We start from the raw sequence: 167,947 nt of genomic DNA, 5'->3' as shown, positions 1-167,947 counted from the left end.
AGTTCCACTGCACCGACTGCGGCCACCGCGCGCACGCCGACGTCGTGGGGGCTTCCAACGTTCTGCGGGCCGGGCTGGCCCGTCGCCAAGCTCAACCAGCTTGACGAGAAGCCCCCTCGTTCACGAGGGGGAGTAGTCACGGTCCATCACGGACGGATCGGCCGGATCACGCCCGACGGCGACCACATCTCCTACCAGCTCGAACCGGCTTCCGGCGGGCCGTCGATCATCACAGCGGGGCCCGATGACGCACTGTGGTTCACCGAGTTCCGCAGCCACCGCATCGGCCGCATCACCACGGCCGGGGACATCACCTCGTTCCCGCTGCCGACGCCGGACGCGGGGCCGTTTGGGATCGCGGTGGGTCCCGACGACGCACTCTGGTTCACCGAGACCAGTGCCGACCGCATCGGCCGAATCACGACCGACGGTCACGTCACCGAGTTCCCCCTTCCCATGACGGGAGCCTTCCCGTCAGCCATCGTCGCCGGCCCGGACGACCGGCTGTGGTTCACGATGAACCAGGCGAACGCGATCGGCGCTGTCGCACGCGACGGCGCCGTCACCGTCCACGCGCTGCCGACACCTGCCAGCGCCCCCGTCGGCATCACAGCCGGCGTCGACGGCGCCCTGTGGTTCGTCGAGATCGGAACCGGCCGGATCGGACGCATCACCCCGGACGGGAAGATCACGGAATTCGCCCTGCCCGACCCCACGTCACGTCCGCACGCCATCGCCGCCGGCGCTGACGGGAATTGCTGGTTTACCGAGTGGGGAGCCAACCGCGTCGGCCGGATCACTCCCGACGGCCGTATCGACGAACACGATCTCCCCAGCCCGTCCTCCGAGCCCCACGGCATCACCCAGGGACCGGACGGCGCGATGTAGACCGCTCTGGAGATCGGGACGATCGCACGCCTCGCCTGACGCGCTGGGCCCCCTTGTCGGGGATGGGGGACGGGGGATGGGGGATGGGGAATCCAGTCCTCGTGGACCACGCCGCGAGCGGGACGGTTGTGCCGAGCGGGACGGTCTCGTCGAGCGGGAGGCAGGTGGTGGAGGAGTCCTTGTGCCGTTCGTCGAGGCCCAGGGCCTCGATGACGGGGTGGTGGATGCAGGCGCGTGTCCAGCGGGTGTGCTCTCCCGTCGGGCGGCACCCCACGGCCAGGTCATCTGCCGGCTTGGCTTGTTTCCCTCTTCCAGGGAGGCAGCACGATCGGGGCCGGCTAGCGCAGCGTGTCGGCGTAGTAGCCGCGGCGTTGCGCGAGGAGCGTGGAGACGTCGTCGTCGGTCGCCTCGGCGAGTTTTCGAAGGTGCCCCAGTAGGTTGTCCTGTTGTTCGTGGCCGGAGCCGGCGACGTAGGCGATCGTGCGGGTCGTTCCTCCCCCGGTGAACAGGAGGCGGTGGGGCAGGCCGTACCAGGTGTCGAAGCTGGCGGTGACCGCCTGCCACAGGCACCAGACGTCATCGGGCCGGCGGTGCTCGGCGAGCAGGAGCGCTGCGGCCTCGATGGTGTGGCTGAAGCCCCAACTGTGGCGGTGGAACCGCACCTCCTGCTCAAGCAGGAAGCGGGCGAAGTCGTGGTCGACCGGCCCCGGGCAGAGGATGAGTGCGTACAGGACGTCCCTGCGGTCCTTCCACCACCGGTCCAGGGGCAGGCCGGTCTCGTCGTAGGCCGCTTCGAACCGCAGGAGGTCCCAGCGCGCGGGGTCCTCTGTCCACCAGGCGAGTCCGAAGGTGTCTTCCCCGGGCGTGTGGGCAGCCGTATCGTCAGGAATGGCGATCTCCCTGATGGCGGGATGTGCGGGCCCGCGTCTGAGACAGAACGGTGCGACGCGGGGCGAGATCGACCTTGATGATCTTCACCGTGAGTGCGTCACCGACCTCGACGACGCCTCCGGTCGATCCATCCGACTCACCGCTGTGCACGAGTCCGTCGCCGGCGCCCTCATCCGCGGCAACACCGGCCGCCGTGGCAGCGCCGACGAGCAAGCGGACGCCATCGTCTGCCTCGCCTCCGACCCTGTCTCCTTCATCAACGGCGCGGTGGTCCCGGTCGATGACGGCTGGGCCGCCGTCTGACGGGTCCGGCGCCGGCCCGGTCCGGCTTGACCAGGCCCGGCCCGGTCACCGCTCCGGTCACGCATGGTCCGCGGGGCCCTCGACGGCCGCTCGCGCAGGACTTCCCCCACACGGGCATGACAGGGTACGTACTGCTTCTCCAGCAGGGTAGTGGCCCTGTCCCGGGAGCGGACGGCGTCGATGACACGGGCGCCACGCTCCGGGAGCCGGGCCGCCAGGGCATGGCCGAAGCCGCTGCTGACGCCGGTGACGAGACGGGTGCGCTCCAGCATCTCCGCAGTGTGCCGCAGGACCTCGTCGAACGCGAAGTCGCCGAGGTACTCGATGAGAGGAGCTTCGGGTCGGTGACGGCGAAAGTGGAGATGTGACGACCGGGGAACAGCCGCTCGTGCGTGGTCACAGCGGCCGGGTCCGGCTTGCGGGCGGTCACGGGCGTACCAGCGTCTTCAGTGCCTCACGGTCGTTCATGGCGCGGTAGCCGTCGGCGATGTCCTCCAGGGAGACCGTTAGGTCGAAGACGCGGCCGGGACGGATCGAGCCGTCGAGGATGTGCGACATCAGTTCCTCGATGTAGGCGCGGGCGGGGGCGACGCCGCGGTGAGGGTGATGTTGCGCATGAAGTCGGCGAAGCCGAACGGCACGTCGGTGAACTGGGGTGCGCCGACACGGCTGACGGTGCCGCCGTCGCGACCCGGGCGACGCCCTCGTCCCCGCGCCGGGTGACGACATCGGTGGCGCCGAAGTCGATGCCGAGGTCGGTGCGGGGCTGATGGCGGCCCATGAGGATGATCTGCTCGGCGCCGAGCAGCTTGGCGGAGATCACGGCGGACAGACCGACGGCGCCGTCCCCGATGACGGTGACGCTGTCGCCGGGGCGGACGCCCGCGGTGCGGGCCGCGTGGTAGCCGGTGCACAGCACGTCGGAGAGGGTGGGGAGGGTCCGGAAGGAGGCCGGAGTCCTCGGCGACGGGCAGCTTGACAAGGGTGCCGTCGGCCAGGGGCACGCGGGCGGCTTGGCCCTGGCCGCCGTCGACGCCGTTCACTAGCCACTGGCCGCCGTGCGGGCAGGAGGTCTGCAGGCCCTCACGGCAGTAGGCGCAGGTGTTGTCGGCCCAGACGAACGGGGCGACGACCACGTCTCCCCGCTTGGGACCGTGCACCTCGGATGAGCTTCGGTGGCGGGGTTGGAGGCCCAGCGTGGAGGCACGGGCACGGTCAGTCAGGACGTGTTCGACGATGCCGGTGTACCGGCCGTACGGCTGCGGGTGCCCCGGTACCAAGCACCGTCGACGCCCTTGACCGAGCGGACGTAGAGCCGGTTGTCGATCCGTACCACCCACATGGTCACCGGGGCGCGCAGAGTACCGTCGGCGCGTCCGGTCTCCAGGTGCAGTTCCTCGGCCGCGCCGATGCCGCTCAGGTCGGATTCGTTCCAGTCGGTCATGGTTCTCACGTTTCGGGTACGGGCGGGACACGGCATCCGCTGGGGCGCCCGGTGGATGAGTTCCGGACACCCAAGAGGTCCGGCGCCGGGTGTGGGGGAGGGGCGTCACGCCCTCAGGCGGGCGAAGGGCGCGTCGTCCACCACGAAGCGGTGGCGGACGCCGGAGGCGTGGACCCGCTTGTGCCGCTCGTAAGAAGTCGGATGCGGCCGCGTCGTGTGTCTGCGAGCATGCGTGGCTGTGGAGATCAACAACGCTGTCATCCGACGTGCGGTCGCCTCCGACGCCGCCGCGGTGGCCGATGTGTGGCTGCGTGCCTTCGCGGCGGCGCTTCCGGGCGTGCGCCGGGCGCATACGGATGACCAGGTCCGCTCCTGGTTCCGTGAGGTGGTCGTGCCGGGCCAGGAGACGTGGGTGGCGACAATCGATGGCTCGGTGGCCGGGATGATGGTGCTGGACGGCGAGGATCTGGAACAGCTCTACCTCGATCCGGACCGGCAGGGCCGGGGCATCGGCGGTCGCCTCCTGCACCTGGCGAAGCAGCGTCGCCCGGCCGGGTTGGCACTGTGGACCTTCCAGATCAACGAGTCGGCCCGTCGCTTCTACGAGCGGCACGGCTTCATCGCCGCCGAGTTCACCGACGGGCACCGCAACGAGGAACGTGAGCCGGATGTCCGGTACGTATGGCGCCCCGGGGAGCAAGAACTTTGAGGACGCTCCCGCCGTCTCGCCGTCACCTCGATCGCGAAGCCTTCGGCGGACACACCTGCGCGCCTGACCCCGTATCCCGCGCTGGCCGGCTGACCCGCGGACACCGGTGGGCGTGGCGCCGTCCTCGTCAATACCGCTGACCGAATGTCAGGGCGATGCGGGAACGTACGTACGGCATACAAGGCGTTCCTGTCCCTGTCGGACCGCTCGCATGGGTGACTCCGGAAGACTTTGAGCGTGTTCATGCGGAAACGGAGAACACGGTGAGTCGGCAGGTCGCGCATCGGACCACGGTGCGCCCGGACCAGTGGAGACGCACATGAACAGCCTCGTCGAACCTCCTCTCGGCCGGCTCCTCGGCGGCATACTCGGCGGCCCGGCCGGCAACGGCGGGCCCCTCGGCACCCTCGTCTGCGCCTAGACGGCCGAGAACGCCGGAGACCTGTACCTCCTGACGCGGCGACTGCGGCACCCGGCTGAGATGCCCGGCAGCTGACATACCGCCCGCTGACCGCCCATCGCCGACCGCCGCTCGCCAGTACCGACTGCCCCGACACCGCTCCCTCCCCCTTCCCTTCCCCTCCCGCAGAGGCCCCGGAGACGGCTCACCCCCCACAAATCGACAAGGAGACTTCCTATGCTGCACGGCATCGACGTCAGCGGCTTCCAGTCCGCGTCCTACGACACCCGCGGCCTCTCCTTCGCCTTCATCAAGGCGACCGAGGGCCGCACCTACACCAACCCGCACCTGGAGGCGCAGGCGCGTACCGCGCGCCGGGCCGGACTGGTCGTCGGCTACTACCACTTCCTGTGGCCCGACCGAATCCGCGCTCAGGCACGGCACTTCCTCGCGAAGGTGCCCGACCGCAGCGGGGACGTGCTGGCCGTGGACTGGGAGACGACCGCCAACGGCAGTCATGCCAGCGACAAGGACAAGGACCGCTTCATCCGCCGGGTGAGGCGACACCGCCCGAACAGCAGGGTGATCCTCTACACCAACCGGGATTTCTGGCTGAACACCGACACCACCTCCTACGTCGGCGACGGCCTGTGGATCGCGGACTACGTCACCGCCGGTAAACCCCGCATCACAAGTGACTGGCTCTTCCACCAGCACACCTCGCACCCCCTCGACAAGAACGTCACCCGCTTCGCCGACAAGGACGCTCTGCGCGACTGGGCAGCCGGAGCCTGACACACCCCGGCACCTCCATCCCGGGCCACCCTCCTTCCCGAGCAGCCCTCGCCGGAAAGGGCAGCCGCCCGGAGAAGACGGACCGGACCCTAGACGGCAGCCCCGGCTTCGAGGTCGAAAGGGACACCTGTGAGCTGTTCGCTCGCCGCCCACAGCCGGCTGCCCTGCGCGGGGTCGTCGGCGCCGGTGGGGAGCTTGGCGGGCTCGGGGGTGCCGGAGGTCTGGTCGCGTCCGGCGGGGCCGATGAACTGGCCCGTCCGGACGTGCGGGCTGGTCGCCGCGTACAGGGAGGGCCAGGCGCCACCCTCGGCCGAGCCCATGAGCAGGCGTGCGGCGATCGGGGTGACCACGCGGCTCAGGGGTCCGGTGCCGTGCTGCTGCAAGCCGGTCATCGCCGACCCCGGGTGGACGACGAGCGCCTCGACGGGGCTGCCCGCGGTGCGGCGCGCGAGTTCGAGGGTGTAGACGATGTTGGCGCGCTTGGACTTGGCGTAAGCGCCCATGGGGCGGTAGCTCTTCTCGCTCATCAGGTCGTCCAGCCTGCCCGCCGGCCAGCGCGCCGCGATGGCGCTGACGGTGACCACGCGCGGTGCGGGCGAGCGGCGCACGGCGGGCCAGACCTGGGCGTCGAAGGCGAAGTGGCCGAGGTGATTGGTGCCGACCGTCATTTCGAGGCCGTCGTGGGTGGTTCGCCGCTCGGGCAGGTTCATCACGCCGGCGTTGTTGATGAGCAGGTCGACCGTCTCGGTCTCGGCGATGCGGGTGGCCGCGTCGCGGACGGAGGAGAGGTCGGAGAGGTCGAGCACGAGGGTGTCCGTCCGGGCCTCGGGGGCCGCGGCGCGCACGGCCTCCGCGGCCTGGTCCAGCTTGGGCCGGCTGCGGCCGGCCAGGATGACGCGGGCCCCGTGCCGGGCGAGCGCGCGGGCGGTCTCGAGTCCGATCCCGCTGTTCCCGCCGGTGATCAGCGCGGTGCGGCCGGTCTGGTCGGGGATGTCGTCGGGTGTCCAGTGGTTCACCGTTGTCACGCTCCTCGGGTTCGTTTGCCGACTTCGTCGATGAAGGGCGTCGGTCCTGGTACGCGGGCCAGGCCGACGCCCCATTTCAGACCGGCGGTCTTTTGGGGTGGTCCCAACGTAGGAGACCGCCGGTCTGATGTCAAAAGACCGGCTGTCTGTAATCTGGGGGCATGACGAACTTCCAGCGCGCGCGGAGTGAGGAGCAGCGTGAGGTGCGGCGCCAGGCCATCCTGGACACCGCCGCCGCCATGCTCGACGAGATGCCCATCGGCGAGATCAGCCTCAACGAGCTGAGCCGCCGTGTCGGGCTGGCGAAGTCCAACGTGCTGCGCTACTTCGAATCGCGTGAGGCGATCCTGCTGGAGTTGCTCGACCGCGCCTGGCGGCAGTGGGTGGCCGACCTGCCTGCCCTCGCGCACGCCGGCATCGACCGTGAGGCTCCGGTGAGTCGGCGTGCGGAGCAGTTCGCCGCCGTCGTCGCGGGCTCCCTCGCCCCACGCCGGGTCCTGTGCGACCTGCTGAGCGCGCAGGCGGGGGTACTGGAACACAACGTCTCCCCGCTGGTGGCCGCCGGCTACAAGCGCGCGGCCGTGGCCAACGTCGCAGACATCGCGGCGTTGGCCCACCAGTACCTTCCTGAACTGGGTGACGCCGCACCGCAGTTGACCGCAGCCATGATCATGGCCATCGGTGCCGTGTGGACCCACGCACGGCCCTCTGCGGCGATGCTCGCCGCCTACGAAGCCGACCCCTCACTCACCGCGTTCAAGCTGGACTTCGTGACCGCCCTGCGGGAGATGCTGGCCACGCTCACCGCGGGCATCATCGCCCGCGCATCCGCCTGAACCCGGTTCTGCCCCCGCGGGAGACCGTGCCGGAGCCGCCGCGTCCGGGGAGTCAGCCGTCCGGGCGCAGTGACCGGCGTGCGACGAGGGCCGCGCCCAGGTGCTGGAGATCCAGGGGGCGGGTCGGCGACAGGCCGGTGAGGGTGGTGATGCGGCGCAGTCGGTAGTCGACCGTGTTGGGGTGGATGTGGAGCGACGCGGCGGTGGCGCGGCGGTCCAGTTCGCGCGCGAGACGGGTCTCCAGGGTCCGCAGGAGGCCCGGTCTGCCCTCCAGGGGCCGCAGCAGGGAGGCCAGGCCGTGCAGGGCTCGCCGGGGCGGCTCAGCTGGTAGTCGAGGAGGACGTCGGCCAGCCGGTAGAGGCCGGCTGACCGGCCGGAGCGGCGTACGAGGGCGACGACCTCGGCGGTACGGGCGACGGCCGCCGGTATCCCGGGCGGTTCGGCCGTCTCGGCCGAGGCGGTCACCGGCACGTCGGCGAAGTCTGCGTTACCGCCCAGTTAGGCAGGGCCCCGGAGGACTGCAAGATGACCAGCGGCACCTTCCGCTCCAGCTCCGACGCCGGCGCGGATCCGCATCCACCGCCGCGGAAGCGTATCCGCACCGTTTCTCCCGTACCGCGCCTCGCACAGCTTGCCGCCATACCGTCCTCGGACTTCGGGAGCCGCAGTGAACAGGTCGTACCGCAAAGGAATCACCCGCATGGTCAAACGCGCGCTCGGCGCGGGTCTGGTGGCCGGGCTGCTGACGGGAGCGCCCGCCGCTACCGCCGCCACCGCCGCCACCGCCGTCGCCGTCGCCGTCGCCGAGTCCGCGGCGGGGGAGGTGTACGTGGCCCTCGGCGACTCGGTGGCCTCGGGTCCGCTGATTCCCTGGCCCACGGGGCCGCTGGCCTGCGGCCGCTCCACGCAGAACTACCCGCACCCGCACGAGCTGGCGGAGCGGCTGGACGTCGCCACGTTCCGCGATGTGACGTGCGGTGGCGCGAAGACGGACCACAAGACGCAGCCGCAGGGACTGTCCCTGTTGCTCCGACCGCCCTGAGAAGGTGGAACTCCACTCCGGCCGCGACTACTACGAACGCGCCCTGGCCGTGGTGGACGCCCTGGGCCCGGAGACGTTCCACGTGGAGGGCGGCGACCGCGGCAGCCTCCCGGCGTGGATGCTCGCGGCCCTCAACCCCGAGCGGTCCTCGGTCCCATCTCGGAGAATGTCAGCCACCTCAACGGCTTCTTCATCGATCCCGTCCTCGACCGGCGCAAGCGATCGTGGTACCTGTCGTACTTCCAGTTCGAGGCGGCCGAAGAGGCGCTGAGTGCGGACGACCGGGCCTGGCCCGGAAGTTCTTCGACCGGCACCCCGACACCGTCCCCGCGGCCGAGTCCCCGCCCGAGGTGACGGCACCGGTGCCGCGCGCAGCACGTTCACACCCCGACGACCTGGACGTCGAGCATGTCCCGCACGGCCTCGGCACCGGTCTCCTCGACGGCCGCGAGTAGCCGTAGCCCGCGTTGTCGACGACGACGTCCAGACGGCCGAAGCGCTCCGTCGCCCGCTCCACGCACCCTTGACCTGAGCCTCGTCCGTCAGGTCCACGGTCAGCGCGAGGAGCCGGCCGGTGTCGGCTGTGCTGCCCGGCGCGGTCGTCAGGCGCTCGACGGAGCGGGGCGCGGCGGCCACGTTGCTGCCCTGGGGAGCTCGCGGACTTCCTCAAGCGCTCCCGCGCCCACTGCGATCCCGAGCGGGCAGGACAGCCGCGTCCGGCGCCTGCCCGGCCTTCGGCGGGAGGAGGTCGCCCGCCTGGCGGGCGTGTCGGTTCCGGCACCCCTTGGTCGGCGGACTCACCGTGAGGTACGAGACGCTCGTACCTCACGGCGACGGCCGAACCACCCTGTTCCTCTGCACCGCTCAGCCCCGGTCGGCTTCCGCCCAGGCGCTGAGCCTGCCGGCTTCGTGGACACTGGCGGGACCATCGGCAGCCGGGCCCTACGGCGAGGCCCGCCCGCGTCGACGGCCGGTCAGTTGGAGAAGTAGAAGTACTTCCAGGCGCCGTGCGTGGTGGAGTTCACCGAATCGGAAGCGCGTGGCGCGCGTGCGGGGCACTGCCCGTGGAGCCGGCCCCAGTGGGACACCGGCGACCCGTCAGGACGGCACGGCAGTCGCTGTGGAGGCGCGACGGTGCCGCGGGATGTCCTCAGACGGTGGGTCGCCCGGTCATGCGAGTGTCCGACGAGCGAGGGACGTCACCGTGTCCACTGATTCCACGAGGGCATCCACCTTCCTCGTCCATGACGTGGGTGCATGCACCACTTCTGGTCGCCCACGTGTTCCGCGATGTCGATCACGCCGTCCAGAACCCGGTCGAGGGCATCGACTACCTCGTACGTGGCCCGGATGACGCCGTGTGGGCCTTCGAGCCCGATGTGGTGAACGCGTGCCAGCAGGTTCAGGGAGAGCGACCGCAGAAGTTGGTGCTTCTCCGACATCTCGAACCCCCACACTTCACCTCGTTCGCACTCTCCCTCGAAACTCCAGAGCTCGTGGATGAGGGCGGTAGCGGCTGCGATGAATGTGGCGTACTCGTCACGCTGTCCCTGTCGGCGCCATTGCCGATGCAGAGCTTGTGTCTGCAACCGGCTGGCCAGGATCGCGCAACCGCCACCTACCGCGGCACCCGTGATCCCGGCGGCCGCAGCCACAACGCTGGTCCAAGCAGCGGTGTCCACCGGGCCAGCATGTACGGGAAGCGGTCCCTCCGTCCATCCGCCGTACTGCCGAATCAACGGTCCGAGTCCCACGGTCACGTGTGCTGCGCCGATGACTTCCATGCTCACTCCCATGCTGTCTGTAGGAGATTCGCGATCGGGTGGGCTGTCATCCGCACGGGATGGCCGGGGATGGCCGGGGACGGCCGGGGACGGCCGGGTGAGGGTTGACGCGGGCTCTCGCCGGGAGGTCTGCGGCGGGCAGTCAGTTCCCGGTGAGGCGGGCCGTCAAGCGGGACAGCAGGGCGACGGACTCGCTGAGTCGCCGTATCTCGTCGGGCGTGAAGGTCTCCTGGATGGCGGCGCCGAGGGCGTCTGTGCGCAGAGCGCGTTCCCGCTGGAGGCGGGAGCGGCCGGCGTCGGTGAGGTGCAGCAGCAGCTTGCGGCCGTCGTCGGGATGGCGCTCGCCACGGACCAGGCCGTCGGTGGAGAGCTCCTTCACCGATTTGGCGGCCGACTGGTGTGTGACGCCGCGCAGACGGGCGAGGTCGGCTGTGGTCAAGGGGCCGTCACGGTCGAGGTATCCGAGGACGGCGGCCTCGCCGGGCGGCATGGTGTCCACGGTACGCACAGCCCGGACCAGTTCGCCGAGTGACCGCCGCAGCTCTTCGGCCAGTGCGTCTTCGTTCATGGGGCCATCCTAGCGCTCCTCTTGCACTTAGTTGTACAGTTTAGTTGTACAACTGAGTTGTTTGGTTATCGGAGACAGAAGGGCGTGCTGGTCATGGAGCTCACCAAGTTCGGTCATGCGTGTGTGCGGTTGGAGAAGGAGGGGCGCCGTCTGGTCATCGACCCGGGCGGCCTGACCGACCCGAGGGTGCTGGAAGGCGCCGACGCGGTGCTCGTGACGCACGAGCACTTCGACCACTTCTCGGAGGAGGCGCTGCGCCGGGCTGCCGCGGCGCGTCCGGGACTGCGTATCTGGACCAACTCGTCCGTCGCGAAGCGACTGGACGGCCTCGGCGCGCAGGTTGTTGTCACCGGGGAGGGGGACGCCTTCGGCGCCGCAGGCTTCGGCATCACGGTTCACGGAGCCTGGCACGCGGTCATCCACCCGGATGTCCCGCGCATCCCCAACGTGGGCTTCCTGGTGGACGGAACCGTTTTCCATCCCGGTGACGCCCTGACCGTCCCCGGCACCCCGGTCGGCACGCTGCTGCTGCCGGTGCACGCTCCCTGGTCCACCGTCGGTGATCTGATCGACTATCTGCGCGAGGTCGCGCCCCGCGACGCCTACGCCGTGCATGACGGTGCCCTCAACGACATCGGTACCGCCATGGTCGAGGGCTTCCTCGGCGAGCGTGGTCCCGGAGTCCCCGCCCGCTATCGCTGCTTGGCCGCGGGCATGAGTGTCCGGATCGACTGAGATCCGGTGGCGGCGCCTTCCTCGCCGGATCGCCCCCGTCACCTCCCGCCGGCTCACGCGCTCAGCTCTGAGGCTCAGGGGCGGCGGGGGCGGCGGGGGCGGCGGGCGCCTGTCTCATCTATGGTCCTCACCCGTCGGCGGATCAGCGGCATGAGTCGTCTCGTGGTAGTGGGGGTGGAAGACCCCGACTGCTGTGCGGTCAGGTGGTAGAAGCCTTGCCGGCTCAGTTCCAGGTCTGGCCGGCCGGTTCCTTGATGGTGCGGTTGATCCGGTTGAAGAAATTGGTCAGTGCGATCTCCAGGTTGACGGCGCCGATCTGTTCCTCGGTGAAATGGGCGTTGGCCTCGTCCCAGACCGCGTCGGTGACGCCTTCCGCACCGTCCTGAAGCCGGGTGGCGGCCTCGGCCAGTGCCAGTGCGGCGCGCTCCGCGTCGGTGTAGAAGGGTGCCTCGCGCCATGCCGCCACGTTGTGCAGCCGCTCGTCGGTGTCACCGGCCTTCTTCCCTCCGGCGACACCGGCGTGGACGCACGCCGAACAGCCGTTGATCTGGCTGACGCGCAGGTGGACCAGTGCGAGCAGCTTCGGGTCGACGCCGCCGGCGGCGATCGCCTTCTGCAGGTGCCCGATCGCGGTCCACACATCGGAGCTGTCGGTGTTCTTGTTCTTGAGCCGGTTCTCCATGGGAGGGTGCTCTCCTTCATCAGGGGGGTTACGTTTCCGGGCCGGTGCCCGTCACCCCTATGACGGAGCCGCTTCCAAGGAGGTAACACCATGTCCGGCGCTCATCCCACGGATCCGCTCGCCGAGGCCTTCGAGGCCCACCGCGACCGGCTCCGAGCTGTCGCGCACCGCGTGCTCGGCTCGTACGCCGACGCGGAGGACGTGGTCCAGGAGGCGTGGCTGCGTCTCTCCCGGCAGGACGCCGACGCCATCGACAACCTCGGTGGCTGGCTGACCACCGTGGTCGGCCGCATCAGCCTCGATGTCCTACGCTCGGGCCGCACTCGCCCGGAAGTCGCCCTCGACGACCGGCTGCCCGAATACACCGTGACGCTCGACGACGCCCCCGCCCCGGAAGATCTCGTGGCACTCGGGGACTCCGTCGGTCTCGCACTCCTGACCGTCCTGGACTCGCTGCGCCCGGACGAGCGGCTGGCGTTCGTGCTGCACGATGTGTTCGCCGTGTCCCACGCGGAGGTCGGCACCATCCTCGGCAGAACCGCCGACGCGACCAAGATGCTCACCAGCCGCGCCCGTAGGAAAGTACGGACCGCCCGGCAGTCGGCCGGTGGCGTGCGACAGCAACGCGAGGTGGTGCGGGCATTCCTGGCCGCGGCCCGCGACGGCCGGTTCGAGCAGCTACTGCACGTTCTCCACCCCGAGGTGAAGTTCACCGTCCACACCCCGAACGGCCGGTTCGTCACGATCGGGGCCACCGAGGTCGCCACCCGCGCGCGCGTCGCCGGCAGCGCGGCACGAGGACACACGGCGACCGTCAACGGCCGCCCCGGCGTCCTCTCCTGGAACGAGGACGGCACCCCGCGCTCCCTCCTTGCCTTCACCGTCACCGACGGCCGCATCACCGAGATCACCGCCGTGGTCGACCCGGCCGAACTCGCGCTCATGGATCTGCCCGAGCCGGCGTGACCCTCCCGTCGGCCGGGGGAAACCTTCGACATGTCTCATGAGACATGTGACCGGTCGAATGCGGGGGAGTGGTAGCCGCCCTCACTCGGACTCTGTGTCCGGGGCGCGCCGAGGCGGCGTCGGGCGGTCAGCAGGTCCGGTGGGGAGGTCAGGTGCCGGGGTGGCCGGCCGCCTTGGCGATGACGTCGGCGCTTTCCCGGAATTCGGCGCGAGACCGCGGGGGTCAGTGGGGCGAGGAGCCGGTCGAGCTCTTCGACCACGTTCTGGTGGAAGGCGAGGGCCGAGCGGCGTCCGTCTTCGGTGAGGACCACCTGGACGGCGCGGCGGTCGCCGGGGACGAGTGAGCGTTCGACGAGGTGGCGCTGGGCGGCCCGGTCGACGAGTCCGGTCAGGTTGGCCTTGCCCACGCCGAAGAGGCGGGCGAGTTCGGCCATGCCGCGCGGCTTCTCCGCCAGGACGCAGAGCATGCGAGCCTGCGCGGGAGTCAGGTCGTGACGCTCGGCGACGCGCTGGAAGGTGTCCCGGACCAGCCCGGAGAGCTGGATCAGGGCCGTGGCGTCGGCCTCCGGCGCGGCCTGTGCGCCGAGGGGCGCCCCGTCGGCCGGGGCGAGGTCGCCGAGGGCTGCGCTGGTTCCTGCGGGACTTCCCGCTGCCCCACCTCGACGAGGTGATGCCGCCCTCGTTCGGCCAGTACCAGAACGAACACACCCGGCGCTGGGCCGAGAAGATCGCGTCGTTCGACGGGTTCATCGTCATAACGCCGGAGTACAACCACAGCACCAGCGGTGTGCTGAAGAACGCGATCGACTACCTGTTCGCCGAGTGGAACAACAAGGCCATCGGCTTCATCTCCTACGGCGCCCACGGCGGCGTCCGTGCCGTGGAGCACCTGCGGGTGATGGCCGGGGAGCTGATGATGGCCGACGTACGCGCCCAGGTCGTCCTGCCCTTCGCCACCGAGTTCGAGAACCACTCGACGTTCACGCCGGGCGACTACAACCTGCCGGTGCTCGACACCATGCTCGACCAGGTCGTCGCATGGAGCCAGGCACTCGCGCCGCTGCGCGCCCCGCAGGCCAATGAGCCGGCTGCTCCGGCCGGCGTACTCGCTTCCGATGTGATCGTTCACGGGCCCCTGGGGCGGATCGACGGCGCCGAGCAGTACCAGGCGTCCCTGAGCCGGATCTTCGCTCTCACCGGCACCCTCGAATTCCGCAAGCGGTGGGTCGACGGCGGCGACGTCATGACCTGGTTCGACCTGCACCCCCGTGGTGGTTCGGCCCCCTTCTCCGTGGCCGGTTGGCTGCACGTCGAAGACGGCCGCATCAGCGGCGTCCGCGTCACCTTCGACCTCGGCAGGCTTCTGCGGGCCGGTGACCCCGGGAGCAGCGGATCCTGAAGCTCACCCCGGTCACCTCCTGGAGCATGAACCTGTCCGGGACCTGGTCGGCCGGGGGCCGGCACGGCGTGGGGCATGGAGCGGTGCGGGGAGTGCGAGCAGGTTCACCGGGACGAGCGGGCCCCTTTCACGCCGTTTCCTCACGGCACACCTCGGGGCCCCCGTCACGTGGCGGCTCACGTGCACGTCGAGTACGCGCGGGGTACCGGTACGGTGCGTTCCGGTGTCGTCGCCCCACCGCCCTTCGACGCTCCGTCCGCTGTTCGGCACCGCGTGCCTGTCCTGCTCATCCCGTCCGGTCGCCTCGGCCCCTCGCTCCTGACGGCAGGTGACTCCCCGGGCGTCCAAATTGGCGAGTACATGACTAAAAGGGCCGACTCCTCGTTGGTTAACGTCTTCCGCGCCGGATGTCCCGGCAGACCACACCACACAGGGGGACCAACCACCATGCGCATGCGAACCAAGGCACTGACGACCATCGCGGCCGGCATGCTCGCCACCGCGGCCATGGCCGCGCCCGCCGTCGCGGCCTCCGACCCCGGTCGGACGGACACCCGGAGAACGCTGTCCGAGTCGACCATCCAGGCTACCGTCACCACCTGGACCGGAGCGAACGTCCGCAGCTGCGCGTCCACGAACTGCGGCGTCGTCTACTCCGTCGGCGCCAACACCACCCTCAACGCCGTGTGCTGGGACTACGGCCAGTACGTCAACCAGAACGGCATCGCCCACGACAAGTGGGTCCAGCTCCTCTCCGGCAACTGGATCTGGGGCGGCCTGCTGAAGGGCAACGAGACGGGCAACATCTCCGTCAAGTGTTCCTGAACGACCTGATCACGCACCAGGGCCGCAGGGGCACGGAAGGAACGTGCCCCTGCGGGTCGCGTACCCCACGGAGCCGAGGCCCCTCCCTCCCACCTCGCGGGTATCGGTCCGGAGCAGACCGGCCAGTGACTCGGAGACCGGTGAGCCGACGCGTGACGCGGCAGATCGCAGCGGTACCCACCGGCCTCGAACGCGATGCGGCGCCGGACGTGCTCGACCTCCGACGGAGGCTCACGGCATGATGTGCGTGATCAAGTGTCGCGGGAGGGGTACCTGTTGTCGCGTCAGCTCATCGTGGTGGATCCGGCCGGCGGCTCCCCCTACCGCACCCTCACGGCGGCGCTGGCCGAGGCGCGGACCGGAGCCCTGATCCGGGTGCGGCCGGGGCGTTACCCCGAGAACCTCGTCCTGTCCCGGCCGGTCACCCTGGCCGCGGACGAACCCGACGGGACGGTGGAGATCGCACCCCGCGCGGGCAGCGTCGTCCAGGTGCGGGCGGAGGCGGTGAAACTCTCCGGCCTGCTGCTCACCGGCACCGACGAGGACGCGCCCGCGGTCGACGTGGACCGGGGCCAGGCCGAACTGGAGCGGTGCGAGGTGCGGGGCGCCGCGTGGACGGCCGTCCTGGTCCGCGACACGGGCTCGGTCGCGGTCCGGGAGTGCCGGGTGTCCAACCCCGAGGGCGCGGGCATCGTGGACCTCTCACCCCGCCCCAGCACCGTCGCCGACTGCGCGCTGTCCGACTTCGGCAGTTCGGGTGTGGTGCTCGGCGAGGACGCGGTCACCACCGTCCGCGGCTGCCGAGTGGACGACGCCCGGGGAAACGGCATCCTCGCCAACGGCCGCGCCGGCGGCACCGTGGAGGACTGCGTGGTCTCCCGTACGGTGAAACCCGGGATCGCCGTGGAGGGTGACGCCACCACCGGCGTCCGGCGCACCGCCGCCGAGGAGTGCGTCATCGGCTTCTACGTGGCCTCCTCAGGCGCCCCGCGCCTCACCGACTGCACGGCGGACCGCTCCACCACCCAGGGCCTGCTCACCGGGGGCGCGGGCGCCCCCGAACTGGACGGTCTGCGGGTGCGCGACTCCGGCGGACAGGGCATCGTGCTGCTGGACCGCTCCCGCGCGGTGCTCACGGACTGCCTGGTCGAGGGGTCCGGCGCGGCCGGGCTGCACGCCGGCGACCGCGCCGCGCCCAAGGTGCGCAGGACGCGGATACGCGGCGGCAGCGCCGAAGGCGTCCTCCTGGACGGCTCCAGCACCGCCCGTCTGGAACGGCTTGAGGTCGAACAGCCCGCCGGACACGGCATCGTGGTCGCCGGGGACGCCGACCCGGTGCTGCGCCGGGCGGAGGTCACCGGCAGCGGCGGCAACGGCGTGGACGTCCGCGACGACGCCCGGGGCCGCTGGGAGGAAGTACGGGTCGAAGGCGCCGCCGGCCACGGGATACGGGTCGCGGGCAAGGGCCGTACGGCGTTCCGCGCGGCGACCGTGCGGACCGGCGCCGGCGCCGGGTTCGCCGTCGAGAACCACGGCACCGCCGAGCTGATCGACTGCGCCGTGGAGGACGCGGGAGGCGACGGCGTCCTGCTGGGCGAGGAGGCCACGCTGACGGCGGTCCGGGTACGGCTGCTGCGCAGCTCCGGCCACGGTGTCCTGATCGCCCGGAACGCGACGGCGACGCTCACCGAATGCGTGCTGTCGGACGGCGCCCGCGACGGTCTGCGGGTCACCGGACGCGGCCCGGTGCGGGCGGTCGGCTGCACGGTCACCGGCAACCGGGGCGCGGGACTGCGGGCGACCGACCCGGACGGCAGCCTCGCCGCCGACCGCCTCACCGCCCACGGCAACGGCGAGCCCGACACACTGGGCGGTGACCGCGGTGATGGCGCGCGCCCGGGAGCGCTGGCAGCCGGTCGCGAGGACGGCGAACCCTCCCGCGACCCGCTGGCCCGGCTCGACGCCCTGGTCGGTCTCCAGGCCGTCAAGGACCAGGTGGCCACCCTGGTCAACGTCAACCGGCTGGCCCGCAGGCGACGCGAGATGGGCCTGCCCGTCCCGGCCACCGTCCGCCACCTGGTCTTCGCCGGGCCGCCCGGCACCGGCAAGACCACCGTGGCCCGGCTCTACGGCTCCGTCCTCGCCTCGCTCGGCGTGCTGCGCTCCGGGCACCTGGTGGAGGTGGCCCGCGCCGACCTGGTGGCCCGGGTGGTGGGCGGCACCGCGCTGAAGACCACCGAGGTCTTCCAACGTGCCCTGGGCGGCGTGCTGTTCGTCGACGAGGCGTACACCCTGACCAGCGGCGGTCGCGACGGAGGTGGTCCCGACTTCGGCCGGGAGGCGGTGGACACCCTGGTGAAGCTGTTGGAGGACCACCGCGACGACGTGGTGGTGATCGCCGCCGGGTACTCCGCGCCGATGGAGGACTTCCTCGCCTCCAACCCCGGGCTGGCCTCCCGGTTCAGCCGCACCGTGGAGTTCGAGGACTACAGCGACGACGAACTGGTCACCATCGTGCGCCGGCTGTGCGAGAGCAACCGCTTCCGGCTGCGCGAGGACACCGAGCGGGCGCTCGCGGTGCACTTCGCCCGGCTGCCACGCGACGAGACCTTCGGCAACGCGCGAGCGGCCCGCAAGGTGTTCGAGGAGATGATCGACCGGCAGGCGTTCCGGCTGGCCGGCACGCCCGAGGCCACCGAGGACGAGCTGACCCTGCTGGTGCCGACCGACGTCGGGGAGCACGCGGCGGCCGCCGTCGGCGCGGGTCCCGGCGACTCCACCGGCGCGGGCGGCGCCGCCCGTCCGGTGGCGGGCCTGCTCGACGAACTGGCCGGCCTGATCGGGCTCGCGGAGGCGAAGGCTCAGGTGCGGGACGTGGTGAACCTGCTGTCGGCGGCCGAGCGGCGGCGGGCCGCCGGACTCCCGGTCACCTCCGTCGGCCACCACCTGGTCTTCGCCGGACCGCCCGGCACCGGCAAGACGACCGTGGCCCGGCTCTACGGTCAGTTGCTGGGCACCCTCGGGGTGCTGCCCCGGGGACAGCTCGTCGAGGTGTCCCGCGCCGACCTCGTGGGCCGCTACGTCGGCCACACCGCGCAGTTGACCCGTGAAGCGTTCCAACGGGCCCGCGGCGGCGTGCTCTTCGTGGACGAGGCGTACGCGCTGACCCCGGCGGGCGGCTCGGCCGCCGACTTCGGCCGGGAGGCGGTGGACACCCTGCTGAAGCTGATGGAGGACCACCGCGACGACACCGCCGTGGTCGTGGCCGGCTACGAGACGGAGATGGGGCGCTTCCTCGCCTCCAACCCCGGCCTCGCCTCCCGCTTCCCGCGCACCGTGCGGTTCGCCGGGTACGACGCCGCCCAGTTGGTGGAGATCGTGCTGCGGGCCTGCGCCCGGGACGGCTACGTCTGTCCGCCGCCGACGGTGGACGCGCTGCTGCACCATTTCGAGGGCGTCGAACGCGGCCCGGCCTTCGGCAACGCCCGTTACGCCAGGACCGTACTGGAGACGATGGTGACCCGGCAGGCCGGACGGCTCAGCGAGATGCCGGAGGCCGGGCCCGACGAACTGCGGAGCCTGCTGGCGGCGGACGTACCGAGCGCCGCCCCGGCGGGCTCGGGCGGTTGAGGGGGCGGCCGGGGCGGGACCCGGTGGACACGGCACCAGGTGGACCCGGGTCCCGGGTCACGGGTCCCGGGTCACGGGTCACGGGACGCGGGACGCGGGACGTGAGCGGAGGGTGCCTCGTACCCCAGTACGATCTCCTGTCATGGCGTCGACCAGGCAGGTGGCACGGGGTGGGACGAGTACGTCGGCGGGGCTCGCCCTGCTGCTGATCGGTGTCGTGGGGGCCGCGGCCGCCACGGCCGCCACGGCCGCCGCACCCGCCTCCGCCGCCGACGGCGACACGCTTCCGCGGGTGGCCGTCGCGCCTCCGGACGACGGGGGCTGTGTCGCCCGCTCCGCCCGGTCCGCCCGTACCGCCGCGCGGACGCCATGGGCACAGCAGTACCTCGCCCCGTCCCGGGCCTGGGAACTGAGCCGGGGCGCCGGGGTGACCGTGGCCGTCCTGGACACCGGGGTGGCCGCCGAGGGGACCGCCCCGCTGGCCGGACGGGTCACCGCGGGCCCCGACGTGGTCGGCGGCGGCACGGCCGGCACCGACTGCGTCGGACACGGCACATTCGTCGCCGGGCTGATCGCGGGCGCCGCGGCGGACGGCGGCACCGGGTTCGCCGGGGTGGCACCGGACGCCCGGATCCTGTCCGTCCGGGTCACCGCGGCCGACGGCACCACCACCGCCGACCGGATCGCCGAGGGCATCGACGCGGCCGTGGCGGGTGACGCCCGGATCGTGGACGTCCCCTTCGCGTTGGCCTCGTCGAGTGCCGCCCTCACCCGGGCCGTCGCCTCGGCGGAGCGCCACGGGGTCGTGGTCGTCGCCCCCGCGTACGCCTCCGCGCGGGACGACGGTGACGCGGCCGACGCCTCCGCGCCCGCGGCGTACCCCGCGGCCCTGCCGACCGTGCTGGCCGTGGCCGGCCTCACCCCCGAGGGGAACCCGGAGGAGACCGCCGCCCCCGCCACCGCCCCGGACCTCTCCGCCCCCGGTACCGGCCTCACCGGCATCGGTCCCGGCGGTGGCGGCCTCACCGGCGGCGGCGCCGAACTGGCCACGGCCTTCGTGGCCGGTACGGCCGCGCTGGTCGACGCCTACCGCCCCGGTCTGTCGGCGGCGGAGCTGCGGGGTCGGCTGACCGCCACCGCCTATCCGTCCGCCGCGGACAGGGCCCTGACGGGGGCGGGCACGGTGGACCCCGCGGAGGCGGTGTCGGCACCGGGCACCGGAGCGGGCACCGCTGCCGACGCGGATGCCGCCGGGGGCGCCGGGAGTGGCGCCGGGAGTGGCGGCCGACCCGGTGCGGAAGGGGCGGCAGGGGCGGCAGGTGTGTCCGGTGCGGCGGATGCGGCAGGTGTGGCGGGTGCGGCGGAGGCCCGGGGCCCGCGTACCGCCGACCGGCCCGGCGGCCCGGACGGGGCCGGCGGCACCGACGTACGGCAAGGTCTGGCGTTGCCCGGCCCGCCGGGGCACCGGGGCCGCCTGGCCGCGCTGTGGATCGCCGGCATCGCGGCCGGGGTCGTCGCCCTGACCGCCGCGATCGCCTTCGCCGTCCCGCGGGGCCGTCGCCGCCGCTGGTCGGCGGGTGCCTGACCTGTACGGGGCGGCCCGCCGCTGGTCGGTGGGTGCTTGACCTGTACGGATCGGCTCGCCGCTGGTCGGCGGTTGCTTGACCTGTACGGGGCGGCCCGCCGGTCCGTCGGCATCACCGTTGCGCGGGCCGTGCGGGAAGCCGTGGCCCGAGGGCCAGAAGCCCACCCCGACCGCACGGGGCCGAGACGGAGCCGCCCGAATCACGGACCACCGCCCACCCTGGCTTACGGGGCAGCGCAAGCCGGGCCCCGGGACAAGCCCGGCCGAGTTCCGGGACGCCCCCCCGGCCGAGTTCCGAAGCGAACCCGGCCGGGGCCCGGCGCGTTCCCTGCCGTGTTCCGGGGTCATTCCGCCTCCGGTCTCCGGCTGGACTTCGGCCGGATTCCGGGGCGTTCCCGTCGTCCGTATCCCGGAGCGCTCCCGGCCGGCTTGTGGGCCGTTCCGGCTCCGGGCCGTCGGATCGGCCGCCTGAACCCCGGAGCGATCCCCGGTCGGGCCCGGGTCCGACCGGACCGGGTCGGGCATGGGTCCGGCCCGGTCCGGCATGGGTCCGGACCGGGCCCATGCGCGCGGTCCTACCGCTCCCCGCCCTCGTTCTCCGACCGCAGCGCCACCTGTGTCTCGGCCGCCGTGCGGCGGGTGACGTACTCGCCTCGGCCCGGACGTTGGACCCGGGGCTTGCGGCCCTGTACGACCTGGCCCTCGGACGGGGGGCAGGAGAGCAGCAGGACCGGCGAGTTGGCCTCCACCAGGCGGCGCAGCAGCGGGTCGCCCAGCATGGCGCGGCCCGCCCCGTTGGCGCCCCGGGCGACGATCACGTGCAGGCCGATCTCGGCGCCCCGGGCCAGTACCTCGTGGAGCGGGCCGAACAGGTCGCCACCGCCCGCGACCAGCTCGTGGTCGTCGATGACGAGGAACAGCCGCGGTCCGGTCCACCAGTCGCGCCGCCGCAGCCGCTCGGGGGTGATGTCGGGACCGGGCACACGTTCCTTCATCGCGCGGGCGGAGCCGTCGACCATGCGGTGGACCAGGTCGGGACCGACCGCGTAGCCGAGGCGGTACTCCTCGGGGACGGTCTCGGCGAGACCCCGCCGGTAGTCCACGGTCATGATCTTGGCCTCGGTGGGCGCGAACCGTCGGGTCACCGCATCGACGACGAGGGCGAGCACGTTCGTCTTGCCGCTCTCCACGTCGCCGACGACGATCAGGTGCGGATGCTCCGCGAAGTCGTGCCGGAGCGTGCCGAGCCGGTCGCCCTCAAGGCCCAGCGGTACCCGCAGTTCCCCGTCCGGCGCCGGGAGTTCGGCGGCCGGTAGGAGCGCGGGCAGGACCCGGACCGGGGGAGCGGGCGGTCCGTCCCAGCCGGCCGCGACCTCGCTGACCAGGGCGGCCAGACCCGCCGCGGCGGTGGCCGGGTCGGATTCGCCGTCCAGCCGGGGCAGGGCGGTCAGGAAGTGCAGCCGCTCGTCGGTGAGTCCCCGGCCGGGCAGCTTGGGCACGGTGCCGGCCGCCCGCATGTTGACCACCGAGTCGACGGGATCGCCGAGCCGCAGTTCGAAGCGGGTGCCCAGCAGGTCGCGCAGACCGCCGGTGATCTCCCCCCACCGGCCGGCCGACACGACCAGGTGGACGCCGAAGTTGAGGCCGCGGGAGGCGATCTGGGTGAACACCGGCATCAGGTCGAGGAAGTCCTGGCGGACCGTGGACCAGCCGTCCACCACCAGGAAGACGTCACCGTGGCGCTCGTCGGCGAACTCGCCGGCCGCGCGCCGCCGCCGGTAGTCGGCCATCGACTCCACGCCGTGCTCGGTGAACAGCCGCTCCCGGTGGGCGACGATCCCGGTGATCTCGCAGACCGTCCGCCCGACCCGCTCACGGTCGAGACGGCCGGTGACGGACCCGACGTGCGGCAGCCCGGACAGCGCCCCGAGCAGACCGCCGCCGAAGTCGAGACAGTAGAACTGCACGTCGCGCGGGGTGTGGGTGAGGGCGAGGGCACAGATCAGGGTGCGCAGCAGGGTGCTCTTGCCGCTCTGCGGTCCGCCGGCCACGGCGACATGACCGCCGGAGCCGGCGAGGGAGCCGACGAGTTCGTCCCGGCGCTGGTCGAAGGGCCGGTCGACCACGCCCAACGGCACGGTCAGCGGCGGCCGCGGCTCGCCGGGCGGCAGCAGCAGATCGAGGGTGGGCGACTCGGCCAGCGGCGGCAGCCACACCTGGTGGGCCGCCGGACCCGAGTACCGCAGCCGGTCCACGGCGACGTCCAGCACGCTGGGCGCGTCGGCGGACTCCGGCCGCGGCGCCGGGTCGGGTTCGACGGGGTGCGGAACGTGCCCCGGCGGCACATATTCTGCCCGGAAGGGCACGACCTGCCCGGCGATCACGGCGCGCGGTGCGGCGGGGCGGGCCTGCCGGTAGGGGCCGGAGACGTAGGCGGCCTTGAACCGGGTGAGCGCGCCGACGTCGTTCTTCAGCAGGCCGCTGCCGGGCTGCGGGGGCAGTTCGTAGGCGTCGGAGACCCCGAGCACGCCCCGGCTCTCCATCGCGGAGAAGGTGCGCAGGCCGATGCGGTAGGAGAGGTGGGACTCCAGCTGGTGGACGCGGGCCTCGTCCAGCCGCTGCGAGGCGAGCAGCAGGTGGACGCCGAGGGACCGGCCGAGGCGGCCGATCATCACGAACAGGTCGAGGAAGTCGCGGTGGGTGGCGAGGAGTTCGCTGAACTCGTCGACCACGACGAAGAGCGTGGGCAGCGGGTCGAGGTCGGCACCCGACTGCCGGGCCTGCTCGTAGTCGCGGACGGAGGCGTGGTTGCCGGCCTTGCGCAGAAGTTCCTGGCGGCGGACGAGTTCGCCGTGCAAGGCGTCCTTCATCCGGTCGACCAGGGCGGTCTCGTCGGCGAGGTTGGTGATGACGGCGGAGGTGTGCGGGAGCCGGTCGAGGCCGAGGAAGGTGGCGCCGCCCTTGAAGTCGACCAGGACCAGGTTGAGGGTCTCGGAGGAGTGGGTGAGCGCCAGCGAGAGCACCAGGGTGCGCAGCAGTTCGGACTTGCCGGAGCCGGTGGCGCCGATCAGCATGCCGTGCGGGCCCATGCCGCCCTGCGCCGACTCCTTGAGGTCCAGCAGTACCTGGGTGCCGTCGGCGGCCATGCCGATCGGGACGCGCAGCCGGTCGCCCGCCGCCCGGGGGGCGTGCAGCACCGCGGTGTCGGCGCCGGCGAGGTCGCGGATGCCGAGGAGTTCGGTCAGCTCCCGGTCTTCCTGGAGCGGCTGCCCGGAGCGGACGGCGGCGCCGAGCCGGTAGGGGGCGAGCGAGAGGGCGAGGGACCGGGCGGCGGGGGCGCCGAGGACGTCGGGCCGGCCGAGCGGGGTGCGCACGGCCCGTCCGTCGGGGCCGTCGGCGACCATGGTCAGGGTGTCGGGTGCGGCGTGCAGCCGCAGTGTCCCGAGCTCCGGGGTGTCGTCCAGGGCGGCGCGGACGTCGAGGACGACGGCGTTGCGGTAGCCGGCGCCCGCGATCCGGGCGGAGCCCGGCACGACCCGGGTGTCCAGCACGACCACCGTGTACGGCTCGGTGCGGGAGGGCTCGGCGCCGGGTTCGAAGGGAGGCCGCCCGGTGAACTCCTCACCCAGCAGCGGCTCCAGCCCGGAGACGCTCTCGACGACCAGCCGGGCGGCTCCGGCGCCGTCGGTGTCGGTGGGGTGCCGGGTGTGCGGAAGCCACTTCAGCCACTGCCAGTGGGGCATGGCGTCGGCGTCGGCGACCACCGCGATCACCAGGTCCCGCGGTGCGTGCAGGACGGCGAGCTGGGCCAGCACGCCGCGGACGACGGCGCGCGCGGTGTCCTCGTCGCCGGGCAGCAGCACCCGCGCGAAGGAGCGCAGCCGGACCGCGATCGGCTGGCCGGGGACGACCGAGTACGTGTGGATGAACCGCCGCAGAGCGTGGGCGCAGAGCGGTTCGAGGTCCTCCACCGGCCGGGTGGACAAGGGGGTGAGAGTGAGGGCGAGATCCTGTTCGCCGGTGGCCACGCGCACCTCGGCGAAGTCGCCGTGGGCCGGCCGCCGCTCCCACATGCGGGCGGTGCCGACCAGCGACCACAGGGTGTCGGGCGCGGGTCGCTGCCACTCCTGGGCCCGGTGCTGCTGGTCGACGACGCGGCGTACCCGGCGCCGGCTGGTGGCGAGATAGCGCAGGTAGTCGCGGCGTTCGCCGCGCAGTTGGCGCTTGCGGTCGCCGGACGCCTTGAGGAACTGGCTGACCAGCATCGCGACGGCGGAGACCGCCATCAGGCCGACGGCCACCCACATCAGGACGCCGTTGCCCTCGCCGGGCCGGATGAACACCAGCACCATGCCGAGTGAACTCAGCGCCATCGGGAAGTACGTGACGACTCCGCCCATGGCGCCCTGCGGTTCGGGCAGCGCGGGCGGTTCCTGAAGGGCGAGTTCACCCTCGGGCAGCTGCGGGCCGGCGCGGCGCGGGCCCCTGCGGAACGTGACGGTGCTCAACTCCGCGCCCTCCTGGGGCAGACCGTGGTGTGGGGTCCGCACCCTGCTGGGGCGGACCGTGGTGTCAGGTCCGTGCCCTTGCGGGGGGTGGACCGTGGTGCGGGGTCCGCGCCCTGCTGGGACGGACCGTGGTGTCGGGGTTCGCGCCCTTGCGGGGGGCGGACCGTGGTGTCGGGGTCCGTGCCCTTGCGGGGGGCGGACCGTGGTGTCGGGTTCGAGCCCTTGCGGGGGGCGGACCGTGGTGTCGGGGCGGCGTGCGGGGCCGGCCCGCGTCCCGTCCCGCGAGGCGGGAGGCGACACCGCCGACCGGGTGCGGGCACGCCCGAGGGCCGCCGAGGCCCTGGTCGGGGCCGACTGCGGATCACGATAATGTGCAGCCGATCTTCAGTCGAACGACAGTCCAGCCGACGGGGAACGGCCGGCCCGCCGTTCCCGGACGGGTACACCGAACCGAGGCATCGTGAGCGATCAGACCGCCGGATTGTGCCGCATAGCCGTCAGAGCACCGGGAAGCGTCGTCGAACTGGGCGTTCCCGTCGACGTCCCGTTGACCGAACTCCTCCCCGTGCTCGTGGACCACGCGGGAGGGACCCTGCTGGAGGACGGCCTGGAGCACGGCGGCTGGACCCTGCAACGGCTCGGCGGGGCACCGCTGGACGAGAACGGCACGGCCGAGAGCCTGGAGCTGGCCGACGGCACCACCCTGTACCTGCGCGCCCGCCACGAGACGCTGCCCGAGGCGGACTTCGACGACCTGGTCGACGGGATGGCGCAGACGCTGGCCGGCCGCGAGGACGGCTGGCGGCCGGAGCTGAGCCGCCGGCTGCTGCTCGGCCTCACCCTGACCGCCCTCGCCGCCGGGCTGTTCGCGCTCGTGCTGCCAGGCGCGGCGGGCTGGCGGGCGGCCACCGCGGGGCTGGTGGCGGTCCTGCTGCTCGTCGGCGCGGCCACGGCCTCCCGGGCGGTCGGCGACGCGGCCGCCGGGGCGGTCCTGGGCGCCGCCGCCGTACCGTACCTGGCACTGGCCGGAGCGCTGGTGCCGGCCGGGTCGGTGGGGGAGCCGCTGCTCGGCCCCCGGCTGCTGGCGGCGGGCGCGGCGGCTGCCGGGGCGGCGGTCCTCGCCCTCGGCGCGGTCGGCACCCACACCCCGCTGTTCCTCGCCGGCGGCACGGTCGCCGTCTTCGCGGCCGTCTCCGGGGCCCTGGTCACCGCCGGTGTCGATCCCGTGCCCACGGCGGGCTGGACGGCCGTGGCGACGGTGCTCGCCGGGGGTCTCGTCCCCGGGGCGGCGTTCCGGCTCGCCGGACTGCGGCTGCCGCCGCTGCCGTCCAACGCGGCCGAACTGCAGGAAGGCATCGAACCCCACCCGGCGGCCCGGGTCAGGGTCCGCGCCGAGCACGCCGACAGCTACCTCAACGCCCTGCACGGCGCCCTCGGCCTGGTCGCGGCGGCCTGCGCCACCGTCCTGCTGACCGCTCCCGGCCACCACGGCCCGACCGCCCCCGCCCTCGGCTGCGTGCTCAGCGTTCTGCTCCTGCTGCACGTGCGCACCCTGGGCAGTCTGCGGGGCCGGCTCACCATGGCGCTGCCCGGCGCGTACGGGCTCGCCCTCGCCGCGTGTGTCACGGCGGCCCGGGGCGACCTGCCGGTGCGGCTCCTTACCGTGCTGGGCGTGGTGGTGCTGGCCGCCGCCGCGGTGATCGCGTCCTGGACGGTCCCCGGCCGCAGGCTGGTGCCGTACTGGGGCCGGGCCGCCGACCTGCTGCACACCTTCGCCGCCCTGTCCCTGCTGCCGCTCGCGGCGCTGCTCGCCGGTGTCTTCGGCCAGCTCCGCGCGATCCGGGGGTGAGCCGTGCAGTCACGCAAGGACCAGGTGCAGGCGCACCTGTTCGTCATGGGGCGGGTCGCCGCCGGTCTGCACCGCGCCGATCCCGACTCGCCCGACTCGCCGCCCACCGCCCGGACCCGGCGGGGGGTGATGTGGGGGCTGCTGGTCACCGCCCTGGCGGGCGCGGTCTGTCTGATCTGGGGGCTGATCTCCCCCGGGGGCGCCACCGGTTGGGCGGCGGAGGGCACCCTGGTGGTGGTCCGCGACAGCGGCGCCCGCTACCTGTATCTGAACGGCGCCCTGCACCCGGTGCTCAACGAGACCTCCGCGCGGCTGCTCGCCGGTGACCGACTGGTCGTCAGGCAGGTCGCCGCGGCCTCCCTGGCCGGCGCGCCCCGGGGGGCCACCCTCGGAATCGCCGGAGCCCCCGACGGCCTGCCCTCCGAGGACCTCTCCGACGCCGCCTGGCAGGTGTGCGCCGCCCCCGACACTGCCTCCGGCGATACCGCCTCCGGCGACACTGCCTCCGGCGACACCGCGTCCGCTGCCACGCTCACCTCGGTCGTCGTCGACACCGACGGGCCGGGACCCGGACTGGACTCCGCCCGGGGCGTCCTGGTGACCACCGGCTCCGACGGGGACGGCGTACAACTGCTGTGGCGAGGGCGGCGGTACGCCGTGGACACCGCGCACGGTGCCGATTCCGCCCTCGGCTGGGCCGGGGTACGGCCGGTCCGGGTCGGCGCGGCCTTCCTCACCGCGTTCGGCGCCGGCCCGGACATCGCTCCGCCCGACCTCGCCGGCCGCGGCACGGCCGGACCCGCGCTGGCCGGTACCGCCAGCCGGGTCGGCCAGCTGTTCACCGCCGCCGGCCGCCACTACGTCCTCACCCGGGACGGCCTGGCGCCCCTCACCGACCTGGAGTTCCGCCTGCTCAAGGGCGACCCGCGCACCCAACGGTCGGCCTACGGCGGCGGCCGGGTGACCGTGCGGGACGTGGGCGGCGCCGACCTGGACGCCCACCCCGCCCGCGACGCCACCACCCTGCTGTCGGCCGCGCTCCCGGCGACCGCGCCGCGGGCGGTGCCGGTGAACCCCGGTACCCAGCGGGTCTGCGCCCGGATCGTGCCCGGTCACGGTGACCGGCAGGTCACCACCACCGTGGTGGTGGCGGGCTCCGCCGGGCCCGTGGGGTCCGTGCCGGACACCCAGCCCGGTGTGACGGCGGCCTGTGTACCCGCGGACCGGATCTCGGTGCGGGCCGGCGGCGGGGTCCTGGTGCGGGCGCTCTCGTCGGCCGGCACCGGCGCCTCGTACGTCCTGGTCACGGATACGGGGGTGGCCTATCCGGTGCCCTCCGCCACCGCCGTGGAACGGCTCGGCCACGACAGCTCGGACGCGGTCCGCCTGCCCGCCCGGCTGCTCTCCCTCCTGCCCACCGGCCCCTCCCTGGACCCCGCCGCCCTCTCGGCCCGCGGCCTCGTACCAGCCGACGCCGGGACCGACGCCGGGACCGACGCCGGAACCGGCGGCGGTCCCGGGGCCGATGCCGGTGACGCCGACCGGGGCGCTCCGGTGAACCCCGCACCACGATCCGGTGTCGGATGCGCGTCATGAATCGGCCAAACCACAGGCGGCGCAGGATCGTTCTTGCACCTCAGCGGTTGCATAGGGCACTCTCTTGGCCTGAGATCTTGCCAACACCCCCGCTGGGAACGGCCGGAGGGACCCGCGAGGGGCCCCCGGGACGGTGCCACCGTCCCGGCAGCGACCGGCCGCGGCACCCGGGGGCTCGCTCCACCCCTCCGGCACCGCGCCACTTCGACGTCGTCCGCTCCGCACCCCGGAGCCGGCAGAAGAGGAACACCATGACCACTCCCACCGGTTCCGTGTACAACCGCGCGCAACAGGACATCGACACCGCGCGCGCCGCCCTGGAGGCCCAGATCACCGAGATGGTGAAGGCCGGCAACACCGTCCAGCAGATCCACGACGACGTCCGCCTGTCCTACGTCGCCACCTCGTCCTCGATCTTCAGTGCGAAGCTCCAGGAGTGGCAGCAGGCCTACACGAACATCAAGCAGTCCGTGGACCACCTGCACCAGGCCCTGACCGACGCCGACCAGATCCAGAGCGCGGGCGAGATGACCGCGGCCGACTACGCCGGAGCCTGGTCCAACACCGCCGACAGCTACTACGACGCCCTGTCCTAGAAGACCTCAGCAAAGCTCAGCAGAACTGAGCGGAGCTGAGCGAACCGCAGCAGATCTCAACAGACCTCAGCAGACCTTCAGCAGCCAAGGAGCAGCAGATGCCGGACGTCACGCTCGTCATCAACCAGGCCCACGGGGCCATCGAGGACATGGTCCAGGCCAACACCGCCATGGTGACCGCGCTGGAGAACATGCTGAACGGCATCGCCCCCGCGGCCGCCTCCTTCGAAGGTGCCACCGCCGAGGCGTGGAAGGACTTCCAGAACCGCGCCCAGACCGCCATCCAGCAGATGAACGCCGCCTTCGGACAGGGCGCCGCCAGCCTGGAGCAGATGGTCGACCAGCAGATCCGCGCCGACCAAAGCGGCGCCAACGCCTTCTGAGGACGACTGTCATGGCCACCGACGACACCCACACCGGCACCATCAAGGTCACCGAGGGCTGGCTGAGCGGCATCGCGCACACCACCGTCACCGACATCTCCCGGACACTGCGCAGCGGCGACCCGCAGACCACGCTGTCCGTCATGTCGAACGACGCGGGTACCTACCCGGGCCTCTGCGCGGCCAGCGACAAGGGCCGCATCGACAACGCCAACGAACTGCACGCCCACTTCAAGTCCTTCGCCACCTCGCTGATCGGCCAGCTCAACAGCCTGAGCACCGGTCTCGACACCCTCGCCGTCTCCCTGCTGGAGGTCGACCAGATCCTCCGCAAGGGCGAGGAGGACGCGGAACTGACGGCGGGCGAGATGGCCGCGGTGCTCGCCGACGGACTCGGTGGACTCGGCTACAAGACCACGACGACCACGGCCTGAGCCGAGAGAGGGCGACGAACGCTATGGGTGCCAGCACGTGGGACGAGGCCCTGGAGGGCTTCACGACCGAGAAGGTCGTCACCCGCGCGGACGTCACCGGCATGACCTGGCTCGGGTCACCGCACGTCGACCTCTCCCGGAGCAGCCCGCTCGTCGCGGGCCAGGACTACGACCTGGTCTGGAACGGCCAGATGACGGACGGCCGCTGGATCAGCGCGGGCATCAACCTGGCCAACATCATGTGGCAGGACGACTCCGAACTGGGCAAGTACTGGCGGCAGACCTGGAACATCCTGGGCCCCGTGGCGTCCACGCCGACCGGCAACACCGTGGTGAAGTACGGCAGCTTCAGCACCGCCGCCGACTCCGTGCAGCAGGTGCTCGACATGCTCGCCGCACAGCACGACCGCCTCATCACCTGGGGACAGGAGATCGACGAGGACGACTCGCCCGCCCAGGGCAGCGCCGCCGCCGCCTTCAAGGCCGCCCTCACCTCCCTCGCCGGCCAGTTGGAGAACCTGCGCCACCAGGTACTCGCCCAGGGCGACCCGGTGGGCATGATCCGCGAGGCCGGCACCGCCCTCCAGGTGAACTCCCGCAACCTCGGCAACGCCTACGACGCGTGGCGCAACACACCGGGGGCCGTGCCGTACCAGGTGCTCGCCGAGGTATGGCTGGAGATCTGCGCACAGCCCGTGACGCTCAGCCGGGGCGCGCACAACGTCGTCACCGGCGTCGTCCTGGCGGGCCTCGGCTCGCTGAGCGACGCGGCGACCTGGAAAGCGCTGGAGGCCAAGGCGAAGGAGCGCTGGCTCCAGAACCTCACCGCGCTCGACACCGCGGCGGTCACCTGCACCCAGAACCTCGCCACCGCCTACCAGGGCGCCGTGCAGGCCATCCCCGCGTCCCTGACCGCGCCGAAGTACCGGACGCCCTACCAGGAGCCCGCCTCCGACGACCCCGCCTCCGACGACCCGTCGGCCGACGACCCGACGGCCGACGGTCCCACCTCCGACGACACCACCGTCGAGGACCCGTCGTCGACCGCTCCGGAGCTGGAGACCGGCACCGGCGGCGCCGACACCGGCGAACTGGACAGCGGCGCCTCCGGCTACACCCTCGCCGGCAGCGGCACCGGAAGCGTCGGCTCCGACCTGCTGGGCAGCGGCGGCGGCACCGGCTCCGAGCTCCTCGGCGGGGGCACCGGATCGAGTGGTCAGCAGCTCCTGGACGCGAACGGCGACGTCGTCACCGACACCGAGGGCAACCCGGTCACCGCCCCGGCCGGCTCGGTCCTCAACCCCAACGGCACCGTCACCAAGCCCGACGGCACCCTGCTCACCGACAGCAAGGGCAACGTCGTACGGGTGCCGTCCGGCGGCAGCCTCGGCTCCGGCCTCACCTCCGGCATCAAGCGGACCACCGCCGTGACCGCGCTCGCCGCCCAGGAGGCCGCCCAGGAGGCGGCGTACCAGCGGGCCCTGAAGAACGCCCGTGCCTCGTCCGGCGTCCTCGGCGAGTCGTTGGGCACGGCCGCCCTGAAGAGCACCGGCACCGAGACCGCCCGCCTCGGCGGGGTCGGCACCGGCAGCGTGGCCCCGTACCTCGGCGGCGGCAGCTCGGCCGCCAAGCTGCGGACGGCCACCACCTCCACCGAGGGCGTCCGCGCGGTGGCCGGGGAGGTCCCCCGGGAGACGACCGCGGGCAGCCGCACCACCAGTACGAACGGCAGCCCGTCCGCCATGCCGCCCGGCAGCGGCATGGGCGCGGGCGGCGGCACCGGCGGCCGGGACCGCGACCGCCGCACCTGGCTGGACGAGGACGAGGAGACCTGGGGCACCACCCAGAGCCGCGGAGCGGGAGTGATCGGCTGATGGAACAGACCCCCGACCACTCGCTCCAGCAGCAGCTGGAGGCCGCCATGGGCAGGCTCGCCGGCTACCGCGAACAACTCGTCGCCGCCCAGCGCGAGGCCGCGGCCACCACCGTCTCCGTACGGTCGAAGGACCGGATGCTCACGGTGGTCGTGGGCGCGGGCGGTGTCGTCAAGGACATCCGCTTCCACACCGAGGCGTACCGCGAGATGGCCCCCGCCGAACTGGGCCGCGCCCTGGTCGAGACCCTCACCAAGGCACTGGAGGAGTCCGGGGAGAAGACCCGCGCCGTCTTCGCGCCCCTGCGGGACACCGGCAGCGGTCTGCGCCGCTCCATGACCGGCGGCTCCGACGTCGAGGAGATGCTCCGCCCGCTGCGGGACCTGTGGCCCCCGGCCGGCTCCGACGACACCCCCGCCACCGGCAAGAACACCGGCAAGAGCACCGGCAAGAACTCCGGCAGGGACAGAGAGCGTGAGCGCCGTGGCTGACGAACTCATCACCACCGACCGGCTCCGCACGCTCTTCCAGAAGTACGGGCTGAACAGCGATCTCATCGACCGTGCCAACGACCTCGTAACGAAGATCAACAAGGTCAACGCGGACGCTGGCGGACGCGGCAAGGACGAGGTCGGCAAGCAGTACTTCGCCGTCGTCGACCCCGGCATGAAGGAACTCACCCAGCTCCTCACCCTCCTCTCCGACCTCGTCGAGCGCACCGGTACCTCCGGCACGGAGGTCACCGCGCTGCTCACCCGCGCCGAGGAGGACGCGATCGAGCTGGCCGACTCCTGGAAGAGCAGCGGCGAGCAGGCATGACCACGCCCCGGACCGAGCGGGACGACCCGTGCTGACTCCCTCCCCCGCGGCCCGGGGGCTGATGGAGGCCCTCAGCGGCATGAAGTGGCCCTCCATCGACGAGGACAGACTCCGTACGGTCGCCGACGACTACGACGGTCTCGCCGCCGTCTTCGACCAGATCGACAAGGCCCTGGTCGACATCGGCCAGGCGGTGGCCGGCTCGTTCGCCGGGGAGTCCGCCGAGGCGTTCGTCGCTCTGGCCGACGTACTGGCGGGCGGGGACGACTCCTTCCTCGGAGCCGCCGCCAAACAGGCGCAGAACATGGCGGACGTCGCTCGCAGCTCCGCCAACCAGGCCGAGTACTACAAGTGGATGATCCTGGCCCAGGTCATCGAACTCCTCGCGGAGATGCTGTTCGAGGCGGCGGTCTGGTGGGTGCCGGGGCTGGGGCAGGCCGTCGCCGCCGAGGTCGCCTTCCGCACCGCGACCCTGCGGGTGCTGCTGCCGTTGCTGATGAAGCGGCTGCTCATCGCCATCGCCACGCACGTGGCCATCTCCACCGGCATGGCCTTCGCGATGGACCGGATCATCCAGCTCGTCCAGATCAAGCAGAACCACCGCGAGAAGTTCGACGACAAACTCCTCCTCGACTCACTGAAGTTCGCCGCGATCCAGGGCCTGATCACCGGGCCGGTGAGCCTGCTCGGCGCGGGCCTCGGCAAGTACCTCGGCAACCGGTTCGGCACCGGGTTCGACCGGATGCTCCGGGACGACCTGGGCAAAGTGTTCGAGAAGGGCGCCCGCGCGGGTGACGGACCCGGCGCCCGCAGCCTCGGCCGCTCCTACGCCGACCTGCTCTCCTCCGCCGACAACCAGTTGCAGAAGGGGTTCGGTAAGGAGTTCAAGAACTTCGAGAAGAACTTCATCGCCAAGGGCGGCGAGCTGTTCGAGCGGCACGGGTTCGCCGGTCTGAAGGGCCCGGCCGCCCGCGAGGTGGGCGAGGATCTCACCCGGACCGTGGTCCGCCACTGGGGCGGGGCCGCCGGGACCGGCTCGGTCCGCGGGCTCGCCGAACGGCTGGAGACCGTACTGAAGAACACGGTCTCCGACGACGTGGCCAGAACCCTGGCGCGCGACATGTCCGCCGCACTGGGGAAGGCCGGTCACACCGGTAACCTCCGCTTCAAACTGACCATGTACGGCACGGACATGGTGATGCAGGGCGTCGGCCAGAACCTGGCCGAGGGCGTCTACAACCAGATGCACGGCTACGGCTTCTCCACCTCCTGGGAGACGTTCCTCTCCGGCTTCCTCACCACGGGCATCAGTCACCTGGGACGCGAGATGGTCGTGCACCCGCTGGCCGCCGCCGTCGGGCCGCACATCAACATCGAGCCGCTGAAGGCGTTGGTGGGGAAGTTGAACCCCGGCGGCTGGTCGTCGGCCGCCGGCCCGTCGGCCCTCAACGTCGGCGACGCCGGCCTCCTGGGCGGGCCCGCGGGCGACCGGGCGGCCACCACGCCGACCGGTACGTCGACCGGCACATCGGCCGGTGACGGGACGTCGACCGGTGACGGGACGCCGGTACCGACCCGCTCCACGGACGACCGGACCCTGGACGACCGGACGTTGGACGACCGGTCGAGCGAGGGCGACGGCGACGACACCGACTCCGTGCCGGACAATTCCGTACCGGACAATTCCGTACCGAACCAATCCGTACTGGACCAGCTCGACGTCGGAGAGATCGACGGCAGCGACTTCGACGTCTACTGGGCCGGCGCGGACGGGGGCGACGACGGACCTGTCCTCGCCCCGCCGCCGGTCGTCACCGCACCGCCGCCCTCCTCCTACCACTCCTACCGGCCGAACGCCTCCACTCCCGCCGCCCCCGCCCCGGGCGTCTACTCGGCCAACACGACAGGCCAGACCGGGCAGACCGGGCAGACCCCGCTGCGCCCGCGCGCCCAGACCGACCCGGGGGGCGTGGGGAACGCGGGGGGTGACACCCCGCATTACGCCAACCCGGCCCCGTACGCGACTACGTCGGCGAACCCGTTCATCACCGCGCCGACCTCCGACGGCACCCCCGGCACCCTCGATGCTGGCGAACCCGCGTACACGGAGAGCCACGAACTCACACACCAGGGCACCACCACCGTCGCCGCCGTCACCACCGGTGACCATCCCGCCGATGCGGTCCCCCCGCCCGCCCAACCCCTCGCCACCGAAACCTCGTTCGTCCTCGACGAGAGTGACGGCGAACTCCTCGCGACGCTGTTCGGACCCGCCGAGATGCGGCTGGCTCCCGGGGATGCCGACCGGATCACCACCGGCCTCCTCGACCGGCAGAACGCCCTCTACCGGACCCCGGACCCGGCCGGCGCCCACACCCCGAAGGGCCTCCTCGGCAAGCTGCTCGGCCCGCTGGCCACCACCCCGCGGATCGTGGACGTCCCGGAGCTGCGGCGGGTGCTGTCCACCAACCCGGGGACCCTGCTGGGCGAGGGACGGACCTTCGAGGCTCGGCTGCGGACCGCGAACCCGCTGCTGCGGCTGGTCCGGCGGACCGAGTCCCGCCCCGTCGTCGTCAAGGCCGAACTGCTCGGCGCGGCAGATGGTCAGGCCGGTGACGCGGCCCTGTACAAGACGCAGGTCAACCACCGTTCCGCCCAGCACTTCGGGCAGGGGCAGACCTCGGCCGCCGCCAAGGCCCTGGCGGTCAGCGGCATCGCCGCCGTGCCGCCGGCGCTCGTCACGGCCACGGTCTCCGGGCAGCAGAGCGAGACCCACGCGGTCGACCTGCGCAACACCTACACCCCGAGCAGCGAGTCGCGTGCGGTCGGCGGCACCGACCACCACGTGCGCAGCATCCGGTTCGAGATCTCCGACCACGCACCGGGCTGGAAGGACTCCGCCTGGGACAGGATCCGGGGGAGGGACCCCGTCCGGGCCGTCACCCCGAACGACGGTCACCGGGCCGACATCAGGCTGCCGAAGGGACTGACGGCACCCCGTCCGGGCGACCGGGTACCGACCCTGGAGCGCGGCCAGGTCGTCGGACCGGTGGGCCGGCCGGCCGTCCTCGGCTTCGGCCCCACCGAGAAGATGCGCAGCTGGGCCGTGAAACAGCTGCTCGGCGACTCGCCCGACCCCGGGCAGGCGCGCACGATCAATCAACTCCTCTCCCGCGAGCGCCTGGCCGCGCACGGCCCCGACCTGCTCGCGGGCCGGGTCGGAGAGGACTCCGCCCTCGCGCACACGTCCGCGACCGGCATCAGCCTCGGTCCGGCCGTGCCGGTCGGGCTGCGGGTCAAAGCGCTCTGGTCGGAGACCGAGATCCGGACGGCCGACCAGTACACCTCGCGTGACGAGACGGTCAGCGGGGCCGGTGCCTCCGGCAGCGGCGGCGTACAGGCCGGTTTCCGCGGCCCTCTCGGCGACGCCACCGTCACGGCGGGCGGTGTCCTCACCGTCAGCGGATCACACACCCACCAGGTGCTCGGCGGCGGCTCCGGCCAGCAGACGTCGGGCATCCGGTACCGGGACGTGCCCACCGCGCTGGCCGTGCTCGACGTCGACCTCCCGGTCCGGCTCGCGAGCGGTGACACACAGGTCTTCACCACCTCCATGGTCATCCAGAGCCCGCTGCACGAACTGTGGGCGATGGCGGGCTGGGACGACCGCCAGGGGCTCCGGCGGGGCGACGCGGAGCCGCCCGTCCCGCCCTTCCTCCAGGGGCCGGGCGAACAGAAGCGGCTCTATCTGACCACCGTCCGCTCGATGCGGGTGGATCCCGTGGACCCCACCGCCGCCGCCGCGAATCACCCGGAGTCCACGGACACCCGGGCCCCCGCCGCCACCGACCCCCTCGTGGACCGCACCCTGGCGTGGATCGCCGAGGAGCACACGTCGCTGGTGGTGAGCCGGGAGGACGCGCACCGCTGGAAGGGCGGCATCTGGCGGTCCCTGCTCCGTCCCGCGTACGCGCGCGCCGTCCACAACACGCTCCAGGTGGTCGCCGCGTTCAGCGGCGACCGGACCCGCGCGGCGCTGCACCAGTTCCAGCCGGAGGGCGTGCCGATCCTGCTGCTGGGCACCGGCGCCTGGAGCCGGGACTCGGTCATGGTGACCGTCCGGCCGGAGTTCGACGAGCACGTCTCCTACGTCGGCACCGACCACGGCCTGACCCAGCGGTTCACCCTCGGCGGCGCCGCGCGCGGCGGCTCCGCGCAGACCACCGGCTTCCGGGCCGCGCTGGGTGTCACCGCGCGCGGCGCCGGTGCCCTCGGGAGCCAGACCCTCAGCGCCGACCTGGGGATCACCGGTTCCTACGACACCGCGCGGCGGGACCAGGCGCTCTACACCGCCAACAGCGACACGCTGACGCAGCTGAAGCCGACCGGCTCCCATCTGTACCGGATGACCGGCGAGTTCGTGGTGTCGATGGAACGCAGCCGGCACCCGGGCTTCCTGGTGGAGTGGATACCCGGTCCGGGCGACCGGCACCGCCTCCGGGCCACGACGGGCGAGGACGGCACCCGGCGCATCCCCTTCGACATCGACGTGGCGGTACCCGACCGGGACTTCACCCGGCCCGGCGCCTTCCCGCCGCCCGGCCCCGCGGCCGACCCGGTGGTCCGCGACCTCACCGACGGAGCCGCCGGAACGGACGAAGCCGACGGAACGAATGGAGCCGCCGGAACGGACGGAGCAGCCGGAACGGACGGAGCCGCCGGTCCGCCGCGCGACCAGTTGGCGGGGCTCAGATCGGTACCCCTCCAGGTCTCCACCCACCGCGAACTCATCCGGACCGCCCTGAACCTGGCCGCCGGGCACGCGCACCAGGACTGGCGCTTCACCCTGCCCGCGACCCCGCACTCCTTCCGTATCGAGAAGGCGCTGCGCTCACCGTCCCTGACCGGCCGCCACGCGGACCTCTTCGGCGCGTCGGGCCTGTCCCTGCCCGCCTTCCACGCACCCGGCACGTTCCGCGGCTGGCTGGGCGGGCTCCAGGTGAAGGGCGTCCGGCACAACCTCCGCGCCCTGTCCGGACCCATGGCCGTCGAACCCGAGGTCACGGTCGGCCTCGGGGTCGCGCTGGAGACCACGACCACCTCCTCCTACGGCGTCACCGCCGGCCTCTCCCTCCTCCACCAGGGCACGCGGGACACCTTCACCTCGCTGCTGACGGCCGGCCCGTGGTCGCTCGGATACGGCGGCGGACCCGCCGAGGCCGCCGCCCTCTCCACCGTCCGGGACGTCAACAACGTCTACGACTCGGAACAGTGGGTGCTGGTCGTCGGGGACGTCGACTTCCGCGTCGAGGCGTCCGGCACCGACCGGGGACTCGGCTCGCTCCTCGGCCGCTCCCCCGGCCCGGCGGGCAAGGTGCTCACCGTGCGGGACGGCTACGTCGGCCTCGTACCGGAGCAGGTCGCCCGGGAACTGGGCCTGCTGGGCACGGACGCCCCGGCCCGCCCTGAGGTACCGGCGTCCGTGCTGGCCGCCCTCACCCTGCCGCGCTCCTACCTCGGCGACCCGATCGGGCTGCTGCCCGAGGAGGGGGTCAGGCCCCGGCAGACCGACCTCGACGAACTGGGCGGCCAGCTCGCCCGGCTGTCGGCGCCGGAGTCGCTGAAGGAGACCGTGCTGCGCGCGCTCTCCGAGTCGGTGGGCAAGGCGCACATGCAGGCGGGCGTCCCGGTCGTCACCCAGGGCCGGCGCCCCGCCGTGTCGCTCACCCGCCGCCTCGCCTTCTGGAACACGTACGCGGAGCTGCGCGTCGACTACGTGCCGAGGGACCCGAAGGTGCTGGGCATCGACGCGTTCGGCGAGAGCCGGGTCGGCCACCTGGTGACGTCCGCCCGGACCGCGACGTCCGCACGCGGCGCGGAGCAGCGACTGGCCGCGACCGCGAACGAACGCGGCGGCACCCCCAGCGGCGCGAGCGAGACCGTCAACGACACCCACGGCCGGACGACGGCCACCGGCGTCGCGGCGGGTTCGGTCGTCTCCCACGTCACCGCGCAGGCCACGCCCTTCGCCGGGGTGGAGGCCGGCTGGGACGTCGTGGTCAGCCTCCGGGACAGCACCGGCGGGCACCTGCTCACCGACGGGGACGGCAATCCCGGCCCCGTCGTCCTGGACGGCGGGACCCACCCCGCGCAGGTCCCGCTCGGCTTCCTCGACGCCGTCCCGCGGGGCCCGGAGCTGCCCACCGTCGACACCCGCGTCAAGGAGCACACCCGGCACCCCGGCGGTGCGTCGCCGTTGGACACACTCCGCCGGACCGACTTCCCCCTGGCGGACGCGGTGCGCGACCGGTTCCGGGCCGGCAACGAACTGCACATCGAGCGGATCCACGGCGCGGAGAAGGTGCAGGACCTGCTGCGGACGCTGCTGGACCGGGCGGCGCGCGGGAAGGCCGGCGGCAGCGACCGTACCGACATGGCCGGCGGCAGCGACCGTACCGATGTGGCCGGCGGCACCGGCCGTACTGACGTGGCCGGCGGCACCGGCCGTACCGACGTGGCCGGCGGCAGCGTGCTGACCCGGCCCGGCCGCCAGGCCAACCTGATGATCCGCAACGGGGCCAACGCCGTGGCCCTGGAGGGCGCCCTGGCCGACGGCGCCCTGCTGAGCGACGCGGGCCACCGCATCATCGGTGTCCGGGAGAACGCCGCCTTCGCGCCGCTGGCCGGCGACGTCGTGCTGCACGCCGTGCCCCGGATCGGCGACGCGAAGGTTCTCAGGGTCTCCGGCGGAGTCACCCTGGAGAACGTCACGGGTTCCGGCACGACGGCCTCCGAGTCCTCCGGCACCTCCGTCGGCGTCGGCGGAGCGGTGCAGGCCGCGGGCGGTGTCCCGGAAGGTTTCGCGGCGCTCCAGGCGGCCCGGTCGAACGCCACGGGCACCACCACGGTCACCGCGGAGGCGAACGAGACCCGCACCAACCGCATCCTCGAAGCGGGCCGCACCTACCTGGTGGCCGTACCCACCACGTTCCTCGCCACCGTCCGGGCCGCCCGCCCGCTGACCGAGCGGTTCCTCGGCCCGTCCCGGCAGCATGTCGCCTCCACCGAGGCGGTGGTGCAGATGTGGATACGGGAGGACCTGGCGCGGGAGCTGGGGCTGCTCGACGAGGCACGGCTGCCGGCCGAGACGGTCACCCGGTGGGGCGAGGTCGACGAGGGCCTCAAGGCCCTGAAGGACAACCACCTCGCCTGGCAGAAGGCCCGCCGACGCCTGGACACGGACTCCGCCACGGTCGACGGGCGGCTCGACGAGACCAGGGCGGCGCTTGAGCAGCAGCTGAACGAGACGTCGAACGAGACGTCGAACGGGACGGCGAACGGGACGGCGAACGAGACGTCGAACGAGACGGCGGTGGCGGCTCGCGAGGCCACGGCCGCCCTCGACCGCGACCGGACCGACCTCGACGCCGCCTGGTCCGCCCTGGACCGCCAGAACGCGGATCGGGAGCTGTTCCTGCGCCTGAACGCCTGGGCGGACACGCAGTACGAGCTGATCGACCGGCGGCTGGCGGAACTGGGCGACGACGACACCGCCGCATCCCGGCGGGAGCAGACCCACTGGAGGACCGGCCGCGCCACCATCGAACAGCAGGTGGCCGCCTTGCGGGAGGGAGCCCGGCTCCATGAGGCGGACGCGGCGGCGAACCGGTACACCGCCGCGCGGAACCGTTATGAGACGGCCCGTACGCGGTGGCGGGAGCGGTGGCGGGAGTGGCTGGAGGCCCGGCCGGACGACGATCCGGCGCGGACGGCGGTGAGCGATCACGAGCGGGCCCTGGACGCCTGGCACGACCGACGGACGGACCAGTCCGAACTCACGCGGCTCGGCGGCAAGTTCGGCGAGGCCGCCGTCGAGTACACCCGACTCGTCCAACTGGCCCAGACCGACCCCGGAACCGAAACGGCCCCGGTCCCCACGGGCCACCAGGACCCCGCCCCCGCCCCCGTCGTCGCCCGGTTCGACCCGGCCGTCCGGCACGACCACCCGAGCGGCTCCGACGCCACCCCCGGCTCCGACCCCGGCCCCGCGAACGGCCTCGCGGACGGCTCCGCGGACGGCCCCGGCGCGACACCGGACACCGGCCCCGCATACGAGGTGATCGCCGGCCGGGACGGCGCGGCGGACACCGTCCGCCTGAGCGGCGGCAGCGACCCGCTGCCGCTCACCCCGCCCCGTACCGACCTGGACGGCTTCCTGCACGCGGTCGCCGCCGCCCTGCCGCCCGGCACCCCGCACACCGCGGACACGCTGCACCGGCTGCTCGCCGACGTATACGGCGACGCGGACGTCCTCGGTCTGGTGGAGCAGTACGGACCGGAAGCCGCGGCCGAACTGGCGCGTCTGCTCGCGCGGGGCGACGCGGCGTTCGAGGCGCGGGCCGTCGCCCTCGCGCACGACGCGGACTCCGCGCCGGTCGACGAGCTGACGCGGATCTGGCGGCACGGCACCGACCAGGACCGTACGGACCTGCTCGCCCGGCTCCGCCAAGCGCGCCTCGTCTCCCTGGCCCACCCGGACGACGGGGGAGACTTCACCGACTTCTTCACCCAGGACGAGGCGGCCGGCGCCGGACTGCTCCCGCTGCTGCGGGAGTTCCCGCAGGCGTGGCGGGAATGGGAGGCGCGCGGGGCCGTCCCACCGTCGGCGGGTGCCCGCCCCGGGGAGCGCCGGGCCGCTCTGCCGGCCGTGGTGCGCGCCCGGCTCGCCGCCGCCGAACTCGCCCGTCGCGGCACCACGGGGTCCGCTCCGCAGCCCTCCGGTGTCATGGACACCCACCCCGCGCTGCTCGCCGTGGTCCTCGACCGTCCGGTGACCGTCCTCGCCCACGGCCGCGTGCACACCTTCCGGCCCGACGGCTCGACGGGCGAGTACCTGGCGGGCGACGGCGGACCGCGGCTGCTGCTCGACGCCGACCGTAAGTACCGTGCCGTCCTCGATCCGCCGGCCGCCTTCACCGAGGGACCCGTACAGCCCGCGCCGCCGCCCCTCACCAGCGTCCCGGCGCCCCCGCCCGCCGCCGGCGGTCCGCACGTGAATTCCGTCGCCGATCCGGCCCAGGCGAATCCGGCGGACCAGGAGCCCGGGTCCGGCCCGCCCGTCATAGAGCTGAGCCCGGCCGACCTCGAACAGGTGGCCCAGCACCTCGGCCTCTCCCCCACGGAAGACGGCGAACCGGCCGACCAGCTGGCGCCGTACCGCCACTACCTGAACTCCGTTCTCGGGGACGCCTCCGCCGTCCCGTTCACGCTGCACGTCGAGGGGCCGGCCGACGGTGCCCAGGGCGTTTCCGAGGGCTCCGCGCCACCGCGTGTCGTCCCGCGCCCCCGGACACACGCGGAACTGCTGAACGAGGTCGCCGACCGGGTCCGCCTCGACCTGGCGGGCGAGGGACTGCGCGCCGCCGACCTCGCCCTGGCCCGGTTCGACCTGGTGGACGACGCCGAGGAACTGGGCGTGTGGGAGCTGGGACGCTTCGCCGCGTACCTCAGGAGCCTCCCGGGCGGCATCACCGGCTGGCGGGAGAGCGCGGCGGACGCCCCGGCCCAGGCGCGGCTCTGGTGGGAGAACGCACCCGTCCCGGGCCCCGCGGAGCAGTACCGCGTCGCCGCCCCCTCCCGGACCACGCAGCGCCTGGCCGGCTACGCGGGCCCGATCGGGCAGCGGCGCTACGACGTCGACCGCCGCACCCACCTGGACGGTTCCACCACCACGGAGCTGACGGTCAGGATCTTCCTCATCCCCGAGGCGGGCTCGGAGCACATGGTCGACATGGCGAAGACCCTGGCCGCCGAAGGCGTCGCGCGCTATCTCGGCGACGCGGGACACCGCCTGCCCGACGGCGACCGGCTCTCGGTGCGGGTGGAGTTCACCACGACGGCGGCCGAGGCCCACCACACGATCTGGCTCGCCGAGAGCGAGCGGGCCCACTCCAGTCGCTGGTCCCTGAGCGGCGACTCGTTGGCGGACGCGCAGACGCTGGCCCATGAGATCGGGCATCTCCTCGGCTTCCAGGACCAGTACCGTGAACTGTCGGTGGGCAAGCGCCCCCGGTACCAGGACGTCGGCCTGATGACGGGCACGGTGTTCACCGACGCCGAGGGCTTCAACGCGGGCATGGACTTCGCCGCACCCGAGCCGCGACTGGCGCACAACGCCCGCCTGATGCCGCGCGACCTGCTCCTGCTGCACTCGGACGGGCGCCCCCGCACCGCCGCGACGACCGACGACGTGACCCCGCTGGAGACCCGCCAACACCTGCGCGACCTGCGCGCCCGTGCCGTACCGGTGCGGGACGCACCCCGCCACCCCAACGGCACCTACACGGCCCGCTTCCCGTCCGGGACGACGACGTTCACGATGTTCCCCGACCACTGGACCGTCGAGGAACAGTGGTACGCCGCGCAGCAGGTGTTCCTGGAGGAGCGGCGCCTGGGCCGGATCGACGCCGAGGGCCGGTTCGAGGGTGTGTACCAGGGCGTGCGCGTCCACGGACACGCCACGGCCGACGGCCGGATCACCGACTTCGCCCCGTCCACCCGCCAGGCCGACCTGCTTCCGCCCACCCTGCTCGACCCCGCGCTGGTGCGCCGCCCCGAGGGACCCGACCCGCTGCTGATGCCGGGCGCGCGCGATTTCCTGCTGCACGGTGACGCGTCCGCACGCGTCGGCGGTCACATCAGACACCCCTACAGCAGGAACGTGACGGAGGGCGGACAGCATCCGCAAGGAATCCACCACACCGTCTACGCGCCTCCCACGCCCCTCCAGAGAACCTTCCTGGGCACCCACCTCAACCGTCATCCGCTGGAGTTCTCGGACGTCACCTACCTCGTCCGGCGCCACGACCCGGCCGCCGACGCCGCGGGGGAGCACGTCGTACGTGAGCACTCCGTGGCCCCCGTCGACGCGGTGCCGTTGCCGCTGTCCGACGGCAGGACGGTACGGTCACCGCACACGTTGTTCCCGGACGTCATGCATCCGTACCTGTACGGGGCGGTCCAGTCCGCGCACCGGGAGGCCAGGGCGACGGGTGCGGTCCTGTCGCTGGACGGCCCCGGCACCTATCTGTGGACCGGGAGCGCCCTGGGGATCAGGATGCACGGTCTGGTCGTCGACGGCTCCCACCGGTGGACGAGGCCCTCGTGGCAGCAGACCGGGCACTCCCTCACCGTCGAACTGGACGCGGGGGGCGGCGGGCGCGCCGAGTACACGGTGAGCCGGCACGTCGACCCGGACGGCACGGAGACCTTCACCGTCACCCGGACCTTCGACGTCCCGCCGGACCTGGCGCTGTCCGGCGGCCGCCGGGCGGCCATGCCGTCCATGGAGACGTGGCTCAACTCCTGGCTGGAACAGAACCCGCCCGCACCGCAGCCCGCTCCCGTCTCTGCTTCCGCCCCCGTCTCTCCTTCCGCTCCCGTCTCTGCTTCCGCTCCCGGAGCGGTCCGTGTGCGGTACCGGGTCGGGCTCCGGCCGGCCGAGGGGCTCGCCTTCGGCGCCGCAGGGGAGTGGAGCACCGTCATCGACGCCGGGGGGCTCGGTGCCCTGGCGGTCCACCTGATGCCCTGGTCCTTCGACGCCGACGCCCTGGCGGAAGTCCGGACGCGACTGGACGGTCTGGCGGAGAGCTACCCCGGCCGGGGAGAGGCGGGTGTCCTGCCGGAACAGGGCCACGGCATCCTTGAGGAACCCGGCCTGGCGCAGTTGCTCGCCGGCTTCACCCTCCCGGCGGCGGCCCGGCCCGACGGCTGGAGCGAGGCTCTGGCACGCTCGGCCCATGCGGCGGGAGTACATCCGTCCAGGCTCTCGGAGCTGGCCGCACGGCTCAGCCTGCCGCCCGAGCAGGCGGTCAGCGCACTCACCGCGCTGGCCGGAATGAGGCCCGTCGCCGACGCGCTCGGGGATCTCACCAGGCTGACGAGGCGGCTGGGCGTGAACTCCGATGACCACGACCTGGTGGAGGACACCGCCGGGCTCGTCCAGCGCACCACGGAGCTGAAGGTCCCGGTGGAGCACTGGTGGAGCCTCTCCAATCACCTCCGTCGCAGCGGCAGCAGGATGGCGCAACTTCTCTTTGAGGGCCCGGCCAAGACGGCCGCTCTCCTGGCGGGCTGGTCACCGGGCCCCCTCGACTCCTCCGACCTGCCACCCTCACTGCACGACGCCGCCGGGCTGCTGGGCGTCCACCCCCGCTTCCTCGAAGAGGTCCGCATCCGCTTCGGCGGCGCCGGCGAAGCGGAACCACTGCACACCCTGGTGGGGATGTACCGGGGCCTGGACCTCTGGCAGAAAGGCTCAGCGGCCCAGATCACCGGTCTACTGCCCTTTTCCCACACAGCCACCGCCCTGTTGCACTCCCTGGGCCAACCACCGTCCGCAGCACGGCATTTCATCAACTGGACAAGCGACCGCCGGCTCGTCGGGCTCACCGCGACGCATGTGCCACACCTGGTCCGCAGTTGGCTGCTGGAGCAGGTGACGACCCCGCAGAACGCGGCGGACCCGAACTGGCTCGCGCAACACCTGCTAGGGATGCCGCTGAGCGACGACCAGTCGCTGCGCCTGCTCTCCAGCTACATGCAGCGACCCCGCAGCCAGAACACCCCACAGCCCGGCCTGCGCGAAGTGGTCTCCCAGCGTTACACCGCCCCCCCGCCCCTCGTCAGCAGCATCGTCGGTGGCTCCCTCGTACCGGAGCGCCTGGCCAGAGCCTGGGAGTTGCTCGACCGCATCCATCTCGATCCGGTCCTCGCCGGCACCCGCACCCTGCTCGGTCTCACCGCCCCGGACGCGGAGACCGACCTCGGCGTCACCGCCGCGCAGTTCCTGAGCCGGCTCCGCGACACCGGGTTCACACTGGGCGACCTCAGCCGGCTCGCTCCCACCACCACCTGGGGTGACATCGAACAATTGGCCGACACCGCTGTCGACCTCTACGGAGCCAATGCCGCGGCCGTACCCTCCCGCATCCACGCACTGGCCTGGCTGAGGAACGACGCACAGGTGATGGGCGCCGCCGACCGGCCCTTCGCCCTTCTGGCACGCATGGGAGAGCTGGGAGTGGCCCGACGGGACTGGTGGAGCGTCGTCCGGCACCTGGCCGGGCGGGGCACCTCGATCGGGCACTTCCTCGGCGCCGGGGCCGCGGAGGCGGGCGACCTGATCCGCGACCGCGTGCGAAGGGACGACCTGCCGATGGCACACCGTTCGCTGGCCGAACGACTGCGTGTCGACCCCTTCTATCTCGACCTGGTCCGCGAGCATCTGGGCGCGGGTGATCTGGCGTCCCTGGAGGGGTTCACCGAGCTGGACCCGGCCGTGTGGCAGCGCCCCCTGTCTCCGCGTGCCCTGGCCGACGCCCTGCGCGGCTCCTTCGACGCGGTGAACCTGCTGCGCTCCCTCAACGCGGCCCCGGGAGAGACCGCCGCGTTCTTCGGATGGCTCACCCAGAACAACCTGCGAGTCGACTCCCGAGCGGCAGCCGGCGGCCTGGCCCTGAGGTGGAGTCTGCACCGGTACGGAGTGCTCGGCCAGCAGGCCGCGATCATGGACACGGCCTACCGGTACGGCCTGGACTCCGACGGCATCCTGCACTTCGTCTTCGGCGCCACCGAGACGCACCGCCGCGCACACCCCGGCTCCGCCCCCGACCTTCCGGCCGTGCTGAGGCGCCGGTTCGAGGATCCCGGCGCCGTCGCCCACCTCCTCACCCCGAGCACCAGCACCAGCACCACCGGCACCGGCACCGGCACCGAGACACGCAACGCCGAGCTGCGCCGGATCTGGGAGTTCCACGACCATCTCCGTCTCGCCCCGGGCGACATCCCACCGGGCCTCGGCATCCCCGAGGGCCCGATGACCGACCGGGGCGCCTCGTACGCCCGGGGAGTGGTCGAACGCCTGCGGGATCTCGGATACCGGCCCGGGGACCTCCTCTGGTTCGGGGCCGCGGCTCCCGGCTCCACGATCACCTGGCGGGACCTGGAGGAGTTCGGCTCCTACGCGCTGACCGCCCAGTGGCTGGACAACAGGACCCTGGAGGAGGCCCTGCGGGTGATCCGCGACAGCGGGCCGGACAACGCCCGCGCCCACGTGGTGCGGTGGCGGCAGCTCAGGGCGACCGGTCAGCCCCCGCCGCCGGCCACCGTCGGTGCCGGAGGCGCCGCACCGACCGCCGACACCTTCTACGAGGAACTGTCAGGACGCCTGACTCCTTGACCCTGCCGCTCGCGACAGCCCAACCACCCCACCCCCGAAGCCGAAGAACGGAAGAGAGATGGCGATCCAGGACCCGAACGGCGACACCGGAGCCGACCCGGCGGCACGACGCCGGAGCACGTCGGGCACGGCACCGGGCGACGTCGGCACCACCGGCGGTCCCGGCGCCGTACCGAAGACACCGACGGCCCGGCCCGAGCCCGCTGCCGGGCGGCCGGCGCCGGAAGGCACCGGGAGCAGACCGGCCGGCGGCCTCATCGGCGGCGCCCCCGGTGGCGACTCCGCCCCGGCGACCGGACGCCCGGGAACCTCCCCGACCGCCTCGGACGACGACCGCTTCTCCGCCGGCAGGGCCATAGGGGGAGTGACCCCCGGAGTCGAGATCGAAAGCGGAACACCGACCCCCGGTGCCGGTTCCGAATCTGGTTCCGGTGCCGACGAGCAGGAGGCGGCCGTGGCCGTCGCCGTCGCCGTCGCCCACGCGGAGGAAGCCGCGACCGAGCCCGCCCCCACCGACGGCGCGCCGCCGCCGACTCCGGCCCCCACCGAAGCACCGACGGCCCCCTCCGGCCAGGCGACAGCATCCACCGACACCGACACCGAGTCTCGGACCCTCGGCACCGGCACCGCCGAAGGGCCCGCCGCCACCGCCACCACCGCCCCCTCGCCCCCCGACTCGGCCACTGCCGAGGGCGCGACCGCCGGTGTGCCCGCCACCGCGCGCAGAGGCCGGGCCCGGCGCCTGCGCGGCCTCCTCGCCGTCGGCCACTCCACCGCCTCGGGCCGCGCCCCGGGCGGTCCGGACGGCACCGGTGAGGACGACGACACGGTCGGCCCCGTCCGGGTGTCCCGGCCGATGGCCGCCGCGGCCCTGATGGCCGGCGTCCTGCTGATCGGCTCCCCGTTCGCGATCGCCGCGCTGCTGGACGACGGCGACTCGCCCGTACGCCGTCCCGGTGCCGCCGGGTACGCGGACCGGACGGCCGAGGACGGCGGCTTCGTACCGAGCGCGGCGGCGACCGCGGGCGGCAAATCCGGCCGCCCCGGGGCCGAGGACGGCAAGGACGGCAAGGACGGGTCCGGCGTCACGACCGACTCGAAGGGCGTCGAGGGGGTGGAGGGCATCGACGACACCGAGGACGGCGACGGAGCCACGGGAGGATCCGGACCGGACTCCGGCACCGGACGGGACGGCCGGGCGACGAGCGAGAACGGCTCCGGCTCGGACTCGGACTCGGACTCCGAGTCGGATTCCGGCTCGGAGTCCGGCAGCGGAACCGGAGCCGCCGCCACGGCCACCGCGCGGGCCACCCAGAAGGCCGCCGCCCCCGCCACCTACTCCGCGCTCGGCGGCCCGCACTGTTCGGGTGACGTCACCTACAAGGAGTCCGGGTCGTCCTCGGAACCCGGCGACGGCTGGACCAGCCATCCCGGCGGCTACAGTACCGGCTGCACCGGCGTCTTCCGCTCCCTGCCGATCTCCGGCGACAGCTCCGACGCGGGCAACAGCGCGTACTGGATCTTCCGCACCGGGAAGGTCGTCGAGGGCACCTGCACGGTGAGCGTGCACATCCCCAACGACTCCAAGCGGACCCACGTCGGCGGCACGCCCGCGTACTACACCCTGCACAACGCGACGAACGGCGGCTCCAACCAGCTCGCCCGGTTCACCGTCGACCAGCCGTCCCGCCTGGGCATGTGGGTGGCCGGACCGAGCGTACGGATCACCGACGGACTGCTGACCCTGAAGCTGCACGACCGGGGCAAGGAGGCGACCAGCAACGCCCGGATGGCAGCCGACGCCGCCAAGATCTCCTGCACCGCGAGCTGAGCCGGGGCCACGGCCGGGTTCACCGGTCGGCGGAGTGCGGGCCGCCGGCGGGGATGTCGAGCCCCGGCCGTCGCGGATGAAGGCCGGGGTGTCGGTCATGGCTGGGAGGTTCTGTCAGTACACGTAACGGCAGTGCCTTCCGCGCGCCTGTGAGTCGCGGTTTCCTTGATGGTGACAGCGGATGCGGCCCCGGCCCCGGGTGACCGACAGTGGACAACGCCGCATCTCCGTGTTCGAACCGTCACAACCGGTAAAACAGGTATAATCGTTACAAGGAGTCACCTCATGGCGAAGCAGTCCGCGCCTCAGGAACTGGCCGGCATCGCGCCGAAGCTCGTCGAGATTACCGACGAGGTGCTGTTCCAGGACGTGTGGGAGCGCCCAGGACTCTCCCCGCGGGATCGCAGCCTGGTCACGGTCAGTGTGCTGGCCGCCCTCTACCGCGGTGAGCAGCTGCCGTACCACCTGGGTGTGGCCCTGGACAACGGGCTCACCGTGGAGGAGCTGTCCGAGGCGATCACGCACCTGGCGTTCTACGCCGGATGGCCCAATGCCATGACCGCGATCACCTTGCTGAAGAAGACCGCGGCCGAGCGCTCTGCCTGATCCCGGACACGAGCAGCGAACCGGTCGGCGCGCGGTCACCGGGGCGTGATGACCCAAAGCGAAGGAATGAAAATGGCCGGCAACGGTTTCGACCAGATCTTCCCGCTCGGTGAGAAGAACGACGCCTACGCGCAGTACTTCATAGGCCAGAGCTACCTGGCCCCGCTCGCCTCGGGAAGCGTCGCCGTCAGCAATGTCTCCTTCGAGCCGAGCTGCCGCAACAACTGGCACATCCACCATGGCACGAACGGAGGCGGTGACCAGATCCTGCTGTGTACGGCAGGCAGTGGCTGGTACCAGGCCGAGGGTGAGGACCCCGTCAGCATGCGGCCGGGAACGGTGATCCGCGTTCCCGCGGGTACGAAGCACTGGCACGGTGCGAAGGCCGACTCGTGGTTCTCCCACGTCGCCTTCATCACGCCGGGCGAAGGCGTCAGCAATGAATGGCTTGAGCCCGTCACCGACGAGGTGTACGGCGCGCTGCCGAAGAACGGAGCGAACGCATGACCGTCCTGGACGAGACCTACACGCTGGCCAACGGCGTCGAGATCCCCAAGCTCGGGCTCGGCACCTGGTTCATCGACGACGACAAGGCGGCCGAGGCGGTCCGCGCGGCCGTGGAACTCGGCTACCGGAACATCGACACCGCCCAGGCGTACGGCAACGAGCGTGGAGTCGGTGAGGGTGTGCGCACCGCCGCGGTACCTCGCGAGCGGCTGTTCCTGTCGACGAAGCTCGCCGCCGAGATCAAGGACTACGACCAGGCGGTCGCCTCGATCGACGAGTCCCTTCACGAGCTCGGCCTCACCTACATCGACCTGATGCTCATCCACAGCCCGCAGCCGTGGGACGACTTCCGCGGCGGCGACTACGCCGAGGGCAACCGCGCGGCATGGCGTGCGCTCGAAGAGGCCCATCGAGCCGGCAAGATCCGCTCCATCGGGGTGTCCAACTTCCAGCGGCAGGACCTGGACAACCTCCTTCAGGGCGCGACGGTCGTGCCGCACGTGAACCAGTTGCTCGTCCACGCCGGCAACACCCCCGCCGAGCTCTTGGAGTACTGCTCGGGCAGGCAGATCCTCGTCGAGGCGTACTCGCCGATCGCGCACGGAGCGATCCTGGAGAACGCCGAGGTCCGGGCGATGGCGGAAAGGTACGGTGTGTCCGTCCCGCAGCTCTGCATCCGCTACACCCTGCAACTGGGCACGGTGTCGTTGCCCAAGACGGCCAATCCCGACCACATGCGTGCCAACGCCGCGGTCGACTTCGAGATCTCCGGCGAGGACATGGACGCCCTGCGGGGCCTGCGCGACGTGGACTACGGCGAGCACAGCGCGTTCCCCGTCTACAGCGGCAGGTGACACTGAGGCGGCCGCCACCTTGCGCCGGCACGGGTCGCCATGCATGCCAGGGACGAGACCGGCGACAGGGTGCCGGGCGGGACGCTCCATGGCTACTACATGATCAAGCCGGGCTGGGTCATGCTCCTCGACCGCGAACCGGCCCAGGGCGAGACATGGAAACCGTTCGTGAACGGCCGTGCGGGGCCGGCGCCGGTGCGGTGGTCAGCGGGCCGCCGCCGATCGGGCCCGCTGATAGACAGATGCGATGACGGATGACGACGCGCGGGGATTCCAGGCGGGGCAGTCGGCGTTGACAGTGAGGGTTCCGGAGGCGGAGCCTTTGGTGCGAGCGTGGCGTGACCGGCTTGATCCCTCGGCCGCTGCCGGTATTCCGGCGCATGTCACCGTGCTCTTCCCGTTCATCGCCGCGAGCCGTGTTGACGAGGGTGTCTGCGCTGCGGTCCACGAGGTGGTCGGCCGACACCGGTCCTTCGAGGCCCGGTTCGACCACTGCGGCCGGTTCCCTGGAGTGCTGTATCTCGCCCCCGAACCGGACACCGGCTTCAGGCGTCTCACCGAGGCGATCGTGGAGCGGTGGCCGGAACACCCGCCGTTCGGCGGGCAGTTCGACGATATCGTCCCGCATCTGACCGTCGCCCGGGGCCAGGACGAGGCAGTACTGGAGGAGGCCGAGGCCGGCCTCCTCACCGGTCTCCCCGTCGTCGCCCGGGTCTCGTCGGTCGACCTGCTGGTCCACGACGGGGCACGGTGGCGCGGACGGGCCTCCTTCCCGCTGGCATAGGCGTGGTCGCGTGGTCGCGTGGTCGCGCGGACGCCCGTCGCGCCCGCACCACGCGCAGGCCCTCGCGTCGAGCCCGGCGCGTGGCCGCCGTCACCGGTGAGGCGGTACCAGCCGCTCCCGCAGCGTCGTCAGTTGGTGGGACTGTTCGACGGCGCGTGTCTCGTCCAGGGTGGTCAGGGCCAGCAGCAGGGCGTCGGCGGCCAAGAGGCCGGTCAGGGATTCGTTGGTGTTGCCGGTGGGGGTGTGCGGCGCGGTGAGTACGGCGTCGACACGGTCGCCGAAGGTCTCGCCGAGTTCGTCGGTGATCAGGACGATCGCGGCCCCCACCGCGCGGGCCCGTTCCACCAGGACGGTGAGTTCGTGCAGGGGCCGGGCCGGCTGGAAGACGACCACCGCGTCCCCCTGTGCGAGGGGCAGCAGATGGTCGGCGAAGGCGAACCCGGTGGCTCCGCTGAACCGGGAGCGGCGGCCCAGCCGGCCCAGGGACAGGGCGAGGTGGCGGGCGCCGAACTCGCAGGCGGCGACGCCGTAACAGAGGACCTCACGGGCCGAGGCCAGTGCCTCCACGGCCCGCTCGAAGGACTTCGTCGCGGTCAGGCGCCTGGCCTGCTCGATGCGTTCCTGCGCCTCGTCGAACACGTCCGCCCAGATGCTCTCCAGGTCCTGGCCCACATGTGAGATGCGCTGTCTGAGCCGGACGTCGGGCGCCTGTGAGGCGGTGAAGTCCGCGGCCAGTTCCCGTTTGAGGGCCGGCAGGCCGGCGTAGCCCAGGTGCTGGAGGGTGCGGACGACGGTGGCGTTGCTGGTGCCGCTGGCGGTGCCCAGCTGCTGGGCGCTGGCGAACATGACCTGCTCCGCGGGCGCACTCGCGAGGTACTGGGCGACGGTGCGCTCGGACGCGGAGAGCGCCTCCCACAGATCTCGGATCGCGGTCCGCAGGCGCACCAGTCCGCCCGGACCCACACTGCCACCCTCTGGAACATCCATTACGTCTCTTGACTTCCTCGGTTTGGTGATTACGATCTGAGCAACTTGTTCCAATGATGTTCACTCTTGGAACGGATGTTACAGCACCGTAAACCCCCCGAGGAGCCCCGTCATGCAGCACGTCCTGCCGGTCATAGAGATCTCCGGGACACCGGTGGAACGCGGGCGGCAGTACGGCGAAGCGGTGCGCTCCCGCATCGGCGACGCCATCGGCTACTACACCGAAGCCTTCGGCGAGGCGTCCGGCCTGACCTGGGACCAGGTCACGGCCCGCGCGCAGCTCTGGCTGGAGCCGGTACGCGACCACGATCCCGACCTCGTGGAGGAGATGCGGGGGATAGCCGACGGGGCGGGCGTGGGCCTGCTCGACGTACTGGCGCTCAACGCACGCGGCGAGGTCATCTACGACTCCACCTTCAGCCGGCTCCCGGAAGAGGAGGAGGCAGCCGAGGGGTGCACCTCCTTCGCCGCCCACGGGCCGGCCAGCGGTGACGGCCACGTATGGGCCGGGCAGAACTGGGACTGGCGGGCGGCGGTGGCCGGCACCGTCGTCATGCTGCGCGTCGTCCAGCCGCCGAAGCCGACCCTCGTCATGCAGGTGGAGGCCGGTCAGATCGGCCGTCAGGGCGCCAACTCGGCCGGCATCGCGCTCAACGCCAACGGACTGGGCGGACGCTTCGACGACACCGTCGGCCTGCCGCAGACGGTGATCCGGCGCAGCGTGCTGGACCGGTCCAACATCAGCGACGCCCTGCGCGTACTGTGCCGCACCCGCGCCCACATCGCCGGCAACGCGCTGCTCACCTGCCGGGAGGGCTTCGCCATCGACGTGGAGACCACCCCGGCCGGTCACCGCTGGATGTATCCCACCGACGGCCTGCTGGTGCACGGCAACCACTACCAGGCCGGCATCCCCGCCGCGCTCGCCGCCGACTACCGGCCGCTGGCCGCCGACTCCCTGGTCCGGGTGCCCCGCGCCGAGCAGGGGCTGCGGCGACTGCGCGACTCCACAGGCCCCGACGAGTCCCGCAAGACCGTCCAGCAGGCCATGTCGGACCACCTCGGCTTCCCCGAGTCGCTGTGCACCCACCCCGACCCGCGCAGGTCCCCCGTACGGCAGTGGCAGACGCTGGTCTCCTCCTGCGTCGATCTGACCTCCGGCGAGTACCACGTCACCGCGGGCACCCCCTGCGACCGCGACTACCAGCACCTGCCCTGGAACCTCTACGACGGCCCCCACGCCCCCCAGTAGCACCCCTCCCATACCCCCCCCAGTAACACCCCCCCATAGCCCCCCAGTAGCACGCCCGCAGTAGGCCGAAGTCCCCCCGCACGCCGCAGAAACGAGCAGTCTCCGCACCACCCTTTCCGCTCAGGAGCCACCGTATGAAGTTGAAGACCTCGATCGCCGCCCTCGGGCTGGCGGGCATGACGGTTCTCGTCACCGCGTGCAGCGGCGCCGACACCGGCCCGGCCGGGGGCACGGCCCGTGACGTGACCCAGTTGGAGCTGACCCCGACCACGGCCGCGGCCGACGGCGAGGTGGACAGCGTCAACTGGCTGCTGGAGGACGAACCCGACTCGCTGGACCTCGACACCCAGGGCGGCAGCGCGGGCCGCACGGTCCTGACCAACGTGTGCGAACGCCTGTACCAGTTGCAGCCGGACATGTCCGTGCGGCCGTGGCTCGCGGAGAAAGCCGCCCGGCCGGACGACAAGACCCTGGTCCTCACCGTGCGCGACGGTGTCACCTTCCACGACGGCACCGCGATGACCGTCGACGACGTACTGTTCAGCCTGCGCCGGCACGCGGACCCGGACATGTCCGAGGCCGACGAGTTCGAGAACGTCACGTCGATGAGGAAGACCGGCGCCCACGAGATCACCGTCGCGTTCAAGGAGCCCGACGCCCTGTTCACCAAGGCGCTCGCCGGCGACGCCGGACTCGTCTACCAGCGCGAACGGGTCCAGGAACAGGGCGAGGACTTCGGCACGCCGGGCCAGGCCGACGCATGCAGCGGCCCGTACCGGCTCGCCTCCTGGAAGTCGGGCGAATCCGTCACCCTGGAGCGCTACGACGACTACTGGGGTGACAGGCCGCTGACCCGCGAGGTCGTCTTCCGCTGGGCCGAGGACAGCGCCATGGTCAACGCCCTGCGCACCGGAGCGGCCGACGGCGCCTACACCGACTCCGTCGGCACCGCCGCCGCCCTGGACGGCAAGAAGGGCATCGACCTGCACTTCGGGCCCAGCACCGCCACCCTCGACCTCATCCCCACCGAGCGCGGCGGACTGGCCGACCCCGACATCCGCGAGGCCCTCTCCCTGGCCCTGGACCGCACCGGCATCGCCAGGTCCGGCTACGGCGGTCTGGCCCAGCCGTGGGCCACCCCCGTCGGCTCCGGCGCCTGGGGGTACGAGAAGGACGCCTTCTCCGCCGCGCAGGAGAAGCTGACCGGCGCCCCCGCCGCACCCACCGCCGCCGACATCGCGAAGGCCAAGGAACTCGTCCGGAACGCCGAGCGTAAGCCCGACGGACCTGTCGTCATCGGCACCGACAGCACCCAGGGACGCCTCGTCATCGCCAACGGCGTCCGCGCCGCACTTCAGCAGATCGGCCTCAAGGCGCAGATCAAGACCGTACCGTCCGCCGAGTACGGCGAGTTCTACGGCGACAGCTCCGCCCGCGCGGACATCGACGTCCTGGTCGCCGACTGGTACATCTCCAAGAGCGACCCCGTCGGCTTCTACGACAACGGCGTCTCCGGCGACTCCAACAACTGGGTCGGCTTCCACAGCGCCGCCTACGACAAGAAGGTCGAACAGGCCAAGCGGACGCTCGACGACGCCGAGCGGGCCGCACTGGTCATCGACATCCAGCGCGAGTTCGCCGACGCGGCCGTCTGGATCCCCGTGGCACAGACCCCCACCGCCCTGGCCCTCGGTGACAGGCTCACCGGCCCGCCGGCGTCGATGGCGTACCTCTACCACCCGTGGGCCGCGTCGCTCGGCGCGAAGAAGGGCTGAGCATCATGACCGTCCGTATCCGAAGGGCCGAACGCCCATGATCGTCCGTATCGGCAGACGGCTCGCCGGCCTCCTCGCCACCCTCCTCGCGTCGTCGTTCGTCATCTTCGCCGCGATCTACGCCGCCCCCGGCGACCCCGCGGTCTTCCTCGCGGGCGGCCGTGACACGCTCACCCCCGAACGGCTGGCCGGCGTGCGCGAGCAGTACCACCTGGACGAGCCGCTGGTCCTCCAGTACGGCCGGTGGCTGTGGGACTGCCTCCACCTGGACCTGGGCCGCTCCTTCCAGTACGGCGACGAGGTCGCCGACCTGCTGGCCGCCCGCTTCCCCACCACCCTCGAACTGGTCGCCTACGCCACCTGTCTGTTCGTCGTCCTGGGGGTGAGCGCGGGCGCGCTCGCCGCGCTCAACCGGGGCCGCTGGATCGACTCGGCCGTCGTCGGCGTCACCACCCTCGCCGCGTCCGTGCCCTCCTTCGTCGGCGGCATCGCCCTGGTCGCGCTGTTCGGCGTGCAGCTCGGCTGGTTCCCCGTCACCGGCAGCGGGGAAGGACCGGCCGGCACCCTGCACCACCTCACCCTGCCCGCCGTGGCCATGGCCCTGGGCGCGCTCGCCGTCGTCAGCCGGGTCACCCGGCAGGCCGTGGTCGACGCCGACGGCGCCGACCACGTCGCCGTGGCCCGCTCCTCGGGGCTGCCCGAACGCGAGATCGTCCGGCGCCACGTGCTGCGCAACGCCCTCGGCCCGATCGTCACCATGTGCGGCCTCGTCACCGCGGGCATGCTCGCCGGGACCGTCGCCATCGAGACCGTCTTCGGCCTCAGCGGCATCGGCTCCCTGCTGGTCGGCGCCATCAACAGCCACGACTTCCCCGTGGCCCAGGCCGTCCTGCTGCTCATGGTCACCTGCTACGTGGTGGTCACCACCCTCGTGGACCTCGCGCACCCGCTGCTCGACCCGCGCCTGAAGTCGGCAAGGAGCTACGCATGACCGCCGTACCCGCCGACGCCCCCGCTCCGGCCCGTACCGTACGGCGCACCCGGCGCCCGGCCGCCGCCTACGTCGCCACCGGCTTCCTCGCCCTGGTCGTGGTCGCCGCCGTGCTCGCCCCGCTCCTCGCGCCGTACGCACCCGACGCGGTCGACCTGTCGTCCTCCCTGGTCGGCACCGGCGGCGAGCACCCGCTGGGCACCGACGCCTCCGGCCAGGACCTGCTCTCCCGTGTGCTGTACGGCGCCCGCACCAGCCTCATCGCCCCGGTGCTGCTGCTCGCGCTCGCCGCCGTCATCGGGGTGAGCCTCGGCACCCTCGCCGCCTGGCGCGGCGGCTGGGTCGACACCCTCGTCTCCCGCCTCACCGACGTCATGTACGCCTTTCCCGGGCTGCTGTTCGTCGTCCTGATCATCGCCGTCTTCGGCACCGGCATGACCACCTCGGTGCTCGGCCTCGGCCTCGCCTTCGCACCCACCATCGCCAAGTACACCCGCAGCGTGGCCCTCGCCGAACGCGCCAAGCCCTACATCGACGCCTACCGGGTGCAGGGCATGGGCGGCACCCGGATCTGCGTACGCCACCTCGTGCCCAACCTCGCCCGGTCGATCGCCGGATACCTGGTGGTCCTCTTCGGCGAGGCGCTGATGAGCCTGGCCACCCTCAGCTACCTCGGCTTCGGCACCCAGCCGCCCAGCTCCGACTGGGGACTGATGGTCCAGGAGGGCCAGTCGGCCATCGTGCAGGGCGCCCTGCTGCCCGCGCTCGTGCCCGGCACCGCCATCGCCGCCGTCGTCGTGGCCTTCAACGTCGCCGGGGTGCACCTCGCCGACCGGCTCGGAACCAGGAGGTAGCCACCTCGTGCTGCTCGACATCGACCGTCTCACCGTCCACCTGCCCGGCGCCGCCCGGCCGCTCCTCGCCGACGTCTGTCTGCGCGTGGCCGCGGGCGAGATCGTCGGACTCGTGGGGGAGTCCGGTTCCGGCAAGTCCACCACCGCCAAGGCCGTGCTGCGCGTCCTGCCCGACGACGCCTCGGCACACGGCCGGGTCACGGTCGCCGGAACCGACGTACTGACCATGCCCGACACCGCACTGCGCGAACACCGCGCCCGGCGCGTGGCGATGATCCACCAGAACCCGCGCTCCGCCCTCAACCCCGTCCACCGCGTCGGTGACTTCCTGGTCGAACGCCTCCTGCGCACCGGCGACCACGACCGCCGCACCGCCCGCGAGCGAGCCGTCGAACTCCTCGGCACCGTCGGCCTGAGCGACCCCGCCCGCCGCCTGCGCCAGTACCCGCACGAGATGTCCGGCGGCATGCTCCAGCGTGTCGTCATCGCCGGCGCGCTCGCCGCCGGCCCCGACCTGATCCTCGCCGACGAGTCCACCAGCGCCCTGGACGTCACCACCCAGGCGGAGATCCTCGCGCTCCTGCGCGACCTGGGACAACGGCGCGGGACCGGCATGCTGTTCATCACCCACGACCTGCACCTGGCCGCCGCCTACTGCGACCGCGTCTACGTCATGTACGCGGGCCGGATCGCCGAACACCAGCCGGGGCGCCGCCTCTTCGAGCACGCCCGCCACCCCTACACCCGCGGACTGCTCGACTGCTCACCCGAACTCGGCGTGTCCCGCCCGCTGCGGCCCATCCCCGGGCGGCCCCCGTCGCTCGCGGACGGCTTCGACGGCTGTCCCTTCGCCGCCCGGTGCCCCGACGCCGAACCCGCCTGCGAGGCATGGGCGCCACAGGCGGTGCGACTCCCCGACGGCGGCGAAGCCACCTGCCGCCGGCTGCCCGAGGCGGCGGCAGCCACCACCGCCGGAGCGACTGCGAGGAAGACCGCATGACCACCCCTGTGCTGACGGCCGACGGGCTCCGCAAGACCTACCGGCTCTCCGGCGGCGACACCCTGGTCGCCGCGGACGACGTGTCCTTCACCCTGCCGACGGGCGGATCGGTCGGCATCGTCGGCGAGTCCGGCTCCGGCAAGACGACCGTCGCGCGCATGCTCGTCGGCCTGGTCCGGCCCGACGCGGGAGCCATCCGCGTCGACGGACGGGACCGGGCGGCGGGCCGGTGCAGAGGCCGGGGCGAGCGCCTGGCTCGGGCCCGGGAGATCCAGATGGTCTTCCAGGACCCCTACCTCTCCCTCGATCCCCGCCTCACCGCACGCCAGTGCCTGGCCACCACCCTGCGCCTGCACGACGCGACCGACGTCGGCGGACGGATCGGGGAACTCCTGGACCGGGTCGGTCTCGGCACCCGCGAGGCGGACGCCCGCCCGCACGAGATGTCCGGCGGACAGCAACAGCGCCTGGCCATCGCACGTGCCCTGGCGGTGAACCCGCGCGTCCTCGTCCTGGACGAGGCGGTGGCCGCACTGGACGTGTCCATCCAGTCGCAGATCCTCAGCCTGCTCGTCGCCATCCGACGCGACACCGGCCTGGCGCTGGTCTTCATCAGCCACGACCTGGCCGTCGTCCAGCACGTCACCGACGAGACGGTGGTGATGCGGCGCGGCACGGTCGTCGAACAGGGGCCGACCGAACGCCTGCTCACCGCCCCCGAGCACGCGTACACGCAACTGCTGCTCGCCTCGGTCCCGCGCCACGGCTGGGACCCGGCGGACGCGGTACGGGCCCGCCGGACCGCCACTGGAGCAGGTTCCGGCGATCGGTCGCGGGGTGCGGGGTGCGGGTGACCGTCCGGTAGTCACGGCCGTGCCCCGGCGCGGCCGGCCGAACCCGTGGCGCACCGCCCACCGCCCACCGCGCCCGTGCCGTAGCGACAACTGTGACGCACTGATCACCGAGAGCTGACATGTCTCCCCACGCTCCTGGGCATGCATCGGCCGCATTCCGATCCCCACATCAGGAGTGGTAGGCACCGTGAACAGCTCCGCCGCAGCGCTTCCCCCCACCCCCACCCCCACCGCCCCCGGCGGCCTTCCCCTGCTCGGCCACGCCCACCGGCTGGCCCGCGATCCGCTGCCCTTCATCACCTCCCTCAAGCAGCAGGGAAGCGTCGTCCGCATCCGCATAGGCCCCAAGCCCGCCTACGTCGTGACCGATCCCGCCCTGACCCGCCGGGTCCTGGTCACCGACGCCGCCGACTACGCCAAGGGCGGCACGATCATCGACGCTCTGCGCGTCTTCTTCGGCGACGGACTCGCCACGGTCGCGGACGGCGAGACGCACCTGCGCAACCGCCGCCTCATGCAGCCGATGTTCAACAAGTCCCATATCGCCACCCGCGGCGCCGCGATGATCGAACACGTCACCGCCCAGGTCAGCGCCTGGCAAGACGGCGGAGAGCGGGACGTGTACGCGGACATGAACGACATCACGCTCGGAGCCTTCCTGGTCGCCCTGTTCGGCACGGACCTCCCGGCGCATCTACAGCGTGAATCCACCGCCCTCATGCCCGCCATCATGGAAGGAACGATTCGGCAGACCGTTCTGCCGTCGTGGATCACGCGGCTGCCCCTGCCCGCGCACCGGGCGCACGCCCGGCGTGTGGCCCGCCTGCGGGCCCTCATCGACCTGGCCATCGACCACGCGCGCCGGCCCGGGAACGGCGAGCCGTCGGAACAGGCCACACAGGCGGAACTCGCGGGCTGCCCCCACGCAGCCCAGGCGGCTGCCCCGCAGGGCCTGATCGCCACCCTGCTGACCGCCGAGGAGTCGCTGAGCCGTCAGCAGTTGCAGGACGAGGCCATCACCCTGCTCACCGGGGCGATCGAGACCACCGGCACCACGCTCGCCTGGACGCTCTACGAGATCACCCAGAACCCGGCGATAGAGAGCGGACTCCGAGCCGAACTAGCCGACGTCTGCGCCGGCCGGCCCCTGCGCCCCGACGACCTGGACCGACTTCCCTACACACGCCAGGTGCTGCAAGAAGCCGTGCGCAAGTACGGGCCGGCGTGGATGGTCACCCGGACCGCCACCCGCACCGTCGACCTCGGGGGCCACCGCATCCCCAAGGACGCGGACGTCGTCTGGAGCCCGTACCTGCACCAGCACGACCCGGCCTACTTCCCCGACCCGCAGCGCTTCGACCCGGACCGCTGGACGGCCGAACGGGCTCCCGCGACCCGAGGCTCCTTCCTCGCCTTCGGCGACGGGCGACGCAAGTGCATCGGTGAGAACTTCGCCTGGACCGAGCTTTTGATCATCCTCGGCACCATCCTCCAGACCTGGCCCCGGATCGAACTGGCCTCGCGGCCTCCACGCCCGCAGGCCGTCGTGACCGTCAAGCCCGACTCCATGGCCATGGCGTTCCACGCCGAGCGCGGACGACGGGCGCTCTCAGCCTGAGCCCCAGGCCGAAGACCGCGGACCGAGGACCGAGGACGGCGGCCCGGTGTCGAAGAGGCCGGGCCGCCGCGGTCCCCCACGCCGCGTGCGGTGGGCGGCGGTCAGGGGCACGGGGGCGTGTCGGCGCGCCGCTCCTGAACGCGACGCGTCGCGTCACAGCGCTCGCACCTGAGGATCGCCCGGTGCGGCGGGTGCTGAAGGGGAGGGCGCGCGTACGGACAGCCGGTGGTGGAAGACGTTCCGGGGGTCCCAGCGGGCCTTCGCCCGCTGGAGGGCGGGGTAGTTGGCGCCGTGGTACAGCGTGTGCCAAGGCGTTCCCGAGGTGTTGTGGCGGGGGTCGGCCAGGTCGGCGTCGGCGTAGTTGATGAAGGCCCCCGTCCGCGCGGGCACGCCCCCGGTGTCCGCGTACACGTCCCGGTAGAGGGCGCGCAGGAACCCGCGGTGCTGTTCGTCCTCGGCGGCCCGCTCCCAGCCGGTCAGGAACATGACCTTGAGGACGGAGCCGCGGTGGGCGGTGGCCGTGGCGTGGGACGGCACCGCGTTGACCTGACCGCCGTAGGTGTTGAGGCTGACGATCCCGGCGGGGTACGTGTAGTCGGTCCTGGTGAGGTGATGGTGGACGGCCCGCACCTGCCGCCGGGTCAGGGCACGGTCGGCGTACGCGGACTTCACTGCCAGCCGGTACAGCGGGCCGGGCACGTCCGGGCTGCCGATGACCGACGCCGCGGTCAGCCAGGACAGGGTGTGCGTCTGGACGACGGGCCTGGCCGCGACGCCGGCGCCGAGCGCGGCGAGTTGGTCGTCGAGGACGCGGCGGGCGGACGACCCGGTGTCCGCCACCTGGCCGAAGAGGACGACACTGCCGGCGGCCGCACGGTTCAGGAGGAGTTCGCTGTAGAGGCGGGCGGCCCTGGATCCGGGGGCGGAGTTGCGCTCCGCCCAGGCGCCGTACGCGTCGACGAGTCGGGTGAAGGCGTCGCGGTCCAGGTCCTTCCACGACCACTCGGCGCGGAAGGAGAGCACGGAGCGGGGCGGTTCCGGCAGGTCACGGAACCAGAAACGGGTGACGACGCCGAAGCTGCCGCCCCCGCCGCCGGTGTGGGCCCACCACAGGTCGCGGTTCGGGTCGTCCTCCTCGCGGGTGGCGACCACCGCGCGGGCCCGCCCGGCCCGGTCCACGACGACGACCTCCACCGCGTACAGGCGGTCGACGGACAGCCCGTGCAGCCGGCACAGCGTGCCGTAGCCACCGCCCGGTACGTGACCGCCCAGTCCCACGTCGGTGCACCATCCCGCGGGCAGGGTCACACCCCAGCCGACGTACAGGTCCCGGTAGGCCGCGCCCAGCCCGCAGCCCGCCTCGACCATGAAGGCCCCGCGGTCGTCGTCGTAGCGGACGGCCGTCATGCGGGACAGGTCCACGACGACGCGGACGGTGTCGTTGTCCACGAAGTCCTCGAAGCCGTGGCCGCCGCTGCGGGCCACGACGTGCCGGCGTCGGCGTACGGCCTCCTGCACCGCGTGGACGACCTGGGCGGTCGTGGTGGGGAGGTGGATGCGCCGGGGGTGGCCGCTGAAGCGCCGGTTGTAGCCCCGGGCGGCGAAGGCCTCGTAACGGGGATCGCCGGGTGCGAGGACGAGCTCGGCCGGCGACGGTCGCGCCGTACGGGTCTCGGCGGCGGCGGACGTACTCGGCGGACCGGCCGCCCCGGCCGTGGCCGCCCCGGTCGCGGCGGCACTGACGGCACTGACGGCAGCGGTGCGCAGGACGGTACGTCGGGTGGGATCGGACATGGCTCGGTTCCCTTCCACGGGGGATGCCGGGTACGCGGCAGTGCACGGAGGCCGCCGCCGACAGCGCCGACGGTAGGGCGCGGCGAAGCGGGCGGGTATCCGGCTGGCCGGTGTGCCGAAGGTGGAGACAGCCCCCCGGGGCAGGACCCCGGGCACCCCCCCCCGGACACGCCCCGCACGAGGTCAGGAGGCGGCAGGCTCAGACGCCGTGCTCACGTGGTCGTGCTCCCGACGTCGGTCACCGAGCCGAGGTCCGTGTCCGGTTCGGCGACTCGGGCCGGCGACCAGAAGAGCAGGGCGACGCCCGTCGAGGCGGGGTCGGGAGCGCCGAGGGCGCGCTCGCCGATGTACGAGGCGCGGCCCCGGCGGGCGACCATGGTGCGGTCGCCGGGTTCAACCTCGCCGACGCGCTGGATGGCGGCCAGGTCCTCGCGCACGCCGGCCGCCCAGCCGTCACGGCTGTCGCAGTCCTCGGTCAGCGCACGGCCGCTCTCCTGGAAGAGCAGACCGATCAGCGGCCCGCTGGTGCCGCCGACCTCGTCGAGGAAGACCCCGGCGGCGACGGCTTACGGCGTCTCACCGAGCCGGTCGGCGAACTTGGCTCCACCACCTCGCCGCGGTGCCCGAGGGGACCGCCGGACCGATGCTCGACGACCGTATCGACAGCGCGTACCGCGAAGCTCTCGGCGCGTCCCGGCATCACCGTCGCCGCCACCCGCCCCGGTGGCGCGGGCGCCCCTGACACGCTCCTGCAACGCGCCACCGCCGAGAAGGTCGCCGAGGACCTGTCGTCACGACCACCGCCTCCGTCGGCACCGGCGCTCCCGCAGGCACTCTGGTCTACGAGGTGACAGCCTCTACGAGCTGACAGCCTCTACGAGGTGACAGTCCTTACGAGCTGACCGCCGCGCCCGTCACCGGACGACCGCGCGGAAGCAGCCCGCTCGGGCGGATCCCGTGCACGTACGCCACCGCGTCCGCCGACCTGAACAGGTTGACCAGGTCGGGGTCGCGGGGCCAGTGCGTGCCGATCTCCCGTTTGGGCCGGGGCGTGTCAAGCCAGGCGCGGACGGAACGCGGTGCGGTGCGCAGGTCGACGTACCAGTCACGGCGGCTCACCCGGTCCAGCGTCTGCTCGACCGAGCCGGTGGCGAGGGGCCCCGACCGGAAGGTGCGCACGTCCTCGTCGCGGGGCTCGGAGACGCCCGCGTCGGTGGCGTGGAAGGAACCGTGGCCGAACGCCAGGCCGACAGCCCGGTAGCCGTCCGCGAGCGCGCGGCGGAGCAGACCGCCCTGGACGACCGGGTAGTCCGGGTCGAAGCCCTCCAGGTACACATGGCCGTTGTGCGCGGCGAGCACCGCACGGTGGCCGCTCCGCTCCAGCCACCGGAGGGTGTTCCGCACCATCACCGTGTCGCGGTAGTCCATGGCCTCGCGGGCGTCGGCCGGATCGTCGTAGTCGAAGGCGTACTGGCGCGCCACCTGGTCGACGACATCCGCGTTCTGAACCGCCAGGGAGTGAGCGCGAGCCGCCTCGGACCGCGGGGCGGGGCGGCTCGCGCGCAGCAGTTCCAGGGCGCGTCCGGTGCGTTCGGCCTTCTCCCGTCGTACGGCCAGGGGCTCCCTGATGTAGGCGGCCATGTACTCCCCGGCGGGCTGGGTGGGGCGGAGTCCCCGGTACAGCTCGGTGAGGGTGGGCAGAAGGTCGGGGTGGGCCGCGCGGACGTGCTCGATGATCCGGTCGTACAGGTCGGGCCCCGCGTAACTGCTGTCGTTGCCCGCGAACCTCAGCGGGTCGTCGGGGTGGACGGTGTTGTACGCGCGCATCCACCGGAGAAGGGCCAGCACTTCGCGGGTGTGCATGAACAGGTAGGCGTTCTGGAACTCCTCGGACATGATGCGGGCGGGATCGCCGCGACCGGTGCGCAGGTGGTCGTCCAGGCGGAGCCCGGCGCTCCAGGGCGCTTCGAGGACGAAGGAGCGGAACCCCTTCTCCTCGACCAGGTACCGGAACGCCCGGTGCTGGAAGGCGAGGAACTCGTGGCCGCCGTGAGCGGCCTGTCCGATGCCGACCAGCCGGGCGTCGCCCACCGTCCTGCCCAGGGGACGCAGGTCGTCGAAGTAGCCGGTGGGCTCCATGGTGAGCAAGGGGCGGGCGGCTCTTCTCAGGGCGGGCAGGGGGTCGGAGGACACGGCGGGCGTCCGGCGGCGAGGCCCGCCCGAGGCCCGGTCGAGGCGGCGGCTCGGCCGGATCTCGTGCAGGTGTACCAGCAGGTCCACCGAGCCGAGCAGGGCGACCTGGTCGCCGGGCGGGGGGAAGTCCGTGCCGATCTCCCGTTTGGGCCGGGGCGTGTCCAGCCAGGCGCGGGCCGCAGACGGCGCGGTGCGCAGGTCGAGGAACCAGTCGCGGTGACGCACCCGGTCCAGGGTGTGCTCGACCGAGCCGGCGGCGGCGGGCTCCACCTCGAACCGCTGGACGTCGTCGTCGACCGGGTTCTGCAGCCCCTGGGCGGTGGCGTGCACGGCGCCCCGGTCGAAAGAGAGCCCGACCGCCAGGTAGGACGCTCCCAGCCGTCGCCGTAGCAGCGAACCCTGGGTCACGGGGAGGGCGGGGGTGGAACTGCTGGTGTACAGGTGACTGTTGTGCCCGCCGAGCACGAGCCGGTGGCCGGTGTGGCGGTGCCACCACAGGGTGTTCTCCGCCATGACGGTGTCGCGGTAGGCCATGGCCTCCGGTACGACCTGCGGGTCGGTGAGATCGAAGGCGTACATGCGTGCCACCTGGTCCACGACGGTGGCGTGCTGGACCGCCCGGATGTGGGCGGCGTCGCCGGCCGGACGCGATCCGGCGGGTTCGCGGGCGCGGAGCAACGCGAGGACCCGGCCGGTGTGCTCGGCCCGGCGACGGCGCTCGTCCAGGGGCGAGGTCGTGGCGGCGCGCATCCACTCCCCGACGGGCACGGTGGGGCGGAGTCCCCGGTACAGCTCGGTGACGACCGGCAGCAGGTCGGGGTGGGCCCGCCGGACGTGTTCGACGACCCGGTCGTACAGCTCGGGTCCGGCGTAGGTGTTGTCGTTGCCGGCGAACCTGAGCGGGTCGTCGGGGTGGTCGACGTTGTACGCGCGCATCCAGCGGAGCATGTCCAGGTAGTCCTGGCTGTGCAGCAGCAGGTAGGCGTTCTGGAACTCCTCCGACATGATGCGGGCGGGATCGCCGCGACCGGTGCGCAGGTAGTCGTCCAGGCGGAGCCCGGCGCTCCAGTTGGCCTCCAGGACGAAGGAGCGGAACCCCTTCTCCTCGACGAGGTACCGCAGGGCCCGGTGTCTGAAGGTGACGAAGTCGCGGGAGCCGTGGGCGGCCTCGCCGATGCCGACCACCACGGCGCCGCCGACCGCCCGCCCGAAGGAACGCAGGTCGTCGAAGGGACCGGTGGGCTCCACGGTGCGCAGGGGGCGGGCGGCGCTGTCGAACGCCGGCAGCGGGTCGTCACCGGCCGCGGCGGCCCCGCCCGGGGTCGCGGGCCCCCCACCGGCCGGGGACACCGCGAGGAGTCCGGGGATGACGGCGAGCCAGAGGAACAGCGCGACAGCGAGCCGCCTCGGCTTGATGGATGTCATGGCATCAGCTTCCCGGGCCGGGTGCCGAGACGTGTGGCCATATTCCGCGGGTCACCCAGCCGGGGTACCTCCGTGGGCGTGGAGGACCGGCGATCGGGCTGCTGTTTCCGCGCTCGATGCTGATCTGACCGGGAGAGGGGTGGGACGGAACGCGGCGTTCACACGGTCAGCCGGTCCAGAATGCGCACCAGTCCGGCGGGATCGAACAGGAACCCGACGTGGGTGCCGGTCAGGGTGTGCACGTCGTACGGATTGCCGGGCGTCAGGGCGTCGGATTCGGCGATCAACCGGTCCTGCATCGCCAGGGGCAACGACCGGTCCTCGGTGAGGCGGATGTACGTACGGGCGACGGTGCCCCAGGTCTCGGCGCGGGCACGTGCGTCCGACTCCATCACCGCCAGGGACTCGTCCGGCTGGAGGAGGTTGAGGAAGGCCCGGAACTGTGCGTCGGTGCCGTCCGCCATGAGCGCCGCCTTGAGTGCTGCGAGGAGTTCCGGGTCGGCCGTGCGGTAGTTGGCCCGGCCGACGCCGAGTTCGGTGGGGTCGCCTACGTTCAGCGCGGCCAGCGGGGCCAGCAGGCTGTCGCCGAACTCCGGTTCCCGCATGTACTCGATCGGGTTCGCGTGCCGTACGCACGACCACGCGGAGACGTAGACGAGCCGGCTGAGCAGCCCGGGGGGCGGCGTTGCCCACCCCGGTGATCGTGGTGCCGCCGAGACTGGAACCGACCAGGACGACCGGCCCGTGCCCGGCCACCCGCCGGACGACGCCGGTGACCATGTCGACGTTGTCCCGCAGGGTGACCCCGGCCAGTGTCGACGGTTCGGCCGCCCACGCGTCGAGGTCCTGCGGGGCCTGGTAAGCGACCTGGTACTGCGCGTCGAAGCCGTGCCCCGGCAGGTCGACGGCGTAGCTGCGATGGCCGAGCAGGGCCAGTTCACGCTGGACGGGAGCCCACATCAGTGAGCTGGAACAGGAACCGTGCACGAGCACGAAGGTGGTGTTCGCGTCGCGGGCCCGTCGCGGGGCGGGGGAGTGGGTGAGGTGCGCTGTCATGGGCCCAGGACCGTAGCGCATCGCCGATCGCCGCCACGGAGGACAGGCGGCGGCCGGGCCCCGCCGGGACACCGAGTATCTGGACGTGCCGCAGGGGCCGCGGGGGCCGCGGACCGAGCGCGCCCGTACCGCCGGAGGTTCGTCGGTCCGTGCGAGCACGCTCGTCTTCGGCGCAGGCCAGGCTCACCCGGAGTGCTTCGACTTCTCCGAGTCGGCCTTCGAGCTCGGTCTCGCGACGCGGGTGACGAGGTTGCCGCGGATTTCCTCCAACCGGCCGTGCCGGGGCCAGCCGGAGAAGCGAGCAGCGAACGCGCAAGCGTGTTCATGAACAGAGAGGGTTGGAAAGGCGCGACCGCAGGTGCCTGTGGAGGCCTTGCGATTCTCGAAGAATGCCAGAAAAGCGTCCTGTTCCTCCTCGGACGGCGTCCGGCACTCTTCGCTGGGTCGGCCGGTCCGGCGACGGGCGATGAAGGCGCGGTGGCTTTCGATGTTCTCGGCCGGGTAGATCGCCTTGTAGCCCGTCGTCGGATCAAGACTCCGAGGCCCGCGCAGCCCGTGGGGGATGAGCGGTGGCAGACCGTTCAGGATGGCGCTGGGCACGGTAGTTCCGCGGAGTTCGTGCGGAGAGAAGACGAGTGGTTCTCCGCCGGCCTTGGTCAGGATCGTGACGGCCAGCGCATTGCTGCAGAAGCCCGCGGAGAGCGGTCGGAGGTCGAGTCGTCGGCGGGGACGGCCGGGGTGGCCAGAAAGGCGGGCGCCGGCCCATCGGGCATCGGACGGCGCAGCGCCCTCCCGGTGGTGGGCCTCAGGACGCGGCTCATCCGGATGGCACAGGAGAAGTGCGGGGGCCGGGGCGGCCCGTGAGACTGGGCACCGAGAAGCGCCGGGACAGGCGGAGCGTCTCGGCCCGGACGTCAGGTGGCGGGAGGCTTGCCATGAGCGAAGCCTCCGACCTGGGTGACCTGACCATCGGTGAGGACCCGGGGACCGGAGAACAGACCGCGGCGCCGGTCCGGGCGCTCGTGACCCGTATGCACCGGCAGAAACCCTACGAGCTGGGCTTCCCCACGAATCTCGCGTTCGACCTCTCCGACGCGGGCATCCTGCTGTCGACCCTGACCAACAACGCGGGCGACCCCGCGCACAGCGACACGGCCGACATCAGCACCAAGCCCATGGAACGCGCGGTCATCGCCTGGTTCACCGAGCTGGCCGGGGGAGACCCGGACGGCACGTACGGATATGTCACCGGCTCCGGCAGCGAAGGCATCCTCTTCGGCCTCCACACCGGCCGCCGACGGCTGCCCCGCGCCCCTCTGTACGCCAGTGCCGAGGCCCACTACAGCGTCCGCAAGGCCGCCGGTCTGCTGCGTATGGAACTGGTCGAGGTGGCCTGCCGCGCCGACGGCGGCATGGACCCCGACGCGCTGTACGCCGCCTGCCGGACCCGCCGCCGACGCGACGCCCTGACCGGCCGCCGGCCCCGCGGCGCGGTCGTCGTCGCCACCGTGGGCACCACGATGCGCGGTGCCGTCGACGACCTCCCGGCCCTGCGTGCGGCGTCCGCCCCGGCAGGACCGGTGCACGTCCACAGCGACGCGGCGCTGGGGGGTCTGCTCGCCGCGTTCTCCCCCGCCCGGCCCGCCTGGGGTCTCGGCCAGGGCGCCGACAGCCTCTCGGTCAGCGGACACAAGCTCGTGGGCTGCCCCGTCCCGTGCGGCGTCGTCCTGACCCCGGACCGCTATGTGTCCCCCGTCCCCGTCGGCGCCTATCTGGGCACGGACGACCACACCCTGGGCTGCTCCCGCAGCGGACTGGCCGCAGCCCTGCTGTGGATGCGGCTGCGCCGCCTGGGCACCAGCGGCGTACGGGACCTGGTCCACCGCTGTCGGCGCACCGCCGTCTACGCCCGGACCGCCCTGGAACGGGCGGGAGCGCGTCCCGAGCGCCTCCCCGAGGCCATCGCCGTCACCTTCGACCGCCCGCCGCGCGACGTCGTCGACCGCTGGCACCTGGCCACCCAGGGTGACCGTGCCCACCTGGTCGCCATGCCCCACGTCACACCCGAGGCCGTCGACGCCCTCTGCCGCGACCTCACCGCCGCCTCCCGGTAGCGGACGGCACCGGCTCCACGGCGATCCGCTCGCCGGTGTTCTCGACGGTGCGGACCACCGTCCCGGCGCGGCTCCCGGTGGAGACCCGTACGCCGCCGCGTTCCGGCAGGTCGTGCGGGACCGGATCGTGCGGGACCGGGCCGTGCGCGAGGTTCGTGGCCGGCTGCGGCAGGAGCGCGGACGAACCGGCCGGCGAGGGTCAGGCCGCGCGGCCCAGCGCCGCGCGCTCCAGGTGTTCCACCGAGGTCACCGTCCGCAGGCACGCGGTCAGTGCGCGGCTGCGGGCGTGGGAGATGCCGTCGTGTGCCGTCGGGTCGGAGAGCTGGGCGAGGCGGCCGCTGCCCGCGACGTGGTCGAAGGCGCTGCGCAGGTCGCCGGTGCGCGGCGGGGCGTCGAGGGCGAGATCCTCGGCGAGCCGGTCGAGGTGGTCGCGGACCTCGGCGGCGAACAGTGCCGTCTCCGGGACGGCGTCCGCGTGGGTGCGCGGCAGGTTGCCGTGGACGAGGGCGGCGGCGCGGGCCACGTCGAAGACGGCGGCCTGGATGGCCGCCAGCTCGGTGGCGTTCCAGCGGGCGCGGTGGCCGCGCGGCTCGTGGGCGAGACTGCCGATGGCGGCCTCCAGCCGCTCACGGGTCTGCCGGGCCCCAAGGCGCAGGGTGCCCAGCGCGGCGGGGTCGACGGCGCCGGCGCGGGCGTATCCGTCCAGCAGCGCGCCGAACAGGTCGCGCTGTGCCTCCACCCACCGGGCGAGCAGCTCGGGCAGCCGGTTGTGGTGGTAGGTCGGCAGGATCAGGAAGATCACCATGCCGAGCAGGGCGCCCACCACGGTGTCGGCGGCCCTGCCCCACGCGGCCTCGGTGGTCGGGGCGAGGCCGATGCCGCCGACGAGGAAGACGATCCAGGCGGTGATGAAGAGGTTGAGCACCCACTGGCCCATGAGCAGGGTGCAGAAGGACAGCAGGGCGAGCACGGTGGCGGCCACGACCAGCGCGCCGTGGCTCCAGATGTCCGGCAGCAGCAGGGCCCAGGCCACGACACCTCCGATGACGGAGCCGGCGGACCGGCCCCAGCCGCGGGTGAGGGTGTGTCCGTAGTCGGGGAAGAGGACCAGCATCGTGGTGAGCGCCGCCCAGAAGCCGTGGGAGGGCAGACCGTGTCCGCCGAAGCTGCCGGTCCAGCGGCCGACCGCCTCGCCCGCCGTGGCACCCACGGCGATACGGACGGTGTTCATGAACAGCGGGGCGCCGGGGCGCAGCTCCGCGGCCACCCGCTGCAGGCCGAACCGCGCCGCGTCGGCGGGGAAGCCGGCGAAGTGGTGGTCATGGAGGTCGAAATCGCCGGGACGGTCGGCCCGGCGGAGTGTGTACCGGGTGATGTCGAGGGCTTCGGTGAGCCGGGGGAGCAGCAGCTCCGCCTCCGCGCCCCGCCACTGCCGCAGGTCCCGTACGGCGGGGGAGTCGAGGACGGTGTCCAGGTCGGCGGCGCGACCGCTGCGGACCGCCGTCGCGACGGCCGTCAGCACCGAGGCCACGGCCGCCCGCGGTACGTCCCCGGAGTGGGCGGTCGCCTTCAGGGCCCTGCGGACCTCCTCGGCGGCGCCGTACAGGGCGAAGAGCGGTCCCGCGGGGCGCCGGGCGGCGGACGGCAGTACGCCGAGCGCGGTACGGGCGAGGGTGAACGGCGTCGACGGCAGCCGGCCGGCCGGGCCCTCGGCGGCGTATCCCGCCAAGGCGCCGTAGAGGGCGGCGAGACTGCGGCGCTGCCCGTGGTGGCGCATGCCGTACGGGGGGAGGAACTGGGCGGCGACGACGAGGGCGGCGCCGACCGCGATCCAGCGGGCCATGACCAGGCCCTGGTCCACGCCGGGCGAGAGGTCCGCGGTGATCATCGCGCCGATCACCATCAGGCAGGCGCGGATCCCGGGGACGATGCCGAACGCGCGCCACAGGCCGGCGACGTACGAGCCGATGAACAGGAAGAGCAGGAACCACCAGCCCAGCTCGTGCAGGTACACGCCGGCGAAGACCGCGGCGCTGAAGACGGCGCCGCAGATCGCACTGACGGAGAAGCGGGAGCGCGTGGCGGGCAGGAGCGTGCAGATGCCGCAGATGAAGGCGCCCACCATCATCATCGCCCATGCCGTGCGGTCGTCCATGGCCCAGCCGATGACCGAGCCCGCGACCAGTGCCACCGCGGCCCGCATCAGGGCCTGCGGCTCACTCCGCCTGCGTTCGACCCGCGTCGCCGCCGTCAGCGTGCGGACGACGGACGACCACCACATCCTGCCAGTACTGCCGGTATGCATACGTGTACGCTACATCTAATTGTGATGGTTGTAAAGTGCAACGTATTGCGGAGTTCACCGTGGTCCTGGCCGGGTCCAGGCGCCGGGCCAGTTCCTGCGGCCACATGATGGTCATGAGCTTGGTCCGCCCGTACAGTGTCATCGACTCGCGGCGGGTACAGGCCGCCGTGCGGCGCAGGTCCGCGGCCGGGTCGATGGTCTTCGCCTGCCGTGAGGCCTCGGAGGCGACGTTGACAGGCGTGCAGACCGGCGTTGTTGACCAGGACGTCCAGGCGCGGGTAGCGCGCCGCGATCCGCTCGTCCACCCGCTGGGCGTCGGAGACGAGGGAGAGGTCGGCGTGGAAGACGTCGACGGGCTGGTCGGTCACCGCACGCAACTCGCCGACCAGGGCTTCCGCCTTGCCGCGGGACTGTCTCTGTCCCGCACCAAGGTCCTCCAGGCGCTGGCCGGTCGCGGCGCGGTGCACCAGGTCGAACTCGCCGCCGCCCTCGGGCAGGCCCCCCGCTCCGTCACCCAGAGCGTGGAGGGTCTGCAACGGCTCGCTCTGATCAGCCGGACCAGTCACCCCGAGGACCGCCGCCGCAAGACCGTCGAGCTGACACCGGCGGGCCGCACGGCCGGACGCCCTCACCGAAGTCCGAACAACGCCGCCGCGTTGTCGTGACAGACGGCGCGCAGCCACTCGGGACCGAGGCCGAGCCGCTCCAGGGCGTGGAGCTGGTGTACGTACGGGTAAGGGATGTTGGGGAAGTCCGAACCGAGCAGGACCCGGTCGCCGAGCCCGGCGAGCCGGGGCAGGGCCCGGCGGGGGAACGGCATGAACCTCTCGGTGAAGTCGGTGAACACCATGGTGGTGTCCAGCCGGACCTGCGCGTACTGTTCGGCGATGCCGAGGAACTCCTCGTACTCGGGCATCCCCAGGTGCGCGACGATCAGCCGCAGCCTCGGGTGCCGGGCCAGCACCCGTTCGATCGGCTGCGGGCCGGTGTGCTTGCCGGGAGCGGGCCCGGAGCCGCAGTGGATCACCACGGGGACCCGGGCCTCGGCCAGTACCCCCCACGCCGGCCGGAGGAGTTCGTCGGCCGGGTCGTAGCCCCCTACCTGCACGTGCGCCTTGAACACGCGCGCGCCCGCCTCGACGGCCTCGCGCACGTACGTCTCGACATCCGGCTCGGGGTAGAGGGTGGCGGTGTGCAGACAGTCGGCGTTGCGCCGGGCGAAGTCGGCGGCCCAGCCGTTGAGCCAGCGGGCCATGCCGGGCTTGTGCGGGTAGAGCATCGACGTGAACGCCCGCACCCCGAACCCGCGCAGTACGGCGGCCCGTTCCGCCTCCTGCTGCCGGTAGTTGATCGGCCACTCCAGGCCGCCGGTCAGCTGCCCCTGCGCGTCGAAGTACTCCCACACCTTGCGCAGGACCCGCTCGGGCATGAAATGTGTGTGGACGTCGACCAGCCCGGGAAGGCCGAGCCCCGCCCAGAACCGCCGGACCTCACCGGCCTCCGCGTCCAGGGCCGCGTCACTCATCACGCCTCGTTCACTGGTCGCTCCTCGCTCACTCGTACGGTCGGCGGGTGTCGTTCGGTGATCGTCCACGCCTCCCACGATCGACCCCGGCACACGGTCGGGTCCAGGGCCGCGTCGAGGCGGGGGACGTTCAGCGTCCGGACACCGACCGTCGCTCCCGGGCCGGGACGGCCGGGTCAGACGGCGGCGATGGCGATGGACTTCTCCTTGAACCGCGGGTGCTCAGCGCCCGCTGCATGGCGGTGCGTACGGCCTTGTCCCTGAGAGTTTGCGGGTCTGCGGGTCTGCGGCACGAACATTGTTCAGGGCGAGTCACCGCGATTCGCCCTCCCGCCCCGGGCGAAAGCGTGCGCCCCCGCCCCGGGCAACCGTCCGCCGCCTCGCCCGGTGAGCCGGGTCACGGGCCGGCAGTGCCACCGGGCTGCGCAGGGGGATGGCACAGAGGGCAGGGCGGGCACGGACGGTCCGGATAGCGCAGCGCCCGTGCTCCCGCTCCCGCTTCCGGGGCACCTTGCAGCCAGACCTTCCCGAGCTGGCGCCATTGGGCGAGTTCAGTGCTCCAGCTCACCGGCCGCTCCAGGCCGAGGGCGTCGATGAGCAGGCCGCGATGCACGTCGAAGGCGGACTTGACCAGAGCCGCGTAGACGAACGCGGTGTGTACCGCGCCCCGGTAGGCGATCAAGGCTACGAGCAGCCCGCCGGCGCAGCACGCCACCGCCGCCCACCAGGACAGGAGGGCGGCGGCGAGTGCCCCGCCGGCCCCCGCGAACGCCAGGCCGAGACCGAACACCGTCACCATGAGGTCGACGTCGGACGCGGCCGCCGCGAGCTGGGCGGCGAACCGGGAGGGGAGCACGGGGTACAGCCGCGGCCAGACCAGGACGGCGTCGATCCCGTAGCGGTCGTAGGGGTGGGCCTCGGCGGAGCGCAGTACGTTGCCGAAGCGGGTCGGCATGACGTCGTCCTCGGCCAGGGGGTAGTACGACGCCTCACGGACGAACACCTTCGGGTCGGTCATGACGGTCCGGTGGCGTCGGCGGTGGCGGCCGGTGCGCCGGTCGCGCAGCGCGGCCAGACCGGGCAGGCCGGGCCAGTAGCCCGCCAGCAGCCGTGTCAGCGGCGGCAGTTGGGCCGACCAGACGGACCCGACGACGAGGGAGGCGGCTACGGTCGCCAGTACCAGTGCCGTACGGGCTTCGACGCCGCGCTCGTGCCACCACCGCGCGGCGTCCGTCCAGCCCCGGCCCGTGACGGCCAGCGCCGCCAGACCGCCCCAGAAGAGCACGTTGGGCAGCCACACGGCGAGCAGGAAGCGGCGCCCGAGCTGGCCACCGAGCTTCTCCAGCATCCCGGTGAACACGTCAGGTCCAGTCCACTTCCAGCGGATGCCCCTGGACGCAGAGCGTGCGGCCCCGGACGTAGACCAGCACCGTGTTGAGCGTGGCGCAGGTCGTGCAGGTGAGTTCGAGGGCCTGCGGGGGTCGCAGGTCACCGTCGAGGGCCGCTGCTCCCATGGCGCCGGCGTCAGGCAGGTATTCCAGCAGGTGCCGTTCCAGCACGTCCCCGGGTACGTGCCCGGAAGGGCTTCCGGCCTCGATCACCATGAGCGCCGGCAGCCCGTCCTCCAGCAGATCGAGCACGTCCAGGTCGGCCAGTACGGCGTCCAGGCCGGCGTCGGCGGCGCAGGCCACCACGGGGAACGTGCCCGAGCCCGAACGGACGGCGACGATCCGGCCGGTGCCGTCCCGCTCGACGGCGGCGTCCGCTGCCCGCCCGCCCGCTGCCCGCGCGCCCGCGGCGGGAAGTCCCGCGACCGTGACCCGCCGTACCCGCGTCTCCCAGTCCACCGTCGCCCGCCCCTCCGGATCAACCGTCCAGCCCCACGAGCACGAAGGCCGCCCAATGGCGCATGTCGTCGTACAGGCGACGATCGTAGTCCGGCGCCACCCCCTGCCGCCCGCCCAACCGGGCCATCCGGCGCACCCGTTCGGCTTCGGCGCGCTCCTCGGCCGACAGGGCCAGCGAGGCGACGGCATCGGCCGCCGATGTGTCGGCCGCCGCGAAATCCCGGGCGGCCAGGCACACCTTGGCCTCGGCCAGAGTGATCGCCGCCACGTCGTGCGCGCCGAGTGCGGTACGTCCACGGGCCTGCCGCGCGTAGCGGCGGGCGTCTCGCGCGGTGCTCGCGCGCAGCGCTTGCTGCGCGGTCCGCAGGGCGTCCGCCTTCGTACGCCCCTCCGCCAGCCACGCCTGGTAGAAACGCCGGAGCAGCATGCCGGTGGACAACTGGTCCACCTCCCACAGACTGAGCAGCAACGCCTGCGCGCCGGCGATGACCAGGGCGCGCGCGAGGCCGAGGAGTTCGTCCCCCGGACGCCGGTCCACGACCCCGCTCTCGCAGGTGCCCACCGTCACCAGCTCGCACCGCAGGTCCAGCTCCGCGAAGTCGTGGGCGGTCAGCGACTGCCGGCCCAGCGGCACACCGGACCGCATCGGGCGCCGCGGGTCGAACCGTCCGTGTCCGGCGATGTGCAGGACGCGGGGCCCGTCCACCGTGCGCAGCGCGGCGAGAACCGCCCGGCGCCCCGGCGGTCGTCGCCCGGCCACCGGCGCCGGCAGCACCGTCACCCGGTGTCCCGCGACGGCCAGCGCCTCGCTGACGCTCGTCGCCTGCTCGGACGCGAAGACGAGGTCGCCTGCGTGGCCGGACGTGTCTATCACCAGGGCTTCGCCGGTCGCGGGCGGCCACTGCCGGATGTGCTGGAGCACGGTGGCACTGGGGGCGTAGGTGACGAGGTTGCGCAGGCCCAGCGGTGTGCCCCGCACAGGAACGGCATGCAGCGGCACGCGGTGCAGCGCGTCGTGCGGGACCAGCACGATCCGGTCGTCGGGGGGAACGAGACCGCCGAGCGGTGCCAGCAGGGGAGCCACCAGCTCGGTCCACTCCTTGTTCCGGTCGGCGTGCGGCGCACCACCGAGAAGGGAGCGCCGCGTGACATCTCTGAGCAGGCCGCGGTCGATAGCGACCGGGACCATGACGGGTTCGTCCATGTCCGCGCGGCAGACGAACACCACCGCGGTGTCCTCGGCGAGGTGGAACTCGACCAGGTGGCAGGGGCGGTCCGGACCGCCGAGCCGCCGCAGCAGCGTCTGAAGCCGGGTGTACCAGACGTCCTCGCCCGTGGCGAAGAGCGCCAGCTCCGGGTCGAGCGCGGCCACCCGGCCTTGTGCTGCCTTGCCCCGTGCCACCCGGCCTTGTGGCGTCCGGCCTTGTGTTGCCCGGCCTCTTGCCGCCCGGCCTCGTGGTGCCCGGCCTCGTGGTGCCCGGCCTTGCGCCGCCAGGTCGGCCGAGGGACCGGCCGCGGCCAGACGGCGGACCAGTTCCCTGCCTTTGGCGGCCTCGGCACCCATCAGGGCGCGACGGGCCTCGCCCTGCTCCGCGGAGAGCCGGACGAGCCGGTCCAGGACCTCGTCGCCGCGGGATTCGTCGAAGTAGTCCAGCGCGTCGCGTTCGCTGAGCTGGTCACGCAGAGCGGACTGGGCACGCGCTGCCTCCAGGTACTGGGCGAACGCCGCACGTGAGCGGCCCGCCACGAGGTGGCAGTCGCCCCAGACGAACCGTACGTCGGCGACGTCCCGGGGATCGCCGACCTGTTCGGCCAGGGCCAGCGCCTCCCGCAGGTGGTCGTCGACCGGCTCCCCGGTCTGCCGGTCGAGGATCGCCAGATCCACCAGGGCTGCCACGGCACCCCGCTTGTGCCCGGTCCGGGCATACAGCTCCAGGGCACGCGCGTGCAGCGTGCGCGCGCCGGAACTGTCCCCCCGTACCTGAAGGAGAGAGGCCATGGCCGAGAGGTTGTCGGCGACTCCCACTACCGAACCCAGCGCCTCGTCCAACGCCAGAGCCTTGCGGTAACAGCCGAGCGCGTCGGCGGGGCGGTCCCGTTTGTCGTGCAGCACGCCGAGGTTGTGCCAGATGATCGACTCGTTCTCGGCGTCGGGGATCGACCGGTACAGGCGTCGGGCGGCGCGGTAGTGCCGTTCGGCCGCCGCGAAGTCGTTGAGCAGTTCGGCGAGCAGTCCGAGGGCGGTCCTGGCGTGTCCGGCCAGGCCGCTCAGCCCGGCACGCTCGGCCAGCCGCAGGCCCTCCTCCAGATCCTCCCGGGCTGCGGTCAGCCGTCCGAGGTCCTTCGATACGATCCCGCGTTCGACGCGAACGGCGGCGAGCACCTCGTCGTCGCCGGCCCCGGACACCGCCAGGGCCCGCGAGAGAAGGCCGACGGCCGCGGAGTTCTCGCCTTGCTCCCGCTGTACGGAGGCGAGGTCCACCAGTACCAGCGCCTCGACCCGGGACGTACCCGGGTGACTCCTGAGCCGAGCCAGTGCCGCGTCGAGCTGCGCGCGGGCGGCCGGATAGTCGTCCCTCGTCTTGTGCAGCCGGGCGAGGCTCCGGCGGATGTCGCACTCCTGCTCGATACTCATGTCATCGAGGCCGCCCTCCCCGAGAGCCGCCTCGAACCGACCGATCGCTCCGTCGATCTCGCCCTCCGCCAGCAGCCGCTCGGCCTCCCGCACACGCTCCGCCCACCCCACCCTCGCCACCCCGTCCTCGCCCACCCGTCTAGCCTCCCCCCGCACCTCGGTCCACGGGCCCGCCCCGCCCCGCCCACTGTCGAGACGGAACCGCGGAAGTGCAACGGCGCGGCCGATCCGTCATCCCCGGGTGCCAGTGTGGGCTCGGCAGCGCCATGCCGTCCTGTTCGCGTCCCGACCGCCGGGACGGAGGCGTGACACGCAGGCCGCTCCGGCACGGCTTGACGAGTCAGGACGTCAGGCCGAAGGTCGGAAGCAGCGGACCGGACCCGCGGGGGAGGCTGCCGATGAACGCGTGGAACCTCGTGGTGACCAGCATCTCCGGCGCGCTGTCGGCCCTGGCCGCGATGGTCGCCGTCTACATGGCGGTCCGGGCGGAAGGGCGCACCAGGAAGGTGGCCGCGGCGCAGCTCTACCTGGAGATGCGCTCCCGCTTCATCGGCCTGTACACACAGCTCGGCGACATGGACTCCACCGTGGCCACTGCCGCCGAGTACAAGGCCAGAGTCGCCTTCTGGCACCACTGCTACGACGAGTGGTACCTGTCGACGCGCTTCGCCCCGCGAGAGTTCGGCGACCTGTGGCAGGACTTCTACCGGGACGCCGGCCGTTCCGCCCTGCACCACGCGGGGCTCCGCGCCGCGCTGGAGGACCTCACCTCTTCGCCGCACAGCAGATTCGTCGTCTACGCGGCGGGCTTCATCCAGGCCATCGGCTTCTTCCCGCACGATGACGGTTAGTCGAAACGCGTGCAGCTCCTTCACAGGTCATGGAACATCCGTCCGCCGCCGGCCCTGAACCGAAGCGGGGATCGGAGACGTCGATCGGATCAACACGATCAAGCGCCCGATGTACCCCGGGCCGGCTCCGGCCTTCTCGCGTAGACGAGCCCTGCCGGCGTCCTGACGAACCCGTCACGCGCTCTGCTGGAGTCGCTCCGCAGCCTGAGCAGGGGTGTCGTAGTAGCCAGGGCGTGCCAGCAGGACCGAGCTGAAGTGGTAGCCCTGCTCTTCCTCGGGCTCATTGTCGGCTGCGAACGGTCGCCAGAGGCTCAGCAGCAGGTCCGGGGCAATGAATGACGCATCGTCGTCGGGATCTTCTTCAATCGGGGTGAACTCGCCCATGCGCCGGACCACCTCGCGGGCCGGAAGCGCGAACACGTCCACGCCCTGAAACAACACTCGGTCCGTCTGGGACGACGGCCTACCCAACTCGATGGCTTCGAGCATGTCTCGCATGCAGTGGATGCCGATCATCAGCCCGCTGGGACGGAAGACGTGCTGCCCCGGCCGATCAGACTCCGAGACCGAAGAGGGATCGCGGAGCGAGTCCAGCGCCGTGTTGGCCGCGCGCCGGGACATACCGATGTGCAACGGGCCAACGCCGGTCGGTGGAGCGAGGTCGAAGTCCATGTCGGCATGATCTCAAAGAGGTCTGTCAAGGAGTCACGACGGCCGTCCGGCCCCGGCAGGAGAGGAAGCGTGAGAGATCCACAGAAGTCGGACCAGAGTCGCTACTGCTCGATGAGGCCATGCGGGTGAGAAACTCTTCTGAGGGACGAGGGACTCTTCTCGTGGACGAGGCGGCTGCCCGGGGTTCGAGCTCCGCCTCGGCCGTGTGTCCCGGGCTGGACGCCGACGCTCCCGGGACGTCGGCTCGCCCTGGGACGCTCGGGATCGGGCCGGTGGCACAGTACGGCCGGACGCCTGACGCGAGCCGGTCGTTTCGGGCATCCTGGGGTGATGTCTGACGAGCAGCCGTGCGGCGCGTGCGAGGGCACCGGCGTGACCGAGCACACGCTCCACACGGTCGAGCTCGACGAGGACGGCAACCAGGTGCCGGTGGACCGCTCCTGGACCGGACCCTGCTCGGCCTGTCACGGCACCGGCGTCAGCTGAAACGGAACGGGAGAAGTGACCATGCGACCGATCTTCGTGTGCATCGGATGTGCAGCCGTCTACCTGCCGCCCGAGAACCCCGCCTCCGGGCCGCCGGTCTCTCCCGCGCACTGCTCACGCCCTGACTGCAAGGGCGCCGTCCGTGAGGCCGTTCGGATGTCCGGCATGCCGGAGGAGAAGCTCGCCGAACTGGCGCGGCGCGCGGTCGGCCTGGAAGGCGAGCCGCGCCGGCCGCGGATGAACAGCCGGCCCGTCCGCGGCCGTCGCGCGGGTGCCGCTCCCGGCGGCGGCCGGGGCAAGCTGCGCTAGGCAGCAGCCGGGGCTGCCACCCCCGACATCCGGGTCAGCCCGAGTCGGGTCTTCGCGCACTGTCGGTGGTGGAGCCGCCTGCCATGGGCACCCCGCACATGCCGTATGTGGTGCAGCGGAGAGCTTCAGGGCACCGCCTTGGCTGAGGGGTGGCCTGTCCGTCCTCTGGCCGAACCCGGAGGCCTCACCCAAGGGCGCGGCCGGCACGGTACTTCGGACGAAACGTGATCGAGCGCTGCGGGAGGGGCGGGTGCGGGGCGCTCACTGTGGGCGTGGCGTGGCTTATTCGGTGGTGATGTCGGTCAGGTCGGCGAGGATCTCGGAGGCGATGACGGGGTTTATCTCGCCGAGGCGGTGCGGGTACGTGTGGTTGGGCCAGTAGTCGCCGGGGGCGGTGTCGATCCAGATGGTCTCCAGGAGCTGGTCGGGGAACTCGTCGACCATGCCGACGGCGATCCCCTCGTCGAGGGCGATGACGAGGTGGCGGTTCCGGGCGATCGGGCGGGAGAACCAGCGTTCCACGCCGTTGTCCTCGGGCGTGCCGCGTTCCCAGCCGCGTTTGGTGAGGCCGAGAAGGCTGCCGACGGGGACGGTGACGCCCTCGAAGCGGGTCAGCCGGTGGCCGGTGGCCTCCGCGTCGGTGAAGGCGTGCACGGGGCGCCCGAGCTGCGGGAAGGGCTGGAGGATCCCGTGGTCGGCGAAGAGTTCGGCCCAGGGCTGAAGTTCATCTCCCAGATGGAGGGGGTGGGCGAGGCGCACGGTGGCGTCGGAGGGAAGGGCCCACGCGTCGTCGTGGACGTCGGCGAGGGAGAGGTCCTCGGTGACACGGAACGCGGTCACCGTTCCGTCAACGTCACCGAGCCAGACCAGGCGGCGCACCAAGTGGCGCAGGAGCGGGTGTTCGACGAGCAGTTCGAGGAACTCTGCGGCGGTCCATGATCGGCCGGTGACCATGGCGGCCTCCAGGCGGCGCAACTGGTCGGAGGCAATGGTTCGGACCTCCTTCTTGAGAGCGGCGAACCGCTTGCGCTCGGCGGGGGCCAGTTCCGGGTCGTCCTTGACGCCCGGGGCCGGCAGGGCCTTGCGGAGCTTGCCGGTCTCGTCGCGGACACAGGGGCGCAGCTGTTCGTCGAAGGTGACGGTGAAGCGGCGCGGGCCGTAGTCGATGACGGTGCTGCCGTCGTCGGCGAGACCGAGGTCGGGGACCAGCCGGTCGGCGAGCTGGTCGGTGGTGAGGCCGAGTCCCTCGGCGACCTCGTCGATTTTCTCCCGGGCCCGCTTCTTGAGGGCCTTGAACGGCACACGCTGGGAGATGCCGTGCAGATGGCGCAGGGCGGTGTCGGTGCCGATCGCAGCGAGGACGGTGAGGCCCTCGACGGCCCGGTGGTGGGCGTTCTCACCGGGCCAGGCACGCACGAGGGGGGTGAGACGGCGGACGGTCTCGTCGTCGCCGAGGAGGCCGAGGGCGTGGAGGGCCCAGCTGTCCTTGGCCGGCATGCCGTGGAACCGCCACGTCATGAAGAGGGCCCAGGCGAACTCGGCGAGGGAGCCGGCGTCGCACTGCTCGGTGACGGTGGCGAGGCCGGGGTAGACGTCACCGGACTCGGAGAGCTGCAGCATGGTCGTCACGTGGCGGACGGCGTCGGCGGGCAGGGCGCCGCGGCCGCCGGTGAGCTGGATCTGTGGGAACAGGGCGGGGTCGGCCCAGGCACAGGGGGACGGCATCCTCGCCGGGAGGGCGGTCTCCAGCGGATCGCCGGCGAGGAGGTCGGCGACGATCGCCTCGGCCTCGGCCCCACAGCCGGCGGCGATCTCCCGCACGTCCTCGGCGCCCACCTCTGTGGCGAGTTGCCGCAGGGCGTGTTCGGCGTGGGTGCGGGGCCTGCCCGCGGGGCCGACGGCGTCGGGAACGAGGAAGGCGGCCGCGGCCCGGCCGTGGCGGCGGAGCCAGGCGAGAACCGTGGGCCTCAGCGACTGGCGGCGCACCAGCCACTCGGCCATCTGCCGGGCCACCTCGACGCTGCGGTAGGGCAGCAGCAGGTCACGGGCGGTGGCCGGGTAGCGGGCGGCGAGGCGGCTCAGCATCGGCAGGGCGTGCAGGCCATGGCGGGCGGAGACGGGCCTGAGGTAGCTCTCGGTGTCCCAGACGTGCTCGGGGGCGAAGGCGTCGAGCAGCGGGCGTACGACGTCCTCGGGGCCGGTGACGAAGAGGCGGGCGGCGCGGATGTCGCCCCGCCACGTCCCCTGCCGCATCCGCTGGATCTCCCGGGACCAGTCGTGCTCGCGCCACCAGGGGGTTTCGGCGACTACGGTGGCCGCCCAGGCATCCTGCTCCCCGGGCTTCCAGGCCACCTCGGCCCGCGGAGCTTCGGGGACGTCGCGAGCCACGCGGGCCTTGCGGCTGGTGCGCTTCCGGGTCCACGGCGGAGCGACCAGCAGGGCGGGGAGCGCCTCCGCAGGCGCTTCCGCGTCCCGTTCGCCCCGCTTCAGCAGCGGGGCGACGACGGATGCGGACGCCTCGGGCAGGGCGGGCAACGTCTCCTCCGTGAGCTCCGGGTGGGTCACCACGTGCAGGGGCAGCAGCATCCGGGAGAGGGCCGCCTGTTCGCTGCTCTCCGCCGTGGCGGCGGAGAGCAGCCGTAGGGCCCGCCGGGGATAGCGGTTCATGGCGTCGAGCAGGGCGGGGCGGACATTGCGGTCGCCGCCCTTCTTCAGCAGCAGGTGGAAGGCGTCGTCGGTGGGCAGCTCGGCGGCCCAGCCCGCGACGTCCCGGTGCCCGTCGGATCCGTAGGCTGTGTCGAACGCGTCTTCCAGCAGGGACCCGACGGCGGGACCGAGCCGGTTCGCGAGGGTGGCGAGCAGTGGGAGGTTCCAGCCGTTCCAGCCGAGCCGTGCTCCTTCGCCGATGCGGGCGAGCTGCTCCGGCCGGTGCAGGGAGAGGAGGAGCATGCGCCGCAGGACGGAGTCGTTCGGTATCGGGCCGTCGCAGCACTCGTCGACCCAGGCATGCTCCTCGGGTACCAGGTAGGAGACCACGATGCGGCGCTCGGCGCTGTCCCGGAGGCCGGTGAGGGCCTCGACGGTCTGCCGTCGGGTCTCCTCGTCGACCGCCGCGAGCAGGTCCCGGACACGGGCGGCGGTCTCCCACACGAAGTAGGTCTGGTAACCGGTCGCTCTCCGCAGCGCCGCGTCGTACCGCCGGGAACCTGCCTGCATGTGATGGGGGTTGACGCTTCCCAGCTCCACGACGGCACGGGCGGCGAACGGCAGGCCGTGTTCGGTCACGCAGGCGTCGACGAGCACGTCCACCATCGTGTGGTGCCAGCCGACGGCGATTTCCACGGCGGCCCCGAGCGGAGAGGGACTGCCCTCCCGATGGGCCCGGCCCTCCTTCACCAGCTCCGGGTCGCTGCCGGAGGAGGAGAACATCTCCCCGAACCAGACCGCCTCCTGCGCGTAGCGGCGAGCGGCCTTCTCCACCGCGTCCTCGGCCGGCTTCGCGGCGGCCCGGAGCACGGGCAGGGCCCGCAGCCAGGCGGCGGGCATCTCGAACCGGTCCTCGTCGGCAAGTGCCTGGTGCATAGCGCCGTTCCTCCCCGTCACCCGTCGCACGGGGACTCCATGAGCAGTTGCCGATCACGTTAGACCTGGGCACTGACAACGGCCGGGTGTGTGGAAGCCATTCGTGTCCACGAAGCACACGCACCCGCTGTGCGAGCTGTTCGCCCCACTGGTAAGACGTGGTCGCGGTCGGCGAGTTGCTCGTCGGAGCGTCGATGACCAGCAGGGTCAGGCGGCGACGGCAGGCGCGGTGGGCATGACAAGGGATCGGTGCAAACACATGAGTGGCGGACTTCCCGAAGACATCACCATCGTGCGGGCCGACGCGCGGTCCCTGCCGGACACCGACCAGGCGATAGACCGGGCACGCCGGCAGTTCGGCTCCCTCGACCTGCTCTTCCTCAACCGGGGTGCCGGGGTGCCGGCGATGAACTTCCGCTGCGCTTGCGCCCTGGAGCTGCCTCGAACACTGCGACGACTTCCCGATGTCCTCGTCGGCTGATCCGGCGCGGCCGGTGTCAGGACCAGGCGATCTTGCCATGGCGGGAGACGAAGCGTCCGCTCCCGGCGCCGGGCTCCTCGGTGGCGAGAGCGACGATCGCGTCCGTGCCCTCGGTGACGGTCTGGGGGCCGCTGTGGCCGTTGAGGTCGGTCGCGGTGTAGCCGGGGTCGGCGGCGTTGACGCGGATGCCCTTGAGCCCCTTGGCGTACTGCGTGGTCAGCATCGTCAGCGCCGCCTTCGAGGAGGTGTACAGCGGCGCGACGACGTGCGACTCGGGCCGGCCGGGATCGTGGGTGAGGGCGAGGGAGCCCATGCCGCTGCTGACGTTGATGATCACAGGGTCGTCGGAGCGGCGCAGCAGCGGCAGGAACGCGGTGGTGGTGCGGATGACACCGATGACATTGACGTCGAGGACGGCGCGGGCGTCGGCGGCGGTGAGGCCGCTGGGATCGCCGACGGGGCCGTGCACACCGGCGTTGTTGATCAGGACGTCGATCCTGCCCTCGTGTTCGGCGACGTCCGCGGCCGCGGCTGCCACGGACGCGTCGTCGGTCACGTCGACGGGGACGTAGCGTGCGCCGAGCGCGGCGGCGGCCTCCTCTCCCTGTTCGCGGTTGCGGGCTCCGACGAGCACGGTGTGGCCGCACTCGATCAGGCGGCGGGCGGTCTCGCGGCCGAGGCCCTTGTTGGCTCCGGTGATGAAAGTGATGGTCATGCGTTCCACTCTGATCCCGACAAGGGAGGCGGACCAGGGACACTTCGACGGTAGGAAGACCAGTACCACCCTCGCGCCCCCATGCACGACCGGAGATGCAGGAGGATGGGACACATGTCGGCGACACTCGGAACCGGGCTGGGCGTGATGATCCGCACGTGGCGGGACCGGCTGCCCCCGTCGGCCGCCGGGCTGCCGGTGGCCCGTGGGCGCCGGGCTGCCGGGCTGCGACGCGAGGAACTGGCTGACCTGGCCGGGGTATCGGTCGACTACATCGTGCGCCTCGAACAGGGGCGGGCCACGACACCCTCGGCGTCGGTGGTGGCGTCCCTGGCGCGAGCCCTGCAGCTGTCCACCGCCGAGCGGGACCACCTGCACCGGCTGGCCCAGCTCGTTCCGCCGGCGGACAGTACGATCTCCGACCACCTCCCGCCCGGCGTACAGCGGGTGCTCGCCCGCCTCGGCGACGTGGCGGTGGCCGTGTTCGCGGCGGACTGGCAACTGGTGTGGTGGAACCGCGGGTGGGCCGCCCTGCTGGGCGATCCGTCCGCCTCGCCACCGCGGCTGCGCAACTTCGCCCGCGACAGGTTCCCGGTGGACGCCGGCCCCGCCCGCCTCGCACTGTGGCCGGTGACCGAGGCGGACCGCGACACCACCGACGCCGCCGTCGTCTCCGACCTGCGCCGCGCCACCGGCCGCTACCCCCACGACAGCCGCTTGGCCGCGCTGATCCGCGACCTGAACGCGGGCAACAGGAGGTTCGCCGAGCTGTGGGCGACCGGAGAGGTGGCCGCGCACCGCGAGGACCACAAGACGGTCGACCACCCGTCGGTGGGCCCGGTCACGGTGGACTGCGACGTCCTGACCGACGGCGACTCCGAGCTCAAGATCGTCATCATGACCGCCGTGCCCGGCAGTGAGGACGAGACCAAGCTGCGGCTCACCGCCATCGCCGGCCCACCGGCCACCACGCACCACTGATCCCACCACCGCGTCGACCCTACGCGTCGACCGACCGGCCGCCTGTGCGTGGCGAGCGCCTGGTCCTGGCCGTCACCGGCATCGACGGTCTCCAGGGCGGCGACCTGGCCGCGGCGCTACCGGCCCTCGGCGCTGCCGGCCCTCGGCGGCTGGCAAGGGCGGCTTCCTACGCGCGTACCGCGGCGACCGCCTCATCGAAGGCCCGCTCCATGTCGACCGCACCGTTTGGGCCTGATCCGCTTTGACGGACATCCGAGAACAGGGGTGCTGCCCCGGAGGGATGTCCATCATGGAGAGCATGGCGAAGAAGAAGCCTCGGCCCCGTCGTTCGTTCACGCCGGAGTTCAAGGCCGAGATCGTCGAGCTGTGCCGGCGCGGTGACCGCTCCGTCGGCCAGGTCGCCAAGGACTTCGATCTGACCGAGACGGCGGTGCGGCTGTGGGTCGGCCAGGCTGCGGTCGATGCGGGCGAGCGCGACGGACTGACCAGCAGCGAACGTCAGGAGCTGGCCGCGTTGCGGCGGGAGAACCGCCGGCTGCGGGAGGACGTGGAAATCCTCAAGCGGGCCACGGCTTTCTTCGCCAAGGAGACCCGGTGACGGTCCACCCGTTCATCGAGGCGGAGAAGCAGGGCGGTCACAGCGTCCAACGCGCCTGTGAACTGCTTGAGGTCTCCCGAGCCGCCTTCTACGCCCGCCGCACGGGCCGGCCCGGCCTGCGGGCAGTCCGTGATGCCGAGCTGACCGAGAAGATCACCGCGGTCCACGCACACTCGCGCGGGACCTACGGAGCCCCGCGCATCCACGCTGTCCTGCGACGGCAGGGCGAGGACTGCGGCCGCCGCCGCATCGCCCGGCTGATGCGCGAGGCCGGGCTGCAAGGGCGGCACCGCAGGCGACGACAGCCGACCACGGTCCCCGACCCGCGGGCCGCCTTCCGGCCCGATCTCCTCGTCCGCGACTTCGCTCCCGACCCGGACGGCCTCGACATGCGCTGGTGCGGTGACATCACCTACGTCCCCACCGCGGAGGGCTGGCTCTATCTGGCCACCGTGATCGATATCGCCTCCCGCCGTGTCGTCGGCTGGTCCACCGCCGACCACCTGCGGACCGAACTGGTCGCCGATGCCCTGAAGTCCGCGTGTCGGCGGCGTCGGCCCACCCGGCCGGTGATCTTTCACTCGGACCGCGGCTGCCAGTACGTCAGCCGGGATTTCGGCACTCTGGCCAGGAGGTTCGGTATCCGTCTCTCCGTCGGCCGCACCGGACAGTGCTGGGACAACGCGCTCGCCGAGTCGTTTTTCGCCACCATCAAACGGGAACTGCTCGACACCGCTGCCTGGCCCAGCCGGGCCGCTGCCCACACCGCGATCTTTGACTTCATCGAAGGCTGGTACAACCTGCACCGGCTGCACAGCAGCCTCGGCTACCGGAGCCCCGCCGAATACGAGACCGCATCCGCAGCCTGACCACCACACCGCCAATGTCCGTCAAAGTGCAACAAGCTCACCCCGCAAAGCGCTCGGTAATCTGCGCTTGCGGCTGGAGGATGCGCACGAGCGACTTACTCCCGGCCTGACGTGCCACCAGGCGAAGGGTAGGGAGTGGGACAGGGTCGGGGTGAGACTGGAAGAATCTGACGCCGCCGTGCTCCGAAAGGGGCTCGACTCCACCGACGAGGCTCACCGCTCGCTTTACGTCGCACTTACCAGGGCACGAGTCCGCAGCCTAGCGGTGTGAACGAAGGGTGGCCTGCAGGACCAGGGATGGTCCTGATCACGACGTCGTGGTCAGGCCGCTGGTGCCGAGCCTCCCTCACAGTCCGCTGGGAGTACCGTCCGACGCTGGCGTTCGTTGTCCTTTCCGCAGTTGTAACGGAGCTGCGCGTGACGCTCGTTTGACGCTCCGACGGCCCAAACGGCCACCCAAAGAACCGGAAGAGGCATCTGACCTGCTCCTTCTCTCTGTTCGCATAACGTGACGTCTTTCCTATGACGCATCATGTGGAGTGCGTCGCCATCCTCGAACCGGCGGCGAAAGGCTCCTGACCCGCGGTTTTGCCCGGTACAAGGCGGTCGCTGGGTCCGGTGCGATTTCGCGTGCTCCGGTCGTTCACAGCGCTGCCGGACAACGCTCACCACCTCATGACCGCTCAGGTACCCCGGCGGGCTCGCTCGACGATCTCGTCCTCCTTGAGCGGCACATCGTGGTGACTGAGGCAGATCGGCACCTCGATCTTGCTGAATCCGGTCCCCTCGCTGGCGGCGTTGAACACGCCGGCTTCGAGGCCGGCGAGGTTGTCGAGGACCGCGTTCCGTGCCTGGGCCATGATTCTGACGGCTTCGAGGTGCGCGGTCTGGGTGAGTCGGCCGATGAACTGGTTCACGGTGTTGCCCAGCGCCTGGTTGTGGATTCCTCTGGGAAGCTGTGAGGCGAGGACCATCCCGAGTCCGTACTTGCGTATCTGGCGGATGAGTTCGACCGTACTGTCCCTACTCGGATTCGACGCACCGGCGGGCACGAAGTTCTGCGCCTCGTCCATCACCAGCAGCCCGCCCAGGGCACGGTCGCCGACCGGGTGTGCCCTGAACCATGAGAACAAGGTCGCCTGGAGGCGGCTGACGAATTGGGCCGGTCCGTCGCCGGACAGGCCGATGAAGTTGATCACCGAGATACGGGCGACCTTCCCCGGCGACGGGATCAGGAGCAGGCCGGGATCGGCGGGCGCGCCGGACTCCCCGAACAGCGGGTCGGTCTCCATCGCGGCTTCCAGCGTGTCCGCCATCTGAACCGCGAAGCGGCTGGTCCTGCTGTTCACGATGTCGGTCGGACGCTCCGCGAGCAGCTCGACGAGGCCGGCCAAGGACTTGCCGCCGTCGCGCGCGTACCGTTCGAGGGCGCGTTTGAGGACCCCCAGCTGCTGGGTCGCGCGAGCACTGCTGCCGCGTACACCGGCATGTGGCGCGAGTGAGGCCACGGTCGACCTGACCAGACGGGGAAAGTCGTCCTCGTCGTCGAGGACGGGACCGAAGTCGGGAAGCGGGTGGAAGGAGATCGGACGTCCCCGGTTCAGACCCGGTGTCCACACCACCACTTCGACATCCGCGAAATAGCGTCGTGCCTCGCGCTCATGGTCGTCCGTCCACCCTTCGGGCGGGCGCGACCAGGGGTCGCCGAGCCGCGCGAGGTCGTCGTTCGGATCCAGCACGATCACCGAGACGCCGCGCAGAGCGCACTGCTCCACAAGTCGTTTGATCAGGACCGTCTTGCCCGATCCCGTCGCGCCCACCACCGCGGTGTGCATCCGGAGCCGTTCCATGGGTACCGCGAACGGACGGCCGCCCCGGACCGTGGTTCCGACGACGATCTCGGTACGAGCGGGCTCGGCGTCCTGCGGTGTGCGCGCCGCGTCCACCGCCACCCCGGCGCCGGCTTCCGTGGTCGCGATGCCGAGACGCTGTCGCAGGTCTCCCAGCACCGGCGCGAAGACCTCGATGCGGGAAGCAGGCCGCTCCTGTCGCAGCCATTCGTCCAGACCCGACGTACGGTCGTCGAGCATGGTCCGGAGGGCTGCCAGGGCCCGCAGGTCGGCGGCGCCGATCGGTAACGACACCCCGCCCCGCGCCTCGAAGTCGTCCTTGATGTCCTTGGTCCTGGGGCCGCTCGGGTACGGCGTGTTCCGCAGCAGGGTCAGCCGGCGGCTCGCCAGGTCGGCCGTCAGGCCGGCCTCGACGGCCGCGTTACGGATCCGGTTCTGGGCGGCGATGGCGTTGTCCGCGGCGATCGCCCGGAAGGACCAGTGGAATTCGTTCTCGCTGGCCTCGTCCACGACGTAGCGCAACCGGGCGTGCAACGCCGCCTTGCGGCCGAAGTCGGTCTCGACGGAGAACCACGTCTCGTCGACACCCAGTTCCCTGACCAGACTCCGCAGCCCCGCGCCCAGCAGAGAGGGCATCGAGCGGTCCTCGGCCGTGGGGTCGAGCGGCCCGCGGTCGTCCGCCTCGGCACGGAGCTTGTCGAAAGACTCCGTCAGGGTGCTCAGGGTGCTCAGAGTGCTCAGGGGGACGGCCCTCGCCGGTGCGGGCGGTGCGGCTGCCGTGGGCTCCGCGTCCGCCAGGGCGTTCAGTTCGGACACCGTGCCGGTCCGCAGACACGCCTCGATGTGCTTCTGGACCCGGACGAGCAGTCGGCGTGCGGTGTAACGGTGTGGGGCTTCGGCCAGCGCCGCCGAGGTGACCGGCCAGGTGGGATACCGCGGGGTGAACCCCGTCCGCTCGTAGAAGGTCCGAAAACGGCTGCTGACGATGGCGGCGGCGGTTGCCTCGTCGGGAATCGCGCCGAGCGTCGGCAGAACCTCGAACCGGTCCAGGGCGGACCGGAGCGCCGCCCGGGAGATCCGCTCCCAGGTGTCCTCGTGGCATGCCACGACCATCAGGGTCCGGCGGGCTTCCTCCCGCAGTTCCATCAGGCCGTTGGCGATCTCACCGCTCAGCCGTTGCGCGGCCCGGCCCTCGCCGGAAGCGGGCGACGTCAGCGACGACGTCTCCGCGGCGGACACCAGGGTGTCGAGCTGGTCGAAGGCGAACACCAGCGGCCCGGCCAAGGCGAACAGGCGCGTCAGATCACGCAGGACGAGTTGGGCCGGTCGCCCGCCCGGCGACATCCCCCAGGCGGCGCGCTTGTCCCCGTCGTCGTCGTTGAGCGCGAAGTAGGCCCTGCCGATCTCCACGGGATCGCCGGCGGAGGCTATGAGCACCAGCGCGCGGGCCGTGTCCGCGGCCTCGTTGCCCACCTGTCGGTCGATGGTCCGGATCCCCCGGACGAACGCGTCGACATGGGCGCGCGTCACCTCGCGCCGGCCGGTGACGGCGGCACGGGTGTCCGTGTCGAGGCGAGCCTGGCGTGAAAGCTCGTCGAGCAGACGAGTCAGTTGTTCCTGGTCGCCTTCGTCCCTTCGGTAGAGGCTGTCGACGAGACTTTCGGCGGCGCTTTCATAGAAGTTCCGGCCGGTGACGAGCTTGATGTAGAAGAAGAAGCCGCCGCGCTCCTGGATCTCGTGGCGGGTCCAGCCGAGCAGATGCGTCTTGCCCGAGCCGCTCTCGCCACGCACCACGGTCGCAATCGGCGAGTGGGCGCGCTCGACGGCGCTCATCGCCCTCCCCAGCCGCCGGAACACCTCAGGATGAAGGCCGTCGACGTGGTAGGAGGTCACCGGTTTCCAGACCTCTTCCCACGTCAGCGCGGTGCTGATGTCCAGCGCCTCCAGGGCGGCGAGTTCCCCGTTCACGCCGGTCCGATCCGCAGCAGGTGGCGGGGTTCGCCGCCGATGTCGACGGCGGCTCCGCGGTCCTCGTCGCTGAGTGTGCGCTGGTTGAGCTCGCCCATCAGATGTACGTCGTTCTGCTCGATCATCCGGTCGAGTTCGGCGTCGACGGCACGTCGCGGCAGGTCCTCGAGCCATGGGCGCAGCGCCGACAGCCTGACCCAGCTGCCCGGTTCCCGGCGGACGGTGAGTTCCGTGTAGGCCGCGCGGATCCAGTCCTCGACATCGGGCTGGAAGAACTCGCCGAACTTGGTACCGGAGCGAGCCAGGTACTGCCCGACGTTGCCCAGCACCGCATAGAGCACCCCGGCCGGAAACCTCGCTCCGTCCGGGCGTCCGGCCACCAGAGCGGACTCGCACCAGGTCCGGCCCGCGGACGTGAGCCGGTGCGTGTTGACCGCACCGTGTTTCCTGGTCGCGATCCGCTCGGCATCCTGGTTCACTCGCCGTCGCACCACCGCGGTGATCTCCAGACCGGCGAGCTCGCGCAGTTCACGGTTGGTCACCGGCCGTGCGACCACCATCAGCGCGAACAGCGATGCATGATCCCGTACAGTCAACTCCGTCGGCACAGTACCCCTCCTCGATGAGCCGAATTCCGGTCAGATGTCCAACCCCCGCCTGGGCACCAGTTCCACCCGGCCGGTCGTGCTCGACAACTCGCCCAGGACCGTGATCACCTGTCGTTCCCGGTGCGCGGTGATCGCACGGTCGTACGAGACCTGGTCCGGGAGCCGCACCCAGACGACCCGCCTGACCAGTTCGGCATGCTCGGTGCGCAACTCGCCGCGGACCTTGATCCGCCACCGGTCGTTGCCGGAGGAGTCGTCATGCAGCCCCTCGACCACACCGGAGACCGTCGCGGCACCGGTGGCGTTGAGGCTGCGAAGCCGCACGGACGCGGCGCGCAGCAGTGATCCAGAGGTCTCCGGGAACGCGACGACGTGTGACGGCACATCGAGTGGCTGCGAGCGCGCCCACCGGAAGCCGATCTCGAAGGGCTCACTCCGGTCGAAACCGGAGAGTTCACTGAGCGCCTTGCACAGATCCGCGGAGACGCCGGCCGTGACGGTCTCGTCGAAGGCGGCGGGCGTGTCCGCCGCCACGGCTGCCTGGGCCGCGCGCACCGCCTCCAGTATCTGCACCAGCACGGCCCGGCCGGTGACCTGCTCCCCGCTCGGGGTTCGGGCCGCCGCGTCCGCCGCCACCCGAATCTCGACGACGTAGCTCCCGGCGCGGGAGGGGCCGAGTTCGGCTGCGCGCAAGAGGTCGCCCACCACGCCCGGTTGCCGGCCGGCGAAGGCGAAGTGCGGACCCTGCACGACGGTGCGTGCCGCCGCCGTCAGGACGTTGCGGACACCCAGCACCGTCTGCGTCCCCAGGAGCAGCGAGGTGTAGCCGGGGTCGTGGCCGGCGGGAAACGTGCGGAAGGACTGCTTGTCCAGCTGCGGTCTGGCGATCTCCAGGGCGATGTCGCCCGTCGGCCGGTCCTCCAGCGCGCACAGACAGCGCAGGATCTCCCGTACACGGCGATCGCTGTCGCCCATGCCGTCGCGAGCGGGCACCAACACCTCGTAGTCGTCCGGGTGTTGCCAGACACTCGCGCCGCGCCAGCCTTGCGGCTCCCGCTCCCAGCCCGTTTCCGCCAGGTAGCTGGCGATGTCGTCGACCTTCAGCGGAATCGTCATCGGTTCCCCTACCAGTCGGACTGCGTCTCGGTGAGCCGGCGCAGTGAGGCGGCGGTGAGCACGTTCGCGGTCGGAACCCTGACCGGACGCCTTCGGCAACGGTCGGGGTCCTTGATCGGCTCCTCGGCGCGAAGCGAGACGAAGTAGCCGAGGTGACGGAGGAGCACACCGTCGGTGCTCATGGCCGCGTACGCCTGGTTGTCGGCGGGGACGCAGATGACGAAGAGGAAACGGGGCACGGTGAAGTCGGGACCGACGAGCTTGTTGAACTGCCACTCGTTGAGCCCGCGGAAATTTAGGTGGCCGGACGACACGGACGGCCTCGACCATGTCTTGATCTGAGCCTCGACAGTGGGGGACAGTGTCCGTCCGTAGCGGCCGGTGGCGCGGAACCCGAGGTCGACCCCGTCCGCGTCGATATCGCCTTGTATGACGATCAGCCCTGCCGCAGAGGCCAGCACACGGACGTAGTCTTCGCCGAACTTGCCCTGGTGCTGCTTCGCATCGAGCACGAACGCCCCCCAATGTCCCCCTGGTGTGGCACACGGTGGTCGGAATATTACGGTACGCGCCAACGACTGTCAGGGTTCTGCAACGGGCCTTCCGAGAGGCCCGCGAAACGATGGCCGGCAGGCAGCTGTTCATCCCTGATGCGATGTCGAGACGGGCCTCCCTGTCTCCAGCTTGTCACTGCCGAGCTGGTCGACGGCCGTGCTGAACCGGTCGGTGACGTAACCCTCCTGGGTGGCCCGCAGACCGTCCTGGCTGACGCACAGCTGCCGCCAGGTGGCGTACGCGCCGAACAGGACGACCACGCCGCCCACGGCCTGCAGAAGAGTCGTACGGACGTCGTTCACCGCCGTCAGCCGGTCCTGCGCGGCGACGCTCGCCCCGGCGAGGTCGTGGTCGACCACCGCACCCGGCCCCCGGCCCGGCTCCCCCGTCTCCATGGGCATGGGAGCCCAAGTGCCGCCCCAGAGATGATCAAGACGTGGAGACGCCTGTGCGGTCGGTGCGCGGGGTCGTTCCTCCTCGACGCTCACCCTTGGTGCCTGCCGTCGTCGACGCCGTCGCCGACGCCAAGTACGGGGCGGGCAAGCCGCGCGGCTGTCCCGCATCCGTACGGCGGTTCCCCGCCGGTCAGGTCAGTGACGACAGGAGGTCCTCGCATGCCTGTGCGCAGCGGCGGCATGCCTCCGCGCAGATGCGGCAGTGTTCGTGCCGGTCGGCGTGGCTCGCGCACTCGTCGGCGCAGGACCGGCAGGCGGCGGCGCACGCGGTGAGGACGGCACGGGTGACCTCGGTGGCGTGGCCCGTGCGACGGGAGAGGATCGCGGCGGTCGCGGTACAGAGGTCCGCGCAGTCTGCGTCGGTCCGGATGCAGGTGGTCAGGTCGGCGACCATCTCCTCCGACAGGCAGGCGTCCGCGCACGCGGTGCACGCCTGGGCGCAGGTGACACACTCCTCGATACAGCGGGCCAGCCGGTCGCGGTCCACGCCGCCCGGGGCGGCGGGGCGGGCGGCGAGCATTTCCTTGACGACGGTGCTCATGGGGCCTCCTGTCAGCCGCGGCCCACGGCCTCGGCCAGTTGCGCCTTGTTCATCGTGGACCTGCCCTCGACGCCCTTCTTCTTCGCCTCCGCGTACAGCTGCTCCCGCGTCGGGCCCCCGCCCGAGCCACCGCCGACCGCTCGCCGCCGCGCTGCGACGGTGACTTGCCCTTCGTGGAAGCGCGGCTGGCGGTCTTCGCCTCGCCGGACCGTGCGCGTTCCTTGTTCACGGTCCTGGCGGCGATCTCCTTCGCCCGGCCCTGGGACGCCCCGCGGTCCTCGGCGCTGTCCTTGATGTGCTCGTACTGGCGCTCCCGCTTGGAACTGGACCCTGCCGGCATGGATGCTTCCTTTCGCCACCGGGCGTGCGGACACGTCCGACCTCGTGAGTGCCGGAACGGGTTGCCTGTGGCGCCGCGGCCAAACGGATCTGTCGGACGGCGGGGAGCCGGCCCGTCAGGAGGACTGCACCGCGTCGAAGACCGCCAGCGCCTCGGACGGGTCCGCGCTCACCAGGCGTTCCAGGCCGGCCATCGTCATGGTCGCCCAGCGCTCCGCGCGGCTCCACATGCTGTTCTCGAAGGCGCGGACGGCTTCGTCCACCTCCGCGAGGGTGGACGTCGAGGTGAGTGACTCGGCCAGTTCCGCGCCCTCCAGCAGGGCCAGGTTCGCCCCCGCACCCAGGGGCGGCATCAGATGGGCGGCGTCGCCGAGGAGCGTCACGCCGGGGACGTGGGCCCAGGTGTGGGCGACGGGGAGGACGTGGAGGGGGCGGCGGGCGAAGACCGTGCCCCGGCGGAGAAGGTCGAGGACGGGGGCCGCCCAGCCGTCGAACAGGGGCAGCAGGTCCGCGCGTACGGCCTCGGCGTCCAGGTGGTCGTCCGGACGTTCGGGCAGCGGCGTGCGGAACTGGGCGTACACCTTCACGTGGCCGCCGCTGTTACGCTGGGCGACTATCGCGCGGTTCACGCCGTACACCGCCACGGCACCGTCGCCGACCAGCCGGGCCAGATCGGGGTGGCGGTCGTCGATGTCGTCCAGCGAGGTCTCGACGAAGGTCACGCCGGTGTAGCGCGGGGTCGCCGGCGAGACCGCGGGGCGGACCCGCGACCACGCGCCGTCCGCACCGACCACGAGGTCGAACGCCTCCTGCCGTCCGTCCTCGGTACGCACCAGTACGCCGTCCCGGCCGCCGTCCGGTACCACCTCCGTCACGGCCCGCCCCCACTGGACGTCCAAGGGGCCGAGCAGCAGGTCGCGCAGTTGTCCCCGGTCGATCTCGGGGTTGGCCCGCTCGTCCGGGCCAGGCCGCCAGTCGCGCAGGACGGTCCCGTCCGTGTCCAGGATGCGCATCGCCTGCCCCTCCAGACGGGCCAGCGCCCGGAACTCCGGCAGCAGTCCCGCCTTGTCCAGCGCCCGCTGGCCCAACCCCTCATGGAGGTCCAGCGCGCCGCCCGGGGGACGGGCGTCGCGCGAGGCGTCGCGTTCGAGGACGGTGACGGGGTGACCGTGCCGGTGCAGGACACGGGCGAGGGAGAGGCCGGCGGGGCCGGCGCCGACGACGCAGATACGGGGTGTCATAACCGTAGAACGTACGTGCGGGTGGGTGAGGGGTGGGCCCGACTTGGTCGAGGCTATACCCGATCCGCCTGGCTGCCTGGCCGCTCGGGATCATGCGGGTAGACGTTCCTTTCGGAGGTGTTCCGGAGGTGTTCCGGAGGAACTTTCCGTCTCAGACGCCGGGAGGTGCCACGGGCTCCCTGAGAACCTCCGCCTCCCGGGATCAACTCCTTGGGAACAACCGCCCCACCCTCTGTACGAACACCGTTTCCTCGTTGTACGACTTCTCCGTATGTGATGACCATGCCGAGCGCGCACACTCCGGACGAGGGCTGACAACGTTGTCCCCGTGGGTCGGGACCCGCGCGTGCACCGTGACGCTGGAGAGGTTCCGTGCTCAGAAGACCCAGAAGACCCAGAAGACCCGCAAGGCATAAGAGACTCACGAGGACACGTGCCGCCCTCGCCGCGCTGCTCGTCGGTGCCCTCGGGGCCGCCGCGCTGACGGCCGGCGGTCCGGCGGCGGCCGCCGGGCGGGCCGCGTCGGCCGGGTCCTCCACCGGCACGGACCACACCGCGCTCGTCGACCCCTTCGTCTCCACCGCCGGGGACGACGGCAACGACCTCCCCGGCGCCCAGGCCCCGCACGGGCTGGCCAAGGTCAACCCGATGACCACACCGAACCGCAACCACAGCGGGTACGACTACGACGAGGACCACATCGCGGGGTTCACGGCCACGAACCTCGACGGCGTCGGCGGCTCCGGCGGCGGCGGTGACCTCCTCGTCGTACCGACGTCCGAGACGTACGACAGCCGGCCCGCGACCGGCACCTACGCGCACGCGTACAGCCACGACGACGAGGACGCCTCGCCCGGCTACTACCGGGTCGGGCTCGGCGGCCCCGACGGGACCATCGACGCCGAGACGACCGCGACGACCCGCACCGCGCTCCAGCGGTACCGCTTCCCCGCCGGGTCCGACCCCGAGCTGGTCCTCGACCTCGCCAACAACTTCACCAGCCGCACCCGCGCCACCCTGGACGCCGAGACCCTCGCGGACGGCACCACCGCGATCAGCGGGCTCGTCGCCGGGTCGTTCAACGGCGCCTCCTACCGGCTGTACTACCACGCCACCACCAACGTCCCCGTGACGTCCCTGAGGACCTGGGACGGCGGCGGCGCGCTCGGCGACGCGACCTCCCGGGACGGCACCGACACCGGTGCCGTCCTCGCCTTCGACCCGGCCGACGGCGACGACATCGAACTCCGCATCACCCTCTCCCCGATCAGCGCCGAACAGGCCGCCGTCGACCAGCGCGCCGAGGTCGGCGACCTCACCTTCGACCAGGCCCGCGCCCGGACGAAGGCCGAGTGGAACCAGGCGCTCGGCGCCGTCGACGTCACCGCGTCCGAGCGGTCCGACCCCGACTCCACGCTGGTCGGGCAGTTCTACACGCACCTGTACCGCATGTACGCGCTGCCGGTGAACGCCACCAGCACCAGCGGCACCTACCGCGGGGCCGACGGCGCCGTACACAAGGCCAACGGGTTCACCTACTACGACAGCTGGTCGTCGTGGGACGACTTCCGGAAGTTCTCCGTCGAGGCGTACATCGATCCCGCCACCTACCGGGACATGGTCCAGTCGGCGATCATCCTCTTCGCCGACGCGCGCGCGTCCGGCAAGAGCCTCGGCAGCCTCACCCACTCCGTGCCGACCGTCCGCTGGGAACGCCTCCCGGTGGTGGTGGCCGACGCCCTGTCCAAGGGGTACGACGGCTTCGACCGGCTCGACGAGGCGTACCCCGCGATGAAGTCCTACGCCGGGTACTACACCGGCGAGCAGCTGCGGCAGGGATACATCGCCGGCGACCCCGGCACGACCGTGCAGCGCGGCTACGACCAGTGGGCGCTGGCCGTCGTCGCCGACGCGCTCGGCAAGGACGACGACGCCGAGGAACTGCGCACCCAGGCCACCATGGCCATCGACCACCTCGTCAAGGACGGCGCCTGGACCGCCGACGACGGCACCGAGGTCGGCCTGCTGACCCCGCGCGACGCCGACGGCGACTGGCAGGGCGTCGACTACGAGAAGTTCGAGGAGGCCAAGCTCTACCAGGGCACCCTCTGGCAGTACCACTGGTACGACGCCTACGACATGGCCGGCCTCGTCGAGGCCATGGGCGGCGAGAAGGCCGGCCGTGCCGCGATGCTGCACATGTTCGGTGAGGACTCGGACGCCGACGACGGCTCGACCATGCTGCACTCCAACGCCAACGAGATCGACCTCCAGGCCCCCTACCTCTTCAACTACGTCGGCGAGCCGAGCCTGACGCAGAAGTGGGTGCGCGCCATCTACACCGAGGAGACCTGGAACCGGTACATCGCGACCGGCTCCACCGGCGAAGCCCCCAGCTCCGGCGGCGAGTTCAGGCCGCCGGTCAAGACCAAGGTGTACGAACTGTCCCCCGACGGCTTCCTGCCGACCATGGACAACGACGCCGGCACCATGTCGACGATGTTCGTCGCCGCCGCCCTCGGACTGTTCCCGGTGACGGCCGGGTCGAGCCAGTTCCAGATCGGCAGCCCGTTCTTCGACTCCACCACCATCAGCTACGCCAACGGCAAACAGTTCACCGTGCAGGCCGACGGCGTCTCGGCCGACGACTACTACGTCCAGCGCGCCACCCTCGACGGCAAGCGGTTCGACAACACCTGGCTCGACTACTCCCGGATCATCGGCGGCGGCACCCTCGCCTTCACCATGGGTGACGAGCCCTCCGACTGGGGGACCGACACCGAGCCCGCCTACTCGCTCTCCGGCGACCAGGGCGGCGGCGGTACGGCACCCGGCAAGGGCACGACCGTCCTCTCCGCCCGCCCCGACACCCTCGCCACCACCGCGAAGGGCACCGTCGACGGTTCGATCCGGCTCACCCTGACCGGCAAGGCGTCCTTCGCCGCCCGCAAGGGCACCAGCCTCACCCGGACCGGCGCGGCGACCGTGACCGGCCTCCCGGACGGCGTCACGGCCGACCTGTCGGTCACCGGAGCACGGACCGCCGCCCTGACTCTCAGAGGCCGGACGGAGACCGACATCCGTGTCGGCCTCACCTTCGCCGACAAGGCGTTCGCCCACAAGGTCCCGGCCGCCACGGTGACCGGCGCCGGTGTCTCCGTGACCGACCCGCTCCTGGTCTCGGCCGCCGCCGTCCACCGCGAGGCGCTCGGCACCCTCGTCGACCAGGCGTCCCTGGTGCGCGAGGGCAACTACTCCGACGGCTCCTACGGGCTGTTCACGACCGCCCTCGAACGCGCGCGGACCGTCCTCGCGGACGACACCGCCGCCACCGGCACCCTCATGGCCGCGCACGACGCGCTGCGGACCGCCGCCGACGCCCTCACCCTCGACGAGGGCGGCTACGCCGTGCTCCAGGCCGAGGACCCCGACCGGATGGAGGGCCCCAGCCTGGTCAAGGAGGCGTACTACTCCGACGGCGACCTCGGCGGAGTCACCGAGGGAGCCTGGGAGCAGTACACCGGCCTCGACTTCGGCGGCGTGGCACCCCGCAGCGTCTCCGTCCGCTACGCCAACTCGCAGGCCGCCACGGCCAAGCCGAGCAGCGTCGACCTGCACGCGGGTGACGCGGACGGCCCCGTCGTCGGCACCGTGCAGCTCCCCGGCACCGGCGGCTGGCAGTACTACACCACCGTCCAGGCGGCCGTCACCGACCCGGGGGCCCTGCTGGACGCGGGCAGCGTCACCTTCGTCTTCCACGCCCCGTCCGGACAGCAGTGGGTGTCGAACTTCGACTGGTACCGGTTCTCCCCGTACGACGCCCCCTCGTCCGGCTCCACCACCCTCGCCACGCTGACCACGGCGAACGCCACCGCGACCGGCGGCGGCTCAGGCGGCGCGCTCAACCTCTCCAACGGCGTCTTCGAGAACGTCACGGACGGCGCCTGGGCCGAGTGGAAGGGCACCGGCCTCGGCGACGGCGCCGACACCGTCACCGTCCGCTACGACAAGCCCCGTTCCCGCGCGGCGTCCGACTCGCACATCGAGCTGCGCCTCGGCTCGAAGGACGGCCCGGCCGCCGCCGACATCCCCCTCGACTACTCCGGTGACGGCTGGGGCACCGTCGCCACCACCGACGTCACCCTCGACCCCGGCGTCTTCACCGGCGACCAGGACGTGTACGCGGCCTTCGTCTCCGGCACCCAGACCGACGCCCAGCCGTACGTCGCCAACGTCCACGCGCTGACCCTCACCCGCGGCGCCGACACCCCGGTCACCCTCGACACCACGGCGTGGAAGGCGAACAGCGGCGGCGGCCTCAAGAGCGAGACGGCCACCTGGAGCGACGCGGGCTCCGCCACCTCCCTCGGCGGCACCTACGACGGTGCCTGGCTCGACTACGGCGACATCGACTTCGGTGACTCCGCGAAGAACACCGTCACGATCACCTACGTCAACAACTCCGCGCGCTGCGGCACCGGTTCGGCCGTACAGCTCTACCTCGACGGCTTCGACGCCGACAGCCCCGATGACGCCGGAACGCCGTACGCGACCGTCCCGTTGCCCGTCACCGGCTCCTCCTGGTCGTCGGGCGGGACGACCGGCCTGACCCTGCCGGAGACGCTCAAGGGCACCCACTCCGTCCACCTGCGGCTGACGACGAACGCCGACTCCTCGCACCCCTACGTCGCCAACCTCGGCCGGCTGACCTTCAGCCACGTCGAGACGCCCGCCGAGACGGACCTGTCCGCCCTGCGCGAGGCCGTCGATCAGTACGAGGGCCTCGCCGACGACGCGGACCGGTACGGGGCCATCGACTTCGCGGTGTTCACCCGCGAACTCGCCACCGCCCGCGCCCTGCTCGGCGCGGACGACGCCACCCAGCTGGAGGCCGACACCGCGACCCGGAACCTCACCCTCGCCGCCAAGCAGCTCGTCCCGCTGCCACGGCTGCGGCTGGAGAACCTCGTCACCACCGCCTCCGGCCTCGACAAGGGCCGCTACACGGACGCCACGTGGGCCGCGTTCACCCGCGCCCTCACCGGCGCGAGGACCGCCGTCGCCGACGACACGGCCACGGACAGGACGCTCACCGCGCGGCACGACGCCCTCGACCGCGCCCTGTCCGGTCTCAGGACCGAGCGCGAGACGGTCCCGGCCGCGCCCGGCACGGTGTCGGCGACCCCGTCCGGCTCCAGCGTGACGGTCGCCTGGTCCGCACCCGAGGACGACGGCGGCTCGAAGGTCACCGGCTACGAGGTCACCCTCAGCGGTGGCCGCACGGTGCGGATCGACGACCCGGACAGCCGGGCCACCACCTTCACCCTGCTGAGGACCGGAGCGTCGTACACCGCGCGGGTCCGCGCGGTGAACGCCGTCGGCACCTCCGCCCCGAGCGCCGCCACGCGGCCCGCCGTCACCGGCGACAGCAGGCCGCAGGCGCCGGCCGTCACCGGTGTCGTCACCGACGGCGAGCGGGTCCGGGTGACCTGGCGCTCCGCCGGCGACGGCGGCTTCCCGGTCCTCGGCTACACCGTCACCCTCGACGACGGCACCACCGCGCACGTGGCCGCCACGGCGGAGACGGCGCTGCTGACGGCCACCGGCAGGGCGAGGACCCACAGCGCGACCGTCACGGCGGTCACCCTGGCCGGCACCTCCGACGCCCCTGCCGGGACGACCGCCACCGACGCCGACCCGGCCGCGTACGAGCCGTCCCCCTTCCCGGACGACGTGCTCGACGCGACCTACGCCTCGGACGAGTGGCCCGCTACCGGCGACGGCGGCGACTACTTCACCGGCCTGCTCAGCGGCTTCGACGACCTCGGCACCAGCACCCTGGGCGCCGACGCCGAGGTCCCGGAAGGCACCCCGCTCACCGCCGAGAACGACACCATCGCCGTACGCGTCAACAACGCGGCGACCCGGGCGGAGGTCGACCGGGCCGAGACCGACGCGTCGAACAGCGCCACCGTCACGATGGCCGACGGCCTCGGCTCCCGCCTCGGTGACCTCTACCTCGACGCCCTGAAGGGCGGCGACCTGCCGAAGACCAGTGCCCTCTTCTCCCGCGTCACGGAGAACCTCGACACCCACGACGCGGCGAAGGAGCACTACGACTACCCGCGGCCGTACGTGCGGCTCGGCTTCGTCGGCGACGGCGGCCACGTCTACGAGTCGCGGGACGGCTCCTACGCGGGCCTCGCCGACAGCGGCTCCTACCCCAGCGGCCACACCTACGGCGGCTACGAGGCGGGCACGATCCTCGCCACGCTGCTGCCGGAGCTGGCGCCGTCGATCCTCGCGCGGACCTCGGAGTACGGCGACAACCGCGTCGTCCTCGGGTTCCACTACCCGCTCGACGTCATGGGCGGCCGCATGACCGCGCAGGCGACCGTGGCGCACCGGTGGGCGGACCCCGAGTTCGCCGGTCTGCTGACGCAGGCCCACACCGAGATGGAGAACGTGCTGCTCGCCCGGTGCGAGGAGCAGGGCTGGGGCGACACCCTCACGGCCTGCGCGGGCGACCCGTACGCCGGTCTCGACACGGCGGGCCAGGTCGACCTGTACACGCAGCGTCTCACCTACGGGTTCTCCCGGACCGGCGCGGCCGGGCAGGCCGTCGAGGCCCCGGCCGACGCGGCGGCGCTGCTGACCACGGCCTTCCCGGACCTGACCACCGAGCAGCGCACCCAGGTCCTGGAGCAGACCGCGACGGACTCCGGCTACCCGCTGGACCTCACCGGGGACGGCGGGGAGAGCTGGCAGCGGATCAACCTGGCGGCGGCGCTGGCGGCGGACGTCACCGTCGGCGCCGACGGGTCGGTCACGGTGACCGGTTTCCCGGACGCCACGGAGCAGAGCGGCGCCGACGTCACCGCGCTCACCGTCGGGGGCGTCGCGCTCGACGGGTTCGACCCGGACGTGGCGACGTACGTCGTGGACTGGCCGGAGAACGCCCGGGTCCCGGCCGTCGGCGCCGAGACCGAGCAGTCCGGTGCCCGGGTGAAGGTCACCGAGGGCAGTGACGTCCTGACGTCGAAGGGACAGTCGAAGGCACAGTCGAAGGGACAGCGGTTCACCGCCCGCACCGTCACGGTGACTTCGGCGAACGGCGTGGTGACCCGGACGTACACGGTCGGGTTCCAGCGCACGGACCGCGACCACCGGCCGGCCGAGGCCGGCGGACGGGAGGACGGCACCGAGCGTCCCGGCGGTGGCTCCGGCCTCTGGTCGCCGGGCCGGGAGTGGAGGGAGACACGTGGGCGGACGGCCGTAAGTTCTGCCCTGTAAGGTAACAGCATGGCAGACGACACCCCGGCGAAGCCCCCCGTCCGTACCCGCAACCGCCGCGGGGAGGGCGGCAGGCTCCGCGAGGAGATCGTGACGGCGGCGGTCGAACTGCTGGAGGAGGGTGGCGACGCGAGCGCCGTCACCCTCCGCTCCGTCGCCCGCCGGGTCGGCATCGCCGCCCCCTCGATCTACCGGCACTTCCCCGACCAGCCCGCCATCATGCTGGCGGTGGTGCGCAGCGCCTTCGCGGAACTCGACGCGGAGCTGGACGCCGCCGTGGCGGCCGCCGGCGGCGGCCCCCGGGAGCGGCTCGTAGCGCTGTGCCAGGGGTATCTGGAGTTCGCCCAGGCCCGCCCCGGGCGCTACCGCTCGATGTTCGGCGGAGTGTGGACCCCCCGGCCCTCGGACGACGGGACGGCCTCCGACGCGGGGTCCGTGACCGTGCGGGACATGGCCGAACTGGGCCGGCCGAGCATGCGGCGGCTCGCGGAGGCGCTCGGCGCGTGCGTCGAGGCGGGCGCCGCGAGCAGTACGGACGTGACCGCCGACGCGGTCGCGCTCTGGCTCGGACTGCACGGGCTGGCCCACCAGCGGATGGCGGCCCCCTCGTTCGAGTGGCCCGCGGACATCGCCGAGCGGGTCATCGGGTCGCTGGCCCATCTCGCGGAGAAGTAGAAACAGCGGGGTCCCGGGGAGGAGATCCCCGGGACCCCGGGACCCCGGGACGGTCCGCGGCGGCGGGTCAGTCGTTCAGCCGCCGGTCAGTCGTTCAAAGGCCGGTCAGTCGTCCAGCGGCTTCGTGTCGGTGATCCAGCCGGCGAGCTGCTCCATGTAGTCCGCCTGGGAGACGTAGTCCAGCGCGGCGGAGACCCACGGGTGCACCTGCCCGGCGGCGAGCGCCGCGTCGTCCGCGACGGTGGGCTGCTTCTTCAGCTGGGCGGTGTCGTAACCGGCCTGCTGGAGCAGCCACATGTCGCCGCCGATCTGACCGGCGTTCTCCCAGCTGTAGTTCCCCCAGTAGTAGCCCTTCGGCTTCGGCTCGAAGAACTTCACGCCGAGCCCGGCGTACAGGTTCAGCGCCGGGTCGTCCTCGGCCTTGGCGACGCTGACGCCGTCGGTGTCGGCGTAGAGCGACGTCACCGTCACCGGGTTGTCCTTCGCGGCCTTCGTCAGAGCGGCCGAGGCGGTTTCGTAGCGCTCCTTGGCCTCCGCGACCGTCTTGGCGTCGGCGCCGAGCGCCTCGGCGAACTCCGTGGTGCGCTCCACGACGTCCGCGCCGTCACCGCCGAGCTTGATGGTGATGACCGGCGCGATCGCCTCGATCTGCTTCTGCTGGTCGAGGTCCTTGAAGCCGTAGTCGGGCTGCGACTCGTCGATCGTGCCCTTCTCGTCCGTCGGGTAGACCTCGGAGACGATGACGTCGGGCCGCTGCGCCGCCAGCTCCTCCAGGTCGATCTCGCCGTACGCCGTGCCGACCTGCTTGACGCCGGAGGTGTCGAGGTCGTCGAAGCGGGCGTCGTCCTTGATGGAGGAGTAGCCCCAGGACGCGACCGGCTCCAGGCCGTAGTTCATCAGCGGGACGATCTGGTCGTTGACGCCGGCTATGCGGGTCGGCGCCTTGTCGAGCTTGACCGTCTTGCCGAGGTCGTCGGTGAAGGACCAGCCGCTCTCGGTGGCCTTGGCCGCGTCGGAGCCGGAGCCCGAGCCCGAGTCGGAGGACGACGAGGAGCAGGCCGGGAGCGCGGCGAGCAGGAAGACGGCGGCGGCCGGGAGCAGCCGGCGGCGCAGTGCGGTTCTCATGACGGGGGTTCGCCTAACTTGTCGGGGTGGGCGGTTTCGGCCCGTCGTCACCTGGCGGTGTCTCGTCCGGGTCCTCTTCCGGCAGCACCAGCGGCGTGCCGGTGACCGGGTCGGGGATCACCCGGGCGCGCAGGCCGAACGCGCGGTGCAGCAGCTGTGGTTCGAGTACGTCGCCGGGGGCGCCGTCGGCGAGGACCCCGCCGTCGCCGATCACCACCAGGCGGTCGGAGTAGCGGGCCGCGAGACCCAGGTCGTGCAGGACCATCACGACGGTCGTGCCGGACACGCGGTTCACCCGGCGCACCAGCCGCAGCACGTCCAGCTGGTGGGCGAGGTCGAGGAAGGTGGTCGGCTCGTCCAGCAGCAGGGTGGGTGCCTCCTGCGCGAGCACCAGGGCGATCCAGGCGCGCTGGCGCTGGCCGCCCGACAGCTCGGTGACCGCGCGATCGGCGACCTCCACCAGACCGGTGTCGGCCAGCACCCGTTCCACGACCGCGTCGTCCTGCGGGGTCCAGGGCCGCGCCCAGCTCTGGTGCGGGTTGCGGCCCCGCATCACCAGGTCGCGGACGCTGGTGCCGGCGGGGGCGACGGGGTTCTGCGGCAGGATCGCCAGGCGGCGGGCGACGGCCCGGGAGCGGGCGCGGCGGATGGGTTCGCCGTCCAGCAGCACCGTGCCCGCGCTGGGCGCGAGCAGCCGCCCGAACGCCTTCAGCAGCGTGGACTTGCCGCAGCCGTTGGCCCCGAGGAGCGTCGTCACCGTACCCGCCTCGATGACGAGGTCGAGGCCGCTGAGGACGGTGCGCCCGTCGTAGCCGAGGTGGACCCCGCGGGCTTCGAGGACGGGGGCGGTGCCCCGGTCCGCGGTGGTGGGCGCGGTCACGTCGTCATCTCCTTGCGGTTGCGCAGCAGCAGCCAGATCAGGCAGGGCGCGCCGATCGCCGTCGTCACGATCCCCACCGGCACGTCCCACGTGAAGACGGTGCGGGCGGCCGTGTCCGCCGCCAGCACCAGGCTCGCGCCGGTCAGCCCGGACAGCAGCAGCGGCGGCCGGGTCGCGCCCGCCGCCCGTACGGCGATCTGCGGCGCCACGAACGCGACGAACCCGACCGGCCCGGCCGCCGCCACGGAGGCAGCCGTCAGCAGCACGGTCAGCGCCAGCACCACCAGGCGGTGCACCTGGACCGGCAGTCCGACACCGCGGGCGATCTCGTCGCCGAGGTGCGACACGGCCAGCGCCGCGGACCCGGCGAGCGCGAGCGGCACGAGGACCGCGACGACGCCGAGCAGCGGCCACACCCCGTCCCAGGACGACCCCGCGAGCGAGCCGACCAGCCACTCCGACGCCGCCGACACCTGCGTGATCCGGGCCTGTACGAGCAGATAACTCGTCCCCGCCTCCAGGATCGCCCCGACGCCGATGCCGACCAGGACCAGCCGGTAGCTCTGCACGCCGCCGCGCCAGCCGAGCCCGTAGACGAGCACGGCGGCGAGGATCGCGCCGAGCGCGGCGACCGTCGGCACGCCCGCGCCGAGCAGCGCGCCGCCCACCGACTCCCCGCCGCCCCCGATGAGGATCGCGGCGACCGCGCCGAACGACGCGCCGGAGGAGACACCGATGACGTCGGGGGTGGCGAGGGGGTTGCGGGTGACGGTCTGCATGAGCGCCCCGGCGACGCCGAGCGCGAGGCCGACGAGCGCGCCGGTGAGGACGCGCGGCATCCGCAGGTCGAGGACGATGAGCCGGTCGACGGCGTCACCGCGGCCGACGAGTGTGCGCAGGATGCCGGGGACGGAGACGCCCGCGCCGCCGACCGCGATCGCGGTGACCACGAGGGCGCACGCGAGCAGCAGCCCGGCGAGGGTGACGAGCAGGGTGCGGGGCCGCCAGGTGAAGCCGAACGGTCCGACGAGCAGGCCGCGCCGGTGGAGCGGCGCCGCTTCCAGGGTCTCGGCCGGGGCGTTCACAGGCTCACCAGGGACCGGCGCCGCGCCACCGCGACGAAGAACGGCCCGCCGATGACGGCCATGACGATGCCGACCTGCACCTCGGCGTAGCCGGCGACGACCCGGCCGACGACGTCGGCGCACAGCACGAGCAGGCATCCGACCAGCGCGGCGGCGGGCAGCAGCCGGCGGTGGCCCGAGCCGACGAGCGCGCGGGCCAGGTGCGGCACGACGAGCCCGACGAAGGCGATGGGTCCGGCCGCCGCCGTCGCCGCGGCCGTCAGCAGGGTGATGGCGCCGAGGCCCACGGCCCGCGCCAGCAGCAGGTTCTCGCCCAGGCCGCGGGCGAGTTCCTCGCCGAGGGCGAGGTTGTCCAGGGCACGGGTGTTGAGCGCGGCGAGCACGAGCCCGGCGACGGCGAACGGCACGGTGCCGTGGACGTCGTCCAGTTGCCGGCCGGAGAGCGAGCCGACCACCCACAGGGTGTAGGCGCGCAGGCTCTCCCGGTCGGCGAGGGTCAGGAAGGAGGTGACGGCGCCGAGCAGCGCGGAGACGGCCGTACCGGCGATGGCGAGCGGTACGGGGTTGGCCGTACCGCTGCCCGCGATCGTGATGGCGAAGGCGGTGACGCTCGCCAGCAGCGCGCCGATCAGCGCGAGTCCGACGGAGGCGCCGGTGCCGGACACCCCGAGCACGACGATGCCGAGGACGACCGCGAGACCGGCGCCGGCGGAGACGCCGAACAGGCCCGGGTCGGCGAGGGGGTTGCGGGTGTGGCCCTGCATCACGGTCCCGGCCACGCCCAGGCACACACCCACCAGGAGCCCGATGACCGTACGCGGCACCCGGGACCCGTAGACAACGGTGGCGTCCGTGCCCGACCCTGGGTGCAGCAGACCGTGCAGGACCGCGTCCGGCGCGAGCCGGTTGCTGCCGATCAGGACGCTGGCGAGAGACACGACGGCGACCGCGAGGAGCAGCGCGGCGAAGACGCCGGCGCGCGCGCCGCGCGAGGACCGTGACCGACGGGTCCGGCCCGCGGGCCTGGAGGACGCCGTGGCTATGATCACGAAGTTAGCTTAGCCTAACCTCATGACGACCAGTACGCGCCCCAGCGCCCTCGACCAGCGACTCTTCCGTGCCTCGGTCGTGTCGAGCACCCGACTCACGCCGAACATGCAGCGGGTGACCGTACGCGGCGAGGAACTGCGCGCGTTCCCGTGGCGCGGCTACGACCACTGGTTCCGGCTCTTCTTCCGCTGCGCGCACCAGGACAGCTTCCGCGAGCCGGACATCGCCGCCGACACCTGGTGGAAGCCGTACCTCGCGATGCCCGACGAGGTGCGGCCGTACTGCGCCAACTACACCGTCGCCGACTTCCGCGCCGACGCCGGTGAACTGGACATCGACGTCGTCGTGCACCGGGGCGCCGACGGCGAGACCGAGGGCACCGTGGCGATCTGGGCGTGCGCGGTGGAGCCGGGCGAGGAGATGGCCCTCCTCGACCAGGGCCTGATGTACGACGCGCCCGCCGACGCGTCCAGCGTGCTGCTCGTCGCCGACGAGAGCGGACTGCCGGCCGTCGCGGGCATCCTGCGCTCGCTCCCGGCCGACATGTCCGTACGCGTCGTCCAGGAGGTGCCGGCCGAGGCCGACCGCCGCGACCTCCCCGGCCCGGCCGGTACGCGCATCGACTGGGTCTGCCGCACGGACCCCCACGAGATCCCGGGCACGGCCGCGCTGGCCGCCCTGTGCGCCGACGGCACCGTCGACGCCACGGGGTACGCCTTCGTCGTGGGCGAGCAGAAACTGGCCACGGAGGCCCGCCGCCACCTCCACCGCTCGGGCATGCCGAAGGACCGGATCACGTTCTCGGGCTTCTGGAAGTCGGCGAGACGCTGACCCCGGCACGGGCGCGACGAGCCTGACGGCGCGACGGCGTCAGAGCTGCGATCCGCCGCCGTCCACGGCGAGTTCGGCACCGGTGGTGAAGGTGGCGTCGAAGGCGAGGAACACCACGGCCCTGGCGATCTCCTCGGAGGTTCCCAGGCGCCGCATGGGGTTCTCCGCGGCCATCTGCGCCTTCGTCTGCTCGGCGGCCTCGCGCGGCATCGACTTCTCCAGGATGCCCGAGTCGATCGGCCCAGGGCTGACCGCGTTGACGCGGACGCCGCGCGGCAGCAACTCCCTGGCCAGGCTGCGGGTCATCGACCGTACGGCGGCCTTGGCGGCGGCGTACGCGCTGAGCGCGGGGAGACCGAGCACGCCCGCGACCGACGTGGTCAGCACGACGCCGCTGCCCTCGGCCAGCAGCGGGGCGAGCTTCTGCACGGTGAAGTACGGCCCCTTGGCGTTGATCTTGAGCAGTTCGTCGTACAGCTCCTCGCTGGTCGCCTCGAAGGGGGCGAAGCCGTTGATGCCGGCGTTGACGAACAGGGCGTCGACCGTGCCGAACTCGGCCTTGACCCGGTCGGCCAGCGCCTCGATGTCGGCGAGTTCACCGGCGTCGCTGCGCACCGCGAGGGCGTTGCCGCCGAGCTGCGCGGCGGCGGCGTCGAGGGCGGCCTGGTCGCGCCCGGTGACGATCACCCGCGCCCCGCCGTCCACGAGTTTCCGCGCCGTGACGAGCCCGAAACCGGTGCTGCCGCCGGTGATGACGATCTTCTTGCCGTCGTATGCGCCCATGGGGACACACTCCGTTTCTCGGAAAGGAGGGAAGGAGGAAAGGAGGGAAGGAGGGAACGAGAAGGGGAAATGAGCCGCTGCCCGGCGGATGACCTCCCGGCCGGACACCATTGAGTCAACCTCCGCCCCCGGCCCGCCGTCCAAGACCTGTTCCGCACCCCGTCATGCGGCAGACGCATCACGAACGGGGCGCGAGTACGCTGGCGATGTGTCCGACAGCGCCCCGCCCCCGCCGCCGCCCCCGGACCTCGACCTCCGGCTGGTCCGCTACTTCACCGTCGTCGCCGAGCACCTGAACTACGCGCGGGCGGCCGACGCGCTGCACGTCGCCCAGCCGTCCCTGAGCCGCCAGATCCAGCGCCTGGAGACGGCCCTGGGGGTACGCCTCCTGGAACGCACCCCGCAGGGCAGCACCCTCACCGCGGCGGGCGCGGCGTTCCTCCCGCGGGCCCAGGCGCTGCTGCACGCGGCCCGGCAGGCGGTGGATGTCGCCCGCGCCGCGGCCCCGCAGCGCGCGATCACCGTCGGCTACGTCGAGGACCTGGTGATCACCCCAGCCGTACGCGACCTGCGCCGCCGCCTGCCCGACGCGCACGTGCGCACCCTGCACCTCGACTGGGACGAGGCCCGCGCCCTGCCCGAGCGGCGCGTCGACGCGCTCGTCATCCGCACTCCGCTGCCGATCCCGCCGGACGGCCTGGAGACGACCGTGCTCTACGACGAACCCCGGGCGCTCCTCGTCCCCGGCACGCACCGCCTCGCCGGCAAGGAGTCCGTCCGGCCGGACGACTTCGCCGACGAACCTCTCGTGGCCTGCGCCGGCATGGCCGCCGCCTGGACCGACTTCTGGCGTCTCGCCCCTCGCCCGGACGGCAGCCCGGCCCCGCTCGGCCCGCTGCTCGTCGACACCTTCGAGGACAAACTGGAGGCGGTCGCCGACGGCCGCGCGGTGGCCCTGACCCCGTCGGGCGACCGCCGCAGCGCCCTCCGCGACGACGTCACCACGGTCCCCGTGGAGGGCATCGAACCCTGCCAGGTGGTGGTGGCGACCCGCCGCGGGGACGGGAACCCGTTGGTGGGGGAGTTCCGGAAGTCGGCGCACACGCTCCTCGGCCACGAGGGGTGACGTTCGATGGCCCCGGCCGAGAAACGCATCCGCGCCTCCTGGAACCGCTGTGCGGAACGCGGACTCACCGCCGATTTCCTGCGCGTCCCCTTCCGCTCCGACATAGATGTCGAGTCGCCGCTCGTGCACAGGGCGGCTCCGGTATTGCGGGCATTGAGATCCACCCTCGCGGGCGAACCGATAGCCATTCTGCTCTCCGACGCGTCCGGTCTCGTACTCAGCCGGGAATGCGACGACACCGCTTTTCTGAGATCACTGGACGACGTGGTCCTGGCCCCGGGCGCCACCTACTCGGAGGAAGCCGTCGGGACCAACGGCTTCGGCCTGGCCCTCGCCGACGACCGGGTCTCGCTCGTGGCCTCCCACGACCACTACAACCCGTCGCTGCGTGAGGAGACGGCCACCCCTGGCTGACCCGCATCGAGGCACTGGAACGCGAGGCGATCCTCGACGCGCTGCACCGTACCGCCGGCGACGTCGGCGGCGCCGCGGCCCATCTCGGTATGTCCCGGGCGACCGTGTACCGCCGCATCAAGCACTTCGGCATCACCGGCGCATACCGCCGAATCGCGTCTCAATCTGAGAATCACGCCCGATAACCCCGGTCGATTCTTGCCCCACCAGGAATGAGAGTCCTAGCCTTCGAGCGGAAAAACGGCCTATCACCAGGAGAAACAATGGCGCGCGCACTCCGTACCGTCATCAGCCCCGGCCGGTACGTACAAGGAAGGGGAGCGATCCACCAGCTCGGCGAGTACCTCAAGCCGCTCGGTTCGACGCCGCTGGTCGTCGCCGACGACCTGGTGTGGGGCCTGGTCGGTCACGACATCGAGGCGTCGCTGAAGTCCGCCGGACTCCCCGTGACACGCGAGCGGTCCCTCGGGGTGCCGAGCGCCCGTGAGGTCGACCGGCTCGTCGCCGCCATCGAGGCCGCCGGAGCGGACGTCGCGGTGGCCGTGGGCGGCGGCAGCACCATCGACGCGGTGAAGGCCGCCGGTCACCTCGCCGGTATCCGCTGGGCCGACTGCCCGACCGTCGCCTCCACCGACGCGCCGTGCAGCGCGCTCTCCGTGATCTACACCGAGGGCGGGGAGTTCGAGGAGTACCGCTTCTTCCCGCGCAACCCCGACCTGGTCCTGGTCGACTCCCAGATCGTCGCCAACGCGCCGGTCTCCACGCTCGTGGCCGGCGTCGGCGACGCCCTCGCCACCTGGCTGGAGGCCCGCGCCACCGCACGTTCCAACTCGCTGACGATGGCCGGCGGCGTCCCCACGCTCACCGGCACCGCGCTCGCCCAGCTCAGCTGGGACATCCTCTGGGAGAACGCGCTCCCCGCGATCGACGCGGTCAAGGACAACACGGTGACCCCCGCCGTCGAGAAGGTCATCGAGGCCAACACGCTCCTGTCCGGCCTGGGCTTCGAGTCCGGCGGTCTGGCCGCCGCGCACGCGATCCACAACGGCCTCACCGCCGTCCCGCAGACCCATGGCCTGGCACACGGCCAGAAGGTGAACATCGGCTCCCTCACCCAGCTCGTCCTGGAGGGCGCGCCGGCCACCGAGATCCGTGACTTCATCGAGTTCACGACCCGGGTCGGCCTGCCCACCACCCTCACCGAGGCCGGTCTGTCGGTCGACGACGAGGAGTCCCTGACCAAGGTCGCGGAAGCGGCCACGGTCGAGACGGAGACGATCCACTCGATGCCCTTCGAGGTCCACACCGAGGACGTGGTCAGCGCACTCAAGTCCATCGAGCGCCTGGCCGTACGGGTCCGGGAGAACGCGAACCTGCCGGCCCCGGTGCGACACGAGGCCCACTGACCGGACCCGGAGACCCGGAGGGCACGCTCGGGCCAGAACCGGGGCGTGCACGGACAACTCCGCTCGCCCCGCCGCCCTATCGTTGCCCCGCCGTCGGCGTCAGTGCCCCGGCGGACGACGAGGAGCGCAGATGATCGACGATGACATGACGGGCGACGACGTCTACCAGCCCGACGGGTCCGAGGTACAGGACGACGCGGGTCTGCTGGACGCGTCGGACACCCTGGACTACCGGGCCGGTGACGAGGCCCTGGACGAGGGTTACTCCCCTCCCGAGCGGCCGTGGGGCGCCGAGCACACCGGCGTCACGGCGGCCGAGCGGCGGCACGGGGAGAGCCTCGACGAACGCCTCTCCGAGGAGCTGCCCGACATCGGCGTCCCCGAGGGCGACGGACTGGGCGACGCCTGGGACACCGACGGCGAACTGATCGACGACGAGGTCGGCCGGGACCGCGCGGGCCGGCTCCTCGCCCCCGACGAGGGCAGCCGGACCAACACCGAGTCCGACCTGTTCGCCTCGGACGTCGGTCTGGACGGCGCGGCGGCCTCCGCGGAGGAGGCGGCCATGCACGTGATCTCCGGCCCGGAGGCGTACTGAGTCCGGGGCAGGGGAGAGGCCCCTACAACCCGGGCTTCACCTCGAACCGCGGCCCCAGGTCCGGGTCGTCGCTTCCGGCCAGCTCGGTCACCAGGCCGTGTACCTGGGTGAGGTCGTGCAGCAGGACCCGCGTGTCCTCCACCGGCAGCCCGGCCGCGCGGCTGATCTCCTCCAGGTACCCGGCCTCGCCGTGCCGGTGCTCCTGTACGGCGCTGACCGCCTTGAACACCTGCTCGTGCCGCTCCCCGTACCCGGGGTGCCCGCGTCCGGTGAACGTCCGTTCCGCGCCCTGCCCGGACGGATCACCCACCGCCCGTTCGGCCAGGTCACCGGTCCGCCACTGCTGCTTGCCGCGGTGCCGGCTGCCGATCTTCTCCTCGTGGGAGATCGCGTTCCGGTGGGACACGTGGCGGCGCTGCTTCGACGCCCCGGTGGTCACGCCCTCGGCACTCGGCGCGTCACCGCTCCGGCGTGCCTCCAGAGCCGCCGCGCGACGCTGCTGCTCGTCGCCTTCCATCTTCTTGCGCACCATGGCGCGCTCCCGTCGTCGGAGATGCTGCTTGCGGTTCTTCCCGGGTTCTTCGGGTGACGGGTAACCACGTGGGGCACGTACCTCACATTCCGTCTCACCCCGTCCAGGCTCTTGACGTGTCCCTGCCGTCACTGGCTACATGGGAGCGCTCCCACGTCCACCCTCCCGCCCCGTGCCTCACTTCAGGAGCCGCAGTGAGAACACCCAGAAGCGCGGCCGCCGCCCTGTGCGCGGCCCTCATCACCCTCCTCGGCCTGCTCACCGTCGCCCCCGCCGTCGCCCAGGCCGCCCCCGAGCAGCAACCCCCCACCGCCGCCGCCACCGGCCTTCACATCTCGGGCGGCCGTCTCCTCGAAAGCAACGGCAACGACTTCGTGATGCGGGGCGTCAACCACGCCCACACCTGGTATCCGGGCCAGACCCAGTCCCTCGCCGACATCAAGGCACTCGGCGCCAACACCGTCCGGGTCGTCCTCTCCGACGGGTACCGCTGGTCCCAGAACAGCGCGAGCGACGTCGCCGCCGTCGTCGCCGACTGCAAGGCCAACCGGCTCATCTGCGTCCTCGAAGTGCACGACACCACCGGGTACGGCGAGGACACCGCCGCCGGCACGCTCGACCACGCCGCCGACTACTGGATCGGCCTCAAGGGCGTCCTCGCCGGCCAAGAGGACTACGTCATCGTCAACATCGGCAACGAGCCCTGGGGCAACACCAACCCCGAGGGCTGGACCGCCCCCACCGTCGCCGCGATCCAGAAGCTCCGCGCCGCCGGATTCCAGCACACCATCATGGTCGACGCCCCCAACTGGGGCCAGGACTGGCAGCAGGTCATGCGGGCCAACGCCCAGACCGTCTACAACGCCGACACCACCGGCAACCTGCTCTTCTCCATCCACATGTACAGCGTCTTCGACACGGCCGCCGAGATCACCGACTACCTCAACGCCTTCGTGACCGCGAAACTGCCGATCGTCATCGGCGAGTTCGGCGGACCCGCCGACGCCTACGGCGATCCCGACGAGGACACCATGATGGCCACCGCCGAGCAGCTCGACCTCGGCTACCTCGCCTGGTCCTGGAGCGGCAACACCGACCCGATCCTCGACCTCGTCCTCAACTTCGACCCGGCGCAGATGACCTCCTGGGGCCAGCGCATCTTCCACGGCGTCAACGGCATCGCCGCCACCGCGAAGGAGGCGACCGTCTTCGGCGGGTCCACCCCGGACAGCCAGGCGCCCACCACCCCCGGCACCCCGACCGCCTCCGCCGTCTCCACCACCTCGGTCACCCTGACCTGGCCCGCAGCCACGGACAACGTCGGCGTCACCGGGTACGAGGTCGTCCGCGTCAGCGGCTCGACGGAGGCCGTGGTCGCCTCCTCGACCTCCACCTCCGTCACCGTCTCCGGCCTGACCGCCGACACGGCGTACACCTTCGCCGTCTACGCGAAGGACGCGGCCGGCAACAGGTCCGCCCGCTCCGCCACGGTCGCCGTCACCACCGACGAGAACACCGGCACCCCGGGCGCCGCCTGCTCCGTCGGCTACCGCGTCGTGGGCGAATGGCCCGGAGGCTTCCAGGGCGAGATCACCGTCCGCAACACCGGCACCGCCGCCGTCAACGGCTGGACCCTCGGCTTCGCCTTCCCGTCCGGCCAGACCATCACCAACATGTGGGGCGGCACGCCGACGCAGAGCGGTTCGTCGGTGTCGGTCGCTGCTGCCTCGTACACCGCCGCGATACCTGTCAACGGCTCGGTGACGGTGGGCTTCACCGGCGCCAAGTCGAGCGCCAACGCCGCGCCCACGGCGTTCACGCTCAACGGAACGAGCTGCACCACCGGCTGACGGGCAATGGTGCCCCACCCCCAGGGCGACCGGGGTGGGGCACCGCGACGCGTCAATCCATCAGGTGTTCGCCGCGTACGAGAGGAAGTCGGTCCAAGCTCCCGGAGAGACGGCGAGCTGCGAGCCCTGCCGTGCCTTCGAGTCCCGGACGTGGACTATGGCGGGGCTCTGGCTCTCCGCGACTTCGATGCAGTCGTCACCCTGCGAGCCGCTGTAGCTGCTCTTGAACCAGGCCAGCTCGGACGTGTTCATAGCGCTCCTCGCATTCGTTTGAGCAGGCCCAGGGAGTCCTCGGGCGTCAGGGCCTGCGAACGCATCTTGGCATAGCGCTGATGAAGCCGGCTGATCTCCTTCGGGACAGTGATCAGCCGTCCGTTCTCCTGCCCTTCTGAGTACCCGAACCACTGGTTGTCCGGCGTCTCCGCCAATCGCATTGGCCCGTCCAACCCGGCGTGCACCGGCTGCCGCAACGGCATCAGTTGGAACTCGACGTTCCAGTGCCGCTCGATCACGTCGAGCAGGTGGTCGTACAGCTCACGCGTGACCTCTTCGCCGCCCGTGTGCCGTTCCAACACCGCCTGTTCGATGATGAAGCTGAAGGCCGTCGGAGGCTTGCGACTCGTGGACAGCAACTCATGTCGAGCCATGCGGGCGGCGATACGCGCGTCCATCTCCTCTTCCGTCGGAAGCGGTGGCACGCTGAACGACACCGCCCGCGCGTATGCCTCGGTCTGCAACAACCCGGGCACCACCCGGCACTCGTAGGTGTACAGACTGACGGCCTCCGCCTCCAACTGGGCCCACTGCCGGAACCAACTGGCGATCCCCGGCTGCCGGGAGAGATGGCGAGCCGCCCCCTTCAGCGTCCCGAACGCGTCCAGTACCACCTCCGCCCGCTCCACGAACGGCTGTGGCGGATAGCGTCGGCCCTGCTCGATGGAGGCCACCGTCGGCAGTGAGTACTGCACTCGCGGCGCGAACTCCTCCTGGGTCAGGCCGGCCCGCTTGCGGAACGCCTTGACCACCTCACCGAACGACTTGAGGCTGTCCGACGCCTCCGGCTCATTGCCACCACCGCCACATCCAGAGGTACTCGCCCCGCCCACACCGTCCGCCATGTCAGTTCCTCTCGGTCGCCCCGCGCTCACCAACCTCACCGGCCCACTCATGGTCACGTAAAGTGACAGATACTGTCCATGGAGTTAACTCCTACGCTGGGGTCGCGTACGGGTTGCTGAGCTGGTGATACCGACGTGCTGGGGGTGCGGGGACGGTCACCGGCGGACCGGCAGGGTGATGCCGTACGCCCGCATCTTCCGGTAGATCGTCGTGCGGGAGATGCCGAGCCGCTGGGCCGCGAGGAGTTTGTTGCCGTCGGCCGCCAGCAGGGCCTGGACCAGGGTGTCCCGTTCGGACGCCTCCCAGGCGCTCAGCGGCCGGCCGCCCGAGCTGTGCAGCGACGGGGGCAGGTCACCGGGTCCGACGCGGTGGGTGCGGCGGTTCGCGGCGGCCCGGCCCAGGACCTGGCCCAGCTGACGGACGTTGCCGGGCCAGTCGTGCCGGCGCAGCAGCGGGAGGATCTCCGGCGTGTACGTCAGGTCCGCGTCGACGCGTCGCAGCAGACAGTCGGCGAGGGCCGGGAGGTCGGCGAGACGATGCCGCAGGGCGGGCACCGCGGCGGCTTCGGCGAAACTGCGCCGCAAGGGCTCAGGTACGTCCGGTACGTCCGGTGACGCGTGGTGGCTCGTGCTCACGCACCCCACGACCCAGGTGCCCCGTGCCGCCGCGGCGTCCAGCGCACGGGCGACCTCGGACGCCTGTCCGGGCGGTACGGCGTCGAGGTTGCGCAGGACGAGGGCACGGCCCGGCCCCGCGGGCGCCGCGCGCAGGACGGCCGGCAGGCCGTTGCCGGTCACCGCACCCGCGCCCGCCCCGTCGGCACGGAGGGCCGCCGCGTCCACGACGACGGGCGCCCAGGCCGCACCGGTCAGCGTGTGCGCCGCGCGGATCAGCGCCGTTTTTCCCGTCCCGGGTTCGCCGTGGAGCAGGAGCGGTGTCCGGGCGCGGGCGCAGCGCGACACCGTGCGGGAGACGGTGTTCCAGGCCGGGTCCGTCCCGGCCAGCCCCGGCAGCGGCCACGGCTGGGACGCGTCCCGCTCCGCGCGGGAGCGAGAGTGCGTGCCGGGCCGGGCCTCGTCGCGGGGGCGGTCCGTGAAGGCCAGCTCCAGCAGGTACCCGGCGGCGCCGGCGGGACTGTCCACCCGCCGGCAGCGCATCAGTACGGTCGTCCCGCCGGTCAGCCGTACCTCCGTGCGGACGCGCGGCGCGTGTCCCGACGCGGTGGCGGCCTCGTGCAGGAGCCGGTGGTCGTCGCCGGTGAGCCGCGCCGACGCCGCGGAGTTGGCGAGTACGAGATCCTGGCCGAGGCAGAGCACCGGCCGGTCACCGTAATGGGTCACCTGCTGGAACGCCTCCAGCAGGGCACGCTGGTGCGAGCTGGTGAACTCGTACATCACGCGCTCGATGTCACCGGCGGCCTCCTGCACCAGGGCGGCCATCAGGGTGCGCGCCGGGCCGTTCCAGCAGGTCAGGTTCATGGCGCCCTCGACCCGCCCGGTGACCGAATTGCGGATCGGGGCGGCGGCGCAGGAGACGCCCTGCAACCGTTCGTTGAAGTGCTCGGTGCCCAGGACGACGTTGGGCCGGCGCTCCTCCAGGGCGACCCCGATGCCGTTGGTCCCGACGAACTGCTCGGCGTAGTTGAAGCCGGGCGCCAGGTGGACGCGGTCCAGGTGGGCCGAGAGCCGCTTCTCCCCGACCCGGCGGTCCCGCACCCAGCCCTTCCGGTCCGTCACGATGACGCACGCGTCCGAACCCGCCAGTGCCCGCTCCAGCCGGTCCAGGACCGGTGTGGCGGCACGCATCAGGCGGCTCTCGCGGTCGAAGTCAGGCTGGTAGGGGACGACCACCTCGTCCGGGCAGATCCCCAGGTACTTGGAGCGCTGCCAGGAGTTGCGGATGGCCTCGGGCACGACCGACGCGGGCGGCTCGGGGCTCTCCAGGAACTTCAGACGTGCTCGCGCGATCGTCCGGTCCCGCGCTGTGCTGTCACTGAGCATGGCGTCTCCGATGGGCGTGTTTCCGCCATGTTACGAAGGCGTTTGCGTGTGTCAACGGGTTGTTCGCGAGCAATGCCCGTCTCCGTGTTCCACATTGGAAAACTCGACGGCGCTCCCCGCGCCCACGCTGGTGACCGACGCCGCACGGAGAGTGCGGCGGCTCAGCGTCGAGCACAGGAGGACACCATGACTTCCGCGACTTCCACCGGGAACGCACCCCGTACCGCCCGTACCGCCCGTACCGCCATCGTCACCGGAGCCGCCCGCGGGATCGGCCGCGGCATCGCGGAGCGGCTGGCCGCGGACGGGCTGGACGTGGCCGTCGCCGACCTCCCCGGCATGGGCGAGGAACTGGCCCAGGTGGCCGCCGGCATCGAGAAGACGGGCCGCCGGGCCCTCGCCGTGCACACGGACGTGACCAGCAAGGAGCAGACCGACGCGCTGGTGGCGCAGGTGGCGGCGGAGTTCGGCAAGGTCGACGTCTACGTCGCCAACGCCGGTATCGCCCGGGTCACCCCGCTGCTGGACACCGGCCTCGACGAGTTCGAGCAGGTCATGGCGGTCAACCTGCGCGGTGTCTTCCTCTCCTACCAGGCCGCAGCCCGGCAGATGATCGCCCAGGGCACCGGAGGCAAGATCATCGGCGCAGCGTCGATCGTGGCGTACCGCCCGTTCGCGCTGCTCGGTACCTACTCGGCGTCGAAGTGGGGCGTCCGCGGGCTGACCCAGGCCGCGGCCATGGAGTGGGCGCGGCACGGCATCACCGTCAACGCGTACTGCCCGGGGATCGTCGGCACCGACATGTGGGACCTGATCGACGAGCGGCTGGCGGAGGAGGGCGGGCTGCGCAAGGGCCAGGCCATCAGCAAGCACGCGGAGGCGATCGCGCTCGGCCGGGTCGAGGAGCCCGCGGACGTCGCGTCCTTCGTCTCCTACCTGGCGTCGACGGACTCGGACTACATGACCGGCCAGTCCGTGATGATCGACGGCGGAATCCAGTTCTCGTGAGGCCCTGACCCACACGTTCGTCGCGAAGTGAATCGAGGGGAACCATGTACTCCAAGGACGGCGAGAACTACTTCATCGTTGACGCGCACATCGCCCTGTGGGACGCGCGCCCCGAGAACCAGCTGAACATCCACGGCAAGCAGTTCATCGACTGCTTCTACGACTACCACCGCAACCTCGGCCCCGAGGCCGAGCACTGGCCGTACGAGGAGTTCCTCTACCAGGGCGGCGAACGCCTGATGAAGGACCTCTTCACGGACGGGTACGTCGACCACGCCATCTTCCAGCCGGCCCGGCTCGGCGCCTTCTACCGCAACGGCTTCGGGCAGACCGAGGAGGCGTTCGCGCTCACTCAGAAGCACCCGGACAAGCTGACGTACAACCACAGCTGGGACCCGCGGTACGAGCAGTCCGGCCTCGACCAGCTCCGCCGGGACGCGGAGCGGTTCGGGCTCAAGGGCGTCAAGCTGTACACCGCCGAGTGGAAGGGCGACTCGCGCGGCTACAAGCTCGACGACCCCTGGTCGCGCCGCTACCTGGAGGCGGCGATCGAGCTGGGCATCAAGAACATCCACATCCACAAGGGCCCCACGATCCGCCCGCTGGACCGGGACGCGTTCGACGTGGCCGACGTCGACTCCGTGGCGAGCGACTACACGGAGCTGAACTTCGTCGTCGAGCACTGCGGACTGCCCCGCCTGGAGGACTTCTGCTGGATCGCCACGCAGGAGCCCAACGTGCACGCGGGCCTCGCGGTGGCCATCCCCTTCATGCACACCCGTCCGCGCTACTTCGCGCAGATCATCGGGGAGCTGCTGTACTGGCTGGACGAGAACCGCATCCAGTTCTCCAGCGACTACGCGCTGTGGACGCCGAAGTGGCTGATCGAGCGGTTCGTCGACTTCCAGATCCCGGAGGACATGCAGGACGAGTACCCGCCGCTCACGACCGCCCAGAAGAAGAAGATCCTCGGACTCAACGCGGCGGCCATGTACGACATCGAGGTCCCGGCCGGGCTCGGGATCACCGAACCGGCGGTGGCCTGAGATGCCCGCCACCGCGACGCGGGAGCGGTCCGTGCGCGCGGCGCTGGACACGGTCCTCGACCCGGAGCTGGACGAGCCGATCACCGACCTCGGTTTCGTACGGTCCGTGACGGCGGCCCCCGACGGAACGCTCACCGTCCGCCTCCGCCTGCCCACCTCCTTCTGCTCGCCCAACTTCGCCTATCTGATGGCCTCGGACGCCAAGGACGCGCTGGCGGCGCTGGACTGGACCCGGGATGTGGTGGTCCTGCTGGACGACCACCACGACTCGGAGCTGATCAACCGCGGACTGGCCGCGGACGCCGGCTACCGGGGCACGTTCGGCGCCGAGGCGGAGAAGGATCTCGAAGAACTCCGCCTGACGTTCCGCCGCAAGGCCCACACGGCGGCGATGGAACGGGCCCTGACGCACCTGCTCCGCGCCGACCCCGGCCTCACCGAGGAGGCCCTCCACGACGTGGTCCTCGGCGACCTCCCGGACGTGGCGTCGACCGGCGCGCTGCTGCGGCGACGGCAGTCCCTGGGCCTGGGCACGGCACCGTCCGACCCGGTACTGGTGGACGAGGAGGGCCGCCGCTACCCACCCCGGGAGATCCCCCTGCGCCTGCGCTTCGCCCGTTCGGTGCGGGTGTCGATCGACGGCAACGCGCACTTCTGCCGGGGCCTGCTCCGCACCCGCTACCCGGAGTCCGGGGCCGACCAGTCCCCCCGCGCGGAGGAACTCTTCCACCTCACCGTCCCGCCGAAGGAGAACGCCTCGTGAAAGCAGTCCAGGTCGTGGGCTACGGCAAGAACCTCGAACTGACCGAGGTCCCGGCCCCCGAGGTCACCAACCCCTACGACGTGATCGTCAGGATCGGCGGGGCCGGCGTGTGCCGCACCGACATCCACATCCTCGAAGGGCAGTGGGCGGAGAAGTCCGGGGTGACGCTGCCCTACACGATCGGCCACGAGAACGCCGGCTGGGTCCACGCGGTCGGCTCGGCCGTCACCAACGTCCGCGAGGGCGACAAGGTCATCGTGCACCCGCTGATCACCTGCGGACTCTGCCGGGCCTGCCGCGCCGGTGACGACGTGCACTGCGAGAACAACCTCTTCCCCGGCATCGACACCGCCGGCGGGTACGCCGAGTACCTGAAGACCTCCGCGCGCAGCGTCGTACGCATCGACGACTCCCTCGAACCGGCCGACGTCGCGGCGCTGGCCGACGCGGGGCTGACGGCGTACCACGCCGCCGCCAAGGCCGCCCGCCGGCTCCGCCCGGGTGACCGGTGCGTGGTCATCGGCGCGGGCGGTCTCGGACACATCGGCGTTCAGGTACTGGCGGCCCTCACCGCCGCCGAGATCGTCGTCGTGGACCGCAACCCCGACGCGGTGGACCTGGCCGTCTCCATCGGAGCGGACCACGGTGTCCTCGCCGACGGCGGCCACATCGACCGGGTGCGGGAACTGACCGGCGGGCACGGCGCGGAGGCGGTCATCGACTTCGTCGGTGAGGGCGGCGCCACCCGGGACGGCATCGCCATGCTGCGCCAGGCGGGCGACTACCACGTGGTCGGCTACGGCGAGAACCTCGACGTCCCGACCATCGACATCATCTCCGCCGAGATCAACTTCATCGGCAACCTCGTCGGCTCCTACAACGACCTCTGCGAACTGATGGTCCTCGCCGCGCGGGGCCGCGTGCGCCTGCACACCGCCAAGTACTCTCTAGACCGCTTCCAGGACGCGCTGGACGATCTGGAGAGCGGCCGCATCCGGGGCCGGGCCATCCTGACCCCCTGACCCCCCACACCGAAGGACGTGACCTCTTGATTCTCATCACCGTGAAGTTCAAGGTGCTGCCCGAGCACGCGGACCGGTGGCCCGAGGTGGTGGAGGAGTTCACCCGGGCGACCCGCGCCGAACCGGGCTGCCTGTGGTTCGACTGGTCCCGCAGCGTCGAGGACCCGGAGGAGTACGTACTCCTGGAGGCGTTCCGCGACGACGAGGCCGGCGCGGAACATGTGCACTCGGCGCACTTCAAGGCGGCCCAGCAGACCCTCCCGCCCCACCTCGCCGCGACGCCGAGGATCATCAACGTGAAGGTCGACCAGGAGGGGTGGTCGTCACTGGGCGAAATGGCGGTCGACGGCGACTGACGGAAACCGGCCCGTCACCTGTACGTACGGCACCCGCCCTTCAGACCGGCAGACGCCCGCTCGGCCCGGCCGGGTCGCCGAGCCACACGGTCTGGTCCCATTCGGTGACGGTCATCCCGAACGCGGTCTGATCGGGCGCGCCCTCCTCCTGCCACACCGTGTGCTGGAGCTGGTCGGTGATGGCCGCGGTGATCCGGCCGGTGATGGCCGGGGGAAACCATGCGAACTGCCCGTTCGGGTTGCACTCGTAGAAGTGCCACCGGTGCCACCGCCCGGAGGCGTCGAGCCCGAAGTCGAAAGCACCGTAGACCAGCCCGAACGAGGCGAGGTAACCGCGCACGGCCTCCGCCACGCCGGGTGGCGTGTCGAGAAGGGTGTAGGCGAGGCCGTCGTAGTGCCTGCGCCAGTCGAGGCCGGGCGAACCGTCGATCCGTACGGCGAAGAGCCGGTCGCCGACAGCGGTCAGCCGGATGTCCGCGACCTTGTCCACGCGCCGCTGGAACAGATGCACGGTGCGGGCGATCCCGTCGTCCAGTCGCTCCACGGCGACCTCTTCGACCCATACGGTCAGGCCCTGGCCGTCCGGCCCCGCGTAGGGCCCCGGCCGGCGCCAGTACACCGACCGTACGTCCGCAGGTTGAGTTCTTCGATGACAGTGTCGGCTGTTGTGTCATCGGGTCGGGTGCAGACCAGGACGGGGGCTGACGTGGTCAATCGGAGTCCCCTTCCTGGTCGCTGCCCTCGTCCGGATTGCCGTCCGGTGAGGTCCTGGTCTGCGTCTCCTTGCACGTCTCGCTGCGCTTGTGCCGGTCCATGACCGGGAGATCCAGTCCGTCGGTGCCGCTCCATCGTACGGTCTGGCTCACCGGATCCAGGACGACCGTTGCCGAGGTCAGCACGGCGGTCGCCGGAAACGGCTTCATGCGGGTCAGCCCCCACGGCCTCGGCGTCACGACTGGATCCCTCGCAGAATCACGTCCGTGAGCAGCAGTGCCACGGGCGCCGAGCAGACGCCGAGGTGCACGAGCGCGTACCGGACCTCGCCCTCGCGGTCGTCCGCCCACGGCGTGCGGATGTCCATCGCCGGAAGCTGGATACCGGCCTGACTGAGCGCGTCGGCGAGGGCGTCGCGGGCGTCGAGCGCCTCTTGCGTCTTGAGGGTGTGGGGCGTGCAGGGGTTCATGTGCGTCCTTGAGTATGCGGTTCTTCCGTTTCTCCACCCCGCCCAACTGCGTGAATTACGTTGCGTAGTGCGGGTGTTACGAGAATGCGCCCGAGCGTGACCTGCCACGCCGTGGACGGAACCGTGCTTCTCCGTCGTGCGGAGGTGGTTCCACACCCGCCACACGGAAGGGGAGCGGTATGCCGCAGCGTCGCGTCATCACCGGCCGCAGCCAGGAACCCCGCCAGCGGTTCGCCGAGGAACTGCGCGGCCTACGGACGCAGCAGGGGACGAGCCTGCGGCAGCTCGGTGAGCGACTGGGCTGGGACTGGTCGCTCTTCGGCAAGATGGAGAAGGGCGAGACGCTGAGCAGCCCGGAGGTGGTCCAGGCGCTGGACCAGTACTACGGAACGCCGGGGCTGCTGCTGGCCCTGTGGGAACTGGCGGCCGGCGACCATACGCAGTTCAAGGAGCGGTACCGCCGGTACATGGCCCTGGAGGCCGAGGCGGTGAGTCTGTGGCATTTCGCGGTGAGTGTGCTGCCGGGCCTGTTGCAGACACCGGGCTACGCCCGTGAGGTACTGACGGCGGGCGGCCTCAAGGGAAAGGAGCTTGAGCAGCAGGTGGAGGCGCGAATGGGGCGCCGGGAGTTGTTGGAGGGGGATGACGCGCCTCGCTTCCGCACCATCGTTTCCGAGGCGGTGCTGCGGACGGCTCTACTGGACACGGTCGAGTGGCGTGCCCAGCTGGAGCACCTGGCAGCGATGTCGGAGCGCCGCAACATCGCTGTCCACGTGCTCCCGTTCAGCTCAGGCCCCTACGGACTGGACAGCACCGACGTGTGGTTCCTACGGCTGGCGCACGGACGTACGGTGGCTTACACAGAGAACGCCCACCGTGGCGACCTCATCGAAGACGGCGCGGCGGTCGAGAAACTGCAAGGTGCCTACGATGCAGTTCGCGACTTGGCGCTGCCCCTGACCGAGTCTCGGAATGTCATCCTGCGCATGTTGGAGGAAGTACCGTGCGATCCGTCGATCTGAGCGCCGTGACGTGGCGTAAGAGCTCGTACAGCAATTCTGACGGAGGCGCGTGCGTCGAGGTATCCGACGACCTCCCTACCCTCGTCCCGGTACGGGACAGCAAGTCGCCCCACGGCCCCGTGCTCATATTCCCGGCACGGGACTGGTCCGCCTTCGTCACGGCCGTTACGGCTCAGGCGTTGTAACCACCGTGTGCGTCCAGCACCGCCCCCGTGACGTACGACGCGGCCGGGCCGGCCAGGAACGCGATCGCCTCGGCGATCTCCTCGGGGCGGCCCATGCGCTGGAGGGACAGCGAACCGAGCAGCACCTTGAGGGTCTCGGGGCCGGGCCCTTCCATGCCGCCCTCCATCAGCCCGGCCTCCACGACGTTCGCGGTGATGTCGCGGGGCCCGAGGTCGCGCGCGACACCCAGCGTGTACCGCTCGACGCCTGACTTGGTCGCCGCGTAGTCGGCGAGCCCGGGGGCGCCGACCCGGGAGCCGAGCCCGGAGCTGACCGTGACGATGCGGCCGCCGGTGCGCAGTACGCGGGCGGCGGCCCGGATGACGGCGATCACGCCGAGGTAATTCGTGGCGTGCATGCGGTCCAGCGCGGCGGTGTCGGCGTCGGGGTCGTCGACCGTACGGCCCTGTTCCACGGAGATCGCCGCGTTGTTGACGAGGATGTCCAGCCCGCCGAAGCGGGCGACCACGTCGTCGATCAGGGCCGGTGCCCCGCTGGTGTCCGCCTGGTCGGACCGGAAGGCGACGGCCTTGCCTCCCTGGGCCTCCACGTCGTCGACGACGGCCTGTGCCCGCTGCTCGGAGCTGACGTAGGTGAAGGCGACCTCGGCGCCCTGTGCGGCCAGCAGGCGTACGGTCGCGGCGCCCAGTCCGCGCGACCCGCCGGTGACCAGGGCGACCTTGCCGGTAAGCGGCTTGCTCATGTTTCTCACACCTCGTTGATCGATCTGCTCGACAGTCACAACGTTAATGGTTACGACAGCGCTGTCGCAACCTTTCCTGTTACGACAGCGTCGTCGTAACATGAGGCGTTGCGGCCGACCGGGAGGAGGGTGCGTGAGCGCTAACAGCAGGCTGACGATCGCCGCCCACGCGCTGGCCTGGATCGGCCTCTATCAGCGCCAGGGGCACGAGGTCGCCACCTCCGAACAGATCGCGACCAGCGCGAACACCAACCCCGTGGTGATCAGGCGGCTGCTCGGCGAACTGCGCGCGGCCGGGCTCGTGGAGTCCCGGCGGGGCGTGGGCGCGGGCTGGTCGCTGGCGCGCGGGCTGGAGTCGATGACCCTGCTCGACGTGTACGAGGCGGTCGAACCCGGCCCGCTCTTCGCGATGCACCGCGCCACCCCGGACCAGGGCTGCGTGGTGGGTCACGGCATCCAGCCGGCGATGCGGGGCATCTACGAGGGCGTCGAGCAGGCCATGAGGCGGGAACTGGCCCGCGTCACGCTCGCGGACGTGCTCCGGGACGTGCTCGCAGCGCCGAACACCGCCTGATCCGCCGCCGGCCTGCTGGCCTCCTAGGCGCGCCCGGCCGCGCCCAACGCGTGCGACAGTGCCTCGACGGTCACGCCCACGATGGCCGAGAGCTGGGCGGGACCCGCCCCGGCCCTGCTCATGACGGCGAGGGACTGGTTCACGGCCGCGATGTGTTCGGCGAAGGCGTCGGCGTCCTGATCGGCCAGCCGCCCGGCCTTCAGGGCGGCGCGCAGCCGCGAACGCTGGAAGCCGAGCGCCTCCTTGGCGTGCGCCGCGACGGCCGGGCTCAGTACCGGGACCGCCATGGCCGACTGGGCGATCAGGCACCCGTCGGGAAGGCCGGGGTCGGCGATGCGGTCGAGGGTGACGGCGAAGAACGCGCGGACGGCGGCGAGGGGTTCCGGTGCCGCGCAGGCCAGGGCGGCGTCGTACTTGTCGCCGTAGCGCGCGGCGTAGCGGTCCAGGCAGCGCAGGAAGAGCCGGTCCTTGTCGCCGAGCGAGGAGTAGATGGAGCTGCGGTTCAGGCCGGTGACCCGGGACAGGTCGTCCAGTGAGGTGTCGGCGTAGCCCGCGCGCCAGAACTGGATCATCGCGGCGTCGAGCACCGTGTCCATGTCGAACTGCTTCTTGCCTGCCATGAGGCCATCTTATCTTGAACTGTTCGGTCCAAGATGTGTTACGTTCCGGACATGACCACGACTGCGAACCACCCGCGCGACCTCCCGCTGCACGATCTGCACGACTCGTACGGCCTCGGCGGGTTCACCCATCGCTGGGTCGACGCGGACGGCATCCGTCTGCATGCCGTCGACGGCGGCCGGGCGGACGGCCCGGCCGTCGTCCTGCTCGCGGGGTTCCCGCAGACCTGGTGGGCCTGGCGCAAGGTGATGCCCCACCTCGCCGACCGGCGGTTCCGCGTCATCGCGATCGACCTGCCGGGCCAGGGCCACTCCGAGCGCCCGGAAGGCGGCTACGACACCCATACGGTCGCCGCCCGCGTCCACGCCGCCGTGGAGGCGCTCGGCGTGGACGCGGGCTACTGGCTGGCCGCCCACGACATCGGCGCCTGGGTCGCCTTCTCCCTCGCCCTCGACCACGAGAGCGGGCTGCGCGGGCTCGCCCTGCTCGACGCCGGAATCCCCGGCATCACCCTGCCGGAGACGATCCCCACGGACCCGGCGCGGGCGTGGAAGACCTGGCACTTCGCGTTCCACCTGGTACCCGGCCTGCCGGAGACACTGCTCACCGGCCGCGAACGGGAGTACGTCGGCTGGTTCCTGCGGACGAAGGCCCTCGCCCCCGACGCGTTCGACGACGCCGACCTCGACCACTACGCGGCGGCCCTCGCCGCCGACGGCGGCCTGAGCGCCGCCCTCGCCTACTACCGCGACGCCGACGAGTCCGCCCGCAAGAACCATGAGGCCCTCGACCGGCGGCACCTGACCGTGCCCGTCCTCGGCGTCTCCAGCAGCCACGGCTCCATCCCGGACATGGCGGCCTCCCTCGGCCCCTGGGCCGACCGCACCACCGGAGTCGTCGTGCCCGACGCCGGCCACTTCATCCCCGACGAACAGCCCGAAGCCGTCGCCACCGCGCTGACCGACTTCATCACCGGTGACGCCTGATCCGGCCCGAACCCACCGGCGTGAGCTCCTGCCCGGAGAGACTGCGAGGGGGACGGGTTCGTGGAGCACGAGGTTCGCGCCGGCCGGTGGAGACGAGTGAGTCGGTGGTGCCGGATCACCGGGACCGCCGCGGTTGGCGGCCTGTGCCGTCGCCACGCTGCACCCCCTCTTCCCGACTCCGGAAGCCGAAGTGGCGTCCGCACGTGTGGTGATGCCCTTCCTGCGGGCCTGGCTCGGCGGGCTGTCCGGTGCGGGAGGCATCGCCGCGTCCCGGCAACTGTGTCGGGACGTGACGTGGCCTGGGGAGCCACCGACCGCTTCACCGCCATCGCGGCATTCAACCCCGGACACCCCCCAACTGCTGTCCTGGCCTTGGCCCTGGCCGCAACCGGCATCGGCGTCCACGCCCTGTACGCCTTCACCGAACGCCTCGCCGGCCACCCGGGGCCTGGCCGGCAGACCACGCCGACTGTCCGCGCGCAGCGGCCTCAGGTGAACCCGGGGCGGGAGCGCGGTGTCCCGCTGTCCCCTGTCCCGGTCGTGCACGAGGAGTAATACCGCCCCCGCGTCCGAATCTGCCCGTGTGCGCGCTTCTTGTGAAACTGACAGGAACCCAAGTAGCCTCTGACTCATGGGAGATGAGAGCTGGTCGCCACCGCCTGTCCTGCTGACCGTCGATCTCGTCATCCTGACCCTGCGTGAAGGGCAACTGTGCGTTTTGCTCGTGGAACGGGGTGAGGACCCCTTCGCCGGCAGGCAAGCCCTGCCAGGTGGCTTCCTCAACCATGCCGGTGAGTCGATCCTCGACGCCGCGCACCGTGAGTTGAGCGAGGAGACCGCCCTCGGTGCCGGATGGGTGCATCTGGAGCAGTTGGCCACCTATGGGGATGCCGACCGTGATCCGCGGGGGCGGGTTGTCTCCGTGGCCCACCTGGCGATCGCACCTGGGCTTCCCGAACCGATCGCGGGCACGGACGCCGCGGCTGCTTCATGGGTGCCTGTGGACGCCGTTCTCTCCGGCGAACTGCGACTTGCTTTTGACCACAATCGAATCGTGGCGGACGGAACCGAACGCGCACGTAGGAAACTCGAATTCTCTCCGCTGGCCACGGCTTTCTGTACAGATCCTTTCACCATAACGGAACTGCAGCAGGTCTACGAAGCGGTGTGGGGGATCGAACTCGACACCCGTAACTTCTATCGCAAAGTCCAGGCCGTGAAGGGTTTTATCACTTCCGCCGGTTCGGGGCGCAAGGCCACGGGTGGGCGGCCGGCTCAGCTCTTCCGGGCCGGTCCGGGGACGGTGCTGTCCCCACCGCTGATCCGACCGGTGCCGTCCATCGCGAAAGAGGAAAAAGAAGGAGGAGGGGAGTAGATGTCGAAAGATCTGGTGGTGGTCCTCACCGCTCTCAACCTGGAGTACGAGGCCGTGCGCCGGAAACTGGTCGGCGTACAGGTGCACCGCCACACCCGTGGCACGCGGTTCGAGGTGGGAACCGTGCAGGGTACGCCGTGCCGGGTCGCGCTCGGTCTGACGAGCAAGGGTAATCATTCCGCGGCTGTGCTCGCCGAGCGCGCTGTACAGGAATTCTCGCCGTTGGCCGTGTTGTTCGTCGGTGTCGCCGGCGCTCTGTGGAAAGCCACCGGTCTCGGTGACGTGGTGATGGCCAGCCATGTCTACGCCTACCACGGCGGAACCAGTGAGGACGACGGGCTCAAGGCGCGTCCTCGGGTATGGGAGGCGCCTCATGGCATCAGCCAGCTCGGTGCGCACCTGGCCCGCACAGGGATCTGGGCCGACGGGACGTCGGATGACGTGAACGCGCCGCGGGTGCACTTCGGTGCGATCGCCGCCGGTGAGATTGTGCAGAACTCGCGCATCTCCGCGGAGGCGGAGTGGATCAGGCAGCACTACAACGACGCACTTGCGATCGAGATGGAAGCCGCCGGTGTGGCGCAGGCCGGTCATCTCAGCGGGGCGCCCGTGGCCATCATCCGGGGCATCAGCGACCGGGCGGACGGCACGAAGAACAGTGCCGAGGACCGCAACTGGCAGCCGCGGGCCGCGGCCAATGCCGTGGCCTTCGCCACGCGGCTGGCCGTGGAACTCGTCGAAGAACAGGAGCACATCGACATGTCTCATGAAAGCCAGGACAGCACGGCGGCTGACGTGCTCACGGGGCATGTCAGCAATATCGCCCATTCCAGCACTGTCGGAATCATGGCCGGATCCGTCACGGACAGCAACGTCCAGATTGACGCGCACCGCAAGACGGCCGAGCGCGTGGACCTGATCACGGAACTGGTGGACTTCGGTGAGCACCTGAGGCGTCACCACGCCCAGGGTGCACTCGACGACGACACCTATGAAGCGGCCAGGGCCGAGTTGGACACCGCCCGGCAGACGGTGAAAGCGGGAATCGCAGGGTCGACGAAAAAGGCGACCATGGCCCTCAAGAGGTTACGCGGCCTGATCGCGGACCTGCCCGAGCTGGAAGCGCGACTTGTCCCACTGATCGTCGCGGCGGGTGGGTCATCATGAACTACAGCGACGGCTCCGCGCACAATGCGGCCACGGACTCCACTGTCGGAATCCAGGCCTCGACGGTACACAATGCCACCGTCAATATCGGCGAACAGTCACCGTCACCCCGGAGGAAGTATGAAATCGGAGTGCGCTTCCTGAAGGACGGTGTACCCAGTCGTGCTCGCGGCTTGATCGGTGAAGCGATCGTCAGCGGATACGACAACGCGGAGGTCCGCTTCCACTGGGTGCTGGCCATGCTGAGCAAGCGTGCCTATCAAGACCTCGACGCCGAAGAACGGGAGCAACTGCAGCGGGCCGCCGGTCTCGTACGGACCTATGCCGACGGCGAGTGGAAAGACGCCCTCCGGGTCGCCTACGAAGTGCTGGCGATCCAAGGCAACGCCGACGGCGAAACGGCACGGGTACTGAAGCGACTGCGCGACCTGTCCCAGCGTCAGCGCGACGCCATCGTCCACCACCTCGACCTCGTACTCGGCGGGGGATTGAGGGACAGTCTGTGGGCCGAGAGCCACGAGCGGGCCGAGTCGGCTCGTTTCGGCAACGACCGGGTGCACCGGGTCTGGGCCTATTTCGAGCCCGACCCCATCGGCCCGCGAGCTGCGCCGCCCCGGCCGAGCGCCGTTGGGGCCGCATCGGCGAACCTCACCGTCCGGGCCGGCCTGTTCGCCGTCGCCGCCGGCGTCCTCTGGGTTTCGGCGGTGGTCGCGAATCCGGCCACGGCGGTTGTCGCGCTGCTGGTGGCAGTCGGTGCGGGTCTCACCGCCGCACGCTTCGGCCAGCGGTGGTGGTACCGGGAACAGCGTCTGAAGGCGAAGGCTTCGGAAGACCAGGCGTCCAGCACGGGAGTTTCCGCGCCTACCTCGGACGGATTCACCGATCGAGTCCGCCATTCGTTCGACCACTACTTCAGTGTCCGCGTCCCGCACGGGTTCGACGCTCACCAGTGGCTCGACCGAACCGCTGACATCCGTCACAGTCTTGCCGCGGAGATCGCGTTTCTCTACCGAGAGAGCCGGATCAAGGTGGACCGGGTCAACTGGCTCATCCGGTACCTGGCCGAGGACACCAGGGACCGCTACAACCGGAACGCGCTGGTCGATCCTGGTCAGCAATACCGCACACCGGGGGCGACGAAGGCGGTCTGTGTCGTCGCCCTCACCGCTCTCGGGATCGCGGCCGTCACGCTGTTCGGAACGGCGGCTGCCGGCGGCTCGAACATTCCCCTCACCCTTCTGTCCGCGGCCGGTACGGCCTGGGCCGGACACGCAACGGCTGTCTCGTGGCTGAGCGCGAACGGTGACAGGCGGTGGCTGGTGGAAGAGACTCAGGAGTACCACCGGCGCATGACCGGCCGGCAAGCCGCGTACCAGGACTGGAAGTCGTTCCTGGACACAACGCGGCCCAGTGAGCTGGAAATGGAGACCTGGCTGGACTGCGACAAGACCCTGTTCGTCGACGAAGCGCTCCGCCACTATCAGCTCAGCTGGCGCAACCTGATCACCCACACCATCCTGATGACACCCGCGCGCCCCTACAAGCGTGCGCGTGTGAAGGGCGGCCCCTGGCGGTATTCGCGTTACAGCTTCCGTCTCTTCCTGGTCACGCATGACGGGGTCCGTGAAGTCGGTACGGAGTTCGACTTCACCGACGCGAAGCGCGACAGCGAGCAGCGGAGCAACTACCGCTTCGAGGCGCTGTCCTCCGTGCAAGTGACGGAACGCCAGCGTGTCGGGTACGACCTGGAGCTCATCCTCACCAACGGACCTGCCCGGAACATCCGTGTCAAGGACGACGACACACACCAGCTCGCGCCGGACGAGAACGCCCGGGAGCTCGCTGACATCAACCTCAACGCGGCCGGGTTCGTTCACACCTTCCGCCTCCTCGAAGGGATCGCGGCGGACGGCAAGGGATGGATCGAACGGAACAAGGCGAACAATCAGCCGCCCTTCTTCCCCGCCGATTGAGCCGCTCGCTCACTCTTCAGCCCAGTCGGCCCTTGACCGTGGAGATGCCGTGGCTGCCACAGAGGACGTCACCGAAAGCCAACTGCTGCTCGCCGAGTACGACCGCATCAAGGAGGAGCAGAAGACCCGGATCGGATTCCGTGACAACCTGCTCTACTTCACGCTGGCCGCGGCCACCGCAGTCCTGACGATCACCGTTCAGGAGGACCAACCCTATTTGCTCCTCACCGTTCCCGTGGTCTGCCTCGTCCTGGGGTGGACCTACCTGGTCAACGACGTGAAGATTTCCGCGGTCGGTCGCTACATCCGGGAGGAGCTGGGGCCGCGGCTGGCCGAGCTCGGTGATGTCCGAGGTGCCGTGTTCGGCTGGGAAATCTACCACCGTGACGACCCGAGTCGGCCCGCGCGTAAGCGCCTGCAGGCCACTGTCGATCTGTTCACGTACTTGGCGTTGCCGATGACCTGCGTCACCGGATTCTGGTGCTCCGGCGCCGCCCGGCTTCCCCTCCTGATCATCTCCGTGGTGCAGACAGTTGCCCTGGCCGGACTGGGGTGGCAGTTCCTGCGCTATGCCGAGCGGTGAGGGGAACACATCCCGCGGACGTCGGAAACGGGGCGACCCGGAGTGAGCCGGCCGCGCTCAGTCCGACAGGGTGCGGTGGCCCGGTCGTGTCATCGTGGGAAGAGGGCGAAGGGCGGTTCTTCTGACGCTCAGCACGATGAAGCAAGTGGCCAGGCAGTACAGGAAGGCCACTCCGGACGCCACCAGACTGCCCGTCAGGGAACCGGCGTTGGGTACGGCGGCCGCCGCGATGGCCGCTGCCGCGTTGCTCTGCCGGAGCACTCGCAGCCGTTTACCGGCATAGATGTGGAGGGGTTCGTCCTCGGCGTGGTGGGAACCGTCGCGGGAGATGTCCGCCAGCACGCCGACCGAGGCGATGACGGTGCCGACGACAGACAGCAGCGCGATGTTGGCGAACAGCAGCAGCAGCGCCAGGGAGGAGAGTGCCATGCACAGACAGGCGGTGTTCAGTACGCCCTTGAACTCGCGGTCCGGCAACCGGTATCCGAGATCCACCTCGATACGGGCCGTGCTGTCGCTCTCGTCGTCCTCGGCCCGGCGGATGCCGCGGAGGTCGAACCGCTGCACCGAGGGGGAGACCTGCCCGTTGCGCACCGGCACCAGCCGGGCGTCCTCCGTCTCCTCGACTTCGACGGGTACGAGCCCGTCAGGGGTGACGAACTCCAGCCGGTTGCGCACCACGGACGGGACCGTCAGGTCGACCGAGACGACGACACCGCCCCAGCCGATCCTTCGAGTGGTGCAGTTCTCCTGGTAGCCGTAGACCACCTCGGAAGGCAGCCCCGGGTAGACGTCCAGCAGTACGACGAGCGGTGTGTAGCGCATCAGGCCCGCGATGCGTTCGCGCAGGAAGTCCTCCACACCCTCCGCCTGCCGGCTCCGGCGCAGCAGAGCGGTGAGTTCCTCGGTCTCGCTGTACCAGCCCAGGGCGCCCAGCCGCCGGGACAGCTCGGCGCGTGCGCCGTCTCCGGTGGACCGGTCACCGGGGCCCAGGAGACGGCCGACACCATGAGCCACGACACGAGCGGTCTCGGTCGCTCGCAGCACATGCGCCGTCCTGACGCCGCGTTCGCTCACTTCGATGCTGTCCAGGCGGTCCCAGGTGTCGGCCGGCAGGAGATCCGCCAGCACCATGTTCCGGCCTGGCCGGTCCTCCGTGGCGAGCTTGGTGGTGACCTGGTGGAGAACAGCCGTTCTGGACGTCAGCTCGACGCGATGGGTACGGGTCGTGATGATTCTGGACGGCTGGGTGAGGTCCTCCAGCAATCTCAGCTCGCCGCCCAGGACCGGCATGCCGCGCGGGTCGACGGCCGAGGCGGCGTCCGGGACGACCAGTGCGGTCAGCGGTGTGACCGGGGCCGGTCGTTCCGTGCAGTGGACGACGAGGTCCCGGGCGAGCAGGACGAGCCGGACGGACGCCGGATCGGAGGGGGTTCCGTGGCGGGCCAGGAGGTCGTCCAGCGTGACGACCGTGGCACGTTCGACGTGCGCCGGGTCGTTGAGGATCTTGGCCACGGCCTGGATGATTCCGGCCAGCGACTGGGCGGCGGACGACACGGCGGTGCTGGCCACTGCGGCCGCCGCCCGGCCCGCGACTTCGGCGTGTCCGGCGACGAGTGAGTCGTGCGCGAACGTCGCGAGCCGCTCCGTGGCCAGTTCCTCGCGGAAGGCGGCCAGATGCCGGACCTCGTGCACGTACCAGGTGAGCCGGTCGGTGCGCAGCGGCTCCAGTGGCTGGTGGTAGTAAGTGGCCGCGATCCTGTGCGCCTGCCGGAACGTGTTCGTCCGGTCGGTCCGCAGGCGTTCGTACAGCGCGGACCGAAGGACGGAACGGAGGCTGTACGGCTGCTGGCTGCCGGGCCCGATGTGAGGAACCCGTTCTGTCACGACGAACGGGGAGGCGAGTACCTGTTCCGGCGTGAGCCCGAGACCGAGGTCCGCTGCCGTGTACGTGACGACGTCCGAGTCGAACCTACGGTGCACGGCCAGTGCTTCGAGCAGCCGTGCCTGGTCCGCGGGCAGCCGGTCGAATCGGGCCAGCGCCTGGCGGACGACGGATTCCTGCGTCATGGCGTCAGTCCTCCCGGCCGTTTCGACCGGCCGGGGCGGTCCCGTCCGGCTCCGTGTGGCAGGCGAAGAACTCGGCGAGCAGTCCCGGCACCCCACCGTGCGTTTCCCGGATCGTCGCGGCCTTGTCCATGAGACTGGAGAATCCCCGCCACTCGATCCAGTCCCGCACGGCCGCCACGTCGAACGGCGGCAGCACCAGCGTGTGGACGACATCGGAGTAGGGAGGAACGGACAGACGTGGCACTTCCCGGCCCGCGAGGAAGACACTCACCTCTCGCCTGGACAACAGGTTCGGCAACAGCCTCCGGGCGAGCCAGTCCCGCATCGGCTGCGCGCACGCCTCGAAGCTGTCGAGGCAGACCACCGGTCTGCGGGCATCGGCGACGAGGTTGTCCAGGAGTGCATCGCTGAGATTGGTGAGACGCACTTGACGGTCCTCGCCCTGGGCGAACAGCTGGATCGCTCCGTTCCGCACCCTTACGTCGGTGAAGTCGACCTGTATCGAGCGGAATCCCTCCGCGAACCGGTCCCGAGCGCTGCGGTAGCTCTGCACGCTGACGTCCTGGCGCCGGGCCTGCATCGACAGCGCTTCGAGGACGTCGTGTTCCACGACCGTCTGGGCCAGGTCGACGAAGTACACACCGTTCGTGGAATGCCGCTTGTAGATCTCGGACAGCAGTGACGACTTGCCGATGTCCTCGGGCCCTTCGAAGAGCAGTGCCTGCCGCTCACCGCCCCGTTGTCCGTTCCGCGCGGTGAGGCGCGCCACGCTCTCCAGTTGTTCGGCACGGTCGATGTGTCGTTGCTGCTCTGCCGGTTCGGGCACCGTTCCCCCGCCCTGTGCGCGCCGCGGACTGCCGGACCGCTACCGGCCGGTGCTGCCCGGCGAGGGGTCGGACGGAGGTGTCCGGTCCGGCGGGACGGACCCGTCGTCGGGCAGGATCTCCACGGTGCTGCGGCTGAAGCTGCTCCTCCTGAAGGAGGTCCTCGCGCTCTTCACGATCCGGAAGCGGGATCGCCTGGACTTGAGACCGTCGGTCTGCATGGTCTGGTCGGCCAGCGGCTTCGCCTCCTGGTGTCCCTCCACGCCGGCGCGCACGCCCAGGCCCTGGAAGTCGGCGCGCTTCAGCGAACCGCGGCGCAGACCGAAGACGATCAGCGCCAGAATGCCGAGCACGATGACGGCTATGATCACTAGCTGCGTAGGGCTCAGGTCCACCATGGCTGTCGCGCCTCCCCCGTCGCTTGCCTGACGTACCGCGAAGACTTTCCCACAACAAATCAGCCATATGCGGGAGTTGTCGAAGAATCACTACGTACTGGAGTGCGCCGCGGACCGGTCGCGCTCGACGGGCGCCTCCTGATCCAGCCACACCCCGTCCCGCATGACCACCCGCCCCCGCAGCTCCGGCTCTCCGCGCCAGGCGCGCACGGTTCTCGGGGTCACGCGTACGTAGGCGAAGGAATCCTCCTCCGCCCGCGGGTCCCACCCGAACTTCGCCGTGAACGCCTCCGCCGTGGCGGCCGGTACCTCCTCGTCCGGGAAGCACTCCGCCTCGCCCTGGAGGAGCACCACGTCGAAGGTGTCCGGGAGGGACAGGCGTACGCGGGGCTCCGCGCGGACGTTGCGCGCGGTGGCGGACGTGGAGCCGGTGCACAGCCACACCGCCCGTCCGTCCCACAGGAACCACAGCGGCACCTGGTGCGGCCCGTGGTCGGGGTGGGACGTCGACAGCCACGCGTCGCGCTCGGTGCCTAGGCGCCGGCGGGTGTCGCGGACTTGCTCCGCGGTGGGGCGACGGGTGGTTCCGGTGGTCTCCATGGAGACCGACGCTAGTCGGGGGGCGCGGCGCGCGCCTGGGGCGCGGGACCTACTCCCCGCGACCGATGCGGGCGCTGCCCGGGACCGGTGGGCGTCGCCGGACCGAAGATCCGGTGGGCGGTGGAGTGGCGTAGGCTTCACGGTCTGAGTGGACCGTAACGACCATGTGTGCGTGGGTAGTTGAGCGCCCACGCTACGCATCGGTAGCGACGGGCAACGGTCCCCGACCCCCCGTGTACGACTGCCTGGAGGGCACGTCAGGTGTACCCGCTGCAAGACTCCGATCCGACGACCGTCGGCCGCTACCGCCTGCTCGGCCGGCTCGGTTCCGGAGGGATGGGAAGCGTCTACCTCGGCCGGACCCCGGGAGGCCGGCCCGCCGCGGTGAAGGTCATCAACGCCCACCTCCAGGACGAGCCGGAGGCGCTGGACCGGTTCCGCCGCGAGGTGGAGACCCTGGGCGCCGTCCGCAACGCGTTCACCGCGGCCCTCATCGACGCCGAGGTGGGCACCCCGCCGTTCTGGATGGCCACCGAGTACGTGCCCGGCCCGACGCTCGCCGACGCCGTCGAGACGTCGGGGCCCTTCCCTGTCGACCTGGTACGCGCCGTGCTGGCCGCCCTGGCGGAGGGGCTCGCCGACATCCACGTCCACGGCGTGCTGCACCGCGACATCAAGCCGCAGAACATCATTCTGTCCGCCACCGGTCCCCAGCTCATCGACTTCGGCATCGCCCGCAGCGACGCCATGCCGAACCTCACGTTGGCCGGCACCGCCATCGGCACCCCGGGCTTCATCGCCCCGGAGACCCTCACCGACGGTGAGACCGGACCCGCGTCCGACGTCTTCGCGCTCGGCGTCACCATGGCGTACTGCCTCACCGGCCGTCCGCCGTACGGTCAGGGCTCGGCGGCCACCGTCTCCTACCGCTCCGTCCACGGGGAGATGGACCTCGACGGGGTGCCCGAGGAGATGGCCGGGCTCATCCGGGCGTGCGCCGACAAGGACCCGGCGCGGCGTCCCGCGCCGCACCGCATCGTGGAGCTGTGCGACAGCGAGACCGACATCGTGCGGCACCCCGCCTACCAGCGGATCATCGCCGCCGCGCCGTCCCTGGACGTGCCGGCCGGCGCCCGTCCCGAGCCCTCGCGGCAGGCTCCTCCCGAGTCCCCGCGGCAGGCTTCTTCCGAGTCCCCGCGGCAGGCTCCCGAGCCCACCGTCGTGGACGGCCCCACACCCACGGTCGTGGACAACGCCGCACCCACAGTCCCAGCCAACGCCGCCCCCGCCCGCACCCGCCTCCTCCCGCCGCCCACACAGCTCGGCGGACCGCCCCGCGACCGGACCCGCCGCGGACTGCTGCTCGCCGTCGGCGCGGTCGTCGCCCTCGGTCTGACGGCCACGGCGATCGTCGTCGCGCAGTCCACGGAGTCGACCGCCGACGCCAAGAAGCCGAAGGCTTCCGCGAGCAGCAGCGAGAAGGCCGAGGAACTCCCTCCGCAGGAGCTGACGGTCCGGGCCGAGCGCACGCTGCGGACCGGCGAGTCCTGGCGGACGACGCGGGTGCGACTCGTCATGGGCGAGGACGGCAACCTCGTCTCCCTGGACGGTGACGACCAGCGCCAGTGGGAGTCCGGCACCTCCGGCGAGAACTACCAGGCCGTGTTCCAGGACGACGGCAACCTCGTCGTCTACACCGCCGACCACAAGCCCGTGTGGGCCAGCAACACGGGAGCGTACGCGGGGGCCGTCCTCGAACTCCGGCCCGACGGCGTCATCGCCATCGCGAGCAAGGACGGGCAGGACGTCTTCCGGACCGTCGTCGACCCCGCGCTCCCGCAGGACATGACGGTCACCGCGCCGAAGACCCTGGCGGCCGGTGAGTTCCTCCAGACGGCCCACCTGAAGCTGATCATGCAGAAGAACGGCAACCTCGTCGCCTACGACGAGGCCAACCAGCGCCTCTGGGACACCGGGACCTCCGGCGAGAACCACCAGGCCGTGTTCCAGGACGACGGCAACCTCGTCGTCTACACCGCCGAGCACAGGCCGGTGTGGGCCTCGCAGACCGGCGCGCACGCGGGCGCCGTCATGGAACTGCGGCCCGACGGCGCCGTCGCCATCAAGAGCAAGGACGGACAGGACGTCTGGCGGTCGGACCGGTCCGACGGCTGACCCGGGACGGTGAGCACGTAAAGTGCGAGTCCGTCGCCCCCGCCGCCGCACCACCGAGGACCTCCGCCGTGACCCCCCGCCCCCTCCCGCCCCGCTCCGTCACCGTCGTCGGGATCGGTGCCGACGGCTGGCCGGGGGTTCCGGACGCCTCCCGTGCCGCCCTGCGCGACGCGGAGGTCGTCATCGGCGGCCCCCGCCAGCTCGACCTGCTGCCACCCGAGTGCGGCGGCGAGCGCGTCGCCTGGCCCTCGCCGCTGCGGCCCGCCGTCCCCGGCCTGCTCGCCGCGCACACCGGCCGCCGCGTCGCCGTACTGGCCAGCGGGGACCCCATGTTCTACGGGATCGGACGGGCGCTGACCGAGGTCCTGGGCGCCGGTGCCGTGCACGTCCTGCCGCACCCCTCCTCCGTCTCCTACGCCGCCGCCCGCCTCGGCTGGCCCCTGGAGGACGTCGAGGTCGTCACCCTCGTCGGGCGGCCCGCCGACCGGCTCGCCGCCGCTCTGCACCACGGGCGCCGGCTGCTCGTGCTCAGTGCCGACGCCACCACCCCGGCCACCGTCGCCGCGCTCCTGAGCGACCGCGGCTTCGGGCCCAGCGGCATGCGGGTCCTGGAACGGCTCGGCGCCCCCGAGGAGCACGTCACCGACGCGAGCAGCGCCGACGACTGGGCGCGACCGCCCGGCGACCCCCTCAACGTCGTCGCCGTCGAGTGCCGCCGCGCCCCCGGCACCCCGCACCTCGGCACCGCCCCCGGCCTGCCCGACGACGCCTACGAGCACGACGGCCAGCTCACCAAACGGCACGTCCGCGCCGCCACCCTCGGCGTCCTCGCCCCCGCCCCGGGCGAACTGCTGTGGGACATCGGCGGCGGCTCCGGATCGATCGCCGTCGAGTGGATGCGCGCCCACCCGTCCTGCCGCGCCGTCACGGTCGAACGCGACCCCGAGCGCGCCGCCCGCATCACCCGCAACGCCGGACGGCTCGGCGTGCCCGGACTGCGGGTCGTCACCGGACAGGCGCCCGGGGCGCTCGACGGACTCCCGTCGCCCGACGCCGTGTTCGTCGGTGGCGGGCTCACCGCGCCCGGTCTCCTCGACGCCTGCTGGGACGCGCTCGCGCCCGGCGGGCGGCTCGTCGCCAACACCGTCACCCTGGAGTCGGAGGCCCTGCTCGCCGACGCCCGCCGCCGCCACGGGGGCGAACTGGTGCGCCTCGCCGTCGCGCACGCCGTCCCCGTGGGCGACTTCACCGGGTGGCGGCAGGCGATGCCGGTGACCCAGTGGGCCGTACGGAAAGCGGACGACGGGATCGACGGGACCGACGGGATCGACGGGACCGACGGGAGCGACGGGACCGACGGGAGCGACGGGAGCGACGGGAGCGACGGGACCCCGTGCACGTCCTGATCCTCGGCGGCACCGCCGAGGCCCGCCGCCTCGCCGAGCTGGTCACGGCCGGTCCGTACGGCCGCGTCACCACCTCCCTCGCCGGACGGGTCGCCGCGCCGCGCACGCCCCCCGGTGAACTCCGCGTCGGCGGCTTCGGCGGGCCCGGCGGACTCGCCGCCTGGCTGCGCGACCACGCCGTGGACGCCGTCGTCGACGCCACCCACCCCTTCGCCGCCACCATCACCGGCAATGCCGCCGAGGCCGCCGCCCTGACCGGCGTACCGCTGCTCGTCCTGCGGCGGCCCGGCTGGCGGGCGACGGAGGGGGACCGCTGGTACGAGACCGGGTCCCTCGCCGGGGCGGCCGCGCTGCTGCCCTCTCTCGGGCGCCGGGTGTTCCTCACCACCGGACGTGGGGGACTCGCGGCCTTCGCGGGAGACACCGGTGACCTGTGGTTCCTCGTCCGGTCCGTCGATCCACCCGAGCCACCGCACCCTGCTCGCATGGAAGCGCTCCTTGACCGGGGGCCGTTCACCCTCGACGGCGAGCGCGAACTGCTGCGGCGCCACCGGATCGACGTCCTCGTCACCAAGGACAGCGGGGGAGCGGCCACCGCGCCGAAGCTGACGGCCGCAAGGGAGAGCGGGCTGCCGGTGGTCGTCGTGCGCCGGCCGCCGGTGCCGGACGGGGTGCCCGTGGCCGCCACCGCCGACGCGGCCCTGGGATGGCTCACCCGGTGACGGTCACTCCGCCTCGCTCGCCAGGGCGTTGACCGCCGCCGCGGCCATGGCGCTCCCGCCGCGCCGGCCCCGTACGGCCAGGTACTCCAGCCCGAAGGGGTTCGCGGCCAGCGCGTCCTTGGACTCCGCCGCCCCGACGAAACCGACCGGCACGCCGATGACGGCGGCCGGACGCGGAGCACCGTCGCGGATCATCTCCAGGAGCCGGAACAGGGCCGTCGGCGCGTTGCCGACCGCCACCACCGCGCCGTCCAGCCGGTCCCGCCACAGCTCAAGGGCGGCGGCGCTCCGGGTCGTGCCGAGCCGGGCCGCGAGCTCCGGGACGGCCGGGTCGGCGAGGGCGCAGAGCACGTCGTTGCCGGCGGGCAGACGGCTCCGCGTCACACCGCTCGCGACCATCCGCACGTCGCACAGGACCGGCGCCCCGGCGCGCAGGGCCGCGCGGGCGTCCGCCACCACACCGGGGGAGTACGCGAGATCCTCGACGAGGTCGACCATGCCGCACGCGTGGACCATGCGGACCGCGACCCGGCCCACGTCCTCGGGCAGGGAGCCCAGGTCGGCCTCGGCGCGGATGGTGGCGAAGGACTGCCGGTAGATCTCGGCGCCGTCCTTCTCGTAGTCGTACGTCGTCACCCGGGGAGCATAGCCACCCTCACGCGCGCTCCCCGAAGGCGCCCAGGATCTCCTCCGCCGCCCGCGTCGCCGTGACCTCGCCCGCCCGGAGCCGCCGCTCCAGCCCGGGTGCGAGGGCGCGGACGGACGGGTCGGCGTGCAGACGGCCCAGGAGTTCGTCGCGGACCATCGTCCAGGCCCAGTCGACCTGCTGGTCGCGGCGCCGGCCGGCGAGGCGGCCGGTGGAGTCCAGGAGCGTACGGTGCTGCTCCAGGCGGTCCCAGACGGTGTCGAGGCCGGTCGACTCCCGCGCGCTGCAGTGCAGGACCGGCGGGGTCCAGAACGCGTCCTTGCCGTGCATGAGGCGCAGCGCGCCCGCCAGTTCCCGGGCGGCGGCGCGGGCGTCGCGCTCGTGCGGGCCGTCCGCCTTGTTCACGGCGATGACGTCGGCCAGCTCCAGGACGCCCTTCTTGATGCCCTGCAACTGGTCGCCGGTGCGGGCCAGGGTGAGGAGGAGGAACGAGTCGACCATGTTCGCGACCGCCGTCTCCGACTGGCCGACACCGACCGTCTCGACGAGGACCACGTCGTAGCCGGCGGCCTCCATCACCACGATCGACTCGCGGGTGGCCTTCGCGACGCCGCCGAGCGTGCCCGCTGTGGGGGAGGGCCGGACGAACGCCGCCGGGTCGACGGCGAGGCGCTCCATCCGCGTCTTGTCGCCGAGGATCGAGCCGCCGGTCCGGCTGGAGGACGGGTCGACGGCGAGGACGGCCACCCGGTGGCCGAGCCCGGTCAGCATCGTGCCGAAGGCGTCGATGAACGTCGACTTGCCGACCCCCGGCACCCCGCTGACCCCGATCCGCCGGGCCCGGCCGCTGTGCGGGAGCAGTTCGGTCAGCACCTCCTGGGCGAGGGCCCGGTGCTGCGGGCGCGTCGACTCCACGAGGGTGACCGTGCGGGCGATCACCGCCCGCTTGCCGTCCAGCACACCCTTGACGTACGCGTCGGCATCCATCATCGGAGGCCACCGTTCATCACAGGCCACCGTTCATCACAGGCCGCCGATCGTCACAGGTCGCCGTGGCCGAGGTCGGCCGCCAGCCGCTCCACCAGGCCGTACGCCGCGTCCGGGATCACCGTGCCGGGCGGGAAGACCGCCGCCGCGCCCATCTCCCGCAGCGTCGGCACGTCCTGCGGCGGGATCACCCCGCCCACCACGATCATGATGTCCTCGCGGCCCTCCTCGGCCAGCCGCTCCCGCAGCGCCGGTACGAGGGTGAGGTGACCGGCGGCCAGCGACGACACCCCGACGATGTGCACGTCCGCCTCGACGGCCTGCCGGGCCACCTCCGCCGGGGTCTGGAACAGCGGGCCGACGTCCACGTCGAAGCCCAGGTCGGCGAAGGCGGTCGCGATCACCTTCTGGCCGCGGTCGTGGCCGTCCTGGCCCATCTTGGCCACCAGGATGCGCGGCCGCCGGCCCTCCGCCTCGGCGAAGGCGTCGACCAGGGCCCGGGTGCGGTCCACGTTCGGGGCCTCCCCTGCTTCGTTGCGGTACACCCCGGAGATCGTACGGATCTGCCCCGCGTGCCGCCCGTAGACCTGCTCCAGGGCGTCGGAGATCTCCCCGACGGTCGCCTTCGCCCGCGCCGCGTCCACGGCCAGCTCCAGCAGGTTGCCCTCGCCCCCGGCGGCCCGGGTCAGCGCCTCCAGCGCCGCCCGGCACGCGCCCTCGTCCCGCTCCGCGCGCAGCCGCCGCAGCTTCTCGATCTGCCGCTGACGTACGGAGGAGTTGTCGACCTTGAGGACGTCGATCTGCTCGTCGGTGTCGACCCGGTACTTGTTGACGCCGATCACCGGCTGCCGCCCCGAGTCGATCCGGGCCTGCGTACGGGCCGCCGCCTCCTCGATGCGCAGCTTGGGGATGCCCGCGTCGATGGCCCGCGCCATGCCGCCGGCCTGCTCGACCTCCTGGATGTGCTGCCAGGCGCGGCGCGCGAGGTCGTAGGTCAGCTTCTCCACATAGGCGCTGCCGCCCCACGGGTCGATGACACGGGTCGTGCCGGACTCCTGCTGGATGAGGAGCTGGGTGTTGCGGGCGATACGGGCGGAGAAGTCGGTGGGCAGCGCCAGCGCCTCGTCGAGGGCGTTGGTGTGCAGCGACTGGGTGTGGCCCTGCGTCGCGGCCATCGCCTCCACGCACGTGCGCGTGACGTTGTTGAACACGTCCTGGGCCGTCAGGGACCAGCCAGAGGTCTGCGAATGCGTGCGCAGGGACAGCGACTTGGGGTTCCGCGGGTCGAACTGCCCGACGAGCTTCGCCCACAGCAGGCGGGCCGCGCGGAGCTTGGCGATCTCCATGAAGAAGTTCATGCCGATCGCCCAGAAGAAGGAGAGACGCGGCGCGAACGCGTCCACGTCGAGGCCCGCCTCCCGGCCCGCCCGGATGTACTCCACCCCGTCCGCGAGGGTGTACGCCAGCTCCAGGTCGGCCGTCGCGCCCGCCTCCTGGATGTGGTAGCCCGAGATGGAGATCGAGTTGTACCGGGGCATCCGCCGGGAGGTGTACGCGAAGATGTCGGAGATGATCCGCATCGACGGCTTCGGCGGATAGATGTACGTGTTGCGGACCATGAACTCCTTGAGGATGTCGTTCTGAATGGTCCCCGCCAGCTTCTCCGGCTCCACGCCCTGCTCCTCCGCCGCCACGATGTACAGCGCCAGCACCGGCAGCACCGCGCCGTTCATCGTCATCGACACCGTCATCCGGTCCAGCGGGATGCCGTCGAAGAGCTGCCGCATGTCGAGGATGGAGTCGATCGCCACGCCCGCCATGCCGACGTCACCGGTGACCCGCGGGTGGTCGCTGTCGTAGCCGCGGTGGGTGGGCAGGTCGAAGGCGACGGAGAGGCCCTTCTGCCCGGCGCGCAGGTTGCGGCGGTAGAAGGCGTTGGACTCCTCGGCGGTCGAGAACCCCGCGTACTGGCGGATCGTCCACGGCTGGTTCACGTACATCGTCGGGTACGGGCCGCGCAGATACGGCGCGACGCCCGGGTAGGTGCCGAGGAAGTCCAGGCCCTCCAGATCCTGCCCGGTGTACAGCGGCTTGACCTCGATGCCCTCCGGTGTCTCCCACCGCAGGTCGGCGCCGCCGGCGGCCCTCTTCACCGCCGTACGCCACTCGTCGGGCCCGGCGCCGACGGACGGCGCCCCCAGTTCCACGGACGAGAAGTCGGGGATCTCGTGCGCGCCCCTCGCGGTCATCAGGACACTCCTGGTCGGTCGAGCATGCGGTCGAGCATGCGGTCGAGCGCGGCGGTCAGCACGGCGACGGCGTCACAGCCGGCGAAGACGTAGGTGTCGACGCCCGCGTACGTCCCCGGGCGGCCCGCGAGGAACACGTGCCCGGCGCCCGCCGCGCGCAACCGCTCCGCGGCCCGCTCCGCCTCCTGCGCGTACACGGCGTCACTGGAGCACAGGCACACCTCCCGCGCGCCGCTCTCCTCGAAGGGACCCTCGGTGACCGGCTCGACGCCGCCCGCCTGGAAGAGGTTGGCGGCGAAGGACAGCCGCGCGGTGTGCGCGGCGGCCGGGCCGAGCGCCGCGAGGTACACCCGGGGCCGGGCGCCGGTCGCCGCGAGGTGCGCGTCGGAACGGGCCCGCAGCGCCTCGAACGCCTCGTCCCGGCGCACCCGGGGCAGCCCGCCGGACGGCGGCTCGGGCGCGGCCTCGCGGACCACCGGCTCCTCCGCCAGGTGCGGGAACTCGCTCACCCCGGTGACCGGTTCGCGCCGCGTGGCGAGCCGCTCGGAACGCGCCGCCCAGGTCGCGGCCAGCCGGTCGCCGACCGCGCCGGAGCGCAGCGCCGCCGCCTGGCCGCCGTCGCGCTCGATTCTCTGGAAGAACTCCCACGCCGCGTGCGCCAGTTCGTCGGTGAGCCGCTCCACGTACCAGGAGCCGCCCGCCGGGTCGATCACCCGGGACAGGTGCGACTCCTCGATCAGGATCGTGGAGGTGTTGCGGGCGACACGGCGCGCGAACGCGTCCGGCAGGCCGAGCGCGTGGTCGAAGGGGAGCACGGTCACCGCGTCGGCGCCGCCCACCCCCGCGGCCAGCGCGGCGACCGTGGTGCGCAGCATGTTCACCCACGGGTCGCGGCGCGTCATCATCACCGGCGACGTCACCGCGTGCTGCACCTGCGCCCCCGCGCGCCCGACGCCGCACACCTCGGCGACCCGCGCCCACAGCCGCCGCGCCGCGCGCAGTTTGGCGATGGTCAGGAACTGGTCGGCGGTGGCCGCGTACCGGAACTCGATCTGGCCCGCGGCCTGTTCGACGCTCAGTCCGGCGTCGGTCAGCCCGCGCAGGTACGCCACCCCGGTCGCCAGCGAGCAGCCCAGCTCCTGCGCCGCCGAGCCCCCGGCCTCGTGGTACGGCAGCGCGTCCACGGTCATGGCGCGCAGCCCCGGGTGGTGGTCGGCGCAGCGGCGGGCCTCCGCGGCGATGCCGGCGATGTCGTAGCCCCGGCCGGTGCGCGCCTCGTGGCCGAGCGGGTCGGCGCCCAGGCTGCCGCGGACCGCGTCGGCGGCGACGCCCCGCTCCTCGTACAGCGCGAACAGCCGCCGCGCGGCCGGGCCGGTGTCGGCACCGGCGTCCAGCACGACGGGGGCGAGATCCAGGAACACGCCGTCCAGGGCGGTGTCGAGGGCCGTGACCGGGGCGCCCGCGTGCTCCCCGGCGAGCAGCCACAGGGAGGTGACGCCGTGCTCCAGATCGGCCAGGACCGCGGCGGAGTCCGCGGGGTCACCGGTGGCCGTGTGGCGCTGGCGTACGTCCCAGCCGCCGCCCGTGCTCCCCTCGGCGCGCGCGCCGCGCGTGAACGGCGCGAATCCCGGCAGCCCGGGGTCGGGCGCGGCGTCCCGCGCCGTGTACAGGGGCCGTACGCGCAACCCGTCTTCCAGTGCGGTGGACAGCGTCTGCTCCGCCTCGGCGTCCGAGATCTCCTTGCCGGACTTGCGCAGGACACCCGCCACGAGGTGCTGCCACTGCTCATGTGTCGCGTCAGGGAACTCGGCCGCCAGCGGGAGCCCGTCGTCAGGCAGGACCGTCATGGTCGGATGCTAGGCCAGGACGGCGGGCGGGCAGCAGAGGCCGCACTTGTGACCTTGTTCTCTCCGACGATGTGACGTGCGACGCTCACCCGTCCGGCGGTGCTCGGGCTCTTCGGCCGTCAGGGGTGATGCCTCAGGTGGCGGGGCGGGTGCACGGCCGTTGGGGCTGGTCGCGCAGTTCCCCGCGCCCCTGAGGGGGCGCGTTGTCATGCGTGGCCAAGGCGGCCAGTTCCTCCGCCGTCCGGGGGCCCGGTGCCTGCTCCGGCAGGAGACCCTGGGTGTGGAGCAGCCGGGTCGCCGCGATGCCCCAGGGGAGGCGCAGGCCCGCACGGGTCAGGAGGTCCGTGCGGGACAGGGCGCGGGGGGCCGGGCCGGTGTGGACGCCCTCGGGGGTGAGCAGTGCCGCGTCGTCGGCCCAGCGCAGGGCGAGGTCGACGTCGTGGGTCGCCATGACGACCGTCGTCCCGGCCGCGCGGAGCCCGTCGAGGGTGGCCAGCAGCCGTTCCTGGCCGTCCGGGTCGAGCCCCGCGGTCGGCTCGTCCAGGATCAGCACCCGGGGCCGCATCGCGACCGCGCCCGCGATCGCCGTCCGCTTGCGCTGCCCGTAGGAGAGCAGGTGGGTGGGGCGGTCGGCCAGTGCCGCGATGTCCAGCGCGGTCAGCGCCTCCTCGACGCGGGCGCGGACCTCCGCGTCGGGCAGACCGAGGTTGAGCGGCCCGAACGACACGTCCTGGCCGACGGAGGCCGCGAAGAGCTGGTCGTCGGGGTCCTGCACCACCAGTTGCACGGTGGTCCGCAGCCGGGTCAGCCCCGCACGGCCGTACGTCACCGGCTCACCCCCGAGCGTCAACCGGCCGGCACGCGGCCGCAGTCCGCCGCTGAGCAGCCGCATCAGGGTGGTCTTGCCGCTGCCGTTGCGGCCGAGCAGCGCCAGCGCCCGGCCCTCGCGGACCTCGAAGTCCAGGCCGTCCAGGACGACGGGCCCCTCCTCGTAGGCGAAGGACACGCCCCGCAGGGCGACCAGTGGCGGGGCGTCTCCGCTCATGTCAGCGGCCCTTCCCGTACGAATCCAGTACGAAGGTGAGGGCGGCCACCGCGCCGAGCAGCGTCAGGCTCGCCGCCGTGAACCGGCCCGAGACGCGGGCCTCGGGGACCAGGACGCGCAGGGAGCCGTCGTAGCCGCGCCCGGCGAGTCCGCTCTGGAGCCGGGCCGCCCGGCCGAAGGCCCGCGTGAACGCCGTCGCGCCGAGCCCGCCGAGGGAGCGCCAGGCGGCGGCCCGCGTGGTGTGCCCGAGCCGCGCGGCCTGCGCGTCCCTGATCCGCCGTACGGAGTCCAGGAGCAGGAAGCTCATGCGGTACGTCACCAGGGCGACGTCCACGACGGGGGCCGGCACCCCGGCCCGCACCAGACGCGGCAGCAGATCGGACATCGGGGTGGTGAACGCGAACAGCAGCACGCCGAGCGACGCCGCCGACGTACGCAGCAGCAGTCCGGCGGCGTGCGCCGGGCCGCCGGGGGCGGCCGAGACGAAACCGTCCGGGCCCCCGACCCGCACCAGCAGCGGCAGCGCACCCGTCACGCAGAAGCCGAGCGGCACCCGCCAGGCCCGCCACAGCCGCCGCGCGGGCACCCCCGCCGGGCCGAGCAGCACGGTCACGGCGGTGACCAGCACCAGGGCCGCTCCCGGCCAGGCGGGCAGCGAGATCGCGAGCACGGTCAGGCCGAGTCCGAGCACGGCCTTGTCCACGGGGTGGCGGCGGCGCCAGCGACTGCTGTGCGCCGCCGCGTCGATCGGCAGCACTCAGTCGCCCACGTCGCCCACGTTGCCCCCGTTGCCCACGGAGGCGTCCCGCCGGTCGGCCAGGGCCTGTTCCGCGCCCTGCCGCCGGCCTCTGCGGAGCCCGAAGTAGTAGGCGAGGACGCCCGCGCCGAGCGCGGCCTGCGCCGCGAACAGCGCCGACTCGATCTCCCCGGAGGGCGGTTCGTACAGCGGCGAGAACCAGGGCTCGTACTCCGGTTCCAGTTCCGTGATCGCTGTCTCCGCCTCCGCGTCGGCCCCGGTGAACGGCTCCTCCTTGTGGTCGCCGAGACCGAACACCAGCGGGATCACCGCCAGCACGGCCACCGCGAGCAGCAGCAGGAGATTGATCCTCGTGTTCCGCTTCACTTGGCCACCGCCTCCCGCGTCGCGCTCTCCCCGGTCCCCGGCTTCGCCGGAAGCACGCCCAGCCGGGTCAGCTCGCCCTTGCTCGACTGCACCAGCAGCCGCATCACCACCACCGTGAGCAGGCCCTCGCTCACCGCGAGCGGGATCTGCGTGACCGCGAAGATCGAGCCGAACTTGCCGAGCGCGCCCCAGAACCCGCTGCCCGGGTCGGGGAAAGCCAGCGCGAGCTGCACGCTGGTGACGCAGTACGTGGACAGGTCGGCGGCGAACGCGCCGCAGAAGACGGTGACCATCAGCGGCACGTCGTAGCGCCGGAGCAGCCTGTAGACGGCGTACCCGGCCCACGGGCCGACGATCGCCATGGAGAAGACGTTGGCGCCGAGCGTGGTCAGGCCGCCGTGGGCCAGCAGCAGCGCCTGGAACAGCAGCGTGATCGTGCCGAGCACCGCCATGACCGGCGGCCGGAACAGGATCGCGCCCAGCCCGGTACCGGTGGGATGGGAGCAACTGCCGGTGACGGAGGGGAGTTTCAGGGCGGACAGGACGAACGTGAAGGCCCCGGCGGCACCGAGGAGCAGGGTGCTCTCCGGGTGCTCGCGGACCTCACGGGTGAGGGAACGTACTCCGTGGACGACGAACGGCGCCGACGCGACACCCCAGGCGATCGCGTGCGCCGGAGGCAGGAAACCCTCGGCTATGTGCATGACTCAGCAGACCCTCTCCAGCACCTCGTGGATGGACGACGCGCCTTGGCCGGTCTCCTGGCTGACGGGTACCACCGCCCGTGCTCCGCCTTCCCGGGCCGCGAGGACCCAGTGGCTGCCCCCTCGTAGGGGGCCGGAGCCGGACTTCCCGATTCACAGTGGCGAGGGCCGCACCGGCATCACACCGGTTTCCCGTTCACCAAGGCGTGGCGACAGTAGTGCGCGGCCGGGGGTGGTGACAAGCGTGCCCGGGGCGCCGGCGCCGCGGTGGCGGGCCGTCACGGGGCCGGGTCGTCCGGGCGCCTCAGCACGAGGTCGCGGGCCCGCTGGGCCAGAGCCGTGGCGGCGGCCGTCAGGAAGACGAACGTGTACAGGATCTGCACCACGGTCACCACCCGGGACGCCTGCCCCCGGGGCGTGACGTCGCCGTACCCGACGGTGGCGAACGTGACCACGGTGAAGTACAGGGCGTCCACGCGGGTGCGCAGTCCGGAGAACTCGCCCGGCTGCCGGGACAGGATGTAGTAGCAGGCGGCGAAGGTGTGCGCGGTCAGGATGATGAGGAGGGTGATGGCGAGCCCCGGCCGGGTGCCGGGGCGCCCGGTGAGGACGTGCCGCACCTGACGCAGCAGCAGCACGGCGACACCGGCGAGGACGAGGGCGAACAGCAGCCAGGCCAGGCCCGGGTGGCGGGTGCCGAGGCGGTCGAAGGGGAGCCGGAAGTAGGCGGTCACCACCACGGCCGCCGTGGCGGCGGTGCGCCAGAGCCAGGTGCGTGCCGCGGGCCACGGCGCGTGCCGCTTCGGGGCTCCGCTCTTCGGTCCGTCCGCCATGGTTCCCCCTCCGCGGTGGGTCCCGTCCAGTCAACGCCGGACCGGCGCGGGACGCACCCGTTGTGCCTCCTGCCGGACGCCGCCGCTGTCGCGGATCGTGTCGCTGTTGGGCCGAACGGGTGACTTGGCGTAAGAATTGGCTGGTGCAGGCATTGAAGGCGAGTCGGAGCGGGGGGAGCCGGTGAACAGCCACGACGTCACCGATGAACAGTGGGAGGGGCTCGCCCAGGTCGTTCCGTTGCGTGGACGCGACGCCTGGCCGTCCTCGGTGGGACACCGGGCGCTGCCGGAGGCGGAGACCGAGGCCAGGCGTCGGTTCGTGGTGATGCGGGTCAATGTGTTCGCGGACGCCCGCGAGGTCGCCGAGACCCTGATGGCGGGCATCCCCGTGCTGCTCGACCTGACGGGCGCGGACACGGTGGTCGCGAAGCGCGTCCTGGACTTCAGTACGGGCGTCGTCTTCGGGCTGGCGAGCGGGATGCACCGGGTGGACCGGAATGTGTTCCTGCTCACACCGGCCGGGACCGAGGTGACCGGACTGATGGAGGGGGCGAGCGTCCCCGGGATGTGAGAGGCGGGCGGGGCCGGTCGGCTCCGGAGCGTGCGGGCGGCCGGGGGCGGTCGCGGCGGCGGTGGTATTCCTGGAACCGTGACCGATGATCCCCTGGACGTGCGGACGCTCCAGCGCAGACTGGCCGAGTTCGCCGCGGCGCGCGACTGGCAGCCGTACCACACGCCGAAGAACCTCGTCGCCGCGCTCAGCGTCGAGGCGTCCGAACTGGTGGAGATCTTCCAGTGGCTGACGCCCGAGCAGTCGGCCCGCGTGATGGACGACCCCGGCTCGGCGCACCGCGTCCGCGACGAGGTCGCCGATGTACTGGCGTACCTCCTGCAGTTCTGCGAGGTGCTGGGCGTCGACCCGCTGGCCGCGCTCGCCGCGAAGATCGACCGCAACGAGACGCGGTTCCCGGCCGTCCGGGAGTCGACGGAACGCTCAACTCCGTAATTACTCACAGTAGTTGTTTCACCGGTCGCAACCGATTTGTTGTCCAGAGATTTCCGCCTTCCTCTGGCTTTTCGTCCCACACGCCCTCACTCTGGGTAGTGGACAATGGAGTCGGGCGGACGCGTCGCGAACGCGTCGGGACGGACGGGGGCGGCCCCATGGACGCGGTGCGGCTCATCCTGACGAGCAGGCGTGCCCTGACCGCCGGCGGCGACGTGCCGCAGACGCTGGCGGAGGTGTGGCAGGCGCAGGCGCTGGCCCAGGCCATAGGGAGCAGACTGGCGGTCTTCGGGCCGCCGTCCCTGCGCGGCGAGGCGCTGGGACTCACCGAGGTGGCGGGCCGCGGCTGCGGCGTGCTGGACACCCCGGAGCTGGCCCCCGGTGAGCTGCGCGCCGCCCAGCTCACCGAGCTGGGCGACGCCCGCCAGTGCCTGCTGCGCCTGGCGGCACTGCTCGCGGAGACCGGCATCGCCCTCGTCGCCACGGCCTGCGCGGCGGACGACGAGTCCACGTACTGGCAGTGCATGGAGGCCATCGACGCGGCGGACGAGTCCCGCGACCGAGTCCTCCAGATGCTGCGAAGACTGGCGGACGAGGACGGGGTGCCCGAGCGGGAGGCGGGGTGACGGGTGGGGAGTCTCGGACCCGGTCACTCCCGCGTGCGCCCCCGGCACGCAGGGGAGGGGTGAGAAGCGTACGGCGGCCGAGCGTGCAGGATGGGGACATGGATCTCCGCATCTTCACCGAGCCCCAGCAGGGGGCCACCTATGACACCTTGCTCACCGTCGCCAAGGCCACCGAGGACCTCGGTTTCGACGCCTTCTTCCGCAGTGACCACTACCTGAAGATGGGCTCCGTGGACGGCCTCCCCGGCCCCACCGACGCCTGGATCACCCTGGCGGGCCTCGCCCGCGAGACCAAGCGCATCCGGCTCGGCACACTGATGACCGCCGGTACCTTCCGGCTGCCCGGCGTCCTCGCCATCCAGGTGGCCCAGGTCGACCAGATGTCCGGCGGCCGCGTCGAACTCGGCCTCGGCGCGGGCTGGTTCGAGGAAGAGCACAAGGCGTACGGCATCCCCTTCCCCAAGGAGAAGTTCGGCCGCCTGGAGGAGCAGCTCGCCGTCGTCACCGGCCTGTGGGCGACCGAGCCGGGCAAGACCTTCGACTTCCACGGCACGTACTACGACCTCACCGACTCGCCGGCTCTGCCCAAGCCCGCGCAGTCCAGGATCCCCGTGCTGATCGGCGGCCACGGCGCCACCCGCACCCCGCGGCTGGCGGCGAAGTACGCCGACGAGTTCAACATCCCCTTCGCCTCGATCGAGGACACGGCACGGCAGTTCGGCCGGGTCCGGGCCGCCGCCGAGGAGGCCGGCCGGGACGCCGACGAGCTGACCTACTCAGGCGCCCTCGTCGTCTGCGTCGGCAAGGACGACGCCGAGGTCGCCCGCCGCGCCGCCGTCATCGGCCGCGAGGTGGACGAGCTGAAGGCCAACGGACTGGCCGGATCCCCGGCCGAGGTCGTCGACCGCATCGGCCGCTTCGCCGAGGTCGGCGCCGAGCGGATCTACCTCCAGGTCCTCGACCTGCACGACCTGGACCACCTGGAGCTGATCTCCGCCCAGGTGCAGTCGCAGCTGTCCTAGGGCCCGGCACGTGACCCCGCGGCGCGTCGGCAGCCCGGGGTCATGGTGCCTCCACGCAGGCACCGTCCCGCCAATCGGTATACGTCTGCACATGCCGAGACACCTCGTCGTCAAAACTCGATGCCCGCAGCCGATCCGCGGCGCTGTCCGCGATGTGGAGGTCCACGTAGGACAGGTTGTGGCGTCGACTCAACGTCACGACTTTGGCCAGGAGATGAGCCTGTGTCGTAGCATCCGCCGCCCATCCCAGCGGCAGCAGGCGGGTCCGGCGTCCGCGCAGGTCGCGCAGTCCGCCTGTCGGATCGAGAACCCGTCCATGGGCGGCGTTCAGGGCGATCGCGTTGACAGTGGTGTCGCAGTACAGCGGGGCCTCGGGCAGCGGTACCGGTTCGCCGAAAGGCGTCGCAGGCGGGAACACGTCCACGTACAGATGCTCGCCGAGCCGAACCGAGGGGTTGCCGAAACGCGTTCGCGTCACCTCATGGCGTCGTTCCAGGAGGTGACGCACGCGGTCGATTCGGCCGTCGTAGAGCAGGTCGACGTCACGTACCGCATCGGTTGGAGAGCCCAACAGGTAATCCCGGACGGCGCCTCCGATGAAGTACACCGAGTCGGATCCCAGCAGCCGGATGAGGTCGGACAGGCCAGCGGTGCGTGGGGAGTCACCTATCCAGTCGAGGAACGGCGCATGGAAGGACTGGTGGGGTTCTTCCGTCACGTATCGCTCGCCCGGAACAAGTGAGGGCGTGCCGCGAACATTGCACACAACTCGTCGAAGACGGGAAGAAGCAGCGGGTAAGCGCGAAGTACCTTGTCTCTCGCGATCTCCTCGGTCCTCAAGTACTCGTGCCACGTGGGGCTCAGGGGATGCTGATTGGTGAGCAGGACGATCGCGTGCGGCACAATTTTGTCCAGTGCATACACGAAGCGACTCTCTTCGTCTGCCTGACGGAGATAATCGCGCACTCTGGTGTTAACCCAGGGGAAACTGCTACCGAAGTTACCCGCCGCCCGCCCGGTCAAGTCTTCCTGTACTCCGTCCCCGCTCATGCCAGGACGCACATCGGCGTAGACGGAACGATCCCCTGTGTGAATCTCGATGAGGTCGTGTACGAGGGCATACTCCGCGATCCGTCCGGTGTCGAGGTCGCTGCTCGAACGGCTCGCCAAGGAGCATGCCAGCACGGCCAGTCCGAAACTGTGTTCCGCGTCGTTCTCTCGGCGTGCGGGAGTGGTTGGCAGAGTGATCGTGCGCTGAATGGAACACATCGGAATGACGATCTCCTCGGTGAGTTCGAGCAGATCAGCTGCCGTCGTGCTTGATTCCTTCATCATTTTCTTCCCCATGTTCCCACGCCTGAACTGGTGATGCCCAGTGCTACGGCTCCCAGACCGGCGATGGTGATACGTACCCCAGAAGGCGTGTCCGGTCCCAGCATCGAGGGCACAGCGAGGAGCAAGGCGGCCAGCGCGCTGACACTTACGCGTGCCAGCATGCGACGGCGGGAAGCGGCAAGGCGAAATGTCAACTGTGCTCCTGCCGTGAGCCGGGCCCCTGCGCTCGTGTCGGAGTCCTGGGTGATGCTGATGTCGAACCTACACATCGACGGAGAACTGATCGAAAGAGAACGGAACATCACCTCGTAGCTGTCATAGCGCGCCTTCAAAGGCACCTGAGACGGTGATACGAGAGCTGCGCCCTCGCCCCAGACGGACAGCTCCAGTCGGCTGCTGGCGATCGCGTCGTGTTCGGCAGCCCAGTAGGTGACGGCCAAGCTGTGATTGTTCTCCTCGGTCAGGGTGAACGTTCCCGTGTCGTCGGCGGCAAGCGCTGAAGACCTCGTCAACAGCGTCGGCGGGTCGATCTTGAGAAAGTGCTGACGGGCACCGAAAGCGGGCACCGCGCTCAAGCGGCGCGCGATTTGGTTCCAGCTCTGCGCGTCGTTGTCGCCGAAGCCGACCACGAGTGGGCAGGAGTGTCTCGCGAAGGAGAAGGGCGCGTCGTTCCCGTCGCTCAGGTCGGACTGCAGTCGGCTGCCCAGCTCTTCCAACGCGTCGCTGTCCGTCGGCCAGCCGTCGAGGGCCGGGTACTGCTCCATAGCCACGCGGAAGACCCACACGCCACCGAGTACCTGGGTGTCGACGACTCGACAGAAGCGCACCGGTATCACGAAATGCCGACCGCTGCTCATGGCGCTCATGAAGGAGAGCATGAACCGACGGCCCACACTCTCACCGGACACGCAGGACTGCCGCAGCGGCTGCGAAAGATACTGGTCGTCGTAGCGCAGTTGCAGTACCGATCCGGCAGGCAGGGCCAAGGCCGTGAGAATATCCTCCGCGTACTGGGTTCTGGCGTCACTGGCTATGAAGAGGCCCGGAGCGTTTTCTCTGTTCATGGCCGAAGCGGGTCCCCCTGTCGCCCCCGATAGTCGTTGTCTTTGATATGCAGATATCGCGTTTCGAAGCTGGCGGAGAGTGACCTGTATCGACGCGAGACTGGTTTGACCAGCCAAACTATCGGCGGTGTCCGGAGTTTCTGGACTGTAGGTTGTGGTGGCGCGGTGCGGCGACTCGTGAAGAGCAGGTCGTCGTCGTACAGATACGCCATCGGGCTGAGGGTGAAAGGAACGAACCCGGAAGCCCTCATCGAGGCGCCGTCGAAGCCGAGAAAGGGATTGACCGCGGTGAGGCACAAGTGGGCTGAGAAGGTGCTCGCCAGAACTTCAGAGGCCCGGCTCACGGTGGTGCTGACCAGGTTCTTGGGTAACTGCTCCGTCGCGGTCGCGCGGGTGAGCACGACGACGGATGTGCGACTGGGGACGGGTAAGCGGCAACTCTCCAGATAGCGGGTAAGTGCCACCCACAAGTACTCTCGATCACATCGGGAAAAAGCCAAGTAGAGACCAGGCAGGGGACCCTGATACGCACCGTAATGAAGCAGTGTGTCCGAGCGAGGGCAGTGCATGTAGTGCGTGAGGTGTTGCAGAGACAGACCAAGATCAGGTGGCACTTCACCGAAGCGCCAGGAGTCGCACGTCGAGATCGGACGCCAAGCGGAAAAGGACGCGTGTGTGAAGCGTTCGTGCAGGACCGATTTGAGGCGAGAGGCGGTCTGGCGATGATCGTTCCGTATGGCGTCCGCGGAAAAAGCCGGAAGGTGCAGGAGTATCTGCCGCTCCACGTACGTGCTGAAGAGGGTTTCACGGAGTACTGGCTTGACCACCTCTGCCGATACCGAGCGGACGAAGTCTCTGACGTACGTGCCGGGCAGCCCTTCCACCATGCTTCCCCTCGAAGCTCGGCAGTTCGGAAGGTCATCTTAAGGACGTGCGGCTCCGCCGCCTACCCCACCAGTCGCAACCGCTCCCCGCACACCCCCACCCGTACCGACTGGCCGAAGGTCAGGGACAGGGCGTCGGATTCCACGCCGTCGCCGAAGGCCACCAGGTGTTCGGATTCGACGGTGAGGTGGAGGCGGGCGGCGGGCAGGAGCTGGCCGGAGACCAGGGACGTTCCGGTGGCCGGGGACGGCCAGGCCTCGCGGACGAACCAGAGCAGGCGCTCCTCCGTGGGGGCCGGCAGGGGCAGGGCACTGCCCCGCTCCTGCCAGACCGACCGGAGCCATCCGGTCGCCCCCGTGCCGGTCCCCACCAGCACCCCGGAGGACGCCTGGGCCTCGACGACACCCCTGTCGCCGTCGAGGCCCAGGCGGTACCGGGCCGACTGGTGGCCGGCGGCTCCGAGGTAGATCTCGTTCAGCGCGACCAGCCGCTGCGTGTCGTCGGCGACGGCCTCGACCATGACCAGTTCGTCCGCGCGGCCGGAGAGGGCGGCCCGCAGGAGCGCCGCCGCGTCGGCGGACCGGTGCCGCACCAGCACCCCCGCGTTGCGCCCCGGTTCCGCGTCGACACCGATCACCGGCTGCCCGGCGAGGTACTTCGCCACGTTGGCCACCAGCCCGTCCTGGCCGACCACGACCACCACGTCCTCGGGCGCGAAGAGGAACCGGTCCAGTTCACCCCGCTCCACCCGGGCCTGCCGCCAGGTCAGCGGAATCGCGGCGGCCACCTCCGCGAACGCCCGCCGGGTGCGCTGGTGGCGCCGGGCCACCTCCTCGATGTCCCGGCCCCGGGAGGAGAGGAAGTACGCGGCCTGCCCGTGCGTACCGTGCCGGGCGACCAGCTCCTCGTACTCCGTGGTGCGGTGGACCAGCACGGCCCGCGGCGCGAGACTCATCCCCGCTCCCCACCCCGCTCGCCGCCGCGTTCGCCGCCGCCCAGCCGGGCCAGCAGGCCGGTCAGCACGTCCGGCGACACCGTCACGCTGTCGATGCGCGGCAGGTTCTCCGCCAGCCGTGTCCCGGTCAGCGCGTGCAGCGTCGCCACGTCGACGTCGGCGTGCACCCGCAGCCACGCCGCCTGTGCCTCCGCCCGCGCCTCGCCCACCTCCCGCGCCGCCTGCGCCTCCGCGCGGGCCAGCGCCACCGAACGCGCCGCCTCCGCCTCGGCGAGCTTCACCGTGCGCGCCGCCTCGGCCTGCGCGCGGACCTTGTCGGCCGCCGCGCCCTCCTCCGCCTCGCGCCGCGCGTTGGCGCCGCGCTGCTCCACGAGCCGCTCCTCGCGCCGGGCCAGCTCGATCTTGCTGTCCAGTTCGTTCTCGGCGATGGCCCGCTCGCGCTCGACGGCGACGGCCCGCCGCTCGTACGTCGCCCGGTCGGCCTCCTGCTGGATCTGCTCCCGGGCGGGCGTACGCAGCGCCCGCTCCACCTCCGCCTCCGGCCGCACCGCCATGACCCGTACGGCCACCACCGCGATGCCGGTCGCCGGCAGCCGCGGCTCCGCGCCGAGACCCGCCGCGATCCGGTCGCGGACCGCCGCGACCCCGTCGGCCAGCGCGGCCGAGAGCGGCGTGCGGGCCAGGACGTCCAGGGCGTGCTGCTGGGCCGTCTCGGTCAGCAGCGTCCCGATCTGCTCCAGGGGCGCGCCGCGCCACTTACCGGTGTCGGGGTCGACGGAGAAGTCCAGCCGGGCGGCGGCGAGCGCCGGGTCGTCGATCCGGTAGGTGACCGTGGCCTGCACGGACACGTCCTGGAAGTCGGCGGTCCGGGCGCGGAAGGCCATGGCCAGCTCGCGGTCCTCGACCGGGACCTCGGAGAGCGCGGCGCTCAGTGCCCGGAACCAGAAGCTGAGTCCCGGCCCGTCGTGCACCAGCTTTCCGTCCCGGTGGTGGCGCACATGTGCGGTGGGCGCGCCGCGCAGATGGCGCCAGCCCAGGCGCCGGGTGATGTCGGCCATCAGGAGACCTCCGTCTTTCTCGTCGGTAAGACGATAAGGCGTGGCGCCGATTATCGTCAAGAGGACGAGAAAGAGGGGCGAGAGAAGAGAGAGGGCGTCAACCGGCCGCGATCCGGTCAGGATGAGAGGCATGGGATTCCACGTCGACTCCGAAGCCGGGCGGCTCAGCCGCGTCATCCTGCACCGGCCGGATCTGGAGCTCAAAAGGCTCACGCCCAGCAACAAGGACGCCCTCCTCTTCGACGACGTGCTCTGGGTGCGCCGCGCCCGCGCCGAGCACGACGGGTTCGCCGACGTGCTGCGCGACCGCGGCGTCGCCGTCCACCTCTTCGGCGACCTCCTCACCGAGACCCTCACCGTCCCGGCCGCCCGGAACCTCGTCCTCGACCGCGTCTTCGACGAGAAGGAGTACGGCGTCCTGGCCACGGACCACCTCCGGGCCGCCGTCGAGCCCCTCCCCGCCGCCGCCCTCGCCGAGCTGCTCATCGGCGGCATGACCAAGCGCGAGTTCCTCGACGCACACCCCGAACCGGTCTCCGTGCGCTTCCACGTCATGGAACTGGACGACTTCCTGCTCGGCCCGCTCCCCAACCACCTCTTCACCCGCGATACCTCGGCCTGGATCTACGACGGCGTCTCCATCAACGCCATGCGCTGGCCCGCCCGGCAGCGCGAGACGGTCCACTTCGAGGCGATCTACCGCCACCATCCACTCTTCCGTGACGGCGGCGGCGCCGAGCCCTTCCACCTCTGGTCCGAGGGGCAGGCCGACTACCCCTCCACCATCGAGGGCGGCGACGTCCTCGTCATCGGCAACGGCGCCGTCCTCATCGGCATGAGCGAGCGCACCACCCCGCAGGCCGTCGAGATGCTCGCCCACAAGCTCTTCGCCGCCGGCTCGGCCCGCACCATCGTCGCCCTCGACCTGCCGAAGCGGCGTGCCTTCATGCACCTCGACACCGTGATGACCATGGTCGACGGCGACACCTTCACCCAGTACGCCGGCCTCGGCATGCTCCGCTCGTACACCATCGAGCCCGGCGTCGGCGACAAGGAGCTGAAGGTCACCGACCACCCGCCGGAGCACATGCACCGCGCGATCGCCGCCGCCCTCGGCCTGAGCGAGATACGGGTGCTCACCGCCACCCAGGACGTCCACGCCGCCGAACGCGAGCAGTGGGACGACGGCTGCAACGTGCTGGCCGTCGAGCCGGGCGTCGTCGTCGCCTACGAGCGCAACGCCACCACCAACACCCACCTGCGCAAGCAGGGCATCGAGGTCATCGAGATCCCCGGCAGCGAACTGGGCCGGGGCCGCGGCGGCCCGCGCTGCATGAGCTGCCCGGTCGAACGTGATGCCGTATGAGGACCGACGTGATCCCGTATAAGAATTCAGAAGCTCGTATAGTATTCCGGTAGTATCCGGTAGTTCTCCGTACCCCGTCTCATTGGAGCGCCCCATGGCGACTGTCCCGACCGCCCTCGCCGGCCGGCCCTTCCTCAAGGAGCTGGACTTCACCGCCGACGAGTTCCGCGGCCTGCTGGAGCTGGCCGCCGAGCTGAAGGCCGCCAAGAAGGCCGGGACCGAGACACCGTACCTGCGGGGCCGCAACATCGCGCTGATCTTCGAGAAGACCTCGACGCGCACCCGCTGCGCGTTCGAGGTCGCCGCCGCCGACCAGGGCGCCTCCACCACCTACCTGGACCCGTCCGGCTCGCAGATCGGCCACAAGGAGTCCGTGAAGGACACCGCGCGGGTGCTCGGCCGGATGTATGACGGCATCGAGTACCGCGGCGACAGCCAGGCCAAGGTCGAGGAACTGGCCGCCTTCGCGGGCGTGCCCGTCTACAACGGCCTCACCGACGACTGGCACCCCACCCAGATGCTCGCCGACGTGCTCACCATGACCGAGCACACCGACAAGCCCCTCGACCGGACCGCCTTCGCCTACCTCGGCGACGCCCGCTTCAACATGGGCAACTCCTACCTGATCACCGGTGCCCTGCTCGGCATGGACGTGCGGATCGTCGCCCCGAAGTCCTACTGGCCCGCCCAGGAGATCGTCGACCGCGCCCACGAGCTGGCCGTCACCAGCGGCGCGCGGATCACCCTCACCGAGACCCTGGAGGAGGGCGTGCGCGGCGCGGACTTCGTCGCCACCGACGTCTGGGTCTCCATGGGCGAGCCCAAGGAGGTCTGGCAGGAGCGCATCGCCGCCCTCGTCCCGTACGCGGTGACCATGGACGTGCTGCGCGCCACCGGTAACCCGGACGTCAAGTTCCTGCACTGCCTCCCCGCCTTCCACGACCTCGGCACCAAGGTCGGCCAGGAGATCTACGACGCCCACGGCCTGGACTCCCTGGAGGTCACGGACGAGGTCTTCGAGTCGGCGCACTCCGTCGTCTTCGACGAGGCCGAGAACCGCCTGCACACCATCAAGGCCGTCCTGGTCGCCACCCTGGCCTGACCCCTCCCTCCCCAGGCACGACCGGCGGCTCCGGAGCCACCCCTTCCGGCGCCGCCGCGCGCGACCACCCCCGCGCCCGCACCACCCGCGCCACCCCGCACCAGAAACGAGCACCACCCGCATGCCCCGCATCAAATCCCCCCACCTCCTGGTCGCCGAGTCCGGCGCCGACCGCGCGGGCCACAGCCTCAAGCGCACGATGGGCCTGTTCCACCTCGTCTGCTTCGGTGTCGGCGCGATCGTCGGCACCGGCATCTTCGTCGGCCTCTCCGACTCGGTCGCCGAGGCCGGACCGGCCGTCGTGGTCTCCTTCGTCCTCGCGGCGATCACCTGCGTGCTGACCGCGTTCGCCTTCGCCGAACTCGGCGGCGCCATCCCGGTCTCCGGATCCTCGTACTCCTTCGCCTACGCCGGTCTCGGCGAGACCACCGCCTTCCTGGTCGGCTGGTGCCTGCTCCTGGAGTACGGCGTCTCCGTCTCCGCCGTCGCGGTCGGCTGGAGCCAGTACGTCAACGAACTCCTCGACGGCGTCCTCGGCATCCACCTCCCGCAGGCCCTGTCCGCCGGTCCCGGCGACGGGGGAGCGGTCAACCTGCCCGCCGTCGTCGTCATCGCCCTGGCCTGCGTCCTGCTGGTGCGCGGCGTGCGGGAGAGCGCCCGCGCCACCGCCGTGATGGCCGTCGTCAAGCTCGCGGTCCTCGCCGCCTTCGTCGCCATCGGCTTCACCGCGTATCAGGACGGCAACCTCACGCCGTTCTCCCCGGCCGGCCTCGGCGGCATCGGCGCCGGCACCACCGCCGCCTTCTTCTCGTACATCGGCTTCGACGCGATCACCACGGCCGGTGAGGAGGCGAAGAACCCGCGCCGGGACATCCCCGTCGCCATCCTGGTCTGCATCGGCCTGGTCACCCTGCTGTACTGCGCGGTCGCCCTCGCCGCGATCGGCGCCATCGGCGGCGACGAGGTCGGCGACCGCCCCGCCGCCCTCTCCTACGTCGTCAACCAGGTCACCGGCTCCACGGTCGGCGGCTCCGTCGTGGCCTTCGGCGCGGTCGTCGCCATCGCCTCCGTGGTCCTCGCCGTCATGTACGGCCAGACCCGCATCCTGCTGTCGATGTCCCGGGACGGCCTGATCCCGCGCGTCTTCCAGAAGGTCTCCCCGCGCACCGCCACCCCCGTCGCCGGCACCCTGATCGTCGGCGTGGTCTTCGCCCTCCCGGCCGCCTTCGCCTCGCTGGACTCGGTGGTCAACCTCTGCACCATCGGCACCCTGGCCACCATGGCCGTCGTCAACGTCGCCGTGCTCGTCCTGCGCCGCCGCGAACCGGGCCTCGCCCGCACCTTCCGGGTGCCGCTCCACCCGGTCACGCCCCTGCTGGGCATCGTCTTCTGCCTCTACCTGATGTACGAGACGGGCGGGACGACCTGGCTCCAGTTCGCCGTGTTCCTCGCGGTGGGCCTGCTGGTCTACCTCGGCTACGGCCGCCGCAACTCCCGGCTGGCCGCCCGCGCGGGCGTCACGCCGGACACCGGCGCGGACGTCACGCCGGACGCCGCCGCTGAGCGGGTACCGCGGGAAGCCTGAACCAGACCGCCTTGCCGGAACCGGTGGGGCGGTGACCGCAGGACGAGCTGAGGGCGCGGATGAGCAACAGTCCGCGCCCTCCCTCCTGCAACGGGTCGGGCTCGGGCAGGCACGGCACCGTCAGCTCGGCGGGCGGCGCCGGGTCCGGATCGTGCACCTCGACCTGGCAGCCGGTCGGCAGCACCTCCACGACCAGCTCGATCGGCGTCTCGCCGGAGGTGTGCTCCACGGCGTTGGCGACCAGCTCCGCCGTCAGCAGCTCCGCGGTGTCGCAGTCCGCCGCGTGCCGCAGCTCGGCCAGCGCCGTACGGATCAGGGCACGCGCCACCGGCACGGCCGCGGCGGTGTGCGGCAGCGCGATGCGCCAGGAGGCGGAGGCGGGGGAGGAGTCGTGCACGGCGGTTTCCGTTCGTGGAGCAGGCTGTCCTGTCCTGCTTTCAACTTTACGAATGGTACGGCGCCGCCCGACAGAGTCCTTCGACGGGCACGGAACGGGACCTTCGGCGTGACTCCCCGGTGACGATCGTGACGGAGTTATCGCGTACTCGTGACGACAGTCACAGGAGAGTGATAGCTTCGAGGGAGGGAGGAGGCCCCGCCATGAGTCCCTTCACCGGCTCCGCCGCCCGCACCTCCGAGTGGCGGCACCTGCGCCTGCACCTCGCCGACAACGTCGCGACCGTCACCCTCGCCCGCCCCGAGAAGCTCAACGCCCTCACCTTCGGCGCCTACGCCGACCTGCGCGACCTCCTCGCCGAGCTGTCCCGGGAGCGGAGCGTGCGCGCCCTGGTCCTGGCCGGCGAGGGCCGCGGCTTCTGCTCCGGCGGCGACGTCGACGAGATCATCGGCGCGACCCTGTCCCTGGACGCCGCCGCGCTCCTCGACTTCAACCGCATGACCGGCCAGGTCGTCCGCGCCCTGCGCGAGTGCCCCTTCCCCGTGATCGCCGCCGTCCACGGCGTCGCCGCGGGCGCGGGCGCCGTCCTCGCCCTCGCCGCCGACTTCCGGGTCGCCGACCCCGGCGCCCGCTTCGTCTTCCTCTTCACCCGCGTCGGCCTCTCCGGCGGCGACATGGGCGCGGCGTACCTGCTGCCCCGCGTCGTCGGCCTCGGCCACGCCACCCGCCTGCTGATGCTCGGCGAACCCGTCCGCGCGAAGGAGGCCGAGCGCATCGGCCTGATCAGCGAACTCGCCGAAGAGGGCCGAGCCGACGAGACCGCCCGCTCCCTGGCCCACCGCCTGGCCGAGGGCCCCGCCCTGGCCCACGCCCAGACCAAAGCCCTCCTGACAGCGGAACTGGACATGCCGCTGGCCGCGGCTCTGGAACTGGACGCGTCGACCCAGTCCCTCCTGATGACGGGCGAGGACTACAGAGAGTTCCGCACGGCATTCTCCGAGAAACGCCCCCCGAAATGGCGGTGACTCCCATGCCCACGCCAGGGAGGCGCCCCAAAGGGGCGCGGGGCCGTGTCGATGTGCGGCTCCGCCGCGGGGCGCGACCGGCCACCGCGAACCCGCAGAAAACAGCGATCATCGGCGGAGGCCCAGCGGGCCTCTACACCGCCGCCCTGCTGAAACGCCTCGACCCCACCCGCGAAGTCACCGTCTACGAACGCAACACCCCAGCCGACACCTTCGGCTTCGGCGTCGTCCTCTCCGACGAAACCCTCGGCGGCATAGAACACGCGGACCCCGAGGTCCACGAAGCCCTCCGCACCCGCTTCGTCCGCTGGGACGACATAGACATCGTCCACCGAGGCACCCGGCAACGGAGCGGCGGCCACGCCTTCGCCGCCCTGGAACGCCGCCACCTCCTCCAGGCCCTGCACACCCGCTGCCGCGCCCTCGGCGTGGACCTCCGCTTCCGCGCCGAGTCCCCGCCCCCGGCGGAACTCTCCCGCACGCACGACCTGGTCATCGCCGCCGACGGCGCGGGCAGCCTCACCCGCGCCGCCCAAGCCGACGTCTTCCGCCCCCGGATCACCACCCACCGCTGCCGCTACATCTGGCTGGCGACGGACTTCGCGTTCGACGCCTTCCGCTTCGAGTTCGCCGAGACCGAGCACGGCGTGATGCAGCTGCACGGCTACCCCTACGCCCCCGACGCCTCCACCGTCATCGTCGAGATGCGCGAGGAGGTCTGGCGCCGGGCCGGCTTCGACGACGCCGACCCCCGCCCGTCGATCGACCGCTGCGCCAAGATCTTCGCGGACGCCCTGAGGGGCCGTCCGCTGATGGAGAACCGTTCCACCTGGACGACGTTCCGTACGGTCGTCAACGACCGCTGGTCGCACGGGAACGTCGTCCTCCTCGGCGACGCCGCCCACACCGCCCACTTCTCCATCGGCTCCGGCACCAAGCTCGCCGTCGAGGACGCCCTCGCGCTCGCCGCCTGCCTCCGGGAGCACCCCACGACACCCGAGGCGCTCGCCGCCTACGAGGAGGAGCGGCGCCCCGTCGTCGCCTCCGTCCAGCGCGCGGCCCGCGCCAGCTTGGAGTGGTTCGAGGAACCCGAGCGCCACCTCGGCCGTCCGCCCCGCCAGTTCGCGTTCGACCTGCTCACCCGCAGCCGCCGCGTCACCCACGACAACCTGCGGCTGCGCGACGCCCGCTGCACCGAGGAAGCCGAGCGCGAGTTCGGCTGCCCGCCCGGCACCCCGCCGATGTTCACGCCGTTCCGGCTGCGCGGCCTCACCCTGCGCAACCGGGTCGTGGTCTCCCCGATGGACATGTACTCGGCCGTCGACGGCGTCCCCGGCGACTTCCACCTCGTCCACCTCGGCGCCCGCGCCCTCGGCGGCGCCGGCCTGGTGCTGACCGAGATGGTCTGCGTGAGCCCCGAGGGCCGCATCACACCCGGCTGCACGGGTCTCTACACCGCCGAGCAGACCAAGGCGTGGCGGCGGATCACCGACTTCGCGCACGCGCGGGCCCCCGGCACGGCCATCGGCGTGCAACTCGGCCACAGCGGCCGCAAAGGCTCCACCCGGCTGATGTGGGAGGGCATGGACGAACCCCTGCCCCGGGACAACTGGCCGCTGGTCGCCGCCTCGCCGCTGCCCTACAAGCCGTACGGGCAGGTGCCGCGCGAGCTGTCCCGGGCGCAGCTCACCGATCTGCGCGAGGAGTTCACCGGCGCCGCCTGCCGGGCCGCCCGCGCCGGCTTCGACCTGCTCGAACTGCACTGCGCCCACGGCTATCTGCTCTCCGGGTTCCTCTCCCCGCTCACCAACCGCCGCACCGACGCCTACGGCGGCACCCTGGAGCGGCGGCTCCGCTTCCCGCTGGAGGTCTTCGACGCCGTACGCGCGGTCTGGCCCGCCGAGAAGCCGATGACCGTACGGATCTCCGCCACCGACTGGGCCGAGGGCGGCACCACCGCCGACGACGCCGTGGAGATCGCCCGCGCCTTCGCCGCGCACGGCGCCGACGCGATCGACGTCTCCACCGGGCAGGTCGTGGACGAGGAGCGGCCCGAGTTCGGACGGTCCTACCAGACGCCGTTCGCCGAGCGCGTCCGGCACGAGGCCCGGGTTCCCGTGATCGCGGTCGGCGCCATCTCCTCCTGGGACGACGTCAACTCCCTGGTGCTGGCCGGGCGGGCCGACCTGTGCGCGCTGGCCCGCCCGCACCTGTACGACCCGCACTGGACGCTGCACGCGGCGGCCGAGCAGGGCTACGAGGGTCCGGGCGCCGTCTGGCCCGCCCCCTACCGGGCGGGCAGCAGGCCCCCGCGCACCGGCCGCACGGACGCCCCCCGGCCCCGGCTCACGCTGGAGAGCCGAGCGTGACCATCCCGGCGGTGAGCGTCGCCCCGTCCGCCGGGTCGATCACCAGGAACGCCCCGGTGCGCCGGGAGGCCGCGTAGTCGTCGAGCGGCAGCGGCTCGGCGGTGCGCAGGGTGATCCGGCCCAGGTCGTTGGCGGCGAGCGCCTCGGCCCCGCCGAGGTCCCGCACGATCGCCTGCACGGTGCGGGTGGTGTGCCGCAGCAGCACCCGGTCGCCGACCCGCAGCGGACGGTCGGCCAGGTGGCAGACGTCGGCACGGACGTCCTGGGTGAGCGTCGGCGCGTCCACCCCCGCGGTGATCATGTCCCCGCGGGAGACGTCCCGCTGGTCGGCGAGGCGCAGGCTGACCGACCGCGGCGCGTACGCCGCGTCGGCCGCCGTGCCCAGTACGTCGATCCCGGCGATCTGCGAGGTCTCGCCGGACGGGTGCACGGTGACCCGGTCGCCGACCCGCAGGGCGCCGGACACGATCTGGCCCGCGTAGTGGCGCTCCTCGCCGTGGCGGATGACGTACTGGACGGGGAACCGGGCCGGCGCGGCGACGGGCTCCACGGCGACCGGCACGGTCTCCAGGTGCTCCAGCAGGGCCGGGCCCCGGTACCAGTCCATGTGCGCCGAGCGCTCCACGACGTTGTCCCCGGCGAGCGCGGAGACCGGGACCGGCGTGAACGACGGCAGCCCCAGCTCGGCCGCGAGCCCGGCGAACTCCTCGCCGATGTACTCGAAGACCTTCTCCTCGTACCCGACGAGGTCCATCTTGTTGACGGCGAGGACGACGTGCGGGACGCGCAGGAGGGCGGCGATGGCGGCGTGCCGGCGGGTCTGTTCGACGACGCCGTTGCGGGCGTCGACGAGGATGACCGTCAGTTCGGCGGTGGAGGCGCCGGTGACCATGTTGCGGGTGTACTGCACGTGGCCGGGGGTGTCGGCGAGGATGAAGCGGCGCCGGGGGGTGGCGAAGTAGCGGTAGGCCACGTCGATGGTGATGCCCTGTTCCCGCTCGGCCCGCAGGCCGTCGGTGAGCAGCGCCAGATCCGGCGTCTCACCGCGCGACGCCCGCTCCACGGCCTCCAGCTGGTCGGTGAGGACCGACTTGGAGTCGTGCAGCAGACGCCCGACGAGCGTGGACTTGCCGTCGTCGACCGAACCGGCCGTCGCGAGCCGCAGCGTGTCTACGGTGCTCATGTCTAGAAGTACCCCTCGCGCTTGCGGTCTTCCATCGCGGCCTCGGACATCTTGTCGTCGGCGCGGGTGGCGCCGCGTTCGGTGAGCCGGGAGGCGGCGATCTCGGCGATGACCTTGTCGATGGTGTCGGCGTCGGA

At 71.8% G+C, this 167,947-nt stretch carries 143 protein-coding genes, 6 pseudogenes and 1 riboswitch; of the genes and pseudogenes, 81 read left to right on the top strand and 68 right to left on the bottom strand.

Annotated features, from left to right (window positions below; translation table 11 throughout):
* A partial coding sequence (locus UW392_RS17185) for a hypothetical protein (protein WP_320775887.1) occupies positions 1 to 888 on the top strand: 888 nt, incomplete at its 5' end.
* Between the two features lie 338 nt (positions 889 to 1,226).
* Here the strand turns inward: UW392_RS17185 and UW392_RS17180 are convergent.
* Positions 1,227 to 1,550, bottom strand: a complete 324-nt coding sequence (locus UW392_RS17180; protein WP_320775886.1) for a hypothetical protein — start codon at positions 1,548 to 1,550, stop codon at positions 1,227 to 1,229.
* 226 nt (positions 1,551 to 1,776) lie between these two features.
* Between UW392_RS17180 and UW392_RS66990 the strand changes: the two genes are divergently transcribed.
* Both UW392_RS66990 and UW392_RS17170 read left to right on the top strand, forming a co-directional pair.
* Complete coding sequence (locus tag UW392_RS66990; RefSeq protein ID WP_414496288.1) at positions 1,777 to 2,082, top strand: hypothetical protein; 306 nt, start codon at positions 1,777 to 1,779, stop codon at positions 2,080 to 2,082.
* Positions 2,083 to 2,198: 116 nt separating this feature from the next.
* Positions 2,199 to 2,450: a hypothetical protein gene (locus UW392_RS17170; protein ID WP_320775885.1), complete on the top strand. Its 252-nt coding sequence runs from the start codon at positions 2,199 to 2,201 to the stop codon at positions 2,448 to 2,450.
* 58 nt (positions 2,451 to 2,508) lie between these two features.
* Here UW392_RS17170 and UW392_RS17165 read toward each other — a convergent pair.
* Both UW392_RS17165 and UW392_RS17160 read right to left on the bottom strand, forming a co-directional pair.
* Positions 2,509 to 3,248: pseudogene (locus UW392_RS17165) on the bottom strand (IMP dehydrogenase); the annotation flags it as partial.
* Between the two features lie 53 nt (positions 3,249 to 3,301).
* Positions 3,302 to 3,526, bottom strand: coding sequence for a DUF2255 family protein (locus tag UW392_RS17160; RefSeq protein ID WP_320775884.1), 225 nt, complete (start codon positions 3,524 to 3,526; stop codon positions 3,302 to 3,304).
* Positions 3,527 to 3,764: 238 nt separating this feature from the next.
* Here UW392_RS17160 and UW392_RS17155 point away from each other — a divergent pair, with 238 nt between their 5' ends.
* Together UW392_RS17155 and UW392_RS17150 are read left to right on the top strand one after the other, a co-directional pair.
* Positions 3,765 to 4,235: a GNAT family N-acetyltransferase gene (locus UW392_RS17155; RefSeq protein WP_320775883.1), complete on the top strand. Its 471-nt coding sequence runs from the start codon at positions 3,765 to 3,767 to the stop codon at positions 4,233 to 4,235.
* A 637-nt stretch (positions 4,236 to 4,872) separates the two neighbouring features.
* Entirely contained in the window at positions 4,873 to 5,430 is a 558-nt protein-coding gene (locus UW392_RS17150; protein WP_320775882.1) for a glycoside hydrolase family 25 protein, read from the top strand.
* A gap of 89 nt (positions 5,431 to 5,519) precedes the next feature.
* Here UW392_RS17150 and UW392_RS17145 read toward each other — a convergent pair whose 3' ends face one another.
* Positions 5,520 to 6,446, bottom strand: coding sequence for an oxidoreductase (locus UW392_RS17145; RefSeq protein ID WP_320775881.1), 927 nt, complete (start codon positions 6,444 to 6,446; stop codon positions 5,520 to 5,522).
* A 170-nt stretch (positions 6,447 to 6,616) separates the two neighbouring features.
* Between UW392_RS17145 and UW392_RS17140 the strand changes: the two genes are divergently transcribed.
* Positions 6,617 to 7,291 (top strand): TetR/AcrR family transcriptional regulator, encoded by a 675-nt coding sequence (locus UW392_RS17140; protein WP_320775880.1) that lies wholly within the window; start codon positions 6,617 to 6,619, stop codon positions 7,289 to 7,291.
* A gap of 52 nt (positions 7,292 to 7,343) precedes the next feature.
* On the opposite strand, the pseudogene UW392_RS17135 reads toward UW392_RS17140, so the two are convergent.
* Positions 7,344 to 7,768 (bottom strand): annotated as a pseudogene (locus UW392_RS17135) (PucR family transcriptional regulator); the annotation flags it as partial.
* 223 nt (positions 7,769 to 7,991) lie between these two features.
* Here UW392_RS17135 and UW392_RS17130 point away from each other — a divergent pair.
* Together UW392_RS17130 and UW392_RS17125 are read left to right on the top strand one after the other, a co-directional pair.
* The gene (locus UW392_RS17130) at positions 7,992 to 8,333 is read left to right on the top strand and encodes a hypothetical protein (protein ID WP_414496285.1); all 342 of its coding nucleotides are present in this window, start codon (positions 7,992 to 7,994) and stop codon (positions 8,331 to 8,333) included.
* Positions 8,334 to 8,907: 574 nt separating this feature from the next.
* Positions 8,908 to 9,171, top strand: a pseudogene (locus UW392_RS17125) (hypothetical protein); the annotation flags it as partial.
* A gap of 361 nt (positions 9,172 to 9,532) precedes the next feature.
* Here the strand turns inward: UW392_RS17125 and UW392_RS17120 are convergent.
* Both UW392_RS17120 and UW392_RS17115 read right to left on the bottom strand, forming a co-directional pair.
* Positions 9,533 to 10,117, bottom strand: a complete 585-nt coding sequence (locus UW392_RS17120; RefSeq protein ID WP_320775891.1) for a hypothetical protein — start codon at positions 10,115 to 10,117, stop codon at positions 9,533 to 9,535.
* Between the two features lie 142 nt (positions 10,118 to 10,259).
* Positions 10,260 to 10,685, bottom strand: coding sequence for a MarR family winged helix-turn-helix transcriptional regulator (locus tag UW392_RS17115; protein WP_320775879.1), 426 nt, complete (start codon positions 10,683 to 10,685; stop codon positions 10,260 to 10,262).
* 93 nt (positions 10,686 to 10,778) lie between these two features.
* On the opposite strand from UW392_RS17115, the gene UW392_RS17110 reads away from it, so the two are divergent.
* On the top strand, positions 10,779 to 11,420 hold the full coding sequence (locus UW392_RS17110) for an MBL fold metallo-hydrolase (RefSeq protein WP_320775878.1): 642 nt from the start codon (positions 10,779 to 10,781) through the stop codon (positions 11,418 to 11,420).
* A gap of 223 nt (positions 11,421 to 11,643) precedes the next feature.
* Here the strand turns inward: UW392_RS17110 and UW392_RS17105 are convergent, their stop codons facing one another.
* The gene (locus UW392_RS17105; protein ID WP_320775877.1) at positions 11,644 to 12,102 is read right to left on the bottom strand and encodes a carboxymuconolactone decarboxylase family protein; all 459 of its coding nucleotides are present in this window, start codon (positions 12,100 to 12,102) and stop codon (positions 11,644 to 11,646) included.
* A gap of 90 nt (positions 12,103 to 12,192) precedes the next feature.
* Between UW392_RS17105 and UW392_RS17100 the strand changes: the two genes are divergently transcribed.
* Complete coding sequence (locus UW392_RS17100) at positions 12,193 to 13,068, top strand: sigma-70 family RNA polymerase sigma factor (RefSeq protein WP_320775876.1); 876 nt, start codon at positions 12,193 to 12,195, stop codon at positions 13,066 to 13,068.
* 35 nt (positions 13,069 to 13,103) lie between these two features.
* On the opposite strand, the gene UW392_RS17095 is transcribed toward UW392_RS17100, so the two are convergent.
* Positions 13,104 to 13,556, bottom strand: coding sequence for a MarR family winged helix-turn-helix transcriptional regulator (locus UW392_RS17095; protein ID WP_320775890.1), 453 nt, complete (start codon positions 13,554 to 13,556; stop codon positions 13,104 to 13,106).
* An 89-nt stretch (positions 13,557 to 13,645) separates the two neighbouring features.
* Between UW392_RS17095 and UW392_RS17090 the strand changes: the two genes are divergently transcribed.
* The 4 genes from UW392_RS17090 to UW392_RS17075 all read left to right on the top strand — a co-directional run bounded on the left by UW392_RS17090 (position 13,646) and on the right by UW392_RS17075 (position 20,507).
* The gene (locus tag UW392_RS17090; protein ID WP_414496282.1) at positions 13,646 to 14,467 is read left to right on the top strand and encodes an NAD(P)H-dependent oxidoreductase; all 822 of its coding nucleotides are present in this window, start codon (positions 13,646 to 13,648) and stop codon (positions 14,465 to 14,467) included.
* 453 nt (positions 14,468 to 14,920) lie between these two features.
* A complete protein-coding gene (locus tag UW392_RS17085; protein WP_320775874.1) occupies positions 14,921 to 15,292 on the top strand; it encodes a hypothetical protein in 372 nt (123 codons plus the stop codon).
* A gap of 276 nt (positions 15,293 to 15,568) precedes the next feature.
* A complete protein-coding gene (locus tag UW392_RS17080) occupies positions 15,569 to 18,922 on the top strand; it encodes a right-handed parallel beta-helix repeat-containing protein (protein WP_320775873.1) in 3,354 nt (1,117 codons plus the stop codon).
* Positions 18,923 to 19,064: 142 nt separating this feature from the next.
* On the top strand, positions 19,065 to 20,507 hold the full coding sequence (locus UW392_RS17075; protein ID WP_320775872.1) for a S8 family serine peptidase: 1,443 nt from the start codon (positions 19,065 to 19,067) through the stop codon (positions 20,505 to 20,507).
* A gap of 575 nt (positions 20,508 to 21,082) precedes the next feature.
* Here the strand turns inward: UW392_RS17075 and eccCa are convergent.
* Positions 21,083 to 25,015: a type VII secretion protein EccCa gene (eccCa, locus tag UW392_RS17070; protein WP_320775871.1), complete on the bottom strand. Its 3,933-nt coding sequence runs from the start codon at positions 25,013 to 25,015 to the stop codon at positions 21,083 to 21,085.
* Positions 25,016 to 25,475: 460 nt separating this feature from the next.
* On the opposite strand from eccCa, the gene eccD reads away from it, so the two are divergent.
* The 14 genes from eccD (at position 25,476) to UW392_RS17000 (ending at position 51,387) form a co-directional block, all read left to right on the top strand.
* Positions 25,476 to 26,864, top strand: a complete 1,389-nt coding sequence (eccD, locus tag UW392_RS17065) for a type VII secretion integral membrane protein EccD (protein WP_320775870.1) — start codon at positions 25,476 to 25,478, stop codon at positions 26,862 to 26,864.
* A gap of 3 nt (positions 26,865 to 26,867) precedes the next feature.
* Positions 26,868 to 28,460: a type VII secretion protein EccB gene (gene eccB / locus UW392_RS17060; protein ID WP_320775869.1), complete on the top strand. Its 1,593-nt coding sequence runs from the start codon at positions 26,868 to 26,870 to the stop codon at positions 28,458 to 28,460.
* Between the two features lie 251 nt (positions 28,461 to 28,711).
* A complete protein-coding gene (locus tag UW392_RS17055; protein WP_320775868.1) occupies positions 28,712 to 29,056 on the top strand; it encodes a hypothetical protein in 345 nt (114 codons plus the stop codon).
* 98 nt (positions 29,057 to 29,154) lie between these two features.
* Complete coding sequence (locus tag UW392_RS17050) at positions 29,155 to 29,439, top strand: hypothetical protein (RefSeq protein WP_320775867.1); 285 nt, start codon at positions 29,155 to 29,157, stop codon at positions 29,437 to 29,439.
* Positions 29,440 to 29,450: 11 nt separating this feature from the next.
* Positions 29,451 to 29,873, top strand: coding sequence for a hypothetical protein (locus UW392_RS17045; RefSeq protein WP_320775866.1), 423 nt, complete (start codon positions 29,451 to 29,453; stop codon positions 29,871 to 29,873).
* A gap of 23 nt (positions 29,874 to 29,896) precedes the next feature.
* Entirely contained in the window at positions 29,897 to 31,747 is a 1,851-nt protein-coding gene (locus UW392_RS17040) for a hypothetical protein (protein WP_320775865.1), read from the top strand.
* On the top strand, positions 31,747 to 32,238 hold the full coding sequence (locus UW392_RS17035; protein WP_320775864.1) for a YbaB/EbfC family nucleoid-associated protein: 492 nt from the start codon (positions 31,747 to 31,749) through the stop codon (positions 32,236 to 32,238). Before UW392_RS17040 ends, UW392_RS17035 begins: the two co-directional genes overlap by 1 nt.
* On the top strand, positions 32,231 to 32,566 hold the full coding sequence (locus UW392_RS17030) for a hypothetical protein (RefSeq protein ID WP_320775863.1): 336 nt from the start codon (positions 32,231 to 32,233) through the stop codon (positions 32,564 to 32,566). Before UW392_RS17035 ends, UW392_RS17030 begins: the two co-directional genes overlap by 8 nt.
* A 28-nt stretch (positions 32,567 to 32,594) precedes the next feature.
* On the top strand, positions 32,595 to 46,805 hold the full coding sequence (locus tag UW392_RS17025; protein ID WP_320775862.1) for a hypothetical protein: 14,211 nt from the start codon (positions 32,595 to 32,597) through the stop codon (positions 46,803 to 46,805).
* A gap of 58 nt (positions 46,806 to 46,863) precedes the next feature.
* Entirely contained in the window at positions 46,864 to 48,636 is a 1,773-nt protein-coding gene (locus tag UW392_RS17020) for a hypothetical protein (RefSeq protein ID WP_320775861.1), read from the top strand.
* Between the two features lie 285 nt (positions 48,637 to 48,921).
* Complete coding sequence (locus UW392_RS17015; RefSeq protein WP_320775860.1) at positions 48,922 to 49,242, top strand: carboxymuconolactone decarboxylase family protein; 321 nt, start codon at positions 48,922 to 48,924, stop codon at positions 49,240 to 49,242.
* 72 nt (positions 49,243 to 49,314) lie between these two features.
* A complete protein-coding gene (locus tag UW392_RS17010; RefSeq protein ID WP_320775859.1) occupies positions 49,315 to 49,749 on the top strand; it encodes a cupin domain-containing protein in 435 nt (144 codons plus the stop codon).
* The gene (locus tag UW392_RS17005) at positions 49,746 to 50,603 is read left to right on the top strand and encodes an aldo/keto reductase (protein WP_320775858.1); all 858 of its coding nucleotides are present in this window, start codon (positions 49,746 to 49,748) and stop codon (positions 50,601 to 50,603) included. The genes UW392_RS17010 and UW392_RS17005 overlap by 4 nt, the downstream gene beginning before the upstream one ends.
* A 247-nt stretch (positions 50,604 to 50,850) precedes the next feature.
* Positions 50,851 to 51,387: a 2'-5' RNA ligase family protein gene (locus UW392_RS17000; protein WP_320775857.1), complete on the top strand. Its 537-nt coding sequence runs from the start codon at positions 50,851 to 50,853 to the stop codon at positions 51,385 to 51,387.
* 90 nt (positions 51,388 to 51,477) lie between these two features.
* Here the strand turns inward: UW392_RS17000 and UW392_RS16995 are convergent, their stop codons facing one another.
* Positions 51,478 to 52,374 (bottom strand): MurR/RpiR family transcriptional regulator, encoded by an 897-nt coding sequence (locus tag UW392_RS16995; RefSeq protein ID WP_320775856.1) that lies wholly within the window; start codon positions 52,372 to 52,374, stop codon positions 51,478 to 51,480.
* 112 nt (positions 52,375 to 52,486) lie between these two features.
* Between UW392_RS16995 and UW392_RS16990 the strand changes: the two genes are divergently transcribed.
* From UW392_RS16990 to UW392_RS16960, 7 genes are all read left to right on the top strand, one after another.
* Complete coding sequence (locus UW392_RS16990; protein WP_320775855.1) at positions 52,487 to 53,626, top strand: C45 family peptidase; 1,140 nt, start codon at positions 52,487 to 52,489, stop codon at positions 53,624 to 53,626.
* A gap of 134 nt (positions 53,627 to 53,760) precedes the next feature.
* Positions 53,761 to 55,401 carry an ABC transporter substrate-binding protein gene (locus UW392_RS16985; RefSeq protein WP_320775854.1) on the top strand — a complete coding sequence of 547 codons (1,641 nt, stop codon included), beginning with the start codon at positions 53,761 to 53,763 and terminating at the stop codon, positions 55,399 to 55,401.
* A 37-nt stretch (positions 55,402 to 55,438) separates the two neighbouring features.
* Entirely contained in the window at positions 55,439 to 56,392 is a 954-nt protein-coding gene (locus UW392_RS16980) for an ABC transporter permease (RefSeq protein ID WP_320775853.1), read from the top strand.
* The gene (locus UW392_RS16975) at positions 56,389 to 57,246 is read left to right on the top strand and encodes an ABC transporter permease (RefSeq protein WP_320775852.1); all 858 of its coding nucleotides are present in this window, start codon (positions 56,389 to 56,391) and stop codon (positions 57,244 to 57,246) included. The genes UW392_RS16980 and UW392_RS16975 overlap by 4 nt, the downstream gene beginning before the upstream one ends.
* A gap of 7 nt (positions 57,247 to 57,253) precedes the next feature.
* Positions 57,254 to 58,246: an ABC transporter ATP-binding protein gene (locus tag UW392_RS16970; protein WP_320775851.1), complete on the top strand. Its 993-nt coding sequence runs from the start codon at positions 57,254 to 57,256 to the stop codon at positions 58,244 to 58,246.
* Complete coding sequence (locus UW392_RS16965) at positions 58,243 to 59,100, top strand: ABC transporter ATP-binding protein (protein WP_320775850.1); 858 nt, start codon at positions 58,243 to 58,245, stop codon at positions 59,098 to 59,100. Before UW392_RS16970 ends, UW392_RS16965 begins: the two co-directional genes overlap by 4 nt.
* Positions 59,101 to 59,287: 187 nt before the next feature.
* Positions 59,288 to 60,718 carry a cytochrome P450 gene (locus UW392_RS16960; protein WP_320775849.1) on the top strand — a complete coding sequence of 477 codons (1,431 nt, stop codon included), beginning with the start codon at positions 59,288 to 59,290 and terminating at the stop codon, positions 60,716 to 60,718.
* A gap of 153 nt (positions 60,719 to 60,871) precedes the next feature.
* Here the strand turns inward: UW392_RS16960 and UW392_RS16955 are convergent, their stop codons facing one another.
* The 5 genes and pseudogenes from UW392_RS16955 to UW392_RS16935 all read right to left on the bottom strand — a co-directional run bounded on the left by UW392_RS16955 (position 60,872) and on the right by UW392_RS16935 (position 67,786).
* On the bottom strand, positions 60,872 to 62,512 hold the full coding sequence (locus UW392_RS16955) for an FAD-binding oxidoreductase (protein ID WP_320775848.1): 1,641 nt from the start codon (positions 62,510 to 62,512) through the stop codon (positions 60,872 to 60,874).
* Between the two features lie 212 nt (positions 62,513 to 62,724).
* Positions 62,725 to 63,075 (bottom strand): annotated as a pseudogene (locus tag UW392_RS16950) (DAK2 domain-containing protein); the annotation flags it as partial.
* Positions 63,076 to 63,403: 328 nt separating this feature from the next.
* Entirely contained in the window at positions 63,404 to 66,130 is a 2,727-nt protein-coding gene (locus tag UW392_RS16945) for an erythromycin esterase family protein (RefSeq protein ID WP_320775847.1), read from the bottom strand.
* 51 nt (positions 66,131 to 66,181) lie between these two features.
* A complete protein-coding gene (locus UW392_RS16940) occupies positions 66,182 to 67,090 on the bottom strand; it encodes a hypothetical protein (RefSeq protein ID WP_414496293.1) in 909 nt (302 codons plus the stop codon).
* Positions 67,091 to 67,369: 279 nt separating this feature from the next.
* Positions 67,370 to 67,786 carry a hypothetical protein gene (locus UW392_RS16935; protein ID WP_320775846.1) on the bottom strand — a complete coding sequence of 139 codons (417 nt, stop codon included), beginning with the start codon at positions 67,784 to 67,786 and terminating at the stop codon, positions 67,370 to 67,372.
* A gap of 335 nt (positions 67,787 to 68,121) precedes the next feature.
* Here UW392_RS16935 and UW392_RS16930 point away from each other — a divergent pair, with 335 nt between their 5' ends.
* On the top strand, positions 68,122 to 69,300 hold the full coding sequence (locus UW392_RS16930) for a pyridoxal-dependent decarboxylase (RefSeq protein WP_320775845.1): 1,179 nt from the start codon (positions 68,122 to 68,124) through the stop codon (positions 69,298 to 69,300).
* A 199-nt stretch (positions 69,301 to 69,499) separates the two neighbouring features.
* On the opposite strand, the gene UW392_RS16925 is transcribed toward UW392_RS16930, so the two are convergent.
* Positions 69,500 to 71,605 carry an FUSC family protein gene (locus UW392_RS16925; protein WP_320775844.1) on the bottom strand — a complete coding sequence of 702 codons (2,106 nt, stop codon included), beginning with the start codon at positions 71,603 to 71,605 and terminating at the stop codon, positions 69,500 to 69,502.
* Positions 71,551 to 71,973, bottom strand: coding sequence for a hypothetical protein (locus UW392_RS16920; protein ID WP_320775843.1), 423 nt, complete (start codon positions 71,971 to 71,973; stop codon positions 71,551 to 71,553). The genes UW392_RS16925 and UW392_RS16920 overlap by 55 nt, the downstream gene beginning before the upstream one ends.
* Between UW392_RS16920 and UW392_RS16915 the strand changes: the two genes are divergently transcribed.
* Positions 71,944 to 72,270: a MarR family winged helix-turn-helix transcriptional regulator gene (locus tag UW392_RS16915; protein ID WP_320775842.1), complete on the top strand. Its 327-nt coding sequence runs from the start codon at positions 71,944 to 71,946 to the stop codon at positions 72,268 to 72,270. The two genes, UW392_RS16920 and UW392_RS16915, sit on opposite strands and share 30 nt — an antisense overlap.
* On the opposite strand, the gene UW392_RS16910 is transcribed toward UW392_RS16915, so the two are convergent.
* From UW392_RS16910 to UW392_RS16895, 4 genes are all read right to left on the bottom strand, one after another.
* On the bottom strand, positions 72,234 to 73,130 hold the full coding sequence (locus UW392_RS16910) for an amidohydrolase family protein (protein WP_320775841.1): 897 nt from the start codon (positions 73,128 to 73,130) through the stop codon (positions 72,234 to 72,236). The genes UW392_RS16915 and UW392_RS16910 overlap by 37 nt on opposite strands.
* Positions 73,131 to 73,527: 397 nt before the next feature.
* Entirely contained in the window at positions 73,528 to 74,490 is a 963-nt protein-coding gene (locus tag UW392_RS16905) for a hypothetical protein (RefSeq protein WP_320775840.1), read from the bottom strand.
* Between the two features lies 1 nt (position 74,491).
* Positions 74,492 to 74,977: a hypothetical protein gene (locus UW392_RS16900; RefSeq protein ID WP_320775839.1), complete on the bottom strand. Its 486-nt coding sequence runs from the start codon at positions 74,975 to 74,977 to the stop codon at positions 74,492 to 74,494.
* A gap of 19 nt (positions 74,978 to 74,996) precedes the next feature.
* Complete coding sequence (locus UW392_RS16895) at positions 74,997 to 77,747, bottom strand: CHAT domain-containing tetratricopeptide repeat protein (RefSeq protein WP_320775838.1); 2,751 nt, start codon at positions 77,745 to 77,747, stop codon at positions 74,997 to 74,999.
* A gap of 263 nt (positions 77,748 to 78,010) precedes the next feature.
* Here UW392_RS16895 and UW392_RS16890 point away from each other — a divergent pair, with 263 nt between their 5' ends.
* Positions 78,011 to 78,463 (top strand): hypothetical protein, encoded by a 453-nt coding sequence (locus UW392_RS16890; protein WP_320775837.1) that lies wholly within the window; start codon positions 78,011 to 78,013, stop codon positions 78,461 to 78,463.
* 174 nt (positions 78,464 to 78,637) lie between these two features.
* Here the strand turns inward: UW392_RS16890 and UW392_RS16885 are convergent, their stop codons facing one another.
* Positions 78,638 to 79,135, bottom strand: a complete 498-nt coding sequence (locus UW392_RS16885) for a hypothetical protein (protein WP_320775836.1) — start codon at positions 79,133 to 79,135, stop codon at positions 78,638 to 78,640.
* A gap of 330 nt (positions 79,136 to 79,465) precedes the next feature.
* Here UW392_RS16885 and UW392_RS16880 point away from each other — a divergent pair, with 330 nt between their 5' ends.
* Entirely contained in the window at positions 79,466 to 79,621 is a 156-nt protein-coding gene (locus UW392_RS16880; protein ID WP_320775835.1) for a hypothetical protein, read from the top strand.
* A 165-nt stretch (positions 79,622 to 79,786) separates the two neighbouring features.
* Complete coding sequence (locus UW392_RS16875; RefSeq protein ID WP_320775834.1) at positions 79,787 to 79,930, top strand: hypothetical protein; 144 nt, start codon at positions 79,787 to 79,789, stop codon at positions 79,928 to 79,930.
* A 282-nt stretch (positions 79,931 to 80,212) separates the two neighbouring features.
* On the opposite strand, the gene UW392_RS16870 is transcribed toward UW392_RS16875, so the two are convergent.
* Positions 80,213 to 83,512 (bottom strand): DUF4132 domain-containing protein, encoded by a 3,300-nt coding sequence (locus UW392_RS16870; RefSeq protein WP_320775833.1) that lies wholly within the window; start codon positions 83,510 to 83,512, stop codon positions 80,213 to 80,215.
* A 259-nt stretch (positions 83,513 to 83,771) separates the two neighbouring features.
* Here UW392_RS16870 and UW392_RS16865 point away from each other — a divergent pair, with 259 nt between their 5' ends.
* On the top strand, positions 83,772 to 83,993 hold the full coding sequence (locus UW392_RS16865; RefSeq protein ID WP_320775832.1) for a hypothetical protein: 222 nt from the start codon (positions 83,772 to 83,774) through the stop codon (positions 83,991 to 83,993).
* Positions 83,994 to 84,009: 16 nt separating this feature from the next.
* Here the strand turns inward: UW392_RS16865 and UW392_RS16860 are convergent, their stop codons facing one another.
* Positions 84,010 to 84,708 carry an SDR family NAD(P)-dependent oxidoreductase gene (locus UW392_RS16860; protein WP_320775831.1) on the bottom strand — a complete coding sequence of 233 codons (699 nt, stop codon included), beginning with the start codon at positions 84,706 to 84,708 and terminating at the stop codon, positions 84,010 to 84,012.
* A gap of 114 nt (positions 84,709 to 84,822) precedes the next feature.
* Between UW392_RS16860 and UW392_RS16855 the strand changes: the two genes are divergently transcribed.
* The 4 genes from UW392_RS16855 (at position 84,823) to UW392_RS66985 (ending at position 87,427) form a co-directional block, all read left to right on the top strand.
* Positions 84,823 to 85,689 carry a helix-turn-helix transcriptional regulator gene (locus tag UW392_RS16855; RefSeq protein WP_320775830.1) on the top strand — a complete coding sequence of 289 codons (867 nt, stop codon included), beginning with the start codon at positions 84,823 to 84,825 and terminating at the stop codon, positions 85,687 to 85,689.
* Between the two features lie 298 nt (positions 85,690 to 85,987).
* Positions 85,988 to 86,287 carry a transposase gene (locus tag UW392_RS16850; protein ID WP_414496270.1) on the top strand — a complete coding sequence of 100 codons (300 nt, stop codon included), beginning with the start codon at positions 85,988 to 85,990 and terminating at the stop codon, positions 86,285 to 86,287.
* Complete coding sequence (locus tag UW392_RS16845; protein WP_320775829.1) at positions 86,284 to 87,156, top strand: IS3 family transposase; 873 nt, start codon at positions 86,284 to 86,286, stop codon at positions 87,154 to 87,156. Before UW392_RS16850 ends, UW392_RS16845 begins: the two co-directional genes overlap by 4 nt.
* Positions 87,062 to 87,427, top strand: a complete 366-nt coding sequence (locus UW392_RS66985; RefSeq protein ID WP_414496268.1) for an ATP-binding domain-containing protein — start codon at positions 87,062 to 87,064, stop codon at positions 87,425 to 87,427. The genes UW392_RS16845 and UW392_RS66985 overlap by 95 nt, the downstream gene beginning before the upstream one ends.
* A 412-nt stretch (positions 87,428 to 87,839) precedes the next feature.
* Here UW392_RS66985 and UW392_RS16840 read toward each other — a convergent pair whose 3' ends face one another.
* The 8 genes and pseudogenes from UW392_RS16840 to UW392_RS16805 form a co-directional block, all read right to left on the bottom strand.
* Positions 87,840 to 90,974 (bottom strand): helicase HerA domain-containing protein, encoded by a 3,135-nt coding sequence (locus tag UW392_RS16840; RefSeq protein WP_320775889.1) that lies wholly within the window; start codon positions 90,972 to 90,974, stop codon positions 87,840 to 87,842.
* Entirely contained in the window at positions 90,971 to 91,570 is a 600-nt protein-coding gene (locus UW392_RS16835) for a hypothetical protein (protein WP_320775828.1), read from the bottom strand. The genes UW392_RS16840 and UW392_RS16835 overlap by 4 nt, the downstream gene beginning before the upstream one ends.
* A gap of 42 nt (positions 91,571 to 91,612) precedes the next feature.
* Positions 91,613 to 92,698: a hypothetical protein gene (locus tag UW392_RS16830; protein WP_320775827.1), complete on the bottom strand. Its 1,086-nt coding sequence runs from the start codon at positions 92,696 to 92,698 to the stop codon at positions 91,613 to 91,615.
* Positions 92,699 to 92,706: 8 nt separating this feature from the next.
* Positions 92,707 to 93,210 carry a DUF4365 domain-containing protein gene (locus tag UW392_RS16825; RefSeq protein ID WP_320775826.1) on the bottom strand — a complete coding sequence of 168 codons (504 nt, stop codon included), beginning with the start codon at positions 93,208 to 93,210 and terminating at the stop codon, positions 92,707 to 92,709.
* 129 nt (positions 93,211 to 93,339) lie between these two features.
* Positions 93,340 to 93,654 carry a hypothetical protein gene (locus UW392_RS16820; protein ID WP_320775825.1) on the bottom strand — a complete coding sequence of 105 codons (315 nt, stop codon included), beginning with the start codon at positions 93,652 to 93,654 and terminating at the stop codon, positions 93,340 to 93,342.
* 184 nt (positions 93,655 to 93,838) lie between these two features.
* Positions 93,839 to 94,249, bottom strand: coding sequence for a four-helix bundle copper-binding protein (locus tag UW392_RS16815; protein ID WP_320775824.1), 411 nt, complete (start codon positions 94,247 to 94,249; stop codon positions 93,839 to 93,841).
* Positions 94,250 to 94,260: 11 nt separating this feature from the next.
* Positions 94,261 to 94,589: pseudogene (locus UW392_RS16810) on the bottom strand (plasmid stabilization protein).
* A 115-nt stretch (positions 94,590 to 94,704) separates the two neighbouring features.
* Positions 94,705 to 95,829 carry an NAD(P)/FAD-dependent oxidoreductase gene (locus UW392_RS16805; protein WP_320775823.1) on the bottom strand — a complete coding sequence of 375 codons (1,125 nt, stop codon included), beginning with the start codon at positions 95,827 to 95,829 and terminating at the stop codon, positions 94,705 to 94,707.
* A gap of 372 nt (positions 95,830 to 96,201) precedes the next feature.
* On the opposite strand from UW392_RS16805, the gene UW392_RS16800 reads away from it, so the two are divergent.
* Both UW392_RS16800 and UW392_RS16795 read left to right on the top strand, forming a co-directional pair.
* Complete coding sequence (locus UW392_RS16800) at positions 96,202 to 103,122, top strand: glycoside hydrolase domain-containing protein (protein ID WP_320775822.1); 6,921 nt, start codon at positions 96,202 to 96,204, stop codon at positions 103,120 to 103,122.
* A 9-nt stretch (positions 103,123 to 103,131) separates the two neighbouring features.
* The gene (locus tag UW392_RS16795; protein ID WP_320775821.1) at positions 103,132 to 103,797 is read left to right on the top strand and encodes a TetR/AcrR family transcriptional regulator; all 666 of its coding nucleotides are present in this window, start codon (positions 103,132 to 103,134) and stop codon (positions 103,795 to 103,797) included.
* Between the two features lie 105 nt (positions 103,798 to 103,902).
* Here the strand turns inward: UW392_RS16795 and UW392_RS16790 are convergent, their stop codons facing one another.
* From UW392_RS16790 to UW392_RS16775, 4 genes are read right to left on the bottom strand one after another with little or no spacing between them, the layout of a single operon-like run.
* Entirely contained in the window at positions 103,903 to 104,922 is a 1,020-nt protein-coding gene (locus UW392_RS16790; protein WP_320775820.1) for an ABC transporter substrate-binding protein, read from the bottom strand.
* A gap of 13 nt (positions 104,923 to 104,935) precedes the next feature.
* On the bottom strand, positions 104,936 to 105,802 hold the full coding sequence (locus tag UW392_RS16785) for an ABC transporter ATP-binding protein (RefSeq protein WP_320775819.1): 867 nt from the start codon (positions 105,800 to 105,802) through the stop codon (positions 104,936 to 104,938).
* Positions 105,799 to 106,887 carry an iron ABC transporter permease gene (locus UW392_RS16780; protein ID WP_320775818.1) on the bottom strand — a complete coding sequence of 363 codons (1,089 nt, stop codon included), beginning with the start codon at positions 106,885 to 106,887 and terminating at the stop codon, positions 105,799 to 105,801. Before UW392_RS16780 ends, UW392_RS16785 begins: the two co-directional genes overlap by 4 nt.
* Entirely contained in the window at positions 106,884 to 107,936 is a 1,053-nt protein-coding gene (locus UW392_RS16775) for an iron ABC transporter permease (protein ID WP_320775817.1), read from the bottom strand. The genes UW392_RS16780 and UW392_RS16775 overlap by 4 nt, the downstream gene beginning before the upstream one ends.
* Positions 107,937 to 107,958: 22 nt before the next feature.
* Here UW392_RS16775 and UW392_RS16770 point away from each other — a divergent pair, with 22 nt between their 5' ends.
* Positions 107,959 to 108,768: a siderophore-interacting protein gene (locus UW392_RS16770; protein ID WP_320775816.1), complete on the top strand. Its 810-nt coding sequence runs from the start codon at positions 107,959 to 107,961 to the stop codon at positions 108,766 to 108,768.
* Between the two features lie 39 nt (positions 108,769 to 108,807).
* Here UW392_RS16770 and UW392_RS16765 read toward each other — a convergent pair whose 3' ends face one another.
* Positions 108,808 to 109,551 carry an SDR family oxidoreductase gene (locus tag UW392_RS16765; protein WP_320775815.1) on the bottom strand — a complete coding sequence of 248 codons (744 nt, stop codon included), beginning with the start codon at positions 109,549 to 109,551 and terminating at the stop codon, positions 108,808 to 108,810.
* 208 nt (positions 109,552 to 109,759) lie between these two features.
* Between UW392_RS16765 and UW392_RS16760 the strand changes: the two genes are divergently transcribed.
* The 5 genes from UW392_RS16760 to UW392_RS16745 all read left to right on the top strand — a co-directional run bounded on the left by UW392_RS16760 (position 109,760) and on the right by UW392_RS16745 (position 113,095).
* Positions 109,760 to 110,677 (top strand): LysR family transcriptional regulator, encoded by a 918-nt coding sequence (locus UW392_RS16760; RefSeq protein WP_320775814.1) that lies wholly within the window; start codon positions 109,760 to 109,762, stop codon positions 110,675 to 110,677.
* A 6-nt stretch (positions 110,678 to 110,683) separates the two neighbouring features.
* The gene (locus tag UW392_RS16755) at positions 110,684 to 111,091 is read left to right on the top strand and encodes a hypothetical protein (RefSeq protein WP_320775813.1); all 408 of its coding nucleotides are present in this window, start codon (positions 110,684 to 110,686) and stop codon (positions 111,089 to 111,091) included.
* Positions 111,088 to 111,276, top strand: a complete 189-nt coding sequence (locus UW392_RS66980; RefSeq protein WP_414496291.1) for a helix-turn-helix domain-containing protein — start codon at positions 111,088 to 111,090, stop codon at positions 111,274 to 111,276. The genes UW392_RS16755 and UW392_RS66980 overlap by 4 nt, the downstream gene beginning before the upstream one ends.
* Positions 111,277 to 111,354: 78 nt before the next feature.
* On the top strand, positions 111,355 to 112,497 hold the full coding sequence (locus tag UW392_RS16750; protein ID WP_320775812.1) for a glycerol dehydrogenase: 1,143 nt from the start codon (positions 111,355 to 111,357) through the stop codon (positions 112,495 to 112,497).
* Positions 112,498 to 112,627: 130 nt separating this feature from the next.
* A complete protein-coding gene (locus tag UW392_RS16745; RefSeq protein ID WP_320775811.1) occupies positions 112,628 to 113,095 on the top strand; it encodes a DUF5709 domain-containing protein in 468 nt (155 codons plus the stop codon).
* A gap of 22 nt (positions 113,096 to 113,117) precedes the next feature.
* On the opposite strand, the gene UW392_RS16740 is transcribed toward UW392_RS16745, so the two are convergent.
* Complete coding sequence (locus UW392_RS16740) at positions 113,118 to 113,627, bottom strand: hypothetical protein (RefSeq protein WP_320775810.1); 510 nt, start codon at positions 113,625 to 113,627, stop codon at positions 113,118 to 113,120.
* A gap of 194 nt (positions 113,628 to 113,821) precedes the next feature.
* Between UW392_RS16740 and UW392_RS16735 the strand changes: the two genes are divergently transcribed.
* The gene (locus UW392_RS16735; protein ID WP_320775809.1) at positions 113,822 to 115,477 is read left to right on the top strand and encodes a cellulase family glycosylhydrolase; all 1,656 of its coding nucleotides are present in this window, start codon (positions 113,822 to 113,824) and stop codon (positions 115,475 to 115,477) included.
* Positions 115,478 to 115,537: 60 nt separating this feature from the next.
* Here the strand turns inward: UW392_RS16735 and UW392_RS16730 are convergent, their stop codons facing one another.
* From UW392_RS16730 to UW392_RS16720, 3 genes are all read right to left on the bottom strand, one after another.
* Positions 115,538 to 115,729, bottom strand: coding sequence for a DUF397 domain-containing protein (locus UW392_RS16730; RefSeq protein ID WP_320775808.1), 192 nt, complete (start codon positions 115,727 to 115,729; stop codon positions 115,538 to 115,540).
* Complete coding sequence (locus UW392_RS16725; protein WP_320775807.1) at positions 115,726 to 116,595, bottom strand: helix-turn-helix transcriptional regulator; 870 nt, start codon at positions 116,593 to 116,595, stop codon at positions 115,726 to 115,728. Before UW392_RS16725 ends, UW392_RS16730 begins: the two co-directional genes overlap by 4 nt.
* A 156-nt stretch (positions 116,596 to 116,751) precedes the next feature.
* Positions 116,752 to 118,596 carry a sigma-54-dependent Fis family transcriptional regulator gene (locus tag UW392_RS16720; RefSeq protein ID WP_320775806.1) on the bottom strand — a complete coding sequence of 615 codons (1,845 nt, stop codon included), beginning with the start codon at positions 118,594 to 118,596 and terminating at the stop codon, positions 116,752 to 116,754.
* A gap of 186 nt (positions 118,597 to 118,782) precedes the next feature.
* Between UW392_RS16720 and UW392_RS16715 the strand changes: the two genes are divergently transcribed.
* Genes UW392_RS16715 through UW392_RS16695 form a run of 5 tightly spaced genes read left to right on the top strand, consistent with a single transcriptional unit; the run spans position 118,783 to position 122,791 of the window.
* The gene (locus tag UW392_RS16715; RefSeq protein WP_320775805.1) at positions 118,783 to 119,604 is read left to right on the top strand and encodes an acetoin reductase; all 822 of its coding nucleotides are present in this window, start codon (positions 118,783 to 118,785) and stop codon (positions 119,602 to 119,604) included.
* 44 nt (positions 119,605 to 119,648) lie between these two features.
* On the top strand, positions 119,649 to 120,650 hold the full coding sequence (locus tag UW392_RS16710; protein WP_320775804.1) for an amidohydrolase family protein: 1,002 nt from the start codon (positions 119,649 to 119,651) through the stop codon (positions 120,648 to 120,650).
* A gap of 1 nt (position 120,651) precedes the next feature.
* Positions 120,652 to 121,413, top strand: coding sequence for an iron-sulfur cluster assembly protein (locus UW392_RS16705; protein ID WP_320775803.1), 762 nt, complete (start codon positions 120,652 to 120,654; stop codon positions 121,411 to 121,413).
* Positions 121,410 to 122,435 (top strand): NAD(P)-dependent alcohol dehydrogenase, encoded by a 1,026-nt coding sequence (locus UW392_RS16700; protein WP_320775802.1) that lies wholly within the window; start codon positions 121,410 to 121,412, stop codon positions 122,433 to 122,435. Before UW392_RS16705 ends, UW392_RS16700 begins: the two co-directional genes overlap by 4 nt.
* A 26-nt stretch (positions 122,436 to 122,461) precedes the next feature.
* Positions 122,462 to 122,791: a putative quinol monooxygenase gene (locus UW392_RS16695; RefSeq protein ID WP_320775801.1), complete on the top strand. Its 330-nt coding sequence runs from the start codon at positions 122,462 to 122,464 to the stop codon at positions 122,789 to 122,791.
* Positions 122,792 to 122,831: 40 nt separating this feature from the next.
* On the opposite strand, the gene UW392_RS16690 is transcribed toward UW392_RS16695, so the two are convergent.
* The 3 genes from UW392_RS16690 to UW392_RS16680 form a co-directional block, all read right to left on the bottom strand.
* The gene (locus tag UW392_RS16690; protein ID WP_320775800.1) at positions 122,832 to 123,410 is read right to left on the bottom strand and encodes a hypothetical protein; all 579 of its coding nucleotides are present in this window, start codon (positions 123,408 to 123,410) and stop codon (positions 122,832 to 122,834) included.
* 91 nt (positions 123,411 to 123,501) lie between these two features.
* Positions 123,502 to 123,744, bottom strand: a complete 243-nt coding sequence (gene tgmA / locus UW392_RS16685; protein WP_414496258.1) for a putative ATP-grasp-modified RiPP — start codon at positions 123,742 to 123,744, stop codon at positions 123,502 to 123,504.
* The gene (locus UW392_RS16680) at positions 123,741 to 123,974 is read right to left on the bottom strand and encodes a hypothetical protein (protein WP_320775799.1); all 234 of its coding nucleotides are present in this window, start codon (positions 123,972 to 123,974) and stop codon (positions 123,741 to 123,743) included. Before UW392_RS16680 ends, tgmA begins: the two co-directional genes overlap by 4 nt.
* A gap of 179 nt (positions 123,975 to 124,153) precedes the next feature.
* Between UW392_RS16680 and UW392_RS16675 the strand changes: the two genes are divergently transcribed.
* Both UW392_RS16675 and UW392_RS16670 read left to right on the top strand, forming a co-directional pair.
* Positions 124,154 to 124,996 carry a helix-turn-helix transcriptional regulator gene (locus UW392_RS16675; RefSeq protein WP_320775798.1) on the top strand — a complete coding sequence of 281 codons (843 nt, stop codon included), beginning with the start codon at positions 124,154 to 124,156 and terminating at the stop codon, positions 124,994 to 124,996.
* Positions 124,978 to 125,181 (top strand): DUF397 domain-containing protein, encoded by a 204-nt coding sequence (locus UW392_RS16670; RefSeq protein ID WP_320775797.1) that lies wholly within the window; start codon positions 124,978 to 124,980, stop codon positions 125,179 to 125,181. Before UW392_RS16675 ends, UW392_RS16670 begins: the two co-directional genes overlap by 19 nt.
* Here the strand turns inward: UW392_RS16670 and UW392_RS16665 are convergent.
* Entirely contained in the window at positions 125,169 to 125,924 is a 756-nt protein-coding gene (locus tag UW392_RS16665) for an SDR family NAD(P)-dependent oxidoreductase (RefSeq protein ID WP_320775796.1), read from the bottom strand. The genes UW392_RS16670 and UW392_RS16665 overlap by 13 nt on opposite strands.
* Before the next feature lie 133 nt (positions 125,925 to 126,057).
* Here UW392_RS16665 and UW392_RS16660 point away from each other — a divergent pair, with 133 nt between their 5' ends.
* The gene (locus tag UW392_RS16660; protein WP_320775795.1) at positions 126,058 to 126,498 is read left to right on the top strand and encodes an Rrf2 family transcriptional regulator; all 441 of its coding nucleotides are present in this window, start codon (positions 126,058 to 126,060) and stop codon (positions 126,496 to 126,498) included.
* Positions 126,499 to 126,521: 23 nt separating this feature from the next.
* Here UW392_RS16660 and UW392_RS16655 read toward each other — a convergent pair whose 3' ends face one another.
* Complete coding sequence (locus UW392_RS16655) at positions 126,522 to 127,118, bottom strand: TetR/AcrR family transcriptional regulator (RefSeq protein ID WP_320775794.1); 597 nt, start codon at positions 127,116 to 127,118, stop codon at positions 126,522 to 126,524.
* Positions 127,119 to 127,169: 51 nt separating this feature from the next.
* Here UW392_RS16655 and UW392_RS16650 point away from each other — a divergent pair, with 51 nt between their 5' ends.
* From UW392_RS16650 to UW392_RS16625, 6 genes are all read left to right on the top strand, one after another.
* Positions 127,170 to 128,105 carry an alpha/beta hydrolase gene (locus UW392_RS16650; protein ID WP_320775793.1) on the top strand — a complete coding sequence of 312 codons (936 nt, stop codon included), beginning with the start codon at positions 127,170 to 127,172 and terminating at the stop codon, positions 128,103 to 128,105.
* Positions 128,106 to 128,477: 372 nt separating this feature from the next.
* Entirely contained in the window at positions 128,478 to 128,660 is a 183-nt protein-coding gene (locus tag UW392_RS16645) for a hypothetical protein (protein WP_320775792.1), read from the top strand.
* 76 nt (positions 128,661 to 128,736) lie between these two features.
* Entirely contained in the window at positions 128,737 to 129,480 is a 744-nt protein-coding gene (locus tag UW392_RS16640; protein WP_320775791.1) for an NUDIX hydrolase, read from the top strand.
* On the top strand, positions 129,481 to 130,647 hold the full coding sequence (locus UW392_RS16635) for a 5'-methylthioadenosine/S-adenosylhomocysteine nucleosidase (protein WP_320775790.1): 1,167 nt from the start codon (positions 129,481 to 129,483) through the stop codon (positions 130,645 to 130,647).
* Positions 130,644 to 132,620, top strand: a complete 1,977-nt coding sequence (locus UW392_RS16630; protein ID WP_320775789.1) for a hypothetical protein — start codon at positions 130,644 to 130,646, stop codon at positions 132,618 to 132,620. Before UW392_RS16635 ends, UW392_RS16630 begins: the two co-directional genes overlap by 4 nt.
* Before the next feature lie 49 nt (positions 132,621 to 132,669).
* Positions 132,670 to 133,203: a hypothetical protein gene (locus UW392_RS16625; RefSeq protein ID WP_320775788.1), complete on the top strand. Its 534-nt coding sequence runs from the start codon at positions 132,670 to 132,672 to the stop codon at positions 133,201 to 133,203.
* Positions 133,204 to 133,260: 57 nt separating this feature from the next.
* Here the strand turns inward: UW392_RS16625 and UW392_RS16620 are convergent, their stop codons facing one another.
* From UW392_RS16620 to UW392_RS16605, 4 genes are all read right to left on the bottom strand, one after another.
* Positions 133,261 to 135,186: a hypothetical protein gene (locus UW392_RS16620; RefSeq protein ID WP_320775787.1), complete on the bottom strand. Its 1,926-nt coding sequence runs from the start codon at positions 135,184 to 135,186 to the stop codon at positions 133,261 to 133,263.
* A 91-nt stretch (positions 135,187 to 135,277) separates the two neighbouring features.
* Positions 135,278 to 136,099, bottom strand: a complete 822-nt coding sequence (locus UW392_RS16615) for a hypothetical protein (RefSeq protein ID WP_320775786.1) — start codon at positions 136,097 to 136,099, stop codon at positions 135,278 to 135,280.
* Positions 136,100 to 136,138: 39 nt separating this feature from the next.
* Complete coding sequence (locus UW392_RS16610) at positions 136,139 to 136,495, bottom strand: hypothetical protein (RefSeq protein WP_320775785.1); 357 nt, start codon at positions 136,493 to 136,495, stop codon at positions 136,139 to 136,141.
* A 90-nt stretch (positions 136,496 to 136,585) separates the two neighbouring features.
* Positions 136,586 to 137,095 carry a pyridoxamine 5'-phosphate oxidase family protein gene (locus UW392_RS16605; RefSeq protein WP_320775784.1) on the bottom strand — a complete coding sequence of 170 codons (510 nt, stop codon included), beginning with the start codon at positions 137,093 to 137,095 and terminating at the stop codon, positions 136,586 to 136,588.
* Between the two features lie 261 nt (positions 137,096 to 137,356).
* On the opposite strand from UW392_RS16605, the gene UW392_RS16600 reads away from it, so the two are divergent.
* The 3 genes from UW392_RS16600 to UW392_RS16590 all read left to right on the top strand — a co-directional run bounded on the left by UW392_RS16600 (position 137,357) and on the right by UW392_RS16590 (position 141,398).
* Positions 137,357 to 139,270 (top strand): protein kinase domain-containing protein, encoded by a 1,914-nt coding sequence (locus UW392_RS16600; protein ID WP_320775783.1) that lies wholly within the window; start codon positions 137,357 to 137,359, stop codon positions 139,268 to 139,270.
* 68 nt (positions 139,271 to 139,338) lie between these two features.
* A complete protein-coding gene (cbiE, locus tag UW392_RS16595; RefSeq protein WP_320775782.1) occupies positions 139,339 to 140,676 on the top strand; it encodes a precorrin-6y C5,15-methyltransferase (decarboxylating) subunit CbiE in 1,338 nt (445 codons plus the stop codon).
* Positions 140,664 to 141,398, top strand: coding sequence for a cobalt-precorrin-6A reductase (locus tag UW392_RS16590; RefSeq protein ID WP_320775781.1), 735 nt, complete (start codon positions 140,664 to 140,666; stop codon positions 141,396 to 141,398). Before cbiE ends, UW392_RS16590 begins: the two co-directional genes overlap by 13 nt.
* A 3-nt stretch (positions 141,399 to 141,401) precedes the next feature.
* Here UW392_RS16590 and UW392_RS16585 read toward each other — a convergent pair whose 3' ends face one another.
* From UW392_RS16585 to UW392_RS16545, 9 genes are all read right to left on the bottom strand, one after another.
* Positions 141,402 to 142,034 (bottom strand): precorrin-8X methylmutase, encoded by a 633-nt coding sequence (locus tag UW392_RS16585; RefSeq protein WP_320775780.1) that lies wholly within the window; start codon positions 142,032 to 142,034, stop codon positions 141,402 to 141,404.
* Between the two features lie 19 nt (positions 142,035 to 142,053).
* Positions 142,054 to 143,034, bottom strand: a complete 981-nt coding sequence (meaB, locus tag UW392_RS16580; protein WP_320775779.1) for a methylmalonyl Co-A mutase-associated GTPase MeaB — start codon at positions 143,032 to 143,034, stop codon at positions 142,054 to 142,056.
* 50 nt (positions 143,035 to 143,084) lie between these two features.
* Positions 143,085 to 145,280: a methylmalonyl-CoA mutase gene (gene scpA / locus UW392_RS16575; RefSeq protein WP_320775778.1), complete on the bottom strand. Its 2,196-nt coding sequence runs from the start codon at positions 145,278 to 145,280 to the stop codon at positions 143,085 to 143,087.
* Positions 145,280 to 147,127: a methylmalonyl-CoA mutase family protein gene (locus UW392_RS16570; RefSeq protein ID WP_320775777.1), complete on the bottom strand. Its 1,848-nt coding sequence runs from the start codon at positions 147,125 to 147,127 to the stop codon at positions 145,280 to 145,282. The genes scpA and UW392_RS16570 overlap by 1 nt, the downstream gene beginning before the upstream one ends.
* Positions 147,128 to 147,260: 133 nt before the next feature.
* Positions 147,261 to 148,172 (bottom strand): energy-coupling factor ABC transporter ATP-binding protein, encoded by a 912-nt coding sequence (locus UW392_RS16565; protein ID WP_320775776.1) that lies wholly within the window; start codon positions 148,170 to 148,172, stop codon positions 147,261 to 147,263.
* Between the two features lies 1 nt (position 148,173).
* Positions 148,174 to 148,929, bottom strand: coding sequence for a cobalt ECF transporter T component CbiQ (cbiQ, locus tag UW392_RS16560; RefSeq protein WP_320775775.1), 756 nt, complete (start codon positions 148,927 to 148,929; stop codon positions 148,174 to 148,176).
* A complete protein-coding gene (locus tag UW392_RS16555) occupies positions 148,930 to 149,295 on the bottom strand; it encodes an energy-coupling factor ABC transporter substrate-binding protein (protein ID WP_320775774.1) in 366 nt (121 codons plus the stop codon).
* The gene (locus UW392_RS16550; protein WP_320775773.1) at positions 149,292 to 149,999 is read right to left on the bottom strand and encodes an energy-coupling factor ABC transporter permease; all 708 of its coding nucleotides are present in this window, start codon (positions 149,997 to 149,999) and stop codon (positions 149,292 to 149,294) included. Before UW392_RS16550 ends, UW392_RS16555 begins: the two co-directional genes overlap by 4 nt.
* Before the next feature lie 29 nt (positions 150,000 to 150,028).
* A riboswitch (cobalamin riboswitch) is annotated at positions 150,029 to 150,218 on the bottom strand.
* A 59-nt stretch (positions 150,219 to 150,277) separates the two neighbouring features.
* Positions 150,278 to 150,832 carry a potassium channel family protein gene (locus tag UW392_RS16545; protein WP_320775772.1) on the bottom strand — a complete coding sequence of 185 codons (555 nt, stop codon included), beginning with the start codon at positions 150,830 to 150,832 and terminating at the stop codon, positions 150,278 to 150,280.
* 181 nt (positions 150,833 to 151,013) lie between these two features.
* Here UW392_RS16545 and UW392_RS16540 point away from each other — a divergent pair, with 181 nt between their 5' ends.
* From UW392_RS16540 to UW392_RS16525, 4 genes are all read left to right on the top strand, one after another.
* Positions 151,014 to 151,403 (top strand): cell division protein SepF, encoded by a 390-nt coding sequence (locus UW392_RS16540; protein WP_320775771.1) that lies wholly within the window; start codon positions 151,014 to 151,016, stop codon positions 151,401 to 151,403.
* A gap of 78 nt (positions 151,404 to 151,481) precedes the next feature.
* Complete coding sequence (locus tag UW392_RS16535; RefSeq protein WP_320775770.1) at positions 151,482 to 151,838, top strand: nucleotide pyrophosphohydrolase; 357 nt, start codon at positions 151,482 to 151,484, stop codon at positions 151,836 to 151,838.
* Positions 151,839 to 151,996: 158 nt separating this feature from the next.
* Positions 151,997 to 152,464 carry a DUF6099 family protein gene (locus UW392_RS16530; protein WP_320775769.1) on the top strand — a complete coding sequence of 156 codons (468 nt, stop codon included), beginning with the start codon at positions 151,997 to 151,999 and terminating at the stop codon, positions 152,462 to 152,464.
* A 98-nt stretch (positions 152,465 to 152,562) separates the two neighbouring features.
* The gene (locus UW392_RS16525; protein WP_320775768.1) at positions 152,563 to 153,486 is read left to right on the top strand and encodes an LLM class F420-dependent oxidoreductase; all 924 of its coding nucleotides are present in this window, start codon (positions 152,563 to 152,565) and stop codon (positions 153,484 to 153,486) included.
* Positions 153,487 to 153,526: 40 nt separating this feature from the next.
* Here UW392_RS16525 and UW392_RS16520 read toward each other — a convergent pair whose 3' ends face one another.
* The 3 genes from UW392_RS16520 to UW392_RS16510 are packed head-to-tail and all read right to left on the bottom strand — an operon-like array spanning position 153,527 to position 155,885.
* Positions 153,527 to 154,204 carry a hypothetical protein gene (locus UW392_RS16520; RefSeq protein ID WP_320775767.1) on the bottom strand — a complete coding sequence of 226 codons (678 nt, stop codon included), beginning with the start codon at positions 154,202 to 154,204 and terminating at the stop codon, positions 153,527 to 153,529.
* On the bottom strand, positions 154,201 to 154,833 hold the full coding sequence (locus UW392_RS16515) for an HD domain-containing protein (protein ID WP_320775766.1): 633 nt from the start codon (positions 154,831 to 154,833) through the stop codon (positions 154,201 to 154,203). The genes UW392_RS16520 and UW392_RS16515 overlap by 4 nt, the downstream gene beginning before the upstream one ends.
* On the bottom strand, positions 154,818 to 155,885 hold the full coding sequence (locus tag UW392_RS16510; RefSeq protein ID WP_320775765.1) for a hypothetical protein: 1,068 nt from the start codon (positions 155,883 to 155,885) through the stop codon (positions 154,818 to 154,820). Before UW392_RS16510 ends, UW392_RS16515 begins: the two co-directional genes overlap by 16 nt.
* A 177-nt stretch (positions 155,886 to 156,062) precedes the next feature.
* Between UW392_RS16510 and UW392_RS16505 the strand changes: the two genes are divergently transcribed.
* Positions 156,063 to 156,335, top strand: coding sequence for a hypothetical protein (locus UW392_RS16505; protein WP_320775764.1), 273 nt, complete (start codon positions 156,063 to 156,065; stop codon positions 156,333 to 156,335).
* A 496-nt stretch (positions 156,336 to 156,831) separates the two neighbouring features.
* Here the strand turns inward: UW392_RS16505 and UW392_RS16500 are convergent, their stop codons facing one another.
* Positions 156,832 to 157,725, bottom strand: coding sequence for a hypothetical protein (locus tag UW392_RS16500; protein ID WP_320775763.1), 894 nt, complete (start codon positions 157,723 to 157,725; stop codon positions 156,832 to 156,834).
* A complete protein-coding gene (locus tag UW392_RS16495) occupies positions 157,722 to 158,783 on the bottom strand; it encodes an SPFH domain-containing protein (RefSeq protein ID WP_320775762.1) in 1,062 nt (353 codons plus the stop codon). The genes UW392_RS16500 and UW392_RS16495 overlap by 4 nt, the downstream gene beginning before the upstream one ends.
* Before the next feature lie 130 nt (positions 158,784 to 158,913).
* Here UW392_RS16495 and UW392_RS16490 point away from each other — a divergent pair, with 130 nt between their 5' ends.
* From UW392_RS16490 to UW392_RS16480, 3 genes are all read left to right on the top strand, one after another.
* A complete protein-coding gene (locus tag UW392_RS16490) occupies positions 158,914 to 160,149 on the top strand; it encodes an arginine deiminase (RefSeq protein ID WP_320775761.1) in 1,236 nt (411 codons plus the stop codon).
* 94 nt (positions 160,150 to 160,243) lie between these two features.
* A complete protein-coding gene (gene argF, locus UW392_RS16485; RefSeq protein WP_320775760.1) occupies positions 160,244 to 161,251 on the top strand; it encodes an ornithine carbamoyltransferase in 1,008 nt (335 codons plus the stop codon).
* Between the two features lie 121 nt (positions 161,252 to 161,372).
* Positions 161,373 to 162,836: an amino acid permease gene (locus tag UW392_RS16480; RefSeq protein WP_320775759.1), complete on the top strand. Its 1,464-nt coding sequence runs from the start codon at positions 161,373 to 161,375 to the stop codon at positions 162,834 to 162,836.
* On the opposite strand, the gene UW392_RS16475 is transcribed toward UW392_RS16480, so the two are convergent.
* The gene (locus UW392_RS16475) at positions 162,793 to 163,233 is read right to left on the bottom strand and encodes an ATP-binding protein (protein WP_320775758.1); all 441 of its coding nucleotides are present in this window, start codon (positions 163,231 to 163,233) and stop codon (positions 162,793 to 162,795) included. The genes UW392_RS16480 and UW392_RS16475 overlap by 44 nt on opposite strands.
* A gap of 203 nt (positions 163,234 to 163,436) precedes the next feature.
* Here UW392_RS16475 and UW392_RS16470 point away from each other — a divergent pair, with 203 nt between their 5' ends.
* Positions 163,437 to 164,258: an enoyl-CoA hydratase family protein gene (locus tag UW392_RS16470; RefSeq protein WP_320775757.1), complete on the top strand. Its 822-nt coding sequence runs from the start codon at positions 163,437 to 163,439 to the stop codon at positions 164,256 to 164,258.
* Between the two features lie 5 nt (positions 164,259 to 164,263).
* Positions 164,264 to 166,627: a bifunctional salicylyl-CoA 5-hydroxylase/oxidoreductase gene (locus tag UW392_RS16465; protein WP_320775756.1), complete on the top strand. Its 2,364-nt coding sequence runs from the start codon at positions 164,264 to 164,266 to the stop codon at positions 166,625 to 166,627.
* Here the strand turns inward: UW392_RS16465 and UW392_RS16460 are convergent.
* Both UW392_RS16460 and UW392_RS16455 read right to left on the bottom strand, forming a co-directional pair.
* Complete coding sequence (locus UW392_RS16460) at positions 166,605 to 167,810, bottom strand: sulfate adenylyltransferase subunit 1 (protein WP_320775755.1); 1,206 nt, start codon at positions 167,808 to 167,810, stop codon at positions 166,605 to 166,607. The two genes, UW392_RS16465 and UW392_RS16460, sit on opposite strands and share 23 nt — an antisense overlap.
* Positions 167,811 to 167,812: 2 nt before the next feature.
* A pseudogene (locus tag UW392_RS16455) lies at positions 167,813 to 167,947 on the bottom strand (sulfate adenylyltransferase small subunit); the annotation flags it as partial.

It is taken from the genome of Streptomyces sp. CRN 30 (assembly GCF_034105845.1).
Note: the sequence above shows the minus strand (reverse complement) of the source record. Positions and strands in the feature narration are given on the sequence as shown.

What these genes read in the sequence shown, in the direction of transcription:
- UW392_RS16880 (WP_320775835.1), top strand. Translation starts at nt 79,466, where the DNA reads ATGTCTGACGAGCAGCCGTGCGGCGCGTGCGAGGGCACCGGCGTGACC.
- UW392_RS17005 (WP_320775858.1), top strand. Translation starts at nt 49,746, where the DNA reads ATGACCGTCCTGGACGAGACCTACACGCTGGCCAACGGCGTCGAGATC.
- argF (WP_320775760.1), top strand. Translation starts at nt 160,244, where the DNA reads ATGGCGACTGTCCCGACCGCCCTCGCCGGCCGGCCCTTCCTCAAGGAG.
- UW392_RS16490 (WP_320775761.1), top strand. Translation starts at nt 158,914, where the DNA reads ATGGGATTCCACGTCGACTCCGAAGCCGGGCGGCTCAGCCGCGTCATC.
- UW392_RS16985 (WP_320775854.1), top strand. Translation starts at nt 53,761, where the DNA reads ATGAAGTTGAAGACCTCGATCGCCGCCCTCGGGCTGGCGGGCATGACG.
- UW392_RS16650 (WP_320775793.1), top strand. Translation starts at nt 127,170, where the DNA reads ATGACCACGACTGCGAACCACCCGCGCGACCTCCCGCTGCACGATCTG.
- UW392_RS16640 (WP_320775791.1), top strand. Translation starts at nt 128,737, where the DNA reads ATGGGAGATGAGAGCTGGTCGCCACCGCCTGTCCTGCTGACCGTCGAT.
- UW392_RS16930 (WP_320775845.1), top strand. Translation starts at nt 68,122, where the DNA reads ATGAGCGAAGCCTCCGACCTGGGTGACCTGACCATCGGTGAGGACCCG.
- UW392_RS17055 (WP_320775868.1), top strand. Translation starts at nt 28,712, where the DNA reads ATGACCACTCCCACCGGTTCCGTGTACAACCGCGCGCAACAGGACATC.
- UW392_RS16765 (WP_320775815.1), bottom strand. Translation starts at nt 109,551, where the DNA reads ATGGGCGCATACGACGGCAAGAAGATCGTCATCACCGGCGGCAGCACC.
- UW392_RS17130 (WP_414496285.1), top strand. Translation starts at nt 7,992, where the DNA reads ATGGTCAAACGCGCGCTCGGCGCGGGTCTGGTGGCCGGGCTGCTGACG.
- UW392_RS17100 (WP_320775876.1), top strand. Translation starts at nt 12,193, where the DNA reads ATGTCCGGCGCTCATCCCACGGATCCGCTCGCCGAGGCCTTCGAGGCC.
- UW392_RS16510 (WP_320775765.1), bottom strand. Translation starts at nt 155,885, where the DNA reads ATGAACAGAGAAAACGCTCCGGGCCTCTTCATAGCCAGTGACGCCAGA.
- UW392_RS16820 (WP_320775825.1), bottom strand. Translation starts at nt 93,654, where the DNA reads ATGCCCATGGAGACGGGGGAGCCGGGCCGGGGGCCGGGTGCGGTGGTC.
- UW392_RS16945 (WP_320775847.1), bottom strand. Translation starts at nt 66,130, where the DNA reads ATGACATCCATCAAGCCGAGGCGGCTCGCTGTCGCGCTGTTCCTCTGG.
- UW392_RS16925 (WP_320775844.1), bottom strand. Translation starts at nt 71,605, where the DNA reads ATGCATACCGGCAGTACTGGCAGGATGTGGTGGTCGTCCGTCGTCCGC.
- UW392_RS16500 (WP_320775763.1), bottom strand. Translation starts at nt 157,725, where the DNA reads ATGAGTCTCGCGCCGCGGGCCGTGCTGGTCCACCGCACCACGGAGTAC.
- UW392_RS17085 (WP_320775874.1), top strand. Translation starts at nt 14,921, where the DNA reads ATGCGAACCAAGGCACTGACGACCATCGCGGCCGGCATGCTCGCCACC.
- UW392_RS16705 (WP_320775803.1), top strand. Translation starts at nt 120,652, where the DNA reads ATGCCCGCCACCGCGACGCGGGAGCGGTCCGTGCGCGCGGCGCTGGAC.
- UW392_RS16995 (WP_320775856.1), bottom strand. Translation starts at nt 52,374, where the DNA reads ATGGATGTTCCAGAGGGTGGCAGTGTGGGTCCGGGCGGACTGGTGCGC.
- UW392_RS17075 (WP_320775872.1), top strand. Translation starts at nt 19,065, where the DNA reads ATGGCGTCGACCAGGCAGGTGGCACGGGGTGGGACGAGTACGTCGGCG.
- UW392_RS17045 (WP_320775866.1), top strand. Translation starts at nt 29,451, where the DNA reads ATGGCCACCGACGACACCCACACCGGCACCATCAAGGTCACCGAGGGC.
- UW392_RS16755 (WP_320775813.1), top strand. Translation starts at nt 110,684, where the DNA reads ATGGCCCCGGCCGAGAAACGCATCCGCGCCTCCTGGAACCGCTGTGCG.
- UW392_RS16790 (WP_320775820.1), bottom strand. Translation starts at nt 104,922, where the DNA reads ATGAGAACCGCACTGCGCCGCCGGCTGCTCCCGGCCGCCGCCGTCTTC.
- UW392_RS17170 (WP_320775885.1), top strand. Translation starts at nt 2,199, where the DNA reads ATGACAGGGTACGTACTGCTTCTCCAGCAGGGTAGTGGCCCTGTCCCG.
- UW392_RS17140 (WP_320775880.1), top strand. Translation starts at nt 6,617, where the DNA reads ATGACGAACTTCCAGCGCGCGCGGAGTGAGGAGCAGCGTGAGGTGCGG.
- UW392_RS16885 (WP_320775836.1), bottom strand. Translation starts at nt 79,135, where the DNA reads ATGGACTTCGACCTCGCTCCACCGACCGGCGTTGGCCCGTTGCACATC.
- UW392_RS16875 (WP_320775834.1), top strand. Translation starts at nt 79,787, where the DNA reads ATGCCGGAGGAGAAGCTCGCCGAACTGGCGCGGCGCGCGGTCGGCCTG.
- UW392_RS16715 (WP_320775805.1), top strand. Translation starts at nt 118,783, where the DNA reads ATGACTTCCGCGACTTCCACCGGGAACGCACCCCGTACCGCCCGTACC.
- UW392_RS16610 (WP_320775785.1), bottom strand. Translation starts at nt 136,495, where the DNA reads ATGGTGGACCTGAGCCCTACGCAGCTAGTGATCATAGCCGTCATCGTG.
- scpA (WP_320775778.1), bottom strand. Translation starts at nt 145,280, where the DNA reads ATGACCGCGAGGGGCGCGCACGAGATCCCCGACTTCTCGTCCGTGGAA.
- UW392_RS16655 (WP_320775794.1), bottom strand. Translation starts at nt 127,118, where the DNA reads ATGGCAGGCAAGAAGCAGTTCGACATGGACACGGTGCTCGACGCCGCG.
- UW392_RS66990 (WP_414496288.1), top strand. Translation starts at nt 1,777, where the DNA reads ATGGCGATCTCCCTGATGGCGGGATGTGCGGGCCCGCGTCTGAGACAG.
- UW392_RS16515 (WP_320775766.1), bottom strand. Translation starts at nt 154,833, where the DNA reads ATGGGGAAGAAAATGATGAAGGAATCAAGCACGACGGCAGCTGATCTG.
- UW392_RS16470 (WP_320775757.1), top strand. Translation starts at nt 163,437, where the DNA reads ATGAGTCCCTTCACCGGCTCCGCCGCCCGCACCTCCGAGTGGCGGCAC.
- UW392_RS16675 (WP_320775798.1), top strand. Translation starts at nt 124,154, where the DNA reads ATGCCGCAGCGTCGCGTCATCACCGGCCGCAGCCAGGAACCCCGCCAG.
- UW392_RS16855 (WP_320775830.1), top strand. Translation starts at nt 84,823, where the DNA reads ATGTCGGCGACACTCGGAACCGGGCTGGGCGTGATGATCCGCACGTGG.
- UW392_RS16850 (WP_414496270.1), top strand. Translation starts at nt 85,988, where the DNA reads ATGGCGAAGAAGAAGCCTCGGCCCCGTCGTTCGTTCACGCCGGAGTTC.
- UW392_RS16605 (WP_320775784.1), bottom strand. Translation starts at nt 137,095, where the DNA reads ATGGAGACCACCGGAACCACCCGTCGCCCCACCGCGGAGCAAGTCCGC.
- meaB (WP_320775779.1), bottom strand. Translation starts at nt 143,034, where the DNA reads ATGATGGATGCCGACGCGTACGTCAAGGGTGTGCTGGACGGCAAGCGG.
- UW392_RS17115 (WP_320775879.1), bottom strand. Translation starts at nt 10,685, where the DNA reads ATGAACGAAGACGCACTGGCCGAAGAGCTGCGGCGGTCACTCGGCGAA.
- UW392_RS17120 (WP_320775891.1), bottom strand. Translation starts at nt 10,117, where the DNA reads ATGGAAGTCATCGGCGCAGCACACGTGACCGTGGGACTCGGACCGTTG.
- UW392_RS17020 (WP_320775861.1), top strand. Translation starts at nt 46,864, where the DNA reads ATGGCGATCCAGGACCCGAACGGCGACACCGGAGCCGACCCGGCGGCA.
- UW392_RS16750 (WP_320775812.1), top strand. Translation starts at nt 111,355, where the DNA reads ATGGCGCGCGCACTCCGTACCGTCATCAGCCCCGGCCGGTACGTACAA.
- UW392_RS16550 (WP_320775773.1), bottom strand. Translation starts at nt 149,999, where the DNA reads ATGCACATAGCCGAGGGTTTCCTGCCTCCGGCGCACGCGATCGCCTGG.
- UW392_RS16530 (WP_320775769.1), top strand. Translation starts at nt 151,997, where the DNA reads ATGGACGCGGTGCGGCTCATCCTGACGAGCAGGCGTGCCCTGACCGCC.
- UW392_RS16860 (WP_320775831.1), bottom strand. Translation starts at nt 84,708, where the DNA reads ATGACCATCACTTTCATCACCGGAGCCAACAAGGGCCTCGGCCGCGAG.
- UW392_RS17160 (WP_320775884.1), bottom strand. Translation starts at nt 3,526, where the DNA reads ATGACCGACTGGAACGAATCCGACCTGAGCGGCATCGGCGCGGCCGAG.
- UW392_RS16720 (WP_320775806.1), bottom strand. Translation starts at nt 118,596, where the DNA reads ATGCTCAGTGACAGCACAGCGCGGGACCGGACGATCGCGCGAGCACGT.
- UW392_RS16910 (WP_320775841.1), bottom strand. Translation starts at nt 73,130, where the DNA reads ATGAGTGACGCGGCCCTGGACGCGGAGGCCGGTGAGGTCCGGCGGTTC.
- UW392_RS17040 (WP_320775865.1), top strand. Translation starts at nt 29,897, where the DNA reads ATGGGTGCCAGCACGTGGGACGAGGCCCTGGAGGGCTTCACGACCGAG.
- UW392_RS16710 (WP_320775804.1), top strand. Translation starts at nt 119,649, where the DNA reads ATGTACTCCAAGGACGGCGAGAACTACTTCATCGTTGACGCGCACATC.
- UW392_RS17150 (WP_320775882.1), top strand. Translation starts at nt 4,873, where the DNA reads ATGCTGCACGGCATCGACGTCAGCGGCTTCCAGTCCGCGTCCTACGAC.
- UW392_RS16805 (WP_320775823.1), bottom strand. Translation starts at nt 95,829, where the DNA reads ATGACACCCCGTATCTGCGTCGTCGGCGCCGGCCCCGCCGGCCTCTCC.
- UW392_RS16795 (WP_320775821.1), top strand. Translation starts at nt 103,132, where the DNA reads ATGGCAGACGACACCCCGGCGAAGCCCCCCGTCCGTACCCGCAACCGC.
- UW392_RS16630 (WP_320775789.1), top strand. Translation starts at nt 130,644, where the DNA reads ATGAACTACAGCGACGGCTCCGCGCACAATGCGGCCACGGACTCCACT.
- UW392_RS16465 (WP_320775756.1), top strand. Translation starts at nt 164,264, where the DNA reads ATGCCCACGCCAGGGAGGCGCCCCAAAGGGGCGCGGGGCCGTGTCGAT.
- UW392_RS16980 (WP_320775853.1), top strand. Translation starts at nt 55,439, where the DNA reads ATGATCGTCCGTATCGGCAGACGGCTCGCCGGCCTCCTCGCCACCCTC.
- UW392_RS16740 (WP_320775810.1), bottom strand. Translation starts at nt 113,627, where the DNA reads ATGGTGCGCAAGAAGATGGAAGGCGACGAGCAGCAGCGTCGCGCGGCG.
- UW392_RS16480 (WP_320775759.1), top strand. Translation starts at nt 161,373, where the DNA reads ATGCCCCGCATCAAATCCCCCCACCTCCTGGTCGCCGAGTCCGGCGCC.
- UW392_RS16565 (WP_320775776.1), bottom strand. Translation starts at nt 148,172, where the DNA reads ATGAGCGGAGACGCCCCGCCACTGGTCGCCCTGCGGGGCGTGTCCTTC.
- UW392_RS17105 (WP_320775877.1), bottom strand. Translation starts at nt 12,102, where the DNA reads ATGGAGAACCGGCTCAAGAACAAGAACACCGACAGCTCCGATGTGTGG.
- UW392_RS17050 (WP_320775867.1), top strand. Translation starts at nt 29,155, where the DNA reads ATGCCGGACGTCACGCTCGTCATCAACCAGGCCCACGGGGCCATCGAG.
- UW392_RS17110 (WP_320775878.1), top strand. Translation starts at nt 10,779, where the DNA reads ATGGAGCTCACCAAGTTCGGTCATGCGTGTGTGCGGTTGGAGAAGGAG.
- UW392_RS16680 (WP_320775799.1), bottom strand. Translation starts at nt 123,974, where the DNA reads ATGAACCCCTGCACGCCCCACACCCTCAAGACGCAAGAGGCGCTCGAC.
- UW392_RS16635 (WP_320775790.1), top strand. Translation starts at nt 129,481, where the DNA reads ATGTCGAAAGATCTGGTGGTGGTCCTCACCGCTCTCAACCTGGAGTAC.
- UW392_RS16570 (WP_320775777.1), bottom strand. Translation starts at nt 147,127, where the DNA reads ATGACGGTCCTGCCTGACGACGGGCTCCCGCTGGCGGCCGAGTTCCCT.
- UW392_RS16665 (WP_320775796.1), bottom strand. Translation starts at nt 125,924, where the DNA reads ATGAGCAAGCCGCTTACCGGCAAGGTCGCCCTGGTCACCGGCGGGTCG.
- UW392_RS17010 (WP_320775859.1), top strand. Translation starts at nt 49,315, where the DNA reads ATGGCCGGCAACGGTTTCGACCAGATCTTCCCGCTCGGTGAGAAGAAC.
- UW392_RS16770 (WP_320775816.1), top strand. Translation starts at nt 107,959, where the DNA reads ATGACGACCAGTACGCGCCCCAGCGCCCTCGACCAGCGACTCTTCCGT.
- UW392_RS17015 (WP_320775860.1), top strand. Translation starts at nt 48,922, where the DNA reads ATGGCGAAGCAGTCCGCGCCTCAGGAACTGGCCGGCATCGCGCCGAAG.
- UW392_RS16495 (WP_320775762.1), bottom strand. Translation starts at nt 158,783, where the DNA reads ATGGCCGACATCACCCGGCGCCTGGGCTGGCGCCATCTGCGCGGCGCG.
- UW392_RS16730 (WP_320775808.1), bottom strand. Translation starts at nt 115,729, where the DNA reads ATGAACACGTCCGAGCTGGCCTGGTTCAAGAGCAGCTACAGCGGCTCG.
- UW392_RS17035 (WP_320775864.1), top strand. Translation starts at nt 31,747, where the DNA reads ATGGAACAGACCCCCGACCACTCGCTCCAGCAGCAGCTGGAGGCCGCC.
- UW392_RS16940 (WP_414496293.1), bottom strand. Translation starts at nt 67,090, where the DNA reads ATGTGGGCTCCCGTCCAGCGTGAACTGGCCCTGCTCGGCCATCGCAGC.
- UW392_RS17000 (WP_320775857.1), top strand. Translation starts at nt 50,851, where the DNA reads ATGACGGATGACGACGCGCGGGGATTCCAGGCGGGGCAGTCGGCGTTG.
- UW392_RS16830 (WP_320775827.1), bottom strand. Translation starts at nt 92,698, where the DNA reads ATGACGATTCCGCTGAAGGTCGACGACATCGCCAGCTACCTGGCGGAA.
- UW392_RS16525 (WP_320775768.1), top strand. Translation starts at nt 152,563, where the DNA reads ATGGATCTCCGCATCTTCACCGAGCCCCAGCAGGGGGCCACCTATGAC.
- UW392_RS16545 (WP_320775772.1), bottom strand. Translation starts at nt 150,832, where the DNA reads ATGGCGGACGGACCGAAGAGCGGAGCCCCGAAGCGGCACGCGCCGTGG.
- UW392_RS16975 (WP_320775852.1), top strand. Translation starts at nt 56,389, where the DNA reads ATGACCGCCGTACCCGCCGACGCCCCCGCTCCGGCCCGTACCGTACGG.
- UW392_RS16745 (WP_320775811.1), top strand. Translation starts at nt 112,628, where the DNA reads ATGATCGACGATGACATGACGGGCGACGACGTCTACCAGCCCGACGGG.
- UW392_RS16890 (WP_320775837.1), top strand. Translation starts at nt 78,011, where the DNA reads ATGAACGCGTGGAACCTCGTGGTGACCAGCATCTCCGGCGCGCTGTCG.
- UW392_RS16870 (WP_320775833.1), bottom strand. Translation starts at nt 83,512, where the DNA reads ATGCACCAGGCACTTGCCGACGAGGACCGGTTCGAGATGCCCGCCGCC.
- UW392_RS16990 (WP_320775855.1), top strand. Translation starts at nt 52,487, where the DNA reads ATGCAGCACGTCCTGCCGGTCATAGAGATCTCCGGGACACCGGTGGAA.
- UW392_RS16865 (WP_320775832.1), top strand. Translation starts at nt 83,772, where the DNA reads ATGAGTGGCGGACTTCCCGAAGACATCACCATCGTGCGGGCCGACGCG.
- UW392_RS16460 (WP_320775755.1), bottom strand. Translation starts at nt 167,810, where the DNA reads ATGAGCACCGTAGACACGCTGCGGCTCGCGACGGCCGGTTCGGTCGAC.
- UW392_RS16725 (WP_320775807.1), bottom strand. Translation starts at nt 116,595, where the DNA reads ATGGCGGACGGTGTGGGCGGGGCGAGTACCTCTGGATGTGGCGGTGGT.
- UW392_RS16965 (WP_320775850.1), top strand. Translation starts at nt 58,243, where the DNA reads ATGACCACCCCTGTGCTGACGGCCGACGGGCTCCGCAAGACCTACCGG.
- UW392_RS16815 (WP_320775824.1), bottom strand. Translation starts at nt 94,249, where the DNA reads ATGAGCACCGTCGTCAAGGAAATGCTCGCCGCCCGCCCCGCCGCCCCG.
- UW392_RS16955 (WP_320775848.1), bottom strand. Translation starts at nt 62,512, where the DNA reads ATGTCCGATCCCACCCGACGTACCGTCCTGCGCACCGCTGCCGTCAGT.